This window comes from Vibrio toranzoniae (assembly GCF_024347655.1).
GTDB lineage: Bacteria > Pseudomonadota > Gammaproteobacteria > Enterobacterales > Vibrionaceae > Vibrio > Vibrio toranzoniae.
Window position 1 is genome coordinate 172,722 of the sequence record NZ_AP025514.1, and the last position, 230,686, is coordinate 403,407.

Here is a 230,686-nt window from a genome sequence, read left to right on the forward strand (position 1 = left end):
ATTTCAGCTAAACCACGGGTTATCAAAGCTGTACGCGCATTGGCACCAAAGCCAATACCGTCTGACATGCCTGCGCCGATAGCGATGACATTTTTAACCGCGCCGCCAAGTTGCATGCCGATGAAATCTGAGTTTGCGTATACGCGGAATGTTTTGCCGCAGTGGATCTTCTCTTGCAGCTCTTCTAGGAACGTCTCATCTGGCGAAGCCACTGAAATGGCTGTGGGCATACCCATCGCCAGTTCTTTAGCAAAAGTAGGGCCAGACAGAACAGCCAGTGAGTAGCCATCACCCAGTATATCGTGTGCGACATCTTTCAGTAGGCGCCCTGTCTCTGGCTCCAAACCTTTGGTGGCCCAGCAGATGCGAGAATTCGTCGTTAAGTACGGCTTCAGATTGTTGAGGACGATACCAAACACATGGCTAGGAACGACAATAAGAAGATCACGGCTTGCAGTGACTGCTTTTTCTAAATCCGACTCAATAATTAAACTTTCCGGAAAATCGATATTGGGTAGAAACGCATTGTTAGCTCGCTCTAATTCGAGGCGCGCCATATGCACAGGATCATGTCCCCAGAGAACAACATTGGCACCGTTACGAGCTAGAGATATCGCTAAAGATGTCCCGTAAGAACCTGCGCCAATCACTGCCATAGCAATCTCTTTGCCATAAGCATTGGTCGTATTAGTCGGGCGAGTTGTTTCTGTCATGCTTCCACCTAAAAATAATGAGGGAAATCGAAAAGTTCTGTGAGTGCTCTTTATCTAATGAAAGTGCTCTCCCCGAAAAGAAAGCGCTCTCCACCAAGAGAATATACAAAAAATGCACATCGCAGAAGCTGCGATGTGCATTTAAAAGCTCATTATCTAATAAAAGCCAAGCTTCTAATAAAAACTAAGCTCCCAATAAAAAAACCAAGCTTCAAATAAAACTGGCGATATAAGCGTTAAGTTCTGATTGGAGACTTAAGCTTGTTCGCCTTCAGCTTGTTGAGCTTGGTTTTGTAGGTAGTTCATGAACAAAGCATCGAAGTTGACTGGTGCTAGGTTCAGTTGTGGGAATGTCCCTTTAACCACTAGGCTAGAAATCGTTTCACGAGCGTATGGGAACAAGATGTTCGGGCAGAAAGCACCTAGGCAATGTGCAAGCTGGCCAGCTTCCATTTCGCTTGCAGAGAAGATACCGCCTTGCTGAACTTCACAAAGGAATGCTGTGTCTTCTGCGTTCTTAACAGTAACCGTTAGGCGTAGGATGACTTCGTACACGCCTTCGCCAAGTTCACGGCTTTGAGTGTCTAGGTCCAGTTTTACATCTGGGTTCCACTCTTTTTGAAACATGTCTGGAGAGTTTGGCGCTTCGAAAGAAACGTCTTTTAGGAAAATACGTTGGATTGCGAAGTTCTGTTGTGCGTCTTGTTGTGCTGCTTCAGCCATTATCTTGTCCTTAAAAATTTATAATTAGGTTTTGCCTGTCAGTTTGTCACTCACAAAGAGCGCCATACTTAAGCAAAACCTGAAAGTCATATTTGTTGAGTCAGGTCAGCTTATTTCTTACCTTTAACTACTTCTTACCTTTAACTAAAGGCAAGTTAGCTTCGCTCCACGCCGCTAAACCACTTTTTAGTACGCTAACATTCTCAAAACCAGCTTTAACCAGTAAGTTAGCGCTTTCTTGAGCAGTTTGACCTGTCTTGCATACTACGATGATTGGGTCAGCTTTATGACTTTCAAGGTTACCAAAGCTATTTGCTTTAATATCTGACGGCAAAATGTGAAGTGCGTCAGTAATATGTCCCTTTTTGAATTCATCCTTTGTACGAATATCAACCACAACGCCGTTTTCACGGTTAATTAGCTGTGTAGTTTGCGCTGCAGTAACCTCTTTGTAGGCCGCGTTTGATGTTTTGATAACGCTCGCAATGATGGCAACAACCAAGCCGATCCATACGATGGCTAAAATCATATTCTCTTGAAAAAATGGAACTAACTCTTGCATATCTTGAACTCTTATTCGTTATTGGGCGAAAAACTATAGGTCAGGAGTATAGCGAGGTTTTGGGTTTAGTGTACATAGTCCTATCTTATCCATGTCTATAACTTGATTTTTTTTTGATTATATTCGACGTTACATAGATAATACGCGTATTTACATTTTGAACATTGAATGCGTAGTGTGGTTTCGCTTGGTAACCAAAGGGCGGTAGCGTACCTAGTTGAAACACTCTAACCCACTTTATGCAAATAAATAAATTTTTAGATTTTAGGAGTTTTTGTGAAGATATTAGTCACAGGCGGTGCTGGTTTTATTGGTTCAGCGGTAATTCGTCATATTATTCATAATACACCTGACAGCGTGGTCAACGTTGATAAGCTTACTTATGCAGGTAACTTAGAATCGTTGGTTGAGGTTGACTCAAGTGAACGCTATGCATTTGAACAAGTGGATATCTGCAACCGAGCAGAGCTTGATCGTATTTTTTCTGAGCACCAACCAGATGCAGTCATGCACTTAGCGGCTGAATCGCATGTTGACCGTTCAATCACTGGCCCAGCCGCATTCATCGAAACCAATATTGTCGGCACGTACACCTTGTTAGAAGCAACTCGAGAGTACTGGAATACACTGGAAGAAAGTGTAAAAGCAGAGTTTCGTTTTCACCATATCTCAACCGATGAAGTGTACGGTGACCTCCCGCACCCTGATGAGGTCCCAGAAGGCACGGACTTGCCGATGTTTTTAGAAACAACCTCGTATGAACCATCAAGCCCATATTCTGCGTCAAAAGCTTCGAGCGACCACTTAGTGCGAGCATGGTTGCGCACTTACGGCCTACCGACCATGGTGACCAACTGCTCAAATAACTACGGCCCATACCATTTCCCAGAGAAGCTTATACCGCTGGTTATCCTCAATGCACTAGAAGGCAAAGATTTACCTATTTACGGTAAAGGCGACCAAATCCGTGATTGGCTGTTTGTTGAAGATCACGCCCGCGCACTCTACAAAGTGGTGACGGAAGGTAAAGTAGGCGAGACCTACAACATCGGTGGCCACAACGAGAAGGAAAACCTCGAAGTCGTGAATACGATTTGTGACATCTTAGATACGCTAGTACCGAAAGGCTCGAAGTATGCAGAGCAAATTACGTACGTTCAAGACCGTCCTGGTCATGACCGCCGTTACGCGATTGACTCATCGAAAATGCAGCGTGAACTGGGTTGGACTCCTGAGGAAACGTTTGAAACCGGTCTTCGTAAAACGGTTCAGTGGTATTTAGATAACTCGGTATGGTGTCAAAACGTGCAAGATGGTAGCTATCAACGTGAGCGTTTGGGTGTAGACATAACAGAATCAAAGGAAAATCAATAATGAAAGGGATTGTATTAGCCGGTGGCTCTGGCACGCGTTTATATCCATTGACTCGCGGCGTATCCAAGCAACTTTTGCCAATTTACGATAAGCCGATGGTATTTTATCCAATCTCGACATTAATGCTTGCTGGCATTAAAGATATCTTGATTATCACGACGCCAGAAGATAATGCGGGTTTTCAGCGCTTGCTCGGTGATGGTTCTGATTTCGGTATTAATCTTGAGTACGCGATTCAACCAAGCCCAGATGGCTTAGCACAAGCGTTTATTATCGGTGAAGAATTTATCGGTGATGATAATGTCTGCTTAGTTCTTGGTGATAATATATTTTATGGGCAGTCATTTAGTCGTACATTGAGAAGCGCAGTTAGACGAGAAAAAGGCGCGACTGTATTTGGTTATCATGTGAAAGATCCACAGCGTTTTGGTGTTGTGGAATTTGATGACAATTATAAGGCTCTCAGCATTGAAGAGAAACCCATACAACCAAAATCGAATTGGGCAGTCACGGGGTTATATTTTTATGATAATCGAGTTGTTGAATTTGCCAAACAAGTCAAACCATCAGAGCGTGGTGAACTTGAAATAACATCAATAAACCAAATGTATTTAAATGATGGTTCTCTGAATGTTGAATTGCTTGGCCGCGGATTCGCGTGGTTGGATTCAGGGACTCATGAAAGCCTTCACGAGGCATCTTCTTTTGTCGAGACGCTGGAAAATGTTCAAGGTCTAAAAGTGGCTTGTTTAGAAGAGATTGCTTGGGCAAATGGATGGTTATCGGATGAAGATATTATTCGCCTTGCTCAACCAATGTTGAAAAACAGCTATGGTAAGTATCTGGTTTCTTTGATTAATGATCAAACTCTTAGAGAGTCACTAAAGGTAAATCGATAATGAAAATTATAAAGACTAAACTTCAAGATTGTATAATTATCGAGCCTAAAGTTTTTGGTGATGAGCGAGGCTTCTTTTTAGAAACATTTCAGGAAGAGCGTTACTTTAACGCGGGTATCAAAGAACGTTTTGTACAAGATAATCGTTCTAAGTCCTCTCGTGGCGTCCTGAGGGGGTTACATTTTCAAAAATTAAAACAGCAAGGAAAGTTGGTGAATGTTACTCATGGAGAGGTCTTTGACGTTGCTGTTGATTTGCGCCCAGACTCAGAAACATTCGGTCAATATGAATCGGTAATTTTAACTGGTGAAAATAAACTTCAATTTTATGTACCTCCTGGTTTTGCTCATGGCTTTTGTGTTTTAAGTGAATCTGCTGACTTTCAGTACAAATGCACTGATTATTACGACCCTAGTGACGAGAGTGGCTTGTTATGGAGTGATCCTGCTATCAATATTGAATGGCCTATTGTTACTCCACTTCTTTCAGATAAAGACCGCGTTCAGCCGTTACTCAGTGAAATTGAATATAAAATTAGACAAGGGTGGAAGTAATGGGAAAATTCACAGTTTTTGGTGGGCGAGGATTTATTGGCTCTGAATTTGTAACTGAACTGGAAAACCTGGGACATGATGTTTATGTTCCTGAGAGAGATGATACCAGTATTTATGAGCATGACTTGGGTACTGTAATATATAGTGCAGGTTACGGTGATTGCAATAAAGATCCATATAATGTTCTTACTGCTAACGTGGTATTACTAAGCTCTCTATTAGAAAAAGCAAAGTTTAGTCAACTAGTCTATGTATCGTCAACAAGAGTATATATGAACCAAAGTGGTTCAAATGAAACTAGTGACCTAACTATTTGTGAAGACGATAGTCGGAGATTATTTAATCTGACTAAAATGACTGCTGAAGAGCTTTGTTTAAAAAGTAACCGTAACTGTTTAGTCATTAGACCCAGCAACGTATATGGCTTGGCTCTGCATAGTAATTTATTCTTACCCTCTATAATTAGAAACGCAATAAATAATGGCCAAGTTGATATGTATATAGCCAAGTCTTACGCCAAAGATTACGTTTCGGTAATGGATGTAGTTTCAAGTACCTTGGCGTTAATCAAACTAAATAGTATCCCTCGCGTTGTAAATATTGCTTATGGAAAAAATGTTACGGCTAGTGAGATTTCCGATGTGTTGGTGAACAACACCGGAACAAAAATTAACTGGTTAAATACATTCGGGAGTACGTGTGAAGTTTTCCCTGAAACAGATATATCGACTTTAGAGTCGCTTATTGATTATAAACCTAGATATGTACTGGATGATTTGAAGCTTCTTATTGAAGACTTTAAAAATAAATTGTAGAAAATGAAACATAGGGTTGAGAAAAAAGATGTCATATGGGGGTATTTGTCACAAGTACTGAATATGGCATCTAGTTTATTATTATTACCATTCGTATTATATTTTCTAAGTCAAGAAGATGTAGGTGTTTGGTATGTATTTATAACATTTATTGGGTTGATTCAGTTACTTGAATTTGGCTTTTTACCAACTATATCGAGATATATATCTTACGTTTTTGCTGGTGCTGATGATATATCAGATAAGTGTATTCCTGAGTGTAATGAAAAAAATGAAGTCAATATAAGTTTACTGTCAAATGTTATATTCGCATCTAGGCGGATATACTTATTAGTTTCATTGATGGCATTTTTAATTGTTTCGGTTGGTGGTACATATTATTTATCTACATTAGACTATTCAGGTGAACGAGAGTTACTTTATTTTTCTTGGTTAATATATGGTTCTGCAACCGTCATTCTATTTTATTTTGGCCATTACAATGCCTTATTAAAAGGCCGAGGTGATCAAACGCAACTTAATAAAGTGGTCGTATTCTCTAAACTAACAAATATAATTTGTGCTATCCCACTATTGTATTTAGGTTATGGCCTGTTGTCGCTTTCTATTGGGATGTTATGTAGCGTCGTAGTCGATCGAGTTTTAGTTAGATTAAGTGTCTTTGATAGTAATGCTTCTGAGACGATAAAGGCGTTTCAGCTAAAACGAACAAAAGATTACACCATGACTATATGGAAAAATGCCAAGCTCATGGGGGTCGTACAATTGGGGAACTTCCTAACGGTTAGAGGAAGCGTGTTAATTGTATCATCTGTTATTGGACTTAAAGCTGCTGCCATGTATGGCTTCACCTTACAAATTACTTCTATTGCTGTCATAGTATCATCTATGTATTTTGGGTTACAGTTGCCATATATGAATTCAGAACAAGTTAAAGGTAATATTGAAGGTATTAAACGAGTTTTTTGTCGCTCACTTGGTCTTTCATGGGTTTTATTTTTTAGCTTTTCATGTTCTTTATTGGCCCTTGGTCCATATCTATTGAGTTTAATATCACAAGATACCCAACTCCTGCCAAGTATGATGTTATTGTTTTTCTTAGTTGCTGCCTTTTTAGAGATGAATCATTCATTGTGTACGGCATTCCTAACAACTAAGAATGAAATTATATTCATGTGGCCTCTATTTATAACTGGCGTAATGATCTCACTATGTTCCATAATCTCCGCATACTTTTATGGATTATGGGGGGTGATTTTATCTCAATTAATATTGCAACTGTTGTACAATAACTGGAAGTGGCCTCTCTTAGTGTTTCGTGAGTTAAATATTAGCGGCTTTAAACCAATAACATCTTTGTTGAGGTTAAAATAGTGAATGTTATAGTAGATTTCATCAGACGTAATAATGAACATCATGTCTTTAATTCTGAGATCGTAAAATATTTTGATTTATTGGGTGATGTTATATTTCATCTAGATGCAAACTCATCATCTATTGAAAAAATTAAAGATAAGAATAATGTAAAGTTACTAAATGTCGAAAACTCAAAGTATTATCTCTGGATAAAATCCAATATACTTCTTGCTCAGGTTTTACTAACTTACGGGAAGCGAAGTACCTATACATTTCTTTCAGCGACACCATTACAATACTTAATTCTAGCAGTTATATCCAAGTTTTTTGGAATGAAAGTTAATGTATTTATGCATGGTGAACTTGGTTATTTGAAGAAAGCCAACGGCTATGGTCAAAAGTTGGGTGCTAGATTTTTAGATTTAGCGTTTGGCTTAAAATCTAAAGTAAGCTTTATAGCTATTAATGCTTATATTTATGATAATTTAAAAAAGCTATATAAAGATGGTAACTTTGTTCATATAGAGCATCCTATTCAAAGTAAATATGAGCTATCAAAGAATCAAAATAACGGGTTGGTTTTTGGTACATTTGGGGTGCAGTCGACTAACAAATATAGTGAGGGAATTTATGTTCTCTCTACTTTTTTGTCAAATGATTTCTACGAATCGAACAGTTTAGTCACTGTTGGTGTATCCGATGGCACTTTTTCGTATGATTGTGATGATAAAGTCCAACACAAATGTAAAGGGGCCTTAAAAGAGAGCTTAATACCATTTGATGAGTTCATGAAGAATGTAGCATCAATCGACTGTGCTCTATTTTTTAACCAAAACAACAGTAGCTATGAATTAACACCTAGTGGTGTCTTTTCAGATTGCATTGCTCTCGAGAAACCAATAATAGCTATCAAAACTAATATGCTAGAAAGCTACTTTAAAAAATATGGCAAGTTAGGTTTCCTTTGTAAAGATCTAAATGAAATGGCAATTATTATTGAACAAGTCTCTAATAATCAAATAGAAATAAATAAAATAGTATCCAACTTACAGTTTGTTAAATCTGAACTGTCCAGTGACTACTATGTCAAAAATATTAGCCAATTATTATGACCTATTTCCTTATACTTTCTATAGCCTATTTCTTTGCTAATTTAGACATAGCGTATAATAATGAAAAGAAGCTTCAGTTGATATTGTTATTATTGATTGGACTTATGCTATCAGTGTTTGTTGGATTTAGATGGGATGTTGGTTCTGATTGGGGTGTCTATTTAAATCACTACAATATTGTTCATAGTGAACAGTTTGAAATTGGCTATGTGTTTTTAGAAAAAACTTTCTATTCTAATCACTTAGATTATTCTTACTTTTTGTTTTTTATTACTTCTTTTTCTATTTTTCTTATATCATACTTTTTGTTTTCAAGAGTAGATTATGCGATTGTCGCAATAATGTTTTTTATTGCAAACTATATGCTTTCATTCATGGGAGGGAATAGGCAAATAATTGCAATAGGAATAGTGTTTTTTAGCAACATATTTATTCTTGATCGCAATAAAATAGGATTTATTTCCTGCATTCTGTTTGCCTGTCTTTTCCACGTCTCAGCTATTATCTATATCGTGGCTTATTTTTTTACCATTGGTTATATGTCTGCCAAAGTAAGATATCTTATTTTAAGTGGTTGTGTAATACTTGGTACATATATAGCGCCTGTTCTAATCGGTGTCGCAATAAAATTATTTTCTATTATTGGTGTCGGATATGTGGTTGATAAACTAACGATATATCAAAGCGTGATCTTTGACAACTTTAGTATAATGTCCATGCTTAAGAAAATTATTATTCTTATTTTTTTTGATTTATACTACCAGCAAGTTTTAAGTAAGGTTAAAAAAGAGTTGTGCAATCTTTTCTATAATTTGTATTTCTTTTCTGTAATGTTTGACGCAATCATCGGTCCAATTAATGCGGCATTCATGAGGGCTAGTGTTTATTTTAGAATATCAGAGATAGTAATTGTATCCTTAATAGTAGCAACCGCAAAAAATAAATTACATCGTGTTGCTTTAATATTGGTACTCTTTCTTCTGTGTTTGAGACAGTTAAACTCAGCTCTTAATTTTTATCCAGAGCTATATGCTAATTATCAAAATATACTATTTTGATGCCCATTTTTAGAGTTTGTCTGATTTTAAATTCTATGTCTAACTTAATCTCTAAATTTAAATGGTAGAATGACATGAAAATAAAAATACTTGTTCTTAATATTAATGATATCGGTGGTATTGAGCGAGTGGCATTTAACATGCTTGAGATGTTTAAAAAAGATAGGTTGCTTTCTAATGTTGAAATAGTCTCAATTAATGGGGAAAGTGATTGTTCTGATATTAAAGTATTAACTGGTCAAGATGAAAATAGAAAATTGTTTTATTTTTCTAAATCTTTAGACTCTGACACCTTAGTGTTATCATTGTATGACAGGTTTAGCATTAAGCTTAGTTTTATTCGAGGTCTGTTGAAAAGTGATTTCAAGTTATATGCATGTCAACACGCTGATTATTTTGCACATCGTATGTCAACAAGATTATTACGTCGTGTCTTTTATTGCGGTGTAGACAAAATTATTGCTTTGACTGATACAGATTCTAATTTATATAAAAAACACTTTTCAAACGTTTATACTATTCCCAATGTTTTAGGATATTACCCAGACAACGCTTTAAAGCATAGCGACCGCCATATTGACTGCGCAGCTGCTGGTCGGCTTGTTCCTATTAAACAATATGATCATTATTATCATTTATTATCAGTTATAAATCCATTAAAAGAAAATCAATCCTTTAAGTTATATGGAGATGGTCCAGAGAGTAAAACACTAAGTGATTTACTGATATCTAAAGGCATGGTCCCAGAAGTTATTCAAGTAGGCACAACTGAAAATATTTACGTAGAGCTAAATAATACAAAGTTTTTCTTTGTTACCTCACTTAGAGAAAGCTTTTCGATGGTAATATTAGAAGCTATGGCATGTGGATGTGTAGTCATTAGTTATGATTGCCCTACTGGACCTCGAGAGCTCATACAACATGGAATAAATGGTTATTTGGTTCAGGCAAACGATATTTCTGGGCTCGCCAGCTGTTACACAGAATTGTTTGAAAATCCGGAAATGTGTCAAGAAATAAGCAATAATGCGAGATTTACAGCTCTAAAATATGTAGAGTCAAATATATTGAAAATTTGGAAAGGTATCTGTGAATAAAAAAATATCTGTAATTATCCCAATGTACAATGCCGAATCTGTAATAATTAGAGCTGTGCAATCGGTGCTAAATCAAACTATTGACATTGATGAGATTATTATCGTGGATGATGGTTCGAAAGATAATTCATTCGACGTGATTAGTAAGTTTGCTATTGATAATAGTAGTAAAAACATTAGAGTTGAAAAGAAACGAAACGGTGGAGCATCTTCAGCTCGAAATTTTGGTATTTTACATGCAAGAAATGAGATATTGGCCTTTCTAGATAGTGATGATGAATGGGTTAGCAATAAATTGGAGAACCAAATCGATTATATAGTTCGAGATGATGTTGTATTGGTTGGAGGCAATCATTTTGACAAGAGAATACAACATGTTTCATTAAAGAAAGCTAAAGATGTTAATGAGATAACACTTAGAGATTTGTTGTTTAAAAATTATTTTCAGACCTCTACCGTAATGACTAAAAAATCTATAGCCTTGAATTTTGATTGCTTCAATGAGAATCAGAAATATGCAGAAGAAGGCCAATTTTATTACAACTTATCAAAATATGGTAAAATGATTCATATAAATAAAAAGTTAGTTATTTATGATGGTGGGGAAAAGTCTGGATTCGGTGAGTCTGGATTGTCTGCTAATATAAAAGAAATGGAGAAAGGGGAATTGAGTAATTTAAAGTATGCATACTCAAACCTTGATGTTTCATTAATTACTTACCTCGCGGCTTCTTTTTTTTCTGTTTTGAAGTTTGTTCGACGTTTTTATCTGGTGAAGATTAAGAAATGATTTTGAAAAATGGAATTATTAATACCATCTATTTGTCAGTTTGTTGGCTGATAACAAAGATCTTGTATAACAAACAGAAAATTATAAGATTTCCTTTCGAAGTTAGAGGGAGGAAATACATATCTTTTTCTGAGAACTTATCTACTGGCCGGTACTGCCGTATAGAAGCTTATTCTAAAGACGATGAAAAAGTTCTAAAAATCGGTCACAATTGTCAAATAAATGATAATGTACACATTGTTGCAAGTGAAAATGTAACTATAAAAGATAATGTTTTGATTGCTAGTCGTGTATTTATCTCTGATCTTAATCACGGCTCTTATTCTGGATATTCGCAATCCCATCCATCAGAGTTGGCTTCAAAACGGGCTTTATCGTCATCTCCTGTAATCATTGAAAGCAATGTTTGGTTAGGGGAGGGAGTGGTAGTACTACCTGGAGTAACTATCGGCGAAAATGTTATAGTTGGAGCAAACTCTGTAGTATCTAAGAATTTAGAAAGTAACACTATACATGTTGGCAACCCAGCAAAACTTATTAAGAAATATAACTTCGAAACTGAGTCATGGGAAAGAGTTTGATGTTAGATTTAAATCTCAAGGGTAAAAAAATAGCAGTTTTTTGTCCTGCGTTTTTTGGTTACGATAATGATATAAAAAATACATTAGAAAAAGCAGGTGCAAAGGTATCTTTGCTTGACGAACGTGTCTTCACAAACACTCTAGGCCGAGCTCTGGTTCGTTTAGGCTTTCATCGTTTAATTAACTCCTATATTGATGACTTTTATTCTGAAAATCTTGTAAATAAGGCAAAAGAAATCGACTATATTCTGTTAGTTAACCCTGAGACAGTGTCAGTCGATATTTTAGAAAAAGCTATAAAAGTTAACCCACAAATTAAAATAATTACTTATATGTGGGATTCTTTTAGAAATAAACCTTATTCAAAAAAATATATAGATGTATCTTGTTCATTTTTTACTTTTGACCCGAGTGATGCGAAAGAAAACAATATTGGTTTTCTTCCTTTGTTCTATGTAAAAGAATATGATGGATTAGATCTAAAGCCGACTATGTATGACTTTTCTTTTGTTGGTACAGCTCACTCTGAAAGGTTTAGGTCCGTTTCTAATATTACAAAAGGTAGTGATGCTAAATTTTTGTTTTTCTATTGTCCGAGTTATATGGTCTTTCTATTTAAGAAGTATTTAAAAGGAGAGTTGCAAGGCTTGAAATTATCCGATGTGTCTTTTTCATCTATGAGTAGAGCTGATGTGGTCAGTTTAATAGAAAAAACGAACACGATAATAGATATTAGCCATCCAGATCAAATAGGTTTGACGATGAGAACTATTGAGATGCTAGGTGCAGGCAAGAAATTAATCACTACTAATAGTCAAGTCTTATCTTATGACTTTTATCATCCCAACAATATATTGTATGTAGATGATAAAACTTCAACAGAAACAATCAATGAGTTTGTCGATGTTCCATACTCCCCTATTGAGTACGAGCTTCGTAATAAGTACAGTATTAACTCTTGGATAGAGAACCTTTTTATATGAGCAATATTTTACCCGTTATTTTAGCCGGAGGGTCAGGTTCACGACTGTGGCCGATGTCTCGAACTCATTATCCGAAGCAGTTTTTGCCCCTGACAAATGAAACTTCAATGTTGCAAGACACTATCCTTCGTTTAGACGGGCTTGAACATGGCCCTTTGTCCTTGATTTGCAATGAAGCACATCGTTTTTTAGTCGCTGAACAATTGCGCTCCAATGACGTCAAGCATTCTGGGATTATTCTAGAACCCTTTGGGCGTAATACTGCACCCGCGGTGGCTTTGGCGGCTTTGAGAGCAATTGAAAATGAACAGAACCCGATTTTATTGGTATTGGCGGCTGATCATTTGATCAAGAACGAGCAAGCCTTTAGAGAAACGCTGACAACTGCAAAACCCTTTGCTGAGAGTGGAAAACTAGTGACTTTTGGTATAATTCCTACCAAGCCCGAAACTGGTTATGGTTATATTCGAGGTGGTCAAGAAATCGATGAAAGTGGACTTTATTCGGTTGATACTTTTGTTGAGAAGCCTAACCATGCTTTAGCAGAGCAATACTTAAAAGATGGTGGATATTACTGGAACAGTGGGATGTTCATGTTCACTGCCTCACGTTATTTAGAAGAGCTTGGAAAATTTCGTCCAGATATTTTAGCGACTGTGAAACAAGCCTATTTAGGCGCTAATTGCGACCTTGATTTCATTCGGTTGGACGAAGAAGAATTTGCTAAATGTCCAGATGAATCTATTGATTATGCAGTAATGGAAAAAACGAGCGATGCTGTCGTTTGTCCAATGGATGTTGGTTGGAGTGATGTTGGAGCTTGGTCATCACTCTGGGAAGTGAGCGATAAAGATTGTAATGACAACGTAGTTAAAGGGGATGTATTAACTGATAACACCCATCGTTGTTACATTAACTCTCCACATCGATTGGTTGCGACTGTTGGTGTACAAGACCTGGTCATTGTTGACACTAAAGATGCTTTATTAGTCGCGCATCGAGATGAAGTTCAAAATGTTAAAAACATTGTTTCAAACTTAAAGGCCGAAGAGCGAAACGAGTTTTTACATCATCGTGAAGTATATCGTCCTTGGGGAAAGCATGAGTATATTGCTGGAGGCAACCGTTATCATGTGAAAAAAGTCATTGTAAAGCCGGGTGAGAAAACGGCAATGCAATTACATTATCATCGTTCAGAACATTGGGTTGTTGTGTCAGGAACAGCCAAAGTATATAGAGGCAGTGATCAATACGTTATTACCGAAAACGAGTCAATTTATATTCCTGTTGGGGAAGAGCATTGTTTTGAAAACCCAGGAAAGTTACCTTTGGAAATTATTGAAGTAAGATCAGGTAGCTACTTAGGTGAAGATGATATCGTACGAACACCTCCCCAAGGTGAAGGTTACTAACTAATTTAAGGTCTTATTATGTTAAATACATCACAAGTGCTCTCGGATTCTGGCATTCAGTTTGGAACAAGTGGGGCTCGGGGATTAGTTGAACAATTTACGCCAGAAGTGTGCGCAGCTTTTACTCATGCGTTTATTTGCAGCATTAAAGGTAGTCATGATTTTCACAAAGTTGCCGTTGCTATTGATAATCGCCCAAGTAGCCCGGAAATGGCGCAGGCAACTATTTCAGCAATTAGCTCCATGGGATATGAAGCTGTATATTATGGGGTTCTACCAACTCCCGCGCTTGCATACTCTGCAATGCAAGACAATATCCCTTGTATTATGATTACCGGAAGCCACATACCATTTGATCGCAATGGTATTAAGTTTTACCGACCTGATGGCGAAATAACAAAAGCCAATGAGCAAGACATTCTGAGCGCGAAAGTTGAATTTGAATCACCGGTATTGAAAGAGTTACAGGTATCACTTAGAGCTCAAAAGCAATATGTAGAGCGTTATACAGTGCTTTTTGATTCTAATTTCCTGACGGGGAAACGCATTGGCATTTATGAGCACTCTAGTGCAGGGCGCGATATATACCCAATGCTATTTGAAGCAATAGGGGCCGAAGTTGTTTCTCTTGAGCGTACAGATGAATTTGTCCCAATTGACACCGAAGCTGTAGCAGAAGTTGATAAAGAGAAAGCTCGTTGTTGGTCTAAAAAGTACAATCTAGATTTTATTTTTTCAACGGATGGTGATGGTGACAGGCCATTAGTCGCCGATGAAAAAGGAGAATGGTTACGTGGGGATATCTTAGGGTTGCTCTGTGCTGAAGCCATGAATATCGAAGCGTTAGCATTACCAGTAAGTTGCAATACAGTAATTGATTCTTCTGAGTCATTTAAAAAAGTTGCTCGAACTAAAATTGGGTCACCTTATGTGATTGAAGCTTTTTCAGAGCTTGAAGAAGACTATGCAGTGATTGCTGGTTTCGAAGCTAATGGTGGTTTTTTATTAGGAAGTGATGCAACGATAAATAATCAATGTTTAAAGGCTCTACCAACTCGCGACGCGGTTTTACCTGCACTTATGTTACTTTCCGCAGCCAAAGATTGTAGTATTACCTCACTGGTTTGTGCACTTGCTCCTCGTTTTACGAGCAGTAACCGTATTCAAAACTTTGAGACAGACAAGAGTAAAGCTATCATCGCCAAAGCGATTGGGCAAGAAGGACGTTTGATTGATGCTTTGGGATTTAAAGAAGCTATTGTCACGAATGTTGATACTACAGATGGCCTTCGTATTACGTTGAATTCGGGTGATATTATTCATCTTCGCCCTTCAGGTAATGCGCCTGAGCTTCGTTGTTATGCGGAGTCGGCAACCGATGAAAAAGCACAACAAGCGGTTGAACAGGCACTTAGTAATGTTCAAAAACTTGATGTGAGTGAGTGGTAACGGTTAATGGCAATTTTTAAGCTCAAGAATCATATTCAAAATTATGCTTGGGGTAGTCAGACTTCTATGTTTGATCTATTTGGGTTTGAGAATATAGACAACAAACCGCAGGCAGAACTCTGGATGGGCGCACACCCGCGCGGATGTTCTATGCTTGAACAACTTGGTGTTTTACTTACGGACTATATTCACCAAGATGCCAATGACATTTTGGGAACTTATACTGCTCAACGATATGGCCAGCTGCCTTTTTTGTTTAAAGTGCTTGCTGCCCATACCCCACTCTCGATCCAAGTTCACCCTAATAAATCTAATTCAGAACGTGGCTTTGAACGAGAAAGCGCGCAAGAAATTGCACTTGATGCTATTAATCGAAATTACAAAGATCCCAACCATAAGCCTGAATTGGTGTACGCGTTAACACATTACAAAGCGATGAATGGGTTTAGGCCGATTAAGCATATAATTGCACTGTTCGATGAACTAGGTCTCCCTGCTCTTGAGTATGAACTATCTTCGCTAAAGAAAATGCCCAACTCTGATGGGCTACAGCGCTTTTTTACTGCATTAATGACATTTTCGGGAAAGAAAAAGCTGGCGATACTTAATGAACTCCAAGGCGTTTTCGACCGTTCACACATGTCCGATAGGCTTCAACAGGCTCTCACTTACAGTAAAAGCTTTGTAGAGTATTATGAGGGTGATATTGGTATATTAGCACCATTGATTTTAAATGTTGTCGAACTCGAACCCGGCGAGGCAATGTTTCTTCATTCAGAAACACCTCATGCGTATGTAAAAGGCACTGCACTTGAAATTATGGCAAGTTCCGATAATGTTCTCCGTGCAGGCTTAACGCCTAAACATATTGATGTTCAAGAGCTTATTGCTAATACTCGCTTTGAATCTATTCGACCTGAACAATTAAAGCTCACGCCCATCTCGATAGAAGGGCGCCTAAACTTTCCGGTACCTGTGGATGATTTTGCGTTTGATATCCTAAATGTGGAACCTATAGTAAAAGAGCAGTACGCTCGGAGTGCAGAAATCTTATTTTGTATTGATGGTGAAGTGAAAATATGGTCGGGTGATATGTCTTTGAATCTAAAGCCTGGAGAGAGTGTATTTGTGCCTTATAGCGCTAGTTGGTATAAGTATGAGGGTAGAGGCCTGTTAGCCAGAGCGTATAATTAGTTATTTGGTGCTGATACCAATTGTTATAATATTGGTATCAGCCAAATTTAAGTGTCTTAAACCTACCTTTAAGTGTGTCGAACTCTTGATACTTGTTACAACGGTAGCCAATAAAGTCTAATTTACTTGTCGTGATCTTTATCTGTTGAGGGCTTATTTGATTCCTTCCTAAAGTAAGCTGTTATTTTCCAAACATTACTTAAAAGAATCAAATACACGATAAAGCAAGTGAGAAATGTGTAAAGCATGACATATTCGGGAATTCCTACCATTTCGGCATAAATACCGATGCCTGCGAATAGTATAGCAATACTACAAATTACGATTAAAGTTTGTGTGGAACTAAACCCTAAACGTTGGAAGATATGATGCAAGTGCTCGCGGTCAGGTTTAAATGGTGAGTCACCTCGTCGTACACGACGGATCATTATTGCTGCCATATCCATCAATGGTATCGCAATTAGCCATAGAGCGGTTACTGGACGCAAAGGAGGTCTTGTACCATTTTGGCTTGATAGTAACAACAGCCAAATAACAGTAAAGCCTATAAGCATACTTCCTGCGTCCCCCATGAAAACCTTCCTTTTTCGGCCAAAAGCACCTAAGTTTAGAAGAATATAAGGGATGATTATTATAACGAGCACTAAACAAATATAAGCCAGATTATATTGCCCGTCATAATTCAACATAATCCCTAAGCCACCGAAAGTGACTACAGATAACCCACCTAAAAGCCCATCTATACCATCAACCATATTAAAAGCATTTATAGCTCCCACAACCGCAAGTACTGTGACTAAATAGCCAAACCAACCTAGAGTGACAACTTCTCCAGAACCGAATATATCCCCGATGGTATTAAGCTCAATACCGCCGATGACCATCATTGCAACAGAGAGTGCGGCTTGAATGACAAAGCGTAACTTGAAACTTAAGTCAAATTTGTCATCTAATGCCCCTACGCCAACAAGAAGTAAGATGCATACAGCATAAAGTTCAGTGTTTGGTAAAACGTTTGGGTTGTTGAGTAAAAAGTAAAGGGTGGATATACAAATGGAGATACCACCAACTAATGGAACTGCTCCTTGATGAAGCTTGCGTATATTAGGTTTATCAACTAAACCGACTTTCTTAGCAACCTTACGCATTAGAAAAATAGTCGCGAGAGAAAAGAAAAACAGAAAAGAGAGGTCAAGAAATGAAATGAGCACGACTAAGCCTAATAATGGATGTTAATGTGAATTTTAGTGTATTTGAGCTCAATATAAAAGAGGGGCCAATGGTCTCCGTGATCTCTTCGTGTAAATAATTAGAAAATTTAAGTTTACCTTGTTTAAAGGCACTTTATTGAATATGTAACTAAGCGAGTAATGGTTACTTGTATAAAGAGAAATGTCTGGAGTTTGTTAGACCTGAACTTCTTACTTTATGTCCTTTCTTTAACGTCTCGTTGTCATTCTGTTAGATGTATATGGGAGTCTCTAATCAATGTTAAGGTTCAGAAGAGCACGTTCATAAAGTTTACAACTCAGACAATACTAAAAGTATAGGATGTGATAGTATTTTTTGTTATTAATTTTAGATGTTTTGAGAGATTTACAGTGAAACCTCAGATCCAATCACAACCGTTTACCACCAAAAGTTCAATGACGTATACAGACCACAATGAGCTTGATTTTCGAGAGCTTTTTAAGGCATTGTGGGACGGTAAGCTAGTCGTTATATTGGTTACAGCTTTATTCACTATTGCTAGTATCTGTTTTGCATTATTCGCTCAAGAGTGGTGGTCTTCAAGTGCTAAGATCACAAAAGCTCAGCCTCAAAATATAGCTGCATATCAGCAACAAGTCAGACAATTTCAACCTGTTTTCAATGTTTATCAGGAAGATGGTACTGTTTTAGTCAGTAAAGAGCTTGATAGCCTGGGGGACTCTAAAGTTCTCTTTCAGCGTTTTATTAACACTTTTAATTCAGCGAATAATAAACGAGTATTTTTAGATAACAGCTCATTTTTTCAGACGTTTAAAGGGGGCCTTTCTGCTGATGGTTCTGATATGACGGAAATTGCAGAACGTATATTGTACTCGGATTGGTTTAAAAGGATTACCGCGTCTATGGAAAACATAGAAAATCGTAATTCACCCTATTTTGTTCGCTTTCAAACCACAACAAAACAAGGCAGTTTTGATTTACTCACCGCTTACATCGCTTTTACGGAGTCTCAAATTCATCAAGACGCGTTTAACAACTTGAAGGCTATGGTGAGCGGTAAGCGAAATGAGTTGATTCAACAAAAAAGGATTCTAGAAACCCAAGCAAAAAATCAATTGTCGGTTGAAACAGAGCGAACTAAATATGCTTTGGGCATCGCTCACGCGGCCGGTGTCGATAAACCTATCCCAGCAGGTAATGAAAATGAGCTATTTGGTATAGAGCTAGGTTCAAAAGGGTTAGAAGCGAAAGTCAAAGCGCTAGAGTCAGTAAAAAACTTGAGTGTTATCGAACCTCGCTTACTACAAATAAATGCAAAATTGGACATGCTTAATAATCTTGAAATTGACCGTAGTGTTGAGTTTCAAACATTTCGTTTCTTAGAAAATGTTGACCAACCAATTTCTCGAGATAAACCTAAACGTGCACTGATTGTTATTATTTTTACATTATTTGGTGGATTGCTCGGTGCAGCAATTGTGTTAATACGATTCGCATTTAGAAAAGAATATTAACTTTTATTACTGGCTAGTGTTTATCCACTAGCCATCTTTTACTCTCCTCACATACTACCCCTCGAGCCAAGGCTGCACTACGAATGGTTATCGTAACGCTAACCAAATATCGAAACCTAAAATTGACAGAGTGGGTTTACTTCCCCTTAATGCATTTGAATGTCAGATTGATTTTTTTAAATCACTGTAGTCCGTTTATTAATTATACATTTACTTGATAGTTGTTATTATCTATCATGTGTTCAATCAGTTGTTTAAGCTGAGTTATTCCTTTTTGCAAAACCTATCAGCAAGTCAGTAGGTAGGTAGGTAGTTAAGGAAGGCCTAAGCAGGTGGTTTGGCTATCGCAGTCAAAGAGGCTTTCTTCTGACGTCTGTGATCTAAGAGTTCCACTCTCGGAGTTGAGAGCAAAAAGGAGTACTTGTGATTGGCTTATGGTGTACTAAGCAAGTGACTCTTAAGTTCTTTAAGCTCAATTAAACATAGACAAACCTAGCGCTAATGAAGAGTGCAACATTGAGTGGTGATATCACCGATGTTGCTTAAATACGTCAGTTGTTTGGGGTCGGAAAGTACGTATGGCTGCCTGATTTTTTGGGTCGTTGTACAAGAACTGATTAGACTACCACGCAGATTTGCTAGGAAAATCGGCATCAATTCAGTTTGAAATATGGAAGATATAATTATATGAAAATGCAGTGGTTAGTTAAAGCTTCACCTTTGTTGTTGCTATCAGCAACAGCAATGGGAGCTGACAATTTATACGTAGGCGCTAAAGTTGGTAGTGTCTCTGCCGATAAGTTTTCCCCTTTAGTAGAAAGCAGAACGGCTATTGATGATTCAGACACCTCTTACGGTTTGTTTGTCGGTTATCAGATTGTCGATTCATTAGCCATAGAAGGTGGTTACAGCTACCTTGGTGAATATGATCTTAAAGACATTGCCGGTGGCAGCTACGACGCGAGCAGTTTTGATGTCGTGCTAAAAGCCTCAGGTAATGTAAACGATAGTTTGGCAGTGTATGCCAAAGGCGGCTTTGCTGTTTATGATTGGAATGCAAATGGTAAGGGTGTTGAGTCTGATGATTCAGGCGTTGCTCCAACCATTGCTTTTGGTACTGAATACTCCATGACATCAGCAATGAAAATTGGCCTAGAATACCAAATATACCAAGATGTTGGTGGTGTAAGTATCGATTCATTTAATGTTGCTTTGTCTCATTACTTTTAATTATTTGTAGGGATCAATTGTGAAATATAAAATTTTAGCGTTATCAGTCGTTGGTGCACTTCTAGCGGGTTGTGGCAGCGATAATGGAAACAGTGTTCCTTCGACTGAAGCATATAGCGTTATGGCGTATGACCCTGCAGTCATGGGCATGAAAGGGTCGTTCAGCTGTGATGATGGCACAACGGGTACACTTGCAGCAACAAACTACAGTGGTGTTTCTGAAGTGACCGAGCTTACCGTTCTCAATTCACCTCAAACTTGTGCGTTTGAATTTCAAGCAACACCGGGCGCAAAGGATGTATCTAATGGCAAAGACATGAGTAAGGTGAGCTACAAGTTCCCTAAAGGGCTAGCGGCTCTAGGCAAGACTGCTACGGCTTCTCCTATCTCTACATTACTTGAGAAAAAGTTGGATGGTGCACCATACACTCCATCAGCAGGTAGCGAAATTATGGCTGATCTTGGTTTGGATGACTTGATCAATAATGGTGATATCACAGATATTACTGATTTCCTACTTCGTACTGAAGAAGTCATCTCTAAGTTGCCAGCAAAAGCAGCGAGCCGAGTATTAGCGACTAACGCTGTGTTGTCAGACGTGCTAGTGGTTAGTTCTGATGTATCAGCGGATAAGCTAGCTGGTGCTACGAAGGCTATTGCGAAAAAAGTTGTTGAAAAGTACAAGGATTACCCGAAAACAGACGCGGGCAATAAAATTTACTTGGATCTAACTGAAAACCCAACGTTCATTCAAGGTGTTGTTACTAACCCTGATGCGGATGTAACAATTCCACCTGTAGCAGAACAAGAAGCTGAGCCTGTTCCTGAACCAGATGAAGGTTCTACTGGCGCTACTGGTACTGGTACTGGCGGTGGCGGTAACGGCGGTGGTACTGGCGGCTAATTTAAGCACCAATGATAAAAGGCACCACTCGGTGCCTTTTTTACACGCTGTCATTATCAAACGCTGTCATTATTAAATACAGTTACTATCCAATATAGTCACTGTCAAATACGGTTATAACCTATTGCATCCTAATGAAAATACTCAGTCATTCTAAAAACGTATCTCTCGTGGCATCTATTAGCGCATTAGCCATTTCTTCTCATGTTTATGCTGTCGATAACCTGATGTCGTCTCAAAGTTATACCGGTGCGATTATCGTTCCCAATGCTCAGGTAATGGACACTGGAGATATCTCTTACCTCTATGGCCAAGGTGTGCCATACCGAGGGAAAACCAGCGACTTAGACAACATATTGTTTAGCGTTGGCTTATTCGATGGGTTGGAGGCAGCGGGTAGAATTGTCACCAAAACTTATGATTGTCACCTTTACCCGAATGTACCGAGCTACGATCCTAACTGTGGTAACGGCATTCGTGATTTATCGGCTTCCTTTAAATACCAACTCCCTTTTATTAAAGATTGGACGGGGTTCGATGTTGCCTTCGGCGCTCAAGATTTAGGTGGGGCGGCAAATAATTTTAAAACTTATTATGCGGTCGCTGACTATGTGCCTGACTTTGTGCCCGCTCGGTTTAGTGCGGGTTTCGGTAAGTCGGATATTAGCCATGGCGTGTTGAATGGGCCTTTCGCCAGTTTAGAGTACCAGCCATTGGATTTTGTTCAGTTGATTGCTGAGCACGACTCTGCTCAATTTAACGCTGGTTTAAAGGTGTTTACACCAGAAAACTACTTGCCGCTCGATACGCAACTCTCTTTTCAATACCAGTTTTACACCAGTGGCACTGCCGATATCGATATTTGGTCTGTGGCGGCATCTGCTCCGTTAATGGGCTTCTCTGAATCTCGCCGAGTTAATGAGTTAACTTTGGAAGACAAGATCTCAATAGAGCAAGCGCACCATGAATTTTCTGGTGTTGTGCAACTTAAGAAAGCCCTAGTTGATGAAGGCTTTCTTAATGTGAGAATTTCTGCGGATGATCTTGGTATAAATGTCGCTCTGGAAAACAGACGTTACAATCGTAACCAAGTTGATGGGGTTGGCGTGGCTTTGGGGATCATCTCTTCCTACGTGGGAGAAGGCATGCTTCAAGACCTTGGGGTTAAAAATTATCAGCAGCAGAATATTCGCCTGTTTAATTTGGTTAATGACATTCCAATGATGGAAGTGATTACCAGTGCCCCATGTTATCGAGAATTTGTGAAAACGGGCGAGCCTTGCAGAAACCTGATTGTTCGCACCTCAGATGTGAAAAAGAGATACGCCAAGGCGAAGTTTGATAAAGAGGTCGCTCGTTCCGGTTTTGGGCGCACACAAGTTATCGTTTCTCCTGCTTTGTATCACAATACAGCGACAGAATACGGTGTATTTGATTACTCATTAGCGCTCTCAACGAACCTTTATACTCCCCTGTGGAAAGGCGCCGCGTTGGATGTGAGACACTTAATGCCATTGGCGGACAGTGATGACTTTGAAGAAGGCAGAATCTGGGCCGATGATGCCTTTGAAAATGAAGTCGATAGGGTTCTTTTTCATCAAGCATTTCAGTTGCCTTATAACCTCACTACTCAATTCTCATTCGGCCAAGTGTACGGCAACTTCTTGGGCTTCTTGAACGAAACTCAGTATGCCAGCAATAGCGGGCGACATATTCTTGGTTCTGAATACGCCAACTTTTCTGCTCAAGATAAATTGGATGCGAAAGGAGACGCTATCGCAGATGCGACGCCAATCATTGGCCACTACACCTACGCAAGACCTGATTGGAATTGGCAAGGGAAAGTGCAAGCTGGCCAATTTTGGAAAGGTGACGAAGGGGTTCGAGTAACCAGCAGTCATTGGTTGGGAGATGTTAGGGTTGATGCTTCATACCAGACCACAAAAGCGGTAGGGAATAATGAAGCCGAAGAGTTTGTCACTCTTTCTATCGCGATCCCTTTAACGCCATGGCGTGATATGAACCCTGGCTATGTTCAGTTGCGTGGTATCGATCAATTTGTTTTTTCGTTTCAAACTCGAGTGGGGGAGAGCCACAACCAATTGGGTGAAGGCTTAGGTGTCGATACTGGGTTACAACACAATATTGAAAGGCAGTATTTCAACCGTAACCGAATCGGTGCGAGCTATTACCAAGAAAACCGACAACGCTTGCGTAATGCTTATCTAAAATATTTAGAAGCCGTTAAATAAGTTTGAGTAAAATAAGAAGCGAAGAGCGGGCACAAAAAGTGTTCGTTCTTTGGCTTTTTTTTCGCTTACTCGTCGCTCGTTTACTGGTGTTCCTCATCTGCTCTTCCTAGCGCTAAACCATTCAACTAGGTTGATATTAAGCACAGATTGTGGATAATGCTTACGAATTAAACTGAGCGTTTGTACCTGCTCTTTTTTTTATGTTTAAATTGGCAATTTCATTCCATTTTAAATGCCTTGGTGGGCAGGTTTGAATGCTTTGGTAACAAATTGAAATCCCTTGGTGGCAAATTGAAATGCCTTGGGTAAATAGATGACGCAGTGTGATGTCGCGAAATATCAAAGGGCGGTAGCGTTCTCATTTCTGATACCAATCACAGTAAGTAAGTGATCAAAAATAGCGCCGGAAAAATGCTTGAGAACAAGGCAGAATTTTTCGATAGTAGTTATTCTACAATCAAAAATTCTAACGAAGTTATCGAGTATTTTAACAAGCTAGAGTGAGCAGTTATTTACTACGATTGGTATGACTATAAATGGGAGTAAGATCGTGTTAATTCTTCGCATCTCTCCGATTCATTGCTGTGTAACTGATAAAATCATTTGCCTTCTATTCTTTGGATGTCCTTAGGGGCGTCAAAACACATTCCGTTTCTATGACTTGGTTAACATGAAGATTAATAAAAATCGTCTCCTTCTAGCGCTCCTTCCTGCATTATTGGCAGGGTGTACGACTCCAGGAACTCACCTTTCTACTGGCAACAAGAATGTGATTCAGCCTTCAGAGGAACAGCAAGAATCTGATATCTCTGATGTGGTTAACCTTTACCCATTGACGGCTCAGTCAGTATCGAGTTACCGAAATGAATCGTTATCGGTTTCCCAGGCCAACCCGACATTAGATGTTGATATTGCAAAGTATGAATATCAAGTAGGGGTCGGTGATATCTTAAACATCACTATTTGGGATCACCCTGAACTGACCATTCCTGCTGGTTCTTACCGTAGCAGTACGGAAGCGGGCAACTGGGTTCATGCCGATGGCACCATCTTCTACCCGTACATTGGGACGGTTGAAGTTGTCGGCAAAACCGTGCGCGAAGTTCGTGCTGATATTGCTGCTCGTTTAGCCAAGTATATCGAGAGCCCACAAGTCGATGTTAACGTGGCGGCGTTTCGCTCTAAAAAAGCGTATGTCACAGGCGAGATAGAAAAGCCTGGCCAACAAGCCATCACCAATATCCCGTTGACCTTACTGGATGCAGTGAACCGTTCTGGCGGTTTATCTGAACATGCCGACTGGCGTAATGTGTCATTAACGCGTAATGGCGTAGAAGAAAGCCTCTCGCTTTATGGTTTAATGCAACGTGGTGATTTAACACAAAACCGCTTACTGCAAGCGGGTGATATTGTTCACGTGCCGCGTAATGACAATCAAAAAGTATTCGTGATGGGCGAAGTGAATGATCCTCAACTGTTGAAGATTGACCGTGTCGGCATGAGCCTAACGGAAGCCCTTAGCACCGTCGGTGGGATCAACCAACTGACCGCCGATGCCACTGGTGTATTTGTGATTCGAACCTCGGATGACAAATCAGAACGCATGGCGGATATCTACCAACTGAATATGGAAGATGCATCGGCACTGGTCATAGGCACCGAGTTTGATTTAAAACCTTACGATATTGTTTATGTCACCGCCGCGCCAATCAGCCGTTGGAACCGTGTGATTGGTCAGCTTGTACCAACCATTTCGGGCTTCAACGACCTAACCGAAGGTATGTTGCGCATTCGTAATTGGTAGTATGCCCTGGTTAGTAAAAAGCCCTGACTAATCATCAGGTTACATTGAGTGTGTAACCTGATTTTTTATGTTTAAACGTCAATGATGCTGAAAGTACAAGTGCCTTTAGTTTGTAAATGCCTTTAGTTTGTAAGCTCATTCGGTTTGTAAGCACATTCGGCTTGCAAGAGTATTCAGCTTAATAAGCTCATTATAGTTAGAAGTCAGTTATGTTTGATAAAATTTTAGTGGTGTGCGTAGGCAATATTTGTCGTTCACCGACGGGAGAACGCGTTCTTCAACAATTGCTTCCCAACAAAAACATCGCCTCTGCGGGCATTGCAGCCGAAAAAAGTCGTTTAATCGGTAAGCCAGCAGACGACACCGCAATTTTAATTGCCGCTGAACATGGTATCGATGTTGAAAATCATCAGTCTCAACAAGTCACGCCGCAGCTTTGTGCTCAGTATGATTTGATCTTGGTGATGGAGAAGGGCCATTTGGAGGCGCTGACTCAAATTTCACCAGAGGCAAGAGGCAAAACCATGCTGTTTGGTCAGTGGATTGGTCAACAAGACATTCCCGATCCGCACCGTCAAAGCCGTGAAGCATTTGAACATGCTTATAAGCTTATTGACGAAGCGGCACACGCTTGGGCGAAAAAGCTGTAATTAAAGCTAAAAGAAATCGAGTTAGCTTAAACATCGCCATTAATAGAATCACATAAGAGAAAAGGGTACGTAAACCGTATTTACATTCTCTTAAAGTACTAGTTTAGGAAGTAGCAATCTGATGACAACACAACCATCTCAGCAAGCACATACTAATAATTCTGATGAGATAGATTTAGGGAAACTGCTTGGCATTCTGTTGGACGCTAAATGGTTAATCATGGTTACCACATTTGCTTTTGCTGTGTTTGGTATCGCATTTGCCCTACTTTCAACCCCGATCTACAAAGCAGATGCTCTTATTCAAATTGAAGAGAAGAGTTCTGGCGGTATCTCATCGATGGTCGGTGACATGGGCGAATTGTTCTCTCAGGAATCCTCTGCCACGACGGAAGTTGAGATCATTAAATCGCGTATGATCTTGGGCGAAACGGTCGATAAATTTAATTTAACCACCGTGACTTCACCTATTTATGCACCCATTGTCGGCAAAGGCTTCGCACGTTTAACTGGCGACATTAACCACATTGCGGTGAGCCGTTTTACCTTGCCAAGTTATGCAAGTGCTTATGCTCACACGATTCAGGTTGTTGATGCCGAACAAGGCACTTATCAACTGGTGCGTGATGATGAGCGCGTTATCTTAACCGGTAAAATCGGTGAGCCAGCAACGGCTGATGGCTACAGCTTGTTTGTGGCGGACTTTGAATCAAGTAACGGCTTTGAGTTTGCTATTGGTAAACGTAGCCGATTAGAAGCCATCGAATGGTTAAAATCTTCGCTGTCTCTCTCTGAGCAAGGCAAGCAAACTGGTATTTTGAAGCTGAGTTTTGAAGGTGAAGACAAGCAGAAGATCTCTGAAATACTCAACCATATTAGCCAGATCTATTTCTTACAAAACGTTAAGCGTAATTCCGCGGAAGCAGAGAAAAGCCTCGCTTTCTTAGAAAGCCACCTTCCGGGTATTAAATCTGAATTGACCGGCTATGAAGACGTACTAAACAATTATCGCCAAGCCAATGATTCGATCGATTTAGGTTTAGAAGCACAGTCAACCTTGAAAGTAATGGTCGAGCTTGAAGCGCAATTGAATGAGTTGACGTTTAAAGAGAGTGAAATCAGCCAACGCTTCACTAAAGATCACCCGGCTTATAAATCGCTGCTTGATAAGCGTAAAACGTTATTAGGTGAAAAAGAACGCCTCAACAAGCAGGTACAAAAACTACCAAAAACACAACGTGAAGTACTGCGTATGACACGTGATGTTGAAGTGAACCAACAGATCTACATCCAGCTACTTAATAAAGTTCAAGAGCTGAGCATTATTAAAGCCGGCACAGTGGGTAACGTTCGTATCTTAGATGATGCCCAAGCGTATTCTCGTGCGGTAAAACCGAAGAAACCACTGATTGTGGTGTTAGCGACGCTTCTTGGTGGCATGTTAAGTGTGGCGTTTGTGTTAGTAAAAGCGGCCTTTCACCGTGGTGTTGAAAGCCCTGACCAAATTGAAGAAATTGGTTTACCTGTGTACGCGGCCGTACCTAAATCTGATTTACAAGTTGAGCTAACCAACCGTTTTAAATCGAAGAAAAAGCAAACGAAAGGGACTCAAGCCCTGCTTGCTGAATCGAACCCTGCGGATCTTTCCGTTGAAGCACTGCGTGGCCTAAGAACCAGTTTGCACTTTGCGATGCTGGAAGCGAAAAATAACATACTGATGATTTCTGGCCCAGCGCCCGGCATTGGTAAGTCGTTTATCTCAACCAACTTTGCTGCGGTTGCTGCGAAAACGGGTCAAAAGGTGCTGCTGATTGATGCCGATATGCGTAAAGGTTACTTACAACAAAGCTTTGGTGTGAAGTGGGATAATGGTCTTTCGGATGTATTAAGCAGCAAGCAAGACTTTGCTCAATCAATCAAAGCAACACCGGTAGAGAATCTCGATATTCTTACGCGCGGCCAAGTGCCACCTAACCCATCTGAATTGTTAATGCACCCACGCTTTGCAGAGTTGATGGAATGGGCATCTAAGGAGTATGACTTGGTGATTGTCGATACTCCACCTGTACTCGCGGTCACCGACCCAAGTATTGTTGGTGCCTTTGCGGGTACCACATTAATGGTGGCGCGTTATGCTCAGAACACCGTTAAAGAGATTGATGTTGCTCGTAACCGCTTCGAACAATCGGGTATTGAAGTGAAAGGCGTTATCTTTAACGCCATCGAGAAGACGGCGTCTAGTTCTTACGGCTACGGTTACTATAACTACGCTTATTCGAGCGATAAAAAATAACATCAGAGACGGGGTGTGTCACCACACCCCGTTACTCCGCCGTTCTGCCATTCCGCCATTCTGTTATTGAGAAGCGAGAAGTGAGAAGTGAGAAACGAAGTCTCTGGAATTGAGCGCTTTACCTCTGCTTTTCCACTCTTCGTATCTCGTTCTCACTCTTCGTATCTCGTTCTCACTCTTAGTTTTTCGTTCTTACTTTTTTATGCTTGTTTTCTGTTTGCTTTCTTAACGGCTTAACGGTTAAGGAAATCGACCGCTTTGTCTGGAAAATCGGTAAACAAACCATCGACTTTTACTTGATTGTAAAAAACATCCAGCATGCCATCAAAGTTGTCCGCATAAGTCGGAATTCTTCCCGGATCAGCGCGGAAAGTATAAGGGTGCACGTCTAATCCGGCGTCTTTAGCCGACTTCATCAACGGCTTAATCATAATATTGCTTTTGGTGGATGCATCATCAACCAGCATTGGTTTCCAAGGACCAATCCCGTCTGCGTAGCTCGCAACCTTCTCCATACCTTCGTCTTCGAACATCCAATCATAATTGTACGGCGTCGCTTTGTCGCCTTGATAAGTCATGGTTTCATTCCAGTCTGTGTAGGCCATCAACTGCACGAGTTTCAGATCCATCTGCATGGCTGGCATGAGTTCATTGTTAATGCGTTGCAGTTCATTGGTATCAAAACTCTGTAGATACACCTTGTCGTCTTTTGATAGGTAACCATATTGCTTCAAAGTCATCAGTACCGCTTTTGAAATATCTTTCCCTTCATGGCGGTGGAACCAAGGTGCTTTAATCTCAGGGTAGATACCCACGTCATAACCTAATGTTTTATTCAAGCCTTGGATTAGCTCAATCTCTTCAGCAAAAGTCGCGACGCGAAAATCAGACTGCCACATTGGGAAGCGTTCAGGAAAACCGGCGACTTTATTCCCTTGCTTATCAATATTGAAGCCTTCGGTCACAGTGAGTGATTTGATCTCGGCCAGCGTAAAATCAATCGCATAGTAGCGGCCATCAGCACGTGCTCGTGTTGGAAAACGCTCTGCGACATTGGTGACTCTATCTAAGTAGTGATCATGCAATACCACCAATTGGTCGTCTTTGGTCATCACGACATCTTGTTCTATATAGTCGGGTTTCATGGCATAGGCGAGCGATTTAGCGGGCAGAGTGTGCTCGGGTAAATAGCCGGATGCGCCGCGATGCGCAATCACTAAAGGATCGGCGAACGCATTGGCCGATAAGCTGAGTGCTAAAAAAGTCAGAGACAGTGACGTTGTTTTCATTATGCTTTCCCTTGATAGCACAGAGGCAGGGTTCGCCTGCCTCTGTGGTGTATTGATTTATTCAGTTAACTTTCAATTAAGCTAACGCTTCTTTCTCTCGTTCGATATCTTTTTGTTTGTGGTGTGCACGCTCACCCAAGAAGGCGTAAAGCAGACAAATGATTGAAGCGACACAAGCACCGACCAAAATAATGAAACCACCATCCCAGCCGTAGTGATCCACCATAAAGCCAAGTACCGCATTGGCAGCAACCGCACCACCTAAGTAACCAAATAGCCCGGTGAGGCCTGCCGCCGTACCCGCGGCTTTTTTCGGTGCCAGTTCAAGCGCATACAAACCGATCAGCATCACAGGGCCGTAAATAAGGAAACCAATCGCAATCAGTGCCAGCATATCAACCGTTGGGTTACCGGCTGGGTTTAGCCAGTACACCAATACGGCGACGGTGACCAAAACCATAAAGAGAATCCCAGCTGGTGCACGGCGGCCCTTAAACAGCTTATCTGAAATCCAACCACATAATAAGGTGCCCGGAATACCAGCCCACTCATACAAGAAATAAGCCCAAGACGATTTATCCACCGAGAAGTCTTTCGCTTCTTTTAAGTAAACCGGCGCCCAATCGAGTACACCATAACGGATAAGGTAAACAAACGCATTTGCGATCGCGATAGACCACAACAACTTATTAGAGAAGACATACTTAAAGAAAATTTCCTTCGCCGTCATTTCTGTCTCATGGGACGTATTGTAGTCGTCTGGGTAATCGTTTTTGTGTTCTTCAATCGGTGGTAGGCCACAAGATTGAGGGGTATCTCTTACCGTAAACCAAACAAAAACAGCGACGAGAGTGGCAAAAAATGCAGGAACATAAAAAGCGGTGCGCCAGTCATCGTTGAAAGCCCAAAGCCCCAATAAAAACATTGGACCAATCAATCCGCCGCCAACGTTATGAGCGACATTCCATACCGACACTATCTCGCCACGTTCTTTGCGTGACCACCAGTGAACCATCGTTCGCCCACAAGCTGGCCAGCCCATACCTTGAAACCAACCATTCAAAAACAGCAGGATAAACATCGCGGTAATGCTGCCGGTTGCCCATGGCATAAAGCCAAAGCAGAACATCACCAGCGCCGACATTAACAAGCCACCACTGAGGAAATAACGAGGGTTGGAGCGATCAGACACGCTGCCCATTAAAAATTTTGATAAACCGTAAGCGATAGAGACGGCCGCCAACGCTACCCCTAGCTCTCCTCGGCTGAACCCCTGCTCAATAAGATAGGGCATCGCCAAACTAAAGTTTTTGCGGACTAAATAGTAACCCGCGTAACCAACGAAGATGCCGAGAAAAAGCTGCCAGCGTAATCGCGCATAGGTGCCATCAACCTTATCGGCTGATAAGCGATCGATATGCGCCATAGGTTTGAATATTCCAAACATAGAAACCTCATAAAAATTGGGTTTAAAACGTACAATAAATGCTCGAACGAACAATCTTGATCATCATTCGAAAGTGCACGCATTGTATGTGCTTCAAAATTAATTTCTGTGATAGAGATTGTCATTAACAAAAAAGATCATTTAATACAGCATATTAGTTTCATTTAATTAGAGCGAGCTTCATGTTTTCGCTTGCGTGTTTTTAACCAAGATGAGCATGAATGTGAGAAGTGATGAGTAAACGAGCGACAAAAAATAAAGAGCAGTAACGAGATGCGAGTGGCGAGATACAAAAAGCACCGCGCTTCGTATCCCGTTTACTCGCTACCCGCATCTGCTCTTTCAGCGCTTCGAATCCTGTTTACTCGTCACCCGCATCTGCTTTTCTATTTCTTAACCACGCCCCCTGTTAAATACAAACCAATCGCCGCTAATACCGGATAGCCAAAGGCTTCATTGGTCATTTCCCCCAACGGTTTCCAATCGTAGCCGTGCATACAACCCAAAATCACCATCACATGCAGTGCCACATAAGGAATGGTGAACAACAACACAATGTAGCGCTGCACTAACTTAAAAGGCTCATAGGCTTTAAGCAGTGCCAGTTTGTGCTTCGCTTTTTCTTCATCAGTAAAAAACATCGCATCTCCTGTGTTGGTGAGTGCATCTAACCCTTTGTTAATGGAAGACTGGCTCCCAAATATTCGCCCGAACAATGTCATGCTGCTCCTTGGTTCGTGGATTGGCTTTGGCTGTATTACCCTTTCGCTCTTCATCTCGGCTTTTCCGCTCTTCGCATCTCGCTACCCGTCACTCGCATCCGCACTTCCTGCTTTTCGCATCTCTAATCAGCTCTTAGCCTCACCACCGGACACGCCTTATTTACCCCCCAATCTTTATGCCCCTTCACATTCTCATCTGAAATCAAGAACTGCTCTTGCAAGGCCGCCACCAAACCAAACAGTGCCTTACGCTGTGCAAGCGTGAAGTTATCTTCTGGTTGCAGTTCGGAATTACAACCACCGACCATGCAAACGCCAATATTGCCCTTGTTGTGTCCTTTCACATGCGCGCCGGTTTGCGACAGCGGCCTACCCAGTTCGACATCCCCATTGCGACGAATCACAAAGTGATACCCCACATCGCGCCAGCCTCTCTTTTTATGCCATCGGCGAATATCGGCGACGTGAACATCTTGCTCCGACGGTGTGGCGCTGCAATGCACAGTAATAAAAGAGTAGGGCGGGCAATGAGGTAAGCGGAGTAACACCGAAACCAGGCTGAAAGAATAGGAGGCTGAAGGCAAACAAGGATCTAACGAAGGGATGAACTCCACCTCGCCCGCTTGTTTTTCGGAATGAGCCTGCTCTTGCGAACCAGTCGGCTCTTCTGAATAGGGCGACTTTTGCGAATCATCTTGCTCTTGCAAAACAGACGCGGCTAACGGCTGGTGTGGAACTCGATCAGTTGCTGGTGGAGTGTTTGACAAAATAAATCCTCTTGTTGTTGTAACCAGGTGACTAAAAACGTTGATAACGATTCTTTTAAATCAGGGTGTAATGCGATGTGTTGTCGCAAACTCGCGGCTACGGTTTTTGCATAACCGGCGTGGTGACTGACATAACGTAAATACATCACGCAATAACCCAGAGGCTGGCTTCGCCGCGCTCGGCTGATCATCCAACACATGTCTTCATAGCTGGGATCTTCAAAACGCTCCTCTTCAAAACAAACCGATTCATCACTTATCGAACCATCAGCCATTAATCCATTGCTATCACGGCACCCGTCGCTCTGACTAACAAGTAGCGGCAGGTAAGACCGATTGAGGGAATAAGGACGACACTCGATGCTCGCCATGCCCGGCTGGTACGCTGAAATAAAAAGAGAAACTATCGCCTTCATTAAGCACCTTATTGCTGTATGGGGAGGGCAATGTACTTCAAGACTTTTGATTGGGGTTGGTGGCAATAACGCGAAAAAGGAAGAGCGCAGAAAAGTGAGAGGTGCTTCGAAGGTTATCATCTTAAGTCATGTTCTTGTTGCATATCAGTGAGAACACATAGGAAAAACACTTTTTGTTACTTTTTATCTCGCGTCACCTTCGCCCCCAAAGCCCCAAAAAGTGTTGTTAATGCCTTTTTCATCAATGGTTATGCATGTCTATCCGCTTTTATAGCGAGAACGATTTAAGTAGATAGACCCATTAACAAGGAGCGTTATTCATGTGTGTTTCCCTCATTCTCTCTTTCATCCCATTAAAAACCGGCTCGCCGATAAGCAAGTTGGTGTTATTAAAATTGGCCGACAATGCCGACGCGCGTGGCGTCTGTTTTCCATCCTTAAATTACCTAGCACAATATTGTGAAGTATCGGTAAGAACCGTGAAGCGGCACCTTAACGAGCTAGAAAAACAAGGGTTTGTGAAGCGGATAAAGCGGTTTGATAAAAAAGCCGTCAGCGCAGCAATTTGTATCAATTACGCCTACCCAGCGGTTGTCATATTGAACAGAGCGATTTAGACCGATCGGGCTCCGATAAAGCCGAGAGCGATCAACCGGAACTCAACCCAAGCCTTCCACAAAGTGACCATTCAGACACCCACCAGGGTGACTCACGATCCAACACGGAGAGTGATCGCCCGGCACACATAATCTTTCATAAAGAACATAAAACAGGTATCAGCTTGAAAAGCGGCATGGTAGACGACGCTGATATTATGGATACCCCCAACAGCTCTGAAGAGCATGCGACCTCCATACCTAAAGCCAAAAAAGAAGCCGTGATTGATCTGCTCACCGAAGAGGGCTGCGCCCCGATTTATCATGAGTTCTACGAAATATTAAAACGCACCTACCCGAAGTTAGATGTGCTGCAAGAACTGCATGCCATGCAAGCTTGGTTATACATCAACCCCGACAAGCGCAAACCCTTTGAACACATCGGCCACTTTGTGAATGGTTGGCTAAGAAGAAGTGCCCAAGCGAAGATCAAGCGAGGTTTAACGCCTGCCCTTCAGCAAACCAAAGGCCCTAAGCAAGCCCACACGGTTAAACAAAAAAGAGCGGCTAAACCAACAGGCACCAATAAACCGACAGCTGATCTCCACCATGCGCGTTCTCTCCAAAGCGACCAAGTTGAAAATAAGCAGCAACAACCAACACCGGTCTCTCAGGCCCTAGCGGACTACAAAGCCAAAAGCACCACCAACCCGTTTGAAGCGCGTATCAAGGCCCTAATTCAATCCAAATCGGCGAATACCGACACCGAGCAGTGAGCACCGGAATTTCACATTACTCAAAGGCTTAGATTAGCCAACGCGAACACAGACATAAAAACGTCAAGAGACAAAGGTAAAATTAGGAGAGGGCACATGGACGATACCAACCTAAAAAAGCTGACAACGGAAGAAAAGGTCACCATTTTGGAAAAGGAGGTCGCGCGAGTAGAAGGACGCATCGGCGAGTTCTTAAATTTGCTGGTTAACCACTACCCACAAGGGCTAACACGCACAGAAATTAAGGCATTGTTGGCGGTGAACAATAATGAAAGTTTTGTCTCACTTTATAGAAACGGTAAGATCTTCATTGATATAGAAAAGCGCTACTGCGACGCAGCACAAGAAAACCGCTACCACATAGGGACGCAGTTTCTGCAAGACGTACAATGCTTTCGCTGGGTGAATGCTTGGTAAGATGTTCGACCACTTCGCTTATAAATCAAACTGGTTAATATGCACTTACTTTGCTAGAATCCCCTGCGCAAAACAGCCACGGATAGCTGGGGGATGCATTCACCCCGTAAATACCTTGCCTTTAGGAGCCAAACCTAAGGGCGGTAGCGTGCCTGAATCTTAATGACTAGCCGAGTCTAGAACACTAACTATCTCTTCTTAAACTAAATTAAATATGTCTGAGTAACTAAAAGTGTACTGAGGCATTTTTTGGTGTCTACCCATCACTAAGTTCAATCGAAACCAGTGAAAAGGTGGGACCTCAATAAAAATAATTATTAACAATCAGGTTTTATTACTTATGGATTTGTCAGTAGAAAATGCAAAAATTGCAATAATTGGCTTAGGTTACGTTGGTTTACCTTTGGCCGTAGAGTTTGGTAAAAAGTCGTCAACAATTGGCTTTGATATTAACCAAGTACGTATTGATGAACTGGCACTTGGTCGTGATAGTACGCTAGAGTGTAGTGACAATGAACTTGCGGAAGCCTCTCACCTTTCTTACACCACCTCTCTTCAAGACTTAAAAGAGTGCAATGTCTATATTGTTACCGTTCCAACCCCCATTGATGAGCATAAACAACCCGATCTAACACCATTGGTTAAAGCGTCAGAAGCGTTAGGCACAGTGGTATCAGAAGGCGATATTATTGTTTATGAATCAACTGTTTACCCTGGCGCGACAGAAGAAGATTGCATTCCAGTTGTTGAGCGTGTTTCTGGCCTTAAGTTTAACCAAGACTTTTTTGCTGGTTACTCACCTGAACGTATTAATCCAGGTGATAAAGAACACCGCGTGACTAATATCTTAAAAGTAACCAGTGGTTCGACACCAGAAGTGGCTGAATACGTAGATCAACTTTACAAGCGCATTATCACCGCTGGCACACACAAAGCATCTTCTATCAAAGTGGCAGAAGCGGCAAAAGTGATTGAAAACACGCAACGTGATGTAAACATTGCCTTGATTAACGAACTTTCAATCATTTTTAATAAGCTTGGTATTGATACGTTAGAAGTACTTGAAGCTGCGGGCACAAAATGGAACTTCCTTCCATTCCGCCCGGGCTTGGTCGGTGGCCACTGTATTGGTGTGGATCCTTATTACCTAACGCACAAAGCGCAAACAGTGGGTTACCATCCAGAGATGATCTTAGCGGGGCGCCGACTAAATGATGGTATGGGGCAGTATGTTGTTTCTCAATTAGTTAAAAAAATGCTGACAAAACGCATTCACGTAGAGGGTGCAAACGTACTGTTGATGGGGCTAACTTTTAAAGAGAACTGTCCCGACCTACGCAATACTAAAGTGGTTGACATTGTCTCTGAATTGAAAGAGTACAACATTAATGTAGACATTATGGACCCATGGTGTTCAAGCGAAGAAGCGCAACACGAATACGGCCTAACTTTGTGTGAGAAAGAACAACAAAATCATTACGATGCAATCATCATGGCTGTATCTCACAACGAATTCAAAGAGATGGGCGTAGAAAAAATCCGCTCGTTTGGTAAATCAGAGCATGTTCTGTATGACTTGAAGTACGTTCTAGACAAAGAAAGTGTGGATATGCGTCTTTAATTTATAGACAGAACTAAAACTCAGGAGAGAAACGTTTTAGCTCCTGAGTTTTATTATGAGGTAGGAACGAGAACCTCAACACTGTAAGCTGAACTTATTCATACTGAGTTTCGAGAAACGAATGTGGCTCAGAGTTTATAAACACAGTTTATCCTGTCGAAAAATAATATTTGCCTCTCCACGGAAAACACAATGACCAAATACGAACAAATCCAACAAGAGCTAGCTGAGTCACCAAAAACATGGTTAGTAACGGGTGTTGCGGGCTTTATTGGCTCAAACCTACTTGAAAAATTACTAAAGCTTGATCAAACCGTGGTGGGGTTAGATAACTTCGCAACGGGGCATCAGCATAACTTAGATGAAGTTAAAGGCTTAGTAAGCGACGCTCAGTGGGAGCGTTTTAACTTTATTAAAGGCGACATCCGAGAGCCTCAAACATGCCAACAAGCCGTAAAAGGCGTTGATTACGTACTGCACCAAGCAGCACTAGGTTCTGTACCTCGCTCTATCGCTGATCCACTTACCACGAATGCAGCAAACATCACCGGTTTTCTAAACATGCTAGACGCTGCAAAAGAAGAAGGGGTAAGCAGCTTTACTTATGCAGCGAGCAGCTCTACATATGGTGACCATCCTGCATTGCCAAAAGTGGAAGAAAATATTGGCAACCCACTTTCGCCTTACGCAGTAACTAAATACGTAAATGAGCTTTATGCGGGTGTATATGCACGTACTTACAATTTTAAGGCGATTGGACTTCGTTACTTCAACGTATTTGGTCCAAGGCAAGATCCAAACGGTGCTTACGCAGCGGTAATTCCAAAATGGACAGCAGCAATGATCAATGGAGAAGATATTTATATCAACGGTGACGGCGAGACAAGCCGAGATTTTTGCTTTATCGAAAATACAGTGCAAATGAATATTCTTGCTGCTACCGCAGAAGATGACGCTAAAGACAACGTATATAACGTTGCGGTAGGTGATCGCACAACACTAAATGATTTATATAAAGCGATACAATCTGCACTTAAAGAGTGCGATATAAATGCGACCCAAGATCCAATATATCGTGACTTTAGAGCCGGTGATGTTCGTCATTCGCAAGCTGATGTAACTAAAGCGGTAAATGATTTAGATTATCAGCCAGAATATCGAATTTTAGAGGGGATTTCTAAGGCGATGAACTGGTATGTTAAGAGCGAAAATAATGCTTAAAGTTTTATACTTTATGAACGTGAAGTTAGTAAGAGAGTGATATGCAATACCTTTGTGTTCTAATTACCATTAATTTAGCTAGTTATATTGCAACAATTTACTTGTCAAATACTTTGACTGTTGAAGATTATAGTCAGCTTACTTTAGCATTGACAGTTTCATCACTAATTGCTGTAGTATCACTACTTGGTCGCTCAGAAATGATGCTGCGACGAATTTCACAGTCTAATTATCTTGTGCCTATAGCATCTATAATTTCATCTATAATTTTATCTATAATTATTATTAGTAGTTACACATTGATATACAAATCAGAACTATCATATGTAATACTTGTAACTTCGTTAACTATAATCTCAATTGTTGTTGCATACACTTCATCAATATTAAAGTTTAGATCAAAAACGATCCAGCTTGCATTAACGCAAAAGTCTAATAATGTATATAAATTAATAATAGCTGCAGTTTGTTTGTCCAGTACACTAAATTATCAAGAAATATCAATATATATTATGATTTCGATGTATTTTTTATACTTCGCTTATCACTTTCTTTTCACTTGTAAAGTAAACTACCAATTTTTAAATTTTAAAATGAATTTCTATGATAAAGAAGGTATTCCTTTTTTAATTAATGGGGTATCTTTTTTATTTTATTTTCAAGCAAGTGTGTTTGTATTTGGTTATTACTCACTGGATTATGAGCTGGCTTTATATTCATTAGCGTTACTCCCTATAAGCGCTTATGCTTTGGTGTTTAATGCTTACTTTAACTCACTAACTCAATCAAAGTTTTATCAATTAGCAGCTATTTCAAACGTTAATGCTATTTTGTACTTAAAAAAAATAATAAAATATCAATTTTACATTACACCATTTATTTTATTGAGCTATTGTTTTTTAGTTTTTTTTGTTTCTCCTGAGGTGTTTGATCTTAATAAATATCCAGATCTGATTGAAATGATGATTTTACTTTTCCCTGTAATATTATTTAAGTTTTTCTCTTCTTCACTAAGTATTTATATGAACTTAAAAGAAAATATCAGGTTTAAAAATTTTGTTTGTATAGGTGCTGGAGTTATCGGGTTATTAGTATCTATTTTTGCAATTAAGTTATGGGGTATATCAGGGGCCTTAATTGCAACTTTGCTGGTTGAGTTATTTATCCTTATCGGGTATTTATCTTCTTTTCTAAAACAAAAAATTACAACAAAAATTAGTGAATAACTTTAGTTTGTTTAATATCTGATTAAGGTGAAGTGAGTCTACAGGCTACTAGATGTAACTCTGATGCATCTTTGTTATTGCCTACTTATAATAGGGACTTGCAAGAGCTTTATATTAATTATAATAACAGTAATTTATATTTTTCTATCTATTGTTAAACTTTTGGCTGCGTTGGAATCTTATGTAAGTAGTTCCTAGCGTTTATAAAAACGATATACAAAATTTTGGTTATAAATTTTTATGAAAAAAAATAAGATATTGCATGTCATCACTGGATTAGGAGATGGTGGTGCTGAGGCAACATTGGTACGTTTATGTTTGGCAGATAAAAAAAATGAGCACATTGTTATTTCTTTAATGGATAGTGGGAAATATGGTCAATATCTTAAGGATAATTATGTGACAGTAGAAGTTTTAAATATGCCGAAAGGTAAGGTTACGTTGAAAGGTATAATTAAATTATATAAAGATATAAAAAGAATTGCTCCTGATGTTGTTCAGACTTGGATGTACCATGCTGACTTGATTGGTGGAGTTACTGCTCGTATATTAGGTATAAAAAATATTAATTGGGGTGTTCATCATTCCGACCTTACTCCAGCTAATTCTAAAAAGTCTACTATTTTTATTGCAAAAATTTGCAGTTACTTAAGTTATTTTATTCCTAAAAATATAATTTTTTGTGCTGACTCTGCAGCTCGTGTTCATAGGAAGATAGGGTATTCAAAGAGGAAAATAAAAATAATCTATAATGGATATGATATCAAGCTGTTTGATAGGAATAATAATTACTCTGCAAGTGTTAAAAAAGAGTTCCATATCTCTGAGGGTACAATATTGCTGGGTATGGTTAGTCGCTTTCACCCTTTTAAAGATCATGAAAACTTAATTAAAGCTTTAGGTTTTTTGAAGAGAAAAGGTTACAGCTTTAAATGTATCCTAGCCGGAGCAGGAATGCTTCCTGGAAATAAAAGTTTAGAGAACTGGATTAGATGCAGTAATGTTGAGGATGAGGTGCTATTAATTGGGAGCAGAAATGATATTCCGCGTATAATGAATGGTATAGATATTCATTTGTTGTCAAGTTCTAGTGAAGCTTTTCCTAATGTGTTAAACGAAGCTATGGCTTGTGGAACTCCATGTGTTACAACTAATGTTGGTGATGCCGCTGTAATTGTTGGTAAAACTGGATGGGTAACTAATGCTATGGATCCAATTAACTTTTCAAAACTCATTGAAGAGGCTATCGATGAGATGACATTAAACTCAAAGTTATGGGAAAAGCGTTGTTTAGCATCTAGAGTTCGAATTATAGAAAATTACACCGTTCAATTAATGAAAGAGAAGTATGTAAGTGTTTGGCTAGATGAGTTAGTTTAGATGGGAGTTTAAATTTATGCTTTTCTTTGTTTTTTAGAAACGTGTAAAATGAATGTACTTATTATGGTAACTGAAATATAATCGGTTATTTCCGAAGGTTTTCTATGTATACATTCTATATATTGATATGTTTTAAAATAATAATCACATTAAATTTTTATCGTTATGTGAAAGCTGGGAAAGTAACTTTCGAAAATAAACTGTTGTATTCATCTTTATTAGTCTTTGTTTCTACTTTTATAATAGGTTACCTTGCGATAGGGTTTGATTTAACTGGTAGTGAATGGGAGTATTTTCCAGGCCTATTTATTAACGATTCTGCACGTTATATAGCTGAGGTACAACACTTTTCGGGCGACATACTTTCTGTTGATGAATTCAATGGTAATTTCCATAATTATCAAGTTACAGCAAAGTTTGGTTTACCAAGTATTATTGCAAATTTAAATTACTTTGGCATTGAAAATCCGTATTTTTATTATTTCATAATGCTATTAACAGTAACGAGCATAACGTTCTACTCACTCAATGTATATTATAAATTATGCTCTTTAACGAGATGTAATAGGGCTTATTTTGGCTTATTCTTTCTGCTTATATTCTTATTCCCTGTAGATTATTACTGGTTTTTTAGATTTTTAAGAGAACCAATAGCTAATGCGCTGTTAATTGCTAGTGCTTTTAGTTTGCTCGCCTACTTTTATTTATCAAAGAAAAATTTGACTTACTTTATTTTGTTTTCATTGTTACTACTTTTTTTTCGAGCTCAATTATTTCTTCTTGTTTTTGTCTTGAGTCTTATTTTATTACTGTATAACTTAAAAGGGAATAAATTACTCATGTGGGTCTTACTAGCCCTTTTATTTCTTTGCTTTAGGCAATCGTTATCTGCATCTGGCTTTGCAAGTTTGAAGAGTTTGTTCATTATACTAAATTTAGAGTTTATAGGTGAATATATTCATTTGATACTAAACTCAAATGTCTATCTTCCTCTTTATATATTATTACTATCTACGGCTATGGTGTCTTTTTTCCTCAAACATAAACTTGAAATGAACTCAATAACACCTAGCCCATCGTTTGTTATTTTTATTTTGGGTGGGTTATTTTATCTTTGTATAATTCTTGATATTCAAATTAGGTTTTTTTATCCTATACTGATTTTTTTAAAGGTTTTAATATTTTTGGCTTTTTTTTCAGAGAAAAAAAGATTTATATTTTATTAGTTTAGGTGCTCTCCTTCAGTCCTTTCTACTCTGTGTTACATGAGGTTTTTAGATGAATATAGTTATCATAGGTGTAAAACCAAGCTCTCTTCGGAATTTTAGGGGAGAGCTATTAAAAAAACTATCTCTTAATGATATGCATAAAATTTATGCGATGGCTTCAAATGCTACAGATACTGAGATTAACTCAATCATTGAATTAGGTGCTAACTACATAGACTACCCTGTGACCCGAAGTGGTTTAAGTCCAATAAGCGATTTTAAAACTTTTAAAGTGCTACGCTCTATTTTTAAAAAAAAGAAACCTAATGTGATTTTAGCCTATACAATTAAACCGATTATTTGGGGAGGGATAGCTGCGCGTGTTTTACCTCATTGTCGTTTTTATGCTTTGGTTACGGGGTTAGGTTTTGCATTTCAAAAAGGCAGTTGGAAGAAAAACCTATTAGTAAAGCTTGTTACTTTTTTGTATAAAATAGCATTGAAAAAAGCTGACAAGGTTATTTTTCAAAACCCAGATAATCAGCAGGTGTTTATAGGTTTAGGTATAGTGGCAAAGCATAAAACCTGTGTGGTTAATGGCTCTGGTGTTGATGTTGCTCATTTCGATGTTAAACCTTTACCTAGTGCGCCAAGGTTTTTACTTATAGCTCGTTTATTGGGTGATAAAGGTATTCGTGAATATATTGCCGCAGCAAATAAAGTGAAAGAGCAATACACTGATGCTGTATTTCAATTGGTTGGCCCTGAAGACCCATCACCCAATGGTATATCATTAACAGAGTTGTCAATATTAAATAACAAAAAATCAGTTGAGTATTTAGGAAGTACTAATGATGTTCGCCCTTATATTGAGGGGAGCAGTATTTTTGTATTACCGTCATACCATGAGGGTTTACCCAGAACGGTATTAGAAGCCATGGCTACAGGGCGTCCTATTTTAACAACAGATGCTCCGGGGTGTCGTGAAACAGTTATTAATGATGTAAATGGCTGGTTGGTTGAAAAAGCTAATGTAGAACAGTTAGCTGAGCGAATGATTTGGTTTATTGAAAACCAAAGTGATTGGCAACGGATGGGAGAAGCAAGTAGGACTATGGTAGAGGATAAATTTGATGTACATAAAGTCAATGAAAATTTACTGTCTATAATGGAACTTGTTAATTGATTTTATAGTCTTGCGCTTCATTGCGAGCTTAGTTTAAATAGTGTGGCTTCTAAGCCTAGCTATGCTTATTAATTCAGAGTGTGATTTAACAATGTATTTTAATTTTTTTAAAAGAATATTTGATTTTATAGCTTCACTATTTGGGTTTGTTTTCTTAAGCCCATTGTTTTTATTACTAACTATTTATTTGTATTTCGTAAATAATGGTAAGCCTTTCTTTTTTCAAGAACGTCCGGGTAAAAATGAGAAAAAATTTAAGATCATCAAATTTAAAACTATGAATGATAAAGTAGACTTTGAAGGGGATTTACTTCCTATGGGGGATAGGATCACACCAATTGGTGCGTTTATGAGAAAAGCCTCTTTAGATGAGATCCCCCAATTAATAAATGTAATTAAAGGAGATATGTCTTTAATAGGGCCAAGGCCATTACTCGTTGAGTATTTACCTATGTATACTAAAAAACAACAGAAGAGACATGCTGTTAGACCTGGAGTGACAGGTTGGGCCCAGGTTAATGGAAGGAATTTTGTCACATTGAAAGATAAATTAGCAATGGATGTTTGGTATGTTGAAAATGCTTCATTAAAATTAGATTTTGTTATATTACTGAAAACAATAAAGAAAATCATTATAAGAAGCGACGTGGCACATGTCGAAGCAAAAATAACTAAAGATGATTTTATAGAATAATAGAAAGGTTAGGAACAGAAATGGAATCTATAGAAACACCAGCTTACATAGTAAATAAAAGTAATCTAGAAACAAGTATAACCAGCTTTACATCAGCTAAAAAAACACACTTCAAAAATAGCATTTTTAGTTATTCACTGAAAACAAACTCATTACCTTATATTTTAGATGAAGTTAACAGACGTGGTGGTTTTGCGGAAGTAGTATCAAGTGATGAATATGAACTTGCAAGACTTGCTGGTTTTAGTATAAATAATATAGTTTATAATGGCCCGCTGAAATCGAAAGCTACTTTCTTGGAAGCTATTCAAGGAGGCGCAATCGTTAATATTGAAACGACCCGTGAAATTGAGTGGTTAGATGAGCTCTCTAAAGATCATACTTATCCTGTAGGCATCAGAGTTAATATTGATTTAGCGCTTATATCACCTGACGATGCTAAGGACGATGAAGATTATAGTCGCTTCGGTTTTTCAGCCGAAAATTCAGAGTTAGATATTGCAATAAATAAAATTTTATCACTTAAGCATATAAAGTTAACTGGCTTTCACGTTCATCGAACAACTCTCTCTAGGGCGGTGTCAACGTATAAAGAAATATCACTATATATAGGAAAGGTTGCATCCAAATACTCTTTAGATATAGCCTATGTTGATATTGGTGGTGGGTTTTATGGCATAATGGAAGGAAAACCTTCATTTGAAGAGTATTTCTTAGCAGTTAAAGAGGGACTAAGTACATATTTTGATTTGGAAAAAATTACGGTTATATTTGAGCCAGGTAATGCTATTGTGGCTTCGGCAGTTGACTTTATAACTTCTGTTATTGATGTAAAAAAAGTGAGAGATTTTTATTTGGTCACAACAGATGGTTCGAGAAATGATATAGATCCGTTTTATAAAAAAAGTTCCTATTTTCACTACTTCTTAAGGAGTGAGAGTATAAAAAATAAAACTCCGTTACAAATTGTGACAGGTGGAACTTGTTTGGAATATGATAAGATTTTCGAAGTGAAAAATGAAGATTTACTTAAGGTTAATGATAGAGTTGTTTATAAATCTGTTGGTGCGTACACCATGACATTATCACCTCTATTTATTCGTTTTTTTCCAAATATATATTTAAATAATGGCTCTAGTTACCGATTACTTCGCAAAAAGTGGTCTGCAAGTGATTTTTTTGATATTTATAAAACAAATTGAAGAGGCTATGTAGATGAAAAAAATTGTAATCTTTGGGGCGACAGGGAATTTAGGCGCATATACAGCTGTTCATTTAAAGAATTTGGGTTATGACATTCATGCGGTAGGTGCGCGGGCCTCAGATAATGACTTTTTCTCGTTGAATGGAATGACTTACTATTCGGTTGATATTACTAAAAAGGAAAGTTTCGAAAAACTTCCTAAAAGTATTTATGGTGTTGTGCATTTAGCTGGAGAGCTACCATCAAGATATAATTATGATCCAAGTGCATTATTGTCTACTATTATAACGGGAACAACGAATGTGTTAGATTACATGGTTTCCTCTGGTGGAAGCAGAATAATATTCCCACAGACACCGTTTGATCAATCTGAATATCACAATACGGCACAAGAAATAAAAGCGGATGAGCCAAAAACATTCCCGTTAACTGGTGATCATTCAATTTATACTATAGCAAAAAATGCAGCTGTTGATATTATAGATCACTATGCAGCTACGTATGACTTCTTAAGGTATCATTTAAGATTTTTTACCATTTATCATTATCATCCAAATCCTTATCATTTTTCAAACTTTAAACGGAGAATGATGCCTTATAGAATGCTAATGGAAAGAGCCACTATTTCTGATGATATTGAAGTTTGGGGGGATACATCTCGTTCAAAGGAAATGGTTTATGTCAAAGATTTTACGCAGGTTGTCGGGCTTTGTCTTGAAAATAGTGGACCTGGAGGAATGTATAATGTTGGTGGGAAAGCGGTATCACTTGAAGAACAAATTGATGGTATTATAAAGGTTTTTTCTCCTAAAAATAATCCATCTAAAAAAATATATAAACCGGAAAAGCCAAATCCTTTAATGGCTAAATTTGATATTTCAAAAACTATAAATGAATTAGGTTATGAGCAAAAATACTCTTATGTAGAGTCTCTCTTAGATTTTAAATCAGATATGAATGAAGAGCCTTTCTCGTTATTATGGGGAAAGAAAGAAGATTTTATTAAGGAATAATGATGAGTGTATTATTTTGTAGTGTTGGTAGAAGAGCAAAGCTATTAACAGACTTTAAAAAAACAAATAGTGAGATTAGTGTGTTGGCTACTGATTGTAGTCAATATGCCCCAGGTTTATATTCTGCAGACAAAAAATTTATTACTCCTCGTGTGGATGATCCTTATTATCTGGATTGTATTCTAGATATATGCAAAAAGCATAATGTAAAAGCAATTACTACATTGATTGATCCTGAGATTGAAATATTAGCTGATAACCGAGAGTTGTTTATTAAGCAAGGAGTTTTGCCTTTATGTCCGTCTAAAGCTACTTCACTGCTATGTTTTGATAAATTTAAAATGTTTAAGTTTTTAAAGAGTAAAAACATTAATACAGTCTTAACTTATGATAACTTGAACGATTTTGAAGTGGGCTTAGAGAAAAATGAAATAAGCTTCCCTGTATTTATCAAGCCTCGTGCGGGTAGTGCAAGTGTTGGTGCGGAAAAAGTCGATGATATTGTTAACTTGAAAAGCATTATAACATCTAATCCAAAATCTGGGTATATTATACAGGAGCTTATGGTTGGTGATGACGTTGATGTTGATGTGTATGTTGATTGTATTTCTAACAAAGCAGTATCTATTTTTTCTAAACTTAAAATAGAAACTAAAATTGGTGGTGCTAGCAAAACTATATCATTTAAAGACGATGCTTTATTTGATTTAGTCAAAGAAATTATCCCCCATTTCGAGTTTTTTGGTCCTATTGATATGGACTTCTTCTATTGTGATGGCCAATACTTCCTTTCTGAGATAAACCCTCGCTTTGGTGGTGCATATCCTCATGCATATGGGGCTGGAGTAGACTTCCATAAAATGATTATAAATAATGTTGACTCTAAGGAGAATGTAGAATCAATAGGTGACTATGCTGATGATATTGTTATGTTAATGTATGACGATGTTGTAATTAAGAACAAATCAGAGTTGGCAAATTAATCCGATTTTTATGAAAAATTGTAGTTAAACTTTATTTACTTCTGGTGTACTAAAAATGTTAAATACCCCATTCTCTACTTGGCCTTCGTTTACTCAAGAAGAAGCGGACGCCGTAAGTCAGGTTGTACTTTCAAATAAAGTAAACTATTGGACAGGCCAAGAAGGGCGTGAATTCGAAAAAGAGTTTGCGGCCTGGGTTGGCTGTGAATATGCAGTGGCGCTAGGTAACGGAACGCTAGCGTTAGATATTGCACTTAAAGCTCTAGGGGTAAGTCCAGGTGATGAAGTAATTACTACATCGCGGACTTTTTTGGCGTCAGCTTCCTCGATAGTGACGGCGGGAGCAATCCCTGTTTTCGCTGATGTAGATTTGAATAGTCAAAACATTACCGCTGAATCGATACAAGCGGTACTTACACCAAAAACAAAAGCGGTGATCGTGGTCCACCTTGCGGGTATGCCTGCCGAGATGGATGCAATTATGGCGCTTTCTGAAAAGCATGGCTTTAAGGTTATTGAAGATTGTGCTCAGGCGCATGGTGCTAAATACAAAGGTCGCAGCGTCGGTACGATTGGTCATATTGGTGCTTGGTCTTTCTGCCAAGACAAGATCATGACGACAGGTGGCGAAGGTGGCATGGTAACCACTAACAACAAAGATCTGTGGTCGTTTATGTGGTCTTATAAGGATCATGGTAAAAGCTTTGATGCTATTTACAACCGCGAGCACCCACCGGGCTTCCGTTGGCTTCATGAACGCTTTGGTACCAACTGGCGTATGACAGAAATGCAAGCGGTGATTGGTCGTATCCAAATCCAACGCATGGCTGAATGGACCCAACAGCGTCAGTCTAATGCTGCTATTATTGAAGCGGCGATTGCAGAACTTCCAATTGTTCGAAGTGTGGAAGTTCCAGGTTACATTGAGCATGCAGAATATAAACATTATGTGTTTATTCGCCCCGAGCACCTAAAACCAGGTTGGACTCGCGATAACATTGTTGAGGCGATTGTTGAACGCGGTGTACCTGCCTATCAAGGCAGTTGTTCTGAGGTTTATCGAGAAAAAGCATTTGATGGCACAAGTTACAGGCCAGAAAGGCCGTTAAAGAACGCCGTTGAGTTAGGTGAAACCAGTTTAATGTTTTTAGTGCACCCAACTTTATTACAGGGTGAGATTGAGAAAACGGCTGAAGTTATTCGTGCTGTTCTCATTGAAGCACAAGCTTAATCAACCCCATAAGTAAAAAGGACTTTTCTTTCAGTATCTTTGGTCTCAGCATTATTGGCTTATTGGCTTATTGGCTTATTGGCTTATTGGCTTATTGGCTTATTGGCTTATTGGCTTATTGGCTTGAGTTTCCAATATATGAGATGCCAGTTAGTTTAAGATCCTTTCTTAGATAGGTCATAAATACCCCACTAGGTGAAAGTTGTCGAATTGTCGGGGTGTTTATATCCATCAAAATTGAAACTTGAATTAAATATTCAGGCTGTCGTTTGCAAGTTCTCCTTGTGAACTTCAAACATGTTCAATACATCCCACTCATGCAGTCTTTGTGGTTTATTAAATACTAATAAATAAGAATACTTCTATGCAACGTCTACATTTCATATGGCACCTTTCTCGTTTTAAAAAGCGAGTTATCAGTGTTTCTATCGATACTCTACTTATTCTCTTTGCTCTGCATATTGCGTTGTGGACAAGGTTAGGTGAATTTCAATTTTTGAGTGATGGTGATAATTTATTACTGACAGGCTTAACAGTAATAACGACGGTCATTGCTTTTACTAAAATAGGGCTTTATCGCGCCGTTCTTCGCTACCTTACTTTTCAAGCGCTGTTTGTAGTAATGGCTGGTGCAATATTTTCGGCAGTATCTTTGGCGATATTTGCTTATTACCTGCAAGAGCCGATCCCTCGTACGGTGCCCATTATTTACGGCGCTTATTTAGCTTTGTTATGTGGCGGCTCTCGTTTAGTGGTTCGAAATCTGATCGCAACGACTTCACCGTCTAAAGAGTCACCCGAAGAAGTATTAATTTACGGTGCGGGATCTGGTGGCCGACAATTGGCCTTAGCGTTAAGAGCGTCTGGGAGCTATCGAGTACGCGCATTTATTGATGAAGATAAAACATTAACTCATACCGTTATTTTGGGTTTACCGGTTATCGATTTAGATAAAACGGAACGTTTGATCGAGAAGTACGACATTTCTAAGATATTGCTAGCGATACCCAGTGCCTCTCGTGCACGCCGTAAGCAAGTGTTGAATTTGTTAGCGCCACTGCCTGTTGAGATTCAAACCGTTCCAGAAATGGCTGATATTGTGTCAGGTAACGCGAAAATTGATGAGCTTACAGATGTTCCCATTGAAGATTTGTTAGGTCGTGATGCGGTTGAGCCTCAGCAAGCGTTAATGGAAGCCAATATCAAGAATAAAGTGGTGATGGTGACTGGTGCAGGTGGCTCAATCGGTTCTGAACTTTGTCGTCAAATCCTAAAGCAACAACCTAAAACACTAGTTTTATTTGAAGTCTCTGAGTTTGGCTTGTATCAAATCGACCGTGAGCTTTGTTTAGCCAAAGAAACCAAAGGTTATGATGTTGAAATTGTGCCGTTATTGGGCTCAGTTCAGCGTTCACATCGCCTGTTAACTTCCATGCAGTCTTTTGGTGTTCAAACGGTTTATCATGCAGCTGCTTATAAACATGTCCCTCTTGTCGAGTATAATGTAGTAGAAGGTGTGCGTAACAATGTTTATGGCACTTACTACACAGCTAAAGCGGCTATCGAAGCGGGCGTTGAGTCTTTTGTGCTTATCTCGACAGATAAAGCGGTGCGCCCTACCAATGTGATGGGCACAACCAAGCGTATGGCTGAACTAGGTTTGCAGGCGTTGGCCGAGCAAGAAAACCAAAAAAAGAGTGGCACACGTTTTTGTATGGTTCGCTTTGGTAATGTACTTGGGTCTTCTGGCTCGGTAATTCCTTTGTTTAAAAAGCAGATTAAGGCCGGTGGTCCTCTCACCGTTACCCACCGTGATATTACCCGTTTCTTTATGACCATCCCTGAAGCAGCGCAGCTAGTTATCCAAGCCGGCGCAATGGGCAAAGGTGGCGATGTATTCGTTCTTGATATGGGCGAATCGGTCAAAATCACAGATCTTGCAGAAAACTTGATCAACCTTTCAGGGCTTTCTGTGAAGAATGAAGAGAACCCTCATGGTGATATTGAGATTCAATTTTCTGGTCTTCGACCTGGCGAGAAACTTTATGAAGAATTGTTGATTGGAGACAACGTAGAGCCAACGGCTCATGCTCGGATCATGACCGCGCAGGAAGTCTTCTTGCCGATAGAAGAATATGACACTTTACTCGAATCATTAGATTTTGCTTGTCATAACCTACAGCATGAAACGATACGTCAACTTCTCGTCGACGCGCCGGCTGGGTTTAAACCGACTGATGGGGTTGGTGATTTGGTTTGGAATGCCACTCAAGTACGAAAAGAGGTTGTAGGAGTCTAGGGCGCGCTGATCTTACTCTCGGTTAGGTGTATGTATCGGTCAAAATATGGCATTCTCATTGATACTGTTTAAAAAGGACACATGGATAGTAGGATATGGATACCAACTCGCATCAACTCTCTTTACGCACCATTGAGCCATCGGACTACGTTGAGCTCGCGGCATTAATGGATCTCGTTTTTCCTGATGTTGGGGGAGCGTGGCCACGCTTGACCATCCTGGATCTGATTCATCAGTTTCCTGATGGGCAAATTTGTATTGAAGATAACGGCAAGATCATCGGCGCCGCCTTGACGATTAAAGTGAATTATAATCGCTTTTCTCTCCCTCACCTTTATACGGACATCATCACGGAAAATAACGTGATTCAGAATCAAGTGACAGGCGATGCCATGTATGGGTTGGATGTCTTTGTACACCCCGATTACCGAGGGCTTCGTTTGGGTCGCCGTTTGTATAATGCTCGTAAAGAACTGTGCCGGAGCAAGAACTTTAAAGCCATATTAGCGGGCGGTCGCATTCCTCATTACCACGAACATGCGAATGAACTGAGCGTGGCGGAATACATCGACAAAGTAAAACGTCGTGAACTTCATGATCCCATTTTGTCGTTTCAGTTAGCGAATGATTTCGATGTGAAACGAATTATGCGCGGCTATCTACCCGAAGACAACGCATCCAAAGGGTATGCCACGCTGCTGGAGTGGGATAACTTTTTCTATGAAGAAGACATTCAATCGGTTCACGATGTAGAGAAAAACCTGATCCGCATTGGCGTGGTGCAATGGCAAATGCGTGCCATGAACGATTTAGAAGATTTGCTCGATCAAGCGGAGTTCTTTATTTCTTCTCTGGCCAATTACCAAGCTGACTTCGCGCTTTTCCCTGAATTTTTTAACGCACCACTCATGGGGCTGAAAAAGGAACAAAATTCGGTCGAGGCCATCCGTTTTCTCGCCGGCTTCACAGAAGAGATCAAATCGCGCTTTTCCCAATTGGCCGTGACCTACAACATCAATATCATCGCCGGTAGTATGCCGATTATTGAAGAAGACGGTAAGTTGTATAACGTCGCTTACCTACTGCAGCGTGACGGGAGCATTAATGCTCAGTACAAAATCCACATCACGCCTCATGAACAAAGAGATTGGGTGATTGATGGTGGCGACAAGGTACAGGTGTTTGATACGGATGCAGGCAAAGTGGGCATACTCATTTGTTACGACAGCGAGTTCCCGGAGCTGGGCCGAATGATGGCGGAGCAGGGCGCACAAATTGTGTTTGTACCGTTTTGGACGGATACCAAAAATGGTTATCAGCGCGTTCGTATTTGTTCGCAAGCGCGAGCGATCGAAAATGAATGTTATGTGGCGATTGGTGGCAGTGTTGGCAACCTACCTCGCGTCGATAATGTCGATATTCAATATGCACAGTCCGCGGTGTTCTCACCTTCAGACATTTATTTCCCGCACGATGCAACGTTGACAGAAGCCAGTGCCAATACCGAAATGATCATTTTTGCAGATGTCGATTTAACCAAGCTTAAGCAGCTTAATATGGAAGGATCGGTGACTAACTTACGCCACCGTCGACTTGATTTATACGGGGGCTTTACCAAAGCAAACATGAGATCATCAAATACAAAATGATGATTTTTTTCATATTCAGTTGCCCGACCGGCGCCCTTTCTTGATCTTCCACTACAGTTTTGACTGTAAACTGTAGTAAAATTACGCTAATTTGTTTCTATACCGATTTATTTTGAATTGAACGAGGTCAGTCCTATGTCAGCTAAGAAGCCAATGGCTCTAGTGATCCTTGACGGTTACGGTTACCGTGAAGACAACCAAGACAACGCGATCGCGAACGCGAATACACCAGTAATCGACGGTCTTATCGCTAACCAACCTAACACGCTAATCTCGGCTTCTGGCTTAGATGTAGGCCTACCAGATGGTCAAATGGGTAACTCTGAAGTGGGTCACACCAACATCGGTGCGGGTCGCGTGGTATACCAAGATTTAACGCGTATTACTAAATCAATCGCAGATGGCGAATTCGGCCAAACTGAAACGCTAGTGAACGCTATCGATAAAGCAGTGAAAGCCGAGAAAGCGGTACACATCATGGGCCTTATGTCGCCAGGTGGCGTTCACTCTCATGAGGATCACATCTACGCAGCGGTTGAAATGGCAGCAGAACGTGGCGCAGAAAAAATCTACCTACACGCATTCCTAGACGGTCGTGATACGCCGCCACGTAGCGCAGAAAACACACTAGCGCGCTTCCAAGCGTTATTCGCGAAACTAGGCAAAGGCCGTGTGGCTTCGCTTATTGGTCGTTACTACGCAATGGACCGTGATAACAACTGGGATCGCGTTCAAGAATCTTACGACCTGCTTACTCAAGCAAAAGCAGAGTTCACATTTGACACGGCAGTAGCTGGCTTAGAAGCGGCTTACGCTCGTGAAGAAAACGATGAGTTTGTTAAAGCAACGGAAATTAAAGCGGAAGGCGAAGAGTCTGCGGCTATCGTTGATGGCGATGCGGTTATCTTTATGAACTACCGTGCCGACCGTGCGCGTGAAATCACACGTGCATTCGTGCCTAATTTCGACGGTTTTGAGCGTAGCGTATTCCCAGCAATCGACTTTGTGATGCTGACTCAATACGCTGCAGACATCCCGCTTCTATGTGCATTCCCACCGGCTTCTCTAGAGAACACTTACGGTGAATGGCTATCGAAAGCAGGCAAAACGCAGCTACGTATCTCGGAAACCGAGAAATACGCGCACGTGACGTTCTTCTTCAACGGCGGTAAAGAAGACGAGTTTGAAGGCGAAGAGCGTCAGCTGGTTGCTTCTCCAAAGGTAGCAACGTACGACCTACAGCCAGAAATGAGCGCGCCAGAGCTAACCGATAAGCTGGTTGCCGCAATCAAAGGCGGTAAATACGACGCTATCGTGTGTAACTTCCCGAACTGTGACATGGTTGGCCACACTGGCGTTTACGATGCAGCAGTTAAAGCCGTAGAGTCGCTAGACGAATGTCTTGGTAAAGTGGTTGAAGCCATCAAAGAAGCGGATGGCCAACTGCTTATCACCGCTGACCACGGTAACGCGGAAATGATGGTAAACCCAGAAACGGGTGGCATCCACACAGCACACACGAACTTACCAGTGCCACTTATCTACGTGGGTAACAAAGACGTTGAGTTCAAAGAAGGCGGTAAGCTGTCTGACCTAGCACCAACGATGCTTGCTCTGTCTGGTATTGATATCCCAGCAGAAATGTCAGGTGACGTGATCGTTAAGTAGTCAGTAGTTAAATAGTTGTTTGGCTCAGCGGTTCACGTTGAGCTTTAACGATTTTGAAAGCCCGCACTTCAAAGTGCGGGCTTTTTTATAGATGCGAGATACGAGTAAACGGGATGCGAAGAGCTTACCCGCATCTCGAATCTTTCTCTACTCGAAGCGCAAAGCAATATCCGGTAATACCGCCGACAATATTCCCCAAAGCCAAGCCAATAAACAACCCTTCGACGCCATCGATTTGGCTGCCTATCCACGCGAAAGGTAAGGTAAACACAAACAGGCGCATGAAGCTCCATTGGAAGGCTTTGAGTGGTTGATGCATCGCGTTCATGCCGCTGATCAGCATCATCACAATGCCTTGGAATCCATAGCTAAAGGGAACAACCAGCAGGTAATGCCACAAAATGCCACGTACCGACTCTTCTTGAGAAAAGAGGGCGGCCAAAGGAATGCTCAGCGGTACCATCATTAAGAAAACCAAGCCTTGGAACAAGATGGCAAAACGCATGCTCAAAAAGAGCCCGTCAAAGCTGCGCTTGGGGTTGTTTGCGCCAAAGTTCTGAGCCATGAAAGGGGTCAGGGCCGAGGTGAGAGACATTAATACGATGATAAGAATCGATTCAATACGTTGCGCTGCGCCATAAGCGGCCACGGCTTCAGTGCCTTGTTTGGCTAACATCATCATGATGATAGCGCCAGCAAGTGGGTTTAGGGCATTAGAGAGTGCGGCGGGTGTGCCAATGGTGAGGATCTGTCGCCAGTCATTGATGATATTGGCCAGCTTAGGGGGAGCCAGCAGTTTCTCTCGTATGGTTAATACATACAATGAGCCACACAAGGCTCCAAACCAACTAAAACCGCTGGCAATGGCTGCGCCTTGAATTCCCAGCTCAGGAAAAGGCCCATAACCAAAGATCAGTAGCGGATCTAACACGCCATTGATCAGCCCTGCGATCATCATAATTTTGGCTGGCGTTTTGGTGTCGCCGCTGGCTCGTATTGCACTGTTGCCTGCCATGGGAATGACCAGTAATGGGATGGCCAGATACCACACCCTCATGTATTCCGATATCAGCGGCAATAACGCTTGCTTTGCCCCTAATTGGGTAAACAGTGGTTCTAAGAAAATAATACCCAGCGTTGAAGCGCAGCCGACAAGCAGTAAGGCAAGCAGTAAGCCATGACAGGTAAAACGTGCCGCATTTTGCGCACTGCCTTGGCCAAGTAATCGGCCAATACACGTCGATAAGCCAATGCCAATGCCCATGGTGATGCAGTTGATGGCAAAGGTAACCGGAAAGGTAAAACTGACCGCCGCTAAGGCTTGGGTACCAAGCAACGAGATAAAGAAGGTGTCAACTAGGTTAAACATCAAGATCGCCACCATACCGAAGATGGTCGGTATGGTCATAGTGCGCAGAGTGTTTGCTATCGGGGCGGTTAAAAGCCCGTGCTTATCTTGCATGTAAAACGCCGATTGAAACGAAAAACGTAGGATAAATCAGAATGAATCAAATGTAGAGAGCGGATAAACAGATGCGGGATAGGGAGGCTTCTTTTTTCTTTTTTCGCTACTCGTTCATTTGCATCTCGAATCTGCTCTTTCGATCACAATTTTTATCTTTTCCCCCCTTGGGATTTTCCACATTGCCCCCAACATATTGAGTAACCTCATGCCAATCGTGGCAACTATCATATTAAATGGAAATTATCAGGAGATACGACCGATGAATATCCGTCCTCTACACGACCGAGTTATCGTTGAGCGCCAAGAAGTTGAATCTAAGTCTGCTGGTGGCATCGTTCTAACTGGTTCTGCCGCTGAAAAATCAACGCGCGGTATTATTCTAGCTGTTGGCAAAGGCCGCATTCTAGAAAACGGCTCAGTACAACCGTTGGACGTTAAAGTTGGCGACACCGTTATCTTTGCAGAAGGCTACGGCACTAAAACTGAAAAGATCGATGGCAAAGAAGTTCTGATCATGTCTGAAAACGACATCATGGCGATCGTTGAGTAATCCGACCCATAAAACTGAACTGACTGAATAAAGAATTGAAAGGAAATTAAGATGGCTGCAAAAGACGTTAAATTTGGTAACGACGCACGTATTAAAATGCTAGAAGGTGTAAACGTTCTGGCTGACGCGGTAAAAGTAACGTTAGGTCCTAAAGGCCGTAACGTTGTTCTAGACAAATCATTTGGCGCACCGACTATCACTAAAGATGGTGTGTCAGTGGCTCGTGAAATTGAACTTGAAGACAAGTTCCAAAACATGGGTGCACAAATGGTGAAAGAAGTGGCTTCGCAAGCGAATGACGCGGCGGGCGACGGCACAACAACAGCAACCGTATTGGCTCAGTCTATTATCGCTGAAGGCCTAAAAGCGGTTGCTGCTGGCATGAACCCAATGGATCTTAAGCGCGGTATCGACAAAGCGGTTATCGCGGCGGTTGAAGAGCTGAAAAATCTTTCTGTTCCATGTTCTGATACTAAAGCGATCGCTCAAGTCGGTACTATCTCTGCGAACTCTGATTCGACAGTAGGTAACATCATTGCTGAAGCGATGGAAAAAGTAGGTCGTGATGGCGTAATTACCGTTGAAGAAGGTCAGGCTCTGCAAGACGAGCTAGACGTGGTTGAAGGTATGCAGTTCGACCGTGGTTACCTGTCTCCTTACTTCATCAACAACCAAGAAGCGGGTTCTGTTGATCTAGAAAGCCCATTCATTCTTCTTATCGATAAGAAAGTATCGAACATCCGTGAACTGCTTCCGACTCTAGAAGCAGTGGCTAAGGCATCTCGTCCACTTCTAATCATCGCTGAAGATGTAGAAGGCGAAGCGCTGGCAACGCTTGTTGTGAACAACATGCGTGGCATCGTGAAAGTGGCGGCGGTTAAAGCGCCTGGCTTCGGTGACCGTCGTAAGTCTATGCTGCAAGATATCGCTATCCTAACGGGCGGTACGGTTATCTCTGAAGAGATCGGCCTAGACCTTGAGAAAGTAACGCTAGAAGACCTAGGTCAAGCTAAGCGCATTACTATCACTAAAGAGAACTCAACCATCATTGATGGCGCGGGCGAAGAAACAATGATTCAAGGTCGTGTTGCTCAAATCCGTCAACAAATCGAAGATGCAACGTCTGACTACGATAAAGAGAAACTTCAAGAGCGCGTAGCTAAACTCGCTGGCGGTGTTGCAGTCATCAAAGTTGGCGCAGCGACTGAAGTAGAGATGAAAGAGAAGAAAGACCGCGTTGAAGATGCCCTTCACGCAACTCGCGCTGCCGTTGAAGAAGGTGTGGTTGCTGGTGGTGGTGTTGCACTTATCCGCGCGGCATCTAAAGTTGTTGGCCTTGAAGGTGACAACGAAGAGCAGAACGTCGGTATCCGTGTTGCACTGCGTGCAATGGAAGCGCCTATCCGTCAAATCACGAAGAACGCAGGCGATGAAGAGTCTGTCGTTGCGAACAACGTTCGTGCTGGCGAAGGTAACTACGGTTACAACGCGGCTACGGGCGAATACGGCGACATGATCGCTATGGGTATCCTAGATCCAACTAAAGTGACTCGTTCTGCACTTCAGTTCGCAGCATCAGTAGCGGGTTTGATGATCACAACAGAAGCGATGATCACAGATAAGCCTCAAGACGCAGCTCCTGCAATGCCTGATATGGGTGGCATGGGCGGTATGGGTGGCATGGGCGGTATGATGTAATCCCCCTGACTTAATCCTATAAAGTCTGAAAAGCCCCGTAAATATAGTGTTTACGGGGCTTTTGTTTGTTTTGAGTTTCTATAATATTCAATGGAAGATCATAATTTCTAAGGTTCTTAAGGGGTTAATGAGGGGATCGTCGTTTTTGAAATCAAGTTGCCAGATGATACAGCCTTAAGATCTTATATTGGCTTATATGCTTAATCACGTTCGATAAGAGCGTGACATCTTACGTAAGCGATGTTAAAACACGTATAGAAAAGCTCACATCTTCTTTACCCAACAAAGCTAATACTTAATAATAAACATTCATCGAAGTTATGCAATTAAATGGCTGACTTGTGATGAAAATGATTATTAAATGACTCTCCCAAGCCTATAAATTCAAATAACCTCAAGGTGTTGCTCTTATGTGCAGCTGCCTCTGTTAAAGATGTGCTCTCAGAAATAAATACCGTGAAATAATATGGATATACATTTTTAAATATAGCAAGGATGAATAATATGCAACATATACACAATACGATTGTTTCATTACAACACAGTAGCCCCGCACAAAAAGAGTTTTATCAAGCGGTAGAAGAGGTTCTATCTTCTCTTACACCGGTTATCGAAAGCAATCGTCAATATCAAGAACAAGCGATTATTCAAAGAATTGTAGAGCCTGAAAGGCAGATCATTTTTCGTGTACCTTGGGTTGATGATGCCGGAAACGTGCAAGTCAATAAAGGCTATCGCATAGAGTTTAACTCGGCATTAGGCCCATACAAAGGAGGGCTAAGGTTTCACCCATCAGTAAACGCTAGTGTTATTAAGTTCCTTGGTTTTGAGCAAATATTTAAAAACGCACTGACGGGATTACCTATTGGTGGCGGCAAAGGTGGCTCTAATTTTGATCCCAAAGACAAATCTGATGGTGAAATCATGCGTTTTTGTCAATCTTTCATGAACGAACTATATCGTCATATTGGCCCTGTTACTGATGTGCCGGCAGGTGACATCGGTGTCGGTGCTCGTGAAATTGGCTATATGTTTGGTCAATACAAGCGTTTAACCGGTCGTTACGAAGGTGTGTTAACTGGTAAAAGTTTACTCTGGGGGGGCTCTCTTGGGCGCAAAGAAGCGACTGGGTATGGCGCCGTTTACTTTGCCGAATACATGCTTAATGATCGTCAAGATACGCTGAAAGGTAAAACGTGTCTGGTATCTGGTGCTGGTAACGTTGCGATTTACGCTATCGAAAAGCTTTATCATATTGGAGCACTTCCAGTAACTTGCAGTGATTCTCGCGGGACGATCTATCATGAGAAGGGCATCGATCTTGAGTTACTGAAAGAGCTCAAAGAAGTGAAGCGCTGCTCCTTAGAAGAGTACTTAAGTACTTATCCTGAAGCGGTCTATACTCCAGTCGATGATTATCCTCTTGATGGCCATGCAACATGGCGTTATCAAGCGGACGCTGCATTTCCGTGCGCAACACAAAATGAACTTACTTTAGCCGATGCGCAAGCGCTTATGAGTAACGGTTGTCGATTGATCTGTGAAGGAGCGAATATGCCAACCACTCAAGAAGCGGCGAATGCAATTGTTGATTCCAAAATTGCGTACGGTCCTGCTAAAGCGGCAAACGCAGGCGGTGTTGCGACCAGTCAACTTGAAATGGCGCAAAATGCCAGTATGCAAAAATGGACGTTTGAAAAGGTAGATTCTCATCTACAAGTCATAATGAAGAACATTTTCACCAGTGCGAATGAGACCAGTAAAGAGTTTGGACAACCTGGTAACTTGGTACTCGGTGCGAATATTGCGGGGTTTAGAAAAGTTGCTGATGCAATGATCGAGCAAGGCGTTGTTTAAACATTCTACTCGTAGTAAAAAGTCAGTGTTTAGTCACTGACTTTGTTGTTTTTATACCTGACGACATGAAACCTCATCGAGTTGACCATAGAGTGTTATCTCGCGGGTTAGAATGTCGAGAATATGTCGATCGTTAAATTTTGATTAATGTTGGCTATTAGAAAGATTCATCACCGTGCTCGAAACATTCTCTGCACCTTTATGGATCTCATCCATGACGGTCGAGACTTCGGTAATCTTGGCATTGCCTTCTTCCGTAATTGATGACATTTCGGTCATCATATTGGTCACCTCGTTGATGAGTTGCTGATTTTCTTCGACGACTTTGATTATTTCGTTTGTCGAGTCTGAAGTTCGAGACGCGAGTTGTCTTACTTCGTCAGCGACAACGGCAAAGCCTCTCCCGTATTCACCGGCTCTTGCGGCTTCGATGGCGGCGTTGAGTGCCAATAAATTCGTTCTCGCTGCGATCTCTTGAATTGTAGCGACAATATTTTGAATGCTTTTCGAGCTGCCATTGAGTGAATGCACCTTTTGAGAGGTACTGGCCGCTTGTTGGGATACCGTTAAAGAGACCTCTACCGAATCGGCAAGCAGTTTCGATCCTTCTAGTGCTATTTGCGCCGTTTCTAGTGATGTAGAGTAGGCTACCTCTGAAGCTTCAGCAATCGCATGGCTGCGTTCAATGCGATCCGTTATGTTGCTGGCAAGCTTGACGATTTTCACGACCTTGCCTGCTTCATTCATGATAGGGTTGTAGCTGGCCTCAATCCAGATGCTTGCTCCGTTAGAGTTGCGACGTTGAAAAAGCCCCGACTTTACTTGTCCTTTTTGCAACTCTTGCCAGAAGTGAGGATTATTGTCATAAAACTCCTCAAAACAGAACATGCGATGATGTTTTCCAACGACTTGACTTTCTTGGTAACCCAATACATTTAAAAAGTTTGAATTGGCGGTCAGTATTGTCCCTTCAGGATCAAATTCAATAATCGCTTGTGACTTGTCTAAGGCAGAAAACAACGCATCATTTTTTTTGTTTTGCTCGTTGATCTCTGTGATATCAGAAGCCAGTTTTGCTACGCCAGTGACACGACCATCTGAATTTTTGATCGGTAAATAGGTCGCTTCTAGAACAACCGTGTCACCTTGCTTATTTACTCTCTCGAACGTGCCTTCTTTTGAGACACCATTGGCAAGATCTCGCCAAAAGCTTTGATAAAGCGAAGAGCGAATATAGCTATCCGTACAGAGCATTTTGTGGTGCTGCCCTTTTACCTCATCTAATGAGTACCCGACCAGCGTTAAAAAGGGCGCACTGGCATCTTGGATGACGCCTTCAGGGGTAAACTCGATCCATGCAACATGCTTTTTTAAAGACTGATAAACATTGTCGGAATGGCTAGGTTTTATCTCTGGCTTTTGCTTCTTAGTAAAAAACACCGCTGACCTTACTTAAATAGGAAATATACGAATCAAATGAAATTGATGCGATTATACACAGTTGCTATGAGTTTTGAATGACCATTTTCTAACCGTTCCAAATGTATGATTCTGAAGGAGTTCAAGGTAGGAAGAATAAACCTATTGATATATCAATGGGGTTGCTTACTTCGCACTCTGTTTTTAAACACTTTAATAACTTTTGCACTTCGCATAGAATCCCATTTTGACTTTTATTATGATGTTTATGTCGAACGTGAAGCGTTTACTCAATTTTTGCTATCTTACTATTCCCATATTTTTTGCTTCATTCATTGTTGCCGGATTAGCAAGCTATGGTCATGTTACTCCAACGACCCCTTTATTGATTGCTTCTATAGGCGCTTCAATCACAATTATCTTTGTGGTTCCTAGTAGTCCAATGGGTAAGACGTGGCCTTTAATTGGTGGGCATTTAGTTTCTGCATTGATAGGACTCAGTTTATCTGCGGTGTTTGATAACATCATAATATTGTTCACACTGACGATAACCTGCACCATTATGGTTATGATTGCATTGAAATGTGTTCATCCTCCAGGGGTTGCTACTGCGCTTATTCCTGTGTTGAGTCAGACATCGAACCCGGTTGATGTTTGTTTTTTGCTCGATCCGGTTTTGCTCAATGTTATTCCTTTAGCATTCTCTGGTATTGTTTATCGTAAATGGATGGCGAGTAAATCTTCAAAGACGCCTCAACATTCATCAAACTCCGCACTTTCTGCTCATGACAAATCATCGTTCTATTTTGATGAATTGCACGAAGTTCTTGAAAATAGAAATGATTGGTTGGATGTTGATGAAAGAACGATCGATGAGATTTTTAAACAAACGCATTTGCTCGCCTTAGAGCACAATAATCAAAAACTAACTTGTGAACACGTCATGACGAGTGAAATTTTGACTCTTGACGAAAATGACTCTGTCTACGATGGACTCAAGATACTTCAGAAAACGAAGTTTAGTGCTATTCCAATCGTTAACATCGATCAGAAAATTGTAGGTATATTTTCTCTGGTCGACTTTTTACTCTATGTTGAACATAGAAAAATTAATTCTTTTGTTGGTTTATATCTTCTAGCGAAGAAAAGAACATCTAAGACCATTGGTCAATATATGAAAAGAAATCCAGTTTCAATGCACAAGGACCAACATATTGCACGTTTGATACCTTATTTAACTTCAGGCTTTCACCACATACCAATTATAAACGATAGTGAGCAGTTAATAGGGATGATCACACAGTCAGATCTGATCGAATTTTTGTATAACTTAAAACAAAAATAGGTAGAGGAGGGGGGATTAAACTCCCAGAAATTTTAGCCTTTCTGGGAGATGCTGGTGAAGTCCTGATAGCTAAAGCTAGATTACTGAATTGATATAGATATACAATATTGGCTCTGTTTTTATAACGAGGCTTAGAAATAAGACGACGAAGTGTGATGGAGTAAAATTTATTTTATAAGTTATTGGTTCTTTTTAATTCGTTTAATTAGCAACATCATTTTTCAGAATCGGTCTTGGTTTCCCTGCTAAATCTATAGCCACATAATTAAAATTTGCCGAACAAACTTGGAATCGCATATTAACATTATCTTCTTGAATCGGTTTGACCCAAACTTCCAAATCAATTGACATTGATGTTCTACCCGTTTTAACGCACTCACCATAACAGCAAACAACATCACCGACCTTTACTGGCTTTTTAAAAGTGATGCTTGATACTGAAACTGTTGCTATTCGTCCTCCTGATATTTCTTGAGCTAGAATTGCTCCAGCTAAATCTAGCTGTGACATTATCCATCCCCCAAAAATATCACCATTCGCATTAGTGTCTGCGGGCATTGAAAGAGTACGTAAAAGAAGCTGCCCTTTAGGCTTTTGTTTGGTATTTACTGAAGTACGCAAGATAGGTTCCTATACTAAATACAATATATTACTTTATTCTACCACACTCTTATATAATGTGAAAATATGGTAGAATTATTGACTATTTTTATCTTTTGTTATTAATTGTTTTCTCGTGTGAAATGTTTTTTATTTTATACTTCCTTTTTTCTCCAAAAATATACAATTCAAAATTATCGTTTTCGGATAATCTAAAAATAGAAGAACCCAAGTATGAATAAATTGAAATTAAACCATCGTTTGGGTTGCTTTTTTTATTTGAAACTAAAATTATTTGATAGCTTTTATTTCTTTCTTCATCAAAGAATTTAACTCTATCTCCAATGTTTGCTCTTCTCTTTATATCGAAATTTTCATATGGATAGATATCTTCCATTTTTTCAAAAACACTAAGTAAAATAACAGGAGATTGGAAAATAAAGAAAGAGCTAGTAACCAGTTTTTGTATTAAATAAAAAAATAATACATAAATGAAGTTTATTTAAAGCACCTCCAGAATTAGTTGATAAACACTAAACTAACGTCCGAAAGTGATACTTTCGGACTAAATCCTGTAAGATGAATAACATTTTTAACACCTTTGTTTTTTATTTTAAAATGAATATACCAGAAGCATTTTTTTATTCAATTGAGAATTTTTTATAAATTAAAAATAGAGTTAAAGCGCATGTAAAACATTTTATTAAAACAAAAAAACAGAAATATCGCCTTTACAATATTTTCGTCTGGAGGTGGTGATCTCGTGATCAACGATGAATGGCTTTGTTGCGTAATTCATTGGAACTAAATTCAGAACCTACGATCTGAGCCGTTACGTCCATTCCCTCTCGTAGCCCTATGTCTAAACCTCGTTATAAAATAACCAACTGGAAGCAATACAACCAATCACTCATTAACCGTGGTTCTCTGACCAAGAAAGAAAAAGACATTAAAATTAAATGTGTTACTAAGGCATAGAACCCCGCGATTTTTTTCTTTATATTAAGACACCACTTCCACAAATTTTGTCAAGATCATGCAAGCCGATTTGAACATCATTGCCGAATTTGAAAAAAAAATTGCAGAACTCGAAAAAGAGAATGCTGATCTCAAACGACATAATGCTCGCCTGCAAGAAAAGTTGAATGCCGCACTCGACAGTAATGGCTTGTGTTTGTGGGAGCACCATGTCCCTTCAGGACAACTCACTATCTTTAATATGGAGTGGGGAAAAATGCTCGGTTACCAACCGCACGAGCTGACTGCAACGTTTGATACTTGGAAAAATAACTTACACCCTGATGATTATCACCAGGCCATGAAAGCTTTTGAAGAGCACCTGTCGGGGAACTGTGATTTGTATGAGGTCGTTTACCGGATGACCCATAAAGATGGCAGTGATAGCTATGTGTATGATAGAGGTCGTGTTGTCGAATTTGATACCAATGGAGTTCCGCTTAGAATTATGGGTACGCACATCGATATCACCAAAGAAAAACGTTTTGAACAACAGTTAGCGACTTTGGCCTCTACCGATAGGTTGACGGGTTTATTTAATAGACAAGCCATCGAACAACGTTTTCGTGAGATGAAAAGCGCGGATACATTAGTCAAAGCGGCGATGATCTTTATTGATATCGACAACTTTAAAGCGGTCAATGATACTTTAGGCCATCAGGCGGGCGACCAGCTGTTGAGTTTTATTGCTCAGCGCTTAGGTACGCTAGCCTCTGACGTCGCTTCTCTAACTTCTGATTTAGCTAAATCATCCTCTGAACCGGCGCAAATCGGACGAATTGGCGGAGATGAGTTTGTCGTTTTGTTTCCCGATATGGAACCAGACCAAGTCACTCACTTTTGTGAAGAGTTGTTGCAAAAGGCGGTACCTGAAAGCAATCAAATGCTGACGGGTGTCGCCATTGGAATGAGTATCGGTGTGTGTTTCTTTAACCAAGGTGATCATCACTTTGATGACGTTTACCAGCAATCTGATTTGGCTATGTATCAAATTAAGAAGAACGGTAAAAATGGAGTGAAAATCCTGCACCTTTGATGAAAAGGACACTGCATTCTGAGCACCGTTTTTGAACATGATGTCTTGTTGTGATAGGTGTGTACAGGTTTTATATTTTCCTTTTCTGAGATGATAAAAAACATACATATGAGCTTGCATGCTTATTGGTGGTAAGTGTAGCTTAGTATCTATATTTCTACTTCTGCGAGGAATTGACTGAGAATATTAACTTTAAATGTTAATGTTATGCAAAATGTAGCGTTAAGGAATGGATAAAAACAATGTCAGAAAAGGTTAATTTAAGAAAGTTAATTCTAGTCTTGTGTGTATTTTCTGTAATGGTTACTTTATTAAACGCTTTCTATTCACTCTATCAAGTGAAGCGAGATATCATCGTCAATACGACATTAGACTCGAATCGAGTTTATGCTAAAAAGATGGCAGAAATGACGGATGTTTTCCTTGATGCCGCGATGACACAGCTTCAATACAGCGCAAAGACCTTATCTGACCGCACCAATGATAAACGTGCGTTGGCAGAAGAAACGAAACGAATCAAAAATCAAACAAAGATATTTAACTCTGTGGTGGTTGTCAACTCTGATGGCGTGATCACGTCGGCTTCTCCCGAGACGATTAAAGTACAAGGGATCAAACTGACGAGTGAAAGCTCCCTTCAATCATTAAATGCCGAAGCCCCTTTGGTAACGGATCCTTTCGTGTCTCCTGCAGGTAACTATCTTATTAGTCTGTCATACCCTATTTTTTCGAGCCAAGGGACTTATCTTGGTTATATCGGTGGGACTATTTATCTAGAAACAGTGAATATCTTAGGGAAGTTGTTGAATGAACATAGTTATGAGGATGGCTCGTACCTTTACGTTGTGGACCGGCATGGAACGTTGATTTATCACCCAAATAAATCAAGGATCGGTCAAGTAATCACAAACAATCGCGCAATCAATACTGTATCAAAGGGAGAAAGTGGCAGTCTAGATATTGTGAGCTCTTTGGGTATTCAAATGTTGGCAGGATATGCTCCTGTCTCTCAGTCTGGTTGGGGCGTAGTTGTTCAGAGATCGAAACAAAATACTCTATTGGCAGTGAATCAACAAATGAAAGAAGTGTTCATCACAACGCTTCCTGTTGGGGGGCTGACATTAATGTTTATTTGGGGTTTTTCTAGCTTTATATCCAAACCGTTAAAACAATTATCCATGGCTGTAAAAGAGGCGGGTAGCCATTCAAGTACGGTGAACAACGTAAAGCAAATCCACTCTTGGTATTTTGAAGCCTCACAACTTAAGAGTAGCTTTATCAAAGCCTTTGGGGGCGCGCTTGAGACGATAGACATGCTTCATACCGCAAGTTTAACGGATTCGATGACGGGTTTATTAAACAGAAGAGGCTTAGATAAAGCGATTGAGGGATTACAATCTCAAGCTATCCCATTTTCGGTTCTCGCATTGGACATTGATTTTTTTAAATCGGTCAACGATAACTTTGGCCATGATGCTGGTGATGAGTTATTAAAAAGTTTTGCGCAATTGATGAAGGAGCAATCGAGAGAACAAGACTTGCTGTTTCGTTCTGGTGGAGAAGAGTTTATTATTTTTTTACTCAATTCCGATGTTCAAGATGCTTTTAAATTTGCAGAACGGTTACGTAGAAAGGTGGGGCTATACGACTTTGCGGGTATAGGAAGAGTTACGGTTTCTATTGGTGTTGCTTTTTGGGGCAACGAGCAACAATCCATTCGCTCGACGTTAAAAGAAGCGGATACGGCCTTATATCGTGCAAAGAATAACGGCAGAAACCGCTCTGAGCTTTTCAGTAATGATTAATTTTAAAGTTATCATTCGGTTTAATAAGTAATTAAGAACAATGAAGTGAGGAATGTAAATAGAGTGTTTATATTTCGTTGGATAAAAGTTAGCGTCATGGTTGATTATATTTTTATACACTCTGTGCTATAGGTTACGGATGCTTACTTTTATAAAAAAATTGTCAGCCGCTTTCTCTTGGCTTCATTGGCTTGTTCTTGCTTGCTCTCTAATTCTAACTATTGCCGCATGGCAAGTCACTCTTCATCAAACGCATCAAAAATCTCAAGTCCAATTTGATTTTCAGGTGAGTCAATTACTCGAGCTTGTTCAAGAAAGAATGAGCAAATATGAAGAAGCACTGACTGCGGGCGTAGCAGCAATCCATATGTTTTCGGCCCCAGTTAATCGTGATAGTTGGAAAACGTTTGCTAGTCAATTTGAACTATCATCCTACTTTCCTGGAGTGAGTGGGATAGGTGTAATCCATTATATCCCTCAAAAAAAAGTGCCTAGTTATCTCACTTGGCAACAACAAAGCTTTCCTTCGTACGACATGCACCCTATTCGTACCGCTAAAGATTATTGGCCTATTACGTATATTGAACCAGAAGAACAAAACCGAGCAGCGGTTGGTCTGGATATGGCTCATGAAAACAATCGATATACAGCCGCAAAGTTAGCTCGCGCGAAGGGAGCCCCTCAAATTACGGGGCCAATAATATTGGTTCAAGATTCTAAGCAAACACCTGGTTTCCTTTTTTATGTCCCATGGTTCGATAAGAGCAAAATCCCAGAATATTATGGTGATGAAAGTGATGGCTTTTTAGGGTTGGTTTATGCTCCTTTTATTGTTCAAAACTTAATGAACGGTACGCTTGATGATGTTAAGCGCCTTATCAACTTTAGTATCCATGATGGCAATATTCCGCTCTATGATGAGCTTACACATTCTCGTGAAACCTCGAACCATCAACCTATGTTTGATGAACAGTTGGAAGTCAGTATGTATGGGAGAAGTTGGGTCTTTGATTTTCAATCTTCGCCTTTATTTGAAGCTCAACAGCATAGCAACCAACCAACATTGATCCTGATGTTCGGCCTTCTCGTAAATGTGATGCTGTTTGTTATTCTCATGATATTACGTAACGGGGAAGAGAAAGCTCAAGATTATGCGAAAAAATTAAGTAAAGATTTACAAGATCGGACCGATAGTTTAGAGAGAGCCTCAGAAGATTTAGTAACAAGAAACTTTGCGCTAGAAAGAGCGAATAGAGATCTCGATCAGTTTGCTTACGTCGCATCGCATGATCTAAAAGCACCTCTAAGAGGGATTTCGCAATTGGTATCATGGATCAATGAAGATATTGAGGCGCATCTCACCCCTGAAACAAAGGATTACAGTCGCCTTTTGCAGGGCCGCATTGTCCGTTTAGAAAGGTTACTCGATGACTTACTGTCGTATTTTAGAGTCGGTAGAAAAAAGGATGAGATTCAAACGTTTTCTTTAGCAGACAATGTCCAAGAGACATTCGAGTTATTGAACATAAATAATAAGGCGACCCTTACTTGTGACGATAGCATTGGGCCATTTCAAACGTTGGGCGTCCCGCTCGATTTAATATTGCGAAATTTGATTTCCAACGCGATGAAACATCACGATAAAGCACACGCGAATATTAAGGTTTCTGGTGTTTATCAAGGGGACCATTACAAGTTCTGTGTCGAGGATGATGGGCCTGGAATTCCCACTGAGCTTCATGACAAGGTGTTTGAATTATTCCATACACTACAACCTCGCGACAGCGTCGAAGGAAGTGGCATGGGCTTGTCTATCATCAAAAAAACCTTGGAGGTTTATGGTTGCCATTTCGAATTACACTCTAATTCACAAGGTGGGTGTTCTTTTGTTTTTACCTGGCCCACAGAAGAGCGATTAGAAAATAGGAGGCAACATGAATCATGATTACGCGAAAACCGTCAGTATTCTTTTAGTTGAAGACGATGATATTGATGCCATTGGCATTCAACGTTCATTGAAGTCATTGAATTTGCTCAACCCAATACATCGAGCGCGTGATGGATTGGAAGCATTGGAAGTACTTAGAAACGATGCCGTTGCTCGGCCTTTTATTGTGCTTTTGGATTTAAACATGCCGAGAATGAATGGATTGGAGTATTTGTCGGCCGTGCGGTCGGATACGAGTTTGAGTGACATCGTGGTTTTTGTGCTTACGACCTCCCAACTTGATGAAGAGATATCTGCAGCCTACAAGAAAAATATTGCGGGTTATATTGTGAAGTCTTCATCCAACCAAGATTACAAACAACTTATTCGTTTTCTAGAGAACTATTGGAACCTTGTTGAGTTACCAAAATGCTAAAGCCAAGGGGGCTAGAATGAAGGTATTGATCATTGATGATGATCAAATAGATACTTTATCTATTGTGAGAACGCTGAAAAATACAGATCTACCTCTAGCGGCTATAGAGACGGCCGATACCGGCGTTAAAGGCCTGGAGTTGGCTTTACAGCAGCAATTTGATGTTATTTTGCTGGATTACCAACTTCCCCCGACCGATGGATTTGAATTATTAATCGAACTGCGCGCCAAAAATGACTTCTCTACATCGATTGTTATGTTGAGTCACAATGACGATGAAGAGATCGCTCTGAAGTGTATTGAATCTGGCGCCCAAGACTTCATTATGAAAAGTGAAGTCACGGCGGTCAGGTTGAGACGAGCGATTGTGATTGCATCGGAACGCCATCAACTTGAGCAACAGGTGCTTGAGACACATACCGAATTAAAGCGATTAGCCGAGTGCGATAGTTTAACTGGCCTGAATAATCGTCACTTCTTTGAAGAGCGTTTAACCAAAAAACTGCTTTCTTCGGCAAAAGAGAACACCTCATTTGTCTTAATGTTGATTGATGTTGATAAATTTAAAGATGTAAATGATCGTCACGGGCATGTTCTAGGGGATCGAGCCCTTAAAGAGGTGGCAGATAAGCTTAATCGCTGCATAGGATACAATGAGATTCTATGCCGGCTTGGTGGTGACGAGTTCGCACTTTTATTCCCTATCGGAAAGAATAAGCAGTACGTCCAAAAAATGGTCAACCGCCTCATGTCTGAATTTAGTTCGTCTATATGTGTGGACGGAGAGTCATTAGATTTAACGGTTAGTGTGGGTATTGCGAGTTTTCCTGAATGTGCATCGAACTCTATTGAATTACGAAAATGTGCTGATATTGCGTTATATCGTGCTAAAGAAAAGGGAAGAAACCAAGCCCAGTTTTATTCAAAAGCATTTCATGATCAAATGAATCGCCGAGCCGAGCTTGAAAGACACCTGAAGCGAGCTCTTGTAAAGGATGAGATGGAGCTTTATTACCAACCTCAGTTTAATGCGGATATGAAGCTAATCGGCGCGGAAGCTTTGTTGCGATGGAAGCATCCGAAGTTAGGGATGATTCCGCCAGACAGCTTCATTCCTGTTGCAGAAGAGACGGGGATGATTGTCGATATCGGTTTTTGGGTCATCGAAACGGCTCTGAAACAGTTACAATACTGGTTGCACGAAAAAACGCTGAGAGCGGATTTTACGTTAGCGATTAATTTATCTCCAAGTCAGTTAACCGATCAGTTTTTAGCAAAGAAAGTTAAAAACTTGCTCAATATCTATGAAATTCCAGCGTCGCATGTAGAGTTTGAAATTACGGAAAGTAATCTTATTTCTGGCGAGTGGGCATCTGAAGCTTTGCATAAAATCAGTGACTTAGGTGTAAAAGTCGCGGTGGATGATTTTGGAACCGGTTACTCCTCACTGTCCCATTTGAAGGATTACACGATTGATGTGATCAAAATCGATCGCTCTTTCGTTGAGCGTATTGAGTTGACAAAACCAAGGCAACTTTTTACGGCAATTTGTGCGTTCTCACACAGCTTAGAGTACGAGACGGTCGCAGAAGGAATAGAGACGGATATTCATGATGCCATATGTAAAGAGGTTGGAGTGACGCGCTTACAGGGTTTTTATTACTCTAAACCATTACCGGTAACGACTTTTGAAAGTAAATATTTTTATGCTTCGTGAGCGAATAAACGAGTTAATGAATAAAGAGATAAAGGCGGTTCGTGCCCCTTAATCAAGTTCTAACGGTTGATTAAGGGTTGGTTCGGTGTTGTCTGCTGCATAACGGTGGCAGAGGTGCTGCCTAAAGGTGATTAGGTCTTATTTACCGGTTACGGATTTTTAAGTGGAGCCACGGCCAAACACTGACAAGTAACACCCCGACTAGGATCAGAAGCGAACCCCAGATAAAGCCGCTGTGCGCTTGTTCATCCAGAATAAGAATACTCGCTAGTACGCCAATCACTGGTGTCATGAACGATAAAACGCCTAACTGTGATGCTTTGTATTTTCGAATAAGGCTAAACCATGCTAAGTAGCTGGCAAAGCTCACAAATATAACCTGGAATATTAGGTTTATTGATGCGTTGTAAGTGAGTGAAAAATGAAGTTGGTCTGTAATGGTCGCATAACTGAGCAGTAATACACCGGCTCCTCCAAGCTGAAAGAATAATGTATGCTCTGCTGAAGCTAGTCCTAACCGAGTACATCGAACCACTACGGTTGTCGCGCCCCAAAGTAAGCCTGCGATCAGGGCCATAATGTCACCTATTAACATATCCTGTAGGTTGGTGCTCGCTTCATCTCGCGAGAAAAACGCGACGGCAATTCCACAAAAAGCGATGCAGATTCCGACCCACTGCATTCCGGCCAGTGTTTCGTGTTTGTTGAATAATTGCAGGCCAATAGCAGCAAAAATAGGTGCGGTATATAAGAAGACGGTCATATGAGAGGCGGTGGTATATCTCAAGCCTTCTGCAACAAACAAAAATTCCAACGCAAAAAGTGCGCCTACGACGACGCCTGATATTAGATAGTCTTTAGATTGTTTCAGTGAGTTGTTTTTGAGGGTCATTATTACCCACACCATTAATGCGGCGAGAAAAGAACGACCTCCAATTTGTAATACAGGGGCGATTTGGTCGGCAATTGACTTGATGGCCGCTTGTTGGACTCCCCAAATAAAACAGATCATAAACATGGATAAACTTGCCGTGACATCGACATTAAGCCTTGAGTCGTTCATTCACATTCTCCTTGATAATTTTATATTGTAAAAAGTAGATGATTATAGTTTTTTTATCTTCTTGTTTTTCTAAATACTGTCGATAAAGATAATTGAGGGTTAAGACGCGTTATATTATCCGAATTCAACGTTGAGTAATTAGACCCTAATAAGGTGTCGAAAACCTTACAGAGAGCTCTCTACCTCAGCTTGCAAGTAGGATAACTGAGCTTTTTAGTTTTGTATCGGCCGGGGTCGTGAGCGGCAAGAAGTACTCGTGTTCTTAAAATGCTCAAGTGGATCCATTTGAGCATTTTCTTTCGCTACAGGCGGTATTCACCAGTCCTTTCTGGTTGATACGTAATATCTAGGATGGTGACATCAACTTGAGACCCATCCGGCTTCGTCCATTGAATGGAATGACCGGTGGATAGGCCAATCAAAGCGCTCCCAATTGGAGCTAAAATTGAGATTTTTGTGCCGCTATTGTCAACATCTTTTGGGTAAACCAAAGTCAAAGAAAACTCTTTCTTTGTCGCATCGATTGAAAATGTCACTGTTGAATTCATCGTGACTATGTTGTCAGGCAATTGATCGGGCTCAAGAATGGTCCCACGTTCCAACTCTTGTTCGAGTTGCTCTGTAGATGGACTGTTGCGTGGTAAAGACTCAATCAGGTCATAGATCCTATCGACATCTAAGGATGAGAGTGTGATATCCGGTTTCGTATTCATATTTTCCTCATAAATAATAGCGCTGACGTGTTAGACAGCGCTAAGTATTAAACTAAGTATTTGATCCAACGCCTTATTACTCAGTCAACATTAAAGTAAATAGGAGGTTAGACAGATAAAACCACAACTTGGATGACCGTGTTTTTGATGACAGTGTTGTTGCTTTAATCCATCAGTGTTGTGGTCTAGTAAGTGAGTGTTAATCCAATGTTTGAGTAACGATAGATTGAGTTGGTGTGTTGTGAAATAAACACCTTCGCAAGGTAGCCTAAAATTGGTCGTGTTTTTAGACACAACTCTCTATCTGAAACGTATTTTAGGGGGTGAGCTTATCGGTGTTTGTACTTTTTTGTATTAAGTGAGACTTATCACTGACCATTCGGCTAGAAGTAGAGGTGCCGTCACGATAAGCGTTTTGATCAACACTTCCCCATGTAGGTGACTTTACTCTAGATACCCCTAAAATCAAGCTCGAAGTGCGATACTTCATGGGTCAGATAATCAATTATTGAGAATCAGAGATATCAATCAAAAACATGGTGTTTGGTTCCCATCGGATTCTCAATTTATAGGGTATTAAACCTCCACAGTGGCAAAAAATGATGACCTGGTTAACCATAACCTTCCGGTTATATGGTTGTCCGGGGATAGGGGGCTTCATTGCGCTTTATGAGTTTAAAGCTATATTCAACAGTATAGTCATGACATTGTTTTAACATGGGTGACTGTATAATAATGGACAATAGACGCTTGATTTAGAATGTATAAGTCAGGTTAATAATAAATCCAAGCAACAATAAATCTAGGCAATAATAAGTCAGTGGAGACTCCCCAATGAAAAAACTACTTTCGGTACTTGCTGTTTCTGCAGCGGTAATGGCGCCAACAGCGTTTGCTTCTTCGCCTGTTATGTTTTCTACCATCAATGGCTTCAACGCACCAGATTCCGATGCGGTTGGCGGTGTACGTGTTGCGCTGCTGCATGGTCAAGTGAGCGATCTAAAAGGCCTTGATCTTGCCGTTGTTGGTATGTCTGAAACGCAAACTACAACCGGTGTCAACCTGGGTATTTTCGGCGCATCAAAAGTGAACCAAGAGATGACAGGTGCTTCACTTGGTTTTTTCAACTGGAATACGGGTAACACAACTGGTGTCAACCTAGGTGCCGTGAACATTACTAACGATGTTAAAGGTGCCAACGTAAGTTTCGTCAACTACTCTGAAGGTAACACCTTGGTTGATGTGGGTGCCGCGAACTTATCTGAAGTATCAACCGTTCAGGTGGGTATTTTCAATAAAACAAACAAGATTGAAGGCGTACAAGTTGGTTTGATCAACTGTGCTGACAACGGTTTCTTCCCATGTTTCCCAATTATTAATTTCGCTAAATAATTGAGTTTTCGTTTGTTATTGAAAAACCGAACGAATCACTAACGCCTAAACCTATGGTTTAGGCGTTGTTTTAATAACGGTTTATACCTCATGCCATCAAGGTTTAGTCTTCGCTACCTTCTGGTTCATTGAGTCGAAAGGCATTGGCGGCTTGTCGCTTGATACGGGCTTTTCTCTTCCATTTTTGGTGGACACCACGACGCAGGCTTTGAAAGCTGTTTTCCACTTTGTCGACCCCCAGCAGAACCATCAATGCCAATATCGTGATAATGACCGATTGCGAAAGGTGGCCAAGTGCGATCATCATCCCCAATGCCGCTAATACCCAGATAATCGCGGCTGAAGTAACCCCATGTATTTTGCCGTCGAGCGTCATCATCACACCAGCTCCAAGAAAGCCAACCCCTGTAATTATCTGACCAAGAACACGAGCCTGATCTAGGGTGTTCGGGGATAGGCTAATCGCCATAGTGAGAAAGAAATAAGTACCACTAATAATTAAAATAGAGGTTCTTATTCCGACGGGTTTACCGCGTGTTTGTCTTTCGATTCCGATTAACGATCCACAGAGCATACATGCTGTGAGGCCTGCCCAGCTAAAGGGGGCAAGGTTGAGAGTTTGTTCTAAAAATTGTGGCATATCACCCCTCCTAAAAATTAAGAATAGGGGCGGAGTATGCTAATAATAAGCCGGACGATCGAACAAAAACTTTTTGTCTTAACGATAGGTATTTCTGCTTAACTCTATAGGCACTTCTGTTTAATGATTGAGACGATCTGAATAGGTACGAAGGCTCTATTCAATGTGTAGGTCGAGTGGAGTTTTACTGCTGCGACCGCCGATCTCGCGAGTTAACTTGGGCACTAGGTAACCAGAAACTTCAGAGATTAAGCCTTTAAAGTGATGCTTTGCTTCTTCATCCGAGATATGGAAATGCGCTGCGCCCTGTACTTTATCAAGCACATGCATGTAGTAAGGCAATACACCGGCATCGAATAGCTTTTCGCTTAATGCTTTCAATGAGTCAGCACTGTTGTTGACCCCTTTTAACATAACCCCTTGATTAAGTAGAGTCGCACCCGTTTGTTTTAGTTTATGAAAGGCTTGCTTGAGCTCGGCATTGATCTCATTGGCATGGTTAATATGGCTAACCATGACGACATTGAGAGGCGTTTGCTTGAGTAACTGACACAACTCATCAGTTATTCGAGCAGGAATCACCACAGGTAAGCGACTGTGGATACGCAACGTTTTGACATGTGGAATGGTCTCAATGGCTTGCACTAGCCATTCGAGTTCGCTGTCTTTTGCCATCAGTGGGTCACCACCCGATAAGATCACCTCATTGATCTCTGGGTGCTGAGCCACATAGTCGAGGCTGGTCTGCCACGCTGACTTTGACCCCTTGTTATCTTGGTAAGGGAAGTGACGGCGAAAGCAATAGCGGCAGTTAATCGCACAGCCACCTTTTACAATCATCAATGCGCGGTTTTTGTATTTGTGCAGTAGCCCGGGTATGGCGTTGTCTTGTTCTTCCAATGGATCGGCGGAGTAGCCGGGATGAACCTCAAACTCTTCGCTGAGCGGTAAAACCTGTCGCAGCAAAGGATCATGTGGGTTGCCTTTTTCCATTCGCTCAACAAAGCTTATGGGCACTCGAAGCGAAAATAGCTCACGCGCCGCGAATCCTTTTTGCCACGGTGCAGGGTCTATTTCTAATACTTCGAGCAGTTTTGTCGGGTCAGAGATCGCATTCGATAGCTGTTTGAGCCAGTTTTGCTCAACAGATTCGACTTTTCGGGTTATGATATGCGGCATTGAAATCAACTCAAAGATGTGTAAGAGGAAATCATGGCGTCAGTAAGCACCAATGAATTCAAAGGCGGTTTAAAATTCATGATGGATAACGAGCCTTGCTCAATTATCGAAAATGAATACGTTAAGCCGGGTAAAGGCCAAGCGTTTAACCGTGTAAAACTTCGTAAACTGCTGTCAGGCAAAGTGTTAGAGAAAACATTTAAGTCAGGCGATACCGTAGAACTAGCCGACGTTATCGACGTTGAACTAGGCTACCTATACAGCGACGGCGAATTCTACCACTTCATGAACAACGAAACATTCGAGCAAATCGCGGCTGATGCAAAAGCAGTGGGCGAAACAGCAAAATGGTTAGTTGAAAATGACGTTTGTACTCTAACGTTGTGGAATGATAACCCTATCACAGTAACTCCACCAAACTTTGTTGAGATCGCAGTAACTGAAACCGATCCTGGCCTGAAAGGCGACACACAAGGTACTGGCGGTAAGCCTGCAACTCTAGCAACTGGCGCGGTAGTTCGCGTACCTCTATTCATCGCAATCGGTGAAGTTGTTAAAGTTGATACTCGTACTGGCGAATACGTTGGTCGTGTGAAGTAATTGACTTCAAGTATCTGAAAAAGGTCGCTTAGGCGGCCTTTTTTGTCTCTGGAGATCGGGGAGAACCGAGCCAGAGAGATATGAGATGCAACTAATAGCAAAAAAGCAGAACAAGATAATCTTGTTCTGCTTTTAGTTTTAGAGCTTCGAGGCTCGTTTACTCGAATTTCGAATCTGCTTTTAAATCATAAAAATGAAAATAACAGACAATGCGCTAATTAGGCCTGCGAAGAAGTAGCAACCCACTTTACCCGCAACGCCGACGTGGAACTTAAGGTCGTGCATACCGTGATGAAGACGGTGCATGGCGTGCCACATTGGCAGTGCTAACGTGCCGATGATGAATAGCGCACCGATAATGCTGGTGGCAAATTCAGAGACACGTTCGTAGCTCATCGCGTTAGCGTCAATAATGCCCATTGGCACTAAGATGCCTAACACTAAAATCGTGATGGGTGTGATCATCGCGAACCATGTCCCGCCAGCGCCGAATAGGCCCCACCAGATTGGCTCGTCAGAACGTTTAGGAGCACGATTGACTTTGTAGTTTGTGTTCATAACGAAAGCTCCTTACACCACAATGAGAACGATTAAAGAAATAAAAGCCACCGCTGCCCACTGAGTCAGAACGATGATTCTTTTGTCCACCAATTTGCCTTTAAGACGAATTGGCATCACTTGAGGCATCATGCTGAAGAAGGTTTGAGCGTGCATTAAGCTACCAAGTAGTGCCACGATATTAATACCTATAACAACAGGGTTCGCCATAAAGCTCAACCAACCTGCCCACGCTTCAGGGCCCTTCACTAGTGCACCCAAACCGAAGGTTAGGAATACAGTGAACAGAATCAAAGGCAGTACCGTTGCTTCACGTAGCATGTAGAAGCGGTAGAAGGGGTGGTTGCTCCACCATGTTCTCTTCATCTCACGAACATAAGGCTTACGATTGCTCATACTATGCCTCCTCTGCTGTTTTAACTTGTGATCCATCAGGCTTGAACATCGAAATAACGAAGTCCATTGAAGACTCAACTTTACCTTGGTTCACGGCCGCTGCTGGGTCTACTTTTTTCGGACACACTTCAGAACAGTAACCGACGAACGTACAGCCCCAAGCGCCGTTTTCACCGTTGATAAGCGGCATACGTTCAGCTTTACCGTTGTCACGGCTATCGAGGTTGTAACGGTGAGCAAGAGTCAGTGCCGCAGGGCCGATGAACTCAGGGTTTAGACCAAACTGAGGACACGCTGCGTAACAAAGACCACAGTTGATACAACCAGCGAACTGTTTGTATTTCGCCATTTGCTCTGGAGTCTGAATGTTAGTGCCGTCTTCAGGCTTACGATCGTTACCAATGATATAAGGTTTGATCGCTTCAAGGCGCTCGATGAACGGCGTCATGTCGACAATCAAATCTTTCTCGATAGGGAAGTTCGCCAGTGGTTCGATCGTTAGGCCATTAGGATAGTCACGTAAGAAGCTCTTACACGCGAGTTTTGGCACACCATCAACCATGATGCCGCAAGAGCCACAGATCGCCATACGACAAGACCAGCGGTAAGAGAGGTCTTTATCTTGGTAGTCTTTGATATAACCAATCGCATCAAGTACTGACATAGTGTCATCAAAAGGCACTTCGAAAGTCTGCATATGAGGTTCTGCATCTTTCTCTGGATCGTAGCGCAGGATGTTTACTTTTTGGATACGGTTCGCTGACATTATGCTTGCTCCTCTTCACGCTTGTCGTTTGCCTCAGCGGCTTTTTCTGCTGCTGCGGCTTTCTCTGCGGCTTCACCGTACAAACGCGCTTTCGGTTGAGACTTAGTAATCTTCACATCGCTGTAGTCGATGGTTGGTGCTGAGTCTTCTTGGTAGAAAGAAAGCGTGTGTTTGAGGAAGTTCACGTCGTCACGCTCTGTGCAGTTGTCATCCAAACGTTGGTGTGCACCACGAGACTCTTTACGAAGAATCGCGGAGTGAACCATCGCTTCTGCCACTTCAAGGCCGTAACCCACTTCGATAGCGTAAAGTAGGTCAGTGTTGAACACTTTGCCTTTGTCTTTAATGCTGATCTTCTTATAGCGCGCTTTCAGTTCAGTGAGCTTGTCGATGGTTTCTTGCATCAAGTCTTCTTGACGGTAGATACCACAACCCGCTTCCATGGTGTGACCCATTTCAGTACGGATATCAGCCCAGTTCTCATCGCCTTCTTGGTTCAAGATACCAGCGATGCGATCTTCAACCGCTTTCACTTGCTTAGCGATAGACTCTTCATTCCAACCTTTGAATTCCGCGGCGCGTTTCACGGCGTGTTCACCGGCTACGCGGCCAAATACCACGAACTCAGCCAGAGAGTTAGAACCTAGGCGGTTTGCACCGTGTAGGCCAACTGACGCACATTCACCCACAGCGAATAGGCCTTTAATGCGAGTTTCACACGTGCCGTTGGTTTCAATACCCCCCATGGTGTAGTGAACCGTCGGACGAATTGGGATTGGCTCTTTTGCAGGGTCAACGTTGACGTACGCTTTTGCTAGCTCACAGATGAACGGAAGACGCTCTTGCAGGTACTCTTCACCCAGGTGGCGAAGATCAAGGTGTACGACATCACCAAGCGGGTGCTTGATGGTGTTGCCTTTCTGCTGCTCGTGCCAGAATGCTTGAGAAACTTTGTCGCGAGGACCCAGTTCCATGTATTTGTTCTTCGGCTCGCCCACTGGAGTTTCAGGGCCCATGCCGTAATCTTGCAGGTAACGGTAGCCGTTCTTGTTGACGATGATACCGCCTTCACCACGACAACCTTCGGTCATCAAGATACCAGTGCCCGGTAGGCCTGTTGGGTGGTATTGAACAAACTCCATATCACGCAGTGGCACACCGTGGCGATAAGCCATAGCCATACCGTCGCCCGTTACGATGCCGCCGTTGGTGTTACAGTGGTAAACACGACCTGCGCCACCGGTTGCTAACACAACGGATTTTGCTTTGATGGTAACAAGCTCACCTTCAGACATATGAATCGCGATAAGGCCTTGAACTTCGCCTTCTTCAGCGTCGCTCTTGTTTTCTACGAGAAGGTCCACCACAAAGTACTCATCAAATCGTTTGATGTTGTCGTACTTCATCGAAGTCTGGAACAGAGTATGAAGCATGTGGAAGCCGGTTTTATCCGCTGCGAACCACGTTCTCTCTACCTTCATACCGCCGAATCGGCGCACGTTTACTTCCCCGTTTTCTTTACGACTCCATGGGCAGCCCCACTGCTCCATTTGGATCATTTCACGAGTCGAGTTTTCAACAAAGTATTCAACAACATCCTGTTCACATAGCCAGTCGCCACCGCCAACCGTATCGTTGAAGTGGTTATCTAGGCTATCTTCGTCCTTAATTACTGCTGCTGAACCGCCTTCTGCCGCTACCGTGTGCGAACGCATTGGGTAAACTTTAGAAATCAGTGCTACTTCCAGTTCAGGATTAGCTTCAGCCGCTGCAATTGCTGTACGAAGACCAGCGCCGCCTGCGCCGATGACTGCGATATCTGTGGTAATTGTCTTCACAGTTATTCTCCAGTGTGATGCGGAGTATTCCGCTTGTTATTATAAAAAGCTTATTGATCGTACTGACTGATTGGTAGCTCTTACTAATTGAAAGCACGTAAACGGCATCAACCGATCATCACCCCTAAGCCTTAAGTGGTAGGTTCAGTGTAAGAGAGGATGGTCTTTGAAAAGTTGATGTATTTGGGTTTTTAGGTCGGTAATGCATATGGAAGCATAGAATTTATAGGTTATGTGACTGCAATCACGGCAATGAACTATTGATAGCGTTCCTCTTACAAGGCGTGCGTTAACAGCTTGTTGAGTATGGTTTTCGTTATCAATATTCTCACTGTGCCAACATCGATAAATGTGCTGTAGTACGTGATTATCTTGCTTCATCAAAACAACACACTGGTTTAATAAGGCAAAGATAGAAGCTTACAAAAGAGGCGAAAAGTGGTAATTTTCGTCGCCTATCATTCAGTAATATGGAACTCGATAATGCACTCCACATGGCAACCGGCCGCCACCATTAAGCAGTTAAAGCAACGTGCTGATATCCTTCATCAAATCCGCCAATTTTTTGCAGAGCGAGACGTGATGGAGGTGGATACGCCTGCGATGAGCCACGCCACGGTGACGGATGTGCATTTACATACTTTTAAAACAGAGTTTGTAGGGCCAGGTTATGCGCAAGGACAACCCCTGTTCTTTATGACAAGCCCAGAGTTTCATATGAAACGACTGTTAGCGGCGGGCAGTGGCTGTATTTACCAAATTTGTAAGTCTTTTCGTAATGAAGAGAACGGCCGTTACCACAACCCTGAATTTACGATGCTGGAGTGGTATCGAGTGGGGTTTGATCATCATAACTTGATGGACGAGATGGATTTGCTACTGCAACAGGTTCTAAAATCAGGTGTCGCAGAGCGAATGACTTATCAACAAGCTTTTATTGATGTGCTCGGTGTGTGTCCACTGGAAGACTCGATGGCGACTTTAAAGCAAGCTGCAGCGAAACTGGGTCTTAGTGATATTGCGGAACCTGAAGGAGATCGCGATACCTTACTGCAATTGCTGTTCAGCGTGGGTGTTGAAGACAAGATTGGTCAAACAGTGCCTGCGTTTGTTTATGATTTCCCGGCTTCGCAAGCGGCGTTAGCTAAGATCAATCCTGATGATTCACGAGTGGCGGATCGCTTTGAGGTGTATTTCAAAGGTATCGAGTTGGCCAATGGCTTCCATGAGTTAGACAAACCACAAGAGCAACTGCAACGTTTTGAAGATGACAATGCCAAACGTCTCGAGATGGGTTTAGCGCCTCAACCGATTGATCATCACTTGATTGAGGCATTAACAGCAGGCTTACCCGATTGTGCGGGTGTGGCGTTAGGTATCGACAGGCTGATCATGCTGGCTTTGGGTTATGACCATATCGATGATGTGACCGCTTTCCCGTTCCCGCGTTCTTAGCTTTCTGTTTTTACTGAGAGTTAATCGTCATTAGCTATTAACCATTAGCTCTCAGCTTCGAATCCGCTTCACTAGCTAACTAGAATTCCAGTGCCCACTAGCTGACCAGAATACCAGTGCCCACTAGCTGACCAGAATACCAGTACCAAGTACGGCAACAATGGCACCGATCCAAGCATAAGCATTCGGCCTCCGCTTGCTGTAAAGCCACAGTATCGGTAACAACATGATGGGTGTGGTTGATGACAGTAGAGCGACCATGCCAACATTGCCTTCCTGCAGTGCATACAAGATCAGTGTCATTCCCAGCGCCATCGCTAAAAATCCATTAACCGCGGTGATGGCGAATATCTGTCCATTCATCGGATTCAGTGCTCGCGAATGCTTGGCTCCGGTTAAGCGAAATAGTGAGTGAGCAATAAAGGCGGTGATCATTCGAATCGCTGAAGCAGCAACTGGGTCAATCTCGGTTTGCATGATAGGTTTTGCAATGATGCCACCCAGCGCTTGGCAAATCGCGGCGGTAATGCCTAGAGCGACACCAACCCACACTGTGCCCTTGATGGTTTCGAGTTGGTTTTGAGATTGACCTCGTCGACCAAAGAAGATTGCCGTTAACACACCACTAAACACCAACGCTGAGCCAATCAGCTCCATCGAAGTCATGCTTTCACTAAACAGGAAGTAACCAAGAATGGCGGAGAATACGGCGTGGCACGAGAACAGCAAACCCGCTTGGCGTGGCCCCATTCGGTTTAAACAGGCAAATAGGGCGGTATCGCCAATGAAGATACCAATGAGGCCAGAAAGCATCATGGGTGTCACTAGGTCGGCCTCGACACTTGCCCAGCCACCGGTAAACCAAGCCATGCTTGATAAGATGACCGCAGTGCAACCCATGCGCCAGCGGCTATAGGCGAAAGAACCTAAATGTTGAGCCGGTTTTACTGACATTAAGCTCGCGATCGCCCAAAGAAAAGCGGCCGCTAGAGCTAACCATTCAAATCCCATGTCATTAACATCCTTGTGTCTGGGATAAATTAGCTCATCAATATGCATCAAACCGAACGGAGAACAAAGTGATTCTTAACAAAAGAACCAGAACGTTTACAGTTCGGCTTAGCTTGGTTCGGCTTAGCTTGATGTGATCAATTACGCTTTACACTTTAAAGCGCTCCACATCTTGGCGCATCGACTGTGCAGCACGGCTCATTTCGTTTGAGCTATTGCGACTGCTTTCTGCTTGCTGTGCAAGATCGTCAGAGGCATCTTTGATCCCTTGTGTATTGCGGCTGATGTCTTCGCTTACGGCGCGCTGTTCTTCTGCGGCACTGGCAATTTGCAGCGCCATGTCGTTGATTTCAGTGATCGCTTGGGTGATTTTAGTGAGGCTGCCATGGGCTTGCTCTGCGAAGCCAACACTATTTTCCGCCAACTGAGTGCTGGTGGTCATGCTGTCAACGGCATGTTCGGTATTCTTCTGCAGCGTATCAATCATCTCGCGGATCTCTTCTGTTGATCCATGAGTCCTTTGACTTAACACGCGAACTTCATCGGCGACCACAGCAAATCCACGGCCTTGTTCACCCGCACGAGCGGCTTCAATGGCGGCATTCAATGCCAACAGGTTGGTTTGCTCGGCAATGCCTTGAATGGTCGACAGGATCTGGTTGATGCTCTGAGCGTTACTCTCTAATTCTCGAATCACATTGGCGGCGTCTTCAACTTGTGTCGCCAAGCCGGTAATGGCATCACGGTTTTGTTGAATAACCTCTTGGCCTTCATTACAAGCGGTAGCTGACGCTTGAGAAGCGGATGCGGTTAGTTCAGCATGGCTGGCCACTTCTGCGGCGGTGGCCGACATTTCATGAATCGCGGTCGCAATCTGGGTGATGTCATTTTGTTGATTCTCAACGCGAATTGAAGATTGGGTAGCCAGTTGATTGGCTTTTTCTGAATGATTGTTGAGATCGTGGCTGTGTTCTATCACGCCCTTAAGCATGCTTTGCATTTGGCTTAAGAACTGGTTGACGAGCTCGGCAAGTTTGCCAATTTCGTCCATGCGTTTGATATCGATTCGCTGAGTGAGATCGCCTCTGCCTTGAGCGAGTTGGGTCAGCGCTTCAGACAATGTTTGCAATGGATAGAGTAAGCGGTTGATGACGATGGTGCTCGCAATTGAAATGACGATGTACAAAATGAAAGAAGTCAGCGTGATAAATTGAATGGCATCGGATACCGCAGAAAAGGCCATTGCTTTATCGATAACAATGCCGAGTGACCAGTTGGTATTTGGAACGTTGGCAATGTAGACCATTTTATCCCCTTGGCCCGGCCAAGTAAGCGTGGTGATCATTTGGTTTTTAATCAGTTGCGAAACTCGGTTTGCCGTTAACTCTGGGTTCAAACTCGTCAAGGGTTTTTGGCTGAGCGCTTCATCACTGTAGGCAACGATGTTGTTGTTGCCATCGACTAAAAAGGCGAAGCCATCGTTCTCGAGTTTTACATTAAGCACCGTATCAATGATGCTGGTTACGGTTAAATCTGCCGCGAGAACACCTTGTCTTTCCCCATTGAATGCTTTCGCAAAGCTAATGACAATGCTGCCATCAAAATCTTGATAGGGTTCGGTAATGATGAGATCGGACGTTGCGTTGGCATCTTGATACCAAGGGCGAGTGCGAGGATCGTAGCCTGCTGGCCAATCTTCCCCTTTGTCGCCATAAGCAATAGTGCCGTCGCTGAATCCTGCATAAACAGACAGGAATTGTCCGGCTTGTTTGGTGATTAACAACTCGCGGTCAGAGTTATTACTGTTGGAAACAGTAGCTTCATTGGCCAGCATCATATCACTGCGAATGGAGAGCCAATCGGCAATGTAATTCGTGGTGCCGACACTCACATTTTTCATTTCTTGGTTGATCGCAATTTCAGTCTCTTGATTAAGCTGATTCACTGATATCCAAGCTTGAGCGCCACTTACGACGGCGATAATAACCGCGATTGCGATCTGAATTTTAAATTTAATAGTATGTCTCAAGGTCTATTCCTCCCTTTTTAGACAAAACGCGAATTAAAGTGACGTACTTGATATTGCAATGATGTGTTACTGGTACGTGTATAGTGTCGTTATATGAAGTGTTATAAATGTGTTTAAAATCAAAAATTTAAAAATAATTGTGATTTTTTTAATAAACAGTGAAGTGAAATCACAATTATCTATCGATTAGAACTTGATAAGCCCTCCAGATACGAAATAACGATGGCTATCTGGAGGGCGGTGATAAGAAGTTAACGCGCTAGGTGATAATAAATAGCGCGAGGTAGACGAGCAGCAAGCCGATGACCCCTAAGATGACCCCCATCTTCGCCATGTCTTTACTTTCGATAAGCCCAGTGGAGTAGGCCAATGAGTTTGGTGGTGTGGACACAGGCAAAATCATCCCCAGTGATGCTGAGAAAGCGACCACAACCAGCAAGCCTTGTAGGCCACCAATTGCGACTAAGCTTTCCATCGATGCGCCGATCGCAGCGGCAATAGGCATCAGTAAGTTGGCCGTCGCGGTGTTCGACATGAAGTTCGCCATTAACCAACACACGATAGACAATGTCAGTACCACAGCTGCAGGTGAGAGCGATTCATAATCAATCGCGTGTGCCAATGCTGCTGCTAAGCCAGTTTTATCAAGCCCGATACCGATAGCGATACCACCGGCTACCAACCACAACACATCCCAGTTAATCAGCTTGAGTTCATCTTTGCCCATGATGCCAGTGAGTGTAAATACGGCCAATGGAATAATAGACACGACGTAGGTGTTCATGCCATGTAGCTTGGTGGTCATCCACAGCACAATTGTCGCAGCAAAGGTGATGTAAACTACGATGGCTCGCCAACTCTTTTGAAACTGCCCATTGAGCTTGAGTACCATGTTTCTTTCCTTGGAGGGGAAGAGTTTTTGCAGAAGAAACCAAGCAATGGTGAGTTGGATAATGACAAAGGGTAAGCCCATTATCATCCAACTGAGGAAGTCGATACTGTTTTCGCCAGTTAAATACTGCAATGCTATTGCGTTGGGCGGTGTACCGATTGGAGTGGCGATACCACCGGTGTTGGCCGCAATTGGAATACACAACACGAGCGCTTTAATCCCCATGTCGCCTTTAGGCGCAGAAGCCACAATTGGGCCTAATAGAGCAAGCATCATTACTGTGGTCGCGGTGTTCGACATAAACATCGAGAACACAGCAGTAATCAGCATCAAGCCGAGCATAATGAAGCGCGGTTCTGTACCGAAGGGCTTGAGTAAAACCCGAGCTAGGTTGTTATCTAATTCGTATTTTGAGGCAGAGATTGCAAGCGCAAAACCACCCATAAAGAGAATAATGATAGGCGATGAAAATGCACCGAATATGTCGGTATATTTGATTAAATCACCGAGATCGTGCCCTGATGGTGGGTTTCTAAATAAGTGTAGGCCTTTGTCGGATATCATCACTAATTCTAATGCAATGATCAAAATCGAAGTGGCAAATACTGGCACCGGTTCTAGAACCCAAAGCAGTGCCGCTAACAGGAATATTGCCAGCAAGCGATGCTGAATGAGAGTGAGGTCATCGATTGGGATTGAATCGATCGGCATGAGTAACACGCCTAAGGGAATCGCAAAACAAATCAACAGCTTGACCAAGACGCCAACATTGAGTTTAGGCATGACACAAAGACCCTATTAATAAAATATCTTCAAATAGAATAAGTTATCTGTTTTTTTTGTACTTGGAGGTGGGTTGTAAAAACGAAAAGTTGTTCAAGATTTCAACGACTGTTTTGTTTTTGGTCAAACTTTTACGGGGGAGTTCTAGGTTTGTTACGAGCAGGATCGACAGCAATGAAAAAGGCGCGTTATTGACTAGAAATAACGCGCCTTTAAAAGATTGAGCAGTTAACTTGTATTTAATTTACATGTCAATGCACAAGGTTAGGCTTGGTCTGTGTTCTCAGTTGAATCAGCCGTTTCAGCCTCTACTTCCTGACCCGCAATGTGCGCGAAAGGTGTGCCCAGAACGGTTTTCACGCCATTCTGCATCGTTTCGTCAAACTTGATGGCGTCTTTAGCAAATAGGTTGATGACCGTTGAACCAAGCTTAAAGCGACCCATCTCTTCGCCTTTCTTCAAGATGACTGACGTGTCACCTTGTGCTGGGTAATCCCATTTGTAGACAGAGTTACCGCGAGGTGGTGTGATGGTGCCAGCCCATACTTGCTCGATGCTGCCGACAATGGTCGCACCAACAAGCACTTGTGCCATTGGGCCAAACTCGGTATCAAAGATACAAACCACACGCTCGTTACGTGCGAATAGATTTGGAACGTTCTCTGCTGTTAGCGGATTTACTGAGAAAAGATCACCTGGAACGTAGATCATCTGGCGCAATGTACCGTCGCATGGCATGTGCACGCGGTGGTAATCACTTGGTGATAGGTAAAGCGTTGCGAATTCACCGTCTTTAAACTCATCCGCCAGCGCTGCATCGCCACCCAATAGCTCGCGCGCTGAGTAGTTGTGGCCTTTCGCTTGAATCAGTTGACCGTCAGTAATGGGGCCAAATTGGCTGACGCAAGCGTCGGCAGGGTGAACAATAACAGAGTCACCTTCGGCAATAGGGCGCATGTCTTCTTTTAATTCACGTACGAAGAATTCATTGAATGTTTTAAAGTGTTTTGGATCGCTATGCAGCGCTTCATCCATGTTCACTTTGTATTGTTTGATGAACCAGTTGATAACCGCTGTCGTTAAGCCGCCCGCTTTAGCGGACGCTAATTTACCGACTAGTCGAGTCAGTCCATGTTGTGGAATCCAGTACTGCAATCCAACTTTAATCTTATCCATTGTATTAATTTTCCAATGCTGTTTATTTTTAATGCTAATCGCTTTTAGTGCAAACGAGGTTATGACGGTTTAGGGCGCGAGATGTTACTTAAAATCGCGGCCATTGTCAGTAATCACTGTCATCGTCAGTAAAAGCACATGCTTGTTCACCAGAGTGCGGTTAGAGATCGGCTTTCTTACTTCGCGAGTACTGACGGTTATCTTTGTTGTCAGCCATTGTTTCAATAATGCGATGGTAACTAGCGAAACGTAAGCGACTAATTCTGCCATCTTCAACGGCTTCACGCAGAATACATCCAGGGTCGTCATTGTGTTTGCAGTCACGGAACTTACAACCGCCTAAGTATGGCTTGAATTCAATGAAAGCGTCAGTGATCTCATCCGGTTCTAAGTGCCATAGGCCGAATTCACGTACGCCTGGAGAGTCGATTAGGTCGCCGCCAGAAGGGAAGTGGTATAAACGAGCTGCCGTGGTGGTATGCTGACCAAGACCTGAGTTCTCAGAGACTTCGCCTTCTTCAATGTCGAGCGTTGGCATCAATGCATTTACTAGGCTTGATTTACCCACACCCGATTGGCCAACAAAGATGTTGATGCGATCTTTGAGTTCAGCTTCCAGCTCTTTGATGCCGTAGCCAGACTCTTTACTTACAAACATCACTTTATAGCCAATTTTCTCATATATTGTCAGTGTTTCACGGTATTCCGTAATTTGCTGTTCAGTGAGTAAGTCGACCTTATTGAGAACCACAAGCGGGGCAATGTTTACCGTTTCTGAAGCAATCAAATAGCGGTCAATGATATTAAGTGAAAGCTCCGGTAGCACGGCTGAAACAATAACCATTTGGTCAACGTTGGCAGCAACCGGCTTTAGGCCATCGTAGTAATCAGGGCGAGTCAGCATTGAAGTTCTCGGTTCAACCGCTTCCACAACGCCAGAAATTCCGGCCATTGATTCTAAGCCTGCGCGCCAGATAACTCGGTCACCAGAAACTAAAGTCTCAATACTACGGCGTAAGTTACAACGATGAACTTCGTTAGTTTCAAGATCTTCGATATCAGCATGCTGACCAAAGCGTGTAATAACTAATCCACTCTTTGTACCGCCAAGCATGTTTTCATCCCACTGGATAGAATCTTCTTTCTTGAGTCGCTTGTTCTGGTTGCTACGTACACGACGTACTTGACCTTTGGTTAATTTCTTTTTTTTAGCCACAATTTTTCACTTAACACATCTAACTTGATGATTGGGGACTCAAACAAGGTGTTGCTGGTGCCATATGATTTCGATGGCCCTAAAGCTAGTTTGAGTATAGTTATTTGGGTATAGTACCTCTTTTACACATAAACAAATAGGCGACGCCTTATGTCCTTTAGCGATCAGAACCTTATTTGGGTTGATCTAGAGATGACAGGACTTGATCCTGAAACTCATAAAATCATTGAAATTGCGACTATCGTTACTGATAGTGAGCTTAACATCCTGGCTGAAGGACCTGTTTTGGCTATTCACCAACCTCAGAGTGAATTGGACAAGATGGACGAGTGGTGCACAACGACTCATACCGGCAGCGGCCTAGTGAAGCGAATTCAAGAAAGTACGGTTTCAGAACAAGATGCAATCCAACAAACGATTGAATTTCTTGAGAAGTGGGTACCAAAAGGTAAGTCACCGATTTGTGGCAACAGCATTGGCCAAGATCGCCGTTTCCTATACAAGCACATGCCTGAATTGGAAGAGTACTTCCACTACCGCTATGTTGATGTCAGTACCTTGAAAGAACTTGCTCGTCGTTGGAAGCCTGAAGTGTTAGATGGGTTTTCTAAGTCGGGAAGTCACCTGGCATTAGATGATATTCGTGAGTCGATCGCTGAGTTGCAGTACTATCGAAAAACGATTATTAATATCTAATCAGATCAAACGATCACGTTTATCTAACTTTTCAGGGACCTAAGAGCTGATTTTTTTGAAAATCTGTGTGCTTTTACAGCAGTTGAGTAAAAACTTGCGTAATTTTGCATTAAGGACTTGCATCACAAAAAAATGCTCTTATAATTCGCAGCCCTGAACGACGAAAGACGTTTCAGATTGCGATACTAGCTCAGTTGGTAGAGCGCAACCTTGCCAAGGTTGAGGTCATCGGTTCGAACCCGATGTATCGCTCCAAATTCTCTCTTGTGCTTTGCACTGAAGAAGATGGTCAAGTTTCATTGTACTTAACAATGCATCCGGACGCGGGATGGAGCAGTTTGGTAGCTCGTCGGGCTCATAACCCGAAGGTCGTCGGTTCAAATCCGGCTCCCGCAACCACATTACAGTTAGACGTTGATTTGCTGCTTGTAAGCAGAGAAGATTAACGGTTAGCTTATGCGATACTAGCTCAGTTGGTAGAGCGCAACCTTGCCAAGGTTGAGGTCATCGGTTCGAACCCGATGTATCGCTCCAATTTCTTTCTAAGAATTGATATTGGAAATATAGAGTCATCAACTTAAATGATGCATCCGGACGCGGGATGGAGCAGTTTGGTAGCTCGTCGGGCTCATAACCCGAAGGTCGTCGGTTCAAATCCGGCTCCCGCAACCACATTACAGTTGAACGTTGATTTGATGCTTGTTAGCAGACAAGATTAACGGTTAGCTTATGCGATACTAGCTCAGTTGGTAGAGCGCAACCTTGCCAAGGTTGAGGTCATCGGTTCGAACCCGATGTATCGCTCCAAATTCTCTCTTGTGCTTTGCACTGAAGAAGATGGTCAAGTTCCATTGTACTTAACAATGCATCCGGACGCGGGATGGAGCAGTTTGGTAGCTCGTCGGGCTCATAACCCGAAGGTCGTTGGTTCAAATCCGGCTCCCGCAACCATATTACAGTTAGACGTTGATTTGCTGCTTGTTAGCAGACAAGATTAACGGTTAGCTTATGCGATACTAGCTCAGTTGGTAGAGCGCAACCTTGCCAAGGTTGAGGTCATCGGTTCGAACCCGATGTATCGCTCCAATTTCTTTCTAAGAATTGATATTGGAAATATAGAGTCATCAACTTAAATGATGCATCCGGACGCGGGATGGAGCAGTTTGGTAGCTCGTCGGGCTCATAACCCGAAGGTCGTCGGTTCAAATCCGGCTCCCGCAACCACATTACAGTTGAACGTTGATTTGATGCTTGTTAGCAGACAAGATTAACGGTTAGCTTATGCGATACTAGCTCAGTTGGTAGAGCGCAACCTTGCCAAGGTTGAGGTCATCGGTTCGAACCCGATGTATCGCTCCAGCTTTATGCTTTTAAGACGTAACACTCTTAAAGCCTCTCGGTTAGAGACAAGAGTCATCAACTTAAATGATGCATCCGGACGCGGGATGGAGCAGTTTGGTAGCTCGTCGGGCTCATAACCCGAAGGTCGTCGGTTCAAATCCGGCTCCCGCAACCACATTACAGTTAGACGTTGATTTGCTGCTTGTAAGCAGACAAGATTAACGGTTAGCTTATGCGATACTAGCTCAGTTGGTAGAGCGCAACCTTGCCAAGGTTGAGGTCATCGGTTCGAACCCGATGTATCGCTCCAGCTTTATGCTTTTAAGACGTAACACTCTTAAAGCCTCTCGGTTAGAGACAAGAGTCATCAACTTAAATGATGCATCCGGACGCGGGATGGAGCAGTTTGGTAGCTCGTCGGGCTCATAACCCGAAGGTCGTCGGTTCAAATCCGGCTCCCGCAACCACATTACAGTTAGACGTTGATTTGCTGCTTGTAAGCAGACAAGATTAACGGTTAGCTTATGCGATACTAGCTCAGTTGGTAGAGCGCAACCTTGCCAAGGTTGAGGTCATCGGTTCGAACCCGATGTATCGCTCCAGCTTTATGCTTTTAAGACGTAACACTCTTAAAGCCTCTCGGTTAGAGACAAGAGTCATCAACTTAAATGATGCATCCGGACGCGGGATGGAGCAGTTTGGTAGCTCGTCGGGCTCATAACCCGAAGGTCGTCGGTTCAAATCCGGCTCCCGCAACCACATTACAGTTAGACGTTGATTTAACGCTTGTTAGCGAATAGATTAACGGTTAACTCATGCGATACTAGCTCAGTTGGTAGAGCGCAACCTTGCCAAGGTTGAGGTCATCGGTTCGAACCCGATGTATCGCTCCAGTTTTCTTCTAAAAAAGCTAATAATATTCTTTGAACCACTGCGTTTAAAGGCGACCTTGAAGGTCACGCTCTTTCTTTAATGCTGCGAAGCATAATTCCCCAAAAAAGCAAATAATCCTCCATCACGGTGGATATTTTTTTGTCTTAAATTTTCCTTAGCAACTGGAATGCTAGTAAACATCAGGTCTCTGAAGCAGCTACTTGAGGTTTTTCATATCTATAAACAGACTTATCCACAAATTCTTCCATGTGGATAACTTGGTTGATAAAGTTATTTCAGGCTTGATTCTTTATATATATCAAAAAGATCTTTCTTGTTTTTAAGACAATGCTCAAATTGAATATCTATTAAGTTATTGTTTTATATGGATTTTCTAGTGTTTGTTTGAATTTATAAAAGATCGTTAACTTGTTGTTTTTTGATCTTAATCATTTATCGGTACTGTGTTTAACTTTGTGTAGGTGTCGGATGTTTACGAGAGATCTGAATTTTTTCCACATTGTTAAATTGAGAACAAGGTCAAACATTGTTCGAAAATTATGTGCAACGAGTTGTGTCGAATATTGGACTATTGATATGAGTTTGTTTGTTAAGTGTTGATGCACAAAGGGCTAGGCGTCTCTTGGTAAGCCTTTTTCAACAATACGAATAAGTCGGTGCTTTTTGGTAGACACTTTGTTGTGACCTTCTTGTTCCCTGTTAGCGTTCGGTAACTGTTGTAGTTGTTTCCCCAAAGCCCACTCAATATGAACATCCAATAATTCACTTTGACCGCGATACGATTCTAATGATTCAACAATGCGTTGTTGAAAAGGCGCATTGCCCATGGCGACAAAAATGTTTCGCAGCCATTGGGTGTGTCCAATACGTCTGATCGCTGAACCTTCCATTCTTTTGAGAAAAGTAGCCTCATCCCAACTTGAAAGAGCAACCAGATCGGACTCTTCGAAATCTTCTCGACGGTGGAAATCTTTTTGGTCGGTAATATCGGCATGACGATTCCAAGGACATACGAGTTGGCAATCATCACAACCGTAGATACGGTTACCAATCGCTTCTCTGTACTCTTCCGGAATAATACCGTCGAACTCGATGGTTAAGTAAGAGATACACTTGCGAGCATCCACTATGCCATCATCAATAATGGCACCGGTTGGGCAGGAGGTGATACAGGCGGTACATTTTCCGCATTCATCGACACTGGGTTCATCGACCGGAAGAGGGATGTTAACTAACAGTTCTCCTAAGAAAAACCAAGAACCGGCCTCTTTATCTAGGATTAGTGAGTGTTTGCCTGTCCAACCCAGCCCTGCCTTTTGAGCAAGAGGCCTTTCTAAAATTGGTGCAGAGTCGACAAATGGGCGTGAATCTAAACCTTCGACTTCTTTCTCAATTTTTTGGCCCAGCTTTTTCAATTGGTTACGGAACAATTTGTGATAGTCACGGCCCAATGAATAACGACTGATATAGCCTTGAGTGGTATCGCTGAGATTAGAAGCAAACTGCGCTTCTGGTGGTAGGTAGTTCATTCGGGCGCTGATCACTCGAATCGTTCCAGGATGAAGCTCATCAGGACGTGCTCGCATCATTCCATGCCGAGCCATCCAATCCATTTCGCCGTGATTACCCGCATCTAGCCATGCTTGAAGAGGAGCTTCGTGTTCACTTAAATCAACATCGCAGATGCCAACTTTTTGAAAGCCTAACTCTTTTCCCCAAATTTTAATTTTTTCAGCAAGATGGTCTAGGTTCATGGCTTGATTCTTAATTCTTATTTTCTCTGTTTTACAATTAGAGATAAGGCTAATTAAAATTAGGTTCGGCAAAAATGGGGGCGGATCTTAACGGATCTTAGCGGTATTGACCAGAACAGACGTATTTTCGTCAGTATTTTTCACAGAACTTACACTTGAGTGCTTGTTTCCTAAAAGCATCACGGTTTACTATTCTTGTTCTTTTGATTTTTATATAGTCAACGATCGATTTTTAGAGAACGTATTCATGAGCATTAAGCAATTTACTTTGAAAGATGAACAAGCAACGATTCAATTAGGAACGGAGCTTTCTAATCTTTGCTCACAGCAGACGACTATTTATCTGCACGGTGATCTTGGCGCCGGTAAAACGACTTTCAGTCGCGGTTTTGTAAAAGCACTTGGCCATCAAGGAAATGTAAAGAGCCCAACGTATACTCTAGTTGAACCTTATCAACTTGCAGATTGGCAGGTGTATCACTTTGATCTCTATCGCTTAGCCGATCCTGAAGAGTTAGAGTTCATGGGAATTCGTGACTACTTTACTCCAGATGCTATCTGTTTGGTGGAGTGGCCAGAGAAAGGCTACGGGATGCTACCGGAAGCTGATTTGGATATTGAGATTCGTTACCAAGACGATCACCGTATTGTTTCTTTAACCGCTAACAGTGAATACGGACAGCGCTTACTTAATCAGTTGGATTTATGTTGATTTCTAAACGCCTTTTTTCTACAGCAGCCATGATGGCTGCTATTTTATCTTTACTGTTTTCTTCACTTTCTTTTGCTAATTCACTTAAAGGTTTGCGGGTTTGGCCTTCTCCTGAAGAAACTCGTGTGGTGATCGATCTGCAATCGGAAGCTGATTTTAGTTATTTTACTCTGAGTAGCCCGAGTCGTTTAGTTGTCGATTTAAAAAATACCAACCTTGCGACCCAGTTGCCTGTTGTGGTGAAAGATAGCCCTATTCTGTCGAAAGTCCGTAAGAGTTCCCCACCAGAGAAAAACACTTATCGCTTGGTGTTTGAGTTGAAAAGGTCGTCTGAAGCCGATTTGTTTAAACTCAGCCCAACGCCAGGTGGTCAATATGGTCACCGTTTGGTGATTGACCTCCCTCATGGTGCTATCAGTAAAGATAAGTCCACGCCGAGTAAGTCAACGGTAAGTAAAAATATTAATCAGGTTAAGCGTCAGAAAGATATTCTGATCGTGATAGATCCTGGCCACGGTGGTGAAGATCCAGGCTCGATTGGCCCAACTCGTAAGTACGAAAAGAATGCGACTTTGAGTATATCTCGTAAGCTTGCAGCCCAGTTGAATGCGGTGCCAGGAATCACGACGCGCTTAACACGCAATGCTGACTACTTTGTGAACTTGAACCGACGTGTTGCGATTGCTCGTGAGAATGAAGCTCACCTGCTGATCTCTATTCACGCGGATGCCTTTACGACACCTCAACCCAGAGGGGGATCGGTGTTTGTGTTGAATACTCGACGTGCGAATACCGAAATATCACGTTGGATTGAAAACAAAGAGAAACAATCCGAATTATTGGGTGGTAGCGGCGCGGCTTTCACTAGCAATATGTATGATAAGAATGTCAACCAAACCTTGCTTGACCTGCAGTTTAGTCACTCTCAAAAAGAAGGCTATAAATTGGCAGCGGCGATCCTGTCGGAAATGGGTAAGGTCGCAAGGCTGCATAATAGGAAGCCGATTAATACTAGTTTGGCAGTATTGCGTTCCCCACAAATTCCATCGGTATTGGTCGAGACAGGCTTTATTTCTAATCCGACGGAAGAGAAGCTTCTTTTTCAACGCTCACACCAAGATAAACTTGCGCGTGCTGTGACCAAAGCGGTCGTTAAGTATTTGAAAGCGAATCCGCCTGAAGGGATCATCTTGTCGAAGGCCACATCATCAACGGGTAGCGTTAGCCAACATAAGGTGTCTCGTGGCGAGTCGCTATCTGTGATTGCCAGCAAATATGGCACGTCGACGCAGGCCTTGATGAAACTCAATAACCTGAAATCGAGTAGCCTAGCAATCGGCCAAGTGCTTAAGATCCCAAGCAGCGCTTCAGGCTCATCATCTAGCAGTGCAGTCAAAACCAAGACCATAACGCACACGGTTAAGTCTGGAGAATATCTCGGCAAGATAGCCAGCCGTTATAAAGTTTTGGTCGCGGACATTAAGCGCGAGAACCGTTTGAAGTCTGAAACCCTGAGAGTGGGCCAAAAGTTACGTATTACGGTTGAGGTGAAAGATGTACCCTTACGTAAGCATAAAGTCGTACGAGGGGATTATCTTGGCAAGATTGCTTCTAAGTATGGCGTGAGCGTTAACAGTATTCGCCAAGCGAACAATCTACGATCCGATGGTTTAGCCGTCGGCCAAGTGCTGATTATTCCGCACAAATAAGCTTTTTAACGCAGACATGTTTCCATCAATGGCAGTAAGGTAGCTATGAATATGACGATCAAAATACTGCCAGCTCGGTTAGCTAACCAAATCGCAGCGGGTGAAGTGGTAGAAAGGCCTGCCTCTGTTGTCAAAGAGTTGGTAGAGAACAGTTTGGATTCAGGTGCCACACGTATCGATATCGATATCGAGAAAGGTGGCGCCAAGATGATCCGCGTTCGTGACAATGGCAAGGGGATCGTTAAAGATGAGCTTGCGTTGGCATTGAGCCGTCATGCTACCTCCAAAATCCATACCCTTGATGACCTTGAGGCGATCGTCAGCCTTGGTTTTCGTGGTGAAGCGTTGGCGAGTATTAGCTCTGTCGCACGCTTAACCATGACCTCTCGCCCTGCAACTCAAGATCAAGCTTGGGCTGCACACAGTGAAGGGCGAGAGATGCAGGTTAAACTGCAGCCTGCTGCGCACCCTATTGGTACCTCGGTTGAGGTGTTGGATCTGTTCTTCAATACACCAGCACGGCGCAAGTTCTTACGTACCGAGAAAACCGAATTTACTCATATTGATGAACTGCTTAAGCGAATTGCGCTAAGCCGCTTTGATGTGACGATCAACCTGCGTCACAACGGCAAGATGATTCGTCAGTACCGTGCGGCCAAAACCGATGTTCAGGCTGAAAAGCGTATTGCAGCCGTGTGTGGTAATGCTTTTGTCCGTCATATGCTTAAGATTGAGCTCGAACATCAAGGGTTGAAACTTCATGGCTGGATCACCACGCCTGAAGGAGCAAGGCAGCAAAGCGATCTGCAATACTGCTATGTGAACGGCCGTATGATGCGCGACAAATTGATCAACCATGCAATCCGTCAAAGCTATGAAACTAGCCTTCGACCAGACCAATTTGCGACGTATGTGTTGTTCATTGAGCTAGACCCGCATCAAGTCGACGTGAATGTGCACCCTGCCAAGCATGAAGTGCGTTTCCATCAAGCACGCCTTGTGCATGATTTTATTTACCAAGCATTGAGTGATGGTCTTGCGCAAAGTAAACAGATCGACGCTGCGCCAATTAATCAGTCGGCTTTTCATCAATTAGACGTCGATCATTATCAGCAAGATGGTGTTGTTTCTGAATCTAGCGATGCGACCAATGTTTCCGAACAAGAAGACACTGTGCCTGCCGATTCAGAGCAAAACTTAGTGTCAGAAAGGGTGCGACAGGCTATTGAGCAAACGCCAGCTTACCCAAGAAAATCAGAACCTGAACGAGCTTCTAATCGGTCTCAAGATCGTGTTAATGACGGCGGGCAAGACTATGCTTCATCAACTAGCTCCAGTTCATCAACCAGCCCAAATTCATCAACTAACGTAAGCTCGTCCACTCACCTCAGCTCGCTTGAGCGTGAAACCAATTTTACAGGCTCTCCTCGTCAAGAATGGATAGAGTCTCGCCCTGCACCGAAGAAAGAAAAAGAGTCGCACCAACACCATGCTGATCCCGCGCCTTCTAAGCGCGAAGTGAAAGCTTACAAAGAGCTTCTAAAAACCCCTGATTTTGATGAACAAGCCGTTGTGGATAGGCAAGTCGTTGTGGATAGATCAGAGGCAAACGTTGCGCCTTTGCAGAGGAATCCGATTTCGAATAAGCCTGACGATATTAAGCCCGTTGATACGAAACCAAGAGCTCCGGTAACTGACTTGGGGAAGGCGGTTACCGTTGTAGAGCGTCAGTACCTCGTGATGGGCAATAAAAATGGCTGTGTATTGGTTTCTTTGGCCAAGGCTGAGTTGTTGCGTGTTATTGGTCAAATGGATACTCAAAGTGGACCGTTGAAAAGCCAACCGTTGTTAGTGCCTTTATCTATTAAGCTTGGTAGTGAACTTGTCGAGGTGGCGAAAGCATTAAGCCAAACACTGACGTTACTTGGTATTGAGCTTAAGGCTCGCAACAGTGAGACGGTGATGGTGATGGGCGTGCCTTCGCCCTTGAGACAGCAAAACTTACAAATTTTGATCCCAGATCTGTTATCTTACGCGGCTTCAATAAACGGCCAGATTGTAGAGCATCACGCGGCTAACGTTGTTAACGACCTGTTGCCATCACTGGCTTCCTGGATCGGGATTCAAACCGCGCAAGTAAAAAGCGACTACACTTTATCTGAAGCGGTTCAGCTCGTTGGGGAACTTGAACAGCTTTGGCATGGTCTACTTCCATTAGATGATCCAGAGTTTGTTCATCCTATCGATTTTTCAGCGACCATAGCCGCGTTTTCGGTTTAACTTTTTCGCGACCACATTTATCTTTTCAGCTGAATGTATCGCGACATAAAGCCCTTTGCTATAAAGGCTCTAACAGAGAAAATTATACTAAATATCATGACTGAAAAATTACCTTTAGCGTTGTTTTTAATGGGCCCAACGGCATCAGGAAAAACAGAGTTAGCTATCCGCTTACGTCAGAAATTCCCAGTAGAGATCATCAGTGTCGATTCGGCATTGATCTACAAAGATATGGATATTGGCACCGCTAAACCGGATGCGGAAGAGCTCGCGCTTGCGCCTCATCGCTTGATTGATATTCTGGATCCCAGCGAAGCGTATTCGGCGGCAGATTTTCGTCGTGATGCGATCAATGAAATGAATAAGATTGTCGCGGAAGGGAAAATCCCGTTACTGGTCGGTGGCACAATGCTGTATTACAAGGCCCTGTTGGAAGGTTTATCGCCATTACCTGCCGCGGATCCAGAGATTCGTCAGCAAATTGAAGCGGAATCTATCGAGCAAGGCTGGCAAGCACTACATGATCAATTAAGAGAGATAGATCCCGTCTCCGCTGAAAGAATACACCGAAATGATCCACAAAGGCTTTCAAGGGCATTGGAAGTTTATCGAATTTCGGGTAAAACATTAACTGAGCTCACTCAAACGAAAGGCGATAGCCTGCCATTTCGTGTAAAACAATTTGCTATAGCTCCCAAGGAAAGGACTGAACTCCATCGCCGTATTGAGCTGCGTTTTGAGAAGATGATAGAAGCGGGTTTTGAAGAGGAAATGAAGGCGCTGTACGCCAGAAAAGATCTTCACCCAGAGCTCCCATCGATCCGATGCGTTGGTTATAGGCAGATGTGGGATTATTTAGACGGGAATTGTGATTTAGACGAAGCGGTTTTCCGTGGTGTCTGTGCAACCCGTCAGTTGGCCAAGCGACAAATCACCTGGTTGCGCAGTTGGGATGATTTAACTTGGTTAGATAGCGAAAACATTGAACAAGCGTTAGAAACTCTTTCAGATGCAATAGCATCTGATTAGTATTGCTGTGTATAATGTGATCGCTTTTGCGTGAATATACTCTGGAAAGGATCCGTTATTGAGGCTTTTAAAAAATCACAGCCTTTCAATAACAACGGAGTTTTTTTATTCATTTAGCTCAGATGCAAAGGCCGCACCTTTTGTGCACCACTAGCTAAATAATTACAACAAAATACAAATAAGGAAAATAAAATGGCTAAGGGGCAATCGCTACAAGACCCATTCCTAAATGCACTCCGTCGTGAGCGCATTCCTGTCTCTATCTATCTTGTTAACGGCATTAAGCTGCAAGGTCAGATCGAGTCTTTCGATCAATTTGTGATCTTATTGAAGAACACAGTAAACCAGATGGTTTATAAGCATGCGATTTCTACTGTGGTTCCTGCTCGTGCGGTTAGTCACCACAACGGCGAGCAACGTGCGCCATCTGATCGTCCAGAGAAAACTGAAGATTAATTATTTAACGAATACAGCACATGCTGTAATAAGGAGTTGGTTGCTTGTTTGACCGTTATGAATCCGGCGAGCGAGCCGTACTTGTTCATATCAACTTCACGCAAGAGGGAGAATGGGAAGACCTAAGCGAATGTGAAATGCTGGTCTCCTCTGCGGGGGTAGAAACGCTACAAGTGATTACTGGTAGCCGCCAATCCCCACTCCCTAAATACTACGTTGGAGAAGGTAAAGCCCTAGAAATTGCTCAAGCCGTTCAGCTGACCGGTGCTGAAATTGTGATTTTTAACCACTCTCTCTCTCCTGCCCAAGAGCGAAACCTCGAGCAATTGTGTAAATGTCGTGTGATTGATCGCACGGGGTTGATCTTAGATATCTTTGCACAACGTGCGCGAACTCATGAAGGTAAGCTACAAGTTGAGCTCGCTCAACTTCGTCATATCTCTACTCGACTGATTCGTGGTTGGACTCACCTTGAAAGGCAGAAAGGTGGTATTGGTCTTCGTGGTCCAGGTGAAACTCAGCTGGAAACTGATCGACGTTTGTTGCGTGACCGTATAAAGGCAATACTGCGTCGTTTAGCCAAAGTAGCTAAACAACGTGAACAAGGACGACGTGCTCGTCATCGAGCTGAAATCCCAACAATTTCTTTGGTTGGTTATACCAACGCAGGGAAATCAACACTTTTCAATCGCATCACAAGTGCAGGTGTTTATGCAGCAGATCAACTGTTTGCAACCTTAGACCCAACACTACGTAAGATTGATTTGGCAGATGTCGGGCCTGCAATTCTCGCAGATACCGTAGGTTTTATCCGTCATTTACCACACGACTTGGTCGCTGCGTTCAAGGCTACGTTACAAGAGACGCAGGAAGCTGACATTTTGTTACATGTTGTTGATGCCAGTGATGACCGCTTTCGTGAGAACATTCAGGCGGTTCATGAAGTATTAGAAGAAATTGATGCTCATGAAGTGCCAACCCTTGTAGTCATGAATAAAATTGACTGCATGGAAGACCAAAAACCTCGAATTGAAAGAGACGAAGAGGGCGCACCTCGCGCTGTTTGGGTTTCTGCAATGGAAGGAGAAGGTATTGAACTGCTGTTTGAAGCTTTAACTGAGCGTTTAGCTAGCCAGATGGTTCAATTCCGGTTGTGTATTCCACATCAACATCAGGGCCGTATTCGCAGCTTATTCTTTGAGATGAAATGTATTCAACAAGAAGAGTATGATGAAAATGGTAACTTGTTGATAGATATCCGAATGCAACAAATAGATTGGTCTAAACTTGAAAAAAGAGAAGGGGCGCTCTTAGGTGACTTTATCGTTACCAAAGAGACTGCTACAGTATAACGTCATATCAAATGATGGAGCTTTCTAATGGCGTGGAATGAGCCTGGAAATAATAACAACGGTGATAATAACGGCCGCGATAATGACCCTTGGGGTAATAAAAATAATCGCGGCGGCCGAGATCAAGGACCGCCAGATCTAGACGAAGTGTTTAATAAACTAAGTCAAAAGTTAGGTGGCAAGTTTGGTAAAAAAGGTGGTGGCGGTAACGGACCATCTATTGGTGGAGGCGGTGCAATTGGCTTTGGTGTCATTGCCGTTATTGCCATTGCTATCTGGTTCTTCGCTGGTTTCTACACAGTTGGTGAGGCAGAAAGAGCAGTCGTGCTTCGACTGGGTCAGTTTGATCGTATCGAAGAACCTGGCCTTAACTGGCACCCACGTTTCATCGATGAAGTGAAATCGGAACAACTGGTAAACGTTCAAGCGATTCGTTCGCTACGTGCTTCAGGCACGATGCTGACAAAAGACGAAAACGTTGTGACCGTTGAGATGGGCGTTCAATACCGTGTTTCTGACCCATACAAATACTTGTATCGTGTAACGAATGCGGACGACAGTTTACGTCAAGCAACCGATTCTGCGCTTCGTGCGGTGATTGGTGATTCACTGATGGATAGTATCCTAACGAGTGGCCGTCAACAGATTCGTCAAAGCACTCAAGAAACGCTCAATCGTATTATCGATAGCTACGACATGGGTATTCTGATTGTTGATGTGAACTTCCAGTCAGCACGTCCACCAGAGCAAGTGAAAGATGCATTTGATGATGCAATCGCGGCTCGTGAGGATGAAGAGCGTTTCGAACGTGAAGCTGAAGCATACCGAAATGACATTCTTCCAAAAGCAACAGGTCGTGCTGAGCGTTTGAAGAAAGAAGCGGTTGGTTATTCAGAGCGCACCGTTAATGGTGCTCTAGGTCAAGTGGCTCAGTTCGAGAAACTGCTACCGGAATACCAAGCAGCGCCTGAAGTAACACGTAACCGTATGTACTTAGATACAATGGAAAAAGTGTACTCAAGCACATCGAAAGTGCTGATTGATTCTGAATCAAGCGGTAACTTGCTATACCTACCAATTGATAAGCTAGGTGCTCAAGGTGAAGGTCAGTCGGGTAAGCGCTCGAAAAAAGCCCCATCGACTTACGATCAAATTGAGCTAGAAACTCAAGCGGATCCAAAGTCTAGCACTCAAACTCGTTCAGATAGTTCACGTCAAGGGAGATACTAATAATGCGTAAGTTAATGATCCCTGTATTGGTTGTGACATTGGCTTTACTACTAATGTCAGTGTTTGTGATTCCTGAAGGCGAGCGCGGTATCGTGATTCGTTTTGGTCGTGTATTGAAAGATAATAATGATATCTCTCAGATCCACGAACCGGGTCTGCACTTTAAGTTGCCATTGTTCGACCGTGTGAAAACACTTGATGCGCGTATTCAGACAATGGATGGTCGTTCAGACCGTTTCGTAACGTCAGAGAAAAAAGACGTCATCATTGATTCATACGTTAAGTGGCGTATCCAAGACTTCGGTCAATACTACTTGGCAACAGGTGGCGGTAATGCATTGACGGCTGAAGCGCTACTTGAGCGTAAAGTAACGGATGTATTACGTTCTGAGATCGGTTCGCGTGAAATTAAGCAAATCGTGTCAGGTCCTCGTAATGAGGATATTCTGCCAGACTCTGCTGATAGCGAAGTTGTGACAACGGTAGCGGCTGCAGAAGCGCTAGAGGTGGATGGTGAACGCGATAAGATCATGGCAAACGTGTTGTCTGATACTCGTGAGAGTGCGTTTAAAGATCTTGGTGTTGAAGTCGTTGATTTCCGTATGAAGAAAATCAACCTTCCAGACAACATCAGTGACTCTATCTATAAGCGTATGCGTGCCGAGCGTGAATCGGTTGCCCGTAAGCACCGTTCACAAGGTCGTGAGAAAGCAGAAGTTATTCGCGCTCAAGCTGAGCTAGAAGTAGCGACTGTGCTTGCTGAAGCGGATCGTACCGCTCGAATCACGCGCGGTGATGCCGATGCAGAAGCAGCGAAGATCTACTCAGATGCTTTCAACAAAGATCCTGAGTTCTATGGTTTCATGCGTTCACTGCAAGCTTATGAGACATCATTTAGCGATAAGAGCGACATTCTAGTACTGGATCCGAAGACAGACTTCTTCCGTTACATGAATCAAGCAAGTGGTGTTCAAGCAAAATAAGCGGATTCGTGAGTTAATGACTAACAGAATGCGTTAAAAATCAAAAGGCTCCCATCATGGGAGCCTTTTTGTTTTCTGGCAGCTGAGAATTCACTGTTTTGGAACTTCAGGGAGGCCGCTCAACCGCGTTGTGCTTGGAGAAAGCCTAACGATAAGTCATGAACGCGATAACCGCTCCGGCGACAACAAGACAGCCTCCAATGCGACGTAGTTGGGTGTCTGGTTGCTGGCTAAGTTGGGCAACCATATTTCTCCAACCGTTTGGTGCCACTAAGGGCCCAAGCCCCTCGACGATAAGAACAAGCCCAATAGCGAGCCAAATTGAATGGGACATCATGCTGCCTTATATTTATAAAAAGATAATGATATCAGCATCTTTAAAGCTCCGCCCCGAGTTATCGCAGATTTGTTTTTGAATGGCCTTGATGATTATGCACAAAAAGTGACTGCAAGAAGCGTAATTCAGTGCTAGAATCCATTTTTAATTAGCAACAGAAATTGGAAAGATGGGAAATAACGTAGTCGTTCTAGGCACCCAATGGGGTGATGAAGGTAAAGGTAAAATCGTTGACCTTTTAACTGAAGATGCAAAATATGTGGTTCGCTACCAAGGCGGTCACAATGCAGGTCACACACTTGTAATTGACGGTGAAAAAACCGTTCTTCACTTAATTCCATCAGGCATCCTACGCAATAACGTTAAATGTGTTATCGGTAACGGTGTAGTTTTATCGCCTGACGCACTTCTAAAAGAAATGAAGCCTCTTGAAGATCGCGGTATCCCTGTACGTGAACGTCTTTTCATTTCTGAAGCTTGTCCTCTAATTCTTCCGTACCACATTGCTATCGACAACGCGCGTGAAGTCGCTCGTGGCGCGAAAGCTATCGGTACAACGGGTCGTGGTATCGGTCCAGCTTACGAAGATAAAGTTGCTCGTCGCGGTCTACGCGTTGGTGACCTTTTCGATAAAGAAGCCTTTGCTGAAAAGCTAAAAGAAGTCATGGAATTCCATAACTTCCAACTAGAGCATTTCTACAAAGCAGAAACAGTAAGCTACGAAGAAGTACTTGAGCAAGCGATGAGCTACGCAGACATGCTAACTGCGATGGTTATCGATGTAACTGACGAACTAGACGCAGCACGTAAGCGCGGCGACAAGATCATGTTCGAAGGTGCTCAAGGTACGCTACTTGATATCGACCACGGTACTTACCCATACGTAACGTCTTCTAACACGACGGCTGGTGGTGTTGCTGCAGGTTCTGGTTTCGGTCCTCGTCACATCGGTTACATCCTTGGTATAACTAAGGCTTACTGTACTCGTGTTGGTTCAGGTCCATTCCCAACTGAGCTATACGATGGCCTTGAGAAGCAAGATCCAATTGGTAAGCACTTAGGCGATGTTGGTCACGAGTTTGGCGCAACAACAGGTCGTCTACGTCGTACAGGTTGGTTCGATGCGGTTGCTATGCGTCGTGCAATCCAAATCAACTCTCTATCTGGTATCTGTCTAACAAAACTAGACGTTCTAGATGGCCTAGAAGAACTGAAAATCTGTACTGGTTACAAGATGAAAGATGGTTCTATCCTAGAGGTTTCTCCAATGGCTGCTGAGTCATTTGAAGAAGCAACGCCAATCTACGAAACTATGCCTGGTTGGACTGAGAACACATTTGGTGCTAAATCAATTGATGCGCTTCCACAAGCTGCTCTTGATTACATCAAACGTATCGAAGACCTAACTGGCGTGCCAATTGATATTATATCAACTGGCCCAGATCGTAACGAAACTATCATCAAGGTTCACCCATACAGCGCGTAATGCCTGCCTGAGTGATTCAGCACATAAAGTGTTGTGATAATTAAATCGTTTCTAAAAGCCGACTTTGTTAAGTCGGCTTTTTAATACCTGCAATTTGAGAGTCGAATACCAATCACAGTAAGTAAGTGATCAAAAATAGCGCCGGAAAAATGCTTGAGAACAAGGCAGAATTTTTCGATAAGTAGTTATTCTACAATCAAAAACTCTAACGAAGTTATCGAGTATTTTAACAAGCTAGAGTGAGCAGTTATTTACTACGATTGGTATATAGCTTTGGGTGGTGATATTTTGCACGCCATCTGGCAAAATATTGCCCGTTAGCGGCAAGTTTTGTCTAAAGCCGTCAAGGTTATTGCCGATACAGATATCATGGAAAGTGAAGTTCACCCTATTTTGTGCGCGTAGAAATCCTCTGTCGCCCTCAATAGATAACTTTAACGACAGATAATAGAGTGCAGGTATGAGGCTACGAATTGTAGCAGCTTCATTGATAATGGCGCTGAGCTCACCCTTGAGTCATGCAAATTTGGCTGATGTGGGAGAGCCCGTTCCAATATATACAGAAGCTGAATTGATTAAATTAATTGAGAATAATCAACACCTAGAGCGCGTGAAAGCTGATAAGTGCCAGTTAGTTGAAGATATCGTTGCGCGTGCGACGCGTATCAGCTTGCCTTCTTATGAGTTTTTATATGGTGATATGTTGGCGTGGGGTGTATGTGTTCCTCAAGACGTAGAGCTTGGTCTGTATTATATGGAAAACGCAGCACATCAAGGTTTACCCGCCGCGTTAGAGCAGTTGGGACGTTATTATTCTCGTGGTACTTTGGTTCAACAAGACAAAGAGCGTGCGATTCCGTATTTACGTGAAGCGGCTGCTATGGGGAACCTAAGTGCGAGTATTCATTTAGCTGAGCTGTTGCTACGTGACTATGGTAGCCCGCTAGATTATGAAGATGCTTATCGCTGGTTATATAACTCGGTAACGGCAGACCAAAGGCAACACAAGCGCATTACTGTACTTAGAAGTGGGTTAGAGCAGAGAATGCCTGAAAACATTATCGCTCGAGCCAAGCGCCGAGATGTATTCTGGTAACCCCGATACTATTTTAGGTTGATGATTAACTCCTGCACTCGTTACTCATCAATATTAAGGTAGATAGAAACAGAAAGGCCTCGCCGGTGAATACCTGCGAGGCCTTTTTTGATCTGCACGGTTTTTTATTTTTAAAAAGCGTAGCGAGCTAGTGTTCGTCGTTACTGCACAACCTCACCAGACTCAATGACCGTTTCACGAACAACTTTGGTGAAATCGAGTGCTTCTTGACGAATCTTATCTTCGTCTACTGTCAGCATGTTGCGGTCTTGCATGATGATTTTGCCATCTACGATGGTGTGGCGAACGTTCCCCGAGTTTGCAGAGTACACTAAGGCTGAATATGGGTTGTACACAGGAACCATATTTGGTGCCTTGGTATCGATTACTATGATGTCGGCCAGTTTGCCTGCTTCAAGAGAACCGATTTTATCTTCCATGTGCAATGCTTTGGCTGCGCCCATTGTTGCCATGTCGATCACTTTGAGCGGCGGCATCGCAGCACGGTCTTTATTAACCAGCTTGTGAACCTTAGCCACTTGGTTGAACTCATCAATCGTGCTCAGTGTGTTACCAGACATCGGCCCATCGGTACCTAAACCGATACGTATGTTCTTGTCATACATCTTAAGGGCAGGGGATACGCCTTTCGCTGATTTGATATTGGCACTCATGTTATGAGCAACGCCCATGTCTGACTTTTTCACCAGTTCGATATCTTGATCATCCACTAAGATCATATGTGCGCCAACGAGGTTTTTGTTGAGTGCACCAATGCTGTCCATGTATTGAACTGGTGATAGTCCATTTGAACGCTCTGCGATTTTCTCTTCTTCACGGTGTGATTCTGCAAGGTGAATCATCACTGGCACATCTAGCTCTAAAGAGAGTTTAGAAATTTTCTGCAGGATCTCAGTCGTATTTGTGTAAGGCGCATGTGGGGCAAACGCTGGCGTAATTCGAGGATGATCTTTGTATTCTTCGATGAAGTTCAGTGCGTACTTAATCCCTTCTTCGGCATTGGCCGCATCGGCGACTGGGAACTTAATCACGCTTTCACCTAAAATGGCACGCATCCCGATCTGGTCGACAGTTTTCGCCACTTCATCCTCAAAGTAGTACATATCGGCGTAAGTGGTGACACCGCCTTTCACCATTTCAACGTTACCTAGGTTAGCACCAATGCGGACCATGTCTCGCGAAACCAGTTTCTTTTCTAGTGGGAAGATGTAGCGATGGAGGCGATCGGGCACATCATCGGCGAGTGAACGGAAAACCGTCATCGATACGTGAGTATGAGTATTAATGAGACCGGGCATGACGATATCGCCATCCACATCGAGTACTTGCTTAGCTTGGTATTGCTTCTCTAATGAAGCATCGCCTACCGCAATGATTTTGTTGTTTTTTACGACAACAGTACCGTTCTCATAAACCGTTTTGTCTTGGTTCATCGTGAGAACCATAGCATCGGTAATCATCAGATCGGCTTTTTCCATCGCTGAACTGGCGAATGAAAATAGGGCTAGGCTTGTCATTGCAGAAGCCAATAAAGTGCGTTTAAGTTTCATATCAATACTCGAAACAGAAGTGGGTAAAGTATCAGAATCATAGAGTATTTCATTTATCGAGCAAACGTTTGTTTTATCGTTTGCTTGAGGCTCTGATGATAGATAATGGCGATGAAGTCATTTTTAACAAAGGGAAGTATGCATCAATTTGAGGTTATTTTAGGCTTTTCCAAAGCATATCTGTAGGTTACCTCTAGCATCAGATATACTAGGGGTATATACATTCCTTGCTTAAGCAGGCCCGCCTATGTCAAAAAAAACACCGATGCCAGAAAATACCACCACGACAACCAATATTGATCCCTTTGCAGACCGAGAGTCTAAAAATTACGACAACCCAGTACCAAGCCGAGAGTTCATTTTATCGTTTCTAACAAAAGCGAATATTCCAATGAACCGTAACGATCTATTCGAAGCTTTGGGTCTTGAGGGTGAGGAGCAATACGAAGGCCTGCGTCGTCGTTTACGTGCAATGGAGCGTGATGGACAGCTCATCTTTACTCGTCGTCAGTGCTATGCATTGCCTGAGAAGATGGAACTGATTAAAGGCTACGTGATTGGTCATAAAGACGGTCATGGTTGGGTTCGCCCAGATGGCAGTGTCGGTAAAGATAACGATATCTTGTTGCCGCATCACCAGATGAAAACCATCATGCACGGTGATTACGTGTTGGCTCAGCCGACTGATAATAGTAAGCGCGGTCGTCGTGAAGGGCGTTTGGTTCGTGTTCTTGAAGAGCGCAAAACGCCACTTGTTGGTCGTTTTTTCCTAGAGTATGGCCACTCTTATGTGGTTGCCGATGATTCACGGATTAGTCATGACATCCAGATCCCTACTGAGCATAAAGGCGGTGCTCGAATGGGGAATGTGGTTGTGGTTGAAATTACGGATCGCGGTAGTCGCTCTCGTAACATGATGGGTAAAGTCACCGAAGTTCTCGGTGAGAACATGGCACCGGGTATGGAAACGCAGATCGCGATCCGCACTCACCAGATCCCAAATGAGTGGCCTGAAGCGGTTGATAAGCAAATCGCAAGCCTAGGCGAGCACGTTCCTGAAGAAGCAAAAGAAGGACGTGTTGATCTACGTAAACTGCCATTGGTCACGATTGATGGTGAAGATGCTCGTGACTTTGATGATGCGGTTTACTGTGAAGCGAAAAAAGGCGGAGGTTGGCGCTTATGGGTGGCCATTGCAGACGTAAGTTACTACGTTCGCCCAGATACAGCGCTAGATAAAGAAGCGATTAACCGAGGTAACTCGGTGTACTTCCCATCGCAAGTCGTCCCAATGTTGCCAGAGATATTGTCCAATGGCCTATGTTCATTGAACCCTCAAGTCGACCGCTTATGCATGGTGTGTGAGATGACTATCTCAGACAAAGGCAAGCTATCAGGCTACAAACATTACGAAGCAGTCATGAACTCTCATGCTCGTCTGACTTACAACAAAGTAGGCGCGATCTTAGATGGCAATGAAGAGCTTCGCGAGCGTTACGAGCCAGAAGTACCGCATCTTGAAGAACTGCACAAGATGTACAAAGTACTTAAGAAAACGCGTGATGAGCGTGGTGCGATTGAATTTGAAACGGTAGAAACGAAGTTTATCTTCAATGCGGATCGTAAGATCGATCGTATTGAGCCGGTAATCCGTAACGATGCACACAAGATCATCGAAGAATGTATGATTCTCGCGAACATCGCATCGGCGTCTTACGTAGAAAAAGCGAAGGAGCCTGCTCTATACCGTGTTCACGAAACACCGGGAGAAGAGCGTTTAGTTGGTTTTAAAAGCTTCTTAAGTGAGTTAGGTCTAACGTTGGAAGGAGGGTTATCTCCATCACCAACAGATTACGCCGAATTAATGCAGAAAATTCATGAGCGTGAAGATCGTGAGCTAATTCAGACCATGTTGTTACGCTCGATGAAGCAAGCGGTATACAACGCAGATAATGCGGGTCACTTTGGTTTGGCATTGGAGCGTTATGCGCACTTTACTTCACCAATTCGTCGTTACCCTGATCTATTGTTACACCGCGCAATTAAGTACTTAATCGCTAAAGAAGAAGGTCGCAGCAGCGAACGTTGGACACCAACGGGTGGGTACCACTACACGTTCGATGATATGGATTTCTACGGTGATCAGTGTTCAATGACTGAGCGTCGTGCGGATGATGCAACACGTGAAGTGAACGACTGGCTGAAATGTGAATACATGCAAGACCATGTCGGCGAAGTGATGGATGGTGTTATTGCCAACGTGACTGGCTTCGGTTTCTTTGTTCGTCTAACTGAACTGCACATTGATGGCCTGGTTCATATCTCTGCGCTAGCGAATGATTACTACCAATTTGATGCTGTTGGTCAGCGCCTAGTGGGTGAGAGCTCTGGTAATATCTACCGCTTGGGTGATTCGGTTAAAGTGAAGGTTTCTGCGGTTAACTTAGAAACTCGTCAAATTGACTTTGATTTGGAAGACACTGAGCGTCAGCCGCGTGGTAAAGGCAAAACGGCCAAGAAACGCGCATCAGATGCGATGAAAAAGGCAAAGAGCAAGAAACGCTCGGCAGTAAAGAGCAATCAACCAGGAACGTCTGCGAAGCCTTTGGTTGAGCCAACTAAGCGACCTGACGGTAGTACTCAAGAGTCTGATAAGAAGAAGTCGGCGAATAAAACCGGTGCTGCTAAAGCTCGCGCTAAGAAAAAAACGGGCAGCAAGTCGTAAGCCAAAAGCGGATAAGTCTTAATATTTTGGTTTACAAGGACCAGTACGGTTTAGCGTTTCACTAATTGAATGCGAGAGTATCAGGCGAAAGACGCATACTCTCGAAATAAACAACACAGAGAGGGAGGTGTCGGAATGGATGCACTCTTCTCTGAGCACTATGAGTAACTTGAGATAATGAGTAACGAATTTATTTACGGTATTCACGCGGTGAAAGCCGTACTAGAAAAAGATCCAGTACGCTTTATTGAAGCGTATGTACTGAAAGGTCGCCAAGACGAGCGTCTTCTTCCATTGCTGAACCAACTGCAGCAGTTTGGTGTATCGATCCAGCAGATGGGCCGTAAGCCGCTTGATGAAAAAGCACAAGGTGCGAATCACCAAGGTATTATCGCGAAGGTAAAGCCTGCTAAGCAGCTTAATGAAACGCACCTAGACGATATTCTAGCGCAACATGAACAGCCATTACTGTTGGTTTTAGATGGCGTAACAGACCCTCATAACCTAGGTGCTTGCCTTCGTAATGCCGATGCGGCTGGTGTGGCTGCGGTTATCGTTCCGAAAGACCGCTCTTCACCGTTAACGGCAACGGTAAGCAAGGTAGCATGTGGTGCGGCTGAAACGGTTCCTCTAGTACGTGTAACCAACTTGGCTCGCACAATGCGTGCACTGCAAGAGCAGGGCGTATGGTTTGTGGGAACGGCGGGCGAAGCAACGCATGATATTTACCAAGCGAAGCTAACTGGCCCATTGGCTGTAGTGATGGGCGCGGAAGGTGATGGTATGCGCCGTTTAACGCGTGAAACTTGCGATGACTTGATTAAGATTCCAATGGCAGGCAGCGTGTCTAGCCTGAATGTTTCTGTAGCGTCGGGTATTTGCCTGTTCGAAGCGGTAAGACAGCGTTTAGCTCAATAACGCCTACTCAGTAATGCTGGGGGTCGTGATGCTTTGCGACATAAAGCGTTAGAACTATTCTAAGTCTATGAATTTATTAACGCTCACCCGAGTTGGTGAGCGTTTCTTTTTCTGGCCCAAGAGAGAGAATATTTCGCTTTCTTGGATGGCTAGATGGCGAAAGGAAAACTGTTTCATTATTAGCCAAATACCGCTTGCTAATACCGGGTTCTTTCTATAATATTTGCCGTCCTTAAAACTCGGTCATTTTTCTTTAGTTCCTTGCTTCCCTTGGACGACCGAGCCTTTCGTGGAAGCTAATAATCCGTAAGGAGCAACCAAATGCGTCATTATGAAATCGTATTCATGGTTCACCCTGATCAAAGCGAGCAAGTTGCTGGCATGATCGAGCGTTACACTGGTTCAATCACTGAAGCTGGCGGTACTATCCACCGTCTAGAAGACTGGGGCCGCCGTCAAATGGCTTACCCAATCAACAAACTTCACAAAGCTCACTACGTTCTTATGAACGTTGAAGCTGGCCAAGAAGTGATGGACGAGCTAGAAACTGCTTTCCGTTTTAACGATGCAGTTCTACGTAACATGATCATGCGCACAAAAGGCGCTGTGACTGAGCAATCTATCATGCTTAAGCAAAAAGAAGAGCGTGCAGAGCGTGCTCCTCGTCGTGATGACCGTGAAGAACGTGCACCACGTCGTGAAGAAGAAGCTAAGCCAGAAGCTGCTGCTGAGTAATTCTTTTTTGACCCTTTAGGTCATTAAATTTTATTCAACTCGTTTAGGTATTTTCACTTCAAGCATTTGCTTACGTTTATTTATAAACTTGTGTCAATACCGCATTATTAAATTTAGATCAGGAGATAGCCCATGGCTCGTTTCTTCCGTCGTCGTAAATTCTGCCGTTTTACTGCAGAAGGCGTACAAGAGATTGACTACAAAGACGTAGCAACTCTAAAAAACTACATCACTGAAGCTGGTAAAATTGTACCTAGCCGTATCACTGGTACAAGTGCTAAATACCAACGTCAGCTAGCTCGCGCTATCAAGCGTTCTCGCTACCTAGCACTACTACCGTACACTGATAAGCATCAGTAATCGGTAATAGTTAACAATAGTTTAAGAGGACAAAGATAATGCAAGTTATTCTACTTGATAAGATCGGTAACCTAGGTGGCCTTGGCGACCAAGTAAACGTTAAATCTGGTTACGCTCGTAACTTCCTTATCCCACAGGGTAAAGCAGTTATGGCAACTAAAGACAACGTTGCTATGTTCGAAACTCGCCGTGCTGAACTAGAAGCTAAAGTTGCTGAGCAACTAGCTGCGGCTCAAGCTCGCGCTGAGACAGTTAACACTCTAGAAGGCGTTACAATCGCTTCTAAAGCTGGTGACGAAGGTAAACTATTCGGTTCTATCGGTACTCGTGACATCGCTGACGCTATTACAGCGGCAGGTGTTGCAGTAGCTAAGAGCGAAGTACGCCTACCTGAAGGCGCTCTACGTAACACTGGTGAATTCGAAGTAAGCATCCAACTTCAATCTGAAGTTTTTGCTACTGCGAAAATCACTATCGTTGCAGCTGAGTAATTTCAGTACCAAGACGAATTCTTTCTTTTGAAAGTTTTAAACACCAGCTACGGCTGGTGTTTTTTTATGTCTGGAATATAGGAAATATAAGGAAGGGTTGTGGTAAGTAAAAAGCTTACGGTGATCCAAATGCTCTTATTGCTGAACAAGCAGCCGTTCAGATTAGAATTGGAATAATAGGTTAACAGACAGCACCGAGTCTTCTTTGCTCAACCCATTAGGCACCTTGTCGTGGTATTGACGAGAGTGAGCGATCTTCAATGCAATATTATCAGTGATATCGTTGATCGCTTCTAATTCAGTATCAAAGTTCAGGTTGCTGTGTCCTGACACAACAGTCACATTCGCTTTGAATTGTAAGTTCGGCAAAACTTGCCATGACGTATTCACGTTGCCACGGAAAATCGCTTCCTCAACAATGTCAGGAAAGATGATGTCATCATCGTCTATCTCATCAAGGTTAGGTTCTTGGTAACGAAAACCAGGCCCTATTTCCACCTCTAAAATAAACTCTTCTGTATTTGAAAATTGATAACCAAGGCCACTCGAAACGGTATAGTCTTTAAAGTATGCGCTGTATCGCGAGTCAACCCCTTTAAAACTACCGTAAAGATAGGTTTTAGGGCTTAATTTGTAGTCGCTTTGAGCTGAGTACGTCGATTGCCTTTTATCCTCTTCACCATCTTTGTAGAGGTTGTAGTATTTCCATTCACCACTGGTTCTATGGCGCCCGGAGGTGTACTCACCATTAAGGCGAGCATTAAGCGAGCGGGATTCTGAGTTACCATTATGCGATTGGTAACCAAATTCAACTTCGGTTTTCAGTGGATTAGGCAGTTCTGTATCACTCGGTACGATATCCATATCTTCTTCGGGTGCCGGTGCAACGACAAGCGGTTCAGTGGTAGCTTCTGGTACTACTATAGAGTCGAGTATTGCATCAACAGAGGGTTTAGCATCATCAGCTAAAGCCAACGGAGTGCTCAAGAGACCTGTGCTCAGAAGGCCAGTGCTCAGAGCCAATAATTTGGACACGCATACCCCAGTTATACAGTGAATTAATGGAAAGATCGTAATGCTACCTTTGGTGGTTTCAGTCAGCAATAGGTAAATTTTTCCGGAAGAATAAAACAAACCTGTAGGATCGGATTACAAATGAATGTTCTTGGGTATAATGAGCGATCATTATTAGTTATTGAGTGTAGTCATAGTGGATAGCAAAAGTCAGAAATCAGCCAACGATCCGGTGGATGCCATCAAAGTCCCACCACATTCATTAGAAGCTGAGCAATCTGTTATTGGCGGCTTGTTACTGGACAACGAGCGCTGGGATACGGTTGCTGAAAAAGTGGTGAGTAAGGACTTTTATAGTCGTCCTCACCGTCTGATCTTTGAGGCAGTAAAAGATATCCTTGAAGAAAGTTCTCCTTTGGATCTTATTACACTCTCTGAACATTTAGAGTTGCGTGAGCAACTGGAAGACGTCGGTGGCTTCGCTTACTTAGCTGACCTTGCTAAAAATACACCAAGTGCAGCAAACATTAATGCTTATGCGGATATCGTGGCACAGCGTGCTCTTGTACGCAGCCTGATTGGTGTGGCGAATGAGATTGCTGATTCGGGTTATGACCCACAAGGGCGTACATCAGAAGAGCTAGTCGATCTGGCTGAGAGTAAAGTTTTTGCCATTGCCGAAGGTCGTACAAGCGAAAATGAAGGCCCACAAAACGTTGATAACATTCTAGAGAAGACGCTAGAACGTATCGAGATTCTATATAAAACGCCACAAGATGGTGTGACGGGTGTCGATACTGGTTTTAACGACCTCAATAAGAAGACGGCAGGCCTACAGGGTTCTGACTTAATTATTGTCGCTGCACGTCCATCGATGGGTAAAACGACGTTTGCGATGAACCTGTGTGAAAACGCAGCGCTGAAACAAGATAAGCCAGTCTTGATTTTTTCTCTTGAGATGCCAGCAGAGCAGCTGATGATGCGTATGTTAGCGTCACTTTCTCGCGTAGACCAAACTAAGATCCGTACTGGTCAGTTAGATGATGAAGATTGGGCGCGTATTTCATCGAGTATGGGTATTCTGATGGATAAAAAGAATATGTATATCGATGATAGCTCGGGCCTAACCCCAACAGAGGTGCGTTCTCGTGCTCGACGTATTGCTCGTGAGCATGATGGTCTCTCTATGATCATGATAGATTACCTGCAATTAATGCGTGTACCTTCATTATCTGATAACCGTACTCTTGAAATCGCCGAGATTTCGCGTTCATTGAAAGCGCTCGCGAAGGAATTGAACGTTCCGGTTGTGGCTCTTTCTCAGCTTAACCGTTCCCTAGAGCAACGTGCTGATAAGCGCCCTGTAAACTCGGATTTACGTGAATCAGGTTCGATTGAGCAAGATGCCGATTTGATCATGTTTATCTATCGTGATGAGGTTTATAACCCAGACAGTTCACTAAAAGGCATCGCTGAGATTATCCTTGGTAAGCAACGTAACGGTCCGATCGGTTCCGTGCGTCTGACCTTCCAAGGGCAACACTCTCGTTTTGATAACTATGCAGGCCCTGCATTTGATGATGAGTAATCGTTAATGACTTATATGAAAGCAGCGACAGCGAGTATTGACCTGGGTGCATTAGAGCACAATCTTCAACTGATTAAGTCTAAAGCACCTCACTGTAAAGTGATGTCAGTGGTAAAGGCTAATGGTTATGGGCATGGCTTATTGAACATCGCTAAACACTCTAAGAACTCTGATGCGTTCGGTGTCGCTCGTATTGAAGAAGCCTTACAACTTCGTGCTGGTGGTATTGTTCGGCCTGTGCTGTTACTTGAGGGCTTTTACTCTTCGGGTGATTTACCGGTATTGGTGGCCAATAACATCCAAACAGTGGTGCATTGTGAAGAGCAACTCAGCGCTTTAGAAAACACAGCGTTAGAATCCCCTGTTGTGGTATGGCTTAAAGTCGATAGCGGTATGCATCGCTTGGGGGTTCGTTCTGAACAATATCAAGATTTCGTTGATCGCCTGCATCAATGTCCGAATGTGGCTAAGCCGTTGCGTTATATGAGCCACTTTGGTTGTGCTGACGAGTTAGACAAAGCCACGACACAGCAACAGACTCAATTATTCCTGTCTTTGACTGAAGGCTGTGAGGGCGAACGCTCTCTTGCGAACTCTGCAGGCTTATTAGCCTGGCCAGATAGCCACTTAGATTGGGTGCGTCCTGGAATCATCTCTTACGGCGTATCACCGTTCGTAGATAAGTCAGCACAAGAGCTTGGTTTTAAGCCTGTGATGACTCTGACATCACACTTGATCGCTGTTCGTGATGTTAAAACCGGGGAAAGTGTTGGTTATGGCGGCAACTGGATCAGTGAACGAGACACTAAAGTAGGGGTTATCGCGATAGGTTACGGTGATGGTTACCCTCGAACAGCCCCTAACGGTACTCCGGTGTTTGTGAACGGTAGAAAAGTACCGATTGCAGGTCGAGTGTCAATGGACATGCTAACGGTTGATCTTGGCCCAGATGCTACTGATAAAGTGGGTGACGAAGCGACGCTATGGGGGAAAGGCTTACCTTCAGAAGAAGTGGCAGAACATATTGGTACCATTGCTTACGAGCTGGTCACAAAGCTGACCCCGCGTGTCGCAATGGAATACGTAAAATAAAGATGTTCAAGTCTTTCTAATTATTTAAGGGTGACGCATAACTGTGTCACCCTTTTTATTTACTGGTAACTCTCTGGTTATCAATCGATCTTTATGGCTGAACGCTTACGGCTATTCGCCTTGGATTGTAGCAATGACAGTGCGGCTCCCACCACAATCCCGGTGTTCACCTAAGTAAATACCCTGCCATGTTCCTAAAGCTAAACGACCGTTGGTGATTGGAACTGTCACACTGGTGCCAAGTGTCGATGCTTTAATGTGAGCAGGCATATCATCATCGCCTTCATAAGTGTGTCTATAGTAGGGCGCGCGCTCGGGAACAAACTTATTGAAGTGCGATTCCATATCGCCACGCACCGTTGGGTCTGCGTTTTCGTTTAGCGTGAGGCTGGCAGAGGTATGTTGAATAAAGAGATGTAATAAACCAACGGATAGAGAGCCAATATCGTGTATCTGTTGTTCAATTTCATCAGTAATGAGATGAAATCCACGCTTTCGCGCATTTAGGTGTATAGTCTTCTGAATCCACATACGCCATCCTTTATAATGTATTTGGAAAAAAAGTGGTTTAACGCTATCTTTTGAACTTGAATTTATCAGGTATCGCTCACATTTAATTATGTTAGAGCTAGAGTTTGTACCGATCTTTCTATCAGGAATTCGAATCCTGATTTATCTCAAGGTACCGCTCTTCATATACGGCATAATACGTCGTGAAAAAAAATTACAAAGAATCTTTCGGTGGTGATGCGATTTGGTCATCACAGAAAAATATAAACTTTCGCCTAATCGGGGGTTCTATTCATCACTCAGGTGACGTTTAGAATAAAACCTACAGTAACATCGGGATAGATACCATGTTGAAAAATATCAACCCAACGCAAACACAAGCGTGGAAAGCGCTAACGGCACATTTTGAGTCAGCTCAAAATATGGATATGAAAGAGCTGTTTGCTCAAGATGCAAAGCGTTTCGAGAACTTTTCTACTCGTTTCGGTTCTGACATCTTAGTGGATTACTCTAAGAACCTAATCGATGCTGAGACTATGCAGCACCTATTTGCTCTTGCAAACGAGACTGAAGTTAAGTCTGCAATTGAAGCGATGTTTGGCGGTGATGCAATCAACAAGACTGAAGGTCGTTCAGTACTTCACACTGCTCTACGTAACCGCAGCGATAAGCCAGTCATGGTTGATGGCAAAGACGTAATGCCAGCAGTTAATGCAGTACTAGCAAAAATGGAGCTGTTCACACACCGCATCGTTTCTGGTGAGTGGAAAGGTTACACAGGTAAAGAGATCACGGATGTTGTCAACATCGGTATCGGCGGTTCGGACCTTGGCCCGTACATGGTGACTGAAGCGCTAACGCCATACAAAACTCGTCTTAACATGCACTTTGTTTCTAACGTAGATGGCACTCACATTGTTGAGACGCTTAAGCCTCTAAACCCAGAAACAACGCTATTCCTAGTGGCATCTAAAACATTCACCACTCAAGAAACCATGACGAACGCGCACTCTGCACGTGATTGGTTCTTGGCTGAAGCGGGCGACAACGCACACGTTGCTAAACACTTCGCAGCACTATCAACTAACGCAACTGCGGTCGCTGAGTTTGGTATTGATACTGACAACATGTTCGAATTCTGGGACTGGGTTGGTGGTCGTTACTCACTATGGTCTGCAATCGGTCTGTCTATCTCTCTTTCTATTGGCTTCGATAACTTCGTCGAGCTTCTAGAAGGTGCTCACGAGATGGATAACCACTTTGCTTCAACGGAATTTGAAAGCAACATTCCAGTCATCCTTGCGCTTATCGGTATTTGGTACAACAACTTCCACGGCGCTGAGTCAGAAGCTATCCTACCTTACGATCAATATATGCACCGTTTTGCTGCGTACTTCCAGCAAGGTAACATGGAATCGAACGGTAAGTTTGTAGACCGTGAAGGTAACCCAGTAGAGTACCAAACCGGTCCTATTATCTGGGGTGAGCCGGGTACAAACGGCCAGCACGCTTTCTACCAACTGATTCACCAAGGCACTAAGCTGATCCCATCAGACTTTATCGCGCCTGCTATCAGCCACAACCCAGCCTCTGATCACCATCAGAAGCTGATGTCTAACTTCTTTGCTCAAACTGAAGCACTAGCATTCGGTAAGACAAAAGAGACAGTAGAAGCTGAATTCCTAGCGGCGGGCAAAACGGCTGAAGAAGTGGCAGAACTGGTACCTTTCAAAGTGTTTGAAGGTAACCGCCCAACAAACTCAATTCTTGTTAAGCAAATCAACCCTCGCTCTTTAGGTAACTTAATTGCGATGTACGAGCACAAGATCTTTGTTCAAGGCGTTATCTGGAACATCTTCAGCTTCGACCAATGGGGTGTAGAGCTTGGTAAGCAACTAGCAAACCAAATTCTTCCAGAGCTTGCTGACGATGCTCAAGTAACGTCTCACGACAGCTCAACTAACGGCCTAATCAACGCATTTAAAGCGCTTAAAGCTTAATTGAGTTGATAGCCTAAAAAGAAACGCCAACCTTCGGGTTGGCGTTTTTGTATCTGTCGCTCTAACAATGGCTAAATCGCAGGTAACAAAAAAGGCTGACATATCTGTCAGCCTCTTAAATACAGCGTCAGCCTTCTAAATATTTGCAGTGATTGTCTTTATTCGAAACAAATCTCGATGAAGGCATTACCCCATTGAGATGTGAAAGGCATGATGATGATTGCGCCTTCACATTTGTGACGAATAGTATGACCTTTGCCTGCAACCACGATTGGCGTTGCCATGTCGAAGTCGAAGCCGCTTTCTGCAAGAATTCGTTTTGCGCCGCCCGTAACCATATTAGTGATTTCACCGACCATATCGGTGACTTCTTCATTTAGGCCGTTTGGTCGTTCACCCAACATGTTTTCCATGATTTCTAGGGCAAGGCCTTCATCAAAGGTGATCGACATTGAGCCTCGAGATTGTGGGCCAACCATACCGATTAAACCAGAGACATCACCACGAGCGATTTCATCTTTTTTAACTCTTGGCTTTTGTGGTTTCAATTCTAGAGAAGCCATCGTTTTTAGTACATTCATTAGAGAAGCTAAAAACGGGTTTACAAATTCAGCGCGCATAATGTTCTTCTATAATCTTATTGTTTCATATCAGAGGAGCAAGTTTGGCAAATGCCATGAGACTCAATAACGTGATTCGTTAATTGAAAGCCATGCTTCTCAGCGTTATTAGCGAGTTGATTGATAAGAGCATCGTCTTGTAGCTCAATCACAGTGCCACATTTGTCGCAGATTAATAGCTGTGAGAAATGCTTGTTGGCATTACAAGAGCAACAACATATAAAGCTATTGGTAGACTCAACTCGGTGAATGAAACCTTGTTCCAACAAAAAATCTAAAGCGCGATAAACTGTGGGCGGTTTGGCTTGTGGTTCGCTCACCTTTAATTGCTCTAACAATTCGTATGCACTGGAGGCTTTTTTATTAGAGAGGATGAGCTCAAACACTCGCTTTCTTTGCGGAGTTAATCTAACTCCTCGAGATGCGCATAGCCCTTCAACTTGCTCTATTAATGTGTGGTCCAAATTTTTCACCATTCAATCGGACATTCCTGTTCAAATTCTATTTCTAGGTAACTTTACTTGGGAGCCAATGATTTCTATTAAAGTCAGGTACAGAGCGTATTGTGACCCACGACTTTGAATAAGACAAGGTAACTCAAAATGACTGTGTGACTCAAGGCATAACTGATTAGTGAGGCTGAATTAGAGGCCTGGTGAATAGGTTTAAATAAGAAAATGTGAAGTAAAGTTCATATAGCACAATTAGGACATAGCATTTACAATAGCCGACTTTGCTTTTTGCTGGATGTTCCAGCAGATTTTTTGACTCGCTATCAGGTTACTTTGCCATGACACACTCATGTAAGTTGTCTGTCGCTCCAATGCTCGATTGGACTGACAATAGCCTTTAATCTTTTAAAATCAGCAATTTGAGCCTGCGTGTGAAAAAGAAGGGGAAAATAGGGGTAGAAAGTTGTCGCCTTGCATTCGTCTTTGCCTTCAGATCTTCATTGTATTCCCCATCAATAAATTTGCAATTATCAGCGCTCTGTTTTTGAGCCTCAACGTCTTAAATCGTAACGTCACCTTCGTTCTGGAAAGCATTGCTTTTGAATTATTAGCCATAACAAGAATAATGGAGACTTTAGTCACATTTGTTGAGTGTTTTGAAAAAAAAATTCACCCTCGAAAATTCACATTGTTCTTATTAAACAGCCTCTTAATGGTTGTGTGCTAGTGTTTTGCCATACTTCTATTCCTTTCTAATGCTTGTAACATTATGACTTAAGTATTAGTTAGCCGTTAATAGAAGAGAGCAATGACATCACGTTCTGAACCGACCACAAGATCGCTTTTAGCTCAACAGTTCAATCATCAACCCTTTATCCCCGTTGTTGACGTTGCCGGATCATTGTTCGGTATGGCAGCAACCACCATCAAACGAAAAGCTGCTCAGCAAGAGCTGCCGTTTCCTGTTGTTCGCCTCAGCGATTCTCAGAAATCTCCTTGGTTTGTGAGCTTTGATGATTTAGTGAAATTTGTTGAACGTAAACGACTAGAAAACGAGAGGGAGTGGAATCGAAATAATGGCTCGAAAAGAGTGTCATTTCGAAACTAATTCATACCCAGACAATCCCGCAATTTAGTTTGTTCATCTAAAAACTAAACGTTATGAACGTAAAGATCATTAAAGGAAAAATTATGGCTAACCATCTCTCTTTTTCAGTTCAGGATCTGCTTAATGCAGCAGTTAAGGGCAAGAAGTAATGGCACAAACCAAAAAGAAAAAGCAAGCTGCGGCAGCTAAACGCAGAACCAAACAAGCTGAACAACTAGCTGCTAGGTCGAAAAAGGCTCAAGCAGTTAAGGCAGAACTAGAACGCATTGTTGCAGTTGTTTACGAGGTTTACTCAGAGGTTAAAGCTCAATACGATACCGCAATGAATACCACTTTTAACGGTAATATTCCTGCAATGAAAGGCGGTATTTGTATTCCTCTTGCTACTCTTGGTCAAGCAGCCTTAAAAAAGCGTGGAATAGATACCAAATTAGTGGGCGGCAAGGCTGCATTTGGATTTAACACGGGGTCGTATGGTGCGCTTGATTTCGGTTTTACACATAACTTGTTTATGCCGTATGCCCATGAAGGCATTGAATCATTCAACGGTCATGCTTGGCTTGAGGTCGATGGCATGGATGCAGTAATTGATTTTGCTATGCCTGAGCTTCCTACGCTTGTTGCAATCAGTAATGCTGAAATGGGAATAACTGGACACGAGGATATTGAGTTGGATGTAACTAAATTAGTGATCAAGCGATCTGAAATGGTGACAGCGCAAGTAAGGCATAAACCCATGCTTGGCTACTACTACACCAAACCAGTGGCAAGTATCACTGAGCGGGTACATCAGTTAGCCGATCTTGGCTCCAGATTCTTGTGGGATTTGCAAACAGTGCAAAACTCCTACTCTAGAAACGCAGCCTAAACTAACAATAAACGCGTTACCTATTTGCCACTCTTTTAAAAAAATTGTATTTTTTAAAAGAGTGGATTCTCTAGCCAGCATAGATTTGTCATGACGTTCCTTACATTCTCAAATCGCTGGCAAAGAGGTGCGTTCCTACCCCTTTAATCCCCTCCCTAAAGCTGCCTCGCAGCATCAAAAACAAAACCCAACGTGATGAACCACAGCGGAAAAATAAGACGAACTGAGTGCATTCAGTTACGAGTTTCCAAAGACGAAAAATTACAAATTTTTGCCAATGCCAACGGCAATGTCTCGGTTTGGCTGCGAACTATGGCTCTCAATCCCAATTCCTGCCACCACAAAAAACGATACAAAGAAATAAAACAAGATCCAGCTCTGGTGAGTGAGGTTGCCAGAATTGGTAATAACCTCAATCAAGTCGCTCGTTACATAAATACTGCAAAAAAAGCAGGATTACTGATTGATTTGATAGCGGTACAGGCACAACTTGTGCAGACAAATGCCCTGTTAAGCGCCTTAATCAAATCAGCAGCATGATAGTAAAATTTTTTAAAGGCGATCACTCAGCAGTGACGAACGGCTTAAAGTATTTAGAAGGTGGCACCAAGCGCCGCAAATTAAAACCTGTATTGCTCTCAGGAAATCCCGATATCACAAGAGAATGGCTTAAACAGGCTAGCCGCTTCTCAAAAGCCTTCACGTATGGCTGTTTGAGCTTTGAAGAAGCTGATATCCCTGCTCACCAAAAGCAGCAATTAATGGCGTCATTTGAACAAACCTTGATGGCCGGACTCAAGCCAGAGCAATACGATATTGTTTGGATTGAGCATCGTGATAAAGGGCGATTGGAACTGAACTTCCATATCGTGAATATGGAGCTGACCACAGGAAAGGCATTAACGCCTTATGTACATAGGCGAGATATGGTGCGTATTGATGAGTGGAAAAGCATTGCTAACGACACTTTTGGCTTTACCGACCCCAATGATCCAGCTAAGGCTAGAACCTTTACATGGGGGGATAACCCGAGGCCAAGGCGTGAGCTGATGGCACAAATAGATGATTATCTATTTGATCTTGCAGTAGGTGGAACCTTAAACAACCAACAAGATGTCATTGATGTGCTGAATGACATCGAAGGCCTCACCGTAACACGTAATACTAAATCATCCATCTCTTTTACAGCAGACGGATACCAAAAACCGATACGCCTCAAAGGCGAACTCTATGGCAAATCTTACTCAGGCATTGAAAGCAGCGCAGCAAAACAGGCAGAAAGAACTGCGAGCTTTGCACGCCAGCGTCACGAACGAATTAAAGAAAAAAAACAACAACTTCAACAGCGAAATCGGCACCTCGCTCGCCAACGTCGAAAAATATATCAACTTTCACCTAGCAAGACAGCGCCGCCAGCATTGGCTGTTCCCCATGCTATTGAGTCTGATGGTATTACTATCAGGGGTGATATTGGGACGATATCTGACACTAGAATACGAAATCAATCCATTTCAGCCTTGCCATCAAATAGTCAGGTCGCAAGACAACCCGACTCAGTTGTACTGCCAGATAACAAAGCCATTGAAGAAAATAATAAAAAATCAATAAACCAATATGCTAACGACCATACTGACCAATCTAAAAGCCCTTCAACATGGGTATCTGAAGTCCTCACAAAGCTTAGAGACGCAATTAAATCTCTTGCAGGATGCATTAACCGAAGAGAAGCAGAGGCGCGAGAGCTTGGAGATGTCTATCGAGCAACTCAACGGCACTGTGATCAGCTTAATAGATTGCTTAAAGACAACGGAAGAGGGGATAAATTAAAAGAGCATCCACTACGCTTATCTAAGCACATTACTTCAACTGTTAAAGCTAGGGGGGCACTAAATCGCTAGCAATTTAGCGTCTTTAAGTAGCGTTCAAATGAACGGTGTTGCTCTGATGAGAAAATCACCCCCGTGCTTAATAGCTTTTCAATGTCTTTGGTTGATGGCTCCAAGCGAGTCAAAGCTCTGCTGGTGCGCCACTCAACCAGCCAAACAGTGAAAAACAGGGCAGAAATACAGAACGCAGCCACACCTGAAAGTAAGCCTATGATCACTCTTGACCACCAAAATTCATTCAAAAAAGGAAATATCGAATACGACAACGTTGCGAAAAACGCACTGATAAACATGATCATGTACCCCTGTCCTTTCAATCGCTCAGTTTGTACTAATACTGAAAGCAGCTCTGTGGATACTACATCGCGCATCTTATCTTCTCATCAATGTGATGCGTTGCACTAACGTTAGAGTCAAAACGTCATGCAACGTATAGGGTTATAATAAGTTAATTAATTTCTATCGTCGGAAGTTAGGTAAACCAGCCAGTAACTTATCCGATATTACCTTTAGGACACGCCGTTTTAGCTTCTTTTTGTACTCGATACAAGCGTCAAGGTTGTCTATAGTGATATTCGTGTCATCGAAGTCATCAACCAATTTGAATGCATTAAGAGTCGTTTCTATAGCCTCTTTGAGAACTAAGAACTTCCTTGTCTTGGTGGTGACGTCGGTTGATGTAATGAAGCCTGTTTCGATGCAGTGATCAATCACCAAATCCTCAACTCTCAGATTGTGGTATTTTTCTTTAGCTTTATTATCAAGAGCTTCATATGAAAAAGGATTATTTTTTCTAGAGAAAGGAATTTTTTCCATAAGTGTTTTTTATAAGGATAACAACTTTGATGGGAATTTAAACTGAATGGCAGCAAGCCGTTCTCTTTATCTGTTTCATCGTTGCCAATGCTTCATCATCGGCAACATCAGTTGGTTTGAATATGGGGGGGGATTATAGTGTTAAGCGAAAGGGCCCCCAAGTTCTGGCTAATCAACTCAAAGTACACTCTCACTAGTAACATCGCCGAGGGCACTAGCACCAACCATTGTCGACTCATTCTGAGTAGCTATCAACAACTCTATTCGCCTTAACTCTGCTTCTGCTGTATCTCGCTCTTTCTTTAATTCCTCAGTAGTGTCCTCGCATGCAAATTTATCAAAGTTCGAATCATGTATTTGCGAATTATATCGAGAGGCACATGTTTCAACTATATGTTTTGCCGCATCCAATGCTGCGGCTTTATCTCTATACACATTAAATGTTAGCCTCGATACTGGATTGCCGCGAAGATTTCTCCCTTTGTTGTCTTTTTTGATAACCTTGTCAACTTTAATAAAGATTGGTGTTTTTTCGTTGATCTCATCAACTGATTTTTTAACCACTCTACTGAAAAAATTTCTTTGATGCTCTTTAGTGCCAATCTCCAAACGCTCTCTTATTCTATCAATAGACACATCGAATTTAACCAGTGATTCATTCTCCTTCATATTTAATGCATAAAGACACCAATGGTAGTATCGTGATGAGTGCTTATATGAGAAGCCTGCTATGAGATTTAAGTCAATTGCTTGATAGCCTGAAAGTGCCAGCAAATATGGCATAAACTCCTTCGTAAAGGTGATTAAAATGTCGGTTTTACCTACTTTGGACGCAACCTCAATAGGATTAATCGTTTTCTTTACACGTATACGTTTCGACGTCATCTCATCGACAACCATAGTGCGTGATTGAAGTGATTCTATGGCCTTGTCTAATGCCTTGTAGTTTCTCGAACCCGTAGTTCTTAATATTTCCCTAACTGGTAAGATAATCGTCCTTTTTTCAATAAACGAGTAGTAACTGTCGGTAAGGCTTTGTGTGACCTTACTAAAATCCCACCTTGCAGAAGCATCTCCTTGCAGCTCGTCTTGTACATCCTTATCCTTAAGGAAAGGGTTGATATCGAAGTGTGACATAGCATTAAACAAAAGACGTTGTTCTTGAACCTCTAGAGAATATTTTGCAAACACAAATTCGTTCTTTAGCTTTACCAGTTGTCCACCAAATTTATTTGGCGGACAGATTGCTCCAAGGTCGTACTTGTGAGTTTTTACTAATATTCCATCTTTATTCATACGAGTTTTTCTTTTTCTTAGGCTGGTTATTGAAGTGTTGTGAACTCATATTTTTCACAATTCCGGTGTTTAAATTAAAAAAGTCAGTTAGTTAGGGCTTTTTTCAGAAAATCAGTGCTTAAATGTCACAAATTGGGTGTTTAAATCCAATTTGTCCTCAAAGCCTTTATCCACATAGGGTTACAGAGTTTTTACTGTTTTTTTGCTCACAAATTCAGTACCTAAATATCACAAGGGTTGTTGCAAAAGAAAACTGCTCCAGCCCTTTATTTATAAGGCTTAAGAGTTGTTCTGAAAGGGGGCTATTACCTGATCTATCACAATTAAACCCTAACATCTGAATACTAGTGGTATTTGCACTACGACGAATGGTTCTCACGATCCTTAACCTCTCTTCTATTTCCTAAAGACAACAACTTACCTATACCTCATGCGATGTATTTTTGAGATTGGTTATCGGCTATTGCCGATGTGTGCCCGTTCTTAAATTTTATATTACTCATTTAAATTTAAACGTCAAAGTTAATTTGCTATAACTTATTGATTATAAAATACTTTCTTTCATGTTAGTGCATCCAAGAGTAAAGGCTTGTTTTGAACTTAAAATCGAAAATGGAACATCAACCGATGTAGGTAGCAACTTGGGTTTTGAAATGGCAAAAAGCACAAACATCAGAAAGCCCTCATTTTCACCCACTCAATGAGTAACCTAGGCGTAAACATGCAAAACGGTGGATAGATAGCGAAAATGGGGCTAAAAATGCGTTGTATGGTGATTATTGGCTGCATTCACTGAGGCGAGTTGAGTGTTGGTAACTCTCTGAGCAAGAAATTATACGCAATACGTGGGGTATAACGCTTACTTCACGGTGTTTTTTGTTAGAATAGCCGCACTATTTTTAGAGACTTATCAAAACCATGGTTGAACAACACCAACGCGCATTAAAAACCCAGCTTTGGAACATTGCCAACACGCTGCGTGGCAACATGTCTGCGGACGATTTTCGTGACTACATTCTTGGGCTTATCTTTTACAAGTACCTATCTGACAAGTTAAACCGCTACTGTGATGAGCTTCTTGCTGAAGATGGCATTACCTTTGTTGGTGCTGCTGATGATAAAGAGCTGCTCAATGATCTACGTGAAGAGTGTGTCGAGAACCTTGGTTACTTTATTGCGCCTAAGCAGCTTTTCTCTAGCCTAGCAGGGCGTGGTAAGAAACAAGAGTTTATTATCGATGAGCTTGATCGCTCTCTTGCTGATATTGAGCAATCCACCACAGCGGCGGACTCTGCCGATGACTTCAATGGTTTGTTTGAAGAGTTAGACCTAAACTCAAGCAAGCTGGGTAAAAACCCTGACGCACGCAACAAGCTAATCAGTCAGGTTTTGGTTCATTTAGATAACATCGACTTCCACCTAGAAAACACCGAGATTGACTTGCTGGGTGATGCCTATGAATACCTTATCGGTCAGTTTGCTTCTGGTGCGGGTAAAAAGGCGGGTGAGTTCTATACGCCGCAACAGGTCAGTAAAATTCTAGCCAAGCTTGTGAGCATTGATGGCAATGTGAAATCGGTATACGACCCGACCTGTGGTTCTGGCTCATTGCTACTGCGTGTGGCGCGTGAAGTTGGCAGCCATAACTTAGAATTTTGTGGTCAAGAGCAAAACCCAAGCACGTTTAACCTAGCACGTATGAACATGCTGATGCACGGAGTACGTTACGATAAATTCGACATCAAAAACGATGACACCCTAGAGCACCCAATGCACCTAGATAAGCGTTTTGATGCGGTAGTAGCAAACCCTCCGTTTTCAGCGAATTGGAGTGCCAACGAGCTGCACCTAAACAGTGAGCGCTTCGCCGATTACGGCAAGCTTGCTCCTAAATCGAAAGCAGATTTTGCTTTTGTACTGCACATGATCTATCAACTGAATGAAACGGGCACGTTAGCGGTGGTTGTTCCTCACGGCATCCTTTTCCGTGGCGCAGCAGAAGGTCACATCCGTCAGCACCTTATCGAGAAAAAGAACTACCTAGATGCAGTGATTGGCTTACCTGCGGGTATCTTCTTTGGTACAGGTATCCCGACTTGTATCTTGGTGTTTAAGAAGAATCGTAAAAACGATGACAATGTGCTGTTCATCGACGCTTCTAGTCACTTCGAAAAAGGCAAAGCGCAAAACTACCTTCGTGATGAAGACGTTGAGCGTATTATTGGAGCCTACAGTAAGCGAGAGTCTGTCGAAAAATTTGCCCACGTTGCCAAGATTACCGAGATTGAAGAGAACGACTACAACCTCAACATCCCTCGTTACGTTGATACCTTTGAAGAAGAAGAGCCTGTCGATTTGGATGCAGTGGCGTCTGAGCTTGCTGAGCTAGAAACAAAGATGCACTCCGTGGATGCTGATATTGCTGGTTTTTGTTCGCAGTTAAATATTAAGGCTCCGTTCTAAGGAAGGTATGTTATGACAGAGCAAATGAATGTGCCGAAACTGAGGTTTAGTGAGTTTGATAGTATGTTAGGGCTAAGTTACTTTGGTGAGTTAGTCAATGACATTACGTATGGCCCACGTTTTAGCGCTGAAGACTATTGCTCAGATGGTAATGTGAGGACTATACGTGGGACTGATATGGGGGCTAATGGTGAGATTAAGTACCATCAAGTTCCTACAGCACAGCTAGATGTAAAAACGGTTAATCGTCACGAACTTAAAGATGGTGATCTTGTGATGATTACTACGGCTGATTGCGGTATAACATCTGTATATCGTGAACAACCAATTAAGCATATTTGTAGTGCATATGCAGTAAAAATCAACTTGAATGAGAATGCTGACTCTACTTACTTTAAGTATTTTTATCAGACGAGCAAAGCGCAGTATGAAGTGAGTAGATTTATTCGTAAGGCAACTGTTTCCAACTTACCCGGATCGGATATAAATCGAATCAGGCATTACCCTCCATCACTTCAAGAACAACAAAAAATCGCCTCGTTCTTATCAAAGGTCGATGAGAAAATCTCACTACTCACAGAGAAGAAAGACAAGCTCACCGAGTACAAAAAAGGTGTGATGCAGCAGTTGTTTAACGGTAAGTGGGAAGAGCAAGATGGGCAGCTAACATTTACCCCACCGACACTGCGTTTTAAAGCAGATGACGGCAGCGAGTTCCCTGATTGGGAAGAGAAGAAGTTGGGTGATGTGCTAATCAAGTATCGCTTGGGTGGGAATTACCAAAACTCGGAAGTTAGAACTCAGTTTCCTTTGATAAAAATGGGAAACCTAGGTCGAGGAAACATCAACTTAAACAAAGTCGAATATATTCTTGAAGGTGAGGCAATTGACTCTCAAGACCGAATTCAAGAAGGTGATTTATTCTTTAATACACGAAATACCTTAGAGTTGGTTGGAAAGGTTGCGATATGGAAGAATGAATTATCAGAGGCTTACTATAACTCGAACCTAATGCGACTTGAATTCGAAAACAATTATTTTATGAATTATTGCTTGAACTCTTTTAACGGTGTTAGAGGTTTGAGAAGGTTCGCAACAGGTACGACAAGTGTTGCTGCAATTTACACCAGAGATTTACTGAAACTAAAGCTCTGTATTCCTAGCCTTGAAGAGCAAACCAAGATTTCTGACTTCCTATCGGTGGTCGATCAGAAGATTGACTTAACCAACTCAGAGCTTGAAAAAGCCAAAGAGTGGAAGAAGGGGTTGTTACAGCAAATGTTCGTGTAGTTAGGGCCGTCAGTTGGATTTATAAAAAGAAGAATTATGAGCACACAATCAGAAGCACAACTTGAAAAAGAGCTAATCGATCAGCTTGTTGCTGCCGATTTCAAACCTGTCGATATTGGCAATGCTGATGCGCTAAAAGCAAACCTCAAGACTCAACTTGAGAAAGCCAATGGCGTAACGCTCGCAGAGCGTGAGTTTGAAAGTGTGCTCATCAAGCTTGAAAAGGGCAACATCTTCGATAAATCCAAGCGCTTGAAAGGCAAGGTTGATGTCACTCGTGAAGACGGCACCACCGATTACCTGACTCTGTTATTTGATGATGCGAAGAAAAACTTCTTCCAAGTGACCAACCAGATCACTATTCAAGGGACGTATGAGAACCGCTACGACGTCACTATTTTAGTGAATGGTTTACCGCTGATTCAAATTGAACTAAAACGCCGTGGCATTGAGTTGGCGGAAGCCTTTAACCAGATCAAACGTTACGACAAGCATACTTATGGTGCTCAAGGTGGGTTGTTCAATTACGTGCAGTTGTTTGTTATATCTAATGGCGTCAACACCAAATATTTCTCGAATAACCGTGAGCTTTCGTTTAAGCAGACCTTCCACTGGACGGATGTTGAAAACAACAAGATTAACTCGCTCCCTCAATTTGCGGATGCTTTTTTAAATCAACCACACCTGACTAAGATGCTGAGTCGTTACATCGTACAGAACGAGTCAGGTAAGTTTTTGATGGTGCTTCGTCCGTACCAGTTCTATGCGGTAGAAGCGATCGTTAATCAGGTTAAAACAAACAATAATCACGGTTACATTTGGCACACCACAGGCAGTGGCAAGACGCTGACTAGCTTCAAAACGGCTCAGATCCTCTCTACGTTGGAAGAGGTCGACAGAGTGGTCTTTGTAGTTGATCGTAAAGACCTCGATTACCAAACTGCCAAAGAGTTTGATGCATTTTTGAGAGGTAGTGTCGACAGCACGGGTGACACCAAAAGCCTTCTGAATCAGTTCCTCGGCTCACGACCTGTACCTAAAAAAGCCCTAAATTCCCAAGATAGTAGTGCCAACGATAGTGAAGAGTTGCCACAAGTCGCAGAGTATGCGCCTATCTACAGTACTAAAGTCAATCGCATCAACAAGCTCACCATCACTACGATTCAAAAGCTTAATAACCTGATCACTAAGCCTCGTTTCAAAGGGCAGGTTGAACACCTTCGCCAAGAACGTGTTGTCTTTATTTTTGATGAATGCCATCGCAGTCAATTTGGCGAAACGCACCAAAACATCGTCGACTTCTTCGAGAAAGCACAACTGTTTGGTTTTACGGGAACGCCTATCTTTTCCGACAATGCGACGGCTAAAAAAGTCGAAGGCAAAGGCACACAGAAGCGAACCACAAAAGACCTATTTGGTGAGCGTCTCCATAGCTATGTGATTGTTGACGCTATCAAAGATGACAACGTGCTACCGTTTGCCATTGAGTATTATGGTAAGCTGAAACATAAAAATGACGGCATGGATGTCGATGTGAGCAGTATCGATGTCGCGGAGTTCTTTAGCTCTCCTAAACGTATTAAACAAGTGTGCGAGCACATCATTGGCATTCACGCTCATAAGACTAAACGCAAGTTTAACGCCATGCTGTGTGTGGCAAGCGTGCCTGATCTCATCACTTACTACGATACTTTCAAAGCCCTCAAAGAAGAGGGCAAGCATAAGCTCAATATCGGCACCATCTTCAGCTACGGTGTGAATGAGGAAGAAGAGTTCGAATGCGAGGTCAATGTTAAAGGCTTGGCAGAAGCGAACGCCAAAGTGCATAGCCGAGACAAGTTGGACGCTTACATCGAAGACTACAACCAGCAGTTTGGTACGAGCTATTCGACCAAAGATACCGACAGCTTCTACAACTACTACAAAGATCTCTCTAACCGCACGAAGAACGGCGAAGTAGATATCCTTCTAGTAGTGAATATGTTCCTTACGGGTTTTGATGCTCCCGGATTGAATACCATTTATGTCGACAAAAACCTTAAGTTCCACGGCTTAGTACAAGCGTTCTCCCGTACTAATCGCTTAAATGGCACGGTGAAGTCGCATGGCAACGTTATGTGTTACCGCAACCTCAAACCGCAAGCAGATGAGGCGTTTACGCTATTCTCGAATAAGAAGCCTACAGAGCATATCGAAGTTCCAGACCTTAACGGTTTGACTGAGGACTTCACTAAAGCACTTGAAGCGTTGAAAGCAATTACTCCTGATGTGCAAAGTGTCGATGACTTGCCTGACGAGGACATGCAAGCAGGTTTCATCAAGCAGTTCCGTATCTTAATGCGCTTAAAGAACCAACTAGAGACATTCAGCGACTTCGATATTGAAACGCTTGGCATTTCTGAGCAAGAGTTCGTCGACTACGCCTCTAAATACAGCGATTTAGCCCGTGAAATCAAGAAAGGCCCTGCGGAGAAAGAATCTATCCTTGCGGACATCGACTTTGAGCTTGAACTGCTCCAACGAGATGAAGTCAACGTTGGTTACATTCGTCATTTGCTGATGACGATGCTTGAAGAGTCTTGTGAAGAAGCTAAAGACAAAAAGCGTCAAGTCATCGCTAACTTGTTAGCGACTGAGCCAACTCTGTACAGTAAGCGTTCTCTCATCGAAGGCTTTATCGAGAAGAGCATGCAAGGCTTAGTGCAAGGTGCTGAATTTGATGAGTACATCGAAGAGCAGAAGCAAAAAGAAATGCGTCAACTCGCAGAGGAAGAAAAGCTTGATGGCAATAAGTTTAAAGAAATTATTCTTGATATTGAGCAGGGCTTGAAAGTCGACGACCTCAAATCGGATGATATTGCCAAGCTGACCACAGAGAAAATGACGTTCCGATCCCGCCGGACTATTATTCCTCGTATTGCTGAGCGGTTAAAACGCTTCGCAGAAACTTTTGTTGAAGGGTTCCACTAACCATTGTCGCAGTGCTTTCTTATTTTCAGCTTTAAATCAAAAATAAAGCCACTAGAAAAGATGACAAGGATTGTTGAGTGGGGTGAAGTAATCGTAAACGAGGTACCCGTTATAAAGATGTTTCTTAGGGTATTTATCTAGGATAGCCGGAAAGGCTTCGTTTATTTAAGGGACGAAGCCTTTTTTCTAGGGTTAAGCTAATTGCCTTTTACGTTCTTCGTCGAAGAAGTTGTATACAGTATCTACATGTGTATATAGAGAGTGTTCTAGAACAAACTGCCTAAACCGACCTTCAGACCAAGTCGCCATCTCTTCATAGTCGGGAGTGGGGTCTAGGGTTAGTACATTTTTTTCAGCATGTACTTCGCTCCAGTGTTCAGTTGCTTGTTGCTGAATATCACCATCTAAATCCAAATTATCTTCTAAGTTGTTCACAAAACTGACCCACTCCTCATTGCTAAGCCAAGCTCCATCAACCATATCGATTTGCAAATGACAAATCTCAGAGCCAGCAATGTACGGAGTAGGATTACTTAGATAAGGTGTTTCAAGGACTAAACCATCATTAGTGATTGCGACACAAAGGCCTCCGCTCAAAGGCGGGCAAAGCACATCGCATTTTAGTAGCCTTTCAAACCTTGCGGTATTAGTGGTTTTTGAAACAGGTAAGCCACAAGCGATCAATGCGTTAATAAATTCGCTGACTTTAATTAGAATAATCGACTGGCTCTTCATCGATTCAAGGCTATTGCACTGTGCGTGCTTTGCTAGGGCTTGGTAGCCTTGATTAAGAGATAATGTGCGATTGTCTTTGGCGATGGTTCTATACTCATCTTTAAAGACTGAAAGTAACTGTACTGGAGTGAGTTCTGAAAATTGAGAATAAGCATTAGCGTTCATACTGCCTCGATATCATGCTGGATTTTTTGACACACCGCGTTTGATTTTGTTGGTTTGCCAATGACCAGCATCTAGTCGTAGCAATATTAAATGAGTACTTAAAAATGATCTCAGTTTACAGCAAACGCACCATTAGCCTGAGAGAGCTGTACAGGACTATAAATAGTAAAGAAAGAAAATTCAATCATTTAATTACCATGCCCGTTGAAATCGTCTCCATAAAAAAGCCCCCATATTAATGGAGGCTCGTTGTTCTTCTTTTTCTTACAAGTCGTAGTACTCTGCTAGGTATCCGATCAAATCACCGCCCTTCAGAAGTAAGAAGGCAATGACCATCATGACACCTAAACCAACCGCAAAGCTTTTCATTCTGTCTTTTATTGAAATGTAATCATCTGACATGGGTATCTCCGTTTATTTTTCTTTTAAGCCGTTTGAACGTTGCTTGAAATCGGGTTTTTAGAGTTGATTTACCAGCGACCTAGATTTTCTAAGTCCATATCCCAATAGTACTTAGCGCAAGCTTTTACTTTCCAGTCAGATTGTTCGCTAACGCCAATACCGTAAGCTTTTTGGCACCAACTGCTGGCTAAGAATTCAGCGGTAGCATATGTAAAGCCAACTAAAGCAATCAGCGTCAAGATTAGATTAATAAGTTTCGGGATTGGGTGCATTTTTTTGTTAGTGTTGTCTTTCATTTTTTATAAAAAAATCATAAGCTTATATGGAGCGATTGTGCAATTAAATGTATTTTAATGCAAGATTATAAACAGCAATATATTGTTTTGTATGGCTTTATTGGTATGGAGACTGTCTTGAAGTGGATCAAAGGTGGCTGCTAGAGCTATTTTTATGCATCCTTGTCATAATCGTTAGACAATTTTTAGCAAAATCAACCGCTTTTTCATGGTGTTGCATTTTACACAAGAAAGAGTCGTAGCTCTCTTTATTAACTACCAGTTTTACACGTTTACCCTCCAAGTGATAATCAATAAAGCCACGATAAATCAATGCATCAGGGTGCGGCTTACCAACAATCTTATATTGATTATGGAAGTTCAGTGTCCAGAGGCTCGCCTCAAAAATTAAATCTTCAATATGTTTCATCGCTAACCTTTACTTCCTGACATTCAATGGCACAGCGAACATTAATCTCTAATTGAGCTTGATGTGATCTTCTGGCAAAACAACAGGGATATTACGCAGGTAATGTGTGAGTTGCATCTCAGCCGAGCTATGCCCTGCGAGTTTGGACACACCATAAAGATCCATGCCGTGCTTGTATAGTTCAGACGAGCCAGTTGCTCGTAGGTCGTGAAAATGCAGATCATCAATACCGAGCGCCTTCATTGCTTTCGTCCATGATGTACTCACTGATTTTGGATTAAATGGAAAAATCGGATCAGTTGGCCTCCCTTTTGGCATCTTGTTGATGATGGCAATGGTGGCAGCATTGAGCGTGATTTTAGTGATTTTGTTTTTATTATCTGTCGGATCTTTTCGCTTATCGACGGTAAGGACATGTGTCGTTTCATCGTAGTGCTTCCATTGGAGTTTCTGACAAATTTCACCTTGTCGTAAGCAGACATATAATGCAAACCACATAATGTCTATCATCGGGATTGATGAGCGCCCCCTTAATTCCATTTTGTCATAGTATTCAGTAATGCGATTCAGCTCATCAAGTGATAAAACTCGATTGCGAGGATGACTCCGACTTATCAATCCATGCCTTTTTAACGTTGGTCTCGCATCTCGCAGTGCATCTGTATTGAAATTGAATCCTAATAGCGTGTTCGCATCATAAAACGCCGTGGATAGTGCGCTTAGATAAAAGCCTAGCGTTGAGGGTGAAAGTTGATAATTTTCCTGAATCTCTCTCATTGATTGAATGATATCCCTAGGTGTAATCAAATCGATTGGCAGATCTGCTAATGAAGAGTTAATAAAACGCTTAATGACGGTTGAGATATTTTTGTTGTATTTGGAGGCCATTTCTTCATCCGCTGACACATAAGATTGAAATTGGGTTAGGGCATCGCTAACAGCAAGAGCAATAGGCTTTGAATGAAGAAAACTAAAATCGTTCTCCTTAAGCTGCGCTGAGATTTTTTTGGCAAGTCGCGCAGCTTGTGACTGTTTTTTAAATGTGCGAGACATGGAAAATTTAATAGGGTCTTTTTTGCCTGATCTTGCTCTGACCTTGTAAGACATGCCGGATTTGAGATGTTGTGGCTCGATACTAATTGTTGCCATTTTTGGACTCTTTTTTAACTGGTTTGAGTCGATAGTAATGGTTTGGATTTGATTGTAAATACGACGGTGGTTTGTTTTAACTTGTTGATTGTAAAATACTTTTATTTATATTAGTGCATGGGGTTATTGGTTTTTCTAGATGGGATCTATTTATCAATTAGTTAGAAATTTTGAGTCCATGATTCCGCTCCTTTTCGTCAAAAAACAAATCATGCCTTTGAAAATGTAACGATATGTAACAATAGGTGTGGCTCTTCAATCATGACAGAGCCACTCGTTTGTTAGTTGATGCGTTGGTGAATATCCTCAACACTCAAGCGCAGGTAAATATTATTCAAAACGTTGATGTCGCGATGCCCTGTAATACGTGATATTTCAACAATGTTGAGTCCTCGTTCAAACAGCCTGCACGCTCCTTCAGCTCGTAAGTCATGGTAATGGAGGTCATCAATACCTTGTTCATGACACATTCTCTGCCAAGCAGCACCAATCGAAGTTGATTTGTAGGGAAAAATGCACGAATCAATTTTTGGCTGACGTTTTATAATTTCAATGGCATCACTGAATAGAGGGATAGTGCAGTGATTGCCCTTTTTTTTACGAGGGTCTTTACGATCTCGAATTATTACCGTACCTGCGTTCTCATCAAAGTCTTCCCATCTGATCCGTGTAATTTCTCCAAGGCGCATACAAGTAGAAAGTGACATGTGGAAAATATCGACCAGTGGTATGGATGAGGCGCGGTGACTTTCTCGTTTTCTAAGCCCTTGTTCTGCTAAGTTCAATTCAACTGACGTTGGGCGTCGATCTCGTTTCTCACTGCGACCAATGAGGCGATATTTAATTAAGGTAGGTATTGCTTCGTTGTGTGCGTGTACGTTAGCGTTGTAGCCAAACATTGGCCCAGCCACGTTGATTACGCTGCGCAAGTAAGTGATGTCCTGATAAACCGTCTGTGGTGTTGGAGCGGTTGGTTCGGCTAACCTTACTCGGCAATGCTGTACCAAATGTGTTGCGGTCAACAGATGTGCAGGAACAAGCGCAATGTCGTAAGAGCGCAATCTTCTCAGCACCGCGGATTTAGAGCGTCCCAGATCTCGTGAGGTAATGGGATCTTCAAGGTAGAGCGTGATTAAATCGCCAATCAAAATTTCTTTTGAACTAGATTCAAGTGAGGGGATGCCATCTTCTCGTAGCTCTTTAGCTAACTGCTTTGCCCACTTATTCGCGTCTGTCTTTTTGCCGAATGTCTTAGATTTTTCGAACAGACGTTTTCCGTTTCTTGCTTCTCTCACCCGTGCTTTGTATCGAGTCCCCTGTTTACTTGCTACTTTTTCAATACTAATCGTTGCCACATTAATTTCCTTTGGTCAGGTTGTGGCAAAGACTCTTGCAATGGTGGCGGTACAGATTTTGCGAAATGTGACCTTGGCTGTATAATCCCCGACCCAAATTCGCATGAAGATTTCTGCTTTTCGTGTCCCTAAAAGTCCCCAAATTGATCCCTTTAGGGACTTTTTAAGTTAAAACCGGACAAAATATGCAGAAATAGGTCATTGCAAAACACACATGACATATTTCTATATTGTTGATTTTTAAGGTTTTAATTATGAACTTTCCATCTTCTCGTCTCAGCGTTGCACCCATGCTCGATTGGACCGACCGCCACTGCCGTTATTTTCACCGTTTGCTTTCTCAGCAGACTCTTTTGTACACGGAAATGGTTACAACGGGCGCGATCTTACATGGTAAGGGCGACTTCCTAGAATATAACGAGCAAGAACATCCTCTTGCACTTCAACTTGGTGGTTCAAATCCTGTTGACTTAGCGGCTTGTGCCAAGCTTGCTGGTGAGCGTGGCTATGATGAAGTTAACCTCAACGTAGGTTGTCCTTCAGACCGAGTTCAAAATGGCCGTTTTGGTGCTTGCTTGATGGCTGAGCCAGACCTGGTGGCAGATTGTGTGTCGGCGATGAAAGAAGTCACTGATATTCCAATCACGGTGAAAACGCGTATTGGTATCGATGACCAAGACTCTTATGAGTTTCTCACTAAGTTTGTGTCGACTGTTTCTGAAAAAGGCGGCTGTGAGCAATTTACTATCCATGCGCGTAAAGCGTGGTTGAGTGGTCTTAGCCCGAAAGAGAACCGTGAGATCCCACCTTTAGATTACGATCGTGCATACCAAATTAAGAAAGATTTCTCGGGTCTAGTGATTGCTGTGAATGGTGGTATTACGACTCTTGAGCAAACGAAAGAGCACTTGCAACACCTTGATGGTGTGATGATCGGCCGTGAGGCATACCATAGTCCGTTTATCTTGGCCGAAGTCGACCAACAGATCTTTGGTTTAGATACGCCAATTAAAAAGCGCTCACAAGTTGTGGAAGAGATGTATCCGTACATCGAGCGTGAACTTTCAAATGGCGCAAGTCTAGGACATATTTCTCGTCATATGCTTGGTTTGTTCCAAAGCATGCCGGGTGCAAGACAATGGCGTCGCTACATCAGTGAGAACGCGCATAAGAAAGGCGCGGGTATTGAGGTGATGCAAACGGCATTGGCTAAGATCCCTAAAGAGCTAAACGTATAACCTCCCTCGAGGTTAAAAGTTCGAGCTTAAAAGCCCAAGCTAAAAAACCAAACTTAAAAACTTAAGGTTAAATTCGCCACTAGAGGCTAAATTTGCCATTGATAGTTTCTTTAAAAGCCACGCATTTAGATGTGTGGCTTTTTATTTTCCTGATAAATAAGGGTTTTATTGGTTGTACTAACTTGGTATGGAAGCTGCAATGTTAGAAAGTAATAAAGATAGGTCATCAATTCAATAGGAGACCATTATGTTTGAATTAATCTTTGTTCTTATTTTTGTCGCAACGTTACTTGTTACTGGTATTACGTTTATGACGGTCTTAGCAGCAACGGGGGTTGCATTACTCGTTATGTTAGTACTCGGTATGATCGGTGTCGTGTTTAAACTCCTGCCTTGGTTGATTGTGATTGCAATCGGTGTGTGGTTTTTCAAAACCTTTGTACACAGTTCTAGCCAAAGGCGTTACTAAAGTCATGGTGCCGTCAAACTTTTGCTCGCCAGCGGTTTATCGTTTTAGTCTTTAGGATGTGTGGTAAAATTTCTCCAATAATCGATGAATGTGCATACAATTAGCACAATGATATGAAATTGGAGCTACCTCAAATGAATAAAATGCCATTAATTGCTTTAGTGGGAATGCTACCTTTAAGTTCGGCAGTACTTGCTGAAGAAGGGTTTTCTTACACGGCTAAAGTCGGTGCCGATATGTGGTGGGGAAGTACCAAGCTAAACGAAGTTAGACAAAATGATGATGTTCATTCTCCTTCGTTATATTTCGCATTTGAGCACAATGGCCCAATGCTACCAAACGCGAGTGTCCGCTATACTTCTGTCGATGCAGATTTATTGGCCTTCGATAAGTACGACTACACCTTCTATTACACATTGTTAGATCACAAACTGATGAACTTTGATGCGGGTGTGACGTTTACTCAGTATTCAAACTCGAATTACATCGAACCGAAAACAGGTGGCGCTCAAACAAGCTTTGATGAGTTGACTTGGAGTTTCTACGGTAACGCAGAGATCAACGTTCCTGACACCAACGTCGATATCATTGGTACGATGGAGTTCGGTGATAGTAGTGGCATCAAGAGTACTGATTTGATGGCTGGCGTTCAGTACCGAATCCCAGTAGCAGAAACTGAGGTAGCACTGCGAGGTGGTTACCGTGTTATCGATTTAGACTCGGATGAGTTCTTTCGCTCTGAACTAGGCAAGAGCTTTGTTATGGTCGATGGTTGGTTCGCTGGTGCAGAAGTGCGCTTCTAGGTTATTTAAGCGTATTTAAAATAAATTTTAAGAACGTCACTTTATTAAGTGGCGTTTTTTTATATCTATTGATTATATCTTTCTGGAATTAGTTAGCACATTCATCACTTTCGACCATCCTTATATAGAGATCTGATTAGCGTCTATTCTCATAAGGTCTATGTTGTGAGGTCAAAGCAAGGGATAGAATATGACACTCAATGAATTACGAAATTTATATCGAGAAAATCTGTTAGTCGAAGCGGTCATAGAGCCCTCGATTCAAGAGGGGGCTTGGGTTGTGGAGTTTCGCCATATGGGAGGTGGTTTTGTTCTGCTTACCGATGTTCATGGTGAAGAGTGTCATTATGCTGATTTAGATTTAGCATCGAAGTCGGCAATGGCCGTTGGTTTTCAGCAAGTTCGTATTGAAAACCAGTAGCCAATTTACGGTTCAATCGCTTTTTACTTCCAAAAAGTTATAAAACATACTTTTCTATTCTTTCTTGTTATTAAAAGGAGTGGTTAATCTATGGTCACGCAATGATTAGGGATGTCGTGACCATGTCTTTAAATAAGAAAGAGTCTTCACAAAATAATAATGCACAGTCTGGGGCTAATGAGCTACCTGGGCTCGCCGCTCCACTTAATGACCAACAATTGGGTCATCTTCAGCAAACTGTTTCTGAATTATCTTCTCAGCAACTGGCATGGGTCAGTGGCTACCTTTGGGGGGTGAGCCAAGCTCAGCCTGTGGGCGCCGCTGCACCTATTGCTCAAGCCGCTGCAGCTGTGGCCGCAAAACCTGCGGGTAAGTTAAGTATTATCTTCGCGTCTCAAACGGGGAATGCGAAAGGTGTTGCTGAATCGCTTGAGGCTGAAGCGAAAGCGTTAGGTATTGCTGTCGAGCTTTTCGATGCCAGTGACTATAAAGGTAAAAACCTAGCCAAAGAGACACACGTGATTTTTGTGGCTTCCACTAATGGCGAAGGTGAAGCGCCTGATAACGCGATTGAGTTGCATGAATTCCTTCAATCGAAGAAAGCACCAAAATTACCAAACCTACAATACGGTGTGATTGGTTTAGGTGATTCAAGCTATGAGTTCTTCTGCCAAACCGGGAAAGATTTCGATAACTTCCTCGCTAAGCTTGGCGCTAAATCATTTGTTGACCGTCTTGATTGTGATGTTGATTACGAAGAGTCAGCAACGGAATGGCGCGCTAAAGCATTAGAGCAAGTAAAAGAGACATTATCGACAGGCACAGAAGCCGATGTCGTTCAATTACCAGTTGGTCAAGTGGCCGCGGGTCATTCTCAATATACCAAACAAAACCCATACACAGCGACATTACTGACGAGTCAAAAGATCACCGGTCGCGACTCGGGTAAAGATGTGCGTCATATCGAGATTGATCTTGATGAATCAGGTATTACTTACCAGCCAGGTGATGCGCTGGGAGTGTGGTACGAAAACAGTTCAGAGCTTGCGAATCAGATCCTTTCTAAGGTTGGGTTGTCTGGTATTGAAAGTGTTGATGTCGATGGTGAAAACTTATCTGTCCATAGTGCACTCGTCAGTAAATTCGAGATTACGACGTCAAACCCTCAACTTGTAACTCAGTTTGCAGAGCTGTCGGGTAGTAAGAAGTTAATCAAGCTGGTGGAAGATAAAGACAAGCTTCGCGAATACTCTGGTAACACTCAAATCGTCGATGTATTAGCAGAAAAAAGAACCAATCTATCAGCTAATGAGTTGATCGGCCTTTTACGTAAGTTAACACCACGTCTCTATTCTATTGCATCAAGCCAAGCAGAAGTGGATGAAGAAGTTCACTTGACGGTTGGTCTGGTTGAATACCAAAAAGGTGAAGAGTCTCGTCTGGGGGGCGCCTCTAGTTTCCTAGCTCAGCGCTTGGAAGAAGGCGGTGAAGTGAAGGTGTTTGTTGAGAACAACAATAACTTTAAGCTGCCACAAGACGACAGCACACCAATAATCATGGTCGGCCCGGGGACTGGTATTGCGCCATTCCGTAGTTTCGTTCAAGAGCGTGAAAACAATGATGCTGAAGGCAAGAGCTGGTTGTTCTTCGGTGACCGTACTTTTACTCAAGATTTCTTATACCAAGTTGAATGGCAGAAGTACCTTAAATCTGGTGCGTTAACCAAATTGGATGTTGCTTTTAGCCGTGACCAAAAAGAAAAGGTTTATGTTCAAGACCGTTTAATCGAACAGGCAGAGCAGGTTTGGCAATGGCTTCAAGAGGGCGCATACCTTTATGTTTGTGGTGATGCGACCCGAATGGCGAAAGATGTTCATGAAGCACTAGTCACGATTGCTGAAAAACATGGCAACCAGAGCCGAGAACAAGCTGAACAATATATTAATGACTTACGTAAAGCGAAACGTTACCAAAGGGATGTGTACTAATGAGCAAGCAAGTAATAGAGCAAGAAGTGCTAGGTCAAGTACTTGGCCCTTTGGCTGACAATGAACGTCTGAAGCGTGAAAGTAATAATCTTCGCGGTACGATTGAACAAGATCTTCAAGACCGCATCACTGGTGGTTTTACCGCAGATAACTTTCAGCTGATCCGTTTCCACGGTATGTATCAGCAAGATGACCGTGATATTCGTAATGAACGTACCAAGCAAAAGTTAGAGCCTTTGCATAATGTCATGCTGCGTGCGCGTATGCCTGGTGGAATCATCACTCCGAAGCAGTGGTTAGCGATTGATAAATTCGCAGATGAAAGCACCTCTTATGGTTCTATCCGTCTAACAACACGTCAAACCTTCCAGTTCCATGGTGTATTGAAGCCGAACATTAAGTTGATGCACCAAACGCTAAACAATATTGGTATAGATTCAATCGCGACTGCGGGTGATGTAAACCGAAACGTTTTGTGTACCACAAACCCTGTTGAATCTGAGTTGCACCAAGAAGCGTATGAATGGGCGAAAAAGATCAGTGAACATCTATTACCTAAAACCCGTGCTTACGCAGAAATCTGGTTAGATGGTGAAAAGCTAGAAACAACAGATGAAGAACCTATCCTAGGTAGTAACTACTTACCGCGTAAGTTCAAGACGACGGTGGTGATCCCGCCACAGAATGACGTAGACGTGCACGCGAACGATCTTAACTTTGTCGCGATCGCTGAAGACGGAAAGCTGGTGGGCTTTAACGTGTTAGTCGGTGGCGGCCTTGCGATGACACACGGTGATACCTCGACTTATGCACGTAAAGCTGACGACTTCGGTTTTGTACCGTTAGAGAAAACGTTAGATGTAGCGGCAGCCGTTGTAACAACACAACGTGATTGGGGTAACCGCTCAAATCGTAAGAATGCCAAAACCAAATACACACTAGACCGTGTTGGTATTGATGTATTCAAAGCAGAAGTCGAGAAACGTGCAGGGATAGAGTTCTCTGAAAGCCGCCCTTATGAGTTTTCTGGTCGTGGTGACCGCATTGGTTGGGCGGAAGGCATTGATGGTAAGCACCACTTAGCACTGTTTATTGAAAACGGTCGGTTACTTGATTTCCCTGGTAAGGCTTTGAAAACCGGTGTGGCTGAAATTGCGAAGATCCACAAAGGCGATTTCCGCATGACTGCAAACCAAAACCTGATTGTTGCGGGTGTATCTACCAGTCAAAAAGCCAAAATTGAGAAACTCGCCCGTGAGTATGGTTTGATGGACGACTCCGTTTCTGAGCAGCGTAAAAACTCAATGGCGTGTGTAGCATTCCCAACATGTCCTTTAGCAATGGCGGAAGCGGAGCGCTTTCTTCCAGAGTTCGTGACAGATGTTGAAGAGATTCTGAAGAAACATGGATTACCAGAAGAAGATAACATCATTCTTCGTGTCACTGGTTGTCCAAACGGTTGTGGTCGCGCGATGTTGGCTGAACTTGGTTTAGTGGGTAAAGCACCAGGTCGCTACAATATGCACTTAGGCGGCAACAAGGCCGGTACTCGTATTCCTAAGATGTATAAAGAGAACATCACATCAGCTCAGATCTTAGAAGAGATTGATTCTCTAGTGGGACGTTGGGCTACTGAACGTAAAGACAATGAAGGGTTCGGCGATTTTACAATCCGAACTGGTATCATCGAAGAGGTGATCATTTCAAAGAGGGATTTACATGCATAATTCTGTCGCCTCAAAACTGAAGTTAGCAGATCTGCTCACATTGACTAAGACGGAGCAGATACTTCGTCTTAGTCAAATAAATGCTGAGTTAGAACAGCTAACCGCATTAGAAAGAGTTAAGTGGGCTCTAGAAAATTTAGAAGGGACACATGTGGTGTCTTCTAGTTTCGGAATCCAAGCTGCGTTGATGCTGCACTTAGTCACTCAAGCAAAGCCAGATATTCCGGTTATTCTGACGGACACTGGCTATCTATTCCCTGAAACGTATCGCTTTATAGATGAGTTAAGCAAGAAGTTGACACTAAACCTTCAAGTTTTTCGCGCACAACAGAGCCCTAATTGGCAAGAAGCGCAATATGGAAAACTTTGGGATCAAGGTATAGAAGGGATAGAGAAGTACAACAAACTTAATAAAGTTGAACCGATGAGACGGGCGTTAGATGAGCTTGAGGCGGGGACTTGGTTTTCAGGGTTAAGAAGAGAGCAATCTCAATCGCGCGCAAACTTGCCAATCTTATCTATCCAAAATGGTGTGTTTAAATTCTTGCCAGTAATTGATTGGACAAATAAAGATGTTCATTATTACTTAGAAGAGCATGGCCTCAGTTACCACCCACTTCGCGATCAGGGGTACCTTTCTGTCGGAGATACACATACGACTAAGAAATGGGAACCGGGCATGACTGAAGAGGAAACCCGTTTTAATGGGTTAAAACGAGAATGTGGCCTTCATGAAGATGATGGAGAGCAATATGGCTCTGGGATTTAAACTCATTGCCATTTGAAAAGCTGCCATAAGGCAGCTTTTTTAGTTTCTAGGGGATGAAATTAGAGAGATTGTGGATAAGTCTGTGGTTATTGTGTAGTTAGTTTGTAGTTAAAGTTGTGGAAATGAGGGTTTGGGTGTTTATTCGTCATGTAATCGTTATTTTTGCATTTTTCTTTAATAAACACTTGCCAATGTGAGGAACATCTCTATAATACCGCCTCACTGACACGGTAGACGCCACAAGGCTTCAACGAAGAATGTTAGTAAGGCGACTAGCTTTGAGTGATTATTTACTCCTACTTTTAGAAAGTAGAAATTAATTTTCAAAAGTGTTTGACACTGAGAATTAAATCGCTAGAATGGCCGCCTCTTCCGAAGTGATGCAACTCACAACGAAGAGAAGCTCTTTAACAATTTAAACCTATCAATCTGTGTGGGCACTCGTTGATGAATATCAAAACGTTTTATCGTTAGATAAAACAGTTACTTCGGTAACAAATTGATTTCAATGAGCTGAGTGACCAATTCAATTTGGTACAGCCTTGAGCTGTTTGATTTTACTTTTTAAAGTGAAAACCAAAAAGAGCACAGTCAATTCATTACCATTCTGTTGGAATGGTAATAGCTTTAGAATTACATGTTCATGTTTACATGAATAATAGTTTTGAAGTCAGTATTCGTTGAGTCACAAAATCTTAAATTGAAGAGTTTGATCATGGCTCAGATTGAACGCTGGCGGCAGGCCTAACACATGCAAGTCGAGCGGAAACGACACTGACAATCCTTCGGGTGCGTTAATGGGCGTCGAGCGGCGGACGGGTGAGTAATGCCTAGGAAATTGCCTTGATGTGGGGGATAACCATTGGAAACGATGGCTAATACCGCATGATGCCTACGGGCCAAAGAGGGGGACCTTCGGGCCTCTCGCGTCAAGATATGCCTAGGTGGGATTAGCTAGTTGGTGAGGTAATGGCTCACCAAGGCGACGATCCCTAGCTGGTCTGAGAGGATGATCAGCCACACTGGAACTGAGACACGGTCCAGACTCCTACGGGAGGCAGCAGTGGGGAATATTGCACAATGGGCGCAAGCCTGATGCAGCCATGCCGCGTGTATGAAGAAGGCCTTCGGGTTGTAAAGTACTTTCAGTTGTGAGGAAGGGGGTAACGTTAATAGCGTTATCTCTTGACGTTAGCAACAGAAGAAGCACCGGCTAACTCCGTGCCAGCAGCCGCGGTAATACGGAGGGTGCGAGCGTTAATCGGAATTACTGGGCGTAAAGCGCATGCAGGTGGTTCATTAAGTCAGATGTGAAAGCCCGGGGCTCAACCTCGGAACTGCATTTGAAACTGGTGAACTAGAGTACTGTAGAGGGGGGTAGAATTTCAGGTGTAGCGGTGAAATGCGTAGAGATCTGAAGGAATACCAGTGGCGAAGGCGGCCCCCTGGACAGATACTGACACTCAGATGCGAAAGCGTGGGGAGCAAACAGGATTAGATACCCTGGTAGTCCACGCCGTAAACGATGTCTACTTGGAGGTTGTGGCCTTGAGCCGTGGCTTTCGGAGCTAACGCGTTAAGTAGACCGCCTGGGGAGTACGGTCGCAAGATTAAAACTCAAATGAATTGACGGGGGCCCGCACAAGCGGTGGAGCATGTGGTTTAATTCGATGCAACGCGAAGAACCTTACCTACTCTTGACATCCAGAGAATCCAGCGGAGACGCAGGAGTGCCTTCGGGAGCTCTGAGACAGGTGCTGCATGGCTGTCGTCAGCTCGTGTTGTGAAATGTTGGGTTAAGTCCCGCAACGAGCGCAACCCTTATCCTTGTTTGCCAGCACGTAATGGTGGGAACTCCAGGGAGACTGCCGGTGATAAACCGGAGGAAGGTGGGGACGACGTCAAGTCATCATGGCCCTTACGAGTAGGGCTACACACGTGCTACAATGGCGCATACAGAGGGCAGCGAGCTAGCGATAGTGAGCGAATCCCAAAAAGTGCGTCGTAGTCCGGATTGGAGTCTGCAACTCGACTCCATGAAGTCGGAATCGCTAGTAATCGTGAATCAGAATGTCACGGTGAATACGTTCCCGGGCCTTGTACACACCGCCCGTCACACCATGGGAGTGGGCTGCAAAAGAAGTAGGTAGTCTAACCTTCGGGAGGACGCTTACCACTTTGTGGTTCATGACTGGGGTGAAGTCGTAACAAGGTAGCCCTAGGGGAACCTGGGGCTGGATCACCTCCTTATACGAAGATATTGACGATGAGTGTCCACACAGATTGATGGTTTAGATTTAGTTAAAGCCAGAGCTTTAATTAATAACGTAAGTTATTGATTAAAGCTTTTTGCTTTATGCTCTTTAACAATTTGGAAAGCTGACTGATTACTTAATTGGTTTTCACTTTAAAAAGTGAAATCAAACAGCTCTAGGCTGTGATTAAGTTAATCAAATTTAAAAGTTCTCAATGTTTATCTGCTCTTAGTGAATAAGAACAGCATAAACACAACAAACACATTCAAGTGTCTTGTATTCGATTCAAACTTGTTTGAATCACATTGAGTCCGGCAAACAGTCATCAAGAATTAACCCTTCTTGATGACAACCAAAAACCTTGGTGATTTGACATCAACACGAAACTTCTTCGGGTTGTATGGTTAAGTGACTAAGCGTACACGGTGGATGCCTTGGCAGTCAGAGGCGATGAAAGACGTAATAACTTGCGATAAGCCCAGATTAGGTAGTAATAACCTTTTGAGTCTGGGATTTCTGAATGGGGAAACCCACGTGCATAAGCACGTATCTTGTTGTGAATACATAGCAACAGGAGGCAAACCGGGGGAACTGAAACATCTAAGTACCCCGAGGAAGAGAAATCAACCGAGATTCCGAAAGTAGCGGCGAGCGAAATTGGATTAGCCCTTAAGCTTTTAATGATGCAGGTGAAGCCTCTGGAAAGTGGCGCAGTAAAGGGTGATAGCCCCGTAACCGACACATCATCATCAGTGAAATCGAGTAAGGCGGGACACGTGATATCCTGTCTGAATATGGGGGGACCATCCTCCAAGGCTAAATACTACTGACTGACCGATAGTGAACCAGTACCGTGAGGGAAAGGCGAAAAGAACCCCTGTGAGGGGAGTGAAATAGAACCTGAAACCGTGTACGTACAAGCAGTAGGAGCACCTTCGTGGTGTGACTGCGTACCTTTTGTATAATGGGTCAGCGACTTAATTTTAGTAGCAAGGTTAACCGTTTAGGGGAGCCGTAGGGAAACCGAGTCTTAACTGGGCGTACAGTTGCTAGGATTAGACCCGAAACCAGGTGATCTAGCCATGGGCAGGTTGAAGGTTGAGTAACATCAACTGGAGGACCGAACCGACTAATGTTGAAAAATTAGCGGATGACTTGTGGCTAGGGGTGAAAGGCCAATCAAACCTGGAGATAGCTGGTTCTCCCCGAAAGCTATTTAGGTAGCGCCTCGGACGAATACTACTGGGGGTAGAGCACTGTTAAGGCTAGGGGGTCATCCCGACTTACCAACCCTTTGCAAACTCCGAATACCAGTAAGTACTATCCGGGAGACACACGGCGGGTGCTAACGTCCGTCGTGGAGAGGGAAACAACCCAGACCGCCAGCTAAGGTCCCAAAGTATAGCTAAGTGGGAAACGATGTGGGAAGGCTCAGACAGCCAGGATGTTGGCTTAGAAGCAGCCATCATTTAAAGAAAGCGTAATAGCTCACTGGTCGAGTCGGCCTGCGCGGAAGATGTAACGGGGCTAAGCTATACACCGAAGCTGCGGCTACGTACCTTAGGGTGCGTGGGGTAGGGGAGCGTTCTGTAAGCCGTTGAAGGTGGTCTGTAAGGGCTGCTGGAGGTATCAGAAGTGCGAATGCTGACATGAGTAACGATAAAGGGAGTGAAAAACTCCCTCGCCGGAAGACCAAGGGTTCCTGTCCAACGTTAATCGGGGCAGGGTAAGTCGACTCCTAAGGCGAGGCCGAAAGGCGTAGTCGATGGGAAACGGGTTAATATTCCCGTACTTCTTACAATTGCGATGGGGGGACGGAGAAGGCTAGGTGGGCCTGGCGACGGTTGTCCAGGTTCAAGTACGTAGGCGGAAGGTTTAGGTAAATCCGGACTTTCATTAACGCTGAGATACGATGTCGAGCACCTACGGGTGTGAAGTCATTGATGCCATGCTTCCAGGAAAAGCCTCTAAGCTTCAGATTGTAAGGAATCGTACCCCAAACCGACACAGGTGGTCGGGTAGAGAATACCAAGGCGCTTGAGAGAACTCGGGTGAAGGAACTAGGCAAAATGGTACCGTAACTTCGGGAGAAGGTACGCTCTTATCAGTGAAGTCCCTTGCGGATGGAGCAGACGAGAGTCGCAGATACCAGGTGGCTGCAACTGTTTATTAAAAACACAGCACTGTGCAAAATCGTAAGATGACGTATACGGTGTGACGCCTGCCCGGTGCCGGAAGGTTAATTGATGGGGTTAGACTTCGGTCGAAGCTCTTGATCGAAGCCCCGGTAAACGGCGGCCGTAACTATAACGGTCCTAAGGTAGCGAAATTCCTTGTCGGGTAAGTTCCGACCTGCACGAATGGCGTAATGATGGCCACGCTGTCTCCACCCGAGACTCAGTGAAATTGAAATCGCTGTGAAGATGCAGTGTACCCGCGGCTAGACGGAAAGACCCCGTGAACCTTTACTACAGCTTGGCACTGAACATTGAACCTACATGTGTAGGATAGGTGGGAGACTATGAAATTGCGTCGCTAGATGTGATGGAGTCGTCCTTGAAATACCACCCTTGTAGTTTTGATGTTCTAACGTTGGCCCCTGAATCGGGGTTACGGACAGTGCCTGGTGGGTAGTTTGACTGGGGCGGTCTCCTCCCAAAGAGTAACGGAGGAGCACGAAGGTGGGCTAAACACGGTTGGACATCGTGTGGTTAGTGCAATGGCATAAGCCCGCTTGACTGCGAGAATGACAATTCGAGCAGGTGCGAAAGCAGGTCATAGTGATCCGGTGGTTCTGAATGGAAGGGCCATCGCTCAACGGATAAAAGGTACTCCGGGGATAACAGGCTGATACCGCCCAAGAGTTCATATCGACGGCGGTGTTTGGCACCTCGATGTCGGCTCATCACATCCTGGGGCTGAAGTCGGTCCCAAGGGTATGGCTGTTCGCCATTTAAAGTGGTACGCGAGCTGGGTTTAGAACGTCGTGAGACAGTTCGGTCCCTATCTGCCGTGGGCGTTGGAAAATTGAAAGGGGCTGCTCCTAGTACGAGAGGACCGGAGTGGACGAACCTCTGGTGTTCGGGTTGTCATGCCAATGGCATTGCCCGGTAGCTACGTTCGGAATCGATAAGCGCTGAAAGCATCTAAGCGCGAAGCGAGCCTTGAGATGAGTTTTCCCTGGCACTATAAGTGTCCTAAAGGGTTGTCGTAGACTACGACGTTGATAGGCAGGGTGTGTAAGTGCTGCGAGGCATTGAGCTAACCTGTACTAATTGCCCGTGAGGCTTAACCATACAACACCCAAGGGGTTTTGTGGACTCAAAGCAATACCAAACGCTTGAATGAGTTTGAAGAGATAGACTTTTAAATCAGTTTTCCGAATTATTAATTGTCGCAGAGGCGTCAATTAAACAGAATTTGCTTGGCGACCATAGCATTGTGGACCCACCTGATTCCATGCCGAACTCAGTAGTGAAACACAATAGCGCCGATGGTAGTGTGGGGTTTCCCCATGTGAGAGTAGGACATCGCCAGGCTTTAAATTAAATCTTTAGGTTGACCGACCTGGAGATATGGACGCTCACTTAGTGAGTTGACCACTGCGGAGTGGTAGTTCAGTTGGTTAGAATACCGGCCTGTCACGCCGGGGGTCGCGGGTTCGAGTCCCGTCCACTCCGCCACTTATTCGATCACCTCGCCTAGTGCGAGGTTTTTTCGAATTTGAAGTAAGATAAAATTTTAGGGGTGTAGCTCCAATTGGCAGAGCAGCGGATTCCAAATCCGCGTGTTGGGAGTTCGAATCTCTCCACCCCTGCCATATTTAAGGCTCTAGCAGAAATGCTGGAGCCTTTTTACTTTTTGGTTTTGAAACATGTCATTACAGAGCAGCGGGTTCCCCGACTAACCAAAACAGCGCGTGTTGGGAGTTCGAATCTCTCCACCCCTGCCATATTTAAGGCTCTAGCAGAAATGCTGGAGCCTTTTTTACTTTTTGGTTTTGAAACATGTCATTAGTAGAGCAGCGGATTCCCCGACTAACCAAAACAGCGTGTGTTGGGAGTTCTAGCGTTTAGACCACATAGGCGCCTTTGATTGTTCTTATCATCTCTGTATATCTTTCATCTTGAGCTTTTACACATATATTTTGTTTTGATTGTGGAAAAACTTGGAGTGGTTAGTTTTTAGCAGGCACAAAAAAAGGCCACCTAAATTAGGCAGCCTGATTTCATATTTTTAGATGTTAATCTAGCTCTTTCTCAGCTTGTTTCGCCTTCTCTATCATTGGAGTAATGGTTGAGCCTTGAACTAGAATAGAGAACACAACAACGGCATAGGTCATGACGAGTATGATCTCTTTTACATCGATGAGCTTCTCTTCAACTACCCAGATACCAGAAGGGATTGAAAGTGCCATTGCTAGAGCCAAGCCACCACGAAGCCCACCCCAAGTGAGAATGTTAATTGACCATGGGTTATAAGTTCTAAAGCGTTTAAATCCGACATAGGATAAGAAAACACTTAGGTAGCGAGCGCTTAATACGAGGGGGACAGCGAATGCCATTAAGATCCAATCCTCTTGATGGAACTTAAATAGCAACATCGACATACCAATTAATAAGAATAATACGCCGTTTAAAAATTCATCTATCAGCTCCCAGAAATGGTCTAGATGATCCTCACTCTCTTTTGAAAAGCCAATGAACCTTGTCCAGTTTCCTATCATGATTCCAGAGACTACCATTGCTAATGGCCCCGATACGTGTAGGACCTCTGCGAAGGCATAGCCCGCAGTTGGTATGCCGAGCGTTAGCAGTAATTCCATTGAGTGATCATCGGTATTGCTGATTAGGTAATGGAACAGTAAACCTAAAGCAAAGCCATAGACGATACCGCCAATAGCTTCTTGGACAAATAGCATGGTTACGCTACCTACCGTTGGCGCTTCTGTGCCGAATGCGATGGTAAATAGGGTTACGAAGATGACTAAGCCAAAGCCATCATTAAATAGAGATTCTCCCTCGATTTGAGTCGAGATTCGTCTTGGAGCGTCAAGTTTCTTTACTATCGCTAACACTGCTATTGGATCGGTTGGAGAGATTAAAGACCCAAAGAGTAAGCAATAAATCAGGTCAAATTGAATACCGATGAATTGACAGAATCCATAGAGCACAAAGCCGATAAAGAATGTTGAAAATAGCGTAGCACCAAGTGCGAGGACTGTTATTTCCCACTTCTGGTCTTTTAGATTCGGTAATTTAATCCCCAAACCGCCAGCAAAAAGTAAGAAGCCTAGTATTCCTTTGAGTAGGAAGTCTTCAAAGTTGATACTGGCAACGGTTTCTGAGGCGATGTCAGCCAATTGGAACCAATTATTTTGTCCTGCAATGATAATTAATAGAGATAAAATCATTGAGCCAGCAGTAATGGCGATAGTTGTCTGCATTTTACCAATTTTACTATTGACGAAAGCAATCAGCATGGCTGCTGCAGACAAGAAACATAAGGTGTAGTAAACCGACATTGGGATTCCAATATGTAACAAAGTATAAACGTGAATTTTCGTTGTCTCATGCTCAAATAGCAAACACTTTTTGTTATTAGTCGGTAATCAATTACCTGTTTTAGACGTCTAGACTCCTTTTTAATGTGTGATAGGATGGAGAGATAATTAAAGGAATGAGGTTGTACCGTGGGAAGTAATGTAAGGCAAAAGATTGAAGCTTTGTTGAAGCAACGAATTTTACTGATTGATGGTGGCATGGGTACCATGATTCAGGACTATAAATTGGAAGAACACGACTATCGTGGTAAACGTTTCGCTGAATGGCATAGTGATTTAAAAGGCAACAACGACCTATTGGTACTTACGCAGCCTAATCTTATCAAAGATATCCATGAAAAATATCTGGAAGCAGGGGCGGATATCCTTGAGACCAATACCTTTAATGCTACAACCATCGCTATGGCTGACTACGATATGGAAGGTCTTAGTGCAGAGATTAACTTTGCTGCTGCTAAGTTGGCTCGTGAAGCCGCTGATAAATGGACAGCAAAAACCCCAGAAAAACCTCGTTTTGTCGCGGGTGTATTAGGTCCAACCAACCGAACTTGTTCTATCTCCCCGGATGTGAATGACCCCGGTTACCGTAATGTTAGCTTTGATGAACTTGTTGAAGCTTACTCTGAGTCCACTCGTGCTCTTATCAAAGGCGGCTCAGATCTTATTCTTATCGAAACCATCTTCGATACGTTAAACGCTAAAGCCTGTTCTTTTGCTGTTGAATCTGTTTTTGAAGAAGTCGGCATTACGCTTCCTGTGATGATTTCCGGAACTATAACGGATGCATCAGGCCGAACGCTTTCAGGACAAACGACGGAAGCATTCTACAACGCCCTTCGTCATGTTAAGCCTATTTCATTTGGTTTGAACTGTGCATTGGGCCCGGATGAACTACGAGAGTATGTCAGCGAGATGTCTCGTATCTCTGAATGTCATGTTTCTGCTCATCCTAACGCTGGTTTGCCTAATGCCTTTGGTGAGTATGATCTTTCACCAGAAGAGATGGCAGAGCATGTTAAAGAGTGGGCGGAAAGTGGCTTCTTGAATTTAATTGGTGGCTGTTGTGGTACCACGCCCGAACATATTCGCCAGATGGCTGAGGCTGTAGAGGGGTTAACACCGCGTCAGTTGCCTGACCTACCTGTGTCGTGTCGCTTATCCGGTTTGGAACCTCTGACAATCACGAAAGAGTCTTTATTTGTAAACGTGGGTGAACGTACTAATGTTACTGGTTCTGCACGCTTCAAACGCTTGATCAAAGAAGAGCTTTACGATGAAGCGTTGAGTGTTGCTCGAGAACAAGTAGAAAACGGTGCACAAATCATCGATATCAACATGGATGAAGGGATGCTAGACGCAGAGGCGTGCATGGTTAAATTCCTGAACCTATGTGCTTCTGAACCAGAGATCTCGAAAGTACCTGTCATGGTCGACTCTTCCAAGTGGGAAGTTATCGAAGCTGGCCTGAAATGTATTCAGGGCAAAGGTATTGTTAACTCTATCTCCTTGAAAGAAGGCAAAGCGAAGTTTGTCGAGCAAGCTAAATTGGTTCGCCGCTATGGTGCAGCAGTAATCGTGATGGCTTTTGATGAAGTTGGCCAAGCCGATACTCGAGAGCGTAAAGTCGAGATCTGTACTAACGCTTACCACATCCTTGTTGATGAAGTGGGTTTCCCACCTGAAGACATTATTTTTGACCCGAACATCTTCGCGGTTGCGACGGGTATTGATGAGCATAACAACTACGCGGTCGATTTCATCGAAGCAGTAGGGGATATCAAGCGTGACCTCCCTCATGCGATGATCTCTGGTGGTGTATCGAATGTGTCGTTCTCATTCCGTGGCAACAACTACGTTCGTGAGGCAATCCACGCAGTATTCCTATATCACTGTTTTAAGAATGGTATGGATATGGGCATCGTAAACGCTGGTCAGTTAGAAATTTACGATAACGTTCCAGAAGACCTACGTAATGCTGTTGAAGATGTTGTACTGAACCGTCGTGATGATTCGACCGAACGCTTGCTTGATATGGCAACCGAGTACCTAGAGCGAGCAGTGGGGAAAGTTGAAGATAAATCAGCTTTAGAATGGCGAACTTGGCCTGTAGAGAAACGATTAGAGCACTCTTTGGTGAAAGGTATTACCGACTTTATTATTGAAGATACCGAAGAAGCTCGCGTTAATGCTTCTCGTCCTATTGAAGTGATTGAAGGCCCTCTAATGGACGGCATGAACGTTGTAGGTGACCTATTTGGTGAAGGTAAGATGTTCTTACCACAGGTAGTTAAGTCTGCGCGTGTAATGAAGCAGGCTGTTGCACACTTAGAACCGTTCATCAATGCATCCAAAGAAGTGGGCGCGACTAACGGTAAGATTTTGTTAGCGACCGTTAAAGGCGACGTACACGATATCGGTAAGAATATCGTTGGCGTGGTTTTGCAGTGTAACAACTACGAAATTATCGACTTAGGTGTGATGGTTTCTTGTGAAAAGATTCTAAAGGTCGCTAAAGAAGAGAACGTCGACATTATCGGCTTATCTGGTTTGATCACGCCATCTCTTGATGAAATGGTACACGTAGCCAAAGAGATGGAGAGACAAGGCTTTAAGCTTCCTCTATTGATTGGTGGCGCAACCACCTCTAAAGCGCACACTGCGGTTAAGATTGAACAGAACTATTCTGAGCCAGTGGTTTATGTAAACAACGCCTCTCGTGCTGTGGGTGTGTGTACCTCACTACTTTCTGATGAATTGAAACCTGCTTTCGTCGAGAAGTTGGATATCGATTATGATCGCGTTCGTGATCAACATAATCGTAAGAAGCCTCGCACTAAGCCTGTGACACTTGAAAAAGCTCGTGCTAATAAAGTGGCCATTGATTGGGATGCTTATACACCACCGGCACCAGCTAAGCCGGGAGTGCACATATTCAATGACTTCGATGTGGCTACGTTGCGTAATTATATCGATTGGACGCCATTCTTCATGACGTGGTCTTTAGTTGGTAAGTACCCAGCTATTCTTGACCATGAAGAAGTAGGTGAAGAGGCAAAACGTTTATTCAGAGACGCGAACGATCTGTTAGACCGTGTGGAGAAAGAAAAGCTACTTGAAGCGCGTGGCATGTGTGCGATGTTCCCTGCCAACAGTGTCGGTGATGATATTGAAGTGTATACCGATGAATCTCGTACTGAGGTATTGAAGGTTCTGCATAATCTTCGTCAACAAACAGAGAAACCAAAAGGCTTTAACTACTGTTTGTCTGATTACATCGCTCCAAAAGAAAGCGGTAAAGCGGACTGGATTGGTGGCTTTGCGGTAACTGGCGGTATTGGTGAACGTGAATTGGCTGATGAATACAAAGCCAATGGCGATGATTACAATGCCATCATGATTCAAGCGGTTGCTGATCGATTGGCTGAAGCGTTCGCGGAGTACCTGCATAAAGAAGTGAGAAAGGATATTTGGGGTTACTCGCCAGATGAAGACTTATCGAACGATGACTTGATTCGTGAGAAATACCAAGGTATTCGCCCTGCTCCAGGTTACCCTGCTTGCCCAGAGCATACTGAAAAAGGTACGTTGTGGGAATTAATGGATGTTGAGAAAGCGATTGATATGTCCTTAACGTCGAGCTATGCGATGTGGCCTGGTGCTTCTGTGTCTGGTATGTACTTTTCACATCCTGATGCTCGATACTTTGCTATTGCACAGATTCAACAGGATCAAGTGGATAGTTATGCCGATCGTAAAGGTTGGGATATGTTAGAAGCTGAGAAGTGGTTAGGTCCAAACATTAATTAGCTTTTAAGCTATGACGAGCTTGAATTCGTCAAGTAAAAAAGAGAAAGGGTTGCTTGGTTGCAACCCTTTTTGTATTCGTGATTTAGTTATTTATCAGTCGATGATAAACGGGCTTTCTACTCAAATAATTCTTGGTGAAGTTTCTGAATCGCTAACTTAGAAACAGACTCATTCAGCAGGAAGCACAGGTTATGAGGGCTTGCACCGTAGCAAATCATACGCAGGTTGAAATCTTCTAGAGTGCCGAATACTTGCTTTGCATAGCCTTTGCTTTCACTCATGTTGTTACCAATAAGAGCAACAAGGCACAGGTCATGCTCAATATCGACAGAACACAGTTCTTCAAGCTCAATACGCGCTGATTCTGGTAATTCAGGAGCACCACCGGATGTGTCTGTTTGATCCAACGTAAGTGAAACACTGATCTCTGATGTGGTGATAAGATCGACGGAGATCTTATGTTTAGCAAGGATCTCGAACACTTTTGCAAGGAAACCGTAAGCATGGAACATGTTAGCGCTACGCAGCGTAACCATGGTTTGGTTGCAGCGTAGGGCAAGTGCTCTGAATAGAGGAGAGCTTTCTACTTGCTGGCGAATCCAAGTTCCACCTAATTCTGGTGCTTTTGAAGAACCGACAAATACTGGAATTTGATGGCGCAGTGCAGGAACGAGAGTCGAAGGGTGCAAGATCTTCGCGCCGAAGTTTGCCATTTCCGATGCTTCACTGAAGCTGATTTCTGGGATAGGAGAGGCCTTAGGAGCAATACGTGGATCGGTAGTATAGATACCCGGAACATCCGTCCAGATTTCTAAGCCAATCGCTTGTACCGACTCGGCAATCAGTGCAGCTGAATAATCACTGCCACCGCGGCCTAGGGTCGTGGTGTTACCTTCGTTATCAGCACCGATAAAGCCTTGGGTAACGACAACTTGTTGCTGGCACAGTGGAATCAATTTCTCTTTTGCCAAAGCGGCAATCTCTTCTAGCTGTGGTTCTGCTTTTCCGAAATCATCATTGGTGCGCATCACTTCTCGAATATCAAAGCGAACCGCAGGTGTTCCGCGCTCGCGAATGATTTGAGCTAGGATGTGTGTCGACATCAGCTCACCACAGGCCACTAGGTGATCAGTCAGCTTAGTACTTGCTTGAAATGATGCCGCTTCAGCAGCGCTAGCAATGTCATCAAGAATACTGTGAACTTCTTTTTCGATGCTGATTGGATCAGCAAGTTGGTCAAGAATAGCATTGTGGATGTCGGCTAATTGCGTCATCAATTCTTGTCGGCGAGCTTTGTCTTGAACTCCGCTTGCGAGTTCCACAAGCAAGTTGGTAACACCAGAACATGCGCTACTTACGACCAGTTTCGTTTTTGAGTTGTTTTCAATAATGGCAGCACAACGGCTCATTGCTTCAAAGTTGGCAACACTTGTTCCACCAAACTTAGCGACATTAAAAGAACCAGCTACATTAGATGCACTCACGATATATCTCCCACGACTTCCTAAAATAAAATTACGGTTGGGTAATCCAACGTCCGATGTTTTTCGAAGAGAGTTTTAGAGCAAAAAGAGAGGAATTATTAGAATAGTAACCTCAGAAGCTCTTCACCATATAGAAATGGCGACAGTTGAAGGGATTCAGCCCACTCAACCGATAATAAAGGTCCTGCATCCTTTTATTATCTCGGCACTGCTCCCCATAAATGTTTTGTATTGGAAATGCGGTTCCACAAAACATCTGCCTGGGCAGTGCTCCTCTTCTGCTAGATAGCCGTTTCATTGAACGTGTTTGCGGTAACAATGTCAATCCGTAACTTGAGATAATTGAAAAATAATTTTAACAATTCTGTGACAGTGGTTTGACCTCAATACTTATGGCTAATTGCTGAGGTTATCGATTTGCTTTAGGGTGGAATGTTCACAACATTAACGTAAGGGATGCACATGTCTAATTTAACACTCACTACTGCTATCGATAGTTTTTATCCACCACACCGAACGTTAATGGGACCAGGTCCTTCTGATATCTCACCTCAAGTACTGCAGGCTCTAAGCCGTCCGACGATTGGTCACCTAGATCCGTTGTTTATTGCGATGATGGATGAGCTTAAACAACTTCTTAAGTATGCATTCCAAACTGAAAATGAATTTACGATTGCCGTTTCTGCACCGGGCAGTGCGGGCATGGAAACCTGTTTTGTTAACTTGATTGAGCCTGGTGAAAAGGTGATTGTTTGCCGGAACGGTGTTTTCGGCGAGCGCATGCGAGAAAATGTTGTACGTTGTGGTGGCGAAGCGATACTTGTTGATGACGAGTGGGGCAAACCCGTCTCGGTGGAAAAGGTAGAAAAGGCATTGGCAGAAAACCCCGATGCTGTTGCTGTCGCATTTGTGCATGCAGAGACCTCTACTGGAGCGTTATCGGATGCTCAAGCTATCTCAGCTATTGCTCGTCAGTTTAATGCTCTGACGATTGTTGATGCAGTAACCTCGTTAGGTGGTGTTCCGTTGTTGGTTGATGAATGGCAGCTTGATGCGGTTTATTCTGGCAGCCAAAAGTGCCTGTCTTGTGTACCGGGACTATCTCCGGTGACTTTCTCTCAGCGTGCGGTTGAGAAAATGAAGGCGCGTCAATCACCAGTACAAAGCTGGTTCCTAGACCAGAGCTTGGTATTAGGTTATTGGAGTGGTGAAGGTAAGCGTAGCTATCATCATACTGCACCTGTAAACAGTCTTTATGCGCTGCATGAGGCTCTTGTACTATTGAAAAATGAAGGCTTAGATAATGCGTGGTCTCGTCACCATGCGATGCATCAAGAGTTGAAAGAGGGTGTTGAAGCATTAGGACTCAAGTTTGTCGTTGATGAAGAGAGCCGCTTGCCGCAACTTAATACACTTTATTTCCCTGAAGGGATTGATGAAGCTAAGGTAAGGACACAGTTGTTGGAAGAATATAATCTTGAGATTGGTGCGGGGCTTGGTTCATTGGCTGGTAAGGCTTGGCGTATTGGTCTGATGGGTTATGGTGCTCGAAAAGAGAACGTCGCCTTATGCTTAAAAGCGCTCCAAGATGTCTTATACCAATCGTAGTAATTAACTGGTCATCCTAGCTTGTTAAAATACTCGATAACATCGTTAGAAATTTTGATTGTAGAATAACTACTTATCGAAAACCTCTGTCTTGTTCTCAAGCTTTTTCCTACGCTATTTATGACCATCTACTTACTGTGATTGGTATTAAAATAACCTTTCTCTATATGGATTAAAAAAGCGCACGATAGAACGTGCGCTTTTTTGTGTGTCGCCTAAACCTCAATCCATGACATTGGTTTTAGGTACTTTGAAATCATTGGCAGAAGAGATGTTATTTTTAGCTTCTGAAATTTTCTTATAATGTACCTTTGAGAAATCTCTATTTGGAAATAAGAACTTTGCTTCGCTACGAATCTGCTCAGCTTTACTTTCCTCCCCAATCCCTTGATACGCCAGAATTAGGTTGCTATAGAAAGCCGATCTTGGCTTACTCTGGATGATTTCTAACGACCAATCGATATAAGGCTGAATAAGGCTCGGCTCGGCTTTGTAGAGACCAATGTTTAGATAAGTACTGTATATATCCCAGTCATATCGATCCTTCCAAACCACAGGATTTGTCACTTGTTTGAGGATATCAGGATTTTTAGGCTTAGACAGTTCGAACTTAGTCAGTACATAGTTGGTGTGCAACGCACTCAACATATAAAAGCTTACCAAGATTGGTATCACTAAACTCGACACTCTAAATAGAGTTTTACTGATGAGACTAAATGGCTGTTGGTAGTAGTGTCGGGAAGATCGTTGGTCGATCCAGTAAATCAAAATAATGAAAGTAATCCAGTGAATAGCGGAATGATAAAAAGGGTATTCAAGCTGTGAGTGTAACAATATCGGAATGAACAGTGCGAACAGTGCTAGACGCGTACCTTTCGCCGCACTCATGATGCGTAACACCACCAACGCCGCGGCCATTAAGAGCCCAAGGATCGGAACAATTCCACCTTCAACGCCCCAATACAGAATTTCATTGTGCGGGTGGTCCATCGAAGGAAGGCCTGGATGGTAATTTGAGTTGAGTTGGTGCTGGCGAGCGGTATACAGCGTATATTCGGATTCGAACTTTCCGTAGCCATAACCTGTAAAGGGCTTTTCTACCATCATGTCCAGTGCTTGTGGGAAGGTATAAGCTCGTGGACTTTCTAAGTGAGTTCTTTTACTCGCTAAACTATCAGTGGCACTGAGATTAATCACTGAAAAAGCGACAACGATACCGACCAAAACCGATCCACACCAACCGTAAAACCGCTTCTTAGTCGAGAATTTGTAGAGATAAGGCAGAATACATATAAACCCTATTACAGCTGCTAACCAACCAGTACGTGATGCGATGATAATCAATAACGGCACGGTTAAGGTTGGGGTCAAATACAGTAGAATCGACTTGCTAATTTTATGATTATATTTAGCCGGCTGCCTGGCTAACAGATAAGCGGAAAGTACAAAACCAGTTGCTAGGAAGCTGGCCATAACGTTGGGTTGTTGGAAGATCCCGTAAGGTCTATTGGTCGCAGTGTTATAACCAAACAGGTTGCCTGGTTCTAATAAAAAATATTGCACATACCCAAATAAGGCTTGTAGGACGGTGGCTAACACAATGAACCACAGCATGCGCTGCTTATGCTCATTGCTGAATTTGAATTGCTGAAGCACTACGAATAAGGCAAAGCCTGCCCATAATCCAAGTAAACGCCCTGATGCCCCTTGAGGAGCGGCATTGCTGTATAAAATTGGTAGCGTGAGTATGATACAGCTTATCAAAAAGCCAATCGTTAATTTGGAATACTTGAGTACTCGGTTTGTAGCGAGTTGGTAAAAACCAATGGCTAGCGTGAAGCTAAGAGCTAACCAAGTGGTTGGGTTAAAGGATAAAGCAAGGCCTGAACCACCAGGGTTAGGCATGAAAAAGTGCATGGCCAACAAGAATACGACAGCTAAAGAAGCAATAAATGCTTTGTTTAGCGGTAGCTGGTTTATCTGATTTTCTAGCTGGGTGCCGCTAGTATGTATTGTTGCCATAGATCCCTAACCTTATAAAAACAGAGCTTGTTCCTTATGAAACAAGCTCTGTTACTTTAACATTTTTATGTCTGTTCGTTGGGGGCTATTTTACACCTAGTTTAAATTTAACATAGGCTTAAGGAAGTGGGCAGTATGCGAACTTTCGACTAACGCCACATCTTCAGGTGTACCTTCTGCAACGATTTCACCACCGCCTTGACCACCTTCAGGACCTAAGTCTAAGATCCAATCTGCGGTTTTGATTACGTCAAGGTTATGCTCAATCACCACAACAGTATTACCGTGATCACGCAGTCTATGCAGTACCGTTAACAGCTGCTGAATATCGTGGAAATGCAGCCCTGTTGTCGGTTCATCCAAGATGTATAAGGTTTTCCCTGTATCGCGTTTAGACAGCTCACGCGCTAATTTAACTCGCTGTGCTTCACCGCCTGATAAGGTGGTTGCTGCTTGACCCAAGCGAATGTAAGAAAGACCCACATCCATTAGCGTTTGCAGTTTACGCGCAATCACTGGCACTGGATTAAAGAACTCGCGAGCATCCTCAACCGTCATCTCCAGAACCTCGTCAATGGTTTTACCCTTGTAACGAACTTCTAACGTTTCACGGTTATAGCGCTTACCTTTACATACATCACACGGTACATAGACATCCGGTAAGAAGTGCATTTCTACCTTAATAACACCATCGCCCTGACACGCTTCGCAGCGTCCACCTCGAACGTTAAAGCTGAATCGCCCCGGCTTATAACCACGAGAGCGTGATTCTTGAGTGCCTGCAAACAACTCCCGAATTGGAGTGAAGATTCCAGTGTAGGTCGCTGGGTTTGATCTTGGCGTACGACCAATAGGGCTTTGATCAATATCGATCACCTTATCAAAGTGTTCTAACCCTTTAATTTTCTTATGTGGCGCAGCTACCGCTGTGGTTGCACCATTGAGTAGGGTGTGAGCAACTTTAAAGAAGGTATCGTTGATCAGTGTTGATTTACCTGAACCAGATACTCCTGTAATACAGCTAAATAAGCCTACCGGAATGGTGGCGGTGATATTTTTCAGGTTGTTACCTGTTGCGCCTATGATCTCTACGACTTTCTTTCTATCGATTGGCGTTCTTTCTTTTGGTACGGCAATTTCTTTAACGCCGCTTAGGTATTGGCCTGTTAAAGAATTCGGATTGTCGATGATATCTTGCATAGTACCTTCGGCAACCACGTGACCACCATGAACACCGGCACCTGGGCCGATATCGATCACATGGTCGGCACAACGGATAGCATCTTCATCGTGCTCAACGACAAGTACGGTATTACCTAAGTCTCTCAGATGTACTAAGGTTTGAAGGAGGCGTTCGTTGTCGCGCTGGTGGAGGCCGATAGACGGTTCATCGAGTACATACATCACGCCAACTAAGCCCGCACCTATTTGACTTGCTAAGCGAATTCGTTGTGCTTCGCCACCTGATAGCGTTTCAGCACTGCGCGATAGGTTGAGATAATTCAAACCAACGTTAACTAAGAAGTGCAGGCGGTCATTGATTTCTTTCATTACCTTTTCGGCGATCTGTCCACGCTGACCGCTAAGCGACAAGGTTTGGAAAAATTGCAATGCGTCGGCAATACTGAGCTCAACGATCTCTGGCAATGTCGTGTCACCAATAAATACATTTCTAGCTTCTAGCCTCAAGCGAGTTCCACTACAACTAGAGCAAGACTTGGTCGAAATGTATTTCGCTAAGTCTTCACGCACCGCGCTAGACTCGGTGTCATGATAACGACGCTCTAAAGTATTGAGAATACCTTCAAATGGATGGCGCTTGACTCGAATATCACCACGATCATTGATGTATTTGAATTCCACTTCGGTGCGGCCAGAGCCTTTAAGAATGATCTCTTGAGTCTTTTTAGGAAGGGAATTAAACGGTGCATAAAGATCAAAACCATAATGTTCTGATAGTGATGTGAGCATCTGAAAATAGTAATAATTCTTTTGATCCCAACCTTTAATTGCGCCTTCTGCAATACTTAGATTTTCATCTAAAATCACTCGGCTTGGGTCAAAGTATTGTTGAATGCCAAGGCCATCACAAGTGCCACATGCACCGGCAGGGTTGTTAAATGAAAATAGACGCGGCTCAAGCTCTTGCATACTGTAGCCACACTTAGGGCAAGCAAAGTTTGCAGAGAACATGATCTCTTCTTGTTCTTGGTCATCCATCCAACCAACCACGGCAATGCCACCAGAAAGCTCTAGTGTTGTCTCAAATGATTCCGCTAAACGTTGCTGAAGGTCTGGACGAACTTTGAATCTATCTACCACGACTTCAATGGTGTGCTTTTTATGAAGTTCAAGAGTGGGCGGATCGGATAAATCACAGGTTTCACCATCAATTCGAGCACGGATAAAACCTTGAGCTGCTAGGTTTTCCAATGTTTTTACATGCTCACCTTTGCGCTCTTTGACGATAGGTGCCATTAGCATCATCTTTGAACCTTCAGGGAGATCCAACACTTTATCGACCATTTGACTGATGGTTTGCGCTGCTAGAGGCGTGTTGTGGTCAGGACAGCGTGGTTCACCAACTCGTGCATAAAGTAATCTGAGGTAGTCATACACTTCAGTGATGGTGCCGACAGTGGAACGAGGATTGTGAGAGGTCGATTTTTGCTCTATTGAGATGGCTGGAGATAACCCTTCGATGTGATCGACATCGGGCTTTTCCATAAGAGAAAGAAACTGACGAGCGTAAGCTGACAGGGATTCAACATAACGACGTTGTCCTTCTGCATAAAGGGTGTCAAACGCAAGTGACGATTTTCCCGACCCTGATAGTCCTGTGATAACAATTAATTTGTCACGAGGAATGGTTAGGTTGACGTCTTTTAGGTTGTGCGTACGAGCGCCCCTTATTTCTATTTTATCCATCTCAATAGACCGTGTAATTTTCAGTGGCTAAAGTATTACATAGAGTGAGATTTGTGCAAAGTTTTACTGGATAAAAAAACAGTAAACAAAAAGGGTGACTCAAAGAGTCACCCTTTTATAATTCGAAACGCTATGTATTACACCAGTAGTTATGCTTCTTTCTTTGTTGAGTGTTTACCTAACTCGATTTGCTTCTGGTCTTTCTTGTATAGGTTCTCAAAGCAGTAGTTGGTTGCTTCTATGTAGCCTTCAACGCTGCCGCAGTCAAAACGTTGACCTTTAAATTTGTAAGCCAATACACAGCCCGCTTTTGCTTGTTTTAGCAATGCGTCGGTAATTTGAATCTCGCCGCCTTTACCTGGTTCTGTTTGTTCGATTAACTCAAAGATATCTGGAGTGAGAATATAGCGGCCAATGATCGCTAGATTACTTGGCGCCGTTCCTTTTTCTGGCTTTTCTACCATGTCATCGACACGGAATAGATCGTCTTTGATCATCTCACCAGAAATCACACCGTATTTGTGTGTCTCTTCTTCTGGAACTTCTTGTACTGCAACAATTGAGCAGCGAAATTGCTTGTATAAAGAAACCATTTGAGCCAACACGCCTTGTTGCTCATTGACACAAAGGTCATCGGCAAGCACAACTGCAAATGGTTCATCACCAACGAGTTCGCGACCGGTCAATATAGCGTGACCGAGGCCTCTCATTTCACGTTGGCGAATATACGTGAAGTTTGCAGCTTCAATTGTCTCACGAATATTGATCAGCAGGTCTTCTTTATTGGTACCACTAATTTGGTGTTCAAGCTCGTAGTTCTTGTCAAAGTGATCCATCAATGAATGCTTACCACGGCCGGTAACAATACACATTCCATCCATACCCGCTTCGATCGCTTCTTCAACACCGTATTCAATCAGAGGTTTGTTTACTACAGGCATCATCTCTTTCGGCATTGACTTAGTTGCAGGTAAAAAACGTGTACCGTAGCCAGCTGCCGGGAAAAGGCACTTTTTGATCATGGTAAGACCCTTTATCTATAATAATAATTATTAATTCAACTTGAGTAGTTGATATTTATGAGGGCAACTCTAGCATAAGTTCTGTATGCAATTCAGCAACAAAACGTATGGTTTACTAGAATTTACCTCTAAATTATCATCAGTTTAAGTGCTCGCTTCATTATGCAAGTAAGTTCTGATTTGCCCAAGCAATTGCTTGGACTCTATTTTTAACCGCTAACTTGCGAAATATCTGATAGAGATGAGATTTGACGGTGAACTCGCTAATAAATAAATCATCGGCTATCTGAGTGTTTGATGAACCTGATTGAAGACAGCGAATAACTTGGATCTCTCGGATGGTTAAATCGACATTCGTGGGTGTCGTGTTGGTGTTGACCATGTTGCGGTAATAAAATAGCAGTTGGTTTGTTACCTTTCTCGGTAACCAGTTATCACCATCAATGACCTCTCGAAGCCCTTTTGCTATTTTGATTTTTTTCTCGGAATCATAAAATAACCCTTTTAGTACGCCATAGTTAAGGAGTTCCGAGGTAGGAAGCTGTTGCGGAACATTAAATAAAATGATCTCATTATTTTTCCATATAACGTACAAGTTAGGGAATACAGCAAGTAATTGTGGCACCGCTTTGTAATCGACGAGTAGGATACGGTTGCTCTGTTTCCTATCTACTAGCATCAAATCGTCCGTTGTCATTTTGTAGAGAGGAATAGACAAATGCTTTTCTACCGCTTTTATGTGTAGGTGAGTGTCGCTGGGATCGATGCACAGAAAGTGTAAAGTGCGAGCATATCGAGATTTTCTCATTGAAATACCTTGTATTAATGGAATGAGATTTCACGTTGTCATGCACGGATAGGCTTCTCTAGCGACATCGTTGTGTCTTGCGTTGAATATCAATTCTAAAAGTAAATGAGTGGTTTGTAAGTGGAGAAAAAAGCAACATCGCTCTGAATATCATGATTTGTTACGTTTTTATTCTTTGTTGTCGCGTGAGAATAGGAATGCGATTTATCACTGCAGAAAAGCATGCTATTCTTGTGCGCTAAAAATTTCTGATACTATGAATTTAGACGGAGCAAATCATGGCTAGCCGTGGAGTTAACAAAGTTATATTAGTGGGTAACCTAGGTAATGACCCTGAAATTCGTTACATGCCAAGTGGCAGTGCTGTAGCGAACATTACCATTGCAACGTCAGAGTCATGGCGTGACAAAGCAACTGGCGAACAGCGTGAAAAAACAGAATGGCACCGTGTTGCTCTGTTTGGAAAACTGGCGGAAGTTGCTGGTGAATACCTACGTAAAGGGTCTCAAGTTTACATTGAAGGTCAACTTCAGACTCGTAAATGGCAAGATCAAAGCGGTCAAGATCGCTACACGACTGAAGTGGTTGTTCAAGGGTTCAACGGTGTCATGCAAATGCTTGGTGGCCGTGCTCAAGGCGGTGCTCCTGCTCAAGGTGGTATGGGTAACCAACAGCAAGGTGGTTGGGGTCAACCACAGCAGCCACAACAACAGCAGCAATCACAACAACAGTACAGTGCTCCTGCTCAACAGCAGCCTAAAGCACCCCAGCAAGCTCCTCAGCAGGCTCAACCTCAATATAATGAGCCGCCAATGGATTTTGATGATGACATCCCGTTCTAGTCAACGTTTTTAATATATTATAAAGACAGTACTGAATTGGAAAAAGCCGCGTTTATCGCGGTTTTTTATTACCTGCTTTTTTATTAACTATAATTATCAATGCTTTATTTAGAACCTCAATTTATAGTATAAGTAGCAATACGGTATAATATGAGTTGAAAAGGATTTCGTTATTCATGAGATATACCCCCACACTAAAATTGAGCACCCGACTGGTCGCATTTGTCACTGTGATAGTGATCAGTGCGATGTTCATTCTTTTTATAGGTGGCACTCTTTCGTTTAAGCGTCTTGGGCAGGACTATTTAGACCATTATTTGGTGGGTATTGTCGACGTTGTCGATCGAGAGATGGAAGATCCAGACGCCGCGTATTCGATGCAACGTTGGATGCCTAAGATGTTGCAAGCCAGTAATATTGTTGAGATGAAACTCTCGAACAAGAGCGGCATCGTCTATCGTTTCAAAGATACCTCCCCACAAATTGATCCTAATCGCCTATATGAGAAAACCTTTGTTTTAGAAAGGAATGAAGGCTATCGAATCGAATTTAAGGCGCTGCCTCCTTACATCGGTTATAGCTACTCAATGGAGGCGATGTGGTCGATTACTTTAGCGGTTGTTTTGATTATTTTCTGCTTGGCTCGCGGTGTTCGATGGTTGAAAGAGCAGTTAATGGGTTCTGAAATGTTGGAAGAGCGAGGAAGAATGATCCTCGCAGGGCAGGTTGAAGCGCATGCAAAAGGGGATGAGCGTGAATGGCCTTATACGGCAAGTGAAGCTTTAGATGTATTGATAGAAGAGTTGCAAGATGCTCGTCAAGAAAGAAGCCGTTTTGATACCTTTATTCGTACGCATACCTTTTTAGATAAACTCACAGGAACGGCAAACCGAGTCTTATTTGACAATAAACTGGAATCAGCACTGCATGAAAGCGGTGCTCGGGGAGGGGTCTTATTGATTCGTATCGGCGAATGGGAACAGGTATGTGATATTAATGACAAGCAAGTGACTGATGGCTTTATTATTGAGGTTGGTCAGGTACTGTCTAATATTGTTCAACGCTATCCTGATGTCATTTTTTCTCGCTATTACGAAGCGGATTTCGCTGTGTTTATCCCTCATCAAGGAACAAAAGACATTGCTACGCTCGCAGCTCAATGTTTGAGGCAGTTAAGCAAGCTAACTCCCCCCGAGCCTCTGGAACCTGATAATTGGTGTCATATTGGTGTAACCATGTATGTAGAAGGTGAGCGACATAGTCAGGTTATGGATGAAACGGAAACCGCACTAAAAAGTGCCCAGTTGGAGCGTATTAACAACTGGAGCCGCTACCCTAAGTTAAATAAAAACGAACTTGATAGAGGCAGTGTTCGTTGGAGAACATTACTTGATAAAGCTCTGCTTCCTGAAAATTTAGTAATCTTTGTTCAGCGATGTTATCTTATGTCAGAACGTGGTCAAGTTAATGAATTGCATAGAGAAATATTTACTAGGATTCAGGATCCAGATAAAGGCTTATTGAAATCATCTCGATTTATGCCTGCGGTAGAGCAAGTGGGTTATCAAGCTCTAATGGATCAATCGGTTCTGAAGGTTGTGTTGACCTCGTTGAAAGAATCAACCCAACCTATCAATTATTCGGTTAACTTGAGTGTCTCTCCCTTTGCGAATAAACAGTATTTTAAGTGGTTCAGGAACGAACTATTACAGCTTTCCACTCAGCATCGGGCTCAGCTTGCTTTTGAGTTTCCAGAAGGGCATCTCATTGCTCATCTTGATTATATGAGACCAGTAGCAAAGATGTTGAGGGGATTAGGGTGTAAAGTTATTGCTGGTCAAGCTGGGCGAACCATCGTTAGCACTCACTACATCAAAGATTTAAAGGTTAATTATATTAAGCTTCATCGAAGTTTGATTAAGAGAATAGATCAACGGCATGAGAATCAATTGTTTGTCCGCAGTTTAATTGGGGCATGCGGTGACTCACCTACTCAAGTGATTGCGGTGGGAGTCGAAACAAAACAAGAAAAGAATACCCTGATAGAGTTAGGTATTAACGGCTATCAAGGGCGATATTTCGACGAAGAACAACAAATTATCCCTTTACCTGATCAAAGAGCAAAGGCAGTGAAAACTGAATCTGTTGTGAAAGTTGGTCGAAGAAACCGATGGCGCAAGAGTAGTAGCTAAGCATGAATTTTAAAGCGATTTTAGACAAGATTAAGCCAACGAATAACAAAGGCAGCTCTCAAGTTGTCATGTTAGGTAATGATGCTGTTTATGTTTCAGTGACAGAGCAAGAGCCGCAAGTAACCAGCATCCCTCTGGTGAATGGAGATTGGGAAAGTGCGCTGAAAGAATCGCTTAGCAGTAAAGCTTTTAACAGTAATAGCGTCCAATTAATTGTCTGTGCTAATTATTACCAAACTTATCAGATTGATAAACCGGATATTCCAGAGAGCGAGTGGTCGGTTGCACTGCCTTTCTTACTAAAAGATCTTGTCTCTGAAAGAGTGACAGAGATTACGGCGAGTGCGGTTGCGCTGCCCACGTCGAACAAGTTACAAGCCTATGTTTTGCCCAAAAAACTGTTAGATAAGTTAGTGAAGATCACTCTTGCTGCACAAGTTGAGCTTAAAGGTGTTGTCCCTGAAGATGAAATATGGGGTGGCAGTGCCGGTGAACTTTCTAATTTTCTTCTTTTACAGCGTAGTGCTAACACGCACTTTAAGTTGGGCGCATTTGTTGAAAATACCGTTTGTTTTCAAAGAACAATCCGCAGTGTAGTCCCACCTTTAACCGGTGTAGCATCAAGTGCTTTACAGTTAGATGGGCTTGCTTTAGAGCTTCAACGTTCGATTGATTACCTTTCTTCTCAAATTAAAGGTACTCAACTTCATCAACTGAAAATTTGCTGTGATGAAGAGGATGAAGCGGAATTACAAGACGCGTTAAATAACACACTAAGTTCGACGGTTTCTTTATTAGTTGAAGAAGAGCGCGAAAATTCAGAGAGCTTGTTGGTTAAACTCGCGGCTGAAAAAGATGTGTTTAGCGTCAATCTTTATCCTGATCACCTCAGGCCTAAAAAAGAATTTTTCACTTTAGAAAATGTTGCCGCGAGTTGGGGGCTTGTGTGTGTATTGCTGCTTGGTGGTTATTTTGTGATGCAATATAAAACGTCAAATTTAGATAAAGAGCTTACGGTTTTACAACATAAATCGACCCAACTTAACCAACAAGTTAAGCAATTGAATAATAAGTTGATTCAGCATAAACCGTCTCCTGAGAAAGTGGCGGCCGTTGCGCGTCTCAAACGTGAGACTCAGGCAAAGAAAGAGGCGTTGAAGGCGGTTGGGCAATACGATCAATCACAACAAGTCGGGTATTCTGGCGTCATGAATGCCTTAGCCAAATTGGGCCGAGATGACATCTCGCTTTCGCAGATCTACATGACTCACAATACTTTAGATCTTAGTGGTTTTGCTCGTAACGCAAAGGTCGTTCCTAACTGGATTGGTCAGTTTAAAAGTGAACTGAATCTTGTTGGGCGTGCTTTTGAAAAGTTAAAGATAGGCCGCAATGACCAAGATGTTGTTACGTTTGAATTAAATACTCGCAGGGAGAGTAAATAGTGCAACAGTGGAATCAGCTTAGCGATAAGTTTCTTGCATTAAGTCAGAGAGAGAAGTGGCTACTTTTTGTGTGTGGTTTTGTTGGCTTATTCATGTTGCTATTTAGCTTAGTGGTTGAGCCAGCTTATAACGAGTTGCAAGCTAAAGAAAATCAATTAATGAGCCTTAGCCAGTCGAATCAAAGACAGCAAGGTGAGTTGCTTGTGCTGCAAGCGAAACTCAATAGAGACCCCGACAAAGACATTAATCTTGAGTATAAAAAACTGCTAGTGGAGAGCCAAGAACTGTCGCTTCAGTTAGCCGAGGTAGTGGATGGACTGATCTCTCCCTCTCAAATGTCGCAGTTGCTGGAAAGTGTCCTTAATGCAGGCAGTGGGCTTAAGCTAGAATCTTTAGAATCGTTAAAACCAGAAGCAATTTCAAACAATCAAGAAACTAGTGAATACTCAGGTTACTTTCTTCATCCTGTGAGAATGGAACTGACGGGCAGCTATTTTGATATTTCAGCTTACCTTCAATCGCTTGAGTCTCTCCCTGTGAGCTATTACTGGCGCACATTTCAGTATTCGGTCGAAGAATACCCTAAAGCTCGACTGGTGTTTGAGGTTTACACGCTAGGCACAAGACAGGAGTTTATCGGTGGTTAGAACGTTATTGTTGTCCTTACTTTTTAGTAGCTCAATGGCTTGGGCCGAACAAGATCCTACGGCGCCATTAGGTTGGCTAACGCCACAGCAAAAAACAACGCCAGCTAAAAAGGCGTCAACTCATTACCGCTTGCCATCATTGGAAAGTATTGTTTGCAAAGGGGATACGCCTTGCTATGCGATTCTGAACGGTCAGATTCTCGGCCAAGGGGAAACGATCACAGGGTATCGAGTTAAGAATATAGATCCAGAATACGTCACTCTGCAGAGAAGCTCTAAGCAGTGGAAATTAGAGATGTTCTCTTTAGATATTAAGAATAATTAAGGTTTGAGTGAAGACATGCGTAAACTTGTAGTAGCAATCTTAGTGTCCTCTTTAGTCGGTTGTTCGATGGGGCACCGTGATCCTGTTGAGATAAAAGAGTCTTTGAACCAATCGATCAATGAAGCGAATAGCAAAGCGCTTCGTGATCTTCCTTCGTCGGTACAAGATGACCTGATGCCTCAGCTTAACTCTGATGCTATGTCACCGGGAATGGAAACGGCTAAACGTTTCCGTATTCAGGCGAAAGGTGTTGAGGCGAGAACCTTTTTTGCTAGCTTAGTCAAAGGCACCGAATACAGCGCGGCTATTCACCCAAGCGTTACCGGGAGTCTCACTTTAAACCTGACAGATGTGACGTTAGATGAAGTACTGTCTGTTGCTCAGGATATGTATGGCTACGATATTGAAAAGCGTGGCAAGGTGATTCAGGTTTATCCTGCCGGCCTTCGTACTGTGACTATTCCTGTTGATTACTTACAAGTGAAGCGTTCTGGTCGATCATTGACGACCATCACTACCGGCACGATCTCCAACTCGGACAACAGCTCGTCGAACTCTTCAAGCTCCGACTCTAACTCGTCGAATTCATCAAACTCTTCTAACACATCAAACTCTACATCGAATGGTGGTACAGAGATTGAAACGACATCTGAAAGTGATTTTTGGCCACAACTGGAAACGGCGGTTGCTCATTTAATTGGTTCAGGTGACGGACAAAGTGTCGTGGTTACGCCACAAGCCAGTGTGATTACCGTGCGCGCCTACCCAGATGAAATTCGTGAAGTGCGTCAGTTCTTAGGCATTTCTCAAAAACGCTTGCAGCGCCAAGTCATCTTGGAAGCCAAAATCATGGAAGTCACCTTGAGTGATGGCTATCAACAAGGGATTAGTTGGTCGAATTTGTCTAAGTCGATTGGTAACGGTGGTGTGGTTATCGAACGCCCTGCAAAGGCGCTACCTCCGTTAGATGCGATCAGTTCTCTACTTGGTGGACAAACTAACGTGACTATTTCAGACGGTAGTTTCGAAGCGGTATTGAGCTTTATGGATACTCAAGGTGATCTCAATGTTCTATCGAGCCCACGAGTAACGGCTGCGAATAACCAAAAAGCAGTGATAAAAGTGGGTACAGACGAATACTACGTGACGGATTTATCAAGCTCGGTCGGCAGTGGTGACAATGCGAATGTGGCTCCTGAAGTTGAGTTGACGCCGTTCTTCTCTGGTATCTCGTTAGATGTAACACCTCAGATAGACGATAAAGGCAGCGTATTCTTACATGTTCACCCTGCCGTGATTGAGGTAGAGGAAGAAGTGAAAGAGCTGAACCTAGGTTCAACAACGGGGTTAGTACAACTTCCGTTGGCGAAAAGCTCTATTCGTGAATCAGATTCCGTGATTCGAGCGCGAGACGGCGATGTGGTTGTTATTGGTGGTTTGATGAAATCCAACACCAGTGATGTGACGTCTAAAGTTCCATTCCTCGGTGATATCCCTGCATTAGGCCATTTGTTCCGAAATACCAACCAGTTGACTCAAAAAACGGAGCTTGTGATTTTGCTTAAACCAACGATCGTAGGTGTGAATACTTGGCAAACAGAGTTAGAACGCTCTCGAGATCTTTTACAGCAGTGGTTCCCTGATGAAGAGTAATCAATCACTTTCTCAATGTAGATTGGCAGTGTCTCACTAAGCTGGAGCGTCGAATGTATCAAGCCCACTTTGGTTTTGAACAACTGCCATTTACACTAACGCCGAATACCGATTTTTTTTATGGTTTAGCGCCTCATTTCGAGGCCATTCAAACGGTCATCTCGGCGTTGGAAATGGGTGAGGGCGTGATTAAGGTGACGGGCGAAGTGGGTACTGGAAAAACCATGGTTTGCCGGATGTTAGTCAATCACTTACACGACTGTACCGCCTTAATTTACCTGCCAAATCCGGTACTTTCTGGTGCAGACTTACGTCAAGCTGTTGCTAAAGAGCTGGGTTTGACTATCGATAACCAAGCTACCTTGGTCGACAATATTCAACATAAGTTGATTGAGTTGCACAACGCCGGGTTAAGAGTGGTCGCGATTCTCGATGAGGCTCAAGCGCTATCGGATGAAGCTCTCGAAACATTAAGGTTGTTCGGCAATCTTGAAACTGAAGACAAAAAACTGCTGCAGATTGTTCTATTAGGGCAGCCAGAGTTGGACTCTCGATTAGCGGCTTACCACCTCAGGCAATTTCGCCAGAGAATCACGTTCAGTTCGACATTGAGGGCGCTTACGCTCGATGAAACCGTTGCGTATATTGATAATCGGATCGCTAAGTCTGGCGGTAACCCTGAACTGTTCAGTTTGAATCAAAAAAAGGCGATTTGTCGCTCATCGTTAGGTATTCCAAGATTGATTAATCAACTGTGTCACAAGGCTCTGTTACTTTCGTTTAGTGAAGAGAAGAAAAGTATTGATAACCAACATCTTTTTTCAGCTATGCATGAGACATACGATGTGTGTAAGCCTAAATTTAAAACGCCAATATTGTGGGGTTGGAATTAGTTATGAGCGTCATTAATAACGCCTTGTCTGAATTGGCAAAGAAGAAATCAACAACTTCGATTGAAGCGGCCGTGGTACCTAAAATCCGCTCGCGATCCCCTTTGGTGTGGATAGCCGCGGGTTTTACTCTCAGTTTAGCAATGAGCGGTTGGGCTATCTCGCAAGGCCCTAGCGTCGACAGGTCAATATCGACTCGAGATTCACAAATCCAAGTGGCGCTTTCTGATAGCTCGGGAGACATACAGAATACGGCTACTCAAGCGATATTACCTCCCACCAAAAAGTTGGTGACGCTAGATTTAGTGAACCATTCTGTAGAAAAAGCAGCGACGGTAAATAGTGTTCAAACTAAGGCTGTTTCATTTGATGTGGCAGATACCGCTCAAACAACACAGCACCAAACATTACAACGCCAAACGGCACTTAAACCTTTGAATGCGTCAAAAACAAATAAGCCAGCAATTCCCAAGCCGGTGTATGTTGCGAGTGTGACAAAAAACAACTCGACGCCTATCTCTAGTGAGGCCGAAGGCTCTGATAGCGCCGAAAATAGTGGCATGCTGATTGAACAAGTGAATCTGACGCATGAACAATTATCAAAAAATGCACAAGGGCGCGCTCAAAAAGCACTGGATGCGAGCGATCTTACTGGCGCGTTGAAAGGTTATGCCGAGGCGCTGCGTTATACTCCTCAAAATGAGGACGTTCGCCAGAAACTCGCTATTCTCTATTTTGGTAAAGGCGATACTCGTAAAGCCTACGAACTTTTCCAGTCGGGTATTAAGCTCAACACTAACAGCGAGAAATTACGCTTAGGTTTATCTAAATTGTTAGTTAAAGCAAATCAAGCAGAAGCCGCGTTGAGCCCATTAGTCCACCTGCCGCCGAACCCTACCCAAGATTATTTAGCAATGCGTGCGGCATTGAGTCAAAAATCTCAACAAGAAGATATTGCATTAGAGAGTTATCAAAAGTTGGTTGAGATCGATTCGGACAATGCTCGCTGGTGGTTAGGTTTAGCCATTCAGCAAGAGCGTCAACTAGATTTGACCGCTGCAAAACAATCATACCAAGGTGCCTTAACTAGAGTCGGAATCTCTTCTCAATCGCAGAGCTTTGTGCGTGATCGGTTAAACATACTCACTGTTTTAGAGGAGAACGGCGATGCAAATTAGATTAAGAAAAAGGCTTGGTGATTTGCTCGTCGAAGAGGGCATCATTAACGAAGCTCAAGTTGAGCAAGCCCTTGTCGTTCAGAAAAGTACTGGTCGTAAGCTTGGCGACACACTCATTGAACTTGGTTTCTTGTCTGAGCAACAAATGTTGAGCTTTTTGTCGCAACAACTTGCCATTCCTCTTATTGATCTTAGCCGTGCAAATATCGATGTAGAAGCGGTTCAGCTTTTACCCGAAGTACATGCTCGCCGCCTTCGTGCATTAGTGATTGGGCGCCAAGGCGATACGTTACGGATTGCAATGAGTGATCCTGCGGATCTATTTGCGCAAGAGTCACTGCTTGGCCAGTTAGGTGATTACGCTTTAGAGTTTGTGGTCGCTCCTGAAAGGCAACTGGTTGATGGTTTTGACCGTTATTATCGAAGAACCAAAGAGATCGCTTCTTTCGCCGAGCAGCTTGATGCTGAACACCAAATCAATGATGCCTTTGATTTTGATATAGCCGAAGAGGACAGCGACGAAGTCACCGTCGTTAAGTTAATTAATTCGTTATTTGAAGATGCAATTCAAGTGGGCGCTTCAGATATCCATATCGAACCCGATTCTAACGTCCTACGTCTTCGTCAGCGTATCGACGGTGTGTTGCATGAAACTTTATTAAACGAAGTTAATATCGGCTCTGCACTGGTACTGCGTTTAAAACTGATGGCAAACCTCGATATCTCAGAAAAGCGTCTTCCTCAGGATGGTCGATTCAACATTCGAGCGAAAGGTCAATCTGTCGATATTCGTATGTCGACCATGCCAGTTCAACATGGTGAATCGGTGGTGATGCGTCTGCTTAATCAATCAGTAGGTTTGCGTAAATTAGAAGCGTCAGGCATACCGAGTGATCTTCTGGTTCGCCTTCGTCATCAACTACGACGTCCGCACGGCATGATCTTGGTTACCGGCCCTACAGGCTCAGGTAAAACAACCACCTTGTATGGTGCTTTAAGTGAATTGAATGAACCGGGTAAAAAGATCATTACCGCGGAAGACCCGGTTGAATATCGTCTTCCTCGTGTGAACCAAGTTCAGGTCAACCCTAAAATTAACCTCGATTTCTCAACGGTTTTGAGAACTTTTTTGCGTCAGGATCCAGACATCATTCTTATTGGTGAGATGCGTGACCATGAAACCGTTGAGATTGGTTTAAGGGCTGCATTAACAGGTCACTTAGTCTTAAGTACGCTGCATACTAATGATGCCGTAGACAGTGCGCTGCGCATGATGGATATGGGAGCGCCAGGTTACCTAGTGGCGAGTGCTGTTCGAGCCGTGGTCGCTCAGCGATTGGTTCGTAAAGTGTGCACCGATTGTCAGGTTGAGGATGAATTAGATGAACCGCGCAAGCAATGGCTAAGCGTACGCTTTCCGAATCAAGTGGGTGTGCCATTTATGAAAGGGCGTGGCTGTCAAAACTGTAACCTAACGGGGTACCGTGGGCGTATTGGTGTCTTTGAAATGTTAGAGCTAGAACAAAATATGATGGATGCCCTTAGAGCCAATGATGCGGTTGGCTTTGCTCAAACCGCAAGACAGTCCAAAAATTACAAACCACTATTGGCTTCAGCTATGGAGCTGGCTCTGCAAGGTGTGGTGAGTCTCGATGAGATCATGCACCTAGGTGAGGGCGATGCTTCCGGTGCCACTGACCCAATTTATCTGTAGAGGGAAAGTGATATGCCAACATATCGTTATGTAGGTCGTCGCTCTGATGGCAGTCAAGTGACTGGTCAACTGGATGCGAATAACGAAGACCTCGCTGCTGAAAGCTTGATGAGTAAGGGGATCATTCCCACCTCTATCAAGCTAGGTAAAAGTGGCGGCTCTGTATTGGATATGGACGTATCTAGCTTGTTTTCGCCAAATGTCCCTCTTGAGGTGTTGGTTCTGTTCTGTCGACAGTTATACAGCCTGACAAAAGCCGGTGTTCCATTATTAAGGTCGATGAAAGGTTTGACCCAAAATTGCGAAAATAAACAGTTGAAAGCGGCGCTAGAGGAAGTCGTCGCTGAGCTCACCAATGGTCGTGGATTAGCGGCATCGATGCAGATGCACCCCAAGGCATTCAGTCCATTGTTTGTATCGATGATTGGTGTTGGTGAAAATACGGGTCGTTTAGATCAGGCTCTATTACAACTTGCTGGGTATTATGAACAAGAGGTAGAGACTCGTAAGCGAATCAAGACCGCGATGCGTTATCCAACCTTCGTGATCAGCTTTATCTTGATCGCAATGTTCATTCTTAACATCAAGGTAATTCCACAGTTCTCTAGCATGTTCGCCCGTTTCGGGGTCGATCTTCCGCTGCCTACTCGTATCTTGATTGGTATGTCGGAGTTTTTTGTCAATTACTGGGGCCTAATGCTCGGCGTGATCTTTGGCCTTATCTTTGCTTTTAAAGCCTGGGTTAAGACAGATAAAGGGCTAGAGAAGTGGGATAAAATGCGCCTAAAAATACCGGTAATCGGCGGTGTCGTTAACCGAGCATTGCTGTCGCGATTTTCACGTACCTTTGCATTGATGCTCAAAGCGGGTGTACCACTAAACCAATCGTTAGCTTTGTCGGCTGAAGCCTTAGATAACCGCTTTCTTGAGCTCAGAGTTCAAGCCATGAAATCGGCCATAGAGGCGGGTAGTACGGTTTCGTCAACGGCGATTAATAGCGAGGTTTTTACACCTTTGGTGATACAAATGATTTCAGTGGGTGAAGAAACCGGTCGTATTGATGAGCTGTTGCTTGAAGTGTCTGATTACTATGATCGAGAAGTCGATTATGACTTAAAAACATTAACCGCTCGAATCGAACCCATTTTGTTGGTCATCGTTGCCGGTATGGTGTTGGTTTTAGCTCTGGGTATCTTCCTACCAATGTGGGGAATGTTGGATGCAATCAAAGGCTAATCAATGATAAATAACCTACAGCGCTCACGTTTTGCTGTCTGGAGTGTGGTTATTCTTTTTCTGATTGTAGGGTTGCTCTCTGCGTGGAAAACGGTGGAAGAAGAAGCGGCCAACACTGCATTGATCGTGGCGAGTAAACGAATTGTAGAGCAAGCCAATTTGTACAAACAACAGTATTTGTTGAAGGGAAATAAGCAAAAAAACAGCTCCGAACAATCAAAGGTTTATAGTCAGACGGGATGGCTTATGCCGATTCAAGGCGAGTCGCGAGATTGCCGTTATTGGTTGGATCAATTATATCCCCAAGAGAGCATTTTAGGGCTAAGCTCTCCAAGTATTGAAGATAAAAGTGATAACATACAGTTTCATTGTCGTTATCATTATAGTGAACAGTATCAGATAGATATATTACTTAAAAAAGAACGATTTAGTGTTAAAGCCAATATTTTGGCTTTGTGAATATATTGACACTGTTTTTATGGTTTTATACGTGTGCAAATGTATAATGCGCGTTAGTGATTAGATGGGTAGGTAGAAAATGCTTAAAAATCAAAAGGGTTTCTCCCTTGTCGAATTAGTTGTCGTAATTGTCGTTGTTGGTTTATTGGCAGTGGCTGCCTTGCCTCGCTTCTTAGATGTGACTGATGAGGCTAAAAAATCAAGTATTGAGGGCGTTGCGGGTGGTTTTGCAACCGCAGTGTTATCAGCAAGAGCGCAATGGGAAGCCGAAGCAAGACCCTCAGAGAAGATCGGTGCTGAAACATACAATACTGTAGATTATGATGGTGTTGATTTTTGGTTAACAAGATCAAAGAACAGTAGCAATGAAGATACTGATTTTCGAGACGGCTACCCATGGACTTTGAATAGCGATTCTTCAGTCGCACCCGGAGATATTTCTTCTGAAACTTGTGCTGAATTAATGAGAAACTTGTTGCAGAATCCGCCAGAAGTTGGCACGGTTGATGAAATTGATGGCGATTCAAATTACAAATATTCAGCGCAAGCGAATTCTGGTGATGCAACCTGTACTTACATTCAATTAGAAGGTAATACCGAGCACCAATTTGTTTACGAAATTAAAACTGGTCGTGTGACCGTAACTTTGCAGTAAGTCTGCGTAAAATTAAACATAGAGAGAGAGCTAAACTATGAAAAGACAAGGCGGTTTCACCCTAATCGAACTAGTGGTTGTAATTGTTATTCTAGGTATTCTTGCTGTAACGGCGGCACCACGTTTCCTAAACCTGCAAGATGATGCGAAAAATGCGACTCTAGAGGGCTTAAAAGGTTCAATTCAAGGTGCATCTGGTATTATTTACGGTAAATCAGCTATTGCAGGTATCGAGTCAAATACATCTGGAGCCGTTAGTGCTGGTAATACAACAATTAATGTAGCATTTGGTTACCCTGAAGCATCGTCTACAGCTATTGCCGCAATCGTTCAAGGCATTGGTACTGATGAAGACTTTACGTTTATTAAAGATGTTACAGCGGGCACTATTGTAACGTTTGGTATTAAAGACTATAAAACTAGCTGTGTTAAATATACTGAAGCAAAAGATGCAAATACTCCCCCAGTGATTACAGTTACTGAGACAGCTGCTGAATGTACGGCGGCGCCATAGTTATTTGAAATTTGTTAAGGCCAGCACCTGCTGGCCTTTTTTCTATCTACAACACACAAATATCAAAACGATTCATATACATAACATCGTAAGCTTCGTTATCTTGTATAATCAGTATTCGCTAGGCAGTTAGAGGCTCATTATGGATAGCAGTCCCACATCCAAAGGCTTTACTCTGGTAGAGCTGATCATTGTTATCATTATCCTCGGTATTGTTTCCACTTTTGCCGCGAGCCGCTTCATTGGTACTTCTAGCTTTTCAGCTTTTACAGCACAAGAGCAAATTATCTCGGTGATTCGTCAGGTTCAAGTGAATCGAATTCAGACAAACATTCCCAACTTATACCGTTACTGTAATGACGCGAGCCGCCCTAAGCTTCAAAAACTTTGCCTGCGGAGCCGCATAACGATCAATGCTCGTTGTATTGGTAGCTCAAGCGGTTGCAGTGTCAGTGACTCTAATGTTCGAAGTGATGTAGTTGTAGCTGATCAAGTCTCGTTCAGTACTACACCTTCAGTGTCACACATTACGTTTGATCTGCTCGGTAACCCACTTGATACCGCAAGTCGTGGCGTGAGCATTTTGATTACTGCAGGGCAAAGCCAAGCCAATGTTTGTATTAACTCTCAAGGTTATGTACGTGAAGGGGCGTGCTTATGATTCGCTCACGTGGTTTTACTCTGATTGAAAGTATTGTGGTGATTATCGTGTTAGGCGTTGCGATGGTTACTATTACCAGCTTTTTAGTGCCTCAAGTGGCCAGTTCGGCCGACCCACAATATCAAAACCGCTCAGTGGCTTTAGGTCAGAGTTTGATGAACCAAATTTTGGCTCGTGGTTTTGACGAGCATAGTGATTTTGATGGTGGTTTGATTCGTTGTGGCGATGCGGGTGCGACCGCGACCGCTTGTTCAGTTCCAGATAAACTCGGAGTTGATGGAGCAGAGGCAACGCCTGCAGCTTTTACTGATGTCGATGACTATATCGGTTGTTGGTACACAGATACCACCGAGTCTGCGTGTGTTTCATCACCTAAGTATCCTCTCGCTAATATCCTAGATGAAAATATCAAAGACAGTTATGCCAATTTTCGTGTTGAGGTTTCGGTGTTTTATGATCAAAACATGGATGGAATTGATGATGAATCTATTGGCACAATGAAACGCGTTGAGTTACAGATCTTTGGTGGTAACAACCGTTATAGCTTGGTTGCTTACAAGGGGAATTACTAATGAAGCAACGTGGTTTTACCCTAATTGAAATGATTGTGACGATCGTGGTTGTTGGTGTGATTGGGTTGGCTATCGCTGGTTTTGTTGAATACGGCATGAAAGGGTATGTTGAGACTATTGACCGGCAGAAGGTACAAGTTAAAGGACAGTTTGTTGTCGAAAAGATGTCGCGAGAAATCAGCCATGCGGTCCCCAATAGTTTTGATTCGGACTATACTCCTGCATCGGCTTATGACCAAAAATGTCTTACTTTTTACGCCATAAAGTATTCGGGCTTCTATCACCTTGACGAAACACAAGGTGATCTTAATTTCATTATTGGACAAGACTCTCCAGTACTCAACGCAGACGATTTCCTAATTATTAACCCAACCAATTACTCCGAGTTTGGAGTGGATTCCGCTAAACGGATTTCAGTTTCGGGCTTGGTTTCAACAGCCAATGTATTTACCGCGCCTTCCGTTAACTTAAGTAGCCAGTCTATTGCTCAACGACATTATATTTATGATGGTAGTGATGCGGTGAGTTACTGTTTAGTGAATGATACTGTTCAGAATCAAGGCCTAATTCAACGTAATGGAATTACCGTTGCAGACAGTATCAATTATGCTAAAAGTAACTTCCACTACGAAGAACCAAGTTTGCAGCGTGGTGGTGTGATTCACATCGACCTCGTGCTTGAGCAAAACAGTGAAGTAAGCGTTTACCAACAAGATGTGCAGGTACTCAATGCGCCATAAAAAATCGTTTCAACAAGGCAGTGTTTTGGTTGTCGCCATATTTGTTATTGTGGTGATGGGCTTTCTTGCGACTTCTTTAGTGCAAGTACAGTGGTCAAATCACGATACCTTGACGCGTAAACAGCTTGGCACACAAGCTTGGTTACTCGCGCATTCTGCGAATGAGTGGGCACTTACTCAAGTTTACCCTTTGACAGTATCGCCAGCGGTTTCCACCAGTGTGAGTACTGTATGTAGCACTTTAAATGCCAATCAAGTGAGTAGTGGTATGTCGACTATTTGTTCCGTAGACCAATTAACCTGCAGTCAAATTGGTGTTTTGGATGATGTCGGTTTTTTCAAAATTGAATCAACAGCCATTTGTGGTTCAGGTATCAACCAAGTACAGCGTATTCAAGAAGTTTGGGTGAGGGAGTAAACGAATGAGTGCGATTAAACCTTATAATTTTTCAGTCTTAGCATTCTTGCTCTCTAGTCTGTCCTTTACCTCTATGGCAAAAGATTATTATGATCTCAATTACTGGTGGCACTTTGATTATTTATGCTCAGGAAATATAAGCATAAGTTGGGGGAACCCGAAACTTTATTCTTGTAATGGCGTATTTGAGGCGAACAATGCTTATATAAACGCTAATAATGGTTCAACTCTTTGGGCTAGTGGCGGTTTTAAGTTCGTCGATAGCGAGCTTACGAATAATAGCAATAAAGTTTTCTTAGAAGGTGGTGCCAACGGTTCTAGTTATTTTGAAAACTCAGACCTGCGTGCTGATATCGTTGTAAAAAATAAGGTGACAACTAAAAATTCGATAATTAGAGGTTCAGTATCCAACGTTAGTAATCATGAGATTGTTTTAGAGTCGGATTCATGGATTGCAGAAAACGTTGATGGTGGTACTAAAATTACTATCTCTGATTCTCAAGTTAATGGCAGGGTTACTAATAGAACAAATAATGAGATAGAAATAAAAGATGAGTCTGTTGTTTGGGGGCGTGTCGATGCGGGCTCAAAAATTACTATTGATGATTCCACCGTTAATAGTGATGTATCGAATCGAACTTTAAATGAAATAGAAGTAAAAAATGACTCTACAGTTCAAGGAGATGTCGACGGAGGAGCAAAAGTTACTATTGATGATTCTGAAGTGGCGGGTGACGTCTCAAATAGGAGTAATAACGAGATAATAATTACTGATGAATCTCGCATCGGTGGGAGCGTTGTTGCAATTGGACAGTTAAGTATTTCCGAGTCAGAGATCATTGGTAATATTGATAGTACAAATCATAATATTAACTTAGATGATGACACTGTTATTCGCGGAAATGCGACTGCCGCTAATAATAATTGGGCAACGATATACTTTAAAGATAATGACAGTGTAGTTCATGGCACTTGCCTGTATAGAACAGATCCAGTTGATGCATGTTCAGGAACTCCCCCTGTTAATCAAAACCCTCAATTCGAGTTTGGTACTCTTACGGATAACAATTGTACGATTTCATCTCCAGGGCCTGAGAACAAGCAAGTCGTGACTTGTACGCTGAATTTTAATAACACCTATGACATAGCGAAACCTAAGCCGCTCGTGTTTGTTATGCCAACCATTGATGCAAGCATATCCGTTAGGAGTAATGGGACAACAGAGCTTCCCTCTACAGCGTCTGTAATCAATACAACTTGGCAATCTGCGACAATAGTTCAAGAAATAGCCCCAAGCGCTAAGAAAAAGACAAATAATATTTCCTATTTAGATGCACCTATGAGTGGTCAAGGGGACCCTTTAAAAAGTAGTAACTATATTGACTATTTTGTTATCGAAGAAGGCGTTATCTCTTTAAATAATGGTGAAAGTCAAATTGTTGCAGGTCTTGTAGATACAAACACCGCCGCGTCTCAAATTCCTGGAGAAAGAAACAATGCAGATATTATTCGCTATGAGGATTATGGTTTAGACTCTTTTAATTCTAAGCCAGGAGTTTTGGTTCAACCTCAAACAAAAAATAACACATCAGCGTGGTTTACCGGAATGGCTCGCGGTGTGGGAGTTGAAAGCTTTTCCTTGGCATTAGAGAAATCTGAAGTCATCAAAAAGAACTCTATATCATCTAAAGAGAATGTAGCTTTTGTGGCTGGTGAAGGTTCAGGGTTTATTCAAGGTGCCCGTTTTTTCCTTGGCAATGCTGAAACAAGAGTTACGACTACATTGAGTGAAAGAGTCATTTCTCCAATAGAAATCGGTTGCAAAGAGTTTACTTCGATAGCTGATGCAGGGTTTGATGCTCCTCCGATCTTAGTTGCTAATAAGAACTCTCGTGACGGTAATAATGGTGGCTGGATTCGCCGTTGTGATATCACGAAAGATAAAGTTTACTTTATTGTTGAAGAGGATATGGATAAGGACAGTGAAAGGTCTCACGTTGCTGAAGATGTAGGCTTTTTTATGTTTGATCGGCCTAATGACATCGGTATTTGTGAGGGCTTCAATAATAAAAGTCCAGTACAAACATGGAAAGGTTCGAATGGGAGTTTGGAAATCAATGGCTCTCCCAAAATAGTAGGGGCGCTCAGGGATCGCGGGAATCGTTACGTAGGCTTTTTAAATTCGAATACCAATGACAGAACTGGTTCCGCTTGTGAAGGCCAGGAATGTTACGGCTTGGATGACTTACTTATCGATAAAGAAGCATTAGAAGATGTTCCAGACAACTTAGGTAACTCATTAGATATCCCTTACACCCACAATGTCACTTCCTTACCTATCACTGTTGGTGGTGTGAAGATTTACGAATATGACAGCATCTCAATTGGTACTGGTGCAGTGGTTGAAATAGAGTCTGGTAAATATAAAATTGGCTCACTTAATATCAATGGTACAGGTAAATTACGCGTAAAGAGTGGTGATACGGTTACGATCTTTACTAAAAACTTTTCTATTAACAATGATGGTTATGCTGGAATTCCAATTGTTCGTTGGAATGGTGATAAACCCGTGCTTGCGGGTGACACACATTTTAGGGTGAACGTATTACAAAATGGTGGCCAACTTGTCAGCCTAAATGGAAGTGGCACGCTGGTCGGTTTACTTTACAGTGAAAGAAATGTTGATATGAGCGGAGCAGCTAAAGTGTATGGTGCGGTATCTGCTAAATCAGTGAATATGTCATCAAGCGCTTTAATTCATGCTGAGACCAGCTGTATTGTGCCTGTTGATGACTATGAAATTGATATTTCCCCCGCAACCGATTTAGCTTTAATGTGTGGCGATGACTCCCCTCAATTTACTATTAATACCTCTAATAATGGTGTGGCGGAAAGTCTAGGCGTTACCGTAGGTATTACGCCAGACGCTGATGAATTCGACGTTTCTTTGCTAAAAGGTTCAGAAGCTTACCCGAATTATTTTTCTAATAGCGATGGTGAATTAACTTTAAAAGTTGTCGCTAAAGAGACTGCCAATATTGATTTTGACTCTGATTACACACTCACTGCAACATTAGTGGATGACTCTGGCAAAGAGGTTGAAAGTCAGTTTAAGTTCGTGCCGTTTAAATTCTCTTTAGTGGATGGCAATACTCCAACCAATCGTCTTGACGTTATTGCTGGGCAGGCCACACCTACGGTCACTAAAGTTTTAGCCTGTGACCTAGGTGATTCTATTGTGGTTGCCGAAAACTATGTAGGTGAAGCCGAGAAGGAAGTTACCATTGCTCATGAGCTGGATAGTTCGTGGAATGGCTCTGATGGGGTGTTAACTTACTTGCCTGAATTTGAAAGTGGTAGTGCTACAACTGACTTAACTGTTTCTGAATCAGGTCTTTTCAACGTCACTTTAAAAGACAGTAGTTTTGATTGTACTGGTTTCGCTGGCTGCCCCGAGGATGGGAATTACGATGTTGAAGGGAGTTTCTCTGTGTATTCTCGCCCGTGGAAATTTGCGATTTGTACTGATAATAACTCTGATGGTGATAGCATTGGTGGGGCTGCATTTGTTGCCGCTGGTGAGGCGTTTGATGTGTATGCTCGTCCAATCAAGCACACCAACTCATCTGATGTTTGTACTGATGATAATTTATTGACTAATAATTATTTTAAGTCGACAGCAAGCGTGCAAGTGACAACGACTTTAGAGACACCTTCAACGGCGGATTACCCAGACGCTGAGTTAGGGGATTTAACCCCTGAGATTCAACTAACTAAGCAAATTTCCCCGAATGATCAGACTAATAAAGGCTATAAATTCGAGAGTTTAAAATACTCAGAAGTGGGTAGCTTTAACTTTATTGCGACAGAGGCCGGTAGTTTTTATGGTTCAATTTTAGGTGGCTTTTCTGGTAGTAAATCGATAGGGCGCTTTTACCCTGAACATTTGACACTTATTAGCAACAGCTGGAACTATTCTAGCGACCACGATAGCTTTGCTTATATGGCACAGGGTATTTCTTTCAATTTTATCGTTGAAGCCCGCAATCGAGATAACGAACCAGTGACTAACTATGGTCTATTTGCGAGTTCGTTAAAGGCATCGCTTAAGCACGTAGCGATAAACGAAGAAGATGGTGCAGTTTTAAATACAAGGGTTTGGTTATCAGGAGGAAATGATGCGGACAGTACTAGTTGGGGAGAAGATGATTGGTCTTCGGCTCGTTTAACAATTGAAAATTTTGATTATGAATTCTTAAGGTTAGCTAGTGAAGATGGCCCGTACGATGACACTAATAGTCAATTTGGATTGTGGGTCAGTGATAAAGTTGATGGTGTAGATTTACAATTTCTAGATTTAGAAAATACTAATGGAGGCTATACCAATGGGACGAAGTTTAGTTTTCAACCGGATTTTAGATATGGACGAATGTCTCTAAAAGATGTGGGAGGCAATCAAGGTCGTAATATCCAAGTTCCATTAGAAGTTCAGTATTGGTCCGGAAGTAAATTTGAAATTAATTCTGATGATAGTGGAAGCCAGTTTAACGGTAGTGATTACTGTGTGACTAAAATTTGGGATGAGTCTGATGCTACAGATGCCAAACTAACTAGCGATACAGATGATAATGAAAGTGACGATACAGTATCAGTATTGAATGGGATATCAAGTGACCTTATTGCTAAACAAGATACCAGTCGTCGTGAGCAAGTTAGGCTATTTTTAAGGCAGGGTAGTTCACCAAGTGGAGCTACTTGTTTTGGAAGTGAAGGGACTCAACCTTGGCTCCAGTACAACTGGCGCCAGCTAGGTGATGAAGATCCCTCCACCGTCGTCACATTTGGTATCTACCGCGGTAACGATCGTGTGATCTACCGAGGTGAAAGTGGTTTAACAGGTCAGTAATAATATAATATTTGCCTCTTAAGTTAGGAATCTGTAAGAAATTGCGGGTTTCAGTCCATGTTTATACTTCAATGCCTTGCCGTGACAGCAAGGCATTGGTACATTTAGTGCAATTTTTGTCTTCTAATTCTTGCAGGATGAGCGAAGAATATGTTTAAAAAACTTCGTGGCATGTTTTCAAACGACCTATCGATTGATTTAGGTACCGCCAATACCCTTATATATGTAAAAGGCCAAGGCATTGTTCTTGATGAGCCTTCAGTTGTCGCTATTCGTCAAGATCGCACGGGATCGGCAAAAAGTGTTGCTGCTGTTGGTCATGCAGCTAAGCAAATGCTTGGTCGTACGCCTGGTAACATCTCAGCGATCCGTCCAATGAAAGACGGTGTGATTGCCGACTTTTACGTAACGGAAAAAATGCTTCAACACTTCATCAAACAAGTGCACGACAACAGTGTTCTTAAACCAAGCCCTCGTGTTTTGGTTTGTGTTCCTTGTGGTTCAACGCAAGTTGAGCGCCGTGCTATCCGTGAATCGGCGCTAGGTGCTGGTGCTCGTGAGGTTTACCTTATCGATGAGCCTATGGCTGCTGCGATTGGTGCTGGTCTACGCGTATCTGAACCAACGGGTTCTATGGTGGTTGATATCGGTGGTGGTACCACTGAAGTTGCCGTTATCTCACTCAATGGCGTGGTTTACTCATCTTCTGTTCGTATCGGTGGTGACCGTTTTGATGAAGCGATCATCAACTATGTTCGTCGTAACTACGGCAGCTTGATCGGTGAAGCGACAGCAGAGAAAATCAAACACGAAATCGGTTCAGCTTACCCTGGCGATGAAGTGGAAGAGATCGAAGTTCGTGGTCGTAACCTTGCTGAAGGTGTGCCTCGTAGCTTTAGCCTGAACTCAAACGAAATTCTTGAAGCTCTTCAAGAGCCTCTATCTGGCATTGTTTCTGCAGTAATGGTTGCACTTGAACAGTGTCCACCTGAACTGGCTTCTGATATCTCAGAAAACGGTATGGTATTGACTGGTGGTGGTGCACTACTAAAAGATCTAGACCGTTTGTTAACTGAAGAAACCGGCATCCCTGTTGTTGTTGCAGAAGAGCCATTAACGTGTGTTGCTCTAGGTGGCGGTAAAGCCTTAGAGATGATCGACATGCACGGTGGTGACCTGTTCAGCGAAGAATAATATTTAGTGTTAGGCTCTTTTCTTATCTAGTTTTATGTGAAGAGCCTAAGACCTTGTCTATAGGATCAAATGTAGCTCTAGGACCAAATATAGAATGAAGCCAATTTTTGGTAGAGGTCCCTCTCTACAATTGCGCCTGTTTTTTGCTGTAACTTTATCAGCCAGCCTTATGCTGGCTGATAGTCGTTTAGATGCTTTCTCAAATGTTCGCTATCTATTAAACAGCGTGGTTGCCCCTATTCAGTATGCAGCCAACTTGCCTCGCACTATGTTCGATGGTGTATACGACCGTTTTAGTACTCGTAAAGTGCTAGTCGAATCTAACCATAATATTAAACGAGAAGTCTTACGATTGAAGAGTGAGCTGATTCTGCTTGACCAATATCAAGAAGAAAATAAGCGCCTTCGTAAACTGTTAGGATCGCCGTTTATCCGTGATGAGAAGAAAGTTGTCACAGAAGTTATGGCAGTCGACACTTCACCATACCGTCATCAAGTCGTGATCGACAAAGGTCAGATTGATGGGGTGTATGAAGGGCAGCCGGTGATTAACGAGAAAGGCATTGTTGGCCAAGTGACGTTTGTTGCTGCTCACAATAGCCGTGTGCTACTGCTTATTGATGCAAATAACGCAATTCCTGTGCAAGTTATTCGAAACGATATTCGAGTGATCGCTTCGGGTAATGGCATGATGGATGAGATCCAGTTAGAGCACATTCCAACTAGCACCGATATCCAACAAGAAGATTTATTAGTGACGTCCGGTTTGGGTGGGGTTTACCCTGAAGGGTATCCAGTGGCGCATGTTTCTTCGGTCGACTACGACCCGAAACGCGAGTTTGCCGTTATTAAAGCGGAGCCTGTGGTGGAGTTTGATAAGCTCAGATACTTGCTTCTTGTATGGCCTGATGAAAACAAACAGATGAAAGCAGAGCAATCCAGCATTGAACAAGTATTGTTAGAGGGTGAAGATGGCCAATAGTGTTTTAAGAAGTAAAATAGTAATTGGCTGCTCATTTTTGATAGCACTTATTCTGCAAACTATCCCTTGGCCTGGTAGCTTAGATCTTTTTAGGCCATCTTGGTTACTACTGGTGACCTGTTACTGGGTTTTGGCTATGCCTCATCGTGTTAACGTGGGTAGCGCTTTGATTCTTGGATTATTGTGGGACCTCTTGATCGGTTCTACGCTAGGGATTAGAGGAATGATGATGGCAATTGTGATGTACATAATTGCGCTTAACTTCCTTGTCATTCGTAATATGGCATTGTGGCAGCAAGCCATGATCATTGCAGCGTTAACGGTGTTATTTGAAGTATTGATATTCTTTGGTGAATATTTGATTCAAGATGTCGTATTCAATCCATTGTCGTTATGGAGTGCATTGATAAACTGTATACTTTGGCCTTGGATGTTTTTATTAATGAGACGAGTACGTCGCCATTGGCATGTAAGGTAGCGTGACGATGGAAAAGAAGTCTTTAGTGTTAGCGTCTGGTTCCCCGCGCCGCAAAGAGCTGCTATCTCAACTTGGTTATGAGTTTTCTGTTCTCGTGACTGATGTGGAAGAGTGTAAACACGCTCAAGAAACCGCCGAAGAATATGTTAAGCGGCTATCATTGGATAAGGCTTTAGCCGCTTTGTCTTTGTTAGGTGCTAGTGATTCTGAAAAGCAGCATGTCGTTCTAGGTTCTGATACCGTAGTCGTCAGTCAAGGGCAGGTACTCGAGAAGCCTGCGGATTTTTCTGATTCTAAGCGAATACTTACTCAATTAGCGAATCATCGCCATCAGGTGATGACGGCTGTCTCTGTTGTCTCGGCTACACAACAAAATACAAAAATCGTTATTACCGACGTATGGTTTAAACCCCTCAGTGAAAAAGAAATAGAACAATACTGGGAAACAGGGGAGCCATGCGATAAAGCCGGTAGCTATGGGATCCAAGGTTTGGGTGGACGCTTTGTTACCCGAATCGAAGGTAGTTATTACGCCGTTGTCGGCTTACCTTTATTTGAAACGGACCAGCTACTGCAAGAATTCTTATAATTACAGATCTGAGGTGCACCATGAGTGCTGAATTGTTGCTGAACGTGACCCCGAGTGAAACTCGTGTGGCCATGATTGAAGGGGGAACTCTTCAGGAGATCCATGTCGAACGAGATGCTCGACGCGGCATCGTAGGAAATATCTATAAAGGACGTGTCAGTCGTGTTCTGCCAGGAATGCAGGCAGCTTTTGTGGATATAGGTCTTGAGAAAGCAGCTTTTTTACACGCCTCTGATATTGTTCCGCATACTGAATGTGTCGCTGAAAATGAAAAGAAACAGTTTCAGGTTCGTGATATTTCAGAGCTTGTTCGCCAAGGGCAAGATATTGTGGTTCAAGTCGTCAAAGATCCCCTAGGTACCAAAGGGGCCCGATTAACGACAGATATCACTCTACCATCTCGTTATCTGGTCTTTATGCCGGGCGCCAGCCATGTTGGTGTTTCTCAGCGTATTGATAGTGAATCTGAACGTAATCGCCTTAAGAAAGTGGTATCTCGTTACTGTGACGAACACGGTGGCTTTATCATCCGTACCGCAGCCGAAGGTGCAGATTCCAATGAGCTTGCACAAGATGCCGCGTTCTTGAAGCGACTTTGGCTAAAAGTGTTAGAGCGTCGTGGTAAGCACAAAGCACGCACTCGTTTGTACGGTGAGCTTTGCTTAAGTCAACGTATCTTGCGTGACTTTGTAGGGACTGAGCTGAGCAAGATCCAAGTCGATTCTCGTTTAGAATATGAAAACCTAAAAGAATTCACTTCTGAGTACGTGCCAGAGCTGACCGACAAGTTAGAGTTGTATGAAGGCGATAAGCCGATCTTTGATATGTACGATACCGAGAACGAGATTCAGCGCTCTTTGGATCGGAAAGTCGAATTAAAGTCTGGTGGTTATCTGATTATCGACCAAACAGAAGCGATGACGACGGTTGATATCAACACCGGTGCGTTTGTCGGCCGTCGTAATCTAGAAGAGACGATTTTCAATACCAACGTTGAAGCGACTCAAGCGATTGCTCGCCAGCTGCGTTTGCGTAACTTAGGTGGCATCATCATTATCGACTTCATCGATATGTTGTCTGAGGAGCACCGTAAGCGAGTGCTCACTTCTTTAGAGGCCGCGCTAGACAAAGATCGTGTGAAAACCAATATTAATGGCTTCACACAGCTTGGTTTGGTGGAGATGACGCGTAAGCGTACTCGCGAAAGCATTGAGCATATTCTGTGTTCGAGTTGCCCTGCCTGTGAAGGTCGTGGCAGTGTGAAGACAGTCGAAACGGTTTGTTATGAAATACTTCGAGAGATCACGCGTGTGAACCGTGCCTACGACGCCGATAAGTTTGTTGTCTATGCCGCAGCGGCTGTTGCCGAAGCGTTAGAGGGCGATGAATCGCATGCGCTTGCTGAGCTTGAAGTCTTTATTGGCAAGCAAGTTAAAATCCAGGCTGAGCCTCTGTACATACAAGAGCAGTTTGATGTGGTTATGATGTAATGGAAATTTTGTGAGCTCAAGCGTTACTCTGATTTTACGTGCATGTTTGTGGTTAGTGGTTACTCTCTTAGTAACGCTAGCCATTGCCGTTACTACACTACGTGTAGCTTTACCCAATTTAAATAAGTATCAATCTGAGATTGAGCTTTGGGTAAACCAACATTCCGGCTTTGAGTTTTCTATTCAAGATGTGAGTGGTTTTTGGCGTAACACTCACCCTTCTATTGCACTACAAGGTGTTAAAGCCAGCCTTCCTAACGTAAAAGATACGACGTTTTCTGTAGAGCGTGTTGAAGTTGAGTTCGACTTGATTCAATCACTTGTTCAAATGCGTCCTGTGGTTGCCGATCTTGTGATGAATCAAATGTATCTTGATATACGCTCAGTTGATCTGTTTCCAGAACGGAATGAAGATGATAAGAACCCGACGAAATCAAACACTTCAAAACGGGTTATACAAGAGCTGGATAATTTACTGCTGAAAACGCTGGTGGACGTTACCGCTAAAAATTCAACGATCATATACCGCACGATTTCTGACGAAGAGCGTCAGCTCGATATCGAAACATTAAAGTGGCAAAACTCCGGTAAACATCACCTGGCAGAGGGCGTGGTGAGTATTAAAGAAGCCAACCTAAATTCTTTGTCAGTGAGTGCTAACTTTGTCGATGGTGGCTCGTTAGCCGATGTTACGGGTGAGTTCTATGTCAGCGCTGATAGCATCTCGGTGAATCCGTGGCTAACGCATTATATGCAAGCTGAATCCGGCATTGAAAGCGGAACAGTGAGCCTCAATAGTTGGGTAACTCTGCGAAACAGTCAGCCTGTGAGCGCTTATGTTGAGGTATTGCCTTCTGAATTGACGTGGAACGAAGATGGTCAGCATGAATTGATGGTTGAGTCGGGCATCTTTAAGTTAGCTCCAGTCGATGATGGATGGCAAGTGAATGGTCACTCACTCAATTTAAGGACGGATTTCAGACCTTGGTCTGAGTTTGACGTGGCGTTTAAGTGGATTAAAGGTTCATGGCAACTCAACGTGTCTGAACTTGATATTGCAACCATTACTCCGCTGATTAAGTTGTTGCCGGATTCCGAGCAATCCTCTCAAATGATGAATTCGTTGGCTCCTGGAGGCTCTGTTTCAGATATTCGTGTCTCGATGGGCCCAGAAATGGAGAGCTTACGTTATTCAGCTCGCTTTTCTGACCTTGCAATCGAGCAATGGGAATTATTGCCAGGTTTTAGTCAAGTTTCAGGCAGTGTCTTTGGGTCGTTATCAGAAGCGAAAGCCAGCCTGAATGTTATTGACGATGTATTTCCTTATGGTGACGTATTTCAAGCCCCTCTGAATATCAAACAGGGTCAGGTTGATATTGTTTGGCAACAAGATGAAAACGGTTGGAAGCTCTGGTCAGATAAAGTCACAGCAGCCACGCCAGATTTACAAGTATTGGGTGCATTTCGTTTAGATTTCCCAAATGATGCAAGCCCGTACCTTTCTTTTTATGGTGAAGCGGACGCTTACAACGTCGGTGAAACCTGGCGTTACTTACCAACGTTGGCACTTGGCCAAGACTTAACCGACTACCTTTCCACTGCGATCCAAGCAGGTAAAGCCGACGCCGTTAAATTACTTTGGCATGGTGAATTAGCTCAATATCCGTATACCAATCATGATGGCATTTTCCAAATTTGGGTTGGTTTAGAGGACGCTAAATTTAGCTTTGACACAAGCTGGCCATTGATCACTGACCTTCAGCTTGATCTACTGTTTGAAAATGCTGCGATGCATCTGGATTCTCGTTCAGCTCAATTGATGGATGTCACGGCAGATCGTATTACGGGGCGTATTCCTTATTTAGGGGAAGGCGGGCATATCGAAATTGAAGCTAAGGCGACAGCGTCAGGTAATGCGGTGCGTGATTACATGACGGCTTCGCCATTAGTCGACTCTGTAGGAGCAGCCTTAACAGCACTTCAGGTCAGTGGTGATGTTTCTTCTGAATTTCAGCTTAACATTCCGTTTGATGCTGAAAAAGAACCAAGGGCTTGGGGTTATGCCGACCTGAATGGAAATCATGTTGAAATTGAAGCGCCGCCGATAGTGCTTGAAAACACCACTGGACGCATTGAGTTTGATAATGATGTGGTAACGGCACATGGCCTGGCGGCGGATCTACTTGAGCAAGGGGTTTCGATTGACTTCAAAGGATTGAATGATGGCCCAGGTTATGCGGTTGATATCGATGTTATAGGGGATTGGGACATTAAGCCTCTAGAACCTTATATCGGAGAAAAGTGGTTAAGTCGCCTATCCGGTCATGCGTTATGGCAAAGTCAGATTGATATACAGCTCAATGATATCGGTTTTAGTTATCAATTGGATTTGCAGTCCGATCTTAAGTACCTGGCGAGTGACTACCCATATCCATTGGCGAAGAAATCTTTAGAAAGTGGCTCTGCGCGGTTGCAGGCGTCGGGTAACCAAGAAGCTATTACTGCACGCTTACAACTGCCTAGCACCAAATATCAGGCTGAGATTGATATCACAGGTGATGTTCCTGAGCTAACTGCCACCAATTTAGTACTTGGTCGTGGCGGTTATAAAATTAGCCCTGTTGTTGGCCATCATGCGTTAATTCGTACGGACAAATTCAATGCCGATGATTGGTTATCGGTCTTGATGAACTCCAGTAACCAACCCTCAAATGCTGTGCTTAGCCAGATGGACACACCAAGTATTCCGGCACCAAGCCGTGTGACTTTCGAGAGTAAAGAGTTGATCTTAGGTGGTATTTCTTGGAACGATGTCGACTTTAGCGCTCGAAAGAATAAGCAAGCGTGGCAAATGGAAATTTCTAGCCAAGAGTTAGAAGGTGATATTAATTATCTCCCCCCTTATGATTTAACGGTTTCACTTGACCGTCTGCACTTATTCTTCCCTGAGTGGAGCGAGAAAACAAACCAAGAGACTCTGCTTAGACGAAAAGAGAAAGAAGCGCCATTGGTCTCTGAATTAGATAAAAAGATTCATGATACGATGCCCAACTTGACGATGACACTTAACGACTTTTGGTTGCAAGGTTATAAGGTCGGCAAGGTGGACGTTGAAATGACCAGAAAAGAAGATCGCATTGAGTGGAACAAGATTCAGGTTCGAAGTGGCGGCAACAAAGCGGATGTAAGTGGTTGGTGGAAGCTGAAAGGCGACACAAGCCATTCATCCTTAACCGTTGATTTTGAAGGTGAAAACAATAGTGAGTTAATGGAGCGTTTTGGAATCACTTCCGGGATTCAAAAAGCCCCTTTTGCGTTAAAGGGGAAGCTGGACTGGGATGGTTCGCCTTGGGGGATCAAAATAGATACCCTTAGTGGTAATGTTGAAACTCAGTTTGGTAAAGGCATTATTTCTGATGTAAGTGGTGCCGCCCGCTTACTGGGTTTATTTAGCTTAGATTCAATACTTCGTAAGATGCAACTCGATTTCTCAGACGTGTTTGATAAAGGCATGGCATTCAATAGCATCACAGGAACGGGCGAGATCCAAAATGGTATCTTCCTGACTAATGATCTGAATATGGATGCGGTCGCGGGTGAGATGAAGATCAAAGGTATCGCTAACCTCAATACTCGTCAGGTTGATGCTGAGGTGAACTTTACTCCTGATATTACCTCTGGTATTCCTGTGTTAACCGCCTTTGCGGTCACCCCACAAACCGCTTTGTACGTATTAGCGGTGACGACGGTTATTTCGCCTGTGGTTGAGGTATTTACTCAAGTTAACTACTCGGTTAAAGGGCCCTTGGAGTCGCCAACGGTGAGTGAGCTTTCCCGTAGTTCTGGTGAGTTCAAATTACCAGAGAAGCTGAGAAAGTTGGCGCAATAGACGTTAGTACACGAGTTGTTTATTGGCGAGTTAGTTAATTGATGAGCTAGTTAAATGACGAGCTAGTGCAGACGGCCGTCGCTTAATAGGGTAAGTGGTTAATACGGTCAATGCTGGTTTCTGAATCAAATGAATGGAGGAGTAATACGCATGGATTGTGTTGGATTGATTCAAATGACATCTGGCCCTAACCCTGAGCTAAACTTTGATTATCTTGTTCAAGAAGTTGCAAAGTGCAAAGCTTTAGGGGCTAAGTGGGTGGTTTGTCCTGAAAACGCGTTAGTTTTTGGTAGCAAGGCTGATTATCACAAATATGCGGAACCTTTAAATAATGGTCCATTGCAAAATAAACTGTCTGAGTTAGCAAAACTTCATCGAGTTTGGATCGTAGTTGGCAGTATGCCAATAAGTACGACAGAAGGTGTGACGACCACAACCTTGGTGATTGATGATTTTGGCAGTTTAGTGACTCACTACGACAAGTTACACATGTTCGATGTGGATGTCGCTGATGCACACAAGTGTTATCGAGAGTCCGATATTTTTACGCCGGGTGACCGAGTTGTGACAACGGAAACGCCTTTTGGTCGCTTAGGTTTGAGTATTTGTTATGATGTGCGCTTTCCACACTTGTATTCAGAGTTACGTAATCAAGGTGCGCAGATTATCGTTGTACCCGCAGCGTTTACCGCAGTGACAGGTCAAGCGCATTGGGAAGCATTATTGAGGTGCCGTGCGATCGAAACACAGTCGTGGGTTGTCGCGGTGGGGCAAGGGGGCAAACATCCTTGCCAAAGAGAAACATGGGGACACTCAATGGTGGTTGATCCATGGGGACGAGTGGTCTCACAGTTAGGCCAAGATCCTAAAAGTATGGTGGTTGAGATAGACACATCCAGTTGCGAATCTATTAGGCAAAATATGCCCATCGCGCAACACTCTCGATTTACCAATCAATTTTAATTACAAACAAGAGCCATTTATGAGCATTAATCAAATTGAAGAAGCGCTACTGAACCCAACAGGGCTTACGGAGCAGAATATCGCAGATACATTGGCGAGCATTGCTACCCGCCAAATTGATTATGCTGATATCTACTTTCAGTCAAGCTGGCACGAATCTTTGGTGCTGGAAGATAGCATTATTAAAGACGGCTCTTTCAATATCGATTGCGGTGTCGGTGTTCGAGCGGTTTCTGGCGAAAAAACGGGCTTTGCTTACGCGGATCAAATTCAACTGGATGGTCTTAAACAGAGCGCGATTGCAGCTCGTGGTATCGCGAAACAAGGTCAAAACGGCAAGGTACAAGCGTTCAAACGTAACTCTAACCAAACTTATTATGATGCGGTAAACCCATTAGCAAGCTGGGAAAAACAACAAAAAACAGAACTACTGAAATCATTGGATGCTTACATTCGTACTAAAGAGCCTATGGTGACTGAAGTATCGGTAAGCCTAAGTGGTGTGCATGAGCAGATGCTGGTTGCCGCGACAGACGGCACTTACGCTGGTGATATTCGTCCACTAGTTCGTCTATCAATCAGTGTACTTGCGCAGAAAGGCGATCGTCGTGAGCGCGGTAGCGCGGGTGGTGGTGGCCGCTTTGGTTACGACTTCTTCCTAAGTGATGACCACGGTACTCAAGTTGCTTACCAATTTGCTGACGAAGCGATTCGTCAAGCTCTCGTTAACCTTGAAGCGGTGGCTGCGCCTGCTGGTGCAATGCCTGTGGTCCTTGGTTCGGGTTGGCCGGGCGTTCTTCTACATGAAGCCGTAGGCCACGGTTTAGAAGGTGACTTCAACCGTAAAGACTCTTCGGTATTTTCTGGTAAAGTTGGCGAGCAAGTAACGTCAAGCTTATGTACGATTGTCGATGACGGCACATTGACCGATCTTCGTGGTTCATTGAATGTGGATGATGAAGGTGTTAATGGTCAGTACAACACGCTAATCGAAAACGGCATCCTAAAAGGTTACATGCAAGATAAGTTGAACGCTCGTCTAATGGGTGTAGCTCCTACAGGTAATGGTCGTCGTGAGTCTTACGCGCACCTTCCAATGCCACGCATGACCAATACCTACATGCTACCGGGTGAGCACACGCCTGAAGAGATCATCGCAACGGTTGAGAAAGGGATCTACGCACCAAACTTCGGCGGCGGTCAAGTTGATATCACTTCTGGTAAGTTTGTGTTCTCTGCTTCTGAAGCGTACATGATTGAAAATGGCAAGATCACTCACCCAGTGAAAGGCGCAACGCTGATCGGTTCTGGTATTGAAGCAATGCAGCAAGTGTCTATGGTCGGCAACGATCTAAGCATCGACCGTGGTGTTGGTGTGTGTGGTAAGGCTGGTCAAAGCGTGCCTGTCGGTGTTGGTCAACCAACATTGAAACTAGACTCGCTAACCGTTGGTGGTACTGAGTAATTCAGGCTAACCCCGTTTGATTAGAGTTTCAGCTTCTTAACAGTTAGAAGCTAGAAGCTAGAAGCTAGAAGCGCCTCCAATGTGAGGCGCTTTTTTGTTTTGGGGCTGTGCTAATGCATAAGCTCTTACATGTTCTCTTCAGCAAACTCTGCCAGTCGGCTACGTACTACGCCATTGAGGTGGATATTGGCGCTGCCTTCGAAGTTTTTAAAACGCTCAACCATGTAGGTTAAACCAGAAGTCACAGGGGTTAAGTAAGAAGAATCTATCTGCGCTAGGTTGCCAGAACAGACAATCTTGGTCCCTTCACCACAACGAGTGATGATGGTTTTAATTTGTGAAGCGGTGAGGTTTTGACATTCATCCAGAAGCACAAAGGCATTCTGGATTGAACGGCCACGCATAAAGTTAATCGATTTGAACTGAATGTTGGCTTTGTCACAGATGTACTTCATTGAGCCCTCAGTGCAGTGGTCGTTCTTGTGCAGCGCTTCCAGTGTGTCGGTCACTGCCGCTAACCAAGGCAACATCTTCTCTTCTTCGGTACCCGGGAGGAAACCAATCGACTCACCGATATCGGGTGTGTTTCGGGTTACGATGATCTTATCGAACTGTTTACGTTCGATGGTTTGTTCAAGCGCAGCAGCCATGGCTAACAGTGTCTTACCGCTACCCGCGGCGCCAGTGAGAATCACCAGATCAATATCAGGGTCGAGCAGGGCATCGATCGCCATACCTTGATAGATGTTCTTTGGTGTAATGTCCCATGCTCTACGGTTCATTAACCGTTCTCGGCTTAGATCGCGAAGCGTGATCGTTTCGGCCTCAATCTCTTCGACTCGAGCGGCAAAGTCACTCTCTTCGTCAATCACATATTGATTGAGAAAGGTGGGCTCGAAAGGTGCTCTTGCCAGAGTATGTAAGGTTTTGCCCCCCAAGCTTTTACTTTCAACGTTATCGATACCATCCCAAAAGGATCCTTCGAGTTGTTGAAAGCCTTTGGTGAGGTATTGGATGTCATCAATCAGCTGATCGGTTTGATAATCTTCAACAAAGCGAACACCAGCGCCTTTGGCTCGTAAGCGCATGTTGATGTCTTTGGTGATCAGCACCACTTCGCGTGGCGCGCGTTTATTCTGAAGATAGAGGACAGCGTTGAGGATTCGGTTATCACCTGCCTTATCGTCGGCGAAGGCCTTAATGCTTTCTTGAAGTTCGTAGTCAGCGAGTATGGAAATACTGCCGGATGCGTTTATTTCTTTAGAGAAAGGAATGCCTTCCGAAATTTGATCGGGTGTGGCTTCCCTGAACAGATCTTCGAGCGTGCGAATCGCAATTCTCGCATCTCGAGCAACGTCTCTTTTACTGTCTTTGATTCTGTCGAGTTCTTCTAGCACTGTCATGGGGATAACGACATCGTGCTCTTGGAAAGAAAATATAGCGAAGGGTTCGTGAAGTAGGATATTGGTGTCTAAAACAAATAGCTTCCGGTTGGTCTCGCCCATAGCATCTCCTTGCCGACGTGCGGCTTGCCTTGCATTCATTGAACGTAGATAAAGCTCATATAAAGATTAGTATCTGATTCTGCAGATAGTCAACTACTTACCTAAACTTCATCTTGAGGAACAGCGCCATATCGTTGTCGATGAATATGGCGTATTCGTTTGAGAGCAGCAATCTGCTACCTATAGATTAACCATGATTTTTTTACAGTTTGATTGCACTAGCGAAAACAGAAAAAAAGCATGAAATCATCGCCTTTAGGCGTGACCTAAATCACAGCATCGAGTAAGATTAGCGACCTTTTTCTGCACCATTTCCTCAAGATATTTATTATCTAGAGTGCACTTAAAAAGTGGCTGCAAACTAGGCGTTTTTGGCTATATTTTCAGTTCGGGAGTGAGAACGCTCGTGTTTAAAAATGCAGTTAAAAAAGACCAAATTCCAACTATAAGATTGAGGTAGTCGATTCATGACATTTGCTTTGGGGCAACGCTGGATAAGCGATACGGAGAGCGATTTAGGTTTAGGTACCGTTGTAGCAATGGATGCTCGCACAGTGACACTAATGTTTGCAGCGTCAGAAGAAAACCGTGTCTATGCACGTACTGATGCTCCCGTAACCCGAGTAACGTTTAATGTAGGCGATGTCATCGAATGCCAAGAAGGTTGGTCTCTGTCTGTCGAAGAAGTTATCGAAGACAAAGGACTGTTAACCTACTTAGGTACTCGCGAAGATACCCAAGAAACAGAAGTCGCTCTGCGTGAGATCTTCTTAAGCAACCAGATCCGTTTTAACAAGCCACAAGATAAACTGTACGCAGGTCAAATCGACCGTATGGATAATTTTGTGTTGCGTTACCGCGCGCTAAGTAATCAATACCAACAACACAAGAGCCCAATGCGCGGCCTGTGTGGTATGCGTGCAGGCTTAATTCCTCATCAGCTGTACATTGCTCATGAAGTCGGTCGCCGTCATGCTCCACGTGTTTTACTGGCCGATGAAGTTGGCTTAGGTAAAACCATCGAAGCGGGTATGATCATCCACCAACAGGTCTTGTCTGGCCGTGCTGAACGTATTCTGATTGTGGTGCCTGAAACTCTGCAACACCAATGGTTAGTAGAGATGATGCGCCGTTTCAACCTGCACTTCTCTATCTTTGATGAAGAGCGTTGCATCGAATCTTTTGCTGAATCAGATAACCCATTTGATACTCAGCAATACGTTTTGTGTTCTCTGGATTTCCTACGTAAGAGCCGCAAGCGTTACGAGCAAGCACTTGAAGGTGAGTGGGACTTGTTGGTTGTCGATGAAGCGCACCACCTTGAGTGGAGCCAAGACAAACCAAGCCGTGAATACCAAGTGGTGGAAGGCTTAGCTGAAAACACCTCTGGTGTACTACTGCTAACCGCAACCCCAGAGCAATTGGGTCGTGAGAGTCACTTTGCACGTCTGCGCCTGCTGGATCCTGATCGCTTCTACGACTTCGAAGCCTTTGTTGAAGAAGAAGACCAATACGCACCGGTTGCTGATGCCGTAACAGCGCTATTCTCTGGCGTGAAGCTTGAAAACAGTGCGAAGAATCAGATTACCGAGTTGCTTTCTGAGCAAGATGTTGAGCCTCTATTCCGCGTTATTGAAGGTGATAGCAGCGAAGAAGAGCAAGCAATAGCTCGCCAAGAATTGATTGATAACCTTATGGACCGCCATGGTACCGGTCGTGTTCTTTTCAGAAACACACGTGCTGCTATCAAAGGCTTCCCTAAGCGTAACGTAAACCTACTGCCGATGGACATTCCAACGCAGTACACAACGTCGATGCGTGTATCGGGCATGATCGGTGGCAAGATGGCACCAGAAGCTCGTGCAATGAAGATGCTGTATCCAGAAGAGATCTTCCAAGAGTTTGAAGGTGAAGACTCAAGCTGGTGGCAGTTCGATTCACGTGTGAATTGGTTGATTGAAAAGATCCAAGACAAGCGCAGCGAAAAGATCTTAGTGATCGCTTCGCGTGCGAGTACTGCTTTGCAATTAGAGCAAGCACTGCGTGAGCGTGAAGGTGTGCGTGCCACCGTATTCCACGAAGGCATGTCGATTCTAGAGCGTGATAAAGCGGCGGCTTACTTTGCTCAAGAAGAGGGCGGCGCTCAGGTTCTTATCTGTAGTGAAATTGGCTCTGAAGGTCGTAACTTCCAGTTCGCGAACCAGCTAGTAATGTTCGATCTTCCGTTCAACCCAGACTTGCTTGAACAACGTATTGGTCGTTTAGACCGTATAGGTCAACTGCGTGACATCGACATTCATGTCCCTTACCTAAAAGGCACATCACAGGCGATTCTAGCGCGTTGGTTTGATGAAGGTCTGAACGCATTTGCAGAGACTTGCCCAACAGGTCGCACGGTTTACGACAAGTACTCTGATGTACTGATTGAAATGCTGGCTTCTGGTAATACAGAACAGCTTGATGAAGTGATTGAAGAGTCTGCCAAGCTAAACCAAAGCCTAAAAGCGGATCTAGAAAAAGGCCGAGATCGCCTACTCGAGATGCACTCAAACGGTGGCGACAAAGCGCACGACATTGCAGAGAAGATTGCATCGACTGATGGTGATACTAACCTAGTGACGTTTGCACTGAGCTTGTTCGACACGATTGGTTTGAACCAAGACGACAAGGGTGAAAATGCGCTAGTCGTGACACCATCTGAGCACATGATGGTACCAAGCTACCCTGGCTTACCTTACGAAGGCGCAACCATCACGTTCGACCGTGATACAGCCCTTTCTCGTGAAGACATGAACTTCATCAGCTGGGAACACCCAATGATTCAGGGCGGTATTGATCTGCTATTGAGTGAAGGTGTGGGTGCGTCAGCGGTATCACTGCTTAAAAACAAAGCGCTGCCAGTAGGTACTATCCTGCTTGAGCTGGTTTACCTTGTGGATGCACAAGCACCGAAACGCAGCGGTATTAGCCAATTCCTGCCTAAAACGCCAATTCGTTTGATGATGGATGGTCGCGGTAATGATCTATCTGCTCAGGTTGAGTTTGATAGCTTTAACCGTCAGCTAAGCCCTGTAAACCGTCACTTAGCGAGCAAGCTAGTGAATTCGGTACAAGGCGAGATTCACAAGCTAATCGAAGCGGGTGAAACGCATGTACTGCCGAAGGTTGAAGAAGTGCGTCAGCAAGCTCAGAAAGATATGCAAACTAACTTAAACGGTGAATTAGAGCGCCTACAAGCACTGAAAGCGGTGAACCCGAATATTCGTGATGAAGAGCTTGAGGTTATCGAAGCTCAAATCAATGAACTGACAGGTTATATCAGCAAAGCTCAGGTTCAGCTGGATTCATTACGTTTGATTGTGGTTTCTCACAACTAGTTTGAATTAGCGAAATGCTTCAACGAAATAAGGCCTTCATGATGAAGGCCTTATTTTTATCTAGCGTTTGAAAAGTGTTTGGGGTGTTGAAGGTGTAATGGCAGAGGAATTACATTAACCACTTCCACCAAACAAATACCGCTAGGAAACCAAATAGGTAAACAAGACCCGCGACAGACAACCATTTTAATTTGGTGCCAATGGCTAGCGCTTCAGGAAGCTTAGCTTTGCTTACCAAAATGAAGTTAAGCAGCGCGAAGAACGGTGTTGTTGCAAACGCAAGCACCATCGCAAAATCAAGCATTGTCATCAATGCGGCACTGAAGAACATCACAATTGCGAGTGCTGTGATAGATACGATAACGATCCAACCCTGTAGCATTTTTGGGCTGCTTTCTTTTTTAAGCAATAGACGTTGTGATTCAGCAAGCACGCGTGAGTAGCCATCGATAACGGTAATCGTACTACCAAAGATACAGAAGAAAGCGATAAGAGCGATCAGTGGACGAGACCATTCCCCAATGGTAGAGGCGTAAATGCCGACTAATTGGTGAGTGAAGCCAACGCCAGAACGAGACAATTCAACACCTGAACCGTGAAGGACCAGAGCGCCTAAAGCAACAAATACCAGTGCCAGTAATGCCGTGCCAATATAACCTATGTTGAAGTCGAACAGCGCTGATTGAGCGGTTACTTCTTGTTTCTCTTTTTGGCTCTTTAGCCACATTGAGGTGATGCTTGATATCTCGATAGGCGCCGGCATCCAACCCATGGTTACCACGATAAAGCCGATAGCAGCCAATGACCAAGGCGACGGCGGAACAAAAGCCGCGTCAGGTTCGACTGGAGAGCCGATAGCAATAGCAACGGCAGCCAAGGTTGTGATGGTCAGGATCGCCATGATCGCTTTAGATAGCGTATCAAGCGCGCGATAATGGCCAGCAAACAGAATGATCAAACAGGTTGCTAGTACGATCATGCAAAGCGTGCTGATCGCTAGATCAAAAGGAACGAAGTAGCTAAGTAGGCTCGCACTGAATAGTAACAAAGCGGCCGTGTTCACGACGGCGGAAATGGTGCTCAGTATCGAAAAGATCACTAGATATGGGCGGCCTAGGTTAGAGTAACCTTCAACTAAACTTTGACCTGTGCCTAGCGTATATTGGATGCCAGCTCTAAAAAATGGATACTTAAATATATTAACGAGGATAATAAGAGCAGCGAGCTGCCAGCCATAAATGGCACCTGCTTTGGTTGAGGCAACTAAATGAGAGCCTCCCACCGCCGCCGCAGCCATCATAATGCCTGGGCCAAGAGACTTAATTAAGCTTGATAGGGGAGTAGAGGTTTGTGCTTTTTTTGTGGTTGTTTTAACCGTATTTTCCATTATTTTTCCTTTAATGCTGACTTCTTATTTTCCTTTCCCCTATCAATACCATGTTTTGTAAGGCCGTCAACTTTTATGTACGAAAATGTTGAAAATCGTATTTATAAATAAACGAGTTAAGCATAATTTATTTATTCACCAGCAATTAAGAGGCTCTAATGGCGTTAGAAGAGTACACACCACCACGTGAACCGTGGATTGATATTGTTTATCAAGATGACGATATTCTTGTGGTGAACAAGCCAGCAGGTCTGCTTTCGGTGCCGGGGAGATTACCAGAGCATTACGACAGTATGTGGAGTCGGTTGGTCGAGGAGTTTGCTGATATTCAAGTCGTGCATCGATTGGACATGTCGACATCGGGGTTAATGCTGCTCGCTAAACACAAACAAGCTGAGCGCCATTTGAAGAAGCAGTTCCAATATCGACTGACCCATAAGCTCTATTACGCACGAGTATGGGGAAAGGTGGAAGGAAAGGAAGGCGTGATCGACCTTCCACTTATTTGTGATTGGCCAAACCGCCCTAGGCAGAAAGTGTGTTTTGACGAGGGCAAGCCATCACAGACTCGGTATGTGGTGGAGCAAGAAGAGGCTCAAACCACCTTGTTGAAGTTACTACCGATTACCGGTCGTTCTCATCAGTTGCGTGTGCATTGTATGGAAATAGGGAATCCAATTGTGGGCGACGAGTTTTATGCAACGCCTGAAGCGTTTGAGTATAGCGATCGGCTGGCTTTGCATGCGTGTGAACTGAGCTTCTATCATCCGGCGAATAATCAACGGTTCAAAGCCTTTGTTCCTTGCGAGTTTTATCCTCAAGCTTCACCACAAATTGAACAGCACTTTGAAATTGCGCCAGAGCTTCCAGACTACAGTAAGCTAAAAGCTTAGAATAAGACCATTCAATCGACTGAACCAAGGAAGTACAATGCCGAAGTTGAAAGTGGTTTTTCTCGACCGAGCCACCATCCCATCTCAAATTACTTTAAAACCTCTTAGCTTTGAGCATCAGTGGGTTGAGTATAATTTCACCGCGCCAGAGCAAGTGTCTGAGCGAATTGAGGGGGCGGATGTAGTCATCACCAATAAGGTCGTGCTCAACGAGAGTAACCTGCAGCAAGCGCAACAACTCAAGCTCATTGCTGTTTCAGCGACGGGTGTGAATAACGTTGATGTTGATTACTGCAATGAGAAAAACATAGCAGTGGCTAATATCCAAGGTTATGCGACTCAATCGGTGCCCGAACATGTTATCGCGATGCTATTTGCGTTAAAGCGTAACCTCGTCGGTTACCACCAAGATATTGAAGCGGGAGCGTGGCAGAAGGACAAGCAGTTCTGTTTCTTTACTCACCCGATACAAGACGTGGCGGGGAGTACATTGGGTTTAATGGGCAGTGGCAGCTTAGGGCAAGCCACCGCGGTTCTTGCAAAAGCCATTGGCATGAACGTCATCTTTGCTGAGCGTAAAGGGGCTGAATCTTGTCGAGAAGGTTACTTGCCTTTTGAGGTTGTGTTACAGCAAGCGGATGTGATCAGCTTACACTGCCCATTGACTGAAGCGACTCGAAATCTGATCTCGAAACAAGAGCTAGCAATGATGAAACCAAGCGCGGTACTAATTAATGCTGGGCGTGGTGGATTAGTGGATGAGCAAGCCTTAGTGGAGGCTCTGAAAAGTCATGAGATTGCTGGCGCGGGGATGGATGTATTCACACAAGAACCGGCAGACAACTCGAATCCACTGTTAGCTAACAGTCGCTTACCTAATTTACTGCTGACACCTCACGTGGCATGGGGTAGCGATAGCTCCATTCAAAAGCTGTCTGATATCTTAATGGATAACATCGATGAGTTTGTTGCGGGTAAGCCACAAAATCTTGTTGGTTAATTGAGGTTGTATTCAGCAGTCTGTGCTTGATGAAGTAGAAATAAAAAAGGTTGGCTTTTAGGCCAACCTTTTTAAGTCTTTTATTTCAGCTCGACAGGGCTTATTAGATTACTAGCTTATTAGCTAGGAGCCATTAGCCATTAGCCATTAGCCTTGAGGCTTAACTACCAATACATTGATTGGCGAGTTCTGTACCACTTTGCTCGCAACAGAACCAAGCATAACTTTGTCAATTTTTGAACGCTTATGACTCGGCATCACGATAAGGTCGGCGCCAAGCTTTTCTGCGTAATCTAGAATTGTGGTGTAAGCCTTGCCTTCGGCAACGTGAACCTTATACACCACATTATCGTCGATGTGCTTGTTTGCAAACTCTTTGAGCTGATTTTTAACATCAATCTTCATTTGGTTCGCCGCATCTTTCGGGAAGTAAGATGCAACCATTGACATGTGAATGCCTGGTAGTACGTTTAAAATGTGGATTTCAGCATTACTGTGTTTTGCGTGCCATACCGCTAGCTCGACTGCTTTATCAGAAAAGCCTTTGTCGTTAAGATCGACAGGAACAAGGATTTGTTTATACATGTCTTCGTCTCATTTTAAGCAGCGCCCAGTCGTATTCCCTAAGCGCTGTCATTATCTTTTCCATGTAATCAAAAAGCCAAATAGAGTTGAGCGCTACCTGGCTCTATCCATTACGCGCTAATCTCATCCTTACGAGCACGTCGTCTTTGGTTCATCGCTAAACCAATTAAAATGAGTAGGGCCGGTAAGAATACCCACTCTTTCATTGGTCGTTCTGCATCTTGGATTACAGATTTAATTTCCCAACCAAAGTCAATTCCGGCGGCTTCAGCTGGGCTACCAAACTCAACCATATCGACAATCATCTTGCCTTCAGTTTCTGTCAGCATTAAGCCCATTGAAGCGATGCGGTCTTCACTTGTTGTTGCAGAATCTTCAAATGGAAGACGAACTGTTTTCTCAGAATAGTCACCTTCTAAGTTCTCGCCACCCACTCTTAACTCGACAGATTGTCCCACAGATAGGTTTTCTGTGATTTGAGCTATCTCAACTCCAGGTGAAAGAACTTTCGCTGGATAGATCATGTCCCACCAGAAACCAGGGCGGAAGAACGAGAAAGTCAGAACCAACAATAGTATTGTTTCCCACCACTTGTTTTTGGTAAACCACCAACCCTGTGTCGCTGCGGCAAATATAAGAACCGCAGTCACAGAAGATAAGATGGTTAGCGCCAAATGCCACCATGAGTCAATGCCCATCAATAGTAGCTGAGTGTTGAAAATAAACATGAATGGTAAGATCGCAGTACGGATATCGTAGGTGAAACCTTGAATACCTGTGCGAATTGGATCTGATTTCGCAATCGCTGCCGCTGCAAATGCCGCGAGACCAACCGGAGGCGTATCATCCGCAAGAATACCGAAGTAGAACACGAACAAGTGAACGGCAATCAGTGGAATGATTAGGCCGTGTGCTGCGCCTAGAGTAACAATTACTGGGGCCATCAGTGTTGATACGACGATATAGTTTGCTGTGGTTGGTAAGCCCATGCCTAAGATTAAGCTGATTACCGCAGTAAATAGCAGCATAAGAATGATGCTACCACCTGAGATAAATTCAACGAAGTCGGTCATCACAAGGCCGATACCGGTCAGCGTTACCACACCGACAACCGTACCAGCCGCCGCTGTTGCGACACCGATACCGATCATGTTACGTGCGCCAGAAACCAAGCTCTCTGCTAAGTCTACGAAGCCCGCTTTAGTTTGTTCAGCAAGATCGTTCGATTTGTTCATCAGAGTCATTAAAGGACGTTGAGTGAGCAAAATGAAGATCATGAATACCGTTGCCCAGAAGGCAGAAAGACCTGGAGAGAATCGTTCTACAGTCAGGCACCAAACAAGAACCACGATAGGCAGTAAGAAGTGCAGGCCAGATTTAATGGTTGGGCCTGGATCTGGTACTTCGGTTAGTTCGGCATCGATGTCCATGCCACCTTCAGCGGCGTATTTTGCTGATACGCGAACGAGAGCAACATAAGCAATCAATAGCGCAACTGTCACTATTGGTGTCGCTGCATCGCCAAAGACATCTTTTGTCCAGCCGACACCGTAGTAAACAGCAGCACTGATCACACATAGCCCAAGAATGGTGCCAGTGAACGAAAGCAGGCTATGCAATATTGTTGGCGTGTGGCGGCGAGGTAGGCCTGTCATACCTGCTTTACATGCTTCTAAGTGAACAATGTAAATTAGGGCGATGTAAGAGATAAGAGCGGGCAATAGCGCTGCTTTAATAACCTCGACGTACGAGATACCTACATATTCGACCATTAAGAAGGCCGCGGCACCCATGATTGGTGGGGTTAATTGACCATTGGTTGAAGCGGCAACTTCTACAGCTCCGGCTTTTTCACCTGAGAATCCGACTCTTTTCATTAGAGGGATCGTGAAAGTACCCGTCGTTACCACGTTAGCGATAGATGAACCAGAAACTAGACCGGATAGGCCAGATGCAACAACGGCTGCTTTTGCTGGGCCGCCTTTCATGTGGCCAAGCAGTGAGAATGCAACCTTGATGAAGTAAGCGCCTGCGCCAGCACGTTCTAGCATTGCACCAAACAGTACAAACAAGAATACAAATGACGTTGATACGCCAAGAGCTACACCGAATACACCTTCTGTTGTTAACCACAAATGCGACATCGCCTTATTTAGGCTTGCCCCTTTATGAGCAATAACGTCTGGCATGTGTGGACCACCAAAGGTGTAAAGTAGAAATACTGCTGCCACAACCATAAGAGGTGGACCCAAAGCGCGTCGAGTTGCTTCCAGCAGTAGAACCATACCAATGACAGCCGCAACAATATCGAATGTTGTCGGGGCCCCCGAACGACCGGCAAGCTCAGTATAGAAAATATAAATATAAGAAGCTGAAAAACTACCCGCAAGTGCTAATACCCAATCGACAGCGGGGATGTGATCCCGAGGCGAGTTCTTCAAAGCCGGGTAAGCGGTAAAAGCTAGAAAAATAGCAAACGTCAGGTGAATTGCTCGAGCTTCGGTATCATTTAAAATAGCGAAGTTAAAAATAAACGGTAGCGGAGATGCATACCAAAGTTGGAACAGTGACCAACATAAAGGCACAAACCATAAAATACGGCCTTGGATACCGCGAGGGCTACGCGCACCAGTGTCTGATTGTGCCACCATTTCTTGCACATCTGGAGACGGTGATGTTGTCTGCGTCATGTACTTTATCCTTATTATTGATGGTCTGCCTTTCTTGAGAACAACGAGACGTTACCTATTCCCTATCTAGTGTAGTGAACTGACAGGGAAATGCGTCTTTGTTTGTCTTAGGCTTGATATGAAGGTAAGTCCTCCAATTTGGAGAAACTTAAAGGCTTGTCATTTTTCTCTTAGGTTATTTTTATAAACACGGAAAGCCAATAAGGAGGGCGTGCCTCCTTATTGGTTGAGTAGGTTTAAGTAGAGTTACTTAAGAAGGCCTACTTCTTTGTAGTATTTTACTGCACCAGCATGAAGTGGGATGGAGATACCCGCTTTAACCATGTCTTCTTTCTTCAGGTTTGCAAATGCAGGGTGTAGCCGTTTGAAAGTGCTGAAGTTTTCAAATACAGCCTTAGCAACGTTGTATGCCACTTCTTCAGAAACGTCTGAAGTTGTTACCATAGTTGCAGCAACACCGAAGCTATTTACGTCAGCGTCTGTACCACGGTACATGCCTGCTGGAACGGTACTGTATGCGTAATATGGGTTTTCAGCGACGATTTTGTCGATCTGAGGACCTGTTGCTGAAACCAGTTTTGCATCACAAGACGTTGTTGCTTCTTTGATTGAACCGTTCGGGTGACCAACCATGTAGATGAATGCATCAATCTTGTTATCACAAAGTGCTTGTGAACGCTCAGAACCTTTCAGTTCAGAAGCAAGTTTGAAGCTGTCATTAGTCCAACCCATAGCGTCCATTACAACACCCATGGTTGCACGGTCACCAGAGCCTGGGTTACCAATGTTTACACGCTTACCAGCGAGATCCGACACATTGTTAATACCAGCATCGGTACGAGCGATGATGTTGAACGGTTCTGTATGTAGAGAGAACATAGCGCGAAGTTTCTTGTATTCGCCCTGATCTTTAAATTTACTTGTACCGTTGTAGCCGTGGTATTGCCAGTCCGATTGAACAACACCGAAATCGAGTTCACCAGCACGGATAGTGTTAACGTTGTAAATTGAACCACCAGTAGACTCTACAGAACAACGGATGTTGTGGTCTTTGCGGCCCTTGTTCACTAGTTTACAAATTGCACCACCAGTAGGGTAGTAAACACCTGTAACTGAACCCGTACCAATTGTGATGAACTCTTGAGCGTTAACTGCGCCAGCGCCCATTACAGCTGCTGCAATAGCACCAACTTTAACAAGTTTGGTAAATGCCATGAATTTCCCTTCCTTTACTCATTATTAACCCTGAAACAAGTGTAGTCGTTTCTGGAGTTTCCTATTTGGAAACGGCATCTTTTTCAATCCATGTGATGAAAAAGTGGCTGAATAATATCAAAAATTGGCAGAAAATTACTCAAATGTTAAAAGATATAGCTAAAAAATCTAACAAATGATGCATGGATCTCATGTTCAATTTACTATTGAGTTTTTTAAAATCAATGGCTTAGTGTTACTGGCTTAGGGGAAAGGTAGATATTCTAGGATGTGATTCGGATCACGAAGTTAATAGGTGTTCGTGATCCATAAATACAATTGATAGCTGTTAAATTATGAGTAATTACCCTGCGTATTCAAACAGTTCGCACACGGAATCAAACAGTTGCTTAGTCGTCACTGCTAAGGTTGGAGTAATAAAGATAGTGTCATCGCCCGCGACTACGCCCAGTATGCCTTCTGACTTACCTAATGAGTCTAGTAAACGAGCAATAAGTTGCGCGGCACCAGGACCTGTGTGTATCACAACTAACGCATTGTTGTGATCAATATCCAGTACTAATTCTCTAAGAGAGCTAGAAACAGTTGGAACCCCAAGCTCAGCAGGAAGGCAGTAAACCATTTCCATTTTTGCGTTGCGAGTTCGAACTGCACCAAACTTGGTTAACATACGCGAAACTTTAGATTGGTTGATGCTTTCAAAGCCTTCGTGTTTGAGGGCATCAACAATTTCGCCCTGCGATCCAAAACGTTCTTCTTTTAATAACGATTTAAAAGCGCGAACTAAGTTGTCTTGTTTTTCTGTATTGCGCATATGTCATTCTTATTCATTAACAAATATATTTGCATATTCTCGCATACATATTCAGATTTAGCCAAAATATCCCAACGATTTGTTAGTCATATCACTGTAAATATTTAATAGAATAATGTGTTATTTACGGCGGCTTATTTTGTTATTTCAGTCAATTATCGCCATAATGCGAATTCGCTGTGTAGCACGGTTTTATTGACTTGCGCGAAGTCGCAAAGCTGGCGTTAATTGATTGTAATCACTTTGTGATTAATATAGCTTTTTAACGATAATTTAGCTCAAGAACTACCCTACCAAAAATTTATAAGAGAAAGCTCTCAAGGAGAATAACAATGAAAGTAGCTGTTATTGGTGCCGCTGGTGGCATCGGTCAAGCCCTAGCCCTACTACTTAAGAACCGCCTACCTGCTGGTTCAGATCTTGCACTTTACGACATTGCACCGGTTACTCCGGGTGTCGCTGCCGATCTTAGCCATATCCCAACGCCTGTTTCGATCAAAGGTTACGCGGGTGAAGATCCAACACCAGCACTAGAAGGTGCGGATGTTGTGCTTATTTCTGCGGGTGTTGCTCGTAAGCCAGGCATGGATCGTGCGGATCTTTTCAATGTGAATGCTGGTATTGTTAAGTCTCTTGCAGAGAAAATTGCAGTTACTTGTCCTACTGCTTGTGTTGGTATCATCACTAACCCAGTAAATACTACTGTGCCAATTGCTGCTGAAGTTCTTAAGAAAGCGGGCGTTTACGATAAGCGCCGTTTATTCGGTATTACGACTCTTGATGTAATCCGCTCTGAAACGTTTGTTGCTGAATTGAAAGGTAAAGATCCAAGCGACATCCGTGTTCCTGTTATCGGCGGTCACTCAGGGGTTACGATCCTTCCTCTGCTATCTCAAGTTGAAGGGGTAGAGTTCACAGACGAAGAAATCGCAGCGCTCACAACTCGTATCCAAAACGCGGGTACTGAAGTCGTAGAAGCGAAAGCTGGTGGCGGTAGTGCGACTCTATCGATGGGTCAAGCGGCTTGTCGTTTCGGTCTTGCTCTAGTGAAAGCACTTCAAGGCGAAGAGAACGTAATTGAATGTGCATACGTTGAAGGTGAAGGCGAGCACGCACCGTTCTTCGCACAACCAGTGAAACTAGGCAAAGAGGGCGCTGAAGCGATCCTTAGCTACGGTGAGTTGAGCGACTTCGAACGTAATGCATTAGATAGCATGCTAGAAACACTCAATGGCGATATTGAGATTGGTGTTGAATTCGCTAAGTAAGCGGTACAGCATTTAATTCAGTTTAAAATCGTTAATAGAGCCGATCAATGTGGTCGGCTTTTTTGATCTTAGCATTGGTCCCATTCGTAAACAGTGTTTTAAAGATACGAGTGGAGCAACAGTGATGAGCCGTATTCAAAAAGGAATGAACGTACATTTTCATTTAGGTCGTTTGGGAAAGATCCTAGTTATAGATGAACAAGAACAATTTGCCTTGGTCGAGTCTTACAACAGCCACGAGCAGTATGCTGTGCCGCTGGAAGAGATAGAAGCAGTTGAAGCTCAGCTTCCATTGTCGCTAGAATCGAGTCGCTATTGAAACTGGTTCGGATACCAATTTTGTTAGGATCAAAAAAGAGCCCTAAGGCTCTTTTTGTCTATCTATATAAGACAGTGCTTTTAAGATGGAGTGTTCATCTTAACTCGGTTACTTACTGCGTTTAACGGCCAAGTGCGCGAGCGTTATTAGGGCTTGCTTATATTCGGAATCAGGAACAACGGACAGTTCAGCAATCGCTTTATCTGCTTCTTCATACGCCTTATTCGTCGTGTATTCCAAAGAGCCTGTCTTTTTCATTACAGACATAATGTCGTCGAGACGTTCCATCCCGTTGGCTTTTTCAATCGCTTCACGAATCATGCTCGCTTGTACTGGAGCAGCGTTGTGCATAGCGTACAATAGAGGCAGTGTTGGTTTGCCTTCAGCAAGATCGTCACCAACGTTTTTACCCATCTCTTTACCATCAGCAGTGTAATCCATCACATCATCAATCAATTGGAATGCAGTGCCTAGGTATTTACCGTAGTTTTGCATTGCCGTTTCGACTTCAGGTGAAGATTCTGTAAGAATTGCGCCGATTTGTGTCGCTGCTTCAAACAAGCGAGCGGTCTTAGAGTAGATCACCTGCATGTAGCTTTCTTCTGTGGTATCCGGATTGTTGCAGTTCATCAATTGTTGAACCTCACCCTCGGCAATCACGTTCACCGCTTCACTCATTAGCTCAAGGATCTTTAAGGATCCTAAGGTTGTCATCATTTGGAACGAACGAGTGTAAATAAAGTCACCAACCAAAACACTAGCGGCATTACCAAAAGCGGCATTGGCTGTGGCTTTACCGCGTCTCATATCCGATTCGTCGACGACATCATCATGAAGCAGAGTAGCGGTGTGAATAAACTCAATAAAGGCTGCAGAAGTAATATGAGCTTCACCTTGGTAACCAAGTGCACGAGCAGATAAAAGAGCAAGCAAAGGACGTAGGCGTTTGCCACCACCGCTAACGATATAAAAACCAAGCTGGTTGATTAAACTTACGTCAGAATTAAGTTGGGCTTGAATTGTTTCATTCACTTTTGCCATATCATTGGCAGTAAGCGTTTGGATAGCTTTAAAATCCATTGTTCATCCGGCTGAAGTTAGACCCTGTAAGGCTTATACGTTGTGTTTAATTGTTGAATAATACACTAAAAAACGTTGATTAATACATCACTTAAAGGCATGATTGCCGCACTTTTCTTTGGCGAACAGGTTTTCGCCAATTTTTTAAAAATATGGCTTGTCATAGCGGCATGATTCCCGTAGAATCTGCGCCCTATTGATTAGTTTAGCGCACACCCGAGTTGTACAAATAACAACCATAGGCTGTGCGGAAAAAGCGGAGTAAAATATGTACGCTGTTTTCCAATCTGGTGGCAAACAACACCGAGTAAGCGAAGGTCAAACACTTCGTTTAGAGAAATTAGACGTTGAAACTGGTGCAACTGTTGAATTTGATAAAGTTCTTCTTGTTGCTAACGGCGAAGAAATCGCTGTTGGTGCACCTCTTGTTGAAGGTGGCAAGGTTACTGCAGAAGTAGTACAACACGGTCGTGGCGATAAAGTAAAAATCGTTAAGTTCCGTCGTCGTAAGCACTCGCGTAAGCAAGCTGGTCACCGTCAGTGGTTCACTGAAGTGAAAATCACTGGCATTAACGCTTAAGTATTAGGAGAGTTTAACAATGGCACATAAAAAAGCTGGCGGTTCTACTAATAACGGCCGCGATTCAGAAAGCAAACGTCTTGGTGTTAAGCGTTTTGGTGGTGAATCTGTTCTTGCAGGTAACATCATCGTTCGTCAACGTGGTACTAAGTTCCACGCTGGCACAAACGTTGGCATCGGTAAAGACCATACTCTTTTCGCTCTTACTGAAGGTAAAGTGAAATTTGCAGTAAAAGGTCCTAAAAACCGTAAGTTTGTAAGCATCGAAGCTGAGTAATTTAATCTTTTACTAGATTATTTTATTAGCTTTCAAGCTGAATTCAAAAGCCCTGCCGATTCGGCAGGGTTTTTTATTTATAGCGAGAATAAAAAAGTAGACGCTCTGGCTTTAGTTTTTAGAAGCCGTTTGTTTTTAATAAACAGAAAGCAAAGAACCTCTCCTTATTTGTTCCTTGATTGCAGATCGACCTAGATCTTAGGTGATCGATCTAAACTCGGATCTGCTAGAATTTATATCACTCCTTGGTGAGTGGTAACGCAACGTAAGTGCGGAGTTGAAAAATGAAATTCGTTGATGAAGCGGTAGTAAAAATAGAAGCCGGTGATGGCGGTAATGGTACAGTAAGTTTTTGGCGCGAAAAGTTCGTCGCTAAAGGTGGCCCAGATGGCGGTGACGGTGGCGATGGTGGTGATGTCTACATCCAAGCAGATGAGAACTTAAATACACTGATTGATTATCGCTTCCAACGTTTCTACAACGCAGAACGTGGTGAAAACGGTCGTGGCGGTAACTGTACTGGTAAACGTGGTAAAGACACGACACTGAAAGTGCCTGTAGGTACTCGTGCCGTTGATATCCACACTAATGAAATCGTTGCTGAAGTCGCTGAACACGGCAAGAAAGTAATGGTGGGTAAAGGTGGTTGGCACGGTCTTGGTAACACGCGTTTTAAATCGTCTGTTAACCGCGCTCCTCGTCAGAAGACAATGGGTACTAAAGGTGAAGTTCGTGAACTACGTTTAGAGCTTCTTCTATTAGCTGACGTTGGTATGCTTGGCCTACCAAACGCAGGTAAATCTACCTTTATTCGTTCAGTATCTGCAGCGAAACCAAAAGTAGCGGATTACCCGTTCACTACTTTGATCCCAAGCTTGGGCGTAGTGAGTGTGGTTCCTGAGAAGAGCTTTGTTGTTGCCGATATCCCAGGTCTGATCGAAGGCGCAGCCGATGGCGCTGGTCTTGGTATTCGCTTCTTGAAGCACCTTGAGCGTTGCCGTGTTCTACTACACATGATCGACATCATGCCTATCGATGGTTCTGATCCTATTCAGAATGCGCTGACGATTATTGATGAGCTGGAACAATACAGTGAGAAAGTGGCACAGAAGCCTCGTTGGTTAGTGTTCAACAAAGTTGACCTAATGCCTGAAGAAGAAGCAGACGAAAAGATTCAAGAAATCATCGATGCTTTGGGTTGGGAAGACGAGTACTTCAAGATCTCTGCTGTGAACAAAATCGGCACTAAAGATCTCTGCTTCAAGCTCGGTGAGTTTATGGAAAACCTACCTCGTGAAGCTGTAGAAGTGGAAGAAGAAGAAAAAGTAGACTTTATGTGGGATGACTACCATAAAGATGCAATGAGCGGTAAGAATGTTGTTACTGAAGATGGTGATGACTGGGACGATTGGGATGACGAAGAAGATGACGGCCATGTTATCTATGTTCGTGACTAATCCTCGCCGTTTCTTATAAGCACTTCGGGCGCTTTTTCTCAGATACGCTGATAATTTTATTAAACCGCAATGAAAATTGCGGTTTTTTTGTATCTGCATCATTATGTACTTCCTATTTTTAATGCAAAATTTATCTCTAGATATTTAACGCCTATGGGAAGGGAATCATGGCATCAAAGCAAAGAGCGATCTCAAGACTCGTCGCTCAATCAGGACAAATGCTACTAGCACATGGTGCCGAAAGCACACTGGTCGGCGATATCATGCGTCGTATTGGTATCGCTTGTGGAGTAGATGAAGTAGAAGTCGCACTGTCAGCCAATGCGCTTGTTGTGACAACGATGATGGATGATCACTGTATTACCACCACTCGAAGCTGTGCTGATCGGGGGCTTAACATGCAGGTGATCACTGATATTCAGCGAGTTTGTATCATGATGGAGAAGGGTATTCTCGATTATGGACTGGCCTATAGAAAGATCCAAAATATTAGCCCTGAACGCTACAATCGCTGGTTAGTTGTCATTATGATAGGTTTTTCGTGTGCTTCTTTTAGTCGCCTTGCTGGTGGAGATTGGCAGGTATTCATGATGACTTTTATTGCTTCAGCCTGCGGCATGATCGTCAGACAAGAGATCGGTCACCGTCACTTCAATCCGTTATTGAACTTCGCTATCACAGCTTTTGTTACTACTACTATTTCTGCTCAAGCGGTGCTTTATAATATTGGAGGCCAACCCACAATAGTGATGGCATCTTCAGTATTGATGCTAGTGCCGGGGTTTCCTCTCATTAATTCTGTTGCCGATATGCTTAAAGGTCATATCAATATGGGGTTAGCCCGTTTTACCATGGCCAGTTTATTAACTCTGGCAACCAGTTTAGGTATTGTCGCAGCGATGAGCCTATCAGGCGTATGGGGGTGGGTAAGTTAATGAGTCTTTTTGAATTGTTGGTTGGTTTGCTCAATGATATGTTTTTTGCGGCGGTACCAGCGGTAGGGTTCGCTCTGGTCTTTAATGTTCCGCAGAGAGCCTTAATTTATTGTGCGTTAGGAGGCTCTATTGGCCATGGTAGCCGTTATTTGATGATGCACTTCGGTATTCCTATCGAATGGGCGACATTCTTTGCCGCGACATTGGTTGGCATGATAGGGGTACAGTGGTCGCATAAACTGTTAGCGCACCCTAAGGTATTTACGGTTGCAGCCTTGATTCCTATGGTCCCAGGTGTGTTTGCCTTTAAGGCTATGATTGCGATGGTTGAAATTAACCGAGCTGGGTACAGCCCTGAATTACTCGCTATTTTGATGGAGAACTTTTTGAAATCGATGTTCATTATCGCTGGGCTGGCGATTGGCTTAGCGGTGCCTGGGCTGTTATTCTACCGCCGTAGACCTATCGTTTAGCGTTAATTTTCTTTTTAAGAACAGGACTTTCGATTTATGATCATCAGTATGATAGCAGCAATGGCAGACAATCGTGTCATTGGTAAAGACAACCAGATGCCATGGCATTTGCCTGCGGACTTCGCATGGTTTAAACGCTCTACAATGGGCAAACCAGTAGTGATGGGGCGTAAGACCTATGAGTCGATTGGACGACATTTACCTGGTCGATTGAATGTTGTAATCAGTCGTGATGAGAATTTGAAAATTGAAGGTGTGACGACCGTTACTTCGATAGAACAAGCTTTAGAGCTAGTCAGTGAGGTTGAAGAGGTAATGATCATTGGTGGTGGCTCGATTTATGAAACTTGCTTACCTAAAGCTGACAAGCTTTACCTTACTTATATCGATTTAGCCGTTGATGGTGATACAAAGTTCCCTGATTGGGGAGAAGGTTGGAAGCAGAGCTTTCATGATACCTATCAAGCGGATGAGAAAAACAAACACAACATGGAGTTTGTGATCCTTGAGCGTTAACTGTGGTTATTAATAGTTAGGTTCTGAAAAATACTTGCGTTACTGGTTCAGTAGCGCAAGCTTCTCGTCGTTCGTGCTTCTATAGCGCAGCTTGAGTGAAAAACTGTTTGTCCTCCCAACGAAGTGCTGTTAGTTCTCCGCCCCATACACACCCTGTATCAAGTCCAATAACGTCTTTTCCGTTATAACCTTCAAGTGCTGCCCAGTGACCAAATAATACGGTTTTATCTAGCTGAACTCTTTGAGGAAGGTCGAACCAAGGGATGTATTCGTGGTCGGCCACCTCTTTTGGAGGAAGCTTGCAGCCCATGTCTAAACGTCCGTCAGGAAAGCAGAAGCGCATGCGTGTAAAACTGTTGATGGCGTATCGATAGCGCTCTATATCGCTCAATTCTTTTGACCATAAGTCAGGAGAGTTGCTGTACATGTTTTCAATCAACCACTTCCATTTTTTTGAGCGCAATAGACCTGTGATCTTTCTGTTCTCTTTGCGAGCTCGCTTGATTGTCCATTGTGGAGATATACCTGCATGGGTCATGACAAATTGATCATGTTCTTGCATTAAAGGCTGTTCTCTAAGCCATTCAAGCAACTCGTCTTTGTCATCAGCATCTAAAATCGGCTGAGTTTGATCTTTCTTCTTTGCTGGAAAAAGACCAAGCGAAACGGCGAGCAGGTGTAAGTCATGGTTGCCCAATACTATCTTCGCGGATTCTCCTAAAGACCGGATAAATCGGAGTGTCTCAAGTGACTTAGGGCCTCTTGCGACCAAGTCACCAGCGACCCACAAAGTATCTTTTTTCTTATCAAATTTTACGGTTTCAAGTAAGAGTTGAAGCTCGTCGAAGCAGCCTTGGATGTCTCCGACAATATAATTCGACAAAGTAATTTCCTATAGATGCTGATGTATATTCTTTATACTTGAAGCTGCAGCGTCGTTAACGGCGCAAGTTCATCCTAATCACATAGAAAGAATACCGATGATCATAGATATTCTTTCTTGTTACCTAACAGCAACTCCAATTATTTTTAGTATATAGCTAATTAAGAATGTTGGGGATCGCTAGCCTGAAAGGATCGACTTCGGCTATAAAATCAATCCCCTTGTGGTCAGTCATAACATAATGACCTTGCATAACGCCTACAGGGGTTTCGATGACGGTACCACTTGTGTAGGTGTATTCGTCGTTGGCTTCAATAACAGGTTGCTGTCCAACGACACCATCACCTTCTATGGTGAGTTGCTTACCGTTAGCGTCGGTAATCAACCAGCGGCGAGACATCAGTTGCACCGTTGTTTTACTGAGGTTTTTTATCGTAATAATGTAGGCGAAGACGTAACGATTCTTCGTTGGCTCAGATTGCTCTGGTATGTATTTAGAGTGAACCTGGCATTTGATACAAGGCGTAGATATATCCATATTCGCACCTTTTATTGTTGGTATGCTGAGGGCGAAAGCCCCTAGAAGTATTAAATAAAAAACAGGCTCCTCACCGAAGTGTAGGAGCCTTTTTATTTATTTGTCAGCGTTGTGGCTGTCGTACAACCAGTTTGCCATGTCGACAAATTGCTCGAGCGTTAAATTCTCAGGGCGCATGCTTGGGTTGATACCAAGCTCTTCAAGCACTTCCTTATCGATTAAGCTCTTGTAGCAGTTACGAACCGTTTTACGGCGTTGGTTGAAGCCTTCACGACATACTCGCTCTAGCCACTTGAGATCTTTTGCAGGGTAAGGTAGCACTTCGTATGGCTGAAGGCGCACGACTGCAGAGTCTACTTTCGGTGGCGGAACGAAGGCTGTTGGCGGCACTTCGAGCACAGGAGTCACTTTACAGTAGTATTGAGCCATGACAGTCAGACGACCGTAAGCTTTGCTGCCAGGCCCTGCTGCTAAACGGTTAACTACTTCTTTTTGAAGCATAAAGTGCATATCTTGTATGTCCTTATGGAATTCAAAAAGATGGAACATCAATGGGGTAGAGATGTTGTATGGCAAGTTACCAAAGATACGAAGCTTGTTGTTGGGTTTCACGAGTTGTTCGAAGTCGAACTTCATCGCATCGCCTTCATGGATCGTTAACTTATCAGCAAGATCCGGATGGTTGCGCAGACGTTCCGCTAGATCTCTATCTAGCTCAATTACCGTGAACTTGTCGACAAGTTTACCAACTGGCTCTGTAATGGCACCAAGACCAGGGCCGATTTCAACTAAATTTTGACCTGGTAGTGGGTTAATGCCCGATACGATTCCATCAATAATGTATGGGTCGTTAAGGAAGTTTTGACCAAAACGTTTACGCGCTTTGTGCCCTAAATGGACATCATTTTTCATTGCTTTTTCTCTACTAATTCAATGGCGTGCGTGAGCGCTGTTCTAAAGCTCCCTGTATCGGCTTGGCCTGTTCCTGCCAAGTCTAAGGCAGTACCGTGATCGACTGATGTGCGAATAAATGGTAAGCCAAGTGTGATGTTCACTGAGCGACCAAAGCCTTTGTATTTCAGTACTGGGAGCACTTGGTCGTGATACATACCTAAAACAGCATCTGCATCTTGCAAATATTTTTCATTAAAGATGGTGTCTGCTGGCAATGGGCCAACTAAATTAATACCATCTTTTTGGCGAATTTTTTCTAGCGTAGGAGTGATAGTTTCTATCTCTTCGTGACCTAAACAACCATCTTCACCCGCATGCGGGTTCAAACCACATACATAAATAGTTGGTTTCTCTATAGCAAACTTTTCGACCAAATCTTTATTCAGAATCGCAATAACTCGCTCTAATCTGTCTTCGGTCACGGCTTGAGATACATAAGCTAGTGGGATGTGTGTTGTTACTAGTGCAACACGCAGCCCTTCAGTTGCCAACATCATCACCACGAGCGGTGTATTGGACTTCTCTGCAAAAAACTCGGTATGGCCACTAAAAGCAACGCCAGCCCGGTTAATTACACCCTTGTGAACAGGGCCGGTGACAATAGCATCAAATTCATCATTCATACAGCCAATTGCTGCGGTTTCTAAAGTATTTAATACGTAATGGCCGTTGGCCTCGTTGAGTTGACCTGCAATGGTGCTTTCAGATAATGGAACGTGTTTCACAACCAGTGTGCCAGAGCGTTGAGGCTCCTTAGCTGTGGTTGCGTCGTAATCCAGAAACTCTACTTCGATACCGAGGAGCTTAGCTCGCTCGGCAAGCAGGGTTTTATCGGCACAAACCACAAGTTGATGTGGCCAGCTTTCTTGAGACAAGGCTAGCGTTAAATCTGGGCCTATCCCAGCAGGTTCACCCGCGGTAATGACAATACGTTTAGTTGTCATCTTGGTCTTCCTCAACTATTTCAACAAAGGCGCTGGCTCTTATTTCTTGTAGCCAAGCGCCTGCTTCTTCATTGAACTTACGGTTAAATAGAATTTGGTAAGCTTTGTTTTTTAAAGCTGAATCGGTACGGTCGACTTCTCGACGGTCGAGTACTTCAACGATGTGCCAACCATGAACCGTTTTAAATGGCGCACTGATTTTTCCTTCAGACAATGTTTCTACTTGGTGTTTGAATTCAGGTACGTACAAGTCAGGTGTCTGGTAGCCTAATTCACCATCTTGAACTGCTGAGCCTGGATCTTGGCTGTATTGCTGAGCGAGATCACCAAAGCTAGCTTCACCCGCGTTGACACGACGAGTGATTTCCTCAAGTTGCTTCTTTGCACCGTCGTCACTTAAGATGACGGTCGGTTTAATCAAGATATGGCGCGCATTCACTTCGGTAACGGCAACAGTCTCTAAGCCTTTTACATCTTCAATTTTCAGGATATGGAAACCCACACCGCTGCGGAAAGGACCGATGATGCTGCCTTTATTCTGCATTTTGATTTGATCTGCAAAAATGGTTGGCATTTCTTCTTTACGCATCCAACCCCAGTCACCGCCTTGCAGTGCTTTAGGACCTTTAGAGTAAGTATAAGCCATGGTGCTGAAGTCTTTTCCTGAGTTGAGTGCTTCAACTAGATCTTTAGCTTGAACTTCTAGCTCTTCTTTCGTTTGCTCGTCATTGAAGCGTAGTTGAATGTGTCCAATTTTGTATTGAACAGTGGCATTGGTCTCTTGCGCTAAGATATCCGTTAGGTTATCGACTTCTGCTGGAAGAATATTGATACGGCGACGAACTAAAGCGTTACGAGCTTCGCTTGCGGCAATCTCTTTTCTTACTTGTTCACGAAATGCATTGTAGCTCAGGCCTTCTTCGGCAACTGACGCGGTAAGTTGTTCTACCGTTTGGTTGTTATTTTCCGCGATGCCTACAATTGCTTGATCAAGTCGAGCATCATCAATACGAACACCGATACGTTCCGCTTCTTGAGTCTGAATGGTATCGATGATCAGCTTTTCTAGTACTTGCTCATTGAGTACGTCTTGTGATGGTAATGTTTGACCGCTTTTCTTAGCGTTTGCGCGCAGTGTCTTCATCGAAGTGTCGATATCGCTTTGTAAGATCACGCCTTCGTTCACGATCACTTTTACGCTGTCGAGTTCAACCGGGGCTGCGTAGCTTGTTGATAAAGTACAAGCCGCTGCGATAGCAATTAATGTGCGTTTCCACAATGTCATGTGTAATCCTTTAAATTTATTGATGTTTTATCAATAAAGAAAATTAGTTGTTTAAGAAGAATGGACGGCCATAGCTCAATGCGTTATCCGAGCTGCTTTCACCGACAGCGCCAGAATCTGAGCCAATGTTGGTACCAAAGCCGACAATACCGAAGTTCACGCTGAAGTTGTTTTCATAAACGGGTGACGCGTTCGATGTGTTGATGTAATCGCCTTCCCAGCTGCGTAATTGGTTGCTGTAGGTAAAGCCAATGTACCAACAATCTGATTTATAATTGATTCGAGCTAACCATTCGAGCTCTTCTTCGGTCGTTAAATCATAGAAGTATTGAGCGCTTGCGTTCCATTTAGGTGAAATTTGGTAAGCACCGAGTAAACCAGCTTGAGAGATACCATCTTTAGTAATTGAACCAATATTAAAATCAACGGTGTCTTCAATGTACTCTTTGGTTACATAGCGGTAGTTTGTTTGTATGTAACCGCCAGCAAAGCGGTATTCAATAGTACTATTCGCAAGCTGCATTGCAGAGGTATCAATATCGTACTGTACACCACCGTGATAGAACAGGTAATCGTCGTAGTTAAAGTCAACCTCTACCGCCCAAGATGAATAATTGGTATTTTTACTTGAGTCATCATCATTTAAGTTTTGTTTAGTATCTTTATCGATATAAAAGATCTGTCCAAAAGAGATGTTAAGACGTTCTTTATACTCATCATCAAAAAAGCGCGATGATGCTCCGTAACTTACCTGGTTTGCTGATGCAATACGGTCTACACCACTGTATTTACGGCTTCTGAATAGACCGTAATAATCCGTTTGCAGTAAAGTGGTGTCGTAACGACCAATGTTAGATTGATCTTCTTCCGGGACATAAAGGTATTGGAGTTGTGGTTCGAGTGTTTGAGTGTAGTTGCCAACAATCGTGGTATCTCGTTCCAGAACGATACCAGCATGACTTCGAAACTCAGGGATAACTCGACTTGCTGACTCTTCTAAGCCTTCATAATCTGATCCGGCACCGGTATCAACGCCATCAAGATCTTGTTGGTAGTATGTACCCAGTAATCGCGCTTCCGTTGTCCAAGTACCCCAGGTATTTCCGACTGGGATGGTAATGCCTGGCTCAACGTGAACACGAGTAGCTGAAGGCTTACCTTTTGCGTCAGTATCGAATAATGAAACATGACTGATTAGATCAAAATCCAGGTACTTCATTACTTCAGGAGCATAATAGTTATACTCGAGTTGTGGCATGAGACGATAAGGTAAGTTATTGGTCGTCGTAAGGACTTGGAAATCTCGGACAAGCACAGACGCATCCCAATTTTGAGAACGATAGGTAGCCTGGCCTTCTTGAAGTAGTTGCCCATCTTCACGATTACCAATACTGCTTGAGTTTACATCGGTAAAGTAATCGATATCACTCACTTTGGAGTAATCGAGTTCAAATAACCAAGATTGTTGGAATATTCCAGAGTGCTCTAGTTGAGCGCCCCAACGGTCGCCTTTTTCTTCGTATTTTTTATCATCAGGTAAGTACTCAGACTTGATACTACCCGAGCCAAAGTCGCTCAAATATCTGAATTTACTGTTTAGTTGAGTACCACGCTCTTGCATGTACTTGAATGTGGTTTCCAAATCGTAGTTTGGTGCCAAGTTCCAATACACCGGGATTTCAGCTTCGAAACCATCGCTTGAACCGTACGAAACGGTTGGGTACAAGAAGCCGGTTTTACGGGTATCGCCGACGGGTACGGTTAAATACGGTAAGTAAAAAACGGGAACACTTTGGATCTCAAAACGAGGGTTGTAAAAAGTGGCTTGTTCTTCGTCTTGGTCGACACTGATACTTGAGGCTCTTAGGCGCCAAGCGTTGTCGCCAATAGGGCAAGAGGTGATTGAGCCATCTTCAATTTCATAAACCGCTTTGCCTGTCTTAGATACGTATACAGCATCACCACGGCCTGGTTCGCAAAGAAATTCGTAATCGGTATTTTCTAATGTCATTTCGTCGGTAGTCAGATTGTTGGTTGCTCTGTCCGATACTGACTTTATTTGGCCGTCACTAAAGTTTACGTTGCCTTCAGCTACAACGATGTTTTCTTGTTGGTGAAGCGTGACATTATCTGCAAGGATGGTCTTGTTCCCTTGCGTAACTCTTACGTCACCTGAATATATTGCCTTGTCACCATTGATAGCTTCTAAGCGATCTGACTCAACATGAGCGGGTAGCTGCGTCTCGTTTTCTGCAGCGGGCTCGATCAAACATTGATCTATAGAGGGCATTTCCTGCACACTACTATCGGTGATGGTTTCAGCTTGAGTTGTCGACACGTATAACGCCGTACTTATAGACGCGGCTAACAAGGTGCGGGAAAAAGATTGCATGAAGTTGAACTATCCTGTGTCACTAGATGAAGGGTTGATCTAGTATCAATCCAATTAATAAAGCATTTTCCTTATGATAAAGGAAATATTAGCATTCAGCATCATCAGACAGCATTACTCAGATAAAATTCATAGATAGAGAACACATAATGCAAATATTTGGCAAAATTTTGGGCGCTTTTTTTGGCTTTTTATTTGGAGGTCCGCTTGGTCTGATTTTTGGCCTATTTTTAGGACACCAGTTCGATAAAGCTCGTCGGTTGAACCAATCGGGTTTTAATAGTTCTGGTTTTGGCCGAGGGCCAAGCCAAGTAGAAAGGCAGAATGAGTTTTTTAAAGCCGCTTTTGCGGTTATGGGGCATGTCGCTAAAGCTAAAGGTCAGGTAACACCTGAAGAAATTCAGTTGGCTTCCACTATGATGGAGCGCATGAATCTGCATGGTGAACAACGTAAAGCCGCACAAGATGCTTTCCGTGATGGTAAAGAGAGCGACTTTCCGTTAAATGACGTGCTTGAACGCGTGAAGATCTCATCAGGCGGTCGTTTTGATCTATTGCAATTCTTCTTAGAACTGCAAATTTCAGCAGCGTTTGCTGACGGGAGCTTGCATCCAAGCGAGCGTCAGGTTCTTCATAAGATCGCTCAAGGCCTTGGTTTTTCTTCGGAACAACTCGATCGCCGCCTACAGATGCAAGAAGCGGCATTCCGCTTCCAGCAGCAAGGTGGAAGCTTTGGTGGTCAGCAAGGTCACGGACAGTCATCGGGTTGGCAGCAAGCTTCACAACAAAACCAGTTGGCGGATGCCTTTAAGGTATTGGATGTGAGTGAAGATGCAGACGGAAAAGAAGTGAAGAAAGCTTATCGCAAGCTGATGAACGAGCATCACCCAGATAAGCTGATGGCTAAAGGTTTACCGCCAGAGATGATGAATGTTGCGAAAGAAAAATCACAAGAAATTCAAAATGCTTATGACTTAATTAAGAAAGTTAAAGGTTTTAAATAATTGAACACTGAGCCGAGCAATGACTCGAATTGCCCGGTTTTTAAGACAGGGGATGATAGGACAGTGACTTATCAAGGTGTTTGAGAGTACTGGTCGTTATCCACATCGCAATGAAGTGTTAGGGAGAACATCAACGCCTGAAGAGGTTGAGTACTTGCAGCAGCTGGATTCAAGCTTTTAGTTCTAGAAACAGTGAAACAGATGAAAGAGGCGAGTGGCTAATAAACCACTCGCCTCTTTTTTTTCGTTTTAGTTGTGCTCTTAGAGACTGAAATTAGTTTGCTTGGTTAAGTGACCAGTCGTAGTCATAACTGATATTGTTGGTATTCGTTAGTGGTTTTGTTCGATACTGCTCTAAATATTGAATGAGTTGTTCCTGAGTCCCAAAATCCACTGCAAACCACTCGTAAATCGATGATAGCTGGAGCTTATTGCCTTCAACCAACACGCCTTTGTCACTATTCACAAACTCAGAGGCTGCTTGTTCTAGTAGAGTTTCGGTGTTGTCAGCCGTAAAGGCTTGAAGTTGTAGGTTAGGGCAACCTAAACTCGCACAATTTACCGCGTAGTGTGTGCGTGAGTCTTGCCAAATCGGTCTTAGGATCCGGTGTTCAATATCATTAAGTGTCAATGATTTACCGTTGACCACGACGACATCATCTCCCCATGGCCCGAAACTAAATAAGCCGCCGAGCTTGGTAATCGACTTGATCGGGTAGGCATCAAGAATTAAATCAACAGTCACGGCGTTGTATAGGTTAACCCAATAGGCATATTGTTCCGCTTTTGAATAGTCGAGTGGGTTTACCTGTTCCAACTGTTTGATGTATTGCTTTAGCTTTGCCTTGTCTGAAGTGTTCACTGCGTTATATCGAACGAGAGCGTGCTGGCCTTGCTTAACTAGATAACTGTCGAGAAATTGCTGCCAGTCTTGATGTGACACTTGCGCAGGGCTTGTTTCATTACTTTGGTTCCAATAAGGCCAAAGTTCGGATTTAGGTGCCGACCAAGCTAAGGTTGAGCACAGTAGGCTAATAATAAAAAGTAGTTGTTTCATGGCATTCTCCTGATGACTGACTACTAAGACCTTATGCTTTATGATTTTCTTTCATGGCTCTTCAGTTAAACCACAGAGTTGAGTTTTATAATGATGTTCCGCTAAATAAAAAAGGTTGGCGCTAAGCCAACCTTTTGCATGTTTTTGAAAGCGCTTACTCTATTTCAAGGCTGCGCTAGTTTGAGACTGCTTTATTTTAGGAAGCTAGGGATCTTAGCTTCAAACTCTGAAATTTTATCAGCATGTTGAAGTGTTAGGCCGATGTTGTCCAAACCATTGAGTAAGCAGTGACGACGGAACTCATCAATTTCAAAGGAGTACTGTTTGCCATTCGCGTTCACTTTCATGGCTTCTAGATCGACAGTGACCTCAGCGCCTTCGTTCGCTTCTACGAACTGGAATATTTCATCGACTTCCTGTTCTGTAAGGCGAACTGGAACCATTTGATTATTGATTGAGTTACCGTAGAAAATATCGGCAAAGCTCGGGGCAATAATCACTTGAATACCGTAATCGGCAAGCGCCCAAGGAGCGTGTTCACGAGATGAACCACAACCGAAGTTCTCGCGAGCCAGTAGAATAGAGGCGCCTTGATAGCGTGGTGCGTTCATTACAAACTCAGGGTTTGGTTGCTGTCCTGCATCATCTAGGAAGCGCCAATCGTGGAACAAGTGTTTACCAAAACCAGTACGGTTTACTTTCTGTAGAAACTGCTTTGGAATGATTGCATCAGTATCGATGTTGGCCGTATCTAGAGGAACGACTAATCCGGTGTGTTGTTGAAAACCTGACATGTTAAATCCTCTAATTAAAGTTCACGAATATCGACAAAGTGACCAGCGATCGCTGCTGCTGCGGCCATTGCTGGGCTAACTAGGTGCGTACGACCATCACGGCCTTGGCGACCTTCAAAGTTACGGTTTGATGTAGAAGCACAGCGCTCTTGTGGACCTAGACGGTCGTTGTTCATTGCAAGACACATAGAACACCCCGGAAGGCGCCATTCGAAGCCTGCTTCTTTGAAGATTGCATCTAAGCCCTCAGCTTCGGCTTGCGCTTTTACTTGTTCTGAACCCGGAACAATAAGCGCTTGAACGTGTTTCGCTACTTGGCGACCTTTCGCTACCGCAGCGGCTGCACGCATGTCTTCGATACGAGAGTTAGTACAAGAACCCACGAAGACTTTGTCTACGTTGTAATCAGATAGCGATTTGCCCGCTTCAAGGCCCATGTAAGCCAGTGCTTTTTCAGCCGAAGCTTTTTCAACAGGATCGGCGAAGCTTTCTGGTGCTGGGATTGGCGTGTCTACCGAGATAACCTGACCTGGGTTCGTGCCCCAAGTAACTTGCGGTTTGATGTCTGCTGCTTCTAGTGTAACAACCGCATCGAACTCTGCATCAGCGTCAGTTTTTAACGTATCCCAGTATTGGATTGCCGCATCTAAATCTTCACCCTCTGGAGAGAATTTACGACCTTTGATGTACTCGTAGGTTGTTGCATCTGGAGCAATGAGACCTGCTTTAGCACCTAGCTCGATAGCCATGTTACACACCGTCATACGACCTTCCATCGTAAGGTCGGTAATCGCCTCACCACAGAATTCCACTACGTAGCCTGTACCGCCAGCGGCTGTTGTTTTACCGATGATCGCTAGCACGATATCTTTTGCAGTAATGCCTGGAGCAACCTTGCCTTTCACTTCGATCTTCATGGTTTTAGCACGCGCTTGTTTTAGCGTTTGAGTGGCTAGAACGTGCTCAACTTCTGAAGTACCGATACCGAATGCAAGAGAACCAAATGCACCGTGTGTCGCCGTGTGTGAGTCACCACATACGATGGTCATGCCTGGTAGCGTAATACCTAGCTCAGGGCCCATTACGTGCACAATACCTTGGTATTTGTGGTTTAGGTCATAAAGCGTTACACCAAACTCTTCACAGTTCTTTGACAGCGTTTCCATTTGGATACGAGCCATCTCGCCAGAAGCGTTGATGTCTTTGGTTTGTGTCGAAACGTTATGATCCATGGTTGCAAATGTTTTGCTAACCTGGCGAACTTTTCGACCTTTTTCTCGAAGGCCATCAAAGGCTTGAGGTGACGTTACTTCGTGGACTAAGTGACGATCGATATAAAGAATGGGCGTTTCGCCTTCTGCTGCTACTGCAACGTGAGCGTCATAAACTTTCTCGTATAAGGTTTTTGCTTGCTGGTTTGTCGACATAGCTTTTCTTCCTTGGGAGCATCAGTCCCAGTGTGTGTGTCGAGCCAAGTCATGTGATTTGAGCTGACTTGGCTTGATATTATTCTTATGTACTTGCTTAATTCTAGAGCGTCTAGCTTATGAAGCTAAGATATACTCTGCAATCTTGTCACCCATTTCAGATGTCGTCAGCGCCTGGTTGCCGCCTGCTAGGTCTGCTGTTAGCTCGCCTGCTGAAAGCGCTTTAGATACCGCAGTTTCTATATCTTGTGCTGCCGCTTCTTCGCCTAGGCTGTAACGAAGCATTAGCGCGGCAGAAAGAATCTGTGCGACTGGGTTAGCGATGTTCTTGCCTGCGATATCTGGTGCACTGCCGCCTGCTGGTTCGTATAGGCCAAAGTTGCTTTCGTTCAAGCTTGCAGAAGGAAGCATACCCATAGAGCCGGTGATCATTGCGCACTCATCAGAGATAATGTCACCAAAGATGTTTGAACATAGCATGACGTCAAACTGAGATGGGTCTTTGATTAGCTGCATGGTCGCGTTGTCGATGTACATGTGGTTTAGCGTGACATCTGGGTAATCTTTTGCGATCTCTTCAACCACTTCACGCCATAAGATAGAGCTCTGCAGAACGTTTGCTTTGTCGATTGAGTAAACATTTTTGTTACGTAGACGTGCCGATTCAAATGCAATCTTTGCAATGCGTTCGATTTCGTAGCGGTGGTACACTTCTGTATCAAACGCTTTTTCAGTTGCGCCTTCGCCTTCGCGACCTTTAGGTTGGCCGAAGTAGATGCCGCCTGTTAGTTCACGTACAACCACGATGTCAAAACCACGCTCAGAGATATCAGCGCGAAGTGGAGAGAAAGACTCTAAACCTTTGTGGATTTGTGCTGGGCGTAGATTACAGAACAGTTGGAAGTGTTTACGTAGAGGAAGTAGGGCACCACGCTCTGGTTGATCGTTCGGTGGAAGGTGTTCCCATTTAGGACCACCGACAGAACCAAAAAGTACCGCGTCAGATTCTTCACAGCCCGCTACTGTTGCTTCAGGAAGTGGACTGCCGTGATTATCAATCGCAATACCACCAACATCATACTCTTCGCGAGAAAAGCTAATCGCGTGCTTCTTTTCGATCGCGTCTAGCACTTTATGTGCTTGTTGCATTACTTCTGGGCCAATGCCATCACCAGGTAGTACGGCAATTTTGTATGATTTATCTGTCATGTTAATCCTTTAATTCTTGTTACTGAGCTATGACAGCTCTTTAAAATTTTGTCCCTA

General features: G+C 43.0%; 186 protein-coding genes, 17 tRNA genes, 3 rRNA genes, 2 pseudogenes and 1 riboswitch (1 of these 209 running past the window's edge). Of the genes and pseudogenes, 143 read left to right on the plus strand and 65 right to left on the minus strand.

Annotated features, from left to right (window positions below):
• The 3 genes from gpsA to OCU50_RS00815 form a co-directional block, all read right to left on the minus strand.
• Positions 1-713, minus strand: the 5' portion of a protein-coding gene (gene gpsA / locus OCU50_RS00805) for an NAD(P)H-dependent glycerol-3-phosphate dehydrogenase (RefSeq protein WP_060466964.1). 334 nt of this gene lie to the left of the window's left edge; only the first 713 of its 1,047 coding nucleotides appear in the window; the start codon lies at positions 711-713; its stop codon lies off the left edge, out of view.
• 255 nt (positions 714-968) lie between these two features.
• The gene (secB, locus tag OCU50_RS00810) at positions 969-1,436 is read right to left on the minus strand and encodes a protein-export chaperone SecB (RefSeq protein ID WP_009847959.1); all 468 of its coding nucleotides are present in this window, start codon (positions 1,434-1,436) and stop codon (positions 969-971) included.
• A 127-nt stretch (positions 1,437-1,563) separates the two neighbouring features.
• A complete protein-coding gene (locus OCU50_RS00815) occupies positions 1,564-1,998 on the minus strand; it encodes a rhodanese-like domain-containing protein (protein ID WP_060466965.1) in 435 nt (144 codons plus the stop codon).
• A gap of 276 nt (positions 1,999-2,274) precedes the next feature.
• Here OCU50_RS00815 and rfbB point away from each other — a divergent pair, with 276 nt between their 5' ends.
• The 14 genes from rfbB (at position 2,275) to manA (ending at position 16,672) form a co-directional block, all read left to right on the plus strand.
• Positions 2,275-3,372, plus strand: coding sequence for a dTDP-glucose 4,6-dehydratase (gene rfbB / locus OCU50_RS00820; RefSeq protein ID WP_060466966.1), 1,098 nt, complete (start codon positions 2,275-2,277; stop codon positions 3,370-3,372).
• On the plus strand, positions 3,372-4,271 hold the full coding sequence (rfbA, locus tag OCU50_RS00825; protein ID WP_060466967.1) for a glucose-1-phosphate thymidylyltransferase RfbA: 900 nt from the start codon (positions 3,372-3,374) through the stop codon (positions 4,269-4,271). The genes rfbB and rfbA overlap by 1 nt, the downstream gene beginning before the upstream one ends.
• A complete protein-coding gene (gene rfbC, locus OCU50_RS00830) occupies positions 4,271-4,825 on the plus strand; it encodes a dTDP-4-dehydrorhamnose 3,5-epimerase (protein WP_060466968.1) in 555 nt (184 codons plus the stop codon). The genes rfbA and rfbC overlap by 1 nt, the downstream gene beginning before the upstream one ends.
• Positions 4,825-5,640 (plus strand): SDR family oxidoreductase, encoded by an 816-nt coding sequence (locus OCU50_RS00835; protein WP_060466969.1) that lies wholly within the window; start codon positions 4,825-4,827, stop codon positions 5,638-5,640. The genes rfbC and OCU50_RS00835 overlap by 1 nt, the downstream gene beginning before the upstream one ends.
• Positions 5,641-5,703: 63 nt before the next feature.
• Positions 5,704-7,014: an O-unit flippase-like protein gene (gene wzx / locus OCU50_RS00840; protein ID WP_153011307.1), complete on the plus strand. Its 1,311-nt coding sequence runs from the start codon at positions 5,704-5,706 to the stop codon at positions 7,012-7,014.
• The gene (locus tag OCU50_RS00845; RefSeq protein WP_060466971.1) at positions 7,014-8,108 is read left to right on the plus strand and encodes a hypothetical protein; all 1,095 of its coding nucleotides are present in this window, start codon (positions 7,014-7,016) and stop codon (positions 8,106-8,108) included. The genes wzx and OCU50_RS00845 overlap by 1 nt, the downstream gene beginning before the upstream one ends.
• The gene (locus OCU50_RS00850) at positions 8,105-9,166 is read left to right on the plus strand and encodes an EpsG family protein (RefSeq protein ID WP_060466972.1); all 1,062 of its coding nucleotides are present in this window, start codon (positions 8,105-8,107) and stop codon (positions 9,164-9,166) included. The genes OCU50_RS00845 and OCU50_RS00850 overlap by 4 nt, the downstream gene beginning before the upstream one ends.
• 74 nt (positions 9,167-9,240) lie before the next feature.
• A complete protein-coding gene (locus OCU50_RS00855) occupies positions 9,241-10,263 on the plus strand; it encodes a glycosyltransferase (protein WP_060466973.1) in 1,023 nt (340 codons plus the stop codon).
• Positions 10,256-11,053 (plus strand): glycosyltransferase family 2 protein, encoded by a 798-nt coding sequence (locus tag OCU50_RS00860; protein WP_060466974.1) that lies wholly within the window; start codon positions 10,256-10,258, stop codon positions 11,051-11,053. Before OCU50_RS00855 ends, OCU50_RS00860 begins: the two co-directional genes overlap by 8 nt.
• Positions 11,050-11,634, plus strand: a complete 585-nt coding sequence (locus tag OCU50_RS00865) for a DapH/DapD/GlmU-related protein (protein WP_060466975.1) — start codon at positions 11,050-11,052, stop codon at positions 11,632-11,634. Before OCU50_RS00860 ends, OCU50_RS00865 begins: the two co-directional genes overlap by 4 nt.
• Positions 11,634-12,617 carry a WaaS/CpsH family glycosyltransferase gene (locus OCU50_RS00870; protein WP_060466976.1) on the plus strand — a complete coding sequence of 328 codons (984 nt, stop codon included), beginning with the start codon at positions 11,634-11,636 and terminating at the stop codon, positions 12,615-12,617. Before OCU50_RS00865 ends, OCU50_RS00870 begins: the two co-directional genes overlap by 1 nt.
• Complete coding sequence (locus OCU50_RS00875; protein ID WP_060466977.1) at positions 12,614-14,029, plus strand: mannose-1-phosphate guanylyltransferase/mannose-6-phosphate isomerase; 1,416 nt, start codon at positions 12,614-12,616, stop codon at positions 14,027-14,029. The genes OCU50_RS00870 and OCU50_RS00875 overlap by 4 nt, the downstream gene beginning before the upstream one ends.
• A gap of 18 nt (positions 14,030-14,047) precedes the next feature.
• Entirely contained in the window at positions 14,048-15,478 is a 1,431-nt protein-coding gene (locus tag OCU50_RS00880) for a phosphomannomutase (protein ID WP_060466978.1), read from the plus strand.
• A gap of 6 nt (positions 15,479-15,484) precedes the next feature.
• On the plus strand, positions 15,485-16,672 hold the full coding sequence (gene manA, locus OCU50_RS00885; protein ID WP_060466979.1) for a mannose-6-phosphate isomerase, class I: 1,188 nt from the start codon (positions 15,485-15,487) through the stop codon (positions 16,670-16,672).
• 122 nt (positions 16,673-16,794) lie between these two features.
• Here manA and wecA read toward each other — a convergent pair whose 3' ends face one another.
• Positions 16,795-17,883 (minus strand): UDP-N-acetylglucosamine--undecaprenyl-phosphate N-acetylglucosaminephosphotransferase, encoded by a 1,089-nt coding sequence (gene wecA, locus OCU50_RS00890; protein ID WP_060466980.1) that lies wholly within the window; start codon positions 17,881-17,883, stop codon positions 16,795-16,797.
• A gap of 390 nt (positions 17,884-18,273) precedes the next feature.
• Here wecA and OCU50_RS00895 point away from each other — a divergent pair, with 390 nt between their 5' ends.
• From OCU50_RS00895 to OCU50_RS00925, 7 genes are all read left to right on the plus strand, one after another.
• Positions 18,274-19,398: an LPS O-antigen chain length determinant protein WzzB gene (locus tag OCU50_RS00895; RefSeq protein WP_060466981.1), complete on the plus strand. Its 1,125-nt coding sequence runs from the start codon at positions 18,274-18,276 to the stop codon at positions 19,396-19,398.
• Between the two features lie 687 nt (positions 19,399-20,085).
• Entirely contained in the window at positions 20,086-20,628 is a 543-nt protein-coding gene (locus OCU50_RS00900; protein ID WP_046223460.1) for an outer membrane beta-barrel protein, read from the plus strand.
• Between the two features lie 19 nt (positions 20,629-20,647).
• A complete protein-coding gene (locus OCU50_RS00905; RefSeq protein ID WP_060466982.1) occupies positions 20,648-21,532 on the plus strand; it encodes a hypothetical protein in 885 nt (294 codons plus the stop codon).
• Between the two features lie 170 nt (positions 21,533-21,702).
• Positions 21,703-23,784, plus strand: a complete 2,082-nt coding sequence (locus OCU50_RS00910; RefSeq protein WP_231574689.1) for a YjbH domain-containing protein — start codon at positions 21,703-21,705, stop codon at positions 23,782-23,784.
• A 670-nt stretch (positions 23,785-24,454) separates the two neighbouring features.
• Positions 24,455-25,588, plus strand: coding sequence for a polysaccharide export protein (locus OCU50_RS00915; protein ID WP_060466983.1), 1,134 nt, complete (start codon positions 24,455-24,457; stop codon positions 25,586-25,588).
• Positions 25,589-25,797: 209 nt separating this feature from the next.
• Complete coding sequence (locus tag OCU50_RS00920) at positions 25,798-26,238, plus strand: low molecular weight protein-tyrosine-phosphatase (RefSeq protein ID WP_046223464.1); 441 nt, start codon at positions 25,798-25,800, stop codon at positions 26,236-26,238.
• 121 nt (positions 26,239-26,359) lie between these two features.
• Positions 26,360-28,531: a polysaccharide biosynthesis tyrosine autokinase gene (locus OCU50_RS00925; RefSeq protein ID WP_060466984.1), complete on the plus strand. Its 2,172-nt coding sequence runs from the start codon at positions 26,360-26,362 to the stop codon at positions 28,529-28,531.
• Between the two features lie 233 nt (positions 28,532-28,764).
• Here OCU50_RS00925 and glpQ read toward each other — a convergent pair whose 3' ends face one another.
• The 5 genes from glpQ to OCU50_RS00950 all read right to left on the minus strand — a co-directional run bounded on the left by glpQ (position 28,765) and on the right by OCU50_RS00950 (position 33,172).
• Positions 28,765-29,820: a glycerophosphodiester phosphodiesterase gene (gene glpQ, locus OCU50_RS00930; protein ID WP_060466985.1), complete on the minus strand. Its 1,056-nt coding sequence runs from the start codon at positions 29,818-29,820 to the stop codon at positions 28,765-28,767.
• 76 nt (positions 29,821-29,896) lie between these two features.
• Positions 29,897-31,267 carry a glycerol-3-phosphate transporter gene (glpT, locus tag OCU50_RS00935; RefSeq protein WP_060466986.1) on the minus strand — a complete coding sequence of 457 codons (1,371 nt, stop codon included), beginning with the start codon at positions 31,265-31,267 and terminating at the stop codon, positions 29,897-29,899.
• A gap of 386 nt (positions 31,268-31,653) precedes the next feature.
• Entirely contained in the window at positions 31,654-31,989 is a 336-nt protein-coding gene (locus OCU50_RS00940; RefSeq protein ID WP_016784030.1) for a hypothetical protein, read from the minus strand.
• Positions 31,990-32,111: 122 nt separating this feature from the next.
• Positions 32,112-32,756, minus strand: a complete 645-nt coding sequence (locus OCU50_RS00945; protein WP_370736481.1) for an N-acetylmuramoyl-L-alanine amidase — start codon at positions 32,754-32,756, stop codon at positions 32,112-32,114.
• On the minus strand, positions 32,708-33,172 hold the full coding sequence (locus OCU50_RS00950; RefSeq protein WP_060466988.1) for a hypothetical protein: 465 nt from the start codon (positions 33,170-33,172) through the stop codon (positions 32,708-32,710). Before OCU50_RS00950 ends, OCU50_RS00945 begins: the two co-directional genes overlap by 49 nt.
• A 320-nt stretch (positions 33,173-33,492) precedes the next feature.
• On the opposite strand from OCU50_RS00950, the pseudogene OCU50_RS00955 reads away from it, so the two are divergent.
• The 16 genes and pseudogenes from OCU50_RS00955 (at position 33,493) to gpmM (ending at position 53,544) form a co-directional block, all read left to right on the plus strand.
• Positions 33,493-34,544 (plus strand): annotated as a pseudogene (locus tag OCU50_RS00955) (helix-turn-helix domain-containing protein).
• Positions 34,545-34,640: 96 nt separating this feature from the next.
• The gene (locus OCU50_RS00960) at positions 34,641-34,961 is read left to right on the plus strand and encodes a hypothetical protein (protein ID WP_060466989.1); all 321 of its coding nucleotides are present in this window, start codon (positions 34,641-34,643) and stop codon (positions 34,959-34,961) included.
• Between the two features lie 340 nt (positions 34,962-35,301).
• The gene (gene tviB / locus OCU50_RS00965; protein ID WP_060466990.1) at positions 35,302-36,582 is read left to right on the plus strand and encodes a Vi polysaccharide biosynthesis UDP-N-acetylglucosamine C-6 dehydrogenase TviB; all 1,281 of its coding nucleotides are present in this window, start codon (positions 35,302-35,304) and stop codon (positions 36,580-36,582) included.
• 192 nt (positions 36,583-36,774) lie between these two features.
• The gene (locus OCU50_RS00970; RefSeq protein ID WP_060466991.1) at positions 36,775-37,803 is read left to right on the plus strand and encodes an NAD-dependent epimerase/dehydratase family protein; all 1,029 of its coding nucleotides are present in this window, start codon (positions 36,775-36,777) and stop codon (positions 37,801-37,803) included.
• A gap of 41 nt (positions 37,804-37,844) precedes the next feature.
• Positions 37,845-39,029, plus strand: a complete 1,185-nt coding sequence (locus tag OCU50_RS00975; protein ID WP_060466992.1) for an MATE family efflux transporter — start codon at positions 37,845-37,847, stop codon at positions 39,027-39,029.
• Positions 39,030-39,269: 240 nt separating this feature from the next.
• Positions 39,270-40,409, plus strand: coding sequence for a glycosyltransferase (locus OCU50_RS00980; RefSeq protein ID WP_060466993.1), 1,140 nt, complete (start codon positions 39,270-39,272; stop codon positions 40,407-40,409).
• A 104-nt stretch (positions 40,410-40,513) separates the two neighbouring features.
• A complete protein-coding gene (locus OCU50_RS00985) occupies positions 40,514-41,635 on the plus strand; it encodes a hypothetical protein (RefSeq protein WP_060466994.1) in 1,122 nt (373 codons plus the stop codon).
• A gap of 52 nt (positions 41,636-41,687) precedes the next feature.
• Positions 41,688-42,803 carry a glycosyltransferase family 4 protein gene (locus OCU50_RS00990; RefSeq protein WP_060466995.1) on the plus strand — a complete coding sequence of 372 codons (1,116 nt, stop codon included), beginning with the start codon at positions 41,688-41,690 and terminating at the stop codon, positions 42,801-42,803.
• Positions 42,804-42,864: 61 nt separating this feature from the next.
• Positions 42,865-43,497, plus strand: coding sequence for a sugar transferase (locus OCU50_RS00995; protein ID WP_279614548.1), 633 nt, complete (start codon positions 42,865-42,867; stop codon positions 43,495-43,497).
• 20 nt (positions 43,498-43,517) lie between these two features.
• Positions 43,518-44,699, plus strand: coding sequence for a type III PLP-dependent enzyme domain-containing protein (locus OCU50_RS01000; protein ID WP_060466997.1), 1,182 nt, complete (start codon positions 43,518-43,520; stop codon positions 44,697-44,699).
• Between the two features lie 13 nt (positions 44,700-44,712).
• The gene (locus tag OCU50_RS01005; protein WP_060466998.1) at positions 44,713-45,714 is read left to right on the plus strand and encodes an NAD-dependent epimerase/dehydratase family protein; all 1,002 of its coding nucleotides are present in this window, start codon (positions 44,713-44,715) and stop codon (positions 45,712-45,714) included.
• A 2-nt stretch (positions 45,715-45,716) separates the two neighbouring features.
• Positions 45,717-46,697: an ATP-grasp domain-containing protein gene (locus tag OCU50_RS01010; RefSeq protein WP_201023933.1), complete on the plus strand. Its 981-nt coding sequence runs from the start codon at positions 45,717-45,719 to the stop codon at positions 46,695-46,697.
• A gap of 55 nt (positions 46,698-46,752) precedes the next feature.
• Positions 46,753-47,928, plus strand: coding sequence for a DegT/DnrJ/EryC1/StrS family aminotransferase (locus tag OCU50_RS01015; RefSeq protein WP_060467000.1), 1,176 nt, complete (start codon positions 46,753-46,755; stop codon positions 47,926-47,928).
• Between the two features lie 364 nt (positions 47,929-48,292).
• Positions 48,293-50,227, plus strand: a complete 1,935-nt coding sequence (locus OCU50_RS01020) for a polysaccharide biosynthesis protein (RefSeq protein ID WP_060467001.1) — start codon at positions 48,293-48,295, stop codon at positions 50,225-50,227.
• Between the two features lie 95 nt (positions 50,228-50,322).
• Positions 50,323-51,876, plus strand: coding sequence for a bifunctional GNAT family N-acetyltransferase/carbon-nitrogen hydrolase family protein (locus OCU50_RS01025; RefSeq protein ID WP_060467002.1), 1,554 nt, complete (start codon positions 50,323-50,325; stop codon positions 51,874-51,876).
• A gap of 135 nt (positions 51,877-52,011) precedes the next feature.
• Complete coding sequence (gene gpmM, locus OCU50_RS01030) at positions 52,012-53,544, plus strand: 2,3-bisphosphoglycerate-independent phosphoglycerate mutase (protein WP_060467003.1); 1,533 nt, start codon at positions 52,012-52,014, stop codon at positions 53,542-53,544.
• A gap of 124 nt (positions 53,545-53,668) precedes the next feature.
• Here gpmM and OCU50_RS01035 read toward each other — a convergent pair whose 3' ends face one another.
• Positions 53,669-55,006: an MATE family efflux transporter gene (locus tag OCU50_RS01035; protein ID WP_060467004.1), complete on the minus strand. Its 1,338-nt coding sequence runs from the start codon at positions 55,004-55,006 to the stop codon at positions 53,669-53,671.
• A gap of 262 nt (positions 55,007-55,268) precedes the next feature.
• On the opposite strand from OCU50_RS01035, the gene OCU50_RS01040 reads away from it, so the two are divergent.
• The 3 genes from OCU50_RS01040 to gdhA all read left to right on the plus strand — a co-directional run bounded on the left by OCU50_RS01040 (position 55,269) and on the right by gdhA (position 59,114).
• Positions 55,269-55,559 carry a co-chaperone GroES gene (locus tag OCU50_RS01040; protein ID WP_010433998.1) on the plus strand — a complete coding sequence of 97 codons (291 nt, stop codon included), beginning with the start codon at positions 55,269-55,271 and terminating at the stop codon, positions 55,557-55,559.
• 51 nt (positions 55,560-55,610) lie between these two features.
• A complete protein-coding gene (groL, locus tag OCU50_RS01045; protein ID WP_060467005.1) occupies positions 55,611-57,257 on the plus strand; it encodes a chaperonin GroEL in 1,647 nt (548 codons plus the stop codon).
• Between the two features lie 504 nt (positions 57,258-57,761).
• Positions 57,762-59,114: an NADP-specific glutamate dehydrogenase gene (gdhA, locus tag OCU50_RS01050; RefSeq protein ID WP_060467006.1), complete on the plus strand. Its 1,353-nt coding sequence runs from the start codon at positions 57,762-57,764 to the stop codon at positions 59,112-59,114.
• A gap of 144 nt (positions 59,115-59,258) precedes the next feature.
• Here the strand turns inward: gdhA and OCU50_RS01055 are convergent, their stop codons facing one another.
• Positions 59,259-60,554, minus strand: a complete 1,296-nt coding sequence (locus OCU50_RS01055; RefSeq protein WP_060467007.1) for a methyl-accepting chemotaxis protein — start codon at positions 60,552-60,554, stop codon at positions 59,259-59,261.
• Between the two features lie 247 nt (positions 60,555-60,801).
• Between OCU50_RS01055 and OCU50_RS01060 the strand changes: the two genes are divergently transcribed.
• Entirely contained in the window at positions 60,802-61,878 is a 1,077-nt protein-coding gene (locus OCU50_RS01060; protein WP_060467032.1) for an HPP family protein, read from the plus strand.
• 201 nt (positions 61,879-62,079) lie between these two features.
• On the opposite strand, the gene yciA is transcribed toward OCU50_RS01060, so the two are convergent.
• Entirely contained in the window at positions 62,080-62,499 is a 420-nt protein-coding gene (gene yciA, locus OCU50_RS01065) for an acyl-CoA thioester hydrolase YciA (RefSeq protein ID WP_060467008.1), read from the minus strand.
• Between the two features lie 88 nt (positions 62,500-62,587).
• Complete coding sequence (locus tag OCU50_RS01070; RefSeq protein ID WP_060467009.1) at positions 62,588-62,875, minus strand: GreA/GreB family elongation factor; 288 nt, start codon at positions 62,873-62,875, stop codon at positions 62,588-62,590.
• A 639-nt stretch (positions 62,876-63,514) separates the two neighbouring features.
• Between OCU50_RS01070 and OCU50_RS01075 the strand changes: the two genes are divergently transcribed.
• The 5 genes from OCU50_RS01075 to OCU50_RS01095 all read left to right on the plus strand — a co-directional run bounded on the left by OCU50_RS01075 (position 63,515) and on the right by OCU50_RS01095 (position 70,416).
• The gene (locus OCU50_RS01075) at positions 63,515-64,531 is read left to right on the plus strand and encodes a diguanylate cyclase domain-containing protein (RefSeq protein WP_060467010.1); all 1,017 of its coding nucleotides are present in this window, start codon (positions 63,515-63,517) and stop codon (positions 64,529-64,531) included.
• Between the two features lie 242 nt (positions 64,532-64,773).
• Complete coding sequence (locus OCU50_RS01080) at positions 64,774-66,336, plus strand: sensor domain-containing diguanylate cyclase (RefSeq protein WP_060467011.1); 1,563 nt, start codon at positions 64,774-64,776, stop codon at positions 66,334-66,336.
• 139 nt (positions 66,337-66,475) lie between these two features.
• Entirely contained in the window at positions 66,476-68,281 is a 1,806-nt protein-coding gene (locus tag OCU50_RS01085) for a CHASE domain-containing protein (RefSeq protein WP_060467012.1), read from the plus strand.
• Entirely contained in the window at positions 68,271-68,699 is a 429-nt protein-coding gene (locus OCU50_RS01090; protein WP_060467013.1) for a response regulator, read from the plus strand. The genes OCU50_RS01085 and OCU50_RS01090 overlap by 11 nt, the downstream gene beginning before the upstream one ends.
• 16 nt (positions 68,700-68,715) lie before the next feature.
• Entirely contained in the window at positions 68,716-70,416 is a 1,701-nt protein-coding gene (locus OCU50_RS01095) for a putative bifunctional diguanylate cyclase/phosphodiesterase (protein ID WP_060467014.1), read from the plus strand.
• Positions 70,417-70,558: 142 nt separating this feature from the next.
• Here the strand turns inward: OCU50_RS01095 and OCU50_RS01100 are convergent, their stop codons facing one another.
• Positions 70,559-71,479 carry a DMT family transporter gene (locus OCU50_RS01100; RefSeq protein WP_060467015.1) on the minus strand — a complete coding sequence of 307 codons (921 nt, stop codon included), beginning with the start codon at positions 71,477-71,479 and terminating at the stop codon, positions 70,559-70,561.
• Between the two features lie 302 nt (positions 71,480-71,781).
• Positions 71,782-72,192: a nucleoside diphosphate kinase regulator gene (gene rnk / locus OCU50_RS01105; protein WP_060467016.1), complete on the minus strand. Its 411-nt coding sequence runs from the start codon at positions 72,190-72,192 to the stop codon at positions 71,782-71,784.
• Positions 72,193-73,026: 834 nt separating this feature from the next.
• Here rnk and OCU50_RS01110 point away from each other — a divergent pair.
• Positions 73,027-73,584: a VC2662 family protein gene (locus tag OCU50_RS01110; RefSeq protein ID WP_060467017.1), complete on the plus strand. Its 558-nt coding sequence runs from the start codon at positions 73,027-73,029 to the stop codon at positions 73,582-73,584.
• A gap of 103 nt (positions 73,585-73,687) precedes the next feature.
• On the opposite strand, the gene OCU50_RS01115 is transcribed toward OCU50_RS01110, so the two are convergent.
• Together OCU50_RS01115 and epmB are read right to left on the minus strand one after the other, a co-directional pair.
• Complete coding sequence (locus OCU50_RS01115) at positions 73,688-74,224, minus strand: MgtC/SapB family protein (protein ID WP_060467018.1); 537 nt, start codon at positions 74,222-74,224, stop codon at positions 73,688-73,690.
• A gap of 156 nt (positions 74,225-74,380) precedes the next feature.
• Positions 74,381-75,403, minus strand: coding sequence for an EF-P beta-lysylation protein EpmB (gene epmB, locus OCU50_RS01120; protein ID WP_060467019.1), 1,023 nt, complete (start codon positions 75,401-75,403; stop codon positions 74,381-74,383).
• A 33-nt stretch (positions 75,404-75,436) separates the two neighbouring features.
• On the opposite strand from epmB, the gene efp reads away from it, so the two are divergent.
• Positions 75,437-76,003, plus strand: coding sequence for an elongation factor P (gene efp, locus OCU50_RS01125; RefSeq protein ID WP_060467020.1), 567 nt, complete (start codon positions 75,437-75,439; stop codon positions 76,001-76,003).
• 180 nt (positions 76,004-76,183) lie between these two features.
• Here efp and frdD read toward each other — a convergent pair whose 3' ends face one another.
• The 4 genes from frdD to frdA are packed head-to-tail and all read right to left on the minus strand — an operon-like array spanning position 76,184 to position 79,561.
• Entirely contained in the window at positions 76,184-76,561 is a 378-nt protein-coding gene (gene frdD / locus OCU50_RS01130) for a fumarate reductase subunit FrdD (RefSeq protein ID WP_017055381.1), read from the minus strand.
• Between the two features lie 12 nt (positions 76,562-76,573).
• Entirely contained in the window at positions 76,574-76,957 is a 384-nt protein-coding gene (gene frdC / locus OCU50_RS01135) for a fumarate reductase subunit FrdC (RefSeq protein ID WP_060467021.1), read from the minus strand.
• A 1-nt stretch (position 76,958) separates the two neighbouring features.
• On the minus strand, positions 76,959-77,723 hold the full coding sequence (locus OCU50_RS01140) for a succinate dehydrogenase/fumarate reductase iron-sulfur subunit (protein ID WP_060467022.1): 765 nt from the start codon (positions 77,721-77,723) through the stop codon (positions 76,959-76,961).
• Positions 77,723-79,561, minus strand: coding sequence for a fumarate reductase (quinol) flavoprotein subunit (gene frdA / locus OCU50_RS01145; RefSeq protein WP_060467023.1), 1,839 nt, complete (start codon positions 79,559-79,561; stop codon positions 77,723-77,725). Before frdA ends, OCU50_RS01140 begins: the two co-directional genes overlap by 1 nt.
• Positions 79,562-80,044: 483 nt before the next feature.
• Here frdA and epmA point away from each other — a divergent pair, with 483 nt between their 5' ends.
• Positions 80,045-81,016 carry an elongation factor P--(R)-beta-lysine ligase gene (gene epmA / locus OCU50_RS01150; RefSeq protein WP_060467024.1) on the plus strand — a complete coding sequence of 324 codons (972 nt, stop codon included), beginning with the start codon at positions 80,045-80,047 and terminating at the stop codon, positions 81,014-81,016.
• Positions 81,017-81,139: 123 nt separating this feature from the next.
• Here the strand turns inward: epmA and OCU50_RS01155 are convergent, their stop codons facing one another.
• From OCU50_RS01155 to rsgA, 5 genes are all read right to left on the minus strand, one after another.
• Entirely contained in the window at positions 81,140-82,027 is an 888-nt protein-coding gene (locus tag OCU50_RS01155; RefSeq protein ID WP_046223497.1) for a DMT family transporter, read from the minus strand.
• A 148-nt stretch (positions 82,028-82,175) separates the two neighbouring features.
• Positions 82,176-84,056 (minus strand): methyl-accepting chemotaxis protein, encoded by a 1,881-nt coding sequence (locus tag OCU50_RS01160; protein WP_060467025.1) that lies wholly within the window; start codon positions 84,054-84,056, stop codon positions 82,176-82,178.
• 259 nt (positions 84,057-84,315) lie between these two features.
• Positions 84,316-85,731: an SLC13 family permease gene (locus OCU50_RS01165; RefSeq protein ID WP_060467026.1), complete on the minus strand. Its 1,416-nt coding sequence runs from the start codon at positions 85,729-85,731 to the stop codon at positions 84,316-84,318.
• Positions 85,732-85,995: 264 nt separating this feature from the next.
• A complete protein-coding gene (asd, locus tag OCU50_RS01170) occupies positions 85,996-86,907 on the minus strand; it encodes an archaetidylserine decarboxylase (RefSeq protein ID WP_060467027.1) in 912 nt (303 codons plus the stop codon).
• A 160-nt stretch (positions 86,908-87,067) separates the two neighbouring features.
• Complete coding sequence (rsgA, locus tag OCU50_RS01175; protein WP_017055372.1) at positions 87,068-88,123, minus strand: small ribosomal subunit biogenesis GTPase RsgA; 1,056 nt, start codon at positions 88,121-88,123, stop codon at positions 87,068-87,070.
• A gap of 150 nt (positions 88,124-88,273) precedes the next feature.
• Here rsgA and orn point away from each other — a divergent pair, with 150 nt between their 5' ends.
• From orn to OCU50_RS01255, 16 genes are all read left to right on the plus strand, one after another.
• Positions 88,274-88,819: an oligoribonuclease gene (gene orn / locus OCU50_RS01180; RefSeq protein WP_017055371.1), complete on the plus strand. Its 546-nt coding sequence runs from the start codon at positions 88,274-88,276 to the stop codon at positions 88,817-88,819.
• A 179-nt stretch (positions 88,820-88,998) separates the two neighbouring features.
• Positions 88,999-89,074 (plus strand) — tRNA-Gly (locus tag OCU50_RS01185).
• A gap of 67 nt (positions 89,075-89,141) precedes the next feature.
• Positions 89,142-89,218: transfer RNA gene (locus OCU50_RS01190), tRNA-Met, on the plus strand.
• Between the two features lie 59 nt (positions 89,219-89,277).
• A tRNA-Gly gene (locus OCU50_RS01195) sits at positions 89,278-89,353 on the plus strand.
• A 61-nt stretch (positions 89,354-89,414) separates the two neighbouring features.
• A tRNA-Met gene (locus OCU50_RS01200) sits at positions 89,415-89,491 on the plus strand.
• Between the two features lie 59 nt (positions 89,492-89,550).
• Positions 89,551-89,626, plus strand: a tRNA-Gly gene (locus tag OCU50_RS01205).
• A 67-nt stretch (positions 89,627-89,693) separates the two neighbouring features.
• A tRNA-Met gene (locus OCU50_RS01210) sits at positions 89,694-89,770 on the plus strand.
• 59 nt (positions 89,771-89,829) lie between these two features.
• Positions 89,830-89,905: transfer RNA gene (locus OCU50_RS01215), tRNA-Gly, on the plus strand.
• Positions 89,906-89,966: 61 nt separating this feature from the next.
• Positions 89,967-90,043: transfer RNA gene (locus OCU50_RS01220), tRNA-Met, on the plus strand.
• 59 nt (positions 90,044-90,102) lie between these two features.
• Positions 90,103-90,178, plus strand: a tRNA-Gly gene (locus tag OCU50_RS01225).
• An 80-nt stretch (positions 90,179-90,258) separates the two neighbouring features.
• Positions 90,259-90,335: transfer RNA gene (locus OCU50_RS01230), tRNA-Met, on the plus strand.
• Positions 90,336-90,394: 59 nt separating this feature from the next.
• A tRNA-Gly gene (locus tag OCU50_RS01235) sits at positions 90,395-90,470 on the plus strand.
• A gap of 80 nt (positions 90,471-90,550) precedes the next feature.
• Positions 90,551-90,627 (plus strand) — tRNA-Met (locus OCU50_RS01240).
• A gap of 59 nt (positions 90,628-90,686) precedes the next feature.
• Positions 90,687-90,762, plus strand: a tRNA-Gly gene (locus OCU50_RS01245).
• Positions 90,763-90,842: 80 nt separating this feature from the next.
• Positions 90,843-90,919 (plus strand) — tRNA-Met (locus OCU50_RS01250).
• Between the two features lie 58 nt (positions 90,920-90,977).
• Positions 90,978-91,053 (plus strand) — tRNA-Gly (locus OCU50_RS01255).
• A 612-nt stretch (positions 91,054-91,665) separates the two neighbouring features.
• Here OCU50_RS01255 and queG read toward each other — a convergent pair.
• Positions 91,666-92,808 carry a tRNA epoxyqueuosine(34) reductase QueG gene (gene queG / locus OCU50_RS01260; RefSeq protein ID WP_017055699.1) on the minus strand — a complete coding sequence of 381 codons (1,143 nt, stop codon included), beginning with the start codon at positions 92,806-92,808 and terminating at the stop codon, positions 91,666-91,668.
• A gap of 247 nt (positions 92,809-93,055) precedes the next feature.
• Here queG and tsaE point away from each other — a divergent pair, with 247 nt between their 5' ends.
• The 8 genes from tsaE to hflC all read left to right on the plus strand — a co-directional run bounded on the left by tsaE (position 93,056) and on the right by hflC (position 102,559).
• Entirely contained in the window at positions 93,056-93,520 is a 465-nt protein-coding gene (tsaE, locus tag OCU50_RS01265) for a tRNA (adenosine(37)-N6)-threonylcarbamoyltransferase complex ATPase subunit type 1 TsaE (protein ID WP_017055700.1), read from the plus strand.
• Positions 93,514-95,229: an N-acetylmuramoyl-L-alanine amidase gene (locus OCU50_RS01270; protein ID WP_060467033.1), complete on the plus strand. Its 1,716-nt coding sequence runs from the start codon at positions 93,514-93,516 to the stop codon at positions 95,227-95,229. The genes tsaE and OCU50_RS01270 overlap by 7 nt, the downstream gene beginning before the upstream one ends.
• A 51-nt stretch (positions 95,230-95,280) precedes the next feature.
• A complete protein-coding gene (gene mutL / locus OCU50_RS01275) occupies positions 95,281-97,509 on the plus strand; it encodes a DNA mismatch repair endonuclease MutL (protein WP_060467034.1) in 2,229 nt (742 codons plus the stop codon).
• A gap of 96 nt (positions 97,510-97,605) precedes the next feature.
• A complete protein-coding gene (gene miaA, locus OCU50_RS01280) occupies positions 97,606-98,538 on the plus strand; it encodes a tRNA (adenosine(37)-N6)-dimethylallyltransferase MiaA (RefSeq protein ID WP_060467035.1) in 933 nt (310 codons plus the stop codon).
• 192 nt (positions 98,539-98,730) lie between these two features.
• Positions 98,731-98,994 (plus strand): RNA chaperone Hfq, encoded by a 264-nt coding sequence (gene hfq, locus OCU50_RS01285; protein ID WP_017055704.1) that lies wholly within the window; start codon positions 98,731-98,733, stop codon positions 98,992-98,994.
• 44 nt (positions 98,995-99,038) lie between these two features.
• The gene (gene hflX / locus OCU50_RS01290) at positions 99,039-100,346 is read left to right on the plus strand and encodes a ribosome rescue GTPase HflX (RefSeq protein WP_017055705.1); all 1,308 of its coding nucleotides are present in this window, start codon (positions 99,039-99,041) and stop codon (positions 100,344-100,346) included.
• Positions 100,347-100,373: 27 nt separating this feature from the next.
• Positions 100,374-101,576 (plus strand): FtsH protease activity modulator HflK, encoded by a 1,203-nt coding sequence (gene hflK, locus OCU50_RS01295; protein WP_060467036.1) that lies wholly within the window; start codon positions 100,374-100,376, stop codon positions 101,574-101,576.
• Positions 101,577-101,578: 2 nt separating this feature from the next.
• Positions 101,579-102,559, plus strand: coding sequence for a protease modulator HflC (hflC, locus tag OCU50_RS01300; RefSeq protein WP_060467037.1), 981 nt, complete (start codon positions 101,579-101,581; stop codon positions 102,557-102,559).
• A 145-nt stretch (positions 102,560-102,704) separates the two neighbouring features.
• On the opposite strand, the gene OCU50_RS01305 is transcribed toward hflC, so the two are convergent.
• Positions 102,705-102,893, minus strand: coding sequence for a DUF2065 domain-containing protein (locus tag OCU50_RS01305; RefSeq protein WP_017055708.1), 189 nt, complete (start codon positions 102,891-102,893; stop codon positions 102,705-102,707).
• A gap of 172 nt (positions 102,894-103,065) precedes the next feature.
• On the opposite strand from OCU50_RS01305, the gene OCU50_RS01310 reads away from it, so the two are divergent.
• Positions 103,066-104,382 carry an adenylosuccinate synthase gene (locus tag OCU50_RS01310; protein ID WP_017055709.1) on the plus strand — a complete coding sequence of 439 codons (1,317 nt, stop codon included), beginning with the start codon at positions 103,066-103,068 and terminating at the stop codon, positions 104,380-104,382.
• A 460-nt stretch (positions 104,383-104,842) separates the two neighbouring features.
• Positions 104,843-105,478, plus strand: a complete 636-nt coding sequence (motX, locus tag OCU50_RS01315) for a flagellar protein MotX (protein ID WP_046225118.1) — start codon at positions 104,843-104,845, stop codon at positions 105,476-105,478.
• Positions 105,479-105,639: 161 nt separating this feature from the next.
• Here motX and OCU50_RS01320 read toward each other — a convergent pair whose 3' ends face one another.
• A complete protein-coding gene (locus OCU50_RS01320) occupies positions 105,640-107,049 on the minus strand; it encodes an amidohydrolase (protein WP_060467038.1) in 1,410 nt (469 codons plus the stop codon).
• 247 nt (positions 107,050-107,296) lie between these two features.
• Between OCU50_RS01320 and rnr the strand changes: the two genes are divergently transcribed.
• From rnr to rplI, 5 genes are all read left to right on the plus strand, one after another.
• Positions 107,297-109,774, plus strand: a complete 2,478-nt coding sequence (rnr, locus tag OCU50_RS01325) for a ribonuclease R (RefSeq protein ID WP_082710312.1) — start codon at positions 107,297-107,299, stop codon at positions 109,772-109,774.
• A 177-nt stretch (positions 109,775-109,951) separates the two neighbouring features.
• On the plus strand, positions 109,952-110,692 hold the full coding sequence (gene rlmB / locus OCU50_RS01330; protein ID WP_046225115.1) for a 23S rRNA (guanosine(2251)-2'-O)-methyltransferase RlmB: 741 nt from the start codon (positions 109,952-109,954) through the stop codon (positions 110,690-110,692).
• A 321-nt stretch (positions 110,693-111,013) separates the two neighbouring features.
• A complete protein-coding gene (gene rpsF / locus OCU50_RS01335) occupies positions 111,014-111,427 on the plus strand; it encodes a 30S ribosomal protein S6 (protein ID WP_004735855.1) in 414 nt (137 codons plus the stop codon).
• A gap of 132 nt (positions 111,428-111,559) precedes the next feature.
• The gene (rpsR, locus tag OCU50_RS01340) at positions 111,560-111,787 is read left to right on the plus strand and encodes a 30S ribosomal protein S18 (protein WP_000090472.1); all 228 of its coding nucleotides are present in this window, start codon (positions 111,560-111,562) and stop codon (positions 111,785-111,787) included.
• Positions 111,788-111,825: 38 nt separating this feature from the next.
• Positions 111,826-112,278: a 50S ribosomal protein L9 gene (gene rplI / locus OCU50_RS01345; RefSeq protein ID WP_060467039.1), complete on the plus strand. Its 453-nt coding sequence runs from the start codon at positions 111,826-111,828 to the stop codon at positions 112,276-112,278.
• 162 nt (positions 112,279-112,440) lie between these two features.
• Here the strand turns inward: rplI and OCU50_RS01350 are convergent, their stop codons facing one another.
• Positions 112,441-113,382 carry a DUF481 domain-containing protein gene (locus tag OCU50_RS01350; RefSeq protein WP_077679893.1) on the minus strand — a complete coding sequence of 314 codons (942 nt, stop codon included), beginning with the start codon at positions 113,380-113,382 and terminating at the stop codon, positions 112,441-112,443.
• Between the two features lie 106 nt (positions 113,383-113,488).
• Between OCU50_RS01350 and OCU50_RS01355 the strand changes: the two genes are divergently transcribed.
• Together OCU50_RS01355 and alr are read left to right on the plus strand one after the other, a co-directional pair.
• Positions 113,489-114,880: a replicative DNA helicase gene (locus tag OCU50_RS01355; protein ID WP_201023935.1), complete on the plus strand. Its 1,392-nt coding sequence runs from the start codon at positions 113,489-113,491 to the stop codon at positions 114,878-114,880.
• A 6-nt stretch (positions 114,881-114,886) separates the two neighbouring features.
• Positions 114,887-115,972, plus strand: a complete 1,086-nt coding sequence (alr, locus tag OCU50_RS01360; protein WP_060467041.1) for an alanine racemase — start codon at positions 114,887-114,889, stop codon at positions 115,970-115,972.
• A gap of 111 nt (positions 115,973-116,083) precedes the next feature.
• On the opposite strand, the gene OCU50_RS01365 is transcribed toward alr, so the two are convergent.
• The gene (locus tag OCU50_RS01365; protein ID WP_060467042.1) at positions 116,084-116,503 is read right to left on the minus strand and encodes a secondary thiamine-phosphate synthase enzyme YjbQ; all 420 of its coding nucleotides are present in this window, start codon (positions 116,501-116,503) and stop codon (positions 116,084-116,086) included.
• A 326-nt stretch (positions 116,504-116,829) separates the two neighbouring features.
• Here OCU50_RS01365 and pgi point away from each other — a divergent pair, with 326 nt between their 5' ends.
• Positions 116,830-118,482: a glucose-6-phosphate isomerase gene (pgi, locus tag OCU50_RS01370; RefSeq protein ID WP_060467043.1), complete on the plus strand. Its 1,653-nt coding sequence runs from the start codon at positions 116,830-116,832 to the stop codon at positions 118,480-118,482.
• A gap of 158 nt (positions 118,483-118,640) precedes the next feature.
• Here pgi and OCU50_RS01375 read toward each other — a convergent pair whose 3' ends face one another.
• Both OCU50_RS01375 and zur read right to left on the minus strand, forming a co-directional pair.
• Complete coding sequence (locus OCU50_RS01375; protein WP_017055720.1) at positions 118,641-119,102, minus strand: chemotaxis protein CheX; 462 nt, start codon at positions 119,100-119,102, stop codon at positions 118,641-118,643.
• Between the two features lie 17 nt (positions 119,103-119,119).
• On the minus strand, positions 119,120-119,578 hold the full coding sequence (zur, locus tag OCU50_RS01380) for a zinc uptake transcriptional repressor Zur (protein ID WP_029626897.1): 459 nt from the start codon (positions 119,576-119,578) through the stop codon (positions 119,120-119,122).
• Between the two features lie 784 nt (positions 119,579-120,362).
• Here zur and OCU50_RS01385 point away from each other — a divergent pair.
• From OCU50_RS01385 to OCU50_RS01400, 4 genes are all read left to right on the plus strand, one after another.
• Complete coding sequence (locus OCU50_RS01385; RefSeq protein WP_082710313.1) at positions 120,363-120,662, plus strand: pyocin activator PrtN family protein; 300 nt, start codon at positions 120,363-120,365, stop codon at positions 120,660-120,662.
• 148 nt (positions 120,663-120,810) lie between these two features.
• Positions 120,811-121,530: a transglutaminase-like domain-containing protein gene (locus OCU50_RS01390; RefSeq protein WP_060467044.1), complete on the plus strand. Its 720-nt coding sequence runs from the start codon at positions 120,811-120,813 to the stop codon at positions 121,528-121,530.
• A 195-nt stretch (positions 121,531-121,725) separates the two neighbouring features.
• Positions 121,726-122,070, plus strand: a complete 345-nt coding sequence (locus tag OCU50_RS01395) for a plasmid mobilization protein (protein ID WP_060467045.1) — start codon at positions 121,726-121,728, stop codon at positions 122,068-122,070.
• Positions 122,067-123,428, plus strand: coding sequence for a relaxase family protein (locus tag OCU50_RS01400; protein WP_060467046.1), 1,362 nt, complete (start codon positions 122,067-122,069; stop codon positions 123,426-123,428). Before OCU50_RS01395 ends, OCU50_RS01400 begins: the two co-directional genes overlap by 4 nt.
• Here OCU50_RS01400 and OCU50_RS01405 read toward each other — a convergent pair.
• The 3 genes from OCU50_RS01405 to OCU50_RS01415 all read right to left on the minus strand — a co-directional run bounded on the left by OCU50_RS01405 (position 123,425) and on the right by OCU50_RS01415 (position 125,528).
• Positions 123,425-123,787 carry a hypothetical protein gene (locus OCU50_RS01405; protein ID WP_153011310.1) on the minus strand — a complete coding sequence of 121 codons (363 nt, stop codon included), beginning with the start codon at positions 123,785-123,787 and terminating at the stop codon, positions 123,425-123,427. The two genes, OCU50_RS01400 and OCU50_RS01405, sit on opposite strands and share 4 nt — an antisense overlap.
• A gap of 88 nt (positions 123,788-123,875) precedes the next feature.
• Positions 123,876-124,232: a hypothetical protein gene (locus OCU50_RS01410; protein ID WP_060467048.1), complete on the minus strand. Its 357-nt coding sequence runs from the start codon at positions 124,230-124,232 to the stop codon at positions 123,876-123,878.
• A 177-nt stretch (positions 124,233-124,409) separates the two neighbouring features.
• Positions 124,410-125,528, minus strand: a complete 1,119-nt coding sequence (locus OCU50_RS01415; protein ID WP_060467049.1) for a replication initiation protein — start codon at positions 125,526-125,528, stop codon at positions 124,410-124,412.
• Between the two features lie 918 nt (positions 125,529-126,446).
• On the opposite strand from OCU50_RS01415, the gene OCU50_RS01420 reads away from it, so the two are divergent.
• Genes OCU50_RS01420 through OCU50_RS01430 form a run of 3 tightly spaced genes read left to right on the plus strand, consistent with a single transcriptional unit; the run spans position 126,447 to position 132,251 of the window.
• Positions 126,447-127,991 (plus strand): type I restriction-modification system subunit M, encoded by a 1,545-nt coding sequence (locus OCU50_RS01420; RefSeq protein WP_060467050.1) that lies wholly within the window; start codon positions 126,447-126,449, stop codon positions 127,989-127,991.
• Positions 127,992-128,003: 12 nt separating this feature from the next.
• Positions 128,004-129,281 carry a restriction endonuclease subunit S gene (locus OCU50_RS01425; protein ID WP_060467051.1) on the plus strand — a complete coding sequence of 426 codons (1,278 nt, stop codon included), beginning with the start codon at positions 128,004-128,006 and terminating at the stop codon, positions 129,279-129,281.
• Between the two features lie 36 nt (positions 129,282-129,317).
• Positions 129,318-132,251, plus strand: coding sequence for a type I restriction endonuclease subunit R (locus OCU50_RS01430; RefSeq protein WP_060467052.1), 2,934 nt, complete (start codon positions 129,318-129,320; stop codon positions 132,249-132,251).
• A 192-nt stretch (positions 132,252-132,443) separates the two neighbouring features.
• Here OCU50_RS01430 and OCU50_RS01435 read toward each other — a convergent pair whose 3' ends face one another.
• The 6 genes from OCU50_RS01435 to OCU50_RS01460 all read right to left on the minus strand — a co-directional run bounded on the left by OCU50_RS01435 (position 132,444) and on the right by OCU50_RS01460 (position 136,762).
• A complete protein-coding gene (locus OCU50_RS01435; protein WP_060467053.1) occupies positions 132,444-133,151 on the minus strand; it encodes a hypothetical protein in 708 nt (235 codons plus the stop codon).
• A gap of 264 nt (positions 133,152-133,415) precedes the next feature.
• Positions 133,416-133,553, minus strand: coding sequence for a hypothetical protein (locus OCU50_RS01440; RefSeq protein WP_021823223.1), 138 nt, complete (start codon positions 133,551-133,553; stop codon positions 133,416-133,418).
• A 68-nt stretch (positions 133,554-133,621) separates the two neighbouring features.
• On the minus strand, positions 133,622-133,849 hold the full coding sequence (locus OCU50_RS01445) for a hypothetical protein (protein ID WP_060467054.1): 228 nt from the start codon (positions 133,847-133,849) through the stop codon (positions 133,622-133,624).
• Between the two features lie 127 nt (positions 133,850-133,976).
• Positions 133,977-134,258 carry a hypothetical protein gene (locus tag OCU50_RS01450; protein WP_060467055.1) on the minus strand — a complete coding sequence of 94 codons (282 nt, stop codon included), beginning with the start codon at positions 134,256-134,258 and terminating at the stop codon, positions 133,977-133,979.
• Between the two features lie 48 nt (positions 134,259-134,306).
• Positions 134,307-135,407, minus strand: coding sequence for a tyrosine-type recombinase/integrase (locus OCU50_RS01455; protein WP_060467056.1), 1,101 nt, complete (start codon positions 135,405-135,407; stop codon positions 134,307-134,309).
• A gap of 281 nt (positions 135,408-135,688) precedes the next feature.
• Positions 135,689-136,762: a site-specific integrase gene (locus tag OCU50_RS01460; protein ID WP_060467057.1), complete on the minus strand. Its 1,074-nt coding sequence runs from the start codon at positions 136,760-136,762 to the stop codon at positions 135,689-135,691.
• 254 nt (positions 136,763-137,016) lie between these two features.
• Here OCU50_RS01460 and dusA point away from each other — a divergent pair, with 254 nt between their 5' ends.
• From dusA to OCU50_RS01520, 12 genes are all read left to right on the plus strand, one after another.
• On the plus strand, positions 137,017-138,000 hold the full coding sequence (gene dusA / locus OCU50_RS01465; protein WP_060467058.1) for a tRNA dihydrouridine(20/20a) synthase DusA: 984 nt from the start codon (positions 137,017-137,019) through the stop codon (positions 137,998-138,000).
• Positions 138,001-138,247: 247 nt separating this feature from the next.
• Positions 138,248-138,469 carry an envelope stress response protein PspG gene (pspG, locus tag OCU50_RS01470; protein ID WP_060467059.1) on the plus strand — a complete coding sequence of 74 codons (222 nt, stop codon included), beginning with the start codon at positions 138,248-138,250 and terminating at the stop codon, positions 138,467-138,469.
• A 134-nt stretch (positions 138,470-138,603) separates the two neighbouring features.
• Entirely contained in the window at positions 138,604-139,272 is a 669-nt protein-coding gene (locus OCU50_RS01475) for a TIGR04219 family outer membrane beta-barrel protein (RefSeq protein ID WP_060467060.1), read from the plus strand.
• A 190-nt stretch (positions 139,273-139,462) separates the two neighbouring features.
• Entirely contained in the window at positions 139,463-139,693 is a 231-nt protein-coding gene (locus OCU50_RS01480) for a hypothetical protein (protein ID WP_017055752.1), read from the plus strand.
• A gap of 122 nt (positions 139,694-139,815) precedes the next feature.
• Entirely contained in the window at positions 139,816-141,681 is a 1,866-nt protein-coding gene (locus OCU50_RS01485; RefSeq protein WP_060467061.1) for an assimilatory sulfite reductase (NADPH) flavoprotein subunit, read from the plus strand.
• Positions 141,681-143,408 carry an assimilatory sulfite reductase (NADPH) hemoprotein subunit gene (cysI, locus tag OCU50_RS01490; protein WP_060467062.1) on the plus strand — a complete coding sequence of 576 codons (1,728 nt, stop codon included), beginning with the start codon at positions 141,681-141,683 and terminating at the stop codon, positions 143,406-143,408. Before OCU50_RS01485 ends, cysI begins: the two co-directional genes overlap by 1 nt.
• Positions 143,401-144,177, plus strand: coding sequence for a phosphoadenylyl-sulfate reductase (locus OCU50_RS01495; RefSeq protein WP_060467063.1), 777 nt, complete (start codon positions 143,401-143,403; stop codon positions 144,175-144,177). Before cysI ends, OCU50_RS01495 begins: the two co-directional genes overlap by 8 nt.
• Before the next feature lie 697 nt (positions 144,178-144,874).
• Positions 144,875-146,427, plus strand: a 16S ribosomal RNA gene (locus tag OCU50_RS01500).
• 407 nt (positions 146,428-146,834) lie between these two features.
• Positions 146,835-149,728 (plus strand): 23S ribosomal RNA (locus tag OCU50_RS01505).
• A 127-nt stretch (positions 149,729-149,855) separates the two neighbouring features.
• A 5S ribosomal RNA gene (gene rrf, locus OCU50_RS01510) occupies positions 149,856-149,971 on the plus strand.
• Together the 16S, 23S and 5S rRNA genes with 2 tRNA genes alongside form the textbook arrangement of a ribosomal RNA operon.
• Positions 149,972-150,038: 67 nt before the next feature.
• A tRNA-Asp gene (locus tag OCU50_RS01515) sits at positions 150,039-150,115 on the plus strand.
• 60 nt (positions 150,116-150,175) lie between these two features.
• A tRNA-Trp gene (locus tag OCU50_RS01520) sits at positions 150,176-150,252 on the plus strand.
• Between the two features lie 423 nt (positions 150,253-150,675).
• Here the strand turns inward: OCU50_RS01520 and OCU50_RS01525 are convergent.
• Positions 150,676-151,956 (minus strand): cation:proton antiporter, encoded by a 1,281-nt coding sequence (locus OCU50_RS01525; RefSeq protein WP_060467065.1) that lies wholly within the window; start codon positions 151,954-151,956, stop codon positions 150,676-150,678.
• Positions 151,957-152,124: 168 nt separating this feature from the next.
• On the opposite strand from OCU50_RS01525, the gene metH reads away from it, so the two are divergent.
• Positions 152,125-155,802, plus strand: coding sequence for a methionine synthase (gene metH / locus OCU50_RS01530; protein ID WP_060467066.1), 3,678 nt, complete (start codon positions 152,125-152,127; stop codon positions 155,800-155,802).
• 116 nt (positions 155,803-155,918) lie between these two features.
• Here the strand turns inward: metH and lysC are convergent, their stop codons facing one another.
• Positions 155,919-157,286, minus strand: a complete 1,368-nt coding sequence (lysC, locus tag OCU50_RS01535) for a lysine-sensitive aspartokinase 3 (protein ID WP_060467067.1) — start codon at positions 157,284-157,286, stop codon at positions 155,919-155,921.
• Between the two features lie 108 nt (positions 157,287-157,394).
• A riboswitch (Lysine riboswitch) is annotated at positions 157,395-157,572 on the minus strand.
• A gap of 176 nt (positions 157,573-157,748) precedes the next feature.
• On the opposite strand from lysC, the gene OCU50_RS01540 reads away from it, so the two are divergent.
• Positions 157,749-158,894, plus strand: a complete 1,146-nt coding sequence (locus OCU50_RS01540; protein ID WP_060467068.1) for a pyridoxal-phosphate-dependent aminotransferase family protein — start codon at positions 157,749-157,751, stop codon at positions 158,892-158,894.
• Between the two features lie 222 nt (positions 158,895-159,116).
• Here the strand turns inward: OCU50_RS01540 and OCU50_RS01545 are convergent, their stop codons facing one another.
• The 4 genes from OCU50_RS01545 to OCU50_RS01560 all read right to left on the minus strand — a co-directional run bounded on the left by OCU50_RS01545 (position 159,117) and on the right by OCU50_RS01560 (position 165,674).
• The gene (locus OCU50_RS01545) at positions 159,117-160,916 is read right to left on the minus strand and encodes a PglL family O-oligosaccharyltransferase (protein WP_060467069.1); all 1,800 of its coding nucleotides are present in this window, start codon (positions 160,914-160,916) and stop codon (positions 159,117-159,119) included.
• Between the two features lie 96 nt (positions 160,917-161,012).
• Positions 161,013-163,844 (minus strand): excinuclease ABC subunit UvrA, encoded by a 2,832-nt coding sequence (uvrA, locus tag OCU50_RS01550; RefSeq protein WP_060467070.1) that lies wholly within the window; start codon positions 163,842-163,844, stop codon positions 161,013-161,015.
• Positions 163,845-163,993: 149 nt separating this feature from the next.
• Positions 163,994-164,866: a UTP--glucose-1-phosphate uridylyltransferase GalU gene (gene galU / locus OCU50_RS01555; RefSeq protein WP_060467071.1), complete on the minus strand. Its 873-nt coding sequence runs from the start codon at positions 164,864-164,866 to the stop codon at positions 163,994-163,996.
• A gap of 160 nt (positions 164,867-165,026) precedes the next feature.
• Positions 165,027-165,674 carry a LuxR C-terminal-related transcriptional regulator gene (locus tag OCU50_RS01560; protein WP_060467072.1) on the minus strand — a complete coding sequence of 216 codons (648 nt, stop codon included), beginning with the start codon at positions 165,672-165,674 and terminating at the stop codon, positions 165,027-165,029.
• 278 nt (positions 165,675-165,952) lie between these two features.
• On the opposite strand from OCU50_RS01560, the gene OCU50_RS01565 reads away from it, so the two are divergent.
• The 26 genes from OCU50_RS01565 to tldD all read left to right on the plus strand — a co-directional run bounded on the left by OCU50_RS01565 (position 165,953) and on the right by tldD (position 197,771).
• Positions 165,953-166,516: a single-stranded DNA-binding protein gene (locus OCU50_RS01565; protein ID WP_017055929.1), complete on the plus strand. Its 564-nt coding sequence runs from the start codon at positions 165,953-165,955 to the stop codon at positions 166,514-166,516.
• 176 nt (positions 166,517-166,692) lie between these two features.
• The gene (csrD, locus tag OCU50_RS01570) at positions 166,693-168,708 is read left to right on the plus strand and encodes an RNase E specificity factor CsrD (RefSeq protein WP_060467073.1); all 2,016 of its coding nucleotides are present in this window, start codon (positions 166,693-166,695) and stop codon (positions 168,706-168,708) included.
• Between the two features lie 2 nt (positions 168,709-168,710).
• Positions 168,711-170,153: a hypothetical protein gene (locus OCU50_RS01575; RefSeq protein ID WP_060467074.1), complete on the plus strand. Its 1,443-nt coding sequence runs from the start codon at positions 168,711-168,713 to the stop codon at positions 170,151-170,153.
• On the plus strand, positions 170,153-170,800 hold the full coding sequence (gspM, locus tag OCU50_RS01580) for a type II secretion system protein GspM (protein WP_082710314.1): 648 nt from the start codon (positions 170,153-170,155) through the stop codon (positions 170,798-170,800). Before OCU50_RS01575 ends, gspM begins: the two co-directional genes overlap by 1 nt.
• Positions 170,793-171,125, plus strand: coding sequence for a hypothetical protein (locus OCU50_RS01585; RefSeq protein ID WP_060467076.1), 333 nt, complete (start codon positions 170,793-170,795; stop codon positions 171,123-171,125). Before gspM ends, OCU50_RS01585 begins: the two co-directional genes overlap by 8 nt.
• Positions 171,126-171,140: 15 nt before the next feature.
• The gene (gene mshL / locus OCU50_RS01590) at positions 171,141-172,778 is read left to right on the plus strand and encodes a pilus (MSHA type) biogenesis protein MshL (protein WP_060467077.1); all 1,638 of its coding nucleotides are present in this window, start codon (positions 171,141-171,143) and stop codon (positions 172,776-172,778) included.
• Between the two features lie 53 nt (positions 172,779-172,831).
• Positions 172,832-173,671 carry an ExeA family protein gene (locus OCU50_RS01595; RefSeq protein WP_060467078.1) on the plus strand — a complete coding sequence of 280 codons (840 nt, stop codon included), beginning with the start codon at positions 172,832-172,834 and terminating at the stop codon, positions 173,669-173,671.
• 2 nt (positions 173,672-173,673) lie between these two features.
• Positions 173,674-174,846, plus strand: a complete 1,173-nt coding sequence (locus tag OCU50_RS01600; protein ID WP_060467079.1) for a tetratricopeptide repeat protein — start codon at positions 173,674-173,676, stop codon at positions 174,844-174,846.
• Complete coding sequence (gene mshE, locus OCU50_RS01605) at positions 174,836-176,560, plus strand: MSHA fimbrial ATPase MshE (protein ID WP_060467080.1); 1,725 nt, start codon at positions 174,836-174,838, stop codon at positions 176,558-176,560. The genes OCU50_RS01600 and mshE overlap by 11 nt, the downstream gene beginning before the upstream one ends.
• A 12-nt stretch (positions 176,561-176,572) precedes the next feature.
• Positions 176,573-177,796: a type II secretion system F family protein gene (locus OCU50_RS01610; protein ID WP_060467081.1), complete on the plus strand. Its 1,224-nt coding sequence runs from the start codon at positions 176,573-176,575 to the stop codon at positions 177,794-177,796.
• Positions 177,797-177,799: 3 nt separating this feature from the next.
• Positions 177,800-178,255: a hypothetical protein gene (locus OCU50_RS01615; RefSeq protein WP_060467082.1), complete on the plus strand. Its 456-nt coding sequence runs from the start codon at positions 177,800-177,802 to the stop codon at positions 178,253-178,255.
• A gap of 79 nt (positions 178,256-178,334) precedes the next feature.
• Entirely contained in the window at positions 178,335-178,910 is a 576-nt protein-coding gene (locus OCU50_RS01620; protein WP_060467083.1) for a prepilin-type N-terminal cleavage/methylation domain-containing protein, read from the plus strand.
• A gap of 37 nt (positions 178,911-178,947) precedes the next feature.
• Positions 178,948-179,424, plus strand: a complete 477-nt coding sequence (locus OCU50_RS01625) for a type II secretion system protein (RefSeq protein WP_060467084.1) — start codon at positions 178,948-178,950, stop codon at positions 179,422-179,424.
• A 142-nt stretch (positions 179,425-179,566) separates the two neighbouring features.
• On the plus strand, positions 179,567-180,085 hold the full coding sequence (locus OCU50_RS01630; RefSeq protein WP_060467085.1) for a prepilin-type N-terminal cleavage/methylation domain-containing protein: 519 nt from the start codon (positions 179,567-179,569) through the stop codon (positions 180,083-180,085).
• Entirely contained in the window at positions 180,082-180,657 is a 576-nt protein-coding gene (locus tag OCU50_RS01635) for a type IV pilus modification PilV family protein (RefSeq protein WP_060467086.1), read from the plus strand. Before OCU50_RS01630 ends, OCU50_RS01635 begins: the two co-directional genes overlap by 4 nt.
• Positions 180,657-181,397 carry a prepilin-type N-terminal cleavage/methylation domain-containing protein gene (locus OCU50_RS01640; protein WP_060467087.1) on the plus strand — a complete coding sequence of 247 codons (741 nt, stop codon included), beginning with the start codon at positions 180,657-180,659 and terminating at the stop codon, positions 181,395-181,397. The genes OCU50_RS01635 and OCU50_RS01640 overlap by 1 nt, the downstream gene beginning before the upstream one ends.
• Positions 181,387-181,815, plus strand: coding sequence for a hypothetical protein (locus tag OCU50_RS01645; protein WP_060467088.1), 429 nt, complete (start codon positions 181,387-181,389; stop codon positions 181,813-181,815). Before OCU50_RS01640 ends, OCU50_RS01645 begins: the two co-directional genes overlap by 11 nt.
• Positions 181,816-181,819: 4 nt before the next feature.
• Positions 181,820-186,721: a DUF6701 domain-containing protein gene (locus tag OCU50_RS01650; protein ID WP_060467089.1), complete on the plus strand. Its 4,902-nt coding sequence runs from the start codon at positions 181,820-181,822 to the stop codon at positions 186,719-186,721.
• A gap of 150 nt (positions 186,722-186,871) precedes the next feature.
• Complete coding sequence (locus tag OCU50_RS01655; protein ID WP_017055947.1) at positions 186,872-187,915, plus strand: rod shape-determining protein; 1,044 nt, start codon at positions 186,872-186,874, stop codon at positions 187,913-187,915.
• 94 nt (positions 187,916-188,009) lie between these two features.
• Positions 188,010-188,897: a rod shape-determining protein MreC gene (gene mreC, locus OCU50_RS01660; protein WP_017055948.1), complete on the plus strand. Its 888-nt coding sequence runs from the start codon at positions 188,010-188,012 to the stop codon at positions 188,895-188,897.
• A complete protein-coding gene (gene mreD, locus OCU50_RS01665) occupies positions 188,887-189,375 on the plus strand; it encodes a rod shape-determining protein MreD (protein WP_060467090.1) in 489 nt (162 codons plus the stop codon). The genes mreC and mreD overlap by 11 nt, the downstream gene beginning before the upstream one ends.
• 7 nt (positions 189,376-189,382) lie before the next feature.
• Positions 189,383-189,964, plus strand: coding sequence for a Maf family protein (locus OCU50_RS01670; protein WP_060467091.1), 582 nt, complete (start codon positions 189,383-189,385; stop codon positions 189,962-189,964).
• A gap of 20 nt (positions 189,965-189,984) precedes the next feature.
• Complete coding sequence (gene rng, locus OCU50_RS01675) at positions 189,985-191,454, plus strand: ribonuclease G (protein ID WP_060467092.1); 1,470 nt, start codon at positions 189,985-189,987, stop codon at positions 191,452-191,454.
• A gap of 10 nt (positions 191,455-191,464) precedes the next feature.
• Positions 191,465-195,343 (plus strand): YhdP family protein, encoded by a 3,879-nt coding sequence (locus OCU50_RS01680; RefSeq protein WP_060467093.1) that lies wholly within the window; start codon positions 191,465-191,467, stop codon positions 195,341-195,343.
• Positions 195,344-195,493: 150 nt separating this feature from the next.
• A complete protein-coding gene (locus OCU50_RS01685) occupies positions 195,494-196,306 on the plus strand; it encodes a carbon-nitrogen hydrolase family protein (protein WP_060467094.1) in 813 nt (270 codons plus the stop codon).
• 19 nt (positions 196,307-196,325) lie between these two features.
• A complete protein-coding gene (gene tldD / locus OCU50_RS01690) occupies positions 196,326-197,771 on the plus strand; it encodes a metalloprotease TldD (RefSeq protein WP_060467095.1) in 1,446 nt (481 codons plus the stop codon).
• 125 nt (positions 197,772-197,896) lie between these two features.
• Here tldD and OCU50_RS01695 read toward each other — a convergent pair whose 3' ends face one another.
• On the minus strand, positions 197,897-199,276 hold the full coding sequence (locus OCU50_RS01695; protein WP_060467096.1) for a PhoH family protein: 1,380 nt from the start codon (positions 199,274-199,276) through the stop codon (positions 197,897-197,899).
• Positions 199,277-199,743: 467 nt separating this feature from the next.
• On the opposite strand from OCU50_RS01695, the gene rapA reads away from it, so the two are divergent.
• Positions 199,744-202,653 carry an RNA polymerase-associated protein RapA gene (gene rapA / locus OCU50_RS01700; RefSeq protein ID WP_060467097.1) on the plus strand — a complete coding sequence of 970 codons (2,910 nt, stop codon included), beginning with the start codon at positions 199,744-199,746 and terminating at the stop codon, positions 202,651-202,653.
• Between the two features lie 109 nt (positions 202,654-202,762).
• Here the strand turns inward: rapA and OCU50_RS01705 are convergent, their stop codons facing one another.
• A complete protein-coding gene (locus OCU50_RS01705; RefSeq protein ID WP_060467098.1) occupies positions 202,763-204,040 on the minus strand; it encodes an NRAMP family divalent metal transporter in 1,278 nt (425 codons plus the stop codon).
• Positions 204,041-204,198: 158 nt separating this feature from the next.
• On the opposite strand from OCU50_RS01705, the gene OCU50_RS01710 reads away from it, so the two are divergent.
• Together OCU50_RS01710 and OCU50_RS01715 are read left to right on the plus strand one after the other, a co-directional pair.
• A complete protein-coding gene (locus OCU50_RS01710) occupies positions 204,199-204,933 on the plus strand; it encodes a pseudouridine synthase (protein ID WP_060467099.1) in 735 nt (244 codons plus the stop codon).
• A 37-nt stretch (positions 204,934-204,970) separates the two neighbouring features.
• A complete protein-coding gene (locus OCU50_RS01715) occupies positions 204,971-205,933 on the plus strand; it encodes a D-2-hydroxyacid dehydrogenase (RefSeq protein ID WP_060467100.1) in 963 nt (320 codons plus the stop codon).
• A 147-nt stretch (positions 205,934-206,080) separates the two neighbouring features.
• Here the strand turns inward: OCU50_RS01715 and OCU50_RS01720 are convergent, their stop codons facing one another.
• The 4 genes from OCU50_RS01720 to argR form a co-directional block, all read right to left on the minus strand.
• The gene (locus tag OCU50_RS01720; protein ID WP_017055960.1) at positions 206,081-206,518 is read right to left on the minus strand and encodes a universal stress protein; all 438 of its coding nucleotides are present in this window, start codon (positions 206,516-206,518) and stop codon (positions 206,081-206,083) included.
• 110 nt (positions 206,519-206,628) lie between these two features.
• Positions 206,629-209,208, minus strand: a complete 2,580-nt coding sequence (locus tag OCU50_RS01725; RefSeq protein ID WP_060467101.1) for a TRAP transporter permease — start codon at positions 209,206-209,208, stop codon at positions 206,629-206,631.
• A gap of 246 nt (positions 209,209-209,454) precedes the next feature.
• Positions 209,455-210,423 (minus strand): TAXI family TRAP transporter solute-binding subunit, encoded by a 969-nt coding sequence (locus tag OCU50_RS01730; RefSeq protein ID WP_017055962.1) that lies wholly within the window; start codon positions 210,421-210,423, stop codon positions 209,455-209,457.
• Between the two features lie 343 nt (positions 210,424-210,766).
• On the minus strand, positions 210,767-211,237 hold the full coding sequence (gene argR / locus OCU50_RS01735) for a transcriptional regulator ArgR (protein ID WP_017055963.1): 471 nt from the start codon (positions 211,235-211,237) through the stop codon (positions 210,767-210,769).
• Positions 211,238-211,569: 332 nt separating this feature from the next.
• On the opposite strand from argR, the gene mdh reads away from it, so the two are divergent.
• Both mdh and OCU50_RS01745 read left to right on the plus strand, forming a co-directional pair.
• Positions 211,570-212,505 carry a malate dehydrogenase gene (gene mdh, locus OCU50_RS01740; protein WP_017055964.1) on the plus strand — a complete coding sequence of 312 codons (936 nt, stop codon included), beginning with the start codon at positions 211,570-211,572 and terminating at the stop codon, positions 212,503-212,505.
• 124 nt (positions 212,506-212,629) lie between these two features.
• Positions 212,630-212,824, plus strand: a complete 195-nt coding sequence (locus OCU50_RS01745) for a hypothetical protein (RefSeq protein ID WP_060467231.1) — start codon at positions 212,630-212,632, stop codon at positions 212,822-212,824.
• A gap of 108 nt (positions 212,825-212,932) precedes the next feature.
• On the opposite strand, the gene ispB is transcribed toward OCU50_RS01745, so the two are convergent.
• A complete protein-coding gene (gene ispB / locus OCU50_RS01750) occupies positions 212,933-213,904 on the minus strand; it encodes an octaprenyl diphosphate synthase (protein ID WP_060467102.1) in 972 nt (323 codons plus the stop codon).
• 268 nt (positions 213,905-214,172) lie between these two features.
• Between ispB and rplU the strand changes: the two genes are divergently transcribed.
• From rplU to folA, 6 genes are all read left to right on the plus strand, one after another.
• Positions 214,173-214,484, plus strand: coding sequence for a 50S ribosomal protein L21 (gene rplU / locus OCU50_RS01755; protein WP_004740823.1), 312 nt, complete (start codon positions 214,173-214,175; stop codon positions 214,482-214,484).
• A gap of 19 nt (positions 214,485-214,503) precedes the next feature.
• Entirely contained in the window at positions 214,504-214,761 is a 258-nt protein-coding gene (rpmA, locus tag OCU50_RS01760; protein ID WP_004735905.1) for a 50S ribosomal protein L27, read from the plus strand.
• A gap of 284 nt (positions 214,762-215,045) precedes the next feature.
• Positions 215,046-216,218: an Obg family GTPase CgtA gene (gene cgtA / locus OCU50_RS01765; RefSeq protein WP_017055967.1), complete on the plus strand. Its 1,173-nt coding sequence runs from the start codon at positions 215,046-215,048 to the stop codon at positions 216,216-216,218.
• Positions 216,219-216,385: 167 nt separating this feature from the next.
• A complete protein-coding gene (locus OCU50_RS01770) occupies positions 216,386-217,153 on the plus strand; it encodes a threonine/serine exporter family protein (protein ID WP_060467103.1) in 768 nt (255 codons plus the stop codon).
• On the plus strand, positions 217,153-217,626 hold the full coding sequence (locus OCU50_RS01775; RefSeq protein ID WP_017055969.1) for a threonine/serine exporter family protein: 474 nt from the start codon (positions 217,153-217,155) through the stop codon (positions 217,624-217,626). Before OCU50_RS01770 ends, OCU50_RS01775 begins: the two co-directional genes overlap by 1 nt.
• A gap of 36 nt (positions 217,627-217,662) precedes the next feature.
• Positions 217,663-218,142 (plus strand): type 3 dihydrofolate reductase, encoded by a 480-nt coding sequence (gene folA, locus OCU50_RS01780; RefSeq protein ID WP_060467104.1) that lies wholly within the window; start codon positions 217,663-217,665, stop codon positions 218,140-218,142.
• Between the two features lie 79 nt (positions 218,143-218,221).
• On the opposite strand, the gene OCU50_RS01785 is transcribed toward folA, so the two are convergent.
• From OCU50_RS01785 to lptD, 6 genes are all read right to left on the minus strand, one after another.
• A complete protein-coding gene (locus tag OCU50_RS01785; protein ID WP_060467105.1) occupies positions 218,222-219,025 on the minus strand; it encodes a symmetrical bis(5'-nucleosyl)-tetraphosphatase in 804 nt (267 codons plus the stop codon).
• A gap of 157 nt (positions 219,026-219,182) precedes the next feature.
• Positions 219,183-219,563: a Co2+/Mg2+ efflux protein ApaG gene (apaG, locus tag OCU50_RS01790; protein ID WP_060467106.1), complete on the minus strand. Its 381-nt coding sequence runs from the start codon at positions 219,561-219,563 to the stop codon at positions 219,183-219,185.
• Positions 219,564-219,659: 96 nt separating this feature from the next.
• Complete coding sequence (gene rsmA, locus OCU50_RS01795) at positions 219,660-220,475, minus strand: 16S rRNA (adenine(1518)-N(6)/adenine(1519)-N(6))-dimethyltransferase RsmA (protein WP_060467107.1); 816 nt, start codon at positions 220,473-220,475, stop codon at positions 219,660-219,662.
• Complete coding sequence (pdxA, locus tag OCU50_RS01800; RefSeq protein ID WP_060467108.1) at positions 220,472-221,461, minus strand: 4-hydroxythreonine-4-phosphate dehydrogenase PdxA; 990 nt, start codon at positions 221,459-221,461, stop codon at positions 220,472-220,474. Before pdxA ends, rsmA begins: the two co-directional genes overlap by 4 nt.
• Positions 221,451-222,746: a peptidylprolyl isomerase SurA gene (gene surA / locus OCU50_RS01805; RefSeq protein WP_060467109.1), complete on the minus strand. Its 1,296-nt coding sequence runs from the start codon at positions 222,744-222,746 to the stop codon at positions 221,451-221,453. The genes pdxA and surA overlap by 11 nt, the downstream gene beginning before the upstream one ends.
• A 43-nt stretch (positions 222,747-222,789) precedes the next feature.
• Positions 222,790-225,138: an LPS assembly protein LptD gene (lptD, locus tag OCU50_RS01810; RefSeq protein WP_060467110.1), complete on the minus strand. Its 2,349-nt coding sequence runs from the start codon at positions 225,136-225,138 to the stop codon at positions 222,790-222,792.
• A 149-nt stretch (positions 225,139-225,287) separates the two neighbouring features.
• On the opposite strand from lptD, the gene djlA reads away from it, so the two are divergent.
• Together djlA and OCU50_RS01820 are read left to right on the plus strand one after the other, a co-directional pair.
• Positions 225,288-226,142 carry a co-chaperone DjlA gene (gene djlA / locus OCU50_RS01815; protein WP_060467111.1) on the plus strand — a complete coding sequence of 285 codons (855 nt, stop codon included), beginning with the start codon at positions 225,288-225,290 and terminating at the stop codon, positions 226,140-226,142.
• A 76-nt stretch (positions 226,143-226,218) separates the two neighbouring features.
• A pseudogene (locus tag OCU50_RS01820) lies at positions 226,219-226,323 on the plus strand (DUF924 family protein); the annotation flags it as partial.
• A gap of 93 nt (positions 226,324-226,416) precedes the next feature.
• Here OCU50_RS01820 and OCU50_RS01825 read toward each other — a convergent pair.
• From OCU50_RS01825 to leuB, 4 genes are all read right to left on the minus strand, one after another.
• Positions 226,417-227,199 (minus strand): DUF547 domain-containing protein, encoded by a 783-nt coding sequence (locus OCU50_RS01825; RefSeq protein ID WP_060467112.1) that lies wholly within the window; start codon positions 227,197-227,199, stop codon positions 226,417-226,419.
• Between the two features lie 191 nt (positions 227,200-227,390).
• The gene (leuD, locus tag OCU50_RS01830; RefSeq protein WP_060467113.1) at positions 227,391-227,993 is read right to left on the minus strand and encodes a 3-isopropylmalate dehydratase small subunit; all 603 of its coding nucleotides are present in this window, start codon (positions 227,991-227,993) and stop codon (positions 227,391-227,393) included.
• A gap of 14 nt (positions 227,994-228,007) precedes the next feature.
• Complete coding sequence (leuC, locus tag OCU50_RS01835) at positions 228,008-229,420, minus strand: 3-isopropylmalate dehydratase large subunit (RefSeq protein WP_060467114.1); 1,413 nt, start codon at positions 229,418-229,420, stop codon at positions 228,008-228,010.
• Positions 229,421-229,537: 117 nt separating this feature from the next.
• The gene (gene leuB, locus OCU50_RS01840; protein WP_060467115.1) at positions 229,538-230,629 is read right to left on the minus strand and encodes a 3-isopropylmalate dehydrogenase; all 1,092 of its coding nucleotides are present in this window, start codon (positions 230,627-230,629) and stop codon (positions 229,538-229,540) included.
• Positions 230,630-230,686: the final 57 nt, after the last annotated feature.

Coding starts and splice junctions, on each gene's coding strand:
- secB (WP_009847959.1), bottom strand. CDS start 1,436: ATGGCTGAAGCAGCACAACAAGACGCACAACAGAACTTCGCAATCCAA.
- OCU50_RS00815 (WP_060466965.1), bottom strand. CDS start 1,998: ATGCAAGAGTTAGTTCCATTTTTTCAAGAGAATATGATTTTAGCCATC.
- rfbA (WP_060466967.1), top strand. CDS start 3,372: ATGAAAGGGATTGTATTAGCCGGTGGCTCTGGCACGCGTTTATATCCA.
- rfbC (WP_060466968.1), top strand. CDS start 4,271: ATGAAAATTATAAAGACTAAACTTCAAGATTGTATAATTATCGAGCCT.
- OCU50_RS00835 (WP_060466969.1), top strand. CDS start 4,825: ATGGGAAAATTCACAGTTTTTGGTGGGCGAGGATTTATTGGCTCTGAA.
- wzx (WP_153011307.1), top strand. CDS start 5,704: ATGGCATCTAGTTTATTATTATTACCATTCGTATTATATTTTCTAAGT.
- OCU50_RS00850 (WP_060466972.1), top strand. CDS start 8,105: ATGACCTATTTCCTTATACTTTCTATAGCCTATTTCTTTGCTAATTTA.
- OCU50_RS00855 (WP_060466973.1), top strand. CDS start 9,241: ATGAAAATAAAAATACTTGTTCTTAATATTAATGATATCGGTGGTATT.
- OCU50_RS00865 (WP_060466975.1), top strand. CDS start 11,050: ATGATTTTGAAAAATGGAATTATTAATACCATCTATTTGTCAGTTTGT.
- OCU50_RS00870 (WP_060466976.1), top strand. CDS start 11,634: ATGTTAGATTTAAATCTCAAGGGTAAAAAAATAGCAGTTTTTTGTCCT.
- OCU50_RS00875 (WP_060466977.1), top strand. CDS start 12,614: ATGAGCAATATTTTACCCGTTATTTTAGCCGGAGGGTCAGGTTCACGA.
- OCU50_RS00880 (WP_060466978.1), top strand. CDS start 14,048: ATGTTAAATACATCACAAGTGCTCTCGGATTCTGGCATTCAGTTTGGA.
- manA (WP_060466979.1), top strand. CDS start 15,485: ATGGCAATTTTTAAGCTCAAGAATCATATTCAAAATTATGCTTGGGGT.
- OCU50_RS00900 (WP_046223460.1), top strand. CDS start 20,086: ATGAAAATGCAGTGGTTAGTTAAAGCTTCACCTTTGTTGTTGCTATCA.
- OCU50_RS00915 (WP_060466983.1), top strand. CDS start 24,455: ATGAAGATTAATAAAAATCGTCTCCTTCTAGCGCTCCTTCCTGCATTA.
- OCU50_RS00920 (WP_046223464.1), top strand. CDS start 25,798: ATGTTTGATAAAATTTTAGTGGTGTGCGTAGGCAATATTTGTCGTTCA.
- OCU50_RS00925 (WP_060466984.1), top strand. CDS start 26,360: ATGACAACACAACCATCTCAGCAAGCACATACTAATAATTCTGATGAG.
- glpQ (WP_060466985.1), bottom strand. CDS start 29,820: ATGAAAACAACGTCACTGTCTCTGACTTTTTTAGCACTCAGCTTATCG.
- glpT (WP_060466986.1), bottom strand. CDS start 31,267: ATGTTTGGAATATTCAAACCTATGGCGCATATCGATCGCTTATCAGCC.
- OCU50_RS00940 (WP_016784030.1), bottom strand. CDS start 31,989: ATGACATTGTTCGGGCGAATATTTGGGAGCCAGTCTTCCATTAACAAA.
- OCU50_RS00950 (WP_060466988.1), bottom strand. CDS start 33,172: ATGAAGGCGATAGTTTCTCTTTTTATTTCAGCGTACCAGCCGGGCATG.
- OCU50_RS00960 (WP_060466989.1), top strand. CDS start 34,641: ATGGACGATACCAACCTAAAAAAGCTGACAACGGAAGAAAAGGTCACC.
- tviB (WP_060466990.1), top strand. CDS start 35,302: ATGGATTTGTCAGTAGAAAATGCAAAAATTGCAATAATTGGCTTAGGT.
- OCU50_RS00970 (WP_060466991.1), top strand. CDS start 36,775: ATGACCAAATACGAACAAATCCAACAAGAGCTAGCTGAGTCACCAAAA.
- OCU50_RS00975 (WP_060466992.1), top strand. CDS start 37,845: ATGCAATACCTTTGTGTTCTAATTACCATTAATTTAGCTAGTTATATT.
- OCU50_RS00980 (WP_060466993.1), top strand. CDS start 39,270: ATGAAAAAAAATAAGATATTGCATGTCATCACTGGATTAGGAGATGGT.
- OCU50_RS00985 (WP_060466994.1), top strand. CDS start 40,514: ATGTATACATTCTATATATTGATATGTTTTAAAATAATAATCACATTA.
- OCU50_RS00990 (WP_060466995.1), top strand. CDS start 41,688: ATGAATATAGTTATCATAGGTGTAAAACCAAGCTCTCTTCGGAATTTT.
- OCU50_RS00995 (WP_279614548.1), top strand. CDS start 42,865: ATGCTTATTAATTCAGAGTGTGATTTAACAATGTATTTTAATTTTTTT.
- OCU50_RS01000 (WP_060466997.1), top strand. CDS start 43,518: ATGGAATCTATAGAAACACCAGCTTACATAGTAAATAAAAGTAATCTA.
- OCU50_RS01005 (WP_060466998.1), top strand. CDS start 44,713: ATGAAAAAAATTGTAATCTTTGGGGCGACAGGGAATTTAGGCGCATAT.
- OCU50_RS01010 (WP_201023933.1), top strand. CDS start 45,717: ATGAGTGTATTATTTTGTAGTGTTGGTAGAAGAGCAAAGCTATTAACA.
- OCU50_RS01015 (WP_060467000.1), top strand. CDS start 46,753: ATGTTAAATACCCCATTCTCTACTTGGCCTTCGTTTACTCAAGAAGAA.
- OCU50_RS01020 (WP_060467001.1), top strand. CDS start 48,293: ATGCAACGTCTACATTTCATATGGCACCTTTCTCGTTTTAAAAAGCGA.
- OCU50_RS01025 (WP_060467002.1), top strand. CDS start 50,323: ATGGATACCAACTCGCATCAACTCTCTTTACGCACCATTGAGCCATCG.
- gpmM (WP_060467003.1), top strand. CDS start 52,012: ATGTCAGCTAAGAAGCCAATGGCTCTAGTGATCCTTGACGGTTACGGT.
- OCU50_RS01035 (WP_060467004.1), bottom strand. CDS start 55,006: ATGCAAGATAAGCACGGGCTTTTAACCGCCCCGATAGCAAACACTCTG.
- OCU50_RS01040 (WP_010433998.1), top strand. CDS start 55,269: ATGAATATCCGTCCTCTACACGACCGAGTTATCGTTGAGCGCCAAGAA.
- groL (WP_060467005.1), top strand. CDS start 55,611: ATGGCTGCAAAAGACGTTAAATTTGGTAACGACGCACGTATTAAAATG.
- gdhA (WP_060467006.1), top strand. CDS start 57,762: ATGCAACATATACACAATACGATTGTTTCATTACAACACAGTAGCCCC.
- OCU50_RS01060 (WP_060467032.1), top strand. CDS start 60,802: ATGTCGAACGTGAAGCGTTTACTCAATTTTTGCTATCTTACTATTCCC.
- OCU50_RS01070 (WP_060467009.1), bottom strand. CDS start 62,875: ATGGAAGATATCTATCCATATGAAAATTTCGATATAAAGAGAAGAGCA.
- OCU50_RS01075 (WP_060467010.1), top strand. CDS start 63,515: ATGCAAGCCGATTTGAACATCATTGCCGAATTTGAAAAAAAAATTGCA.
- OCU50_RS01080 (WP_060467011.1), top strand. CDS start 64,774: ATGTCAGAAAAGGTTAATTTAAGAAAGTTAATTCTAGTCTTGTGTGTA.
- OCU50_RS01085 (WP_060467012.1), top strand. CDS start 66,476: ATGCTTACTTTTATAAAAAAATTGTCAGCCGCTTTCTCTTGGCTTCAT.
- OCU50_RS01090 (WP_060467013.1), top strand. CDS start 68,271: ATGAATCATGATTACGCGAAAACCGTCAGTATTCTTTTAGTTGAAGAC.
- OCU50_RS01095 (WP_060467014.1), top strand. CDS start 68,716: ATGAAGGTATTGATCATTGATGATGATCAAATAGATACTTTATCTATT.
- OCU50_RS01100 (WP_060467015.1), bottom strand. CDS start 71,479: ATGAACGACTCAAGGCTTAATGTCGATGTCACGGCAAGTTTATCCATG.
- rnk (WP_060467016.1), bottom strand. CDS start 72,192: ATGAATACGAAACCGGATATCACACTCTCATCCTTAGATGTCGATAGG.
- OCU50_RS01110 (WP_060467017.1), top strand. CDS start 73,027: ATGAAAAAACTACTTTCGGTACTTGCTGTTTCTGCAGCGGTAATGGCG.
- OCU50_RS01115 (WP_060467018.1), bottom strand. CDS start 74,224: ATGCCACAATTTTTAGAACAAACTCTCAACCTTGCCCCCTTTAGCTGG.
- epmB (WP_060467019.1), bottom strand. CDS start 75,403: ATGCCGCATATCATAACCCGAAAAGTCGAATCTGTTGAGCAAAACTGG.
- efp (WP_060467020.1), top strand. CDS start 75,437: ATGGCGTCAGTAAGCACCAATGAATTCAAAGGCGGTTTAAAATTCATG.
- frdD (WP_017055381.1), bottom strand. CDS start 76,561: ATGAACACAAACTACAAAGTCAATCGTGCTCCTAAACGTTCTGACGAG.
- frdC (WP_060467021.1), bottom strand. CDS start 76,957: ATGAGCAATCGTAAGCCTTATGTTCGTGAGATGAAGAGAACATGGTGG.
- OCU50_RS01140 (WP_060467022.1), bottom strand. CDS start 77,723: ATGTCAGCGAACCGTATCCAAAAAGTAAACATCCTGCGCTACGATCCA.
- epmA (WP_060467024.1), top strand. CDS start 80,045: ATGCACTCCACATGGCAACCGGCCGCCACCATTAAGCAGTTAAAGCAA.
- OCU50_RS01155 (WP_046223497.1), bottom strand. CDS start 82,027: ATGGGATTTGAATGGTTAGCTCTAGCGGCCGCTTTTCTTTGGGCGATC.
- OCU50_RS01165 (WP_060467026.1), bottom strand. CDS start 85,731: ATGCCTAAACTCAATGTTGGCGTCTTGGTCAAGCTGTTGATTTGTTTT.
- asd (WP_060467027.1), bottom strand. CDS start 86,907: ATGGATAAGATTAAAGTTGGATTGCAGTACTGGATTCCACAACATGGA.
- orn (WP_017055371.1), top strand. CDS start 88,274: ATGTCCTTTAGCGATCAGAACCTTATTTGGGTTGATCTAGAGATGACA.
- queG (WP_017055699.1), bottom strand. CDS start 92,808: ATGAACCTAGACCATCTTGCTGAAAAAATTAAAATTTGGGGAAAAGAG.
- tsaE (WP_017055700.1), top strand. CDS start 93,056: ATGAGCATTAAGCAATTTACTTTGAAAGATGAACAAGCAACGATTCAA.
- OCU50_RS01270 (WP_060467033.1), top strand. CDS start 93,514: ATGTTGATTTCTAAACGCCTTTTTTCTACAGCAGCCATGATGGCTGCT.
- mutL (WP_060467034.1), top strand. CDS start 95,281: ATGACGATCAAAATACTGCCAGCTCGGTTAGCTAACCAAATCGCAGCG.
- miaA (WP_060467035.1), top strand. CDS start 97,606: ATGACTGAAAAATTACCTTTAGCGTTGTTTTTAATGGGCCCAACGGCA.
- hfq (WP_017055704.1), top strand. CDS start 98,731: ATGGCTAAGGGGCAATCGCTACAAGACCCATTCCTAAATGCACTCCGT.
- hflK (WP_060467036.1), top strand. CDS start 100,374: ATGGCGTGGAATGAGCCTGGAAATAATAACAACGGTGATAATAACGGC.
- hflC (WP_060467037.1), top strand. CDS start 101,579: ATGCGTAAGTTAATGATCCCTGTATTGGTTGTGACATTGGCTTTACTA.
- OCU50_RS01305 (WP_017055708.1), bottom strand. CDS start 102,893: ATGTCCCATTCAATTTGGCTCGCTATTGGGCTTGTTCTTATCGTCGAG.
- OCU50_RS01310 (WP_017055709.1), top strand. CDS start 103,066: ATGGGAAATAACGTAGTCGTTCTAGGCACCCAATGGGGTGATGAAGGT.
- motX (WP_046225118.1), top strand. CDS start 104,843: ATGAGGCTACGAATTGTAGCAGCTTCATTGATAATGGCGCTGAGCTCA.
- OCU50_RS01320 (WP_060467038.1), bottom strand. CDS start 107,049: ATGAAACTTAAACGCACTTTATTGGCTTCTGCAATGACAAGCCTAGCC.
- rnr (WP_082710312.1), top strand. CDS start 107,297: ATGTCAAAAAAAACACCGATGCCAGAAAATACCACCACGACAACCAAT.
- rlmB (WP_046225115.1), top strand. CDS start 109,952: ATGAGTAACGAATTTATTTACGGTATTCACGCGGTGAAAGCCGTACTA.
- rpsF (WP_004735855.1), top strand. CDS start 111,014: ATGCGTCATTATGAAATCGTATTCATGGTTCACCCTGATCAAAGCGAG.
- rpsR (WP_000090472.1), top strand. CDS start 111,560: ATGGCTCGTTTCTTCCGTCGTCGTAAATTCTGCCGTTTTACTGCAGAA.
- rplI (WP_060467039.1), top strand. CDS start 111,826: ATGCAAGTTATTCTACTTGATAAGATCGGTAACCTAGGTGGCCTTGGC.
- alr (WP_060467041.1), top strand. CDS start 114,887: ATGACTTATATGAAAGCAGCGACAGCGAGTATTGACCTGGGTGCATTA.
- OCU50_RS01365 (WP_060467042.1), bottom strand. CDS start 116,503: ATGTGGATTCAGAAGACTATACACCTAAATGCGCGAAAGCGTGGATTT.
- pgi (WP_060467043.1), top strand. CDS start 116,830: ATGTTGAAAAATATCAACCCAACGCAAACACAAGCGTGGAAAGCGCTA.
- OCU50_RS01375 (WP_017055720.1), bottom strand. CDS start 119,102: ATGCGCGCTGAATTTGTAAACCCGTTTTTAGCTTCTCTAATGAATGTA.
- zur (WP_029626897.1), bottom strand. CDS start 119,578: ATGGTGAAAAATTTGGACCACACATTAATAGAGCAAGTTGAAGGGCTA.
- OCU50_RS01385 (WP_082710313.1), top strand. CDS start 120,363: ATGACATCACGTTCTGAACCGACCACAAGATCGCTTTTAGCTCAACAG.
- OCU50_RS01390 (WP_060467044.1), top strand. CDS start 120,811: ATGGCACAAACCAAAAAGAAAAAGCAAGCTGCGGCAGCTAAACGCAGA.
- OCU50_RS01395 (WP_060467045.1), top strand. CDS start 121,726: ATGAACCACAGCGGAAAAATAAGACGAACTGAGTGCATTCAGTTACGA.
- OCU50_RS01400 (WP_060467046.1), top strand. CDS start 122,067: ATGATAGTAAAATTTTTTAAAGGCGATCACTCAGCAGTGACGAACGGC.
- OCU50_RS01405 (WP_153011310.1), bottom strand. CDS start 123,787: ATGCGCGATGTAGTATCCACAGAGCTGCTTTCAGTATTAGTACAAACT.
- OCU50_RS01410 (WP_060467048.1), bottom strand. CDS start 124,232: ATGGAAAAAATTCCTTTCTCTAGAAAAAATAATCCTTTTTCATATGAA.
- OCU50_RS01415 (WP_060467049.1), bottom strand. CDS start 125,528: ATGAATAAAGATGGAATATTAGTAAAAACTCACAAGTACGACCTTGGA.
- OCU50_RS01420 (WP_060467050.1), top strand. CDS start 126,447: ATGGTTGAACAACACCAACGCGCATTAAAAACCCAGCTTTGGAACATT.
- OCU50_RS01425 (WP_060467051.1), top strand. CDS start 128,004: ATGACAGAGCAAATGAATGTGCCGAAACTGAGGTTTAGTGAGTTTGAT.
- OCU50_RS01430 (WP_060467052.1), top strand. CDS start 129,318: ATGAGCACACAATCAGAAGCACAACTTGAAAAAGAGCTAATCGATCAG.
- OCU50_RS01435 (WP_060467053.1), bottom strand. CDS start 133,151: ATGAACGCTAATGCTTATTCTCAATTTTCAGAACTCACTCCAGTACAG.
- OCU50_RS01440 (WP_021823223.1), bottom strand. CDS start 133,553: ATGTCAGATGATTACATTTCAATAAAAGACAGAATGAAAAGCTTTGCG.
- OCU50_RS01445 (WP_060467054.1), bottom strand. CDS start 133,849: ATGAAAGACAACACTAACAAAAAAATGCACCCAATCCCGAAACTTATT.
- OCU50_RS01450 (WP_060467055.1), bottom strand. CDS start 134,258: ATGAAACATATTGAAGATTTAATTTTTGAGGCGAGCCTCTGGACACTG.
- OCU50_RS01455 (WP_060467056.1), bottom strand. CDS start 135,407: ATGGCAACAATTAGTATCGAGCCACAACATCTCAAATCCGGCATGTCT.
- dusA (WP_060467058.1), top strand. CDS start 137,017: ATGAACTTTCCATCTTCTCGTCTCAGCGTTGCACCCATGCTCGATTGG.
- pspG (WP_060467059.1), top strand. CDS start 138,248: ATGTTTGAATTAATCTTTGTTCTTATTTTTGTCGCAACGTTACTTGTT.
- OCU50_RS01475 (WP_060467060.1), top strand. CDS start 138,604: ATGAATAAAATGCCATTAATTGCTTTAGTGGGAATGCTACCTTTAAGT.
- OCU50_RS01480 (WP_017055752.1), top strand. CDS start 139,463: ATGACACTCAATGAATTACGAAATTTATATCGAGAAAATCTGTTAGTC.
- OCU50_RS01485 (WP_060467061.1), top strand. CDS start 139,816: ATGTCTTTAAATAAGAAAGAGTCTTCACAAAATAATAATGCACAGTCT.
- cysI (WP_060467062.1), top strand. CDS start 141,681: ATGAGCAAGCAAGTAATAGAGCAAGAAGTGCTAGGTCAAGTACTTGGC.
- OCU50_RS01495 (WP_060467063.1), top strand. CDS start 143,401: ATGCATAATTCTGTCGCCTCAAAACTGAAGTTAGCAGATCTGCTCACA.
- OCU50_RS01525 (WP_060467065.1), bottom strand. CDS start 151,956: ATGTCGGTTTACTACACCTTATGTTTCTTGTCTGCAGCAGCCATGCTG.
- OCU50_RS01540 (WP_060467068.1), top strand. CDS start 157,749: ATGTCTAATTTAACACTCACTACTGCTATCGATAGTTTTTATCCACCA.
- OCU50_RS01545 (WP_060467069.1), bottom strand. CDS start 160,916: ATGGCAACAATACATACTAGCGGCACCCAGCTAGAAAATCAGATAAAC.
- uvrA (WP_060467070.1), bottom strand. CDS start 163,844: ATGGATAAAATAGAAATAAGGGGCGCTCGTACGCACAACCTAAAAGAC.
- galU (WP_060467071.1), bottom strand. CDS start 164,866: ATGATCAAAAAGTGCCTTTTCCCGGCAGCTGGCTACGGTACACGTTTT.
- OCU50_RS01560 (WP_060467072.1), bottom strand. CDS start 165,674: ATGAGAAAATCTCGATATGCTCGCACTTTACACTTTCTGTGCATCGAT.
- OCU50_RS01565 (WP_017055929.1), top strand. CDS start 165,953: ATGGCTAGCCGTGGAGTTAACAAAGTTATATTAGTGGGTAACCTAGGT.
- csrD (WP_060467073.1), top strand. CDS start 166,693: ATGAGATATACCCCCACACTAAAATTGAGCACCCGACTGGTCGCATTT.
- OCU50_RS01575 (WP_060467074.1), top strand. CDS start 168,711: ATGAATTTTAAAGCGATTTTAGACAAGATTAAGCCAACGAATAACAAA.
- mshL (WP_060467077.1), top strand. CDS start 171,141: ATGCGTAAACTTGTAGTAGCAATCTTAGTGTCCTCTTTAGTCGGTTGT.
- OCU50_RS01595 (WP_060467078.1), top strand. CDS start 172,832: ATGTATCAAGCCCACTTTGGTTTTGAACAACTGCCATTTACACTAACG.
- OCU50_RS01600 (WP_060467079.1), top strand. CDS start 173,674: ATGAGCGTCATTAATAACGCCTTGTCTGAATTGGCAAAGAAGAAATCA.
- mshE (WP_060467080.1), top strand. CDS start 174,836: ATGCAAATTAGATTAAGAAAAAGGCTTGGTGATTTGCTCGTCGAAGAG.
- OCU50_RS01610 (WP_060467081.1), top strand. CDS start 176,573: ATGCCAACATATCGTTATGTAGGTCGTCGCTCTGATGGCAGTCAAGTG.
- OCU50_RS01615 (WP_060467082.1), top strand. CDS start 177,800: ATGATAAATAACCTACAGCGCTCACGTTTTGCTGTCTGGAGTGTGGTT.
- OCU50_RS01620 (WP_060467083.1), top strand. CDS start 178,335: ATGCTTAAAAATCAAAAGGGTTTCTCCCTTGTCGAATTAGTTGTCGTA.
- OCU50_RS01625 (WP_060467084.1), top strand. CDS start 178,948: ATGAAAAGACAAGGCGGTTTCACCCTAATCGAACTAGTGGTTGTAATT.
- OCU50_RS01630 (WP_060467085.1), top strand. CDS start 179,567: ATGGATAGCAGTCCCACATCCAAAGGCTTTACTCTGGTAGAGCTGATC.
- OCU50_RS01635 (WP_060467086.1), top strand. CDS start 180,082: ATGATTCGCTCACGTGGTTTTACTCTGATTGAAAGTATTGTGGTGATT.
- OCU50_RS01640 (WP_060467087.1), top strand. CDS start 180,657: ATGAAGCAACGTGGTTTTACCCTAATTGAAATGATTGTGACGATCGTG.
- OCU50_RS01645 (WP_060467088.1), top strand. CDS start 181,387: ATGCGCCATAAAAAATCGTTTCAACAAGGCAGTGTTTTGGTTGTCGCC.
- OCU50_RS01650 (WP_060467089.1), top strand. CDS start 181,820: ATGAGTGCGATTAAACCTTATAATTTTTCAGTCTTAGCATTCTTGCTC.
- OCU50_RS01655 (WP_017055947.1), top strand. CDS start 186,872: ATGTTTAAAAAACTTCGTGGCATGTTTTCAAACGACCTATCGATTGAT.
- mreC (WP_017055948.1), top strand. CDS start 188,010: ATGAAGCCAATTTTTGGTAGAGGTCCCTCTCTACAATTGCGCCTGTTT.
- mreD (WP_060467090.1), top strand. CDS start 188,887: ATGGCCAATAGTGTTTTAAGAAGTAAAATAGTAATTGGCTGCTCATTT.
- OCU50_RS01670 (WP_060467091.1), top strand. CDS start 189,383: ATGGAAAAGAAGTCTTTAGTGTTAGCGTCTGGTTCCCCGCGCCGCAAA.
- rng (WP_060467092.1), top strand. CDS start 189,985: ATGAGTGCTGAATTGTTGCTGAACGTGACCCCGAGTGAAACTCGTGTG.
- OCU50_RS01685 (WP_060467094.1), top strand. CDS start 195,494: ATGGATTGTGTTGGATTGATTCAAATGACATCTGGCCCTAACCCTGAG.
- tldD (WP_060467095.1), top strand. CDS start 196,326: ATGAGCATTAATCAAATTGAAGAAGCGCTACTGAACCCAACAGGGCTT.
- OCU50_RS01695 (WP_060467096.1), bottom strand. CDS start 199,276: ATGGGCGAGACCAACCGGAAGCTATTTGTTTTAGACACCAATATCCTA.
- rapA (WP_060467097.1), top strand. CDS start 199,744: ATGACATTTGCTTTGGGGCAACGCTGGATAAGCGATACGGAGAGCGAT.
- OCU50_RS01705 (WP_060467098.1), bottom strand. CDS start 204,040: ATGGAAAATACGGTTAAAACAACCACAAAAAAAGCACAAACCTCTACT.
- OCU50_RS01710 (WP_060467099.1), top strand. CDS start 204,199: ATGGCGTTAGAAGAGTACACACCACCACGTGAACCGTGGATTGATATT.
- OCU50_RS01715 (WP_060467100.1), top strand. CDS start 204,971: ATGCCGAAGTTGAAAGTGGTTTTTCTCGACCGAGCCACCATCCCATCT.
- OCU50_RS01720 (WP_017055960.1), bottom strand. CDS start 206,518: ATGTATAAACAAATCCTTGTTCCTGTCGATCTTAACGACAAAGGCTTT.
- OCU50_RS01725 (WP_060467101.1), bottom strand. CDS start 209,208: ATGACGCAGACAACATCACCGTCTCCAGATGTGCAAGAAATGGTGGCA.
- OCU50_RS01730 (WP_017055962.1), bottom strand. CDS start 210,423: ATGGCATTTACCAAACTTGTTAAAGTTGGTGCTATTGCAGCAGCTGTA.
- argR (WP_017055963.1), bottom strand. CDS start 211,237: ATGCGCAATACAGAAAAACAAGACAACTTAGTTCGCGCTTTTAAATCG.
- mdh (WP_017055964.1), top strand. CDS start 211,570: ATGAAAGTAGCTGTTATTGGTGCCGCTGGTGGCATCGGTCAAGCCCTA.
- OCU50_RS01745 (WP_060467231.1), top strand. CDS start 212,630: ATGAGCCGTATTCAAAAAGGAATGAACGTACATTTTCATTTAGGTCGT.
- ispB (WP_060467102.1), bottom strand. CDS start 213,904: ATGGATTTTAAAGCTATCCAAACGCTTACTGCCAATGATATGGCAAAA.
- rplU (WP_004740823.1), top strand. CDS start 214,173: ATGTACGCTGTTTTCCAATCTGGTGGCAAACAACACCGAGTAAGCGAA.
- rpmA (WP_004735905.1), top strand. CDS start 214,504: ATGGCACATAAAAAAGCTGGCGGTTCTACTAATAACGGCCGCGATTCA.
- cgtA (WP_017055967.1), top strand. CDS start 215,046: ATGAAATTCGTTGATGAAGCGGTAGTAAAAATAGAAGCCGGTGATGGC.
- OCU50_RS01770 (WP_060467103.1), top strand. CDS start 216,386: ATGGCATCAAAGCAAAGAGCGATCTCAAGACTCGTCGCTCAATCAGGA.
- OCU50_RS01775 (WP_017055969.1), top strand. CDS start 217,153: ATGAGTCTTTTTGAATTGTTGGTTGGTTTGCTCAATGATATGTTTTTT.
- folA (WP_060467104.1), top strand. CDS start 217,663: ATGATCATCAGTATGATAGCAGCAATGGCAGACAATCGTGTCATTGGT.
- apaG (WP_060467106.1), bottom strand. CDS start 219,563: ATGGATATATCTACGCCTTGTATCAAATGCCAGGTTCACTCTAAATAC.
- rsmA (WP_060467107.1), bottom strand. CDS start 220,475: ATGAAAAATGATGTCCATTTAGGGCACAAAGCGCGTAAACGTTTTGGT.
- pdxA (WP_060467108.1), bottom strand. CDS start 221,461: ATGACAACTAAACGTATTGTCATTACCGCGGGTGAACCTGCTGGGATA.
- surA (WP_060467109.1), bottom strand. CDS start 222,746: ATGACATTGTGGAAACGCACATTAATTGCTATCGCAGCGGCTTGTACT.
- lptD (WP_060467110.1), bottom strand. CDS start 225,138: ATGCAATCTTTTTCCCGCACCTTGTTAGCCGCGTCTATAAGTACGGCG.
- djlA (WP_060467111.1), top strand. CDS start 225,288: ATGCAAATATTTGGCAAAATTTTGGGCGCTTTTTTTGGCTTTTTATTT.
- OCU50_RS01825 (WP_060467112.1), bottom strand. CDS start 227,199: ATGAAACAACTACTTTTTATTATTAGCCTACTGTGCTCAACCTTAGCT.
- leuD (WP_060467113.1), bottom strand. CDS start 227,993: ATGTCAGGTTTTCAACAACACACCGGATTAGTCGTTCCTCTAGATACG.
- leuC (WP_060467114.1), bottom strand. CDS start 229,420: ATGTCGACAAACCAGCAAGCAAAAACCTTATACGAGAAAGTTTATGAC.
- leuB (WP_060467115.1), bottom strand. CDS start 230,629: ATGACAGATAAATCATACAAAATTGCCGTACTACCTGGTGATGGCATT.